At 58.8% G+C, this 188,858-nt stretch carries 175 protein-coding genes, 7 tRNA genes and 1 pseudogene; 61 read left to right on the plus strand and 122 right to left on the minus strand.

Annotation, left to right across the window (positions count from 1 at the left end):
- Positions 1-212: 212 nt before the first annotated feature.
- A complete protein-coding gene (locus tag WMQ00_RS04980) occupies positions 213-1,085 on the plus strand; it encodes a hypothetical protein (protein ID WP_200288774.1) in 873 nt (290 codons plus the stop codon).
- A 241-nt stretch (positions 1,086-1,326) separates the two neighbouring features.
- Here the strand turns inward: WMQ00_RS04980 and WMQ00_RS04985 are convergent, their stop codons facing one another.
- From WMQ00_RS04985 to WMQ00_RS04995, 3 genes are all read right to left on the minus strand, one after another.
- Complete coding sequence (locus tag WMQ00_RS04985) at positions 1,327-2,829, minus strand: hypothetical protein (RefSeq protein ID WP_200288773.1); 1,503 nt, start codon at positions 2,827-2,829, stop codon at positions 1,327-1,329.
- Between the two features lie 366 nt (positions 2,830-3,195).
- Complete coding sequence (locus tag WMQ00_RS04990; protein WP_086588326.1) at positions 3,196-3,876, minus strand: hypothetical protein; 681 nt, start codon at positions 3,874-3,876, stop codon at positions 3,196-3,198.
- 251 nt (positions 3,877-4,127) lie between these two features.
- Positions 4,128-5,960 carry an AMP-dependent synthetase/ligase gene (locus tag WMQ00_RS04995; protein WP_200288772.1) on the minus strand — a complete coding sequence of 611 codons (1,833 nt, stop codon included), beginning with the start codon at positions 5,958-5,960 and terminating at the stop codon, positions 4,128-4,130.
- A 94-nt stretch (positions 5,961-6,054) separates the two neighbouring features.
- Between WMQ00_RS04995 and malQ the strand changes: the two genes are divergently transcribed.
- Positions 6,055-8,178 carry a 4-alpha-glucanotransferase gene (gene malQ / locus WMQ00_RS05000; RefSeq protein ID WP_301732176.1) on the plus strand — a complete coding sequence of 708 codons (2,124 nt, stop codon included), beginning with the start codon at positions 6,055-6,057 and terminating at the stop codon, positions 8,176-8,178.
- A 50-nt stretch (positions 8,179-8,228) separates the two neighbouring features.
- Here the strand turns inward: malQ and WMQ00_RS05005 are convergent, their stop codons facing one another.
- Complete coding sequence (locus WMQ00_RS05005) at positions 8,229-8,468, minus strand: hypothetical protein (RefSeq protein ID WP_086588323.1); 240 nt, start codon at positions 8,466-8,468, stop codon at positions 8,229-8,231.
- Positions 8,461-8,676, minus strand: coding sequence for a hypothetical protein (locus WMQ00_RS05010; RefSeq protein WP_200288770.1), 216 nt, complete (start codon positions 8,674-8,676; stop codon positions 8,461-8,463). Before WMQ00_RS05010 ends, WMQ00_RS05005 begins: the two co-directional genes overlap by 8 nt.
- A 38-nt stretch (positions 8,677-8,714) precedes the next feature.
- Between WMQ00_RS05010 and WMQ00_RS05015 the strand changes: the two genes are divergently transcribed.
- Positions 8,715-10,013 (plus strand): carboxylesterase family protein, encoded by a 1,299-nt coding sequence (locus WMQ00_RS05015; protein WP_316360522.1) that lies wholly within the window; start codon positions 8,715-8,717, stop codon positions 10,011-10,013.
- Here WMQ00_RS05015 and idi read toward each other — a convergent pair whose 3' ends face one another.
- Together idi and WMQ00_RS05025 are read right to left on the minus strand one after the other, a co-directional pair.
- Complete coding sequence (idi, locus tag WMQ00_RS05020; protein WP_239205092.1) at positions 10,014-10,550, minus strand: isopentenyl-diphosphate Delta-isomerase; 537 nt, start codon at positions 10,548-10,550, stop codon at positions 10,014-10,016. It abuts the gene before it with no gap.
- On the minus strand, positions 10,547-11,095 hold the full coding sequence (locus WMQ00_RS05025; protein ID WP_239205090.1) for a hypothetical protein: 549 nt from the start codon (positions 11,093-11,095) through the stop codon (positions 10,547-10,549). The genes idi and WMQ00_RS05025 overlap by 4 nt, the downstream gene beginning before the upstream one ends.
- 181 nt (positions 11,096-11,276) lie before the next feature.
- On the opposite strand from WMQ00_RS05025, the gene WMQ00_RS05030 reads away from it, so the two are divergent.
- The 4 genes from WMQ00_RS05030 (at position 11,277) to WMQ00_RS05045 (ending at position 17,200) form a co-directional block, all read left to right on the plus strand.
- On the plus strand, positions 11,277-13,166 hold the full coding sequence (locus tag WMQ00_RS05030; RefSeq protein ID WP_239207883.1) for an ABC transporter ATP-binding protein: 1,890 nt from the start codon (positions 11,277-11,279) through the stop codon (positions 13,164-13,166).
- Between the two features lie 91 nt (positions 13,167-13,257).
- Positions 13,258-14,388, plus strand: a complete 1,131-nt coding sequence (locus WMQ00_RS05035; RefSeq protein WP_340440732.1) for a MalY/PatB family protein — start codon at positions 13,258-13,260, stop codon at positions 14,386-14,388.
- 205 nt (positions 14,389-14,593) lie between these two features.
- The gene (gene brnQ, locus WMQ00_RS05040; protein WP_200288765.1) at positions 14,594-15,994 is read left to right on the plus strand and encodes a branched-chain amino acid transport system II carrier protein; all 1,401 of its coding nucleotides are present in this window, start codon (positions 14,594-14,596) and stop codon (positions 15,992-15,994) included.
- Between the two features lie 186 nt (positions 15,995-16,180).
- Positions 16,181-17,200: an LLM class flavin-dependent oxidoreductase gene (locus WMQ00_RS05045; protein WP_200288764.1), complete on the plus strand. Its 1,020-nt coding sequence runs from the start codon at positions 16,181-16,183 to the stop codon at positions 17,198-17,200.
- On the opposite strand, the gene WMQ00_RS05050 is transcribed toward WMQ00_RS05045, so the two are convergent.
- Positions 17,197-17,733, minus strand: a complete 537-nt coding sequence (locus WMQ00_RS05050) for a hypothetical protein (RefSeq protein WP_239207886.1) — start codon at positions 17,731-17,733, stop codon at positions 17,197-17,199. The two genes, WMQ00_RS05045 and WMQ00_RS05050, sit on opposite strands and share 4 nt — an antisense overlap.
- A gap of 198 nt (positions 17,734-17,931) precedes the next feature.
- Between WMQ00_RS05050 and WMQ00_RS05055 the strand changes: the two genes are divergently transcribed.
- The 6 genes from WMQ00_RS05055 (at position 17,932) to WMQ00_RS05080 (ending at position 25,279) form a co-directional block, all read left to right on the plus strand.
- A complete protein-coding gene (locus tag WMQ00_RS05055; protein WP_086588313.1) occupies positions 17,932-18,696 on the plus strand; it encodes a GntR family transcriptional regulator in 765 nt (254 codons plus the stop codon).
- Positions 18,697-18,735: 39 nt separating this feature from the next.
- The gene (locus WMQ00_RS05060) at positions 18,736-20,283 is read left to right on the plus strand and encodes an ABC transporter substrate-binding protein (protein WP_259825563.1); all 1,548 of its coding nucleotides are present in this window, start codon (positions 18,736-18,738) and stop codon (positions 20,281-20,283) included.
- Positions 20,280-21,248, plus strand: coding sequence for an ABC transporter permease (locus WMQ00_RS05065; RefSeq protein ID WP_259825564.1), 969 nt, complete (start codon positions 20,280-20,282; stop codon positions 21,246-21,248). Before WMQ00_RS05060 ends, WMQ00_RS05065 begins: the two co-directional genes overlap by 4 nt.
- Positions 21,248-22,069 carry an ABC transporter permease gene (locus WMQ00_RS05070; RefSeq protein ID WP_259825565.1) on the plus strand — a complete coding sequence of 274 codons (822 nt, stop codon included), beginning with the start codon at positions 21,248-21,250 and terminating at the stop codon, positions 22,067-22,069. Before WMQ00_RS05065 ends, WMQ00_RS05070 begins: the two co-directional genes overlap by 1 nt.
- Positions 22,066-23,520 carry an ATP-binding cassette domain-containing protein gene (locus WMQ00_RS05075; RefSeq protein WP_259825566.1) on the plus strand — a complete coding sequence of 485 codons (1,455 nt, stop codon included), beginning with the start codon at positions 22,066-22,068 and terminating at the stop codon, positions 23,518-23,520. Before WMQ00_RS05070 ends, WMQ00_RS05075 begins: the two co-directional genes overlap by 4 nt.
- Positions 23,521-23,587: 67 nt before the next feature.
- Positions 23,588-25,279 (plus strand): FUSC family protein, encoded by a 1,692-nt coding sequence (locus WMQ00_RS05080; RefSeq protein WP_340440734.1) that lies wholly within the window; start codon positions 23,588-23,590, stop codon positions 25,277-25,279.
- Here the strand turns inward: WMQ00_RS05080 and thpR are convergent.
- The 3 genes from thpR to WMQ00_RS05095 all read right to left on the minus strand — a co-directional run bounded on the left by thpR (position 25,276) and on the right by WMQ00_RS05095 (position 27,412).
- The gene (thpR, locus tag WMQ00_RS05085; RefSeq protein WP_284798745.1) at positions 25,276-25,818 is read right to left on the minus strand and encodes an RNA 2',3'-cyclic phosphodiesterase; all 543 of its coding nucleotides are present in this window, start codon (positions 25,816-25,818) and stop codon (positions 25,276-25,278) included. The two genes, WMQ00_RS05080 and thpR, sit on opposite strands and share 4 nt — an antisense overlap.
- A 3-nt stretch (positions 25,819-25,821) precedes the next feature.
- Positions 25,822-25,944, minus strand: coding sequence for a hypothetical protein (locus WMQ00_RS05090; RefSeq protein ID WP_340440735.1), 123 nt, complete (start codon positions 25,942-25,944; stop codon positions 25,822-25,824).
- 85 nt (positions 25,945-26,029) lie between these two features.
- Positions 26,030-27,412, minus strand: a complete 1,383-nt coding sequence (locus WMQ00_RS05095) for a YeeE/YedE thiosulfate transporter family protein (RefSeq protein WP_340440736.1) — start codon at positions 27,410-27,412, stop codon at positions 26,030-26,032.
- A gap of 170 nt (positions 27,413-27,582) precedes the next feature.
- Between WMQ00_RS05095 and WMQ00_RS05100 the strand changes: the two genes are divergently transcribed.
- Positions 27,583-27,963 (plus strand): hypothetical protein, encoded by a 381-nt coding sequence (locus tag WMQ00_RS05100; RefSeq protein ID WP_200288755.1) that lies wholly within the window; start codon positions 27,583-27,585, stop codon positions 27,961-27,963.
- 22 nt (positions 27,964-27,985) lie between these two features.
- Here WMQ00_RS05100 and WMQ00_RS05105 read toward each other — a convergent pair whose 3' ends face one another.
- The 6 genes from WMQ00_RS05105 to WMQ00_RS05130 form a co-directional block, all read right to left on the minus strand.
- Positions 27,986-28,639 carry a response regulator gene (locus WMQ00_RS05105; RefSeq protein ID WP_200288754.1) on the minus strand — a complete coding sequence of 218 codons (654 nt, stop codon included), beginning with the start codon at positions 28,637-28,639 and terminating at the stop codon, positions 27,986-27,988.
- Complete coding sequence (locus tag WMQ00_RS05110) at positions 28,636-29,847, minus strand: sensor histidine kinase (RefSeq protein WP_340440737.1); 1,212 nt, start codon at positions 29,845-29,847, stop codon at positions 28,636-28,638. The genes WMQ00_RS05105 and WMQ00_RS05110 overlap by 4 nt, the downstream gene beginning before the upstream one ends.
- Before the next feature lie 66 nt (positions 29,848-29,913).
- The gene (locus tag WMQ00_RS05115; protein ID WP_340440738.1) at positions 29,914-30,579 is read right to left on the minus strand and encodes a response regulator transcription factor; all 666 of its coding nucleotides are present in this window, start codon (positions 30,577-30,579) and stop codon (positions 29,914-29,916) included.
- Complete coding sequence (locus WMQ00_RS05120) at positions 30,576-31,187, minus strand: hypothetical protein (RefSeq protein ID WP_200288751.1); 612 nt, start codon at positions 31,185-31,187, stop codon at positions 30,576-30,578. The genes WMQ00_RS05115 and WMQ00_RS05120 overlap by 4 nt, the downstream gene beginning before the upstream one ends.
- On the minus strand, positions 31,184-32,404 hold the full coding sequence (locus WMQ00_RS05125) for a sensor histidine kinase (protein WP_200288750.1): 1,221 nt from the start codon (positions 32,402-32,404) through the stop codon (positions 31,184-31,186). The genes WMQ00_RS05120 and WMQ00_RS05125 overlap by 4 nt, the downstream gene beginning before the upstream one ends.
- Before the next feature lie 42 nt (positions 32,405-32,446).
- Entirely contained in the window at positions 32,447-33,823 is a 1,377-nt protein-coding gene (locus tag WMQ00_RS05130; RefSeq protein WP_316327770.1) for a M20 metallopeptidase family protein, read from the minus strand.
- A 157-nt stretch (positions 33,824-33,980) separates the two neighbouring features.
- Between WMQ00_RS05130 and WMQ00_RS05135 the strand changes: the two genes are divergently transcribed.
- On the plus strand, positions 33,981-34,970 hold the full coding sequence (locus WMQ00_RS05135; protein WP_317001067.1) for an HNH endonuclease signature motif containing protein: 990 nt from the start codon (positions 33,981-33,983) through the stop codon (positions 34,968-34,970).
- A gap of 79 nt (positions 34,971-35,049) precedes the next feature.
- On the opposite strand, the gene efeB is transcribed toward WMQ00_RS05135, so the two are convergent.
- The 4 genes from efeB to lepA all read right to left on the minus strand — a co-directional run bounded on the left by efeB (position 35,050) and on the right by lepA (position 41,571).
- A complete protein-coding gene (gene efeB / locus WMQ00_RS05140) occupies positions 35,050-36,330 on the minus strand; it encodes an iron uptake transporter deferrochelatase/peroxidase subunit (protein ID WP_200288748.1) in 1,281 nt (426 codons plus the stop codon).
- Positions 36,330-37,493 (minus strand): EfeM/EfeO family lipoprotein, encoded by a 1,164-nt coding sequence (locus tag WMQ00_RS05145; RefSeq protein WP_340440739.1) that lies wholly within the window; start codon positions 37,491-37,493, stop codon positions 36,330-36,332. The genes efeB and WMQ00_RS05145 overlap by 1 nt, the downstream gene beginning before the upstream one ends.
- Before the next feature lie 3 nt (positions 37,494-37,496).
- On the minus strand, positions 37,497-39,461 hold the full coding sequence (locus WMQ00_RS05150) for a phospholipase C (RefSeq protein WP_023020961.1): 1,965 nt from the start codon (positions 39,459-39,461) through the stop codon (positions 37,497-37,499).
- Between the two features lie 259 nt (positions 39,462-39,720).
- Positions 39,721-41,571 carry a translation elongation factor 4 gene (lepA, locus tag WMQ00_RS05155; protein WP_023020960.1) on the minus strand — a complete coding sequence of 617 codons (1,851 nt, stop codon included), beginning with the start codon at positions 41,569-41,571 and terminating at the stop codon, positions 39,721-39,723.
- A gap of 18 nt (positions 41,572-41,589) precedes the next feature.
- Between lepA and WMQ00_RS05160 the strand changes: the two genes are divergently transcribed.
- Positions 41,590-42,126, plus strand: a complete 537-nt coding sequence (locus tag WMQ00_RS05160) for a type II toxin-antitoxin system PemK/MazF family toxin (protein WP_023031165.1) — start codon at positions 41,590-41,592, stop codon at positions 42,124-42,126.
- Between the two features lie 228 nt (positions 42,127-42,354).
- Positions 42,355-42,618, plus strand: a complete 264-nt coding sequence (gene rpsT / locus WMQ00_RS05165; RefSeq protein ID WP_023020958.1) for a 30S ribosomal protein S20 — start codon at positions 42,355-42,357, stop codon at positions 42,616-42,618.
- A gap of 84 nt (positions 42,619-42,702) precedes the next feature.
- Here rpsT and WMQ00_RS05170 read toward each other — a convergent pair whose 3' ends face one another.
- On the minus strand, positions 42,703-43,281 hold the full coding sequence (locus WMQ00_RS05170) for a TetR/AcrR family transcriptional regulator (protein ID WP_023020957.1): 579 nt from the start codon (positions 43,279-43,281) through the stop codon (positions 42,703-42,705).
- Between the two features lie 331 nt (positions 43,282-43,612).
- Between WMQ00_RS05170 and WMQ00_RS05175 the strand changes: the two genes are divergently transcribed.
- Both WMQ00_RS05175 and WMQ00_RS05180 read left to right on the plus strand, forming a co-directional pair.
- On the plus strand, positions 43,613-44,455 hold the full coding sequence (locus WMQ00_RS05175) for a DNA adenine methylase (protein ID WP_023020956.1): 843 nt from the start codon (positions 43,613-43,615) through the stop codon (positions 44,453-44,455).
- Positions 44,448-45,800: a type II restriction enzyme gene (locus WMQ00_RS05180; RefSeq protein ID WP_340440740.1), complete on the plus strand. Its 1,353-nt coding sequence runs from the start codon at positions 44,448-44,450 to the stop codon at positions 45,798-45,800. Before WMQ00_RS05175 ends, WMQ00_RS05180 begins: the two co-directional genes overlap by 8 nt.
- On the opposite strand, the gene WMQ00_RS05185 is transcribed toward WMQ00_RS05180, so the two are convergent.
- From WMQ00_RS05185 to WMQ00_RS05290, 22 genes are all read right to left on the minus strand, one after another.
- A complete protein-coding gene (locus WMQ00_RS05185; protein WP_023020954.1) occupies positions 45,797-46,444 on the minus strand; it encodes a LysE family translocator in 648 nt (215 codons plus the stop codon). The genes WMQ00_RS05180 and WMQ00_RS05185 overlap by 4 nt on opposite strands.
- A complete protein-coding gene (locus WMQ00_RS05190; RefSeq protein WP_023020953.1) occupies positions 46,441-46,830 on the minus strand; it encodes an ankyrin repeat domain-containing protein in 390 nt (129 codons plus the stop codon). Before WMQ00_RS05190 ends, WMQ00_RS05185 begins: the two co-directional genes overlap by 4 nt.
- 10 nt (positions 46,831-46,840) lie before the next feature.
- Positions 46,841-47,818 carry a DNA polymerase III subunit delta gene (gene holA / locus WMQ00_RS05195; protein ID WP_340440741.1) on the minus strand — a complete coding sequence of 326 codons (978 nt, stop codon included), beginning with the start codon at positions 47,816-47,818 and terminating at the stop codon, positions 46,841-46,843.
- A gap of 1 nt (position 47,819) precedes the next feature.
- Complete coding sequence (locus WMQ00_RS05200) at positions 47,820-49,232, minus strand: ComEC/Rec2 family competence protein (protein WP_340440742.1); 1,413 nt, start codon at positions 49,230-49,232, stop codon at positions 47,820-47,822.
- A gap of 18 nt (positions 49,233-49,250) precedes the next feature.
- Positions 49,251-49,937 carry a ComEA family DNA-binding protein gene (locus tag WMQ00_RS05205; RefSeq protein ID WP_200288744.1) on the minus strand — a complete coding sequence of 229 codons (687 nt, stop codon included), beginning with the start codon at positions 49,935-49,937 and terminating at the stop codon, positions 49,251-49,253.
- Between the two features lie 99 nt (positions 49,938-50,036).
- Positions 50,037-50,912 (minus strand): DegV family protein, encoded by an 876-nt coding sequence (locus WMQ00_RS05210; RefSeq protein ID WP_023020949.1) that lies wholly within the window; start codon positions 50,910-50,912, stop codon positions 50,037-50,039.
- On the minus strand, positions 50,912-51,610 hold the full coding sequence (locus WMQ00_RS05215) for a histidine phosphatase family protein (RefSeq protein WP_200288743.1): 699 nt from the start codon (positions 51,608-51,610) through the stop codon (positions 50,912-50,914). Before WMQ00_RS05215 ends, WMQ00_RS05210 begins: the two co-directional genes overlap by 1 nt.
- A gap of 6 nt (positions 51,611-51,616) precedes the next feature.
- A complete protein-coding gene (rsfS, locus tag WMQ00_RS05220) occupies positions 51,617-52,060 on the minus strand; it encodes a ribosome silencing factor (RefSeq protein WP_179387589.1) in 444 nt (147 codons plus the stop codon).
- A 146-nt stretch (positions 52,061-52,206) separates the two neighbouring features.
- The gene (gene nadD, locus WMQ00_RS05225) at positions 52,207-52,824 is read right to left on the minus strand and encodes a nicotinate-nucleotide adenylyltransferase (protein ID WP_023020946.1); all 618 of its coding nucleotides are present in this window, start codon (positions 52,822-52,824) and stop codon (positions 52,207-52,209) included.
- A complete protein-coding gene (locus WMQ00_RS05230) occupies positions 52,821-53,777 on the minus strand; it encodes a cutinase family protein (protein ID WP_340440743.1) in 957 nt (318 codons plus the stop codon). Before WMQ00_RS05230 ends, nadD begins: the two co-directional genes overlap by 4 nt.
- 11 nt (positions 53,778-53,788) lie before the next feature.
- Entirely contained in the window at positions 53,789-55,057 is a 1,269-nt protein-coding gene (locus WMQ00_RS05235; protein WP_200288741.1) for a glutamate-5-semialdehyde dehydrogenase, read from the minus strand.
- A 72-nt stretch (positions 55,058-55,129) separates the two neighbouring features.
- Complete coding sequence (locus WMQ00_RS05240) at positions 55,130-55,465, minus strand: hypothetical protein (protein ID WP_023020943.1); 336 nt, start codon at positions 55,463-55,465, stop codon at positions 55,130-55,132.
- Positions 55,465-56,370 (minus strand): D-isomer specific 2-hydroxyacid dehydrogenase family protein, encoded by a 906-nt coding sequence (locus tag WMQ00_RS05245; protein WP_200288740.1) that lies wholly within the window; start codon positions 56,368-56,370, stop codon positions 55,465-55,467. The genes WMQ00_RS05240 and WMQ00_RS05245 overlap by 1 nt, the downstream gene beginning before the upstream one ends.
- Entirely contained in the window at positions 56,370-57,299 is a 930-nt protein-coding gene (locus tag WMQ00_RS05250) for a D-isomer specific 2-hydroxyacid dehydrogenase family protein (protein ID WP_200288739.1), read from the minus strand. Before WMQ00_RS05250 ends, WMQ00_RS05245 begins: the two co-directional genes overlap by 1 nt.
- Before the next feature lie 33 nt (positions 57,300-57,332).
- Complete coding sequence (gene proB, locus WMQ00_RS05255; protein ID WP_034660157.1) at positions 57,333-58,565, minus strand: glutamate 5-kinase; 1,233 nt, start codon at positions 58,563-58,565, stop codon at positions 57,333-57,335.
- Between the two features lie 60 nt (positions 58,566-58,625).
- Positions 58,626-60,158 (minus strand): GTPase ObgE, encoded by a 1,533-nt coding sequence (gene obgE / locus WMQ00_RS05260; protein ID WP_200288738.1) that lies wholly within the window; start codon positions 60,156-60,158, stop codon positions 58,626-58,628.
- Positions 60,159-61,962: 1,804 nt separating this feature from the next.
- A complete protein-coding gene (locus WMQ00_RS05265) occupies positions 61,963-62,097 on the minus strand; it encodes a hypothetical protein (RefSeq protein ID WP_023020938.1) in 135 nt (44 codons plus the stop codon).
- Between the two features lie 36 nt (positions 62,098-62,133).
- Positions 62,134-62,313 (minus strand): hypothetical protein, encoded by a 180-nt coding sequence (locus tag WMQ00_RS05270; RefSeq protein ID WP_023020937.1) that lies wholly within the window; start codon positions 62,311-62,313, stop codon positions 62,134-62,136.
- Between the two features lie 1,421 nt (positions 62,314-63,734).
- Entirely contained in the window at positions 63,735-63,794 is a 60-nt protein-coding gene (locus tag WMQ00_RS05275) for a hypothetical protein (protein ID WP_234288187.1), read from the minus strand.
- Positions 63,795-64,569: 775 nt separating this feature from the next.
- The gene (rpmA, locus tag WMQ00_RS05280; RefSeq protein WP_005324079.1) at positions 64,570-64,848 is read right to left on the minus strand and encodes a 50S ribosomal protein L27; all 279 of its coding nucleotides are present in this window, start codon (positions 64,846-64,848) and stop codon (positions 64,570-64,572) included.
- Between the two features lie 42 nt (positions 64,849-64,890).
- Positions 64,891-65,196 (minus strand): 50S ribosomal protein L21, encoded by a 306-nt coding sequence (gene rplU / locus WMQ00_RS05285; RefSeq protein WP_005324077.1) that lies wholly within the window; start codon positions 65,194-65,196, stop codon positions 64,891-64,893.
- A gap of 226 nt (positions 65,197-65,422) precedes the next feature.
- Positions 65,423-69,259, minus strand: coding sequence for a translation initiation factor IF-2 N-terminal domain-containing protein (locus WMQ00_RS05290; protein ID WP_340440744.1), 3,837 nt, complete (start codon positions 69,257-69,259; stop codon positions 65,423-65,425).
- Positions 69,260-69,461: 202 nt separating this feature from the next.
- Here WMQ00_RS05290 and WMQ00_RS05295 point away from each other — a divergent pair, with 202 nt between their 5' ends.
- Positions 69,462-70,229, plus strand: coding sequence for a hypothetical protein (locus tag WMQ00_RS05295; RefSeq protein WP_200288736.1), 768 nt, complete (start codon positions 69,462-69,464; stop codon positions 70,227-70,229).
- On the opposite strand, the gene arsB is transcribed toward WMQ00_RS05295, so the two are convergent.
- Entirely contained in the window at positions 70,226-71,290 is a 1,065-nt protein-coding gene (gene arsB / locus WMQ00_RS05300; protein WP_239207916.1) for an ACR3 family arsenite efflux transporter, read from the minus strand. The genes WMQ00_RS05295 and arsB overlap by 4 nt on opposite strands.
- 109 nt (positions 71,291-71,399) lie before the next feature.
- Between arsB and WMQ00_RS05305 the strand changes: the two genes are divergently transcribed.
- Complete coding sequence (locus tag WMQ00_RS05305) at positions 71,400-71,750, plus strand: ArsR/SmtB family transcription factor (RefSeq protein WP_023020933.1); 351 nt, start codon at positions 71,400-71,402, stop codon at positions 71,748-71,750.
- A gap of 13 nt (positions 71,751-71,763) precedes the next feature.
- Here the strand turns inward: WMQ00_RS05305 and WMQ00_RS05310 are convergent, their stop codons facing one another.
- The 7 genes from WMQ00_RS05310 to WMQ00_RS05340 form a co-directional block, all read right to left on the minus strand.
- Positions 71,764-73,068: an exonuclease domain-containing protein gene (locus tag WMQ00_RS05310; protein ID WP_200288734.1), complete on the minus strand. Its 1,305-nt coding sequence runs from the start codon at positions 73,066-73,068 to the stop codon at positions 71,764-71,766.
- A gap of 161 nt (positions 73,069-73,229) precedes the next feature.
- Positions 73,230-73,640, minus strand: coding sequence for a nucleoside-diphosphate kinase (ndk, locus tag WMQ00_RS05315; protein WP_005324068.1), 411 nt, complete (start codon positions 73,638-73,640; stop codon positions 73,230-73,232).
- 78 nt (positions 73,641-73,718) lie between these two features.
- Positions 73,719-74,030, minus strand: coding sequence for a hypothetical protein (locus WMQ00_RS05320; protein ID WP_023020931.1), 312 nt, complete (start codon positions 74,028-74,030; stop codon positions 73,719-73,721).
- Between the two features lie 55 nt (positions 74,031-74,085).
- Positions 74,086-74,598: a DUF4233 domain-containing protein gene (locus WMQ00_RS05325; protein WP_023020930.1), complete on the minus strand. Its 513-nt coding sequence runs from the start codon at positions 74,596-74,598 to the stop codon at positions 74,086-74,088.
- Positions 74,595-76,130 (minus strand): bifunctional tetrahydrofolate synthase/dihydrofolate synthase, encoded by a 1,536-nt coding sequence (folC, locus tag WMQ00_RS05330; protein ID WP_340440745.1) that lies wholly within the window; start codon positions 76,128-76,130, stop codon positions 74,595-74,597. Before folC ends, WMQ00_RS05325 begins: the two co-directional genes overlap by 4 nt.
- Positions 76,130-78,850, minus strand: a complete 2,721-nt coding sequence (locus tag WMQ00_RS05335) for a valine--tRNA ligase (RefSeq protein ID WP_340440746.1) — start codon at positions 78,848-78,850, stop codon at positions 76,130-76,132. Before WMQ00_RS05335 ends, folC begins: the two co-directional genes overlap by 1 nt.
- A gap of 80 nt (positions 78,851-78,930) precedes the next feature.
- The gene (locus WMQ00_RS05340) at positions 78,931-79,881 is read right to left on the minus strand and encodes a malate dehydrogenase (RefSeq protein ID WP_239204997.1); all 951 of its coding nucleotides are present in this window, start codon (positions 79,879-79,881) and stop codon (positions 78,931-78,933) included.
- Between the two features lie 369 nt (positions 79,882-80,250).
- Between WMQ00_RS05340 and WMQ00_RS05345 the strand changes: the two genes are divergently transcribed.
- Positions 80,251-81,015, plus strand: a complete 765-nt coding sequence (locus WMQ00_RS05345; protein WP_340440747.1) for a TetR/AcrR family transcriptional regulator — start codon at positions 80,251-80,253, stop codon at positions 81,013-81,015.
- A gap of 16 nt (positions 81,016-81,031) precedes the next feature.
- Here the strand turns inward: WMQ00_RS05345 and clpX are convergent, their stop codons facing one another.
- Positions 81,032-82,327: an ATP-dependent Clp protease ATP-binding subunit ClpX gene (gene clpX / locus WMQ00_RS05350; protein WP_023020925.1), complete on the minus strand. Its 1,296-nt coding sequence runs from the start codon at positions 82,325-82,327 to the stop codon at positions 81,032-81,034.
- A 226-nt stretch (positions 82,328-82,553) separates the two neighbouring features.
- Between clpX and fabG the strand changes: the two genes are divergently transcribed.
- Positions 82,554-83,321, plus strand: a complete 768-nt coding sequence (gene fabG, locus WMQ00_RS05355) for a 3-oxoacyl-ACP reductase FabG (RefSeq protein WP_308767231.1) — start codon at positions 82,554-82,556, stop codon at positions 83,319-83,321.
- Between the two features lie 98 nt (positions 83,322-83,419).
- On the opposite strand, the gene WMQ00_RS05360 is transcribed toward fabG, so the two are convergent.
- From WMQ00_RS05360 to WMQ00_RS05385, 6 genes are all read right to left on the minus strand, one after another.
- Positions 83,420-83,674, minus strand: coding sequence for a hypothetical protein (locus WMQ00_RS05360; protein WP_023020923.1), 255 nt, complete (start codon positions 83,672-83,674; stop codon positions 83,420-83,422).
- Between the two features lie 170 nt (positions 83,675-83,844).
- Positions 83,845-84,135, minus strand: a complete 291-nt coding sequence (locus WMQ00_RS05365) for a hypothetical protein (RefSeq protein ID WP_023020922.1) — start codon at positions 84,133-84,135, stop codon at positions 83,845-83,847.
- A 3-nt stretch (positions 84,136-84,138) separates the two neighbouring features.
- Positions 84,139-85,437: an inorganic phosphate transporter gene (locus tag WMQ00_RS05370; protein ID WP_239204988.1), complete on the minus strand. Its 1,299-nt coding sequence runs from the start codon at positions 85,435-85,437 to the stop codon at positions 84,139-84,141.
- A 320-nt stretch (positions 85,438-85,757) separates the two neighbouring features.
- On the minus strand, positions 85,758-87,260 hold the full coding sequence (locus WMQ00_RS05375) for a peptide MFS transporter (protein ID WP_340440748.1): 1,503 nt from the start codon (positions 87,258-87,260) through the stop codon (positions 85,758-85,760).
- A gap of 235 nt (positions 87,261-87,495) precedes the next feature.
- Complete coding sequence (locus WMQ00_RS05380) at positions 87,496-88,119, minus strand: ATP-dependent Clp protease proteolytic subunit (RefSeq protein ID WP_005324052.1); 624 nt, start codon at positions 88,117-88,119, stop codon at positions 87,496-87,498.
- 20 nt (positions 88,120-88,139) lie between these two features.
- Entirely contained in the window at positions 88,140-88,739 is a 600-nt protein-coding gene (locus WMQ00_RS05385; protein ID WP_049361647.1) for an ATP-dependent Clp protease proteolytic subunit, read from the minus strand.
- Positions 88,740-88,877: 138 nt separating this feature from the next.
- Between WMQ00_RS05385 and WMQ00_RS05390 the strand changes: the two genes are divergently transcribed.
- From WMQ00_RS05390 to WMQ00_RS05415, 6 genes are all read left to right on the plus strand, one after another.
- Positions 88,878-89,558 carry a metal-dependent transcriptional regulator gene (locus WMQ00_RS05390; RefSeq protein ID WP_200288729.1) on the plus strand — a complete coding sequence of 227 codons (681 nt, stop codon included), beginning with the start codon at positions 88,878-88,880 and terminating at the stop codon, positions 89,556-89,558.
- 115 nt (positions 89,559-89,673) lie between these two features.
- Complete coding sequence (gene nrdI / locus WMQ00_RS05395) at positions 89,674-90,141, plus strand: class Ib ribonucleoside-diphosphate reductase assembly flavoprotein NrdI (protein WP_005324049.1); 468 nt, start codon at positions 89,674-89,676, stop codon at positions 90,139-90,141.
- A 50-nt stretch (positions 90,142-90,191) separates the two neighbouring features.
- Positions 90,192-92,387, plus strand: a complete 2,196-nt coding sequence (gene nrdE, locus WMQ00_RS05400; protein WP_005324048.1) for a class 1b ribonucleoside-diphosphate reductase subunit alpha — start codon at positions 90,192-90,194, stop codon at positions 92,385-92,387.
- A 52-nt stretch (positions 92,388-92,439) separates the two neighbouring features.
- Positions 92,440-93,465 carry a class 1b ribonucleoside-diphosphate reductase subunit beta gene (nrdF, locus tag WMQ00_RS05405; RefSeq protein ID WP_023020918.1) on the plus strand — a complete coding sequence of 342 codons (1,026 nt, stop codon included), beginning with the start codon at positions 92,440-92,442 and terminating at the stop codon, positions 93,463-93,465.
- A gap of 85 nt (positions 93,466-93,550) precedes the next feature.
- Positions 93,551-93,721: a hypothetical protein gene (locus tag WMQ00_RS05410; protein ID WP_005329175.1), complete on the plus strand. Its 171-nt coding sequence runs from the start codon at positions 93,551-93,553 to the stop codon at positions 93,719-93,721.
- A 39-nt stretch (positions 93,722-93,760) separates the two neighbouring features.
- On the plus strand, positions 93,761-94,342 hold the full coding sequence (locus WMQ00_RS05415; protein ID WP_005324045.1) for an NADPH-dependent FMN reductase: 582 nt from the start codon (positions 93,761-93,763) through the stop codon (positions 94,340-94,342).
- Positions 94,343-94,515: 173 nt separating this feature from the next.
- Here the strand turns inward: WMQ00_RS05415 and tig are convergent, their stop codons facing one another.
- The 3 genes from tig to WMQ00_RS05430 form a co-directional block, all read right to left on the minus strand.
- Complete coding sequence (gene tig / locus WMQ00_RS05420) at positions 94,516-95,874, minus strand: trigger factor (protein ID WP_340440749.1); 1,359 nt, start codon at positions 95,872-95,874, stop codon at positions 94,516-94,518.
- Between the two features lie 90 nt (positions 95,875-95,964).
- A tRNA-Pro gene (locus WMQ00_RS05425) sits at positions 95,965-96,038 on the minus strand.
- Between the two features lie 134 nt (positions 96,039-96,172).
- The gene (locus WMQ00_RS05430; RefSeq protein ID WP_259825364.1) at positions 96,173-96,988 is read right to left on the minus strand and encodes a DUF1542 domain-containing protein; all 816 of its coding nucleotides are present in this window, start codon (positions 96,986-96,988) and stop codon (positions 96,173-96,175) included.
- A gap of 122 nt (positions 96,989-97,110) precedes the next feature.
- Between WMQ00_RS05430 and WMQ00_RS05435 the strand changes: the two genes are divergently transcribed.
- From WMQ00_RS05435 to WMQ00_RS05450, 4 genes are all read left to right on the plus strand, one after another.
- A tRNA-Gly gene (locus WMQ00_RS05435) sits at positions 97,111-97,185 on the plus strand.
- 104 nt (positions 97,186-97,289) lie between these two features.
- Complete coding sequence (locus tag WMQ00_RS05440; protein ID WP_239207925.1) at positions 97,290-97,982, plus strand: nitroreductase family protein; 693 nt, start codon at positions 97,290-97,292, stop codon at positions 97,980-97,982.
- Between the two features lie 126 nt (positions 97,983-98,108).
- Positions 98,109-98,741: a hypothetical protein gene (locus WMQ00_RS05445; protein ID WP_259825362.1), complete on the plus strand. Its 633-nt coding sequence runs from the start codon at positions 98,109-98,111 to the stop codon at positions 98,739-98,741.
- A gap of 18 nt (positions 98,742-98,759) precedes the next feature.
- Positions 98,760-99,593 carry an aldo/keto reductase gene (locus WMQ00_RS05450; protein ID WP_023020912.1) on the plus strand — a complete coding sequence of 278 codons (834 nt, stop codon included), beginning with the start codon at positions 98,760-98,762 and terminating at the stop codon, positions 99,591-99,593.
- 86 nt (positions 99,594-99,679) lie between these two features.
- On the opposite strand, the gene WMQ00_RS05455 is transcribed toward WMQ00_RS05450, so the two are convergent.
- The gene (locus WMQ00_RS05455; RefSeq protein WP_340440750.1) at positions 99,680-100,153 is read right to left on the minus strand and encodes a ribose-5-phosphate isomerase; all 474 of its coding nucleotides are present in this window, start codon (positions 100,151-100,153) and stop codon (positions 99,680-99,682) included.
- Positions 100,154-100,329: 176 nt separating this feature from the next.
- Here WMQ00_RS05455 and WMQ00_RS05460 point away from each other — a divergent pair, with 176 nt between their 5' ends.
- Positions 100,330-100,677 carry an MFS transporter gene (locus WMQ00_RS05460; protein ID WP_340440751.1) on the plus strand — a complete coding sequence of 116 codons (348 nt, stop codon included), beginning with the start codon at positions 100,330-100,332 and terminating at the stop codon, positions 100,675-100,677.
- Between the two features lie 191 nt (positions 100,678-100,868).
- Complete coding sequence (locus WMQ00_RS05465; RefSeq protein ID WP_259825360.1) at positions 100,869-101,471, plus strand: excalibur calcium-binding domain-containing protein; 603 nt, start codon at positions 100,869-100,871, stop codon at positions 101,469-101,471.
- Positions 101,472-101,721: 250 nt separating this feature from the next.
- On the opposite strand, the gene WMQ00_RS05470 is transcribed toward WMQ00_RS05465, so the two are convergent.
- Positions 101,722-102,345: a mycothiol-dependent nitroreductase Rv2466c family protein gene (locus tag WMQ00_RS05470; protein WP_340440752.1), complete on the minus strand. Its 624-nt coding sequence runs from the start codon at positions 102,343-102,345 to the stop codon at positions 101,722-101,724.
- Positions 102,346-102,443: 98 nt separating this feature from the next.
- Between WMQ00_RS05470 and pepN the strand changes: the two are divergent.
- Positions 102,444-104,959: pseudogene (gene pepN, locus WMQ00_RS05475) on the plus strand (aminopeptidase N).
- Here pepN and WMQ00_RS05480 read toward each other — a convergent pair.
- The 7 genes from WMQ00_RS05480 to WMQ00_RS05510 form a co-directional block, all read right to left on the minus strand.
- Complete coding sequence (locus WMQ00_RS05480; RefSeq protein ID WP_340440753.1) at positions 104,956-105,735, minus strand: GntR family transcriptional regulator; 780 nt, start codon at positions 105,733-105,735, stop codon at positions 104,956-104,958. The pseudogene pepN and the gene WMQ00_RS05480 overlap by 4 nt on opposite strands.
- Positions 105,736-105,809: 74 nt before the next feature.
- Positions 105,810-106,526, minus strand: coding sequence for an SDR family oxidoreductase (locus WMQ00_RS05485; RefSeq protein ID WP_023020906.1), 717 nt, complete (start codon positions 106,524-106,526; stop codon positions 105,810-105,812).
- 55 nt (positions 106,527-106,581) lie between these two features.
- Entirely contained in the window at positions 106,582-107,799 is a 1,218-nt protein-coding gene (locus tag WMQ00_RS05490) for an alkylhydroperoxidase domain protein (protein WP_259825351.1), read from the minus strand.
- Between the two features lie 30 nt (positions 107,800-107,829).
- The gene (locus tag WMQ00_RS05495; protein WP_340440754.1) at positions 107,830-109,452 is read right to left on the minus strand and encodes an ABC transporter ATP-binding protein; all 1,623 of its coding nucleotides are present in this window, start codon (positions 109,450-109,452) and stop codon (positions 107,830-107,832) included.
- On the minus strand, positions 109,452-110,264 hold the full coding sequence (locus tag WMQ00_RS05500; RefSeq protein ID WP_317001744.1) for an ABC transporter permease: 813 nt from the start codon (positions 110,262-110,264) through the stop codon (positions 109,452-109,454). Before WMQ00_RS05500 ends, WMQ00_RS05495 begins: the two co-directional genes overlap by 1 nt.
- Positions 110,261-111,265, minus strand: coding sequence for an ABC transporter permease (locus WMQ00_RS05505; RefSeq protein ID WP_340440755.1), 1,005 nt, complete (start codon positions 111,263-111,265; stop codon positions 110,261-110,263). Before WMQ00_RS05505 ends, WMQ00_RS05500 begins: the two co-directional genes overlap by 4 nt.
- A 3-nt stretch (positions 111,266-111,268) precedes the next feature.
- Complete coding sequence (locus WMQ00_RS05510; protein ID WP_340440756.1) at positions 111,269-112,924, minus strand: TIGR04028 family ABC transporter substrate-binding protein; 1,656 nt, start codon at positions 112,922-112,924, stop codon at positions 111,269-111,271.
- 202 nt (positions 112,925-113,126) lie between these two features.
- On the opposite strand from WMQ00_RS05510, the gene WMQ00_RS05515 reads away from it, so the two are divergent.
- Positions 113,127-114,995 carry an FAD/NAD(P)-binding protein gene (locus WMQ00_RS05515; protein WP_340440757.1) on the plus strand — a complete coding sequence of 623 codons (1,869 nt, stop codon included), beginning with the start codon at positions 113,127-113,129 and terminating at the stop codon, positions 114,993-114,995.
- A gap of 51 nt (positions 114,996-115,046) precedes the next feature.
- Here the strand turns inward: WMQ00_RS05515 and WMQ00_RS05520 are convergent, their stop codons facing one another.
- Positions 115,047-116,204, minus strand: a complete 1,158-nt coding sequence (locus tag WMQ00_RS05520; protein WP_340440758.1) for a cystathionine gamma-synthase — start codon at positions 116,202-116,204, stop codon at positions 115,047-115,049.
- 144 nt (positions 116,205-116,348) lie between these two features.
- On the opposite strand from WMQ00_RS05520, the gene WMQ00_RS05525 reads away from it, so the two are divergent.
- The gene (locus tag WMQ00_RS05525) at positions 116,349-117,359 is read left to right on the plus strand and encodes a mechanosensitive ion channel family protein (protein WP_200288713.1); all 1,011 of its coding nucleotides are present in this window, start codon (positions 116,349-116,351) and stop codon (positions 117,357-117,359) included.
- Positions 117,360-117,743 (plus strand): globin, encoded by a 384-nt coding sequence (locus WMQ00_RS05530; RefSeq protein WP_248099439.1) that lies wholly within the window; start codon positions 117,360-117,362, stop codon positions 117,741-117,743.
- A 102-nt stretch (positions 117,744-117,845) separates the two neighbouring features.
- Here WMQ00_RS05530 and ald read toward each other — a convergent pair whose 3' ends face one another.
- The 6 genes from ald to WMQ00_RS05560 all read right to left on the minus strand — a co-directional run bounded on the left by ald (position 117,846) and on the right by WMQ00_RS05560 (position 125,016).
- Complete coding sequence (gene ald / locus WMQ00_RS05535; protein ID WP_340440759.1) at positions 117,846-118,937, minus strand: alanine dehydrogenase; 1,092 nt, start codon at positions 118,935-118,937, stop codon at positions 117,846-117,848.
- A 290-nt stretch (positions 118,938-119,227) separates the two neighbouring features.
- Complete coding sequence (locus WMQ00_RS05540; RefSeq protein WP_200289015.1) at positions 119,228-119,866, minus strand: hypothetical protein; 639 nt, start codon at positions 119,864-119,866, stop codon at positions 119,228-119,230.
- Positions 119,867-119,908: 42 nt separating this feature from the next.
- Positions 119,909-120,325: an acyl-CoA thioesterase gene (locus WMQ00_RS05545; RefSeq protein WP_034660154.1), complete on the minus strand. Its 417-nt coding sequence runs from the start codon at positions 120,323-120,325 to the stop codon at positions 119,909-119,911.
- 25 nt (positions 120,326-120,350) lie between these two features.
- Positions 120,351-122,021 carry an energy-dependent translational throttle protein EttA gene (ettA, locus tag WMQ00_RS05550; RefSeq protein ID WP_023020893.1) on the minus strand — a complete coding sequence of 557 codons (1,671 nt, stop codon included), beginning with the start codon at positions 122,019-122,021 and terminating at the stop codon, positions 120,351-120,353.
- Between the two features lie 119 nt (positions 122,022-122,140).
- Entirely contained in the window at positions 122,141-122,782 is a 642-nt protein-coding gene (locus WMQ00_RS05555; protein WP_023020892.1) for a single-stranded DNA-binding protein, read from the minus strand.
- 182 nt (positions 122,783-122,964) lie between these two features.
- Positions 122,965-125,016, minus strand: coding sequence for a cytochrome c oxidase assembly protein (locus WMQ00_RS05560; RefSeq protein ID WP_200288709.1), 2,052 nt, complete (start codon positions 125,014-125,016; stop codon positions 122,965-122,967).
- A gap of 66 nt (positions 125,017-125,082) precedes the next feature.
- Between WMQ00_RS05560 and WMQ00_RS05565 the strand changes: the two genes are divergently transcribed.
- The 3 genes from WMQ00_RS05565 (at position 125,083) to cmrA (ending at position 127,008) form a co-directional block, all read left to right on the plus strand.
- A complete protein-coding gene (locus WMQ00_RS05565; RefSeq protein WP_023020890.1) occupies positions 125,083-126,000 on the plus strand; it encodes a LysR family transcriptional regulator in 918 nt (305 codons plus the stop codon).
- Positions 126,001-126,039: 39 nt separating this feature from the next.
- Positions 126,040-126,113, plus strand: a tRNA-Arg gene (locus WMQ00_RS05570).
- A gap of 94 nt (positions 126,114-126,207) precedes the next feature.
- Entirely contained in the window at positions 126,208-127,008 is an 801-nt protein-coding gene (gene cmrA, locus WMQ00_RS05575; protein ID WP_200288708.1) for a mycolate reductase, read from the plus strand.
- On the opposite strand, the gene WMQ00_RS05580 is transcribed toward cmrA, so the two are convergent.
- Positions 127,005-128,546 carry an alanine/glycine:cation symporter family protein gene (locus WMQ00_RS05580; protein WP_200288707.1) on the minus strand — a complete coding sequence of 514 codons (1,542 nt, stop codon included), beginning with the start codon at positions 128,544-128,546 and terminating at the stop codon, positions 127,005-127,007. The two genes, cmrA and WMQ00_RS05580, sit on opposite strands and share 4 nt — an antisense overlap.
- 211 nt (positions 128,547-128,757) lie before the next feature.
- Here WMQ00_RS05580 and orn point away from each other — a divergent pair, with 211 nt between their 5' ends.
- Positions 128,758-129,405, plus strand: a complete 648-nt coding sequence (orn, locus tag WMQ00_RS05585; protein ID WP_200288706.1) for an oligoribonuclease — start codon at positions 128,758-128,760, stop codon at positions 129,403-129,405.
- A 49-nt stretch (positions 129,406-129,454) separates the two neighbouring features.
- Positions 129,455-129,530: transfer RNA gene (locus tag WMQ00_RS05590), tRNA-His, on the plus strand.
- Positions 129,531-129,558: 28 nt separating this feature from the next.
- On the opposite strand, the gene WMQ00_RS05595 is transcribed toward WMQ00_RS05590, so the two are convergent.
- Entirely contained in the window at positions 129,559-130,515 is a 957-nt protein-coding gene (locus tag WMQ00_RS05595; protein WP_200288705.1) for an MsnO8 family LLM class oxidoreductase, read from the minus strand.
- A gap of 29 nt (positions 130,516-130,544) precedes the next feature.
- Positions 130,545-131,816 (minus strand): L,D-transpeptidase, encoded by a 1,272-nt coding sequence (locus WMQ00_RS05600; RefSeq protein WP_396335057.1) that lies wholly within the window; start codon positions 131,814-131,816, stop codon positions 130,545-130,547.
- A 170-nt stretch (positions 131,817-131,986) separates the two neighbouring features.
- Here WMQ00_RS05600 and WMQ00_RS05605 point away from each other — a divergent pair.
- Positions 131,987-132,059: transfer RNA gene (locus WMQ00_RS05605), tRNA-Lys, on the plus strand.
- A gap of 178 nt (positions 132,060-132,237) precedes the next feature.
- On the opposite strand, the gene WMQ00_RS05610 is transcribed toward WMQ00_RS05605, so the two are convergent.
- The 5 genes from WMQ00_RS05610 to WMQ00_RS05630 form a co-directional block, all read right to left on the minus strand.
- Positions 132,238-132,999: an ABC transporter ATP-binding protein gene (locus WMQ00_RS05610; protein WP_023020884.1), complete on the minus strand. Its 762-nt coding sequence runs from the start codon at positions 132,997-132,999 to the stop codon at positions 132,238-132,240.
- Positions 132,990-134,045, minus strand: a complete 1,056-nt coding sequence (locus WMQ00_RS05615) for a FecCD family ABC transporter permease (RefSeq protein ID WP_340440760.1) — start codon at positions 134,043-134,045, stop codon at positions 132,990-132,992. Before WMQ00_RS05615 ends, WMQ00_RS05610 begins: the two co-directional genes overlap by 10 nt.
- Positions 134,045-135,208 carry an ABC transporter substrate-binding protein gene (locus WMQ00_RS05620; protein ID WP_239207938.1) on the minus strand — a complete coding sequence of 388 codons (1,164 nt, stop codon included), beginning with the start codon at positions 135,206-135,208 and terminating at the stop codon, positions 134,045-134,047. Before WMQ00_RS05620 ends, WMQ00_RS05615 begins: the two co-directional genes overlap by 1 nt.
- Positions 135,209-135,298: 90 nt before the next feature.
- On the minus strand, positions 135,299-136,576 hold the full coding sequence (locus WMQ00_RS05625) for a glutaminase (protein WP_023020881.1): 1,278 nt from the start codon (positions 136,574-136,576) through the stop codon (positions 135,299-135,301).
- A gap of 58 nt (positions 136,577-136,634) precedes the next feature.
- Positions 136,635-136,913: a DUF3618 domain-containing protein gene (locus tag WMQ00_RS05630; RefSeq protein WP_005323988.1), complete on the minus strand. Its 279-nt coding sequence runs from the start codon at positions 136,911-136,913 to the stop codon at positions 136,635-136,637.
- A 96-nt stretch (positions 136,914-137,009) separates the two neighbouring features.
- Between WMQ00_RS05630 and bcp the strand changes: the two genes are divergently transcribed.
- Both bcp and WMQ00_RS05640 read left to right on the plus strand, forming a co-directional pair.
- Complete coding sequence (bcp, locus tag WMQ00_RS05635) at positions 137,010-137,477, plus strand: thioredoxin-dependent thiol peroxidase (RefSeq protein WP_005327287.1); 468 nt, start codon at positions 137,010-137,012, stop codon at positions 137,475-137,477.
- Between the two features lie 258 nt (positions 137,478-137,735).
- Complete coding sequence (locus WMQ00_RS05640) at positions 137,736-138,722, plus strand: HNH endonuclease signature motif containing protein (RefSeq protein ID WP_200288702.1); 987 nt, start codon at positions 137,736-137,738, stop codon at positions 138,720-138,722.
- Positions 138,723-138,743: 21 nt separating this feature from the next.
- Here the strand turns inward: WMQ00_RS05640 and bioD are convergent, their stop codons facing one another.
- Together bioD and WMQ00_RS05650 are read right to left on the minus strand one after the other, a co-directional pair.
- Positions 138,744-139,403: a dethiobiotin synthase gene (bioD, locus tag WMQ00_RS05645; RefSeq protein ID WP_239207939.1), complete on the minus strand. Its 660-nt coding sequence runs from the start codon at positions 139,401-139,403 to the stop codon at positions 138,744-138,746.
- Positions 139,400-140,665, minus strand: a complete 1,266-nt coding sequence (locus WMQ00_RS05650) for an adenosylmethionine--8-amino-7-oxononanoate transaminase (RefSeq protein WP_340440761.1) — start codon at positions 140,663-140,665, stop codon at positions 139,400-139,402. The genes bioD and WMQ00_RS05650 overlap by 4 nt, the downstream gene beginning before the upstream one ends.
- 43 nt (positions 140,666-140,708) lie before the next feature.
- On the opposite strand from WMQ00_RS05650, the gene WMQ00_RS05655 reads away from it, so the two are divergent.
- Positions 140,709-142,139 carry a peptide MFS transporter gene (locus tag WMQ00_RS05655; protein WP_340440762.1) on the plus strand — a complete coding sequence of 477 codons (1,431 nt, stop codon included), beginning with the start codon at positions 140,709-140,711 and terminating at the stop codon, positions 142,137-142,139.
- Between the two features lie 131 nt (positions 142,140-142,270).
- On the opposite strand, the gene WMQ00_RS05660 is transcribed toward WMQ00_RS05655, so the two are convergent.
- The 5 genes from WMQ00_RS05660 to pflB are packed head-to-tail and all read right to left on the minus strand — an operon-like array spanning position 142,271 to position 147,980.
- Complete coding sequence (locus WMQ00_RS05660; protein WP_023020874.1) at positions 142,271-143,419, minus strand: SPFH domain-containing protein; 1,149 nt, start codon at positions 143,417-143,419, stop codon at positions 142,271-142,273.
- A 59-nt stretch (positions 143,420-143,478) separates the two neighbouring features.
- Entirely contained in the window at positions 143,479-144,717 is a 1,239-nt protein-coding gene (locus WMQ00_RS05665) for an alpha/beta fold hydrolase (protein WP_308767106.1), read from the minus strand.
- An 11-nt stretch (positions 144,718-144,728) separates the two neighbouring features.
- Positions 144,729-145,598, minus strand: a complete 870-nt coding sequence (pflA, locus tag WMQ00_RS05670; RefSeq protein ID WP_200288696.1) for a pyruvate formate-lyase-activating protein — start codon at positions 145,596-145,598, stop codon at positions 144,729-144,731.
- A 2-nt stretch (positions 145,599-145,600) separates the two neighbouring features.
- Positions 145,601-145,852 (minus strand): autonomous glycyl radical cofactor GrcA2, encoded by a 252-nt coding sequence (gene grcA2 / locus WMQ00_RS05675; protein WP_005323969.1) that lies wholly within the window; start codon positions 145,850-145,852, stop codon positions 145,601-145,603.
- Positions 145,853-145,892: 40 nt separating this feature from the next.
- The gene (pflB, locus tag WMQ00_RS05680; protein ID WP_340440763.1) at positions 145,893-147,980 is read right to left on the minus strand and encodes a formate C-acetyltransferase; all 2,088 of its coding nucleotides are present in this window, start codon (positions 147,978-147,980) and stop codon (positions 145,893-145,895) included.
- A gap of 314 nt (positions 147,981-148,294) precedes the next feature.
- On the opposite strand from pflB, the gene WMQ00_RS05685 reads away from it, so the two are divergent.
- A complete protein-coding gene (locus WMQ00_RS05685; RefSeq protein WP_284836071.1) occupies positions 148,295-150,205 on the plus strand; it encodes a solute carrier family 23 protein in 1,911 nt (636 codons plus the stop codon).
- On the opposite strand, the gene WMQ00_RS05690 is transcribed toward WMQ00_RS05685, so the two are convergent.
- The gene (locus WMQ00_RS05690) at positions 150,206-150,796 is read right to left on the minus strand and encodes a hypothetical protein (protein WP_232212609.1); all 591 of its coding nucleotides are present in this window, start codon (positions 150,794-150,796) and stop codon (positions 150,206-150,208) included.
- 74 nt (positions 150,797-150,870) lie between these two features.
- A tRNA-Leu gene (locus WMQ00_RS05695) sits at positions 150,871-150,955 on the minus strand.
- 90 nt (positions 150,956-151,045) lie between these two features.
- On the opposite strand from WMQ00_RS05695, the gene WMQ00_RS05700 reads away from it, so the two are divergent.
- Positions 151,046-151,468 (plus strand): hypothetical protein, encoded by a 423-nt coding sequence (locus tag WMQ00_RS05700; RefSeq protein WP_023020868.1) that lies wholly within the window; start codon positions 151,046-151,048, stop codon positions 151,466-151,468.
- Positions 151,469-151,470: 2 nt separating this feature from the next.
- Complete coding sequence (locus tag WMQ00_RS05705; protein ID WP_023020867.1) at positions 151,471-151,815, plus strand: DUF3817 domain-containing protein; 345 nt, start codon at positions 151,471-151,473, stop codon at positions 151,813-151,815.
- Here the strand turns inward: WMQ00_RS05705 and rdgB are convergent.
- The 8 genes from rdgB to clpS all read right to left on the minus strand — a co-directional run bounded on the left by rdgB (position 151,812) and on the right by clpS (position 157,231).
- Positions 151,812-152,420, minus strand: a complete 609-nt coding sequence (gene rdgB / locus WMQ00_RS05710; protein ID WP_023020866.1) for an RdgB/HAM1 family non-canonical purine NTP pyrophosphatase — start codon at positions 152,418-152,420, stop codon at positions 151,812-151,814. The genes WMQ00_RS05705 and rdgB overlap by 4 nt on opposite strands.
- Positions 152,414-153,142 carry a ribonuclease PH gene (gene rph / locus WMQ00_RS05715; RefSeq protein WP_005323955.1) on the minus strand — a complete coding sequence of 243 codons (729 nt, stop codon included), beginning with the start codon at positions 153,140-153,142 and terminating at the stop codon, positions 152,414-152,416. The genes rdgB and rph overlap by 7 nt, the downstream gene beginning before the upstream one ends.
- 15 nt (positions 153,143-153,157) lie before the next feature.
- The gene (locus WMQ00_RS05720; protein ID WP_023020865.1) at positions 153,158-153,919 is read right to left on the minus strand and encodes an MBL fold metallo-hydrolase; all 762 of its coding nucleotides are present in this window, start codon (positions 153,917-153,919) and stop codon (positions 153,158-153,160) included.
- Positions 153,920-153,991: 72 nt separating this feature from the next.
- Positions 153,992-154,771 carry a glutamate racemase gene (gene murI, locus WMQ00_RS05725; RefSeq protein ID WP_023020864.1) on the minus strand — a complete coding sequence of 260 codons (780 nt, stop codon included), beginning with the start codon at positions 154,769-154,771 and terminating at the stop codon, positions 153,992-153,994.
- Positions 154,771-155,424 (minus strand): rhomboid family intramembrane serine protease, encoded by a 654-nt coding sequence (locus WMQ00_RS05730; protein WP_023020863.1) that lies wholly within the window; start codon positions 155,422-155,424, stop codon positions 154,771-154,773. Before WMQ00_RS05730 ends, murI begins: the two co-directional genes overlap by 1 nt.
- Positions 155,425-155,437: 13 nt before the next feature.
- The gene (locus WMQ00_RS05735) at positions 155,438-156,364 is read right to left on the minus strand and encodes a P1 family peptidase (RefSeq protein WP_239204921.1); all 927 of its coding nucleotides are present in this window, start codon (positions 156,362-156,364) and stop codon (positions 155,438-155,440) included.
- On the minus strand, positions 156,364-156,900 hold the full coding sequence (locus tag WMQ00_RS05740) for a DUF2017 domain-containing protein (RefSeq protein WP_023020861.1): 537 nt from the start codon (positions 156,898-156,900) through the stop codon (positions 156,364-156,366). Before WMQ00_RS05740 ends, WMQ00_RS05735 begins: the two co-directional genes overlap by 1 nt.
- A gap of 4 nt (positions 156,901-156,904) precedes the next feature.
- On the minus strand, positions 156,905-157,231 hold the full coding sequence (gene clpS / locus WMQ00_RS05745; protein WP_023020860.1) for an ATP-dependent Clp protease adapter ClpS: 327 nt from the start codon (positions 157,229-157,231) through the stop codon (positions 156,905-156,907).
- Positions 157,232-157,353: 122 nt separating this feature from the next.
- Between clpS and WMQ00_RS05750 the strand changes: the two genes are divergently transcribed.
- Positions 157,354-158,682: a nicotinate phosphoribosyltransferase gene (locus WMQ00_RS05750; RefSeq protein ID WP_034655966.1), complete on the plus strand. Its 1,329-nt coding sequence runs from the start codon at positions 157,354-157,356 to the stop codon at positions 158,680-158,682.
- A gap of 18 nt (positions 158,683-158,700) precedes the next feature.
- Complete coding sequence (locus WMQ00_RS05755; RefSeq protein ID WP_023020858.1) at positions 158,701-160,680, plus strand: ATP-dependent DNA helicase; 1,980 nt, start codon at positions 158,701-158,703, stop codon at positions 160,678-160,680.
- Here WMQ00_RS05755 and WMQ00_RS05760 read toward each other — a convergent pair.
- From WMQ00_RS05760 to nrdF (WMQ00_RS05775), 4 genes are all read right to left on the minus strand, one after another.
- On the minus strand, positions 160,646-161,377 hold the full coding sequence (locus WMQ00_RS05760) for an aminoacyl-tRNA hydrolase (protein WP_023020857.1): 732 nt from the start codon (positions 161,375-161,377) through the stop codon (positions 160,646-160,648). The two genes, WMQ00_RS05755 and WMQ00_RS05760, sit on opposite strands and share 35 nt — an antisense overlap.
- A complete protein-coding gene (gene serB / locus WMQ00_RS05765; protein ID WP_239204915.1) occupies positions 161,370-162,560 on the minus strand; it encodes a phosphoserine phosphatase SerB in 1,191 nt (396 codons plus the stop codon). The genes WMQ00_RS05760 and serB overlap by 8 nt, the downstream gene beginning before the upstream one ends.
- A gap of 102 nt (positions 162,561-162,662) precedes the next feature.
- Complete coding sequence (gene ctaD, locus WMQ00_RS05770) at positions 162,663-164,357, minus strand: aa3-type cytochrome oxidase subunit I (protein ID WP_023020855.1); 1,695 nt, start codon at positions 164,355-164,357, stop codon at positions 162,663-162,665.
- Between the two features lie 342 nt (positions 164,358-164,699).
- Positions 164,700-165,689 (minus strand): class 1b ribonucleoside-diphosphate reductase subunit beta, encoded by a 990-nt coding sequence (gene nrdF, locus WMQ00_RS05775; RefSeq protein WP_023020854.1) that lies wholly within the window; start codon positions 165,687-165,689, stop codon positions 164,700-164,702.
- Between the two features lie 142 nt (positions 165,690-165,831).
- Between nrdF (WMQ00_RS05775) and WMQ00_RS05780 the strand changes: the two genes are divergently transcribed.
- Positions 165,832-166,527: a FadR/GntR family transcriptional regulator gene (locus WMQ00_RS05780; protein WP_239204913.1), complete on the plus strand. Its 696-nt coding sequence runs from the start codon at positions 165,832-165,834 to the stop codon at positions 166,525-166,527.
- Between the two features lie 55 nt (positions 166,528-166,582).
- Here WMQ00_RS05780 and nrdE (WMQ00_RS05785) read toward each other — a convergent pair whose 3' ends face one another.
- From nrdE (WMQ00_RS05785) to WMQ00_RS05810, 6 genes are all read right to left on the minus strand, one after another.
- Entirely contained in the window at positions 166,583-168,745 is a 2,163-nt protein-coding gene (nrdE, locus tag WMQ00_RS05785) for a class 1b ribonucleoside-diphosphate reductase subunit alpha (protein ID WP_259825326.1), read from the minus strand.
- 54 nt (positions 168,746-168,799) lie between these two features.
- Positions 168,800-169,231, minus strand: coding sequence for a class Ib ribonucleoside-diphosphate reductase assembly flavoprotein NrdI (gene nrdI, locus WMQ00_RS05790; RefSeq protein WP_023020851.1), 432 nt, complete (start codon positions 169,229-169,231; stop codon positions 168,800-168,802).
- 22 nt (positions 169,232-169,253) lie between these two features.
- The gene (nrdH, locus tag WMQ00_RS05795; RefSeq protein WP_023020850.1) at positions 169,254-169,493 is read right to left on the minus strand and encodes a glutaredoxin-like protein NrdH; all 240 of its coding nucleotides are present in this window, start codon (positions 169,491-169,493) and stop codon (positions 169,254-169,256) included.
- 304 nt (positions 169,494-169,797) lie between these two features.
- Complete coding sequence (locus WMQ00_RS05800; RefSeq protein WP_340440764.1) at positions 169,798-170,703, minus strand: esterase/lipase family protein; 906 nt, start codon at positions 170,701-170,703, stop codon at positions 169,798-169,800.
- Between the two features lie 163 nt (positions 170,704-170,866).
- The gene (gene ykgO, locus WMQ00_RS05805) at positions 170,867-170,989 is read right to left on the minus strand and encodes a type B 50S ribosomal protein L36 (protein WP_003847162.1); all 123 of its coding nucleotides are present in this window, start codon (positions 170,987-170,989) and stop codon (positions 170,867-170,869) included.
- Between the two features lie 120 nt (positions 170,990-171,109).
- Complete coding sequence (locus WMQ00_RS05810; RefSeq protein ID WP_284799136.1) at positions 171,110-172,465, minus strand: sugar porter family MFS transporter; 1,356 nt, start codon at positions 172,463-172,465, stop codon at positions 171,110-171,112.
- Positions 172,466-172,492: 27 nt separating this feature from the next.
- Here WMQ00_RS05810 and nadE point away from each other — a divergent pair, with 27 nt between their 5' ends.
- Entirely contained in the window at positions 172,493-173,314 is an 822-nt protein-coding gene (nadE, locus tag WMQ00_RS05815; protein WP_284799137.1) for an ammonia-dependent NAD(+) synthetase, read from the plus strand.
- Here the strand turns inward: nadE and WMQ00_RS05820 are convergent.
- Positions 173,311-174,036, minus strand: a complete 726-nt coding sequence (locus tag WMQ00_RS05820; protein WP_239204905.1) for a fructosamine kinase family protein — start codon at positions 174,034-174,036, stop codon at positions 173,311-173,313. The genes nadE and WMQ00_RS05820 overlap by 4 nt on opposite strands.
- A gap of 30 nt (positions 174,037-174,066) precedes the next feature.
- Positions 174,067-174,441, minus strand: coding sequence for a DUF805 domain-containing protein (locus WMQ00_RS05825; RefSeq protein ID WP_239204903.1), 375 nt, complete (start codon positions 174,439-174,441; stop codon positions 174,067-174,069).
- A 78-nt stretch (positions 174,442-174,519) separates the two neighbouring features.
- On the opposite strand from WMQ00_RS05825, the gene WMQ00_RS05830 reads away from it, so the two are divergent.
- Positions 174,520-175,428 carry an NAD(P)/FAD-dependent oxidoreductase gene (locus WMQ00_RS05830; RefSeq protein ID WP_316360072.1) on the plus strand — a complete coding sequence of 303 codons (909 nt, stop codon included), beginning with the start codon at positions 174,520-174,522 and terminating at the stop codon, positions 175,426-175,428.
- A gap of 54 nt (positions 175,429-175,482) precedes the next feature.
- Here the strand turns inward: WMQ00_RS05830 and WMQ00_RS05835 are convergent.
- From WMQ00_RS05835 to pgm, 4 genes are all read right to left on the minus strand, one after another.
- A tRNA-Ala gene (locus WMQ00_RS05835) sits at positions 175,483-175,555 on the minus strand.
- A gap of 76 nt (positions 175,556-175,631) precedes the next feature.
- Positions 175,632-176,381 carry a DsbA family protein gene (locus WMQ00_RS05840; protein ID WP_023020843.1) on the minus strand — a complete coding sequence of 250 codons (750 nt, stop codon included), beginning with the start codon at positions 176,379-176,381 and terminating at the stop codon, positions 175,632-175,634.
- 54 nt (positions 176,382-176,435) lie between these two features.
- Positions 176,436-176,900, minus strand: coding sequence for a MauE/DoxX family redox-associated membrane protein (locus WMQ00_RS05845; RefSeq protein ID WP_023020842.1), 465 nt, complete (start codon positions 176,898-176,900; stop codon positions 176,436-176,438).
- Positions 176,901-176,916: 16 nt separating this feature from the next.
- Positions 176,917-178,533, minus strand: a complete 1,617-nt coding sequence (pgm, locus tag WMQ00_RS05850; protein WP_340440765.1) for a phosphoglucomutase (alpha-D-glucose-1,6-bisphosphate-dependent) — start codon at positions 178,531-178,533, stop codon at positions 176,917-176,919.
- Positions 178,534-178,666: 133 nt separating this feature from the next.
- Between pgm and WMQ00_RS05855 the strand changes: the two genes are divergently transcribed.
- From WMQ00_RS05855 to WMQ00_RS05875, 5 genes are all read left to right on the plus strand, one after another.
- Entirely contained in the window at positions 178,667-180,088 is a 1,422-nt protein-coding gene (locus tag WMQ00_RS05855; protein WP_340440766.1) for an alanine/glycine:cation symporter family protein, read from the plus strand.
- Between the two features lie 10 nt (positions 180,089-180,098).
- A complete protein-coding gene (locus WMQ00_RS05860; RefSeq protein ID WP_049360965.1) occupies positions 180,099-180,401 on the plus strand; it encodes a fluoride efflux transporter family protein in 303 nt (100 codons plus the stop codon).
- The gene (locus WMQ00_RS05865) at positions 180,398-180,757 is read left to right on the plus strand and encodes a fluoride efflux transporter FluC (RefSeq protein ID WP_023020838.1); all 360 of its coding nucleotides are present in this window, start codon (positions 180,398-180,400) and stop codon (positions 180,755-180,757) included. The genes WMQ00_RS05860 and WMQ00_RS05865 overlap by 4 nt, the downstream gene beginning before the upstream one ends.
- 61 nt (positions 180,758-180,818) lie before the next feature.
- Positions 180,819-182,021 (plus strand): alpha/beta hydrolase, encoded by a 1,203-nt coding sequence (locus WMQ00_RS05870; RefSeq protein WP_340440767.1) that lies wholly within the window; start codon positions 180,819-180,821, stop codon positions 182,019-182,021.
- A complete protein-coding gene (locus WMQ00_RS05875; RefSeq protein WP_340440768.1) occupies positions 182,008-184,317 on the plus strand; it encodes a bifunctional lysylphosphatidylglycerol flippase/synthetase MprF in 2,310 nt (769 codons plus the stop codon). The genes WMQ00_RS05870 and WMQ00_RS05875 overlap by 14 nt, the downstream gene beginning before the upstream one ends.
- 54 nt (positions 184,318-184,371) lie before the next feature.
- Here the strand turns inward: WMQ00_RS05875 and WMQ00_RS05880 are convergent, their stop codons facing one another.
- The 3 genes from WMQ00_RS05880 to WMQ00_RS05890 all read right to left on the minus strand — a co-directional run.
- Positions 184,372-186,915 (minus strand): ABC transporter permease, encoded by a 2,544-nt coding sequence (locus WMQ00_RS05880; RefSeq protein ID WP_023020835.1) that lies wholly within the window; start codon positions 186,913-186,915, stop codon positions 184,372-184,374.
- Positions 186,916-187,644 carry an ABC transporter ATP-binding protein gene (locus tag WMQ00_RS05885; protein WP_023020834.1) on the minus strand — a complete coding sequence of 243 codons (729 nt, stop codon included), beginning with the start codon at positions 187,642-187,644 and terminating at the stop codon, positions 186,916-186,918.
- 144 nt (positions 187,645-187,788) lie between these two features.
- A partial coding sequence (locus WMQ00_RS05890) for an HNH endonuclease signature motif containing protein (protein WP_340440769.1) occupies positions 187,789-188,858 on the minus strand: 1,070 nt, incomplete at its 5' end.

Here is a 188,858-nt window from a genome sequence, read left to right on the forward strand (position 1 = left end):
ATAGGAAAGGCCGCGCCCGCCCCTTTTTGCCGGCGCGGCCTTTCCTATTTCCCGCCCTCGCGCAAGTGCAGCCTCTCCACCTTGTGGACAAGTTCGCCCCTGCTTACCCCAGCAGCCACTTTGAGCACTTGACCATCTCAGCCTCCTCGTTATCCACAAGCCCGGCCGTTACTTCCTCGCGCCGGCCAGAAGCGTGTCCTTTGCTTAAAGGCATGACAACACCACTGACCAATATCGATTCCATCCGCGCTAACCACCCCACCTTTTGGACCGACCTGAAAAACGGCACCTACCTTAAGCTCGCACCGCGCATCGCTGTCCGGCGCGATCACTATCATTGCCTCGATTTCCCGTCCCAACTGCGCCTGCGCGCCATTGCCGCCGCTCGCAGTGCCTATACCGCAGTACTCATCTCCAAATCCGCCGCCCGAGTACATGGCCTGTGGGTCATCGCCACGGCCGAGGAACAGATTGAGATGGCACTTCCCACCAATACGCTCCCCCACAAAGACCGCCGCCACCCCGAGCGCATCTACCGCAAGGCTTCCCTGCCTGAACCTGTCCTCGTGGACGGCGCCCGCTGTGTTTCCAAAGCCCGCGCGGTTATCGATATCGCCCGCTACCACGGCTTTCGCGATGGCCTCATCGCCGCCGACTCGGCACTACGCGCCGGAGTAAGCCGGGAAGAACTCACTCAAGAATTCGCCCGCATGGGAAGAGTACGCAATAGCCGCATCGTCCGCGCTGTGATCCACCATGCCTCTGAGCTTTCCCGTTCTCCATATGAGTCCTTTGCCCGCGCCCTTATCATTGAGGCTGATTTCCCGTGGCCTATTTTCTTCAAAGCACAGTTCAAAGCTCTTCCCGACATCACGACCGCTCTGTGTATCAACAACGCCTATCTCGTTGACATCGTCTCTGCGAAGGCGCTGCCCCACCTACGCGAGCGTCACCAGCTCCTACGAAAGGCGGGATTCACCGTCCTTTGTTATTCCCCGAGACAGCTCGTCGACCACCCCGACCGTTTTCTGTCCGACCTTACCGCCACCGTCTCCGCTGGGCAGAAGGCCGCCCGTTCCGCTTAAGTCCGCGGTTTCTACCTGCCGCCACATCTGACTTCCTCTCCCCTATCTTTCCCTCCCCTGCCATTCGCGCTCACCGGCAGCACTTTCGCGACGAAATCTGCCGCGCCGGTGAGCGCGAAGGGAGGGTGTGAGAATATTTCTCGGGATGCGACGCAACAGTGACTACAAATCGAAAGAGCCTCCCCGAGAACATGCTCGTGGAGGCTTTACCGATTCCAGCTAAAGACCTAAGAGAATGGTCTTACTGGTTGATGCGCCATGGGACGCTGTTCTTCGGCAGCATGCCATGGGTGTAGAGGTAGTCAACGGCAGACAGAATGCCCAGTACCGTGCCGCCACCTACCAGGGCTGCAAGGAAGGAGAAGCCGGCCACGGAAGATAGGTCCGCGTCCTTGCCATCCTTGCCGTTGATACCGTCGCGACCATCGCGTCCGTCACGGCCGTCGCGACCGTCGCGGCCGTCCTTGCCGTCCTGGCCATCTTCACCGTCGCGGCCGTCCTTGCCATCGCGACCGTCGCGGCCGTTCTCGCCGTCCTGGCCATCGCGACCGTCGCGGCCGTTCTCGCCGTCCTTACCATCGCGACCGTCGCGACCGTCGCGGCCGTCGCGGCCGTCCTGGCCATCTACGCCATCCTGGCCATCCTTGCCGGGAACAACGACAGCCTCGCTGGTAGAAGGCTCGGTGGACTCCTCAGGAGTGGTTTCCTCGGAGGAAGGTTCCTCGGAAGGATCGACCTCAGCAGGCTGATCCTTGGTCTTCTTGCCGTTGAGCATATCGGAGCACAGCTGGCCGGCCGGAGCGTTGACGGCTGCCAGGTCGGAGGCCGCCGTAGAGATATTGTTCAGGGAGTCTTCGATGCTCTTCTGCTGATCCTTGCTCAGCTTCAGGTCGCCAGCGACGTTCGCACCTGGAACCAAGCCAGCGATGGTAACGGCTGCATTAAAGAGCTTCAAGATAACCTTGGTTCCCTTGCCAAAGGTACCGTCTGCGAACTTGAGCAGGCCGGATACGGTCTTCTTTGCGGCATCCGGGTTATTCATATCAACATCGGCATCGGCATTATCGATACGTCCGATGGCCATGCCCTGGGCACGGGAAAGGTCCCAGGTAACGGTCTTGTCCTTCTCGCCTTCCTTGACCAGCTTGGCAATGCCATCCCAGGTCTTACCGGAAATCTTATCGATGAAATCGGCCGGAACCAGGTCACCGACTACCGGAATGATTTCCCAGACGGTCTTGATAATCTTCTCGCCGCCATCGTAGAACGCCTTAGCTAGGGCAAGCTTGAGGTCGAGCAGGTTGCCTTCCTTTTCAGGGGCATCAGTCACCTCACAGACCAGCTGGTCCTTCTTTTCGTCTTTAACCACCTTGACGTTCACGTCGTCATTGGAGGCCTCGGTCTGTGCGAGCTCATCAAGAGAGGTCGGCTTTGCAGGCTTCTCGGGGGCCGGAGTCTCGGTGGCTTCCTCAGCACCATCTACAGCATATGGGGTGATGGAATCGGCGGCATCGTCTTCCGCGTCGAGTTCTTTCATCGCCTTATCACCGGCGTTGTTTTCCTCGAGCAGGTTGCCTTCTTCATCGAATTCGATGCCATTGAGGCTTACGGTATCGTCGGTGGTCTTTTCTTCGACGAAGGTAGTGTCCTCGGCAGCGACGGCGGTAGGAACAACGGTAATGGAAGAGAAGGTGGCTACGGCCACTGCGCTGGCAATGAGGCGAGAAGTTCGGCGTGCGCCCATGGTTTGACTCCCTGTAGATATGGTTGAAGAATTTAATTGCGCGCGCCGCGTGTAGATGATGCTAGGGCACGGCGTTCGCGTGGACGGAAAATACCCTACAGCGCACTAAGAGTATTTTCTACTTAAATTTTAAGGGTGACCTGGCAACAACATCGCTGGCTACAGGATCTAATCAGCTGAACAGGCATAACGTGGACCATCTGAAACGGCTGTTAACCTAAAATTCTCCTAAATTTCTACCCGAATTGGGGCAGATCCCTCCGGAAATCCACGCATAAATCCACTGGAAACTTCAACGGCCACCGAGAGAGGGAATCTCGGTGGCCGTGAACATCCCCTTGTCTAAAACAAGGAAGCCTCAATAATTTATGCAGTAGTAGCCCGGCGAGCCGCTTCACGCTTAGCGCGAACCTTTTCCACCACCGCCGCTACGCGGGCACGCTCCTCCAAGAACTGCGGCGGGTTATGCCCTCGCATCGTGCGCACATAGGCGGGGTGGGTATCAAGCACCGTGTGCTTCCACGCTTGGACTGCAATGAGAGCAGACTCGCCGGTGCGCTTGTACAGGTGCGGCAGGGAGACCATGTCGAGGTTGCGGGCCACGGCGTCGGTTTGCGCAAGCACGTACTCGACTACCTCGCGCAGGTAATCCGCCACGGCCTGGGTACGGTAACGCAGGGACTGGGCCAGCTCGTGCACCACGATGGGCTTGGAGATGGGGAATCGTTCATCCAGCAGGCGCGGGGTGAGTTGTTCCGGCTCTTCCACGTCGTTCACACCGGAAGAAGCGGCGGAAATCGTGCCGGAGCGCACGCCGGAAACCAAAGCTTGGCGCAGGCCCATCAGCTCGCCCACGCAGCGGCCGGAGTCAACGCGAGCATCTTCGACGATATCGCCTAGCTCGGCCAGGCAATCCATGCACAGCTCTTCGTCCCAATCCTCGATGGCTTCAATGAGGTGCTCGAGATATTCTGCGACTTCGTCGCCGATATTATAAATCTCTTGCGTAAGCTCGCGGTGGCGCAGCTCGGCGGCGATTTTGTGCATTGGCTTCGAGCCACTCCTTCCACGGTCCCATTTCTAACCTCTAGTAGAGGTTGAGGTTTGCTGTAACGCTTCACGACTCTATGCGAGATCCGCCGCCACGGGCGCGCGACACTCCGAAGCCATTCACAGGTTTATGGCAGGTTCGACCGCCCAGAGCAGAGGGCGGCGGGTTGAGCTGCACAAGGGGCGTCGCCAAGCAGGGCAAAAAGAAACACCCGAGGACATGTCCTCGGGTGTACCCATCGCGCAGACTAGCGCTTGTACAAATGCTCAATGGCCGCAGCATAACGCTGCGCTACCACGTTGCGCTTGACCTTCATGGTGGGGGTCAGCTCATTTTCTTCCTCAGTAAGGTCAGACTCAAGGATGTAGAACTTCTTGATGCCCTCCGCGTGGGAGACGGTGGCATTGACCTGGTTGATGGCATCCTGCAGCTCCGCGCGCAGGGTGGGATCGGTGGCCAGCTCTCGCATAGAGCGATTTTCCGGAATATTGTGGTCCAGCTTCCAACGCTTCAAAATATCCGGATCCAGCGTCAGCAGCACTCCCACGAAGGGCTTACCATCGCCTACCACCATGGCCTGGGAGATAAGCGGGTGGCCGCGCAGGATATCCTCCATCGGGCCGGGCGAAACATTCTTGCCGCCGGCCGTAACAATCAGATCCTTCTTGCGGCCGGTGATAACGAGCTTGCCGTCCTCATCAATCTCACCCAAGTCACCGGTGTTGTACCAACCATCCTCGAGGGCTTCGGCCGTTGCCTCCGGGTTATTCCAGTAACCGTGGAAGACGATATCGCCCTTGATGCAGATTTCGCCTTCATCGTTAATGCGGAAGGTCACGCCGCCCATGGGCGGGCCGACGGTGCCGATGGACTGGTCCACAAAGTCCACCGCGGCCGCGGCGGCAACCTCGGTGAGGCCGTAGCCCTCATAGACCGGGATACCGATGCCGCGGTACCAGTGCAGCAGGTCATGGCCCATGGCGGAGCCGCCGGTAATGCAGTAGTTGACGTTGCCACCCACGCCCTTGCGGATGGTGGAATACACCAGCTTGTCAAAGAGCTTGTGCTTGGCCTTCAGCAGGCGATCCGGGCCCTCCGGCTTGTCCAAAGCCTTGGAGTATTCGATGGCAACCTTCTCGGACCGCTCAAAGAGAAGGGTCTTAATGCCAGAATCGGCCGCCTTAGCAGCAGCGGAATTGCGCACCTTTTCAAAGACGCGTGGCACACCCAAAATGACGTTCGGGCGGGAGCGGGCGAACTCGATGGAAATGGTGGAAAAGTCCGACCAGTGGTTCTGGGAGGCACCGCGCATGGCCACCGCAATGGATACCGCGCGGGCAAAGACGTGCGCCAGCGGCAGGAAGGTCAAGGTATGGCTGCCCGGGACGGCAAAGATACCAATGGGATTGGTGCACAGGCCGCGGGTCTGGGCTAGCCAATTGCGGTGGGTGAGGATGCAGCCCTTGGGGCGGCCGGTGGTACCCGAGGTATAAACCAGGGAAGCCAGGTCGTCGGTGGAAGTGGCCTTGATGCGGGCGTAGACCTCCTCCGCGGCCACGCCGCGGCCCTCGAACTTGAGGGTGTCAATGGCAGAGGAGTTGATTTCCAATACGCGGCGCAGCTGCGAAGGAGAGCCCTTGAGGTTGGGCTCGCCATCTTCTTGCAAAACCAGGTTTTCTACCAGTTCGGAGTGCTCGCGGGTTTCTGTAATGGCCAGCACTGCGCCGGAGTCCTCAATAATCCAACGCACCTGGGAGGCGGAGGAAGATGGGTAGACCGGCACGGAGGCGGCTCCCGCGGCCCAGATGGCAAAATCCAAAAGGGACCACTCATAGCGGGTAGCAGAGATGAGAGCGACGCGGTCCCCCTGCTGCACGCCAAGGGCGATAAGCCCTTGGGCTACTTCAAAGACCTCATCGATGAATTCTTTGCCCGTTACATTGACCCACTCGTAATTTGCTGGGCGGGTAAACATGACGCCGTGCGGACGCTTCTTCGCGGTGTCCATCAGGGCGGTCAGGCAGGTTTCGCCCGGCTCGATAGTAAATTGCGCCGGGGTATGCACTTCTTGCAGGGTCACGCGGTGTCCTTTCGAACAGCTATTTATTAATCTCCGCCTACTGTACCAATCTGTTTCCCAGCAGGCGCGTTGTCCCCGTGGCACAATGTGGCCTGTGACTACCCGCGACTTGCTTGAAGAACTCGCTCAGCGCCACGGCGTGGCCACCAGCTATGCCTCCCAGTCTGGTTTCCCCGTCCACGTTGCTGAAGACACTATTACCTATACCCTGCGCGCCTTGGGCGTGGCCATCGAAGATAACCCAGACGATGCAGCCCTGACGCAGCTGCTTTACGACGACTACCTCACCCGCTCCTCCCAGCCCCTTCCCCACTGCGTCGTCGCACCCCAGGGTCAGGAGCGCGGGTTCGTTGTGCATGTACATGCCGGCGACACCGCCAACGTACACATCGAATTGGAAGAAGGCGGCACCCGCGAGGTCTACCAAGATCGCAACGACGCCCCAGACGCAGACGTCGATGGCACGCTATGGGGCGAGGCCAGCTTCCATATCCCTGGCGATCTGCCGCTGGGCTACCACGAGCTGGTGCTGGAGTCAGAGGGCATCGGCAAGCATGCCTGCTCGCTGATTATCACCCCGGCGCGCCTCACCACGGCCGATGAGTTTGTCGAGCACCCGATTAGCGGCGTGATGGCGCAGCTTTATTCGGTGCGCTCGGAGTCTTCTTGGGGAATAGGTGATTTCCAGGATTTGGGGCAGCTGGCTGAAACACTCGCCCCGCATGCGGATTTTTTGCTGGTCAACCCGCTGCATGCAGCCGAGCCGCTACCGCCGATTGAGGATTCTCCCTATCTTCCCACCACGCGGCGTTTTATCAACCCGCTCTACCTGCACATCGAATCCATCCCGGAGCTCAAGCTGTTGCCGGAGGACTTACAAGATGATGTGCGCGAACTGGCCGAAGAGTTTCGCCAGCGCAACCGCAGCGCAGATGAAATTGAGCGCGACACCATTTTTGAAGCCAAGCTGCAGGTGCTGCGCGAGCTTTTTAATTACCAGCCCACTCCGGAGCGCGAAGAGGCTTTCGTAAGCTATGCCCGCGAAGAGGGCCGCGGGCTGCGCGATTTCGCTGCCTGGTGCGCGCAGCGCGATGCCGCGGCGCAATCGGGCCAGCGCCATGCCGAGGGCTTGGATATGGACAAGCTCACGCGTTTTTATTCCTGGTTGCAGTTCCTCTGCGATGAGCAGCTAGCCGCCGCGCAGCAGCGTGCGCTCGATGCCGGCATGCGCCTGGGCCTGGTCACTGACCTGGCGGTGGGCGTGCACCCAGGTGGCGCCGATGCGGTAAATCTCACCGAATACTTGGCACCGCAGTGCTCGGTGGGTGCCCCGCCGGATGACTATAACCAGCAAGGCCAGGATTGGTCGCAGCCGCCGTGGCACCCGCAGCGCTTGGCCACCGCCGGCTACGCCCCGTGGAGGGAGATGCTCTCCACCGTGCTGCGCCATGCCGGCGGTGTGCGTGTGGACCACATCTTAGGGCTTTTCCGCCTGTACTGGATCCCGCGCATGGCCAGCCCGCTGACGGGCACGTATGTCTCTTATGATTTTGAGGCCATGGTGGGCATCTTGGCTCTGGAGGCGCAACGCGCTGGTGCCGTGGTCATTGGTGAAGACCTCGGCACCGTAGAGCCGTGGGTACAAGATGTGCTCGCTCAGAAGGCGGTGCTGGGTACGTCCATCGTGTGGTTTGAACGCGACGATGATGACTACTCCCCGCTGCCGCAGGAGAAATACCGCCAGCTGGCGCTGTCCTCAGTCAATACGCATGATCTGCCGCCCACCTTGGCCTACCTGCGCGGCGATCATATTTCGCTACGCGCGCACCTAGGCGTGCTTACCCGCTCGGTGGAAGAAGAGCAGCGCGATGACATCGAGTGGCAGGCCCGCGTACTCGCAACCGTGGCGGACCGTGGCCTCTTGCCACAGCGCGATTACCTCGTAGATCCGGCAGAGCGCGCTTCTCGCGGCGCGGAGGAGGATATAAGCGAAGCGCTGCATCGCTATATCGTAGGTACACCTTCGGCTCTTGCGTGCACCAGCTTGGTGGACATGGTGGGTGATGTGCGCGCACAAAATCAGCCGGGTACCACGCACGATCTTTATCCCAATTGGTGCGTGCCGCTATGTGATACCAACGGCGCTCCCCTGCTCATTGAGGATCTTCCTAGTCTGGAATTCTTCCAGCGCTTAGAGGCCACCAGCCGGAAAGCATAAAGCGGAAGGCCTAACGCCGGGCCTAGGCGCTGGTGCGGGGTGGAGCAGGTTTAGGTCCACAGGCCGATCAGTGCGACGACTATCACCAGCGCGATCATCGTCCACAACGTGAGCGTGACACGGGATTTGGGCAGAGCGCGCTTGCGTTTAACGGGCTGTGCACCAGGCGTGGCCGCCGAGGTAGAAGACTGGCCGGCGCGCTTGGCTTCGGGGTCCCAAAGGCCCTCGCGGGGGTTAGCGCGCAGCTCGGCGCGCTCTTGCCGTGCCCGCTCGTTATTTTCCTCAGCCATGGTGGTCTATTTTAGTGCTGTGGCTGCGTTGCTGGGAAATCATGCGTTTGCCTCGGTTGGCTATGTAGTCGACCACCCACATCAGGCACCACGCTACGACCACCATGAGCGGCACGGCGATGGCCACCACGATGACCATTTGAATCCACACGGGCGCCTGCACCAACAATTGCGATAGCGTGCTGCCCAAGCTCGTCAACCACTCCATGGCTACTTATCCTACTTGCTCGCGGTAGTCTGGCTGACATGTCGAGCGCCCAGATTCCTGTTACCGTCGCCACCGCTTCCGGCCGGATCACCGGCGTACGCCGAGATGGCCTGCACTATTTCCATTCGGTGCGCTATTGCAACATCCCCAGCCCCTACTCTCCTGCCGAGCCATATGATCGCAGCGTCGATCAGGATGCCCGCGAGCCGCACCCAGAAGATATTGCTTTGTCCATTACCACTCCTGCCGATGCCAGCGACTGCCCTGTGGTGGTCTATGTTCACGGCGGGCGCTACGAGCACGGATCGCACGAGGATCCGCGGCTTTCGGGGACAAAGAATGCCCGTCACGGTGTAATCCAGGTCAACGTGGGTTATCGGGTCGGTTTGGCTGGTTTCGCACGCTTTGACGGCGATGAGGCGGACCGCTACCGCGGCATCGATGATTGCCTCCTAGCTTTGGAATGGCTGCAGCACAATATCGAGGCCTTTGGTGGCGATAAAACCAATATCACTTTGGTAGGCCAATCCGCTGGGGCGGCAATAAGCTTGTGGCTCGCACGCCGCGATCACTTCCGGGGCGGTTTCCGCCGCGTGCTGGCGCTCTCGCCAGCATTCCCACGCGACCGCTTCGAGCACCGCGTCACCGACCTACGCAAGGCTCTAGGTGTGCCGGTCACGCGCCAGGCTTTAGAAAAAATGGACCCAGAATCGCTGGCCAAAGGGTATGCCAAATTCCGCAAGAAATATCGCTTCGATGTCGCGTTGGGCCCCGCGCCACTGCGGGCCGAAGAACTGGCGGATATCCCTATCGTGGTGACATCTACCCGCGATGAGTTCTATGACATGCCCACAGCCCAGCGCATTGACAAGATGGCCCTGGCGGGCTTTATTACCAGCTATCTTTCGCCCAAGTTTGGGATTTCGCAGGGGCGCTTCAAGCAGTGGCGGCAACTGGCGCATTATGTGGATCCGCAGCGGCCGATGGGCCGGCTTATCGGTGATGCCGCAGTGCGACGTTGGACCGCCCAGGTAGCCGAGTATGCTCCAGGACCTACGTGGATGATGGAATTTACCCGCACTAATGCCCCCGCAGTGCACTGCGCCGAGCTCGGCCCACTTTTTGGCGGCAATGGTAGCGAAGGGGAAAACAACGCCCCCGCCGAAGAGCTCAACGAGTGGCTACGCCATTTTGCCACCACGGGTGAGCCCGGATTCCCCAGATATGGCGATGACCACCAGGTGCTGGAATTTGACCTCGATACGGGCGAGCGTCGCCTAGCCTATGCCACCTTGGACTATGTGGCCGCGGCCTTTTATAACGACGAGGAGCTGTAATTACAGCGCAGCACGCAGCTTTTCGTCCGCTAGCTCATCAATCATCCACGGGCTAAAGACGCCAGGCATGGCATCGGCGGCAGCAAAAAGCCGGGCCGGCTCGACCCACTGGTAGGAATCTACTTCCTCGGGATTGGGCTCCCACTGCGCATCGGGGGCAAGCTCGACGGTAAATACCGGGCAGATTTCGTTTTCTACCGTGCCTGAAGAATCCACCGCGCGATAAGAAAAATCCGGCAGGATAAGCCGCGGGGCGGATAGATCTGAAGGCGCGATGCCTAGCTCAAAGGAGGCGCGGCGCAGTACTGCAGCCGTATTCTCCTCGCCGGGAGCGGGGTGGCCGCAAAAAGCATTGGTCCACACGCCAGGCCAGGTGAGTTTGCTCAGCGCGCGGCGCGTGACTAGCACTTTGCCGCCGCAGGTTAGCCAGGCGGAGAAGGCAAAGTGCAGCGGGGTATCGGAGGTATGAACTTCGGCCTTGGGAGCGGTGCCGATGGGTTCGCCCGCGGCAGAGGCCAAGACTACAAGTTCCGTCATAGATTAAGGTCTCCTACCCAGGTCACGTTGCCTACGTGGAGGCGCGCATTCCACAGGTTGCCAGGAGTGACGTCGTAGCGGTATTGCAGATTCACCGAGGCACCCGCTCCCAACGGGTGGTCGAGTCCTGGTGGCTCCACATCCGGGGCAGACTGCTCGTCATAGGGCAAGGAATTAATCTTGGCCCAGCCACCATTGCCGTCGGCGCGTTCGAGGGTGGGATCTTCAAAGGCGTCGACCGGCAAGGGAACGTCGTTTTCATTCTTCAGCAGGATGGTCACTACGGAGCCGCCGGAATTGTTATCGGAATACACTCCCTGCAGTTCCCAGCTCACGCCCAAGCCCTTATCCTTTACCGGCTCGGCAAGGTTAGAAGTGACCTCTTTGTCATCGGTGTCCTTGGCCTCGTACGGGGCTTCTTCGGAGCTGGAGACGGTGATATTGTCCCCGAGCCCTGTTTCTTCCGGCTGGAGAACACTACATCCGGTCAGGGTCACGGCGAGAGCGCTGACCACGCCTGCGCCGAGTATGTGAGATTTTTTCACCGTGGATGGATCCTTTGCACGCGAAGATTGTTGTATTTCTGCACAAGTACCTTAGCCTAATCTTTCCGGAACTTAGGCATTTACTCCCGTGAACCCCGCATGTGGCATACTAGGCAGTCGCTTAAATCTCTCCTCCCTTAAAATCGCGCACTACCCGCCTTTTTGAATTGAGTGTGGTTTTATGAATTCCATCTTGCGCATTACTCGCAGTGCTTCTGCCCTGTGGCCCTATTACTTGGGCGTGCTACTAGCTGCCACGGTCACCGCAGTCCTAGCACTGATATCGCCCTTTTTGACGCGCCACGCTACCGATACGATCGTAGAGGCGCTGCAGACGGACGCCCCGGCCGGCGATGCGCTGCGCACCGTGTTGTTATTGGCTGTGGCGCTTTTTCTTGCCGACGCCGCCAATGCCCTCTTCCGCAATATTGGTGGCTACATCGGCGATGTCATGGTCTCGCGCCTGCGCGAGATTTTGTCTACCCGCTACTTTGCCAAGCTGCTCGCGCTCCCGCAGGGCTATTACGATAACCAGGTCACCGGCACGATCATCGCCCGGCTGGATCGCTCGATTGCCAATATCACGCAGTTCGTGCAGTCCTTTGCCAATAACTTCTTCACGATGATCATTCAAACCCTCGCGGTATTAGCCATTACCGCGTGGTTCTACTGGCCGCTGGCCATCCTGCTGGCTCTCCTCTTCCCGGTATATATGTGGCTTACCGCGCTGACCTCGAAGCGCTGGCAGAAATTTGAGGCCATTAAAAATGAGAATATTGACCAGGCTAATGGCCGCTTTGCGGAGGTCATAGGCCAGGTCAAGGTGGCCAAGTCCTTTGTGAGCGAGACCCGCGAGCTTTTCCACTTTGCTACGCGCTACCGCACCGTGGTGGATACCACTAAGCCGCAATCGCGCTGGTGGCACATGATGGATACCTTCCGCGGTCTGGCCATGGCGTTTATCTTCCTAGGTATCTACGGCGTTATCTTCTGGCGCACGCTGGAGGGGCATTTTTCCTTGGGCGATATGGTCATGTTGCTGCAGATGGTCTCCAGTGCGAAGCAGCCGGTCTTTATGATGAGCTGGATTGTCGATACCGCCCAGCGCGCAATAGCCGGTTCGAAGGACTACTTCAAGGTAATGGAAGAAGAGCTCGAGCCCACCGCCCCGCGCGAACTGGTGGCCGCCACCACCGGTTCGCATACCCCGCAGCTGGATCTCACGCCGGTTCGCCCGCTCGAGCCCACACCCGGCGCGCCGGTGTTTTCCTTTCAGCACGTTTCCTTCGCCTATGAGGAGGGCAAGCCCGTGGTGGAGGATATTTCCTTCGCGGCCGCTGAGGGCCATAAGGTAGCACTCGTGGGCGAGTCCGGCGGCGGCAAATCGACCTTGGTGAACCTGCTTTTGGGCCTTTACCACCCCTCAGCGGGGCACCTCGATGTGCTAGGCCACCGGGTAGACGATCTCACTGCCTCGCGCCTGCGCGCCTCGGTGGGCGTAGTCTTCCAGGAGTCTTATCTTTTCTCCGGCACCATTCGCGAAAATATCGCCTACGGCAAGCCGGGTGCCACGGAGGAAGAAATCGTGGACGTCGCCAAGCGCGCCAATGCCCATGAGTTTATCCGGGCCTTCCCGGATGGCTATGACACCGTTATTGGTGAGCGCGGCCTTAAGCTTTCCGGTGGACAAAAGCAGCGCGTCTCCGTTGCCCGCGCCATGCTTAAAGACGCCCCCATTTTGGTATTGGACGAGGCCACCTCGGCGCTTGATACCAAGTCCGAGCGCGCCGTGCAGGCCGGTTTGGATGAGCTGATGAAGGACCGGACCACGCTTATTATTGCCCACCGGTTGTCCACCATTGCGGACGTCGATACCATCATCACCTTGGACCGCGGCCGCATCGATGAGATGGGCTCGCCGGCCGAGCTGGCTCAATCCGGTGGCATTTATGCCGAACTGCTCAAACTCACTCAATCCACCTCGGCCGCAGACCGCCGCAGGTTGAAAAAATATGGCTTTGTCTCCGGCCACGCCTCCGAATCCGAGGAGGAAGAGGAGGCAGATGTCTAGGAGCCTGCACCGTCGCGGGAAGATAAGCCAGTTGAATAAAAGCGCATAAATGCGCTGGGGTGGCCGCGGGCTTCGCGTTAAGGTTGTAGCCATGGAGTTTCCTAGCCTAGAAGAATTGCAAGCCCGCGGAACCCGCAAGTGGACCGTCTTCGAAGAAGATGTGTTGCCACTGTGGATTGCGGAGTCCGACTTCCCCACCGCGCCCGCTATCAAGAAGGCGTTGGAAGAGATGGTGGATAGGGAAACCTTCGGCTATACCCCAGCACCCAAGGCCTCAGGACTGCGCGAGGCTGTGGCTAATTTCTATGACACACGCTATGGCTGGCGCCCTATCCCGGAGCATATTTTCTGGATTGGGGATGTAGTGCGGGGTCTTTTGCTAGGAGTGCAGTACTTTACCCGCGAAGGTTCCCCGGTCATCGTGCCAGTGCCTTCCTACCCTCCGCTGCTGGAGCTGCCGCGCACCGCTGGCCGCGAAAAGATCGAGACCAGCTTGGAGCTCGATGATATTGAGCGCGCCTTCCAGCAGGGCGCTGGCTCTATTTTGCTAGCCAACCCTTATAACCCGCTCGGCCGTGTCTTGGACGAGGACTACCTCACCGGCTTGGTAGAACTGGCGGAAAAATATGATGCGCGCATCCTGGCCGATGAAATCCATGCCCCACTGGTCTATGAGGGGCGGCATATCCCGGTGGCGTCGCTGAGCGCGGCGGCTGCCGAGCGCACCATCACGGTAACCGCTACCTCCAAGGCTTTTAATACTGCCGGGCTAAAGTGCGCGCAGATTATTTTCTCCAATACGTCCGATGTACACACGTGGAATGACCTTACTGGGGTGGCCAAGAATGGCACGGGCACCTTGGGCGTGCTTGCTGCGGAGACTGCCTACCGCGAGTGCGGCGACTTCCTCGATGAAGAAATAGCGTACCTGCGGCAGACCCGCGATTGGTTGGTGGAGGAGCTGCCGCAGCGCATCCGTGGTTTAAAGACCAGCAAGCCGGAGGCCACCTACCTGCTGTGGTTGGATTTTGCTGATACCGCTATCGGCGGCAATCCGCAGCCGGCCAAGTGGTTGCGGGAGAATGCGAAGGTCGCGCTCAATGAGGGCGATACCTTTGGCACCGGCGGTCCGGGCCATGCGCGGTTGAATTTCTCTACCTCGCGCGAGATTTTGGAGGAGGCACTCGACCGCATGGAGCGTGCCTTCGCCGCACTCGATTAGGTCGGCCCGGCTGGGTCAACCATGTATTCTGCGTCACCCCCACACTTTGATTTCTCACCATGTGGGCGGTAATGTCTCATTACACGAACAGGCGTGACCCGCCACCTCGGACCGCGGAGACGCACCCCACCCCGCCATCACCCCTCGGCGGAATAAGGAAAGCTTCCTCACATTCTAGCTGTACATGGAAAATTAAGGAGCCACCATGGCTACCCCAGTCGCGTCAAGCACTGCAAAGCCCGTCGCCACCATCGTAATTGCGTCGTTGATGCTGTTTTCGATGTTCTTCGGCGCCGGCAACCTCATCTTCCCACCCATGGTGGGAGTTTCGGCCGGCACCAATTTTTGGCCCGCCGTCCTCGGCTTCCTCGCCGCCGGCGTGCTCCTTCCGGTCCTAGCCATTGTTGCCGTCTCCATTTCGGGCCGCTCCGTGCGCGACCTGAGCTCCAACGGTGGCGCGCTTTTCGGCCTCGTCTTTTCTGTAATGGCCTACCTTGCCATCGGCGCCTTCTACGCCCTGCCGCGCACCGGCGCCGTTTCCATGGAAACCGCCATCACCCCGCTGCTGGGCTGGGAGGGAACCATGGCCAATGGCATCTTCAATGTGGTCTTTTTCCTTATCGCCCTAGCACTGTCTTGGAAGCCAAATTCCATTATCGATACCTTGGGTAAGTTCCTCACCCCGGCTTTGGTGGCGTTGTTGGTTGTCCTCATCGCCTTGGCAGCTTTCAACAATCCCCGCGATCCCCAAGCACCTACTGCGGACTATACTTCTTCCCCCATGGTCACCGGCCTTTTTGAGGGCTATAACACGATGGATGCCATTGCGGGTCTGGCCTTTTCCATCGTCATTGTCGGCGCTTTGCGTTCCAAGGGTTTTAAGACCAAGAAGTCCCTGGTTAACGGCACCATTACTGCCGCTCTGGTTGCTGGCGCTTTGCTGGCCGCTATCTATCTGGGCTTGGCGTGGGTAGGCCAAACCATTCCCAATGGCCAGTCCTATGAGTCAGGAGCGCCCCTGCTTGCCGACGCCGCAAATCTCACCATGGGCACCATCGGCCAGGTCGTCTTCTCCGCCATCGTCATCCTGGCCTGCATGACCACCGCGGTGGGCCTTATCACCTCCACCTCCGCCTTCTTCGAAATGCTTGTGCCTAAGGTGAAGTACCACGTCTGGGCCTGCCTCTTTACCGCACTGTCCATTCTCTTCGCCTTCCAGGGGCTGGAGACGGTGCTGTCCATTGCAGTGCCCTTCATTACTTTCCTGTATCCACCAGCTATTTCCCTTATCTTCCTCACCCTGATCCAACCAGTGGTGAAAAAGTCCGTGGTCTTTTATTGGACCTACCGTTTGGCACTGTGGGTATCGGTGCTGTGGTCGGCCTTGTCCGTTATCGCAGATCAGGGCTGGGGAACCGACGCACTCGATCCCCTCTTGAGCTTGGCTCCTGGCCAGTCCGTAGACCTCGGCTGGATCGTCCCTACCGCCATCGCGGCAGTCATCGGCCTCGTTGTCGATATCGCCACCAAGGCAGGCGAGAAGCACGAGGCCGCCAACCCACCGGCAACAGAGCCGGCGGAGGCCGACGCCCTCGCTGAGGCTTAGTCTCTCCTTCCTACCTCCCCCTCCCACTCCACACCTCACCACGGTGCCGAGGCGGAGGGGATTTTTATGTCAACAGGCCCCTGCGGCGATGCGGTATAGCCCCGCCCGGAATAGTCAGGCGGCGCGTACCGTTGGAAGAAGAGAACTTAGACAGGATTTACCGAAAGCAAAAGGAAGGCTCTCCCCGTGACCGAACGCGCGCATCTTTCCGTCTTGGACTTCTGCACCATTTATGAGGGCGAGACCCCAGCACAATCCATCGCCCGCTCCGTGCAGTTGGCACAGGAAGCAGAAAAGCTGGGCTATTCTCGCATGTGGTACACCGAGCACCACAATATGAAGTCCATCATGTCTTCTTCTCCGGCCGTGCTCATCGCCCACATTGGTGCGAAGACCGAGCGCATTCGCTTGGGTTCCGGCGGAGTGATGCTGCCTAACCACTCCCCTTATGTCATCGCCGAGCAATTCGGCACTTTGGAGGAGATGTATCCCAAGCGCATCGACTTAGGCGTAGGCCGCGCACCCGGCACGGATATGAATACCCTGGGCCGCGCCCTGCGCCGCGACGCCCACTCTGCCGAACGCTTCCCCGAAGACGTCAAAGAGCTCAACTCCTATCTCGAGGGCAAGTCTTATATCCCGGGGGTCAGCGCCGTTCCAGGTGCCAATACCAACGTGCCGATCTATATTTTGGGCTCGTCCATGTTCGGCGCCTCGCTAGCCGCCAAGCTCGGCCTGCCTTATGCCTTTGCTTCTCACTTTGCCCCGCAGCACCTCGAGCAGGCTACCACCTACTACCGCGAGAACTTCCAGCCTTCCGAGCGCTTCAGCAAGCCCTACCTCATCGCCGGAGTCAACGTCACCGCCGCCGAGACCACCCAACAGGCGCAGGAGGAATACGAGCGCGTGTGTTTCAACCGCGTCAAGGCCTTCGCCGGCCGCGGCAAGCACCTCACCGATGAGCAGGTGGAGCAGATTATCGGCTCTTACCAGGGCCAGCAGATCCTAGACATGCTGAAGTACTCCGCCGTGGGCACCGCCGATGAGGTGGCAAACTACCTCGAGACCTTCCAGAAGCACGCTAAGGCCGATGAGCTGATGGTTTCCTTGCAGTCCAGCTCGCACGAGGAAGTCATCAAGAATATGCAACTGCTCGCACAGGGCTGGCAGCTCGATCCGGCACGCGTAGCCGGCACCCCGAGCTAGCCTTCGGCCCTTACGTGGCCTAGGTGGTCAATGGGGACCTCGGGGAACCGTTCCCGGAGTTTTCCCTCAAGCTCCCGCGGTCCCAGGTTCGCCTGCTCCGGCAATCGCACCGAATACTGCTGCGCTTCGTCCAAGGTAGAAACGCGTACCCCACGCGGAATCAGGGCCAGGAAATTTTGGCCCGGCTCGAGCGAATAGAACTGCATGCGGTCTAGCTCAGCGGCCGGATACCTAGTCCGCTGGAGTGGCAAGGAAATATCCTCGCCAATGCGCAGCAGCGCACGAGCTCGGCGCCGCGCGGAGGCTACCACCGCCAGCATCGCGCACAGCGCCCCGCCTAAGGGCATGAGCGCGGCAATGAGGTAAACGGTATGCAAGCGTGTGTCGGCCGGCTCCTGCAGCGCCGAGTAAATAAGCACTCCACCGATTAGCAGCAGCGCGACGGCGATAATGACAGCCATCGTCACTGCCTTGCCCAGGCGCGCGGTACCGCCGGCTTCGCGTACTTCAATAGTTTCGGTGCTCTCGTTCACGAAGACTTAGCCTAGCGTGCTTCCCACCCACCTAGCGCTGATAGAGCGGCGCGTGATTTTATTTAGTGCCTTTTCACTCAAATAGCGCGTAGTTTCTTAGTGACGCTGTTGCGTTAGCGCACCCTAGCAAAATGGAATAACATTGACGTGTTTCGCTCCGCTGCGAAAAGCCCCGGAGAGACTAAGGACAAAGGTTGAATGAGCCCACGCGATAAACAGCAACATAAAAAGATCGCGGACTACCTGCGAGAACAGATCCGCTCTGGCGTGCTGCAACCAGGCCATTTTCTACCTAGCGAAGCAGATTTATGCGAGAAGTTTTCTTCTTCCCGCGGACCCGTGCGCCAAGCGGTTGCGGCTTTGCGCGCCGAAGGGCTGGTTTCCTCCGGCCGCGGGCGACGCTCCACCGTTTTAGCCTCTACCCAGGCAGAGCTTTTTGAATCCATCTATTCCATCTCCAGCTGGCTCAGCGAATATGACGCGGATCCCCAACAGCACACCCTGTGGCTGGCTCGCCGCCGTGCGCCGCGGGAAATCACTCGTTTTCTGCGTGTGGACCCAGAACAAAATGTGGTCTTTGTCCACCGCGTGCGCTATACCGAGGACCACCCCATTGCCATTGAGCGCATGTATTTCCCCATGGTGGTGGGAAAGCACATCTTGGACTTCGACGCGGATGCCGGCTCTATTCATGCGCACCTGCACGAATGCGGCGTGGACTTTGATAATGTGCGCCGCGAACTCACGTTGGAGGAAGCCACGGCCGAGGATGCCGAGGCACTTGAAGTAGCCACTGGCACCCCACTGTGGCGGCTCCAGATGGAAATATCCAACCACTCCGGCGAACCGGTGGAATTGGCGGTATACCTCTATCGCGCGGACCGCATGAAGCTGGCTATGAACAACGTACGCGGGGGCGTTTCACCCCTAGAAGTTATCCCCACTCCAGGAAATTTTGCATAAGTTTCACGGCAGCTATCCCCACCGGCTACCCTGCTTCCTATGAGAAGATTTCGCGCCGGCAGGGCGCTGGGTAGCCTCGCCATGGCGGCCGCTGTCGGAACCGTATCAGCGTGCTCGGCAGGCCATACCGCGGTGGTTGATACCTCCCAAGCAGATAGCGACTCCGCTTCTGCTTCCCTTACCGTAGCCTCCACCTCGGCGGCCACTTCCCTAGATTTCACCACTACCGGTGGTGCTGCCATCCCCGCCGTACTCATGGACAATGTCTACGAAACTCTCGTGCGCATCGATGAGGATGGTTCTATCACCCCAGGGCTCGCCACCTCGTGGGAGATCAGCGACGATGCCCGCAGCTATACCTTCCATCTGCGCAAAGGTGTCACCTTTTCCAATGGCGATGCTTTTACCGCCGAGACCGCGGCCTTTTCCATTGATTACGTTCGCGAGAAATGGACCAATGGCATCTCAGCAGCCATGGATCCGGTAGAAAAAGCCACGGCCACCGATGAACACACACTAAAGGTGCGCCTGAAACAGCCGTCGAATGGCTGGCTCTGGTCCATGGGCACGGCCACCGGCGCGATGATGACGCCTAATGGCATGGATAACCTCGCCGCCCAACCGGTGGGTACCGGGCCCTTTGAGGTGTCCCGCTTTGCGCCTTCGGAATTTGTGGAGCTCAAGGTCCGCAAAAATTATTGGGGAAAGCCCGCCGCGCACGATGTCACCGTTCGCTATTTCCCAGACACCATCTCCTCGGTCAATGCCCTGCAGGCCGGCGGCGTGGATGTGGTCTGGGGTGTGCAAAACCCGGAGCTTCTCGACGACGTCAAGGACGGCATCGCTACCGAGGTCGGCACCACCAATGGTGAGGTGTTGCTATCCATGAATAATGCCCGGGCTCCCTTTGATGATCCGCGCGTGCGCCAGGCAGTCGCCTATGCCGTCGACCGCAAGGCGGCCAATGACATTTTGTGGAATGGCCTAGCCAAAGACACCGGTGGTGCACCAATCCCACCTACAGATCCATGGTTCCAAGGCAAGCGCTACTACGACTACAATCCGGATAAGGCCCGCCAGTTGCTCGAAGAGGCCGGCGCAGAAGGGGCCGAAATCACGCTGACTACACCGACGCTGCCCTATGCCCAGACCGTCGCCGAGCTGCTGTACTCGCAACTCACCGAAGTTGGCTTTAAGGTGAAGCTGGAATCCGCCGAGTTCCCAGCCGTATGGTTGGGCCAGGTCATGGGCGCCAAAGACTATCAAATGTCGCTCATCTCCCACGTAGAACCGCGCGATGTGCCAACCCTATTCGGCGATCCGGACTATTACCTCAACTACGATTCGCCGCGCACCCGCGAGCTTTTGGCCCAAGCCGACTCCGCGCCCGAGCAGGACTATCCCCAGCTCATGGCACAAGCCGTGGATCAGATCATGGCAGATGCCGGCGCGCTGACCTTGATGAATATGCCAAATATCGTGCTCACCCGCACAGGCGTGCGCGGGCTGCACCCTGATCAGGTCACGGACGCGCTGATCTTGCGCGATCTCAGCTCCGCAGTGACCACCGAAAAGGAGGCACGATGACTTCCCTTCGCCTTACTGGGCGCGCCATCGTGCGCCCGCTGCTGCGCTTTGCATTAACGCTCTTTGCCGCCTCCATCATCATCTTCGCGCTCATGCGCGCGGTGCCAGGCAACCCGGCGCGGGTGGCGCTGGGAGTGAATGCGACCGAAGAGGCCGTCGGCAAGCTCAGCTCTGAGCTGGGCCTGGATCGCCCGCTGCTCACGCAATATTGGGAGTGGATAAAAGGCCTGTTTACCGGCAGTTTTGGGCAGTCATTGTCCTCGCAACAAGATATTACGCCGCTGGTGCTGGACCGCGCCCAAGTCACGCTCATCCTGATTGGTTTGGCGATGCTGCTCGCATTGGCCGGGGCCATTCCGGTGGGAATGTGGTTGGCACTGCGCAACCGTACCCGCAGCGCGGATGTGGTTTCTGCCGGTACGCAGCTAGGCATTGCGGTGCCCAGCTTCCTTCTCGGCATCATCCTGGTGGCCATCTTTGCCGTTCACCTAGGCTGGCTGCCGGCCAATGGTTGGGTGCCGCCAAACCAGGGCGCAGGCGAGTTTATGCGCCACCTCATCTTGCCGGTTATTGCGCTGGCCGTGGTGCAAGGTGCAATGCTGACGCGCTATGTGCGCTCGGCTGTGCTCGATGTGCTGCATCAGGACTATATTCGTACCGCCCGTGCGCTGGGTCAGTCCCCGTGGCAGGCGCTGAAGCGCCACGGCCTGCGCAATGCGGCGCTGCCCGTGCTTACCGTGGCCGGCGTACAGCTAACCACGATGGTCGTGGGCGCCGTAGTAATTGAGTCCGTCTTTGTCATCCCCGGCATAGGTTCGATGCTGCTGGATGCGGTGGCGGTGCGCGATCTGACCACGGTGCAGACCTTGGTCATGCTCCTCGTCGCCTTCGCCTTGGTGGTCAATGCCCTCACGGATGTGGCCTACCGATTCATCGATCCGCGCATCACGGCAGGTGATAAATAATGAAGCTGCGTTTTTCTGGCTGGCTGGGGGCCATCCTCGTCGCCGCCACGGTGCTGGTGGCAGTGATTTCGCTGGTGTGGACGCCGTATGACCCTACTCTCGCGCACCCGGATGTGAGCCTTGCCGGCCCCAGCGCCGAGCATCTCCTTGGTACGGACCGCTTCGGTCGCGATACCGCTTCCCGGATCATGGCGGGTGCCCAGATTACGGTCTTCGTCGGCCTAGTGGCCGTGGGAATCGCCGCCGTGGTCGGCGTGCCGCTCGGCATCCTTGCTGGCATGCGCCGCGGCACATGGGCCGATGCGTTAGTGATGCGCGGTGCAGATTTGCTGCTTGCCTTCCCTGCGCTGCTTTTGGCGATTATTGCTGGCGCGGTCTGGGGGCCTTCAACACTTACGGCCATGATTGCCATCGGCATCGCCGGCATTCCCTCCTTTGCCAGGGTTGCGCGCTCGGGCACGCTGCAGGTCATCACGCAGGACTATATTTCCTCCGCGCGCATTTCCGCGGTGCCGGGCTGGAAGGTAGCGTGGCGCCATATTCTGCCCAATCTTGCCGGTCTGCTCATCGTGCAGGCCTCGGTATATTTCGCGCTTGCCATCCTGGCCGAGGCCGGCCTGTCCTATCTTGGCTTAGGCACCGCCCCACCGGCCGCCTCGTGGGGCCGGATGCTGCAAGATTCCCAGTCGCTTCTGGGCACCGCTCCTCTGCAGGCCTTCTGGCCCGGCCTGGCCATTGCGGCAACAGTGCTGGGCTTTAACCTGCTTGGCGACGCCCTCCGTGACCTCCTCGATCCCCGCCTGAAAGGATCCGCGCGATGAGCCTGCTCAAAGTAGATAACCTGGCGGTCACCGCTGCTGGGTCCACCACTGCCCTTTTGGGGCCCTTGAACTTCGAGCTCGCGGCCGGCGAAAGGCTCGGCATTATTGGTGAATCCGGCTCCGGCAAATCGCTCACTGCGCTGTCCATCATGGGGCTTTTGCCCGATGGGGTGCGCGCGAGCGGCTCCGTCACCGTGGATGGCCACGAGGTAGTCGGCACACGCGATGCCCGCATCCGCCCGTTGCGCGGGAAGACCATGGCCATGGTCTTCCAAGAACCGATGAGCGCGCTGGATCCGCTTATGCGCGTGGGCAAGCAACTGGCCCAAGCCGGGGTGCGCGATACCGCAACCGCTCTCGAAGAGGTGGACCTGGCCGCCGATATCGCCACCCGATTCCCACACCAGCTCTCCGGCGGCCAGCGCCAGCGCGTGCTCATTGCCATGGCTATGGCCGGCCATCCCGATCTGCTCATCTGCGATGAACCGACCACTGCGCTGGATGCCACCACGCAGGATGGCGTGTTGCGCGTCATCGAGCGCGTGACCAAGGCTCGCGGCATCGCGCTGATCTTCATCACCCATGACTTGGGAGTCATCCGCCGCATGTGTCCCCGCGTTGTGGTAATGCACCACGGCGCAGTGGTGGAGTCTGGCCCTACCGAGCGGATTCTTGCCCAGCCCGAGCATCCCTATACCCGCGAGCTCATCGATTCCTCCCAGCTGCCAGAGATGAGCCTTGCCCCGGCCGCAGCGGAAGATTCCCTGGTCACGCTCGAAGGGGTTAGCAAGGTGCACGGCACTCACGCCGCACTCGACGGCATCGACTTGCGCGTGCACCACGGCGAGCGCCTCGGCATTGTGGGTGGCTCCGGATCGGGAAAGACCAGCCTGCTCAAGCTCATTGCCGGACTCGACCAGCCCACAAGCGGCGAGGTCACCGTCCGTGGCCGGGTGCAGATGGTCTTCCAAGACCCGCAGGGCTCTCTCAATCCCCGGCTAAAGATCTGGAAATCCATCGCAGAGGCTATGCCGGGCAACCCAAACAAGGCCGAAAAGCGGTCCCGCGCCGCGGCCGCGCTCGAGGAGGTCGGGCTTCCGACCGATAGCCTCGACCGCTTCCCGCACGAGTTTTCAGGTGGCCAGCGCCAGCGCATTTCCATTGCCCGCGCGCTGTGTGGCGAGCCAGATATCCTGCTGGCCGATGAAGCAGTCTCGGCCCTCGATATGTCCGTGCGCGCGCAGGTTTTGGAGCTACTGGCAGAGATCATCGACAAGCGAGAGCTCACCTTACTCTTTGTCACCCACGACCTTGCGGTGGTGCGCCACCTCTGCGATAGCGTCGCCGTTCTCGACCACGGCCGGCTCATCGAGCACGGCCCTACCGAGGCCGTATGGTCCTCCCCCAGCACGGACTACACGCGTCGGCTTATCGCGGCCGCCGAGATGTAAAGCGGGTGTTGGTGGGCGTAAGGTAGTCGGGTCAGATAACTCCACTTAGAAAGGATCCTGCTGCTCCGTGGCCGCCCAGCTTGACTATCCCATCCCGCAGCGCCCTAGCACCACCCAGCTACTCACCGCATTTAATAGCGCCTCGGTGCGCTGGCCTGGTGCACTGCGCGCGGGATTGGCGATTCTCCTGCCCGGCGCCATTGCGCTGCTTACCGGCCACGACTACGCTATCCTGCTCATTTCCACCGGCGCGTTTACCGTCATCTTTGGCGAGGGACAGCCCTATCGCACCCGCCCGCGCGTCATGCTCACCGCCGGCACCGCGCTCATTACCGTCGCCGCCGTCGGCGTGTTGGTAGGCCATCTTATCTTTGCGCCCGGCCACGGCCATTGGTGGCTCCTACTCGCAGGCCTCTACTCCACGGCATTGGCCGCCGGTTGTGGCTTTGCCCAAAATGCGCTGCGCCTGCCGCCACCGGGCACCTTCTTCCTCGTCATGGTCGGCGGCGGCTCGGTCATGCTCGCCCGCACCGATGTCACCGTGGGCCAGCTGCTCTTTTGGGCGCTGACGGGCATGGTGGCCAGCTTGATCCTCGGCATGGCCCCGGCCCTTTTTGACCCGCACGGCCCTGAGCGCCGCGCCGTAGCCAGCCTGGAAACGGCCGCGTCTGCCTTCCAGGCCGGACAGGATGATTCACTCGCCCGCCACCACCAAGCACAAACCGCACTTTTTGCTGCATGGCAGGCGCTTTCCGACGCCCACATTATCCGCGGTGGCCGCATCATCGACTCCCAAGGAGCCCACCTAGTAGAGCGCACCCTTGCAGCCCAGCACACCATCGTGGCACATAACCGCGCCCTTGACCTCGGCTCCGATTCGGACCAGCTTACCGATCATGTCACCGACGTCGACCCGAATCGCACCGCTATCCCCCATACCCGGCCCACGGGCCGGTACCGGCTTTACCGCGCCGCGGTGCAGGATTCGCATGCCATGGTCACTACCCAAAAGGTGGTTCTTTCGGCGATCATTACCGTGCTCGTGGGCCTTAGCCTCGGCTTCGACCGGCCGGACTGGGGCGTGGTCTCTGCCTTCCTCATGCTGCAATGGGGACCCGACCATGTGCCGGGCACCGTCCGCGGCATCCACCGCATGCTCGGCTCTGTAGTGGGCGTGCTGCTATTTTCCATCCTTCACTACTTCGGTATTAATGGCTGGACGCTCCTGCTCACGCTGGCCGCGTGCCAATTCTGTGCCGAAATCTTCGTGGCGAAGAACTACGCCATCTGCGTTATCTTCTCCACCCCGCTCGCTCTTCTCATGGGCAACTCGGCCACCCGTCCTCTGTTGCCCACTATTCAAGCTCGCTGCGGCGAGATCCTCTTGTCCATCCTCATAGCCACCGCGGTGCTGTGGCTATGGCAGCGCAGCGCCCCAGTACGCAATCAGGCCCGCCTGCAGGTCCGTGCGATGGAGTCCATGGCTACCCTGCTCGGACTGCTCTTTGTCAATACCCCAGATTCCGTATTGTCCGCACGCCGTGACCTACAGTACGAGCTGCTTTCCGAGCGCCGCGCCATCCAATCCCTCGCCGCCGATAACCCAGAAGCCGTGCGCCAATTCTGGGCCCGCCACATCACGCTGCAGCACGCCGGCTACTTCCTTTTGGATTTTTGCACCACTCACCCGGATCGCACCGCCACCCGCGAAGAGCTCGATGCCCTCGTGCGGGAAATCCGTGCCGCCCGCACCGCCTAGACCAGGGGGTATTCCTCAATTACTTCGTAGCGCGGCCCGCCGCCGCGGCCCTCGCCTAGGTGCGATTGCATAAGGCATACCCGGTCCACGCAAAAGTCCGGTCCTCGGTACACCGATAACGCACGCACGACATCCCCCAGTACCCACGGATCACGGGTACGCCGGCCGGCACGCGCGACGGTGAGGTGGGGGCGGTGGTGATTAAAGGGGACATCGGCAAGCTGGCAATCCGCCATCAACTCCCGCACACCCCGCGCCTGGCCACCGACGCCCAACCACAGGGTGCGCTGCTCAAAACTTCCCGCTCCGCTCACATGCACATCCAACGCCGAGCGCCCAGCCACCGCGTGGGCGAGGTGCTCGCGCACAGCCGCGGCATCATTGGGCTGGTCGCCATAAAAGGCCATGGTCACATGCCAATTATCCGGATCCGTCCAGCGCAACTCGTTGGTGGTTGCCGCATGGATGGGCCTAAGCGTATGTACCATATGCTCGCGCGCGGCGGCAGAAGGCAGCAGCGCGGAAAAGACGCGAATCATGGTCTAGCTGGCATACATGTTAAGGCGCAGCTCCGCGTCTAGCACGTGTTCTTCCTCGCGTTCAAAGACGGCGAAGGCATGCAAAATATCCGCAACGGCGGTGGAATTATCATCAAACTCGGGCATGCGATAACTTCTTTCAAACCACAAAGGAGGCAGAAGAATCACGCGCGATTCTTCTGCCTCCACATAGTAGCTGACAATGATGTAATTAGCCGCCTTTGACTACCGTGACCTGCCAGCCGGCATCGCCCGCGCGATGGAAATCACGAATCTCATGGCCTTCATCGGCCGCCCACTGCGGAATCGAGTCGGTGGCCTGGGTGCAGTCAAAGTCAATGACCAGCGCCTCACCTGGCTCCAACTCAGCCATGACCTGCTTGGCCTCAATCAGCGGGAACGGGCACACCGCGCCAAGGGTATCGAGCGCATAGCACCCACCGCCCAGCGCGCGGGCTTTGTCCTTGGCCTGCGGCTTGGTCTTGAGCGCTACCGCTCCAGTTGCCGTGGCGAAGCTTGGCAGGACCTTGTCCTCGGCGGAGAGCACCGAGTTATCCACGGATTCCTCCGTGGAGTAGGTCTGCGGCTGCTGCGGCTCACTCTTGGGTTTCAGCCACAGGCGCGCGCCCGCACCTACGCCCAGGGCCATAAAGAACAGCGATACCCAGCCCTGGAAGCTAAACAGGGAGGTCTCCACCATGCCATTGCCCACGGTGCAACCGCCGGCGAGCGAAGCGCCGACACCCATCATGATGCCGCCCCAAATTGCGCGGGTCGCAGTCTGCGCATCTGGAACGCGCACGCGGAATTCACCGGCGGACTTGGCGGCGATAAAGGCGCCCACCAACAAGCCAATAACTAGCAGGGTGCCCCAGTTCATGCGCGCGGAATCGCCGGTGGCGCTCCAGCGAACGATGTCCGCCGTCGGCGTCGTGATGCCGAGGCCACCATTGCGGCCAGCATCGGCAGAGAGAACGAAGCCCACCGTGCCGATAATGCCCACTGCGATGGCCGCGATATTCATATTCAACGGCTTGGCGTACCACGGCTGGCCCAAGTCCACCTTCGGGCGCCCGGCATCCTTGGCGCGGTAGTGGCGCCACAACAGGAAGGTCACCACCCACAAAACCGCGACCAGAATCCACGGGGAGATATGCAGCGCGCCGTGAATGGTGGTCACCGGCAGACTCCACTGCTTGAACCAATCATTCGCCCCGGACAACGGACCGGATTTCATCGCCGCGGCTGACAGCCCATAAAACAGCAGCGCAATCCACGAGCCAACTAGGCCCTCGGCAGGGCGGTACCACGTGCCTGAAGCGCAGCCGCCAGACAAGATGATGCCAAGGCCAAAGATGAAGCCGCCAACGATGACGGCTACTGGTTTGAAATCAGCAATCTCCGGAGAGAGCACGTCAGCGCCGGTCAACAGGGTAAGGCCAAAAGCATGGACCGAGATCAAAATGAGCAGAGCGGTAAAACCGCGCCAGGTCTTAGTGAGGAAAATATCGCGCAGCATGCCGGTCACGCAGAAGCGCCCGCGCTGCAGCACAGCACCGAAGACGATGCCGGTGAGAAGTCCGGTAATAATCACACTGTCTCCTTGTATCGAGTCAAAGGCCTCAGACTACGCCTTCTAAGACAGATTTGTCTATAATAGATGTACAACCCGGTTCTAGGGTGGCAGATTTCCGCGTTTCCGTCGGCCTTCCCTATGCCACCTCAGGCGCCCCAGCCGCCCCCGGACACTAATAAGGAGAAATAATGGGAATCCCAGATGACGTCGTACTCGATGGATATACCCTCATCGAACAACACGAAATTGACCACGAGTTCCTGCTGCGCGGCTCTCCGCTGGGCACCGAAACTCCCCTCCTCTTCGCCCTGACCATCGCGGGCGTACTGCTGGTTGCGGCCAGCTTCTTCTTGCGTGGGGGCAGCCGCGTTGCCGCCGGCCTCGTGGGCGCGCTGCTCACCCTGACCAAGCTGTGGTGGATGCCTGTAACACTGTGGCAGCACTTCGATGACGGCCAAGTCTTTGGCTACACGCTCAAGTACTACCCGCAATACTGGCCGGCCGCCTCCATCATCGTCGGCGCCATTGCGCTTATCGGGCTAGTCTCCGCCATTTTCCGTCGGCCCTAGCCGGTCCCGCACCGAGCAGGAGCTAGCCGCCAAGCACTGCAATGGCAATATGCACCCGGTTGGTGCCATCGATCTTGGCCAGGATGTGCTTCATGTGCGTCTTGACCGTGGTCAGCGAGATGAAAAGCTGCTCGGCAATCTCGGCATTGCTCAGCCCCTGGGCCACCAGCTGGGCGATTTCATTTTCGCGCTCGCTAAGCTCATCTAGCCCACTGGGCTGAATCATCTCCTGTTCCGGCTGCGGCGGCGTGTCTGCCAACCCCACCAGGTTTTTTAGCACCTTCGGGCTTAACTGTTGCTGGCCTTGGGCCGCTGCTCTTACCGACGCCACCAGCGCCTCCGGCGCCGTCGTCTTCAACAAGAATCCCACCGCCCCAGCGCGCAGGGCGTGCAGGATGAACTCGTCGGTATCAAAAGCAGTGAGCATCACCACCGGGATATCACGCGCGCCGGCGAGCGAATGCAACTGCGCCGTCGCCTCGATGCCGTCCATGACCGGCATGCGGATATCCATCAGCACCACATCAGGTTCCTCGGCCAAGATAAGTTCGATGCCTTCCTTGCCGTTGCCGGCCTCGCCAATGACGCTAATGCCCGGCGCGCCTTCCAAGATCATGCGCAGGCCGTGGCGCAGCAGCGGCTCATCGTCGACGAGCACCACCCGAATTTCACTCACTTTTCTTCCTTCCTTGGCAGGCGCAGCGTCCACGAGAAGCTTTCTTCCCAGTCTTGTACCTGCAATGATCCGCCCACAACACTAGCGCGCTCGCGCATGCCGACGATCCCGTACCCACCACTGTGCACGCCTGCCTTTTCCCCAGTCTGGGCGGTGGGGTTAGACATGGTGATAGACAGGGCGTCGGCAAGCGTGGCGATGGTGATGGTAACCGGCTGCCCCGGTGCGTGCTTGCGTGCGTTGGTCAGGCCCTCCTGGACCACGCGGTTGAGCGCGTGGCCGGCCATGGTGCTCAGCTCCTCCAGCGATTGCGGCCCCGCGCCCGCCTGGTAGCGCACTTCCACGTCCATGCCCGCCTGGCGGGAACGCTCCACCAGCGATTCCACGCCCTCGCGCGGATCGATGCGCCCCTCGCTGCGCAGCGAGTGCAGCGCCTCACGCAGATCCCCCACGGCGGCCTCGGCTTCATCGCGAATCGTGCGCGCGGACTTCCGTGTCTCTTCCGGATCTAGGTCCTTGCGGTAGGCCAACCCGCCGGCGTAGACCGCAATCATGCTCAGTCGATGCGAGAGTGTATCGTGCATATCCCGCGCGATCCGGTCGCGTTCTTCCTGCCGCGCAAAATTCTCCCGGGTGGTCATTTCCTCATGCGTGAGCTCCGCCTGCGCCTGCAGCGCAATCGTGCGCTCTTTTTGGTTCGAGCGAACCAACCCGACGACTAAAACCACTACTGCTGGGAGGATGATGCCAGAGAAAAATCCCAACTTCCCGGGCGCACTAAGCCCTTCGCTTCGAGATATATCAAAATCGACCAACTCCGAGAGCACCATGGCCGTGCATACCAGCGCCATCCACAACCGGCTGCGGCGCGAGGCCGCAGAAAACGCCGCTATAAATACCGAAGGCCGAAACCTAGCAATCGACACCGTCGCCGAAATAATAGTTGCTGCTACCAATGCACTGCGCGGGCCGGGCTGCGTACTGCGCGGGTCACGCTCCCCAACGGTATGGCGCAAAGCCAAAGGTAAAAGCGCCCAGGTACCGACCATCACCGCAGATGTAACAAGCACCCGATTCTCTGAGGAATCATTTGCCGCAATACTTTCCGACATGGCCGTCACGTCGCCGAAGAAAACGATTACTGCGATGAGAATTTTCTGCCACAGCGGACGCTGGAGCATTTCGTCGGATTTTCGGAACAACTTCATAACGTGCACCAGTCTAAGCCGGCCCGCCGGCGGCGCGGTATCCCCCGCAGGGAGGATTCTCCGGCCTTAGCCACGCGCCTCTAAGACCATAATGGCGATGTGCACGCGGCTGGTGCCGCCGATCTTTTTCAAAATATGCTGCATATGCGACTTCACCGTCGCCATGGACACCACCAGTTGCTCGGCGATTTCTTGATTATTCAAGCCTTGGGCTACTAACCCGGCGATCTCCCGCTCGCGCGAGCTCAAAGTGGAAAGCCGGGTACGGGCGGTGCGGGCGTGGTGTGAATGGGCGTCGGAAAGCGCGGGGCTTTGCATGCCTACCAGCTTGTCGACGACCTGCGGGCTCAACAGCGGCTGCCCCGCCGCGGCCGCACGCACGGCCGCCATGAGCGATTCCGGTGGCGTCGACTTAAGCAAGAACCCGGCTGCCCCAGCGCGCAGGGCCCGCAAAATAAAGGAATCGGTATCAAAGGCCGTAAGCATGATTATCGGCACGGCGTGGACCGATAGAATCTTCTCCACGGCCGCGATGCCATCCATGACCGGCATACGAATATCCATTAACACCACATCGGGCTGCGTATCGAGGACGGTAGCCACCGCGTCCCGGCCATTGCTCGCCTCGGCCACGACCTCAATATCGGGCGCATTGGATAGCAGCAGGCGCAGGCCGCTGCGGACTAGCTCCTCGTCGTCGACGAGCACTACACGCAGTGCGTCGGCCATCATGCTTCCTTTCCCACTGGTTGATTCCACCGCGCGCGCCAGAACTTCGACGCGACGGGCGTATACGCCACTGTAAGCACCACAAGACTCGCCAGCGCTACCGGCACTATAGTGGCGTGGCCTGCCACTACGCCGTTGAGGAACGAGGGCACGAGAATCTCGTTTATCTTTTCGAAGAATTTCGGGAAAAATTCGATGACTAGTGTGGCCGCAATGAATGTCAGCGCCGTCTGCAAGAGCAACGCCCACAGGTTCACCCGATGCAGCCGCTTATCGACGCCCGGCTCCCCCACCGCCGCAAACATCACTCTCGCTCCTTGCCCGCGAAACTGTGGCACGATATAGCCACGGCGCTCCACCAGCTCGATGCGATCTGCGTCTTCGGGCGCATTATCATCGCTATTTCCGCGCAGGAATTCCACGCTATAGGCCGAAGCATCGGTATCGGTATAGCTGAGCTTGCGCGAAGTTCCGTCGACCATAGAGGTAAAAAGACTGCGCTTAGAGTCTAAGTACTTTCCTGTCCATCCCTCGCGGGTCGTGGTTTCTTCTAGGTCAATGCGCATGAGCCCGTAATCGGGATGGCGCAACTGCCAACTCATTTCGCTCATTGCGTGGCCTCCTGGCGCGCTAGCGGTAAACGGATACTCCATCCAAATTCCTCGCCTTCTTCGCCGACGTGGACATTCATGCGCCCGCCGGATAGCTCCACACGCTCGCGCAGTCCCACCAGCCCGTAGCCGCCGACGCCGCTACCTGCGCGCTCCTCGGCCTTAGCCACTGGGAGCGGGTTGCGCATCTCGACGCCCACCTCACCGGCCACCTCGCACACCGTGATGCTCACCGGCTGGCCTGCGGCATGCTTGCGCGCATTGGTCAGGCCCTCCTGTACTGCGCGGTGCACGGCGTGCTGCGCCATCGTGGATAGCCCAGTAAAAACATCCGGGCTGGCACCGTCCGCGTAGGTCACGGTCACCTGCGTGCCGGCCTCCTGCGCGGCCGCGACTAGCTCTTCTAAGGTGGTGCGCGGATCCTGGGAAAGATCTTCACGTAGAGCGCTTAGGACGGTGCGCAAATCTTCTACCGCGTTCTGGGCCTCCGCGCGGATGGTGCGCGCTGCGTCTGTGAACTCGGCCGGCACGCCTTCACGCGGATAGCTCAGCGCACCCGCATGAATGGCCACAAGGCTCAGCCGATGCGAGAGCGTATCGTGCATGTCCCGCGCGATATTCTCGCGCTCCTCTCGCCGCGCGCGTTCTACCTTGGCACGCATCTCTTCGCGATTCATCCGGGCTTGCTGCTCCACCCGCCACCGCTTTTCGCGCAGATTGGCGCGCTTTTGGCCTACCAATAACCCCGCGACTATCACGACCACAACGAAGATGGCACCAACCCATCCGATATCGTCCCAGGCCATATAGGGGTTGAAGAACGCATCAATCGCAAACGCCGCCACGAAGCACGCCACTGCGGCCACCGAGCGCGAAGTCGAGCGGCGCGAGACCATGGAAATGAAAGCCACGACTCCACTAGCCGCACCAAAATAGGAGCTCGACCCCAGCAGCACGATACAGCCAGCGATGAAGCTACGGGTGGAGCCGCTATAGTCGACGTCGGAAAGCTCGCGCGGCTGGTGCTCTAACGCAAAGGGCAGGGCGATAATCGTCACCACGCCCACCGCAAAACCGGTACAGATATAGGGCCCGTACTCCTCAAACGACGGTGAATACTCCTCGATATCCATGCTCATCAGTACTACGCCGATAAGCCAATTCGCCACCGCACAAGCGGCAACGATACCGGCCGTGCTCCACTTCGTTCTGATCATGGCCTAAAGCTTAAGCCAGCGGCCATAATCCCTAGGGATGAATTATTTTTGCACCCCGGCCGCATCGCGCATGGCCTTCGTCTGCGCGGACGGGTGCTCGTTTTCGGTGGCCAAGCGCTCAAATGCGACGGCCGCCAGTGCCGCGGACTGCATTCCCAGCACCGAGTCATCAAAGCGCATCATCGGCGAGTGGTTCCACTCGCGCTCATTTTCGGGCTTGTCTGGATTGGCCGTGCCCATCCACATAAACGTGCCCGGCACTTGCGCGAGGACGTAGCCGAAGTCTTCGGAGGCCATCATCGGGGCATCGAAAGGCTGGACGTTTTCGGTGCCAAACATCTGGCTCCACAAGGTAGCAGCGAACTGATTTTCCCGCGGATTCGTCTTGGTGGTGGGGTACAAGACCTCGAAATCCACCTGTGCGGTGCACCGGTGCGAAGCAGCGACGGAGCTGGAGACCTCCGTAATCATCTGCCGCACGGCGTCGATCTTCTCATCCCGCAGCACGCGCACCGTAGCGCCCAAAGCTGCGCGCTCCGGGATGGCGTTATACGCGCCATCACCCGCCCACAGGTTAGTCACGGTAATAACGATGGGCTCGAGCGCATCGAAGCGGCGGGTCAGTGCGGTCTGCAGCGACATTTGGATCTCTGCCAGCGCCGCTACCGGGTCGATGGCGTCATGCGGGCGGGAGCCGTGTCCGCCCTTGCCGAGCACCGTAATGGTCAGGTTGGACGAGCTAGCCATCATCGGGCCGGGCACATAGTGGAACGTGCCGCGGTCCTGCGGGCCAACGTGGAGGCCGTAGGCGGCAATGGGGCGTCGGCCAGCGGCATCGAGCACGCCCTCTTCAATCATCGGCAGCGCGCCGCCCGGCCCTTCCTCGCCGGGCTGGAACATAAAGGTGACATCGCCGTGCAGCTCCGCGCGATGCTCGCACAGAATCCGCGCCGCGCCCACTAGGCCGGCGGTGTGCAGGTCGTGTCCGCAGGCGTGCATATACCCATTCGTCGAGGCAAACGGGCTGCCGGTCTGCTCGCGTACCTCGAGGGCGTCCATATCCGCGCGCAATAGCACCGACACCGGCCGCTCGCCGCGCTGGCCGCCGCGCAGCACAGCGACCACTGAGCTCAGATCCTGACCCACGTGAATCTCCAGCGGCAGGCCTTCGAGCGCTTCCAAGACCTTCTTTTGCGTGCGCGGCAGATCCAGGCCAATCTCTGGGTTGCGGTGCAGATCGCGGCGGAAGTTCTGCAACTCCTCGAGCATCCCCTCGCCCATTTCCTGGAAAACCTCGGTGGCCATCCGCTCGCCAATGCGCGCCCGTGTCACCGGCAGGGGCGGCAGCTGCTGGGCCTGGCGTGGGGCAGCCAGGCGTCCGGGGTTGGTAGGACGGATTCGCTTGGTCGGGTCAGACATGGGGAGCTCCTTTTCTCGCTTTCGCATTCGAGGGTACCGCAGGTTATCCACAGGCTGCCGGGTGGGTTCGGGGGCGGTGTGACGGGAGAGGCGAGTTATCCACAGGCTCACGCGGGGGCGCTGCTGCGGCCTTGCGGGGTGTCTTATGCTCACGGGCATGACCCGCTTGCAGGACTACGCCCGCCAACTTGCCTCGCCGATGGAGCTTCTCGGCGAGGTCTCCGGCGTGCGCGAGGCGGATCTGCGTCGGCTGGGCCTGCCCCGGCAGGAAGCTCGTAGCCTACTCGCGCTTGCCGACGTCTACTTTGGCCCCACCTCCTTCACCCGCCGGCAGCGCTCGTGCCGGGCGACTAAGCATTGCTTAGCGACGTTGAAGATCATCGAAAAGTACGTCTCCCGCACGAAATCCAAGCGGGACGCGTGGGCGCTGCGCGCTGAATTGTGCGCGACAGACCGGGATGTGGAGCATCTTGCCCGCACGCGGTTGAAGGAGATGTATCCGCCGCGGCAGCCGGAGAAGGGGGTGCGGATGACGCGGCGCAAGGGCGGGCCGTCGACGCTTTCGATTACCGGTGATTCCGATTTCATCGCTGACCTGCACGCCAGCATCAGCGAAGAGAAACCCTTGGATTCCGTGGAGAATATTTTCTTCCGCGGCGGGGCCACGGCTCGCCCTGCCGCGATGACGAATATCATCATCCAGCTCGATGAATTAGATGAAATCCTCGACGGTGGAGGCGAGGAAATTACGCTGCGGTTGACCAATGGGGCCGAAATCAGCGGTGCCAAACTGGTGGAAAAGCGCCTTGCCGACTGCGGACTTGTCACGCTCGTCCATCCCTATGAGGGACCGGTGAACCTGTATCGCACCTCGCGGCATGCCTCGGACAAGCAGCGGCTGATGGCGAGCGCGGAAAACCCCACGTGCCCGTGGGCCGAGTGCAATTATCCGGCAGATAAGTGCCAGATTCATCATCTGCGGGCGTGGAAACACGGCGGCGAGACCAATATGGCGAATCTCAGTGTGGCGTGTCCGTACCACAACGGCGTCAATGACGATGACCCGAACGCCCCGCCGGTGCGCGGCCGGTTAGCGCGGCGGCGGGGCCGAATAGTCTGGGTCCCGCCGTGGGCCAATTCAAGCTGAAGACCCTGCCCTCATTTTTTGGGCGGACGCTTCCCAGATCACACGGCTTTCCCGCACAGTGCGAGTCGGTGAAGCATTTCTAGGCTTGGAGGAGGGAGCGGCCGAAAAAGTCGGAGTCATCAGCGACGCCGGGCAAAGCATAAAAATAGCCACCACCATAGGGTCGGATATAGTCCGCTAGGGGTTCACCTTCGAGGCGCTTTTGCACCGTAATGAACTGACGCTCCAAGTCCTGCTGGAAGCAGATAAAGACGAGACCGACATCGAGGGTGCCGTTATCGCGCACGCCATTGTCGTAGTTATAGGCGCGGCGCAGCATGAGCTGGTCCGCGGTTTCTGGCGTACGCGGATTCGCCAGGCGAATATGCGCGTCGGTGGGAATGACATCGCCGGTGGCATCGTCGAGGTAGTTGGGCTCGGCATATTCGTCGCCACCGGAAAGCGGGCCACCGGTTGCACGGTCGCGGCCGAAGATTTGCTCCTGCTCAGCAATGGAGATGCGATCCCAGAATTCCGTATACATAGCGATGAGGCGAACCACCATATAGCTGCCGCCGGCGGCCCAGTCCGGCTCGTCCGTACCGGCCCAAACCAGCTTGTCCTGATCCTTTTCGGCTGGATTGACGATGCCGTCTTTAAACCCAAGGTGGTTGCGCTGGGTGCCAGACGGCCGCGGTTCATTCATATAACCGTTTTGGCGCCAACGCACGGCCACATCTCCACGGGTGTGCCGCAAGATATCGCGCAGCGCGTGAATGACGGTGTCGTGCTGGTCGGCGCAAATCTGCAGGGCGAGGTCGCCGTGGCATAGCTCCTCCTCCAACGTGTCATCGGCGAAAGCCTGCATGGAACTTAAGTGGACGGGTTTGTGGGGTTTAAGACCGAAGCGGTCGTCGAAAAGCGAATTGCCCACGGCGAGGGTAATGGACAAACTATCGGTGGGAAGCTGCGGTCCTAGCTCCCCGGAATCGCCGGCGGGATAGCCAATGCCATCGGCCGCAGTAGCGCCGCCGGAGGTAAGAATGCGGGCGCGCTCAGTCACGGTGCGAAGCAACTTCTCTAAGCGCGATTTCTCGGTGAACTGTACATCGAGGGCGACGACCTCGGAATACTTTTGGGCTGGGGTCACGATCCCCTGCTGGTGCTCGCCGTGGAAAGGAAGTTCGAGCGGAGCGTCCGCCTCGGTGCGCGGCGATGGAGAAGCATGGTCAGCAGCGCCTTCGCTTCGCTTAGAGGAACCAAAGGAAGAGCCCGCGAGGCTGGACTGCGCATTGGCAGCTGCTGCCGGGCCAGAAAGCGCGGCGGTGGCCGCGAGCCCAGAGAGGAACGAGCGGCGGGAAAAATTAAACGGGCAGGGCACTAATCCATCCTTCTGACTACGGTCATCGTGGCGACAGGGGCAAGCAGTTCATTGGCACGCGCGACGGCGGACTGCACACGCATCCGGTCCTTCTGGGACCACTTATCAAAAGCGGTGTCATATTTTTTATCGAACTCTGCGGCGAGCTTGTCAAGCTCATCCAGCTGCTCATAGATGGGCGAGGCATCGAGCCCACGGCCCTCGACAAGGGCGCGGACGGCATCCAGCGTCAGCCGGGTTGAAATGACATCGCCACGCAGCACGGTGGGCAGGGCATGGGCGCCGAAATCGCGTTCGCCGCGCATATCGAAGCGCTCGAATTCCTCCATTACTTCATGGGTGCGCAGCCCGTAGTCGGGGGCGGGAATGGCGAAATGGGAGGTATCGAGGGCGCGGGCGGTTTTATCGACGGCGTCGGCAAGCGCGCGGGCAGGCTTCGCCGCATCCTTGACGGGGCGCCTGGACCACAGCAGCTTTTCGACGTCCATGTATCCCTCCAAGCCGGGCCCCGGCCACATCTCGCTGGAATCGTCGAAGGATCGGTAGGTCTCGAGGTAGTCAAGGTAGGCCGCTTGGGCAGCGCGGCGATCTTTCGAGGTGGCTTTAGCAAGAGCGTGGGCTTTCTTCTGTAGCTCGGGCACACGCTTTTTCTGCCTGTCCGCTTGCTGAATGGCCACGGCCGCGACCTCGCGGTCAGTAATGGGGACCATCTTGGGAGCATCGGTGATGGTGGAACCGGTGACCGCAAAATCATCAGATTTCACGGCCGAATCATTGTGGAAAACGCAGGTGAGGTGGTATGTGCCGTCCTGCAGTTTCGGGGCCCAGGCGCGCTTGGCTGGGGTGCCTACACGCTCGAGGACCTGGTAGGCGTTGCCCGCATCATCTGCCACGTAGACGGTGAGCGCAAGCCCCGAGGTGTTATAGACCTTCCACGATGCCTGCCCCTGTACCTTCTCCGGCGTAGGACATGAATACACGTCGCGCACATTCAGCTGTGGTTCTTTCGGCTTCGTGCTTTTGCTTGTCGACGCCGCCGGCCGCGAGTCTCGCGAGCTAGACGAGCTAGAACCGAGAGAGCTCAAGGAGCTTTGGGCGACGGCAGTAGGAGCTATGGCCGCGATGGCAAGCACCGCGGCGGTGGCAAAATGGAAGGTTTTCATTGATTAAAACGGGAGGTTGGGCAATGGCGGGAGCTTAAAATCTTGCAGCTTCTTCAGATCTAGGCCGGGGTGGCCATTCATGTACCAAGCAACAACCCCTGCGCCGACGCCCAGAGCCGTAAGGATAGCCGCAATGATACCGCCCTTAGAAGAACCAGCGGAAGAACTGGAACTCGAATTATCGGGCTTATTCGCACCGGGCTGTGGCTTCGCATCTTGGTGCAGCTTGGTGATGTCGGGAACGCCCTGTTCGGTGACCTTGGGGTCGTCCATGCCCTCGACGACGTCCTTGAGGTTGGTGCCGGCGCGGGAGGAATTATCCACCTTTTCAATGGAGGCGTAGTCCTTGGCCACGGTACCGTCGGTCTCGTTCAAGAAAAGCTTCGGGGCCTTGTGGGCGGCGTTGAAGTCAAACATGTTGTTGAGCTCGCCGGCGCGCTCGTCAAAGGCAATGCCCCCTAGACGGCCGAGTCCCCAATTGTCCTGAATGAACTTGGTGACGGAAGTCTGCTCGGTGTAAGTGGAGTCGATGTGGTTAGTCTTCGCGTATGGGGAGATAACCAGCAAAGGCTGGCGGGTACCCGGCCCGCACTGGCCGTCCTTTCCGCCGGCAACGCCTACTTTTGCTGCGGCGGCGGTGCAGATTTCTTTGTCCTGGTGCGGGTCATTGGAACCATTGCGGATTTCTGGGGCCTTGTGGTCGTACCAGCCATCGGAGTCATCGTAGGCGATAACGACCGCGGTGGAATCCCACTCTGGGGAATTTTGCAGCTCATTGATGTAATGGGTGATGAAGGCCTGCTCGTCTAGCGGGTTGGAGTAACCGGCGTGTCCGTCTTGGTAGTTGGCAGCCTTCAGGAAGGACACGGCCGGCAGGTTGCCCTGCTCCAGAGCGGTATCGAAGTCCTGCAGATCGTACTGGTGATTGGCGCGGTCAGTCTTGCCGATCATGTCATCGCTCGACGGCGCCAAGTGGTGCGGATTCGCGGTGGAAGCGTAGTACTGGAACGGCTGGTGGTGCGGGTTATAGTCCGTCTTGTTCTGGCCGGTCAGCGTGGTGTGGGAGGCGCCGCAGCGTGCGCGAGCGTCGTCTGTAGCTTCCTCGGTTGGCCGGAAGCCGCCTTGGAACCAGCCCCAAGTGACGTCCTTGTCATTGAGCTGGTCACCGATGTTCTTGGAGTGCATCGCGGTGACCTGGTTGGTGCCGGCGGAAGAGTTATTCGAGCAGTCGTCGTAAAGCGGATCTGGGTCGCCGACAACAGTGGCGGTCTTGCCATCTTCGGATACCCCAGCGAGGGCGTGGTTCTTGCCAGGTTCGATCTTCTTCTGCTCGCCCGTGGCTGGGTCATGCATGGTCCCGCCGGCCACGGTTCCGGAAATCAGATTCAGCGCGCCTGGGGTGGATGGGCCGAAGATAGTGGAGTAACTATTGTCGTTCATCGCAAAGTTTTGCGCGTAGTTCCACATTCCGGTGACGGTATTGCCGTCGTAATAGCCCATAGTCATGCCTGGAACGGCATAATAGCCGTTGGAAGACTTATCGATGTCGGTGGATACAGTCTCCGGGAACTTGTCCATCTTGCCGCCGTTGTATGCGGCCTGCTCATCGCCGTAGTGGTGATTCTGGTCCGTAGTTACTGCATGGTCTGGCCCGATGCGGAAAGGCTTGACGGAGTTGGGGTTCTTGTTCCCCATTACGCCATCATTTTCGAGGTTTTTCGCCTTGGGGGTGTCTTTCTTGGCGGTAAATTTTGGGGCGTCCTTGTCGCTGCCCTGCAGCTTTTCGCCGTCCTTATTCAGGGCGTTTGGGTAGGTGCCAAAGTAGTGGTCGAAGGAAATATTCTCCGAGTAAATGACAACGACGTGTTCAATTGGGGTCGTGGTGGCTGCCTGGGCAACGCCGGGGACAAGGGACGTAGTGGCGGCTGCGGCGGCGCAAAGGGCCACAGCGCGAGAGCGAAGCTTCATTAAAAATCCAACCTTGGTCAAGAATTTGCGGGGCAGGTCGAAAGTGGCTGTGGCTCACCAGGCGAGTCATCGGTCGCTTTCGAATCGAAATTTAACGCCGCCAAAACACCGACTGCAACTAGATTAAAAGGGCGTCCCCGGCCGTGGGGACGCCCTATAGAAGCAGCTCACTTTGAACTTTTGCCGGCCGCACCCCGGGAGCCGTTAACGAAATGTTAAGAATCTATTCGGCTCCACTTTGCCAATAGGGGGTACGGGGTTAATCGTCGGCGTCGGTAGACAGCGCAGCCACGAAAGCCTCTTGCGGCACCGAGACGGAGCCCAGCGTCTTCATGCGCTTCTTACCGGCCTTCTGCTTCTCCAGCAGCTTGCGCTTACGGGAGATATCGCCGCCGTAGCACTTGGCCAGCACGTCCTTGCGCATGGCCCGGATGTTCTCGCGGGCAATGATCTTCGAACCAATGGCCGCTTGCACCGGCACCTCGAACTGCTGGCGCGGGATGAGCTCTTTAAGCTTCTTGGTCATCTTATTGCCGTACCACTGGGCGGAATCGCGGTGGACGATGGCGGAGAAGGCGTCGACCGGGTCGCCGTTGAGCAGGATATCGACCTTGACCAAGTCCGCGAGCTGCTCGCCGGCCTCTTCATAGTTCAACGAGGCGTAGCCCTTGGTGCGGGACTTGAGCATATCGAAGAAGTCGAAGATGATTTCACCAAGCGGCATGGTGTAGCGCAGTTCCACGCGGTCCTCGGAAAGGTAATCCATGCCGCCCATCTGGCCGCGCTTGGACTGGCAGAGCTCCATGGTGGGGCCGACGAATTGCTCGGGCACGATGACGGTCATCTTCACCACCGGCTCGTAGACCTCGTTAAGCTTTCCTTCCGGCCAGTCCGACGGGTTGTGAACCCACTTTTCTTCGCCGTCTTCGGCCACCACGCGGTAGGTCACCGACGGCGCGGTGGAAATTAGGTCGAGACCGAACTCGCGCTCCAAGCGGTCGCGGGTAATTTCCATATGCAATAGGCCCAAGAACCCGCAGCGGAAACCAAAGCCGAGGGCGACGGAGGTTTCGGGCTCGAAGGTCAAGGAGGCGTCGTTAAGCTGCAGCTTTTCCAAAGCATCGCGCAAGTCTGGGAAATCGGCCTGGGAGATGGGGAAAAGGCCGGAATAGACCATTGGGTCCGGGTCCTTATAGCCCTTAAGCGGAGTTTCGGCGCCGCCGTTGGACCAAGTGACGGTATCGCCCACCTTGGTCTCGCGCACGTCCTTTACGCCGGTAATGAGGTAGCCCACCTCGCCGGGGCCCAAGCCTTCACACTTTTGCATCGTGGGGGACACGATGCCGATTTCGAGCAGCTCGTGGTTAGCGTTGGTCGACATCATGGTGACCTTCTGGCGCGGGGTGAGCTTGCCATCGACCATGCGGATATAGGTGACAACGCCGCGGTAGGTGTCATAGACGGAGTCAAAAATCATGGCGCGGGCCGGCGCATCCGCGTCGAACTCGGAGGACGGCGGCGGCACCAACTCGCAGACCTTGTCCAGCAGCTCGACCACACCCTCGCCGGTCTTGCCGGATACGCGCAGGACCTCTTCTGGCTCGCAGCCGATGATATTGGCGATTTCCAGCGCGTACTTTTCCGGGTCGGCGGCCGGCAGGTCGATTTTATTGAGGACCGGGATGATTTCCAGGTCGTTTTCCATCGCCAGGTACAGGTTGGCAAGGGTTTGGGCTTCGATGCCCTGGGCGGCGTCGACAAGCAAGATGGCACCCTCACACGCCTCGAGGGCGCGGGAGACCTCGTAGGTAAAGTCCACGTGGCCGGGGGTATCGATCATCTGGAGGACGATCTGCTCCCCTTCGTCCGGACCGGACTGGGGTACCCAGGGCAGGCGTACGTTCTGCGCCTTAATGGTGATACCGCGTTCGCGTTCGATGTCCATATTATCGAGGAACTGGTCACGCATATCGCGCTCCGCAACCACCTTGGATAGCTGCAGGATGCGGTCCGCCAGCGTCGACTTGCCGTGGTCGATGTGAGCAATAATGCAGAAGTTTCGGATTCGGGCGGGATCCGTAAACGTCGTGGCCGCAAAGTTTTCAGACATACGTCTACAATAGTCGACATGAAAAGCGCCATGCTCACCCGACTGCGCCAAGCGCTGGGAATCAGCGAGCGCGAGCCTATAGACACCGGCCTGACCCGCATTAATTCCCGGTTGGGGCTGGATAGGTCGGACGAGTTCCACGAGCCGCGTAAGGCCGCTGATATCCGAGTCGAGGCCACCGCCTCTCACCCCCGCTCCATATTTTTCTCCCCCGATATGGATGGCCAGGCTGATTCCGGCGAGGTGGTCTGGGTATGGGCCCCGGCCGAAGGCAAGCAGGCCCCGCCGCGTGAGCGCGCCATCCTGGTTGTCGGCCGCACGCGCACCACGGTGATGGGTTTGCTTATCTCCCCCAACCCGAAGCATGCGCTTGACGACGCCTGGCTGGAAATCGGCGCCGGCGAGTGGGACGAATCCGGGTGCGATTGCTGGGTGCGCCTCGACCGCTTGCTGGAGGTTTCCGAAGAGCAGGTGCGCCGACAAGGCACACTTTTTCCCGAACGCCGGTTCGAAAGAATCGCGAATAGGTTACGCGCGCGCTACCACTGGGCCTAACCAGTCGCACAGACGGCGACCATGCTGAGAGTTTTGGCAGGTCGGGTTCGGTACTGCTATTGTATGTTGGTTACTTACTTGCCGGGCGCGTTGGTCGGGGCGGGCAGGACCTTGGGTTCGCTCTTCGAATACCAGCGCCGAGCGTGCCAGCGATTGCTGGCCGCGGGAATAGTCCGAGCAGGTCGGTTTCTATGTCAATCACTTTCGATTACTAAGAGGTATCTTTTCATGGCAAATATCAAGTCCAAGCAGAAGCGCGTTATCACCAACGAGAAGGCACGCCGCCGCAACAAGGGCGTTCGCTCCGCCGTCCGTACCGAGATCCGCAAGTTCCGCGAGGCCGTTGCCACTGGCGACAAGGCTGCAGCTGAGAAGCAGCTGCGCGTGGCATCTCGCGCCCTGGACAAGTCCGTGTCCAAGGGTGTCTTCCACCGCAACACTGCAGCCAACAAGAAGTCCGGCATGGCTTCCGCGTTCAATAAGATGGACTAAGAGCCATTGCACTGACAATCCCCCCGGTCGCACTCTACGGAGCGCACCGGGGGATTTTCTTAGCGTAGACCCGAGCAGTGAGGCTTAGGCCAGTTCGTCGTTGAAATAATCTTCGAAGATGGCGCCGGCGTTGCGGAAGGCTTCACTAAGCGACGTTCCTCCACGGGTTTCCACAAAAATCTCGAAGGCGGTCAGAAACTGGGTGTGGATGATGTTGACGGTCGGCGTGAGGCGCGGATCGGAGGATTTCCAACCCTCACGGGCCTGCACGGCTTGGCGGAGGCGCTCAATAGTGCGGCTATTGCGCTGGTAATACAGGGCACGCAGCTTCGTATCCTTAGCTAGTGCCTTGGCCGTCAGCTGGGAAATTTCGGGGAAGAACTCATCACCCACGGCGCGGTCAAATACGGCTTTGGCCACGATTTCAGAATCTTCGCGCAGGCTTCCGGTGGGCAGTCCGGCGGCGAAATTCTGAAATTGGTGCTCTAGTTCCTCCGAAAATTCGGGACCTAAAACTGCCGATTCTTTGTCTTTTATGTAATTAAAAAGGGTACGGCGGGAAACGCCTACCTTTTGGGCGAGTTCCTCCATAGTAAACCCGCCGTATCCGGCTTCGATGACGAGGTTGAGCGCAGCGACTCGGATTTGTGATATACGCGGCATAAATGCCCCTTTCTGTCCCGACGCTCTAAGGGCCTTACTTTCGTTTTCTAAACCCTTAAATCTTTAGGTGAAAATGGTATTTCCCTACAAACTAAGGCGTTTGGGGTGATTTTATTACCTAATATTCGACTATGGAAACAGCCGTGCGCACGGGAAGAATTTACTACCGGCATGGCCGTACGTTTAGGCCCGTCATAGAACTATTTAACAAAGCTGTGATGTTAGACAACCAAAGTACCTGTACGGCCAGCCCTCCGCTCCAGTTATCCGCCCGCACGTTCGAAAGCCCAATGGTGCTCGTGTCGGGTAGGGCCGCTAAGATGAGTCAACGATGAAAAACGTTAAGCCACTGGTGAAATGGGCGGGCGGAAAGCGCCAGCTCTTGCCACATATCCACGCCGCCCTACCGGCGGATGTCCCGCGGCGGTTTTATGAGCCCTTCATCGGTGGCGGCGCGGTGCTTTTCTCGCTCCAACCAGCAAGCGCACGGGTCAATGATCTCAATGCTGAGCTCATCAACCTATATGAGGTGGTACGCGGCGGCGTCGACGAGCTCATTGCAGAACTCGTGAGCTATCCCAATGAGGCGGAGTTCTTCTATGCGCTGCGCGCAGTGGACAGGGATGCGAAGCGGTTTGCCGCCCTCTCCCCCATCGAGCGTGCTGCACGAACGCTGTATCTCAACCGCACCTGCTATAACGGTCTGTATCGCGTGAATACGGCAGGTCAATTTAATGCGCCGTTCGGGCGCTATAAGAATCCCACCATTTGCGATGAAGACACGCTGCGTGCGGTGCACCGCTATTTTGCGGAAAATGAGGTGATCTTTTCCCAAGGCGATTTCGCCGCAGCGGTGGCAGAAGCAGGCGAAGGCGATTTTGTCTATTTCGACCCGCCCTATGACCCAGTCAATGTGACGAGCTCGTTTACCGGCTATCAAAAGGGCGGCTTTGACCGCGCGGAGCAAGAACGGCTCAAAGAGGTCTGCGATGAGTTGGACGAACGCGGGGCAAAGTTTCTGCTGTCGAATTCGGCCACCGAGTTCATCCGAGAGCTCTATGCGGATTATGAGGTAGGCATCGTGGGGGCAACGCGGGCGATCAATTCCGTCGCTTCGAAGCGCGGCAAGGTCGATGAGGTACTGGTGCGCAATTATGAGGTCAGCGGTGACTAGCGGGCCGAAGGCGCACGCGGGGCGGGAGCTGCAGGAGGAGCTGCGGGCACGTTTTGGCGTTCCGGAGTCGGTGAAGCTAGGCGTTAATGACTGGGGTTGGCTGCGCATCTTGGCGGCTGGCTACGGCGAAGAATTGGAACGGCGCGGGTATTTTTTCATCAGCGCGCGGGAAGTGGAGAAAATCTCTGCTCGGCAGCCACGGTTGATGGCCAAGCATGATTTTTCCACCTCGCGGCCTTGGATCTTTCAGCGCCTGCAGCTCGGCATCGTGCCGGTAAGCCGCAGCGAATACTTGGTGGGCCGGTTCAACCTCTACGAGAAGTTTCCGCAGGCACAGCGAGGGGAGGTACGTACGCTGCAGCTGCCAGCGGGTCTAGATACCCTCTCGTTGGAGGGGGTGAGCTCGGAGGCGGTGGCGTTAAATGGGGCGTCGGCAAGCGGGATGCTAGAAGACTTTCTGGCCTGCGGGCCTTTGCAAGCTACGGTGGCAGGCCGCATGTCCACGCGCGAGATGCAGGTGCGGCTACCGGACCTGGGCGTGGAGGTGGCGGTGGACCGCGCACAGATGGAAATCGACGGCGGTTTTGAATCGCTCGAGCATCTAGTGCTGGTGGAGGCGAAAAATCACCTCTCGGATGATTTCAATATCCGGCAGCTATATTTTCCCTACCGGCGCTTCCAACAGCGCCTGGCAAAGGAAGTGGTGCCGGTCTACCTGGTGTATTCCAATGGCATTTTCCATTTATACCGCTATGAATTTAGGGATCCGGCCGATTTTCGCAGCATTGCGCTGGTCGATAGCGCCCGCTACGCACTGTCGGCCTCGCACCTGGATGCGCAGGCGGCGCTGGATATCGTTCGGGCGGTGGAGCCTGAGGCCGAGCCGGAGGTGCCCTTTCCGCAGGCCAATAACTTTGAGCGGGTGGTCAACCTCTTGGAGCTCATGGCGCTGCAGCCGCTGAGTAAGGCAGAGATTACTCAGCGCTATGATTTCGATCCGCGGCAGGCGGACTATTATGCCAACGCCGCGCGCTACCTGGGGTTGGCGGTGCCGGTGGATGAGGCCTGGGAGCCCACCGAGCGCGGGAGGAGAATTATCGAGCAGCCGCAGCGCGATGCCCGAAATGCAGCGCTTATACGGACGTTGGCGGCGCGGCGGGTATTTCGCGAGGTGCTCGAACTCAGCTTGGCTCGCGGCGCGGTCGCCAGCACCGCGGAAGTTATTGCGGCGATGGATGACCTGGGCCTGAGCTTAGCGACGTCCCGGCGGCGCGCCTCCACCGTCGCCCGCTGGACCCAGTGGGTGCTCGACACGGTGGCGGAGGGAATGCCGCGGCTGTTTTAGTGCAGGAGGTTCTGCGCGCCGGAGACAATAAGGACGATGCCGGCGATAATGAAAAACAGGCCCGAGCCGATATCGATCCACGGACCAGCGGCGATGAGCTTGCGGCGCACGGCGTTGGTAGAAATTACCGTGGCAACGACGAGGAAAAAGAGGAAGGCCGAAAGCGATAAGGACAGCGTCAACCCGATGGCCAACCAGATGGGAGGGCTGGCGGGAAGCAGCGGGGCGATCATCGCGGCGAGGAAAAGCACGATTTTCGGGTTGGACATATTCGTCGCCAAGCCGACCTTGAAGGCAGAGCGCAGGCGCCCGAGTTGCGCGGCGGCGTCTTCCAGATCCACCGGCGGGTTGGCGCGCTGGGCGATGCCGCTGCGCAAGGCGCGCGAACCCATAAACACCAGGAAGCAGCCACCAACGGCCTGAACCGCTCCCAAAATTTCCGGAAAAGCCGTCAGCAGCGCTGCGGCGCCGAAAACGGTGGCGGTGCACCAAAAGAGCACGCCGATTTGGATGCCGGCGGCTGCGGCTATGGCGTGGCGCCGCGAGCGGGTGGCGTAGCGGGTCACCAAAATAATGTCGGGTCCGGGCGAAGCAACGCCCACCAGATTCATCAACAAGAGGGTGAAAAAGGACGTCCAGGTCACTCCCCTGCCTCGCTTTCTAGGCGCGGGATGAGGTCCTCGCGGCCAAATATGCGGGCAGACTCCAGCGCGGAGGGATGGCCGGCGGCAGGGTCGGCGTGGGCGGCCAAGAGGGCGTCGATGACCGCATCTTCCTTTTTGAAAATGGCACCGGCCAGGGGTGATTGACCGCGGTCATTGAGCAGATTAACGTCCGCGCCGACGCGAGCAAGTGCGGTAACCAGCTCGGCGTGGCCGTGATAGGCCGCGAGCATGAGGAAGGACTGGCCGTCCTGGTTCACGAGGTCAATATTTACGCCGTGGTCGATATAGGCCAGGAGGTCCAAGCTGCCCTCGCGTGCCATGTCAAAGAGCCGACCGGCGAATTCCTGCACTTGCGTCTCAGACATAGCTTCTAGCTTATCGCGCCAGTTCCGCGACTCGTTTGACGGCCGCCTCTATGGCGAATTCGGGCTCACCGCCTTGGCCTTTGACGGCGGCATCGAGTTCCGAGACGAGGATGACGGCCTTGGTGACATTATCGGCGGACCAGCGGCGAGCCACCGGCTGGGTCATCTTGACCACGTAGGGCGCTAGGCCGGTTTGGCTAGCTAAAGAATACTGGTCCCCGCGGGCGGAATACAGGCGGGCTACGGCTCCGACCTTATTGGCTAGCGCTGCGGCAATCGCCACGGGGCTGGCGCCAAGCTGCAGGGCGCGGCGGCAGGTGGACACGGCGGCTTCGACGCGGCCGGCAACGGCGGCATCGGCAATATCCCAATTGGCAACCTCGGCCACGCCGACGTAGTAGTTCTGCACGGCCTCGCGGGTGACGTTGCCGCCGGTATCGGACACCAACTGGGAGATGGCAGAGGCCAGCTCGCGTAGGTCAGAGCCCACGCCTTCGAGCACGGCATGGATGACGTCCGGGGTCGGGCGCACACCGTGGGAGGAGAATTCGCGGGTGGCCCACTGCCCCAGCTCATTGGGATAGAGCGAGAAGACTTCGTGAACCTCGGCAATCTTGCGCAGCTTGGCCACCAGTTCAGGTTGCTTCTTCTTTTTCTTTAGGGTCTTGGCCGTCACGGAGTAGATGATGACCATGGTCATGCCCGGCGCGGGGTTCGCGCAGGCACGCAGGATGATATCGACTACTTCCTTGCCGGCTCGCTCGCAGTCACTGATGACGATGACGCGGCTATCTCCAAAAAGAGAGGGGCTAGTGGCCTCGAGGATTTCGCCCTCGGAGACTTCGGAAGCTTTAAGCTTGGTCAGCTCGGGGCGAGCACCGGTGGGTCCAGTCTCCTCGGCCGCGGCGCGCTGGATCTGCAGGCGGGCGCGTTCGGTGAGGAATTCATCGTCGCCGAGGATGAGGTGTACTGGAGGCATGCCCGCCATTCTAACCTGCCGCCACACCGAGCCAGGCGATGCCCGCTAGCGTCAGCGCCAGAGTCAGCCAGGGGCGGTGATAGAGGAGGCCGGCAATGATCCAGGCGTAGGCAAGCAGCGTAAAAAGCGGGCTAGCGGGGATGGTGACCACCGGAAGGTGGGCCACGCCGTGGGCGATGGTATTAATCCACCACGAAAAGGGTTCTATAAGGCGCAGCAAGCCCGCACCTAGCACATCGAGTGGACCGAGCTGGGCGAAGACGGCGGCGATAAGCCCCACGATGGTAATCGGCACGGTGGCGGGCTCAACCAGGATATTGGCCAACACGGAGACCACGGAGACCTCGCCGGACATGAGTGCGACTAGCGGGAGGGTAACGATATCGGCGGCAATGGCCACAGCGACCGCGCGCAGAAAAATGGCGGGCCAGCCGGTTGTGGCCAAGTGTTTATAAATGAGCGGGCTAAGCGCCACGATGCCGAGCGTCGCCGCGCAAGAAAGTGCGAAACCAAAGTGCACGGCGAGGTCGGAATCCACGAAGAGCAGGGCAATGATGCCGAGGCTAAGAGCATGAATCGGCTCCATGCGCGTGGAATTAAGCACGGCGAGCAGCCCCACCAGCCCAGCCACGGCCGCGCGCTGGACGGAGGGCTCAAAACCCACGAGCACAACATAGGTGGCCAAAGCACACAGAGAGGCAGCCACGCGGGCGCGTGGCCCCAGCGCGAAGGCGGCGCAGACCATGGCTGCGGCGGAGCACACGATGGCGACATTTGCACCGGAAACTGCGCTTAAGTGCGAAAGGCCGGTGATGATATACAGGTCGCGCTCTGAAGAGCTTTGCAGGCTAGTATCGCCGAGCACCATGCCAGGAATCAGGCCCTGGCTAGAAGGACCGACGGTATCTACAACCAGCGCGCGAAATGTGTCGGACACGTGGGCCGCCCAGCCGGCTAGGCCTTCGGGCTCACCGGTTACCTGCACGTCTGTGGCAGTGGCGCTGAGCTTTCCGACGCCCGCCCTATCCGACTCCCTCACCTCCACCCTGGCCGTGAGTTCGGCGCCCGCAGCGGCCGGGACCGGTTCCGAGCTAAAGACCGGCAGTTGAGTCGGATACCCTGGCACCTTGAGCTTGAGCAGCCAGCCGCCCGTGCTGGTCTGCGTCGGCGCGGTGGTCAGGCGGCCGGTAACCTCGGTGCCGAGGTCGAACGCAGCGGCACGGGCCTGGCGCACCGCGGCAACCAGCGCCGCGGCTGTCGCGACCATTCCGGAAAATAGCGCTTGGCCCCATTGGCGGGCGATCAGGCAGCACCCGACGACCGCCGCAATGATAAAGATTGCCCAGCCACGGCCGCCTAGCAGCACAGCAACGACAGCCAGCCAAGCGGTGGCCGCGCCGGGGACGAGCCGCAGTTCTCGCATCGCGTGCTCGTACTCAGCTTAGAGCTGGACCTGGTCTTTAAGCTGCGCTAGCTTCGCCGGTCCGATGCCGGTGACCTCGAGTAATTCCTCAATATCTTGGAAGCCGCCATGTTCCTCGCGGTACGCCACGATAGCTTGCGCGGTGACCTCACCAACGCCCTTGAGTTCTGTAAGTTCCTCCGCGGTGGCGTTATTCAGGCTCACGCCGCCGGTACTGATGCCGTTTCCGCCGGATGGGGCTGGTTCGCCGGGTGCGGGAGGTGGGGCGGCGCCGGAGGGAAGGATGTGGAGCTGCTGGCCGTCGGAAAGCCGCTGGGCATGGTTGAGCGCGATTGTGTCTGCACCGGGAAGGGGTTGAGCGGCGTCGAGGGCATCGGCGACGCGCGCGCCGGGCTCGAGGGTCTGCAAGCCGGGCTCGGCCACCTCGCCAATGACAGAGACGATGATTTCACTGGGCTCTGCACTGGGTGCAGTGCCAGAATCACCGCTTATTGCCGCAGGCTCGGGCATGCCCGAGGATTCATCGGAGCGGGCGTTGATGCCAAGCCACGCCACCACGCCGACGACGAGAATGACCGCCACGGCGCAGGCTTGCCACGGGCTAATGCGCAGACGCGGGCGAGGATAATCGACGGCGAGGAGCTCTTCCTCACCGGTGGGTTGGGTAAATTCGCGGAGTCGTTCGCTAATCTTGGGTGCCGCCATGGCGCTGAGAATAAAGCCGTGGGCGCTAAGGCAGTAGGTACAGCGAAGGCGGGCTGTGGATAACTTGTTGGGGACGTCAACGAACCCGGCGCACTGGGCCTAGTTATCCACAGAACGGCGCGGTGGGAAGGCGCGTGGTCGACCACGCGTGTGAGGATGCGCTGGATCGGCGGGAGGCTCCGAGCTAAACACCGCAGATACGCCGATGGCGGAGGGGCCGACGTGGACGGAGAGGACGTCGTTAAGCGGGGTGCAGATAAAGGACGAGCCCTGCGGCAGGGCCGCTTCAAGCAGCGCCTCCAGCTTGGCGGCCGCGCCTTCGGCGTGGTTGTGCTGGATGGCGACGAAGACCGGCTTCCCGTTGGCGCGGGAGGCAATGAGGTCTACTAGCTTGGTAAAAGCCTTGGTCTGGGTGCGGGTTTTTCCCACCAGCTCCAGCTTGCCGCGGTTAATCGACATGATCGGCTTGGTGGCCAAAAGCGCCGTAGATAACACGGCTGTGGCCGGCGAAAGGCGGCCGGAGCGGCGCAGATCCTCCGTGGAATGCAGGTACACCCAGGTAGCCGCACGCTTGAGGGTGTCCATGGCCGCAGCGTAGCACTCCTCCAAGCCGGCTCCGCGGGAGGCGACCTTGGCTGCGGACATGGCGGCCGCACCCATCGCCATGCCGGCCGACCCGGAATCAATCACCCGCACCGTGTGCGGGAAAACGCCCGAAGCAGTCACTGCGGCGGAGTAGGTGGAAGAAAGCTCTTTGGATAGGTGTATGGCCACCACGCCATCATCCTGAGAGCGCTCCATTTCGCGGCCATAGGCGGCTGCCAGCTCCAGCGCGCTTAATCCCGAAGTAGATTGCTCCAAGCCATCCTTGCCGTGGCGTTCCATGAGGTGGAGGTCAATGACGGTGATGGATAGCTGCTCCGCCAGCTCCCGGGGCAGGCCCGCAGCGGAATCCGTAATGACGCGAACCGCCACTAGATATCCGCCCCGCCATCCCCGGTGACCTCGCCGCCCATATTCCAACCGTCGAAGTACCACTGGGCATTACCCACATTATCTGGGGTGAAGTCTAGCGAGGACAGCGGCGCTGCCGGGTTAAAGTCCGGGCGAGCAGTCAGCTGCGACCAGTGGGTATTCTTCAGCCCCGAAAGGATCCCGTACTGCGCGTGGTCAAGGCCAAGCAGGTGGCAGGTAAGCGCCGAGATGGCCCCGCCATGGGCCACGATGAGGACGGGGCCGGCGTCCCAGCCGGCAAAGTCTTCCATGAGCTCATCGATGACGGGGCGGGCACGCTCAGCCACGTCCACGCGAGACTCCCCCTCCGGCGGGGCCCAGGTGGGATCGTGGCGCCAAATGGCGCGCGCGCCTGGAAACTCCGCATCTACCTCAGCAGAGGTTCTGCCCTGCCACTGGCCCAAGTGAGTTTCGCGCAGGCGGGCATCCGTGCTGAAGTCCACGCCGAGGGCTTCGGCGACGACGCGGGCGGTTTCCTTCGCACGAATGAGATCGGAGGCAACGATTTTGGACACGCCCTGATCCTGGAGCAGGCGCGCGGCAGCGCGGGCCTGCTCATAGCCCAGCTCAGACAGCTCGGTATCCAAGTGGCCTTGCATGCGGCCGGTGGCGTTATAGGTAGTTTGTCCGTGGCGGATCAGGATCAGGCGGCGACTCATATGGGTTTAAAGCTCCTCGTCCTCACCTGGGACCTTATCGGCCAGTGGGAGCTCGTCGATGGAATCTACCTCACGCGGGTTGACGCCATTGGTCCATTCGCCCGGACGCTCCGGGGCTTCGATGCCCTCAATCTCCAGTGCCGGGCAATCATGGTAAAGGCGGTCCAAGCCGTAGAACTCGCGCTGGTCATTGCGCTGGACGTGGACGACGATATTGCCGTAATCCAGCAGCACCCAGCGATTTTCGCGGTTACCTTCACGGCGCTGCGGTTCAAAGCCCTGCTTGGTCATCTCATCTTCGACTTCATCCACAATGGAGCCCACCTGGCGCTCGTTATCTGCAGAAGCCAGCACGAAGACCTCAGTAATTGCGAGGACATCGGAGACATCAATAGCCGCGATATTGGTGGCTAACTTTTCTTGCGCCGCGTGTGCCGCGGTTTCTGCCATGCTGCGGGCGAGATCAGAAGTAGACAATGTGTATAAATTCCCTTTTCGCGTCTGAGTGCATTCGAAATGAACTATCTCTAGTGAGAATCTATTCTTGCACGTTTAGCAGGCCCGTGCCCAAAATCTGGGAAAGGCCGTGAAAGTTTCTACAGGGGCTTGTCCGGGTTGGGACCGTAGAGATTGTTTTTGGTGATGTACTGCACCACTCCATCCGGTACGAGGTACCACACGGGCTGGCCTTGGGCAGAGCGCTCGCGGCACGCGGTGGAGGAAATGGCCATGGCGGGGATATCGATGAGGTCAATATCCTCTTGCGCATCGGCAGGCAGCATATCAGCGCTTAATTCGTATCCTGGGCGGGTAACCCCCACGAAGTGCGCCATCTCCAGCATCTCTTCCCAGTTATGCCAGCTCATAATGGAGGCCAGAGAATCGGCGCCGGTAATGAAATAGAACTCCGCTTCTGGGAAAAGCTTACGCAGATCCCGCAGCGTATCGATGGTATAGGTAGGCCCCTCGCGGTCAATATCTACCCGCGAGACGGTAAAACGCGGATTGGATGCGGTTGCCACCATCGTCATCAAGTAGCGGTGCTCGGCCGCAGTGACCTCGCGGTGAGACTTCTGCCAAGGCTGACCTGTGGGCACAAAGATGACGCTATCGAGGGCAAAGCGATGCGCGGCCTCACTGGCGGCTACCAAGTGACCGTTGTGGATGGGGTCAAAGGTGCCACCCATGATGCCAATGCGCTGTGGGCTAGTCATGGGTGGTGATTATAGTCCCCGGCCGAGGAGGGAGTAAGCAAGGTGGCGAGGGAGTCGGCAAAAGCGGCGTCGCCAAGCGAGGGCTCTACAAAATAAGAAGCATGGCGAGCTGCCTTGGTAGCCAGCGCGTCGTGGGCGGAGGCGAGGTTCAGGTCGCAAACGAAGTCTCCGTCCAAGCAATAGTTAAGGCGGCGCGAGTCCGGCAATGCCGCAGGTTGTAAGAGCAAATGCTGCGGTAGCCAGCCCGCCATACCGTGGGGACGGCTGAGGGGATTGCCCAGGTAAACTGCCCCCGCGAGCTTGCCTCGTTGCGCAAGGTAGCGCTCCGCGCTGGTAGCGACAATGGCGCCTTGGGAGTAGCCAGCCGTAATATAGCGCGGCTGGCAGCCTGTTTCGCGCTCATACTTTTCCACCACGCGCGGAGCGTTGACCATGCCGGTGCGCAAACTATGTACAAAACCAACGGTGACCGAATACGCCAGCTCGTGCAACGGATGCTCCATCACTACCCCACCGAGGCGGCGAATAAGCTGGAGCGGATTCAACTGTTCACCTTCCTGCGCCAGCGGCGGCAGGTTCATTGACGCCGGGTATGCCTGGGGGTCAAGGGCGAGGACATGGACTTTATCCATCGTGCCGGGATGGCGTTTTTCCACTAGATGAAAAAGCGCGGAGAGGTTTGCCCCTTCATAGCCATTCGACGGCGCGGCATGCGGCGAATACTGCTGCGGTCCGAAATACTCGCCGTATTCCTCATTCTGGTCGGAGCCACGAGCAGCCAAAACAACGAACTCGGGACACCCAGCAGGCTGCGGCGATGGGGCGGATTGTGCTGCTGCCTGGGGCACGACCGGGGCAGCATTCGCGGTGGCGGCGGCGGGGGCTATAGAAACGGCAAGCGCCGCCGAGGCGCTTAGGGCGACGGCGGCACGGAAGAAAGCAGATCGAATCATGGCGGGGAGAATTATGGACGGGTCTGACCTGTACCCTGCAGGATCCACTTAGAAGAGGTGAGCTCCGGCAGCGCCATTGGGCCACGGGCGTGCAGCTTCTGGGTGGAAATGCCGATTTCGGCGCCCATGCCGTAGACCTCGCCATCGGTGAAGGCGGTAGAGGCATTGAGCATCACCGCGGCGGCATCCACCTCGTTGCCGAATTTCACTAGGACATCGGCGTCTTGCGCGGCGATGGCCTCGGTGTGGCCAGTGGTGAACTCGGTGATATGCGCGATGGCGCCATCTACGCCGTCGACCACCTTGGCGCAGATATCCATAGATAGTGACTCCTCGCGCCAGTCTTCATCGGTGGCCTGCACGGCATCCTTGACGCCGAAGGCCTCGAGCTCGGCGACGTCGCCGTGGATGGTCACGCCAGCATCCTGCAGCGCGGCGATGATGCGGAGCTTGACGGAGTCATCCAAAGCGGCGTCGATAAGCACGCACTCCGTGGAGTTGCACACGGAGGTGCGGCGGGTCTTGCCGTTGATGACCATGTCGATGGCCTTATCAATGTCTGCAGAGGCATCCACGTAGAAGTGGCAATTGCCGGTGCCGGTCTCAATGGCGGGGACGGTGGCGCCGGTAACGACGGCCTCAATAAGCTTTGCGCCACCACGCGGAATAACCAGGTCCACCAGACCACGGGCGGTAATGAGGTCCTGGACGGAATCGTGCGTCTCGCACGGCAAAAGCTGCACGGCCTCGCGCGGCAGGTCAAACTCAACGAGGGTATCCTGCAAGATTTCTACCAGCTTGGTGTTGGAGTTGCGGGCGGATTTGGAGCCACGCAATAGCGGCACATTGCCGGACTTGATGGCCAAACCGAAGGCGTCCACGGTGACGTTCGGGCGGGCCTCATAGACCATGCCCATGACACCGAGCGGCACGCGCACCTGCTTCATCTGGATTCCGTTATCCATGGTGCGCCCCTGCAGGATCTCCCCTACCGGGTCCTGCAGGCCAGCTACCTGGCGCAGGCCGCCGGCAATGCCTTCCACGCGCGCGGCGTCGAGAGACAGGCGGTCAATAAGGGACTCGGACATGCCGCGTTCGCGGCCGGCATCGATATCCTGCTTATTGGCGGCGAGAATGGCTTCGGTGTGGGCAATGAGGTTGTCGGCTGCGCGCTGCAAGATCTCATTCTTGCGCGGCGTGGACAGCTGCGCCACAACGGGCGCGACTTCCTTGGCAGCACGGGCTTTGGACAGAACTTCTTCGCGTTCAGTGTTGCTCATGTCATACCAGCCTAACGAAAGGCCGCGCGCTTTTCAGCCAGTTGGGCGGCAAGCACCCGCACGGTGGTGTCCTTATTGGCCGAGCTCGCGGCTCCGCTTGTCGGATGCCCGGCGGCGGCGCTTCTCGTCCTTCCGCTCGAACATGAGGTATTCCTCTTCGTAATAGCTCAAGTTATAAACGTGGCGGGCTCCGGCCGAGCATATAAAACAGATAATCGGGATAACCCAAAAATAGGACCAGTGGAAGAAGAAATAGCCGAGCACAACGGAAAGGATGGTGGCCGCCCAGGCAGCATAATCGACCGCCTGTACCTTCTTCCGGCGCTCCTTCATATCCGCGACCTCGGCTTCGGTGGGATTAAAAGAGCTCCCTTGATAAGAACCGTCTTGTGAGGCGGCGTTGTCCATTAATAACCCGCCTGAATATCGACTTCCGTGGGGATTGCTTCACCTGCGGAGTAGCGCTCCATGACCTGTACTGTATGCGAGCCGATGCGCCGGCGCACCGAATAGGGAGGGTTGGCCAGGTGCGGGGTGATGACCACGTTAGGCATGTCCCACAGTGGGTGCCCATCGGGCAGCGGCTCAGGGTCGGTGACATCCAAGCCAGCGCCGGCGATGTCTCCTGCCCGCAAGGCTTCGACTAGAGCATCGGTGTCCACCAGTGGTCCGCGGCCAACGTTAATAATCACGGCGTGATCGGGCATGGCACGGAAGGCAGCGGCATTAAAAAGCCGGTGGGTCTCGTCCGTTAGCGGCGCAAGCGCCACGAAATAATCGGCGGCTGGCCAGACGCGCTCAATATCGGCGGTGGCGAAGGTTTCATCGGCACCCTCCACTGGGTTGCCGGAGCGATTGACCGCGATTATGCGTGGTCCGAAGCCTTCCAGCATACGAATAAGCCGCTTGCCGATGCCCCCGGCGCCCACCACCGCTACCGTCTTATCTTCAAAAAGGAAGCTGGTATGAGCCTCAACCTCATCGCGGTTAGACCAGCTAGTCCCCACGCGCTTATGCGCATGCAAGTGGGCGAGCAGGAGCGCAATGGTAGATTCCGCCACGGTGGCGTCATACAGGCCGGCGGCATTAGACCAGCGGGCGGTGGTATCACGCATGACGTCGAGCAGGTGATCCACCCCAGCGAAGGGGACCTGCACCAGGCCCACGCTCGGTGGCAGGGGCTGTGGGAAGTCGTCCGGACCGCCGTTGAAGATGAGAACCTCGGCGTCATCCAGTGGGGCACGCTCGTGGCCGGCTGCATCGAGTGCCTGCAGGGTTTCTTCCCACGGGGTGGGTAACATCGCGTACTTCATTAGTAGCCGGCCTCCACATCGACGCGGGTGGGCATAGCCTCTCCCCTCTCCCACGCCGCGGCATTGGCGTTGAAGATAGCGCCCAGGTGGTACTGCGCCACGTGCGCGGAAGCAGCCATGTGCGGCGTCATGGTGCAATTGGGCAGTTCATAGAGCGGATGGCCATCAGGCAGTGGCTCGGGATCCATAACTTCCAGCCCGGCGCCGGCGATCTCACCATCGCGCAGGGCCGCCACTAGATCGTCGGTTACTACGGTGCTGCCACGGCCGACGTTGATAAAGATGGCGGAGGGTTTCATCGCGCGGAAGGCGGCGGCATCGATTAACCCCTCGGTGTCCTTGGTCGCAGGCAGGATACAGAAAATGAAATCGGCCGAGCCCCACACGTGGTCGGCCTTATCCATGGGCACGACCTCATCGGCGCCTTCCACCGAGCGGCCGGAGCGATTGACCGCGGTAATGTGCACTCCAAACGGTTTAAGAAGCATAATAAGCTGCTTGCCGATGCCCCCAGCGCCAAAGATCGCTACCTTCTTCGGTCCTTGCTGGTTATAAAGCCACGCCTGGGTTTTATCCAGCTCCTGCGCTACCGACCACGAAGCGGCCTGGGCGAAGGCTTTGTGGTGGTGCGCCTGTGAAAGTGCCAGGCCAAGTGCAGATTCGGCCACCGGCTGGGCAAAAGCGCCGGCGGAATTGCACCACGGTACGCCGTCTGGGGTGATGACGCCGGCATCAATGAGCTGGTTTACGCCGGTAAAACAATGCTGCACCCAACCGATGTTCTCCGGCATCTCGGGGATGCGGCGCGGGTTGGGCGCATTGTTGATGTAGACCTCGGCATCTTCGAGGCTATTTACGCGTTCGTGCCCGGCAGCCTCGATATCTTCTACCATCGGTTGCCAGGTGTCCGGACCCATGAAATATTTCATGCCCCAACCATACGGGGAATCAGGGACTTGGGTTTAAATACGGGAGGCGAAGTTGGAGAGGTAATCGGCGTGAACAACTGAGCGGCGCTGCTCCTCAGGAAGTTCTTCCATCTTCTTTCCCTTAATACCGTGCAGTTCCTCGGAGTCGAAACGGACTTCGCCACGTCCGATGACCTCGCCATTCGGACCGAGGATATCGATGATTTCGCCCTTGGTGAACTCGCCTTGCACATCGGTAATGCCCACGGCCAGCAGTGAATTACCGCCCTCGGTCACGGCTTGTTTAGCGCCTTCATCGAGGCGGACGGCTCCGCCGGTATCTGCGCAGTAAAGTGCCCAGAACTTCCAGGCGGAAAGCTGGCGTTCCTCGCGGGTGTGGAAGACGGTGCCCACAGAGGCGTCGGCAAGCGCGGGGCCAATATTATCCGTGGAGGTCAACAGCACCGGAATGCCGCCGCGGGTTGCCAGGCGGGCTGCAGAGACCTTGGTGGCCATACCACCGGTGCCCACCTTGCCGCCATCGCCAGCTACAACGCCCTTCAAGTCCTTGCCGGTGCGCACTTCATCGATGAACTTAGCGTCCGGCTCGGCCGGGTTCTTGTCATACAGGCCATCCACATCGGAGAAGAGGAAGAGCGCATCAGCACCCACCAGGTTGGCCACCAGCGCGGAGAGGCGATCGTTATCGCCAAAGTGCATCTCCGAGGTAGCCACGGCGTCGTTCTCGTTGACGATAGGAATGGTACGCAGCTGGCGCAGGCGATCAATGGTGCGCTGCGCGTTGCGGGCGCGATCGCGGTGACCAGTATCTGACGCAGTCAACAAAACCTGGCCGATGGTGCGCTGATAGCGAGCAAAGGACTGGCCCCACACATAGGCCAAGTGCACCTGGCCTACAGAAGCGGAGGCCTGCTTGGTAGCCAGATCGGTGGGACGCTGGTGCAGCCCGAGCGGCCCCATGCCGGCGGCGACCGCACCAGAAGAAACGATAATGACATCGGAGCGGCCCATGCGCGCATGAACGGCATCGACGATGTGATCAATCTTTTCCTGTGAAACACGGAAATTCTCATCCGTGAGAGAAGAGGAACCAATCTTGACCACGACGCGCTTGGCGTGCGCGATCTCGTGGCGAAGTTCAGATTCAAAACCGGACGCTACCGGGTTCTCATCGAGCGGTTCTGGAAAGGGAGTATCGGCGGTAGGCCCGTCAAAAGGCTCTACCGGAAGTGGAAGGATGGGCTCTTTCTGTTGATCAGAAGACATGCCAACCGAGTCTACAAAGCGCCCCCTCTTATACACCCCAAGAAGAGGGGGCCTACCGAGCTAGCCTTGCCACCTATCCCGATTAGCACCCTCGCGAGTGACCTCTTCGTCGGTGCCGTAATCGTATTCATCGATAAGACCACGGCGTGCCTGAGAGGCACGCTTGCGCTCGGCGGCGGAAACGCGGCTAGTGCCCTTCAAACGGGCGTCCTCGCCGCGGCTGGCCATCGTCGGATCACCGCCAGTCATCGGCTCCCACTCGAAGGTAATGCCGCCGATCGTCACCGGACAGCCTTCCACAGCGCCCTGCTCGCGCAGCTCTTCCTCCACGCCGGCCTTGGCCAAGCGGTCCGCCAAGAAGCCCACTGCCTCATCATTTTCAAAATCAGTTTGGGTAATCCAGCGATCAATCTTCTTGCCCTCAACAATGAAGCCACCCTCGACCTCAGGGTCGGCCTTCACGGTGAAATCAGCAAATACACCGGTATGCTTCTTATGGCCCTGGGCCTTGGGATGGATAACGGTGTGGTTCTTATCCTTCTTTGGCAATGGCTGGGCCTTGCGATGCTCGGTCACCATATCCATGAGCCGGAACTTCAGCGGATCCAGGCCCTTGCGAGCGACGGCCGAAATAATAAAGACAGGCCAGCCAAACTTCTCTTCCAGATCACCCTTGACAAATTCCGCCAGCTCTTCGGCCTCAGGCACATCTGCTTTATTCAAGATGATGACGCGGGGGCGCTCACGCAGATCCCCTAAACCAGTATCTTCCTGCAAAGCCCCTTGGTATTTTGCCAGCTCACTTTCCATCGCCTCAATATCGGAAACGGGATCACGGCCGGGCTCAATGGTGGCAGTATCGACCACATGGGCAAGCACCGCCGTGCGTTCAATGTGGCGCAAGAAATCCAGGCCTAGGCCTTTGCCATCGGCCGCGCCTGGGATAAGCCCCGGCACGTCCGCGATAGTAAAGGAGCTATCTCCCATATCCACCACGCCCAGGTTCGGCTGCAGCGTAGTAAAGGGGTAATCACCGATCTTGGGCTTCGCGGCCGACAAAACCGAGATAAGCGAGGACTTACCAGCCGATGGAAAGCCCACCAGCCCTACATCCGCCATGGACTTCAGCTCGAGGATAAGATCATGGGCCTGGCCCGGCTCACCCTGGAGAGCAAAACCCGGTGCCTTGCGGTTCTTTGAGGCCAATGCCGCATTGCCTAGTCCGCCGAAGCCGCCTTCTGCGGCCACAAACCGCGTTCCCGGAACGGTAAGGTCCGCCAAGGTTTCGCCCTTTTCAGTGCGGACCACCGTGCCCGCCGGGACCTCCAAAATCAGGTCCTCGCCGCGAGCACCATTACGCATATCGCCGGCTCCATTGCCGCCGCGTTGCGCCTTAATATGCGGGCGGTAATGGAAATCCATAAGCGTATGGATTTGTTCAGAGACCTCGAGAATGATGTCACCGCCGTGACCACCATTGCCACCATCCGGGCCACCCAATGGCTTAAACTTCTCGCGGTGGACAGACACACAGCCGTGTCCACCGTCACCTGCTTGCAGGTGCAGGACAACGCGGTCAATAAAACGTGCCATGGTCAAATCCTCCGTGCATTGAATAGTTGTCCTACTCAGTGTAATGCGTATCCTGGGCTGGACTCCAACCGTTTAACATAATGTGAATATTGAATATTCTTATTAGGAGGACTTGGATTTTGCTAGGTAGACACCTAGTACCCCGCTTGGTGGAGAAGAAATGAACTGTACCACCATGCCTAAATACTCCGAACAACTCAAACGTGGTGCTATGGTCCGCTCAGAGTACATTGAAGTCGCCCGCTTCCTTCAGCTTCAGCGAGGTTTGTTGAAAACGTTCCCGCCTTTATTTTCAGGCCCACTAACACGGCACCAGCAAACGTTCCGGCACTAGAGCTTTGCGCGATATTGCCTATGGGTGAGGGCCAATTTCGAGCGAATCCGCCAGGTAGAAAATCATAGAGTTGCACGAACAACAAGATATTTTGCAAAAGGCCGCAAATTCTTTTGAGCAAAGAGACATGTGGACAATAGAGAGTGTCTGATGGTTTGTAGGCAGATTCCCAACCTGCATGAAGAGTTAGACCAGAATGACTACTGCGACACGACCAGATCTAAGCTTATAAGACCACGACTCATGCAATTGATAAGAAGCTTCTTGCCCACCCTAAAATTGCGAAACACATTGACAGCCTAGAAACGACCACCACGGCTGCCAATAACCTAGTTCGACGCACGTTACAAACCGCAATGACCAGAGACTAAAACTGCCGCCGAAACCGACAATTACCGCAACGAGCCGTACAAAGACAGCGGACAGTAACTACAGCCCAGCCACATTGATATCCCTATGAGATTACCACTCGTTTAGTGGACCCTATTCGTACGGATTTTGTGCCCGTAGGAGAAAATGATCATTGTGAGCTAACAGCGCAAGAAGTACACGCCGGAATATCGGCGCAAAGCCACGAACCTAGTATTCGAGTAAGAGCGCCCGGTATCTTATGTGGCTAAGGAAATCGGTGTTTCCGCCGAGCTTTAGACCAGCGGGGCATACTCGAGCGTGAACAAACCTCCCGGCTGATGCGCTTGGCCGACAATTCTGGCAAGGCAAAGGACGCTCACCTATAACAACGCGCAAGCCCAACGCGCCAAATTTGCGCCAAACCTAGCCAACCATGAGTTTAAACCCCAATGCCCCTACAAACTGTGGATGACCGACATAACAACCGCGCGCACAAAGAAAGGCTTTGTGTACACCGCGATTGTCACTTATACGTTTACTCAACACATTGCCGGATCGTCGTAATCAAAATCCATGCGCACCGAAGCATTGCCGCTGCATGCTTTCAACCCAGTGATCTTATCCGCCAAAGAAAAACAGGTTCGGTGCACCATTCCTACCCCGGCTTGCTGTAAGACTACGTTGTCTACAACAAACAGCTTCCCCGGCAAGGAATCACTCCTTCCACCGGAACTGTCGGGAACTCTTACGACAATGCTCTAGCCGAAAAATTTTAATGGTTCCTACAACCATGAACTCATCCATACTCACAGTATGTGATAATGCTGCCGATGCGGAACCTCCAAAACCCAAATGGTGTCGTGATGGAACAAAACCAAGCTCCACGAAAAATTTAAGACACCCAGACCCAGCCGAGACGGAAACCGAATTATCCAAACCAGAACCCACCACAGGAAATAATAAAACCCCAAGGCAAAAGCCAGGAACAAAACTCGGGCCACTTCAGTACCGAAAAATTTACCCCACTTGCCCTAAGCAACATTGCTAGTCAGGCAAATGGGGTAAATACGCAGTAGACCAAGTATCCTTTTGACACCTGCGGTCTACTTTGGCAGGTTCTTAAACGAACATACCAATGAGCTGGGAAGCGCCGTCAGCAATATTTACAAACGGCTCAACAATAGCCTTAACAACCTCTACGACTGTATTGGAAACGCTGGATAGCTCGGACACAACGCTGGATAGCTCGGACATTTTGACTCCTTCAGGAATTAGGATACTTGAATTATTTTATTCGGACTCGGACAGCGGGTTGATCACATCAACAGCATTTTCAAGATTCTTGCCAGAGAAGATCTCGGTCACGCCGGACAGAATCTTGTACCAACCTTCTTGGGTGTTGACGAAGTTGTCCAAGTGAAGCTGGATGGTGGATAGGTAATCCTGGATGGTCGACAGGTCAAAGTTCATACTCATACTCCTCGGTATCCTCTGGAGAACTTTCAGCCCAGATAGGGTTCGATTGCAGGACCGCTCTCACGTCCCACTAAAGGTATTCTGCCATAAGGTGACAATTCCGCAACAGAAATTCTGCTCCACAAACTAATTGCACCCCCTTTCAACTAGGAAATCATAATGCTAACCCAGCCTCAGTTAAGCCTATACTCATCTTTTGGGAATTCAACAGCGATTATGTAGCCCGCCTTTCAATTAAATTGAAGGATAGGTTAAAAGAGATAAACGCGTAGGTTAACTATCCGCGTTCTAATTTAAAAGTCTTTATTTTTACCTAGCGCCCAAGCACCCCCAATACCCCCCCTTATAGGGGGTTAATCTGTACGCTTTATTCCACTGAACAGTTGGCTCTTCTTAATAGCTTCTCTTCCGATTATGTTCCTGCGGGCCTTTTACACGTTGGCAAATCAGCTTTTTATCCTTTCTGACGTGCCGCAAATCCCCAACTGAGCGACCGCTCTCTACAGAAATCAGTGGAGATCCCTTAAGACAACAAGGGTTTCCCTTGCGACACACTATACGTAGGGATATTTTTATTTGATTCCATCTGCTGGCCTACAACCCGTCAGGTGTAGACCACATCCTTCACCAAGTCTGCATTGGCGCCACCTACACGGCAGCTGCTCCATACCTACCATGCACTGCACGTCATGAGCATCGCTCCCCGTTAAGATCCTACTTATATGCCAACAGCCTACACAGAAATATAAGAGTATGTTACGAGATCTAGCGGCCACATATACCGCAAGTCTCTCTTGCTAACCTCCTTCAGACCGCTACCATCTGACTCAGACGTCAAAGGGAACGAGCTACCCCAGCTACAACAACGCTGTCCTACAACAAGGTGGTGCAATAATCTTCTGAACTCAAGATAGCAATTGTTTTAGTAAACCCTTTGTTTACTTCGGAGGCACTACATAGCGTATGGTTCGCTCTACTTGAGCGCCCATTTGCAGACTGGTTATCAACACCTAGGATGAGATCAGCTACACAAAGACCTGGTACCGCCCAGTCGGAAATCATGACCGTAGGATCGACATACCGCTTGCGGGCGCGCTTCGCGTGCCACGAGGTCGACGTTGCGCGTGATCTCGACGTAGTGCAGCAGCGACTTCTTTTTCGACTCGTATTTAGCCTGGGAAAACAAAGGTTGATAGCTCCTTTCAGGACACACGTACGTAGCCTCATCACCGGGATAGCAACTACGCAACCACCCGCACATCTGCTGCGGCGAGTACCTATCTTTCACCATCGCCCAGACCGTCTCACGCAAACGTGGATTGGCATCAATCCTGCGCTTCCGGCGTAAACGTACTCGACGCCGATTTACGGTGCGCATATGTGGGAAGATACACCCCAAACTCGTCCCGGTTACGCTAAAGCTTCTTGCTGATAGTGCTAGCAGAGTGCTGAAAACGCCGAGCTGTCTCACACACGCTTTTACCCTGCCGGTCAAGATCAAAGATGAGCTCACGCTTTCTACCGATAGATAACGCGAAGAAATATGCCTATCAATTCGCTCTTGTGGAATAGCCAGGCCTGGGGCTGCTTGGCGGCCAACGACATACGGGATTACCTACATAAGCTTGTTATACAGCGCCAAATCCGGGCCAGCCGGGACAAAAGCACATGCCCAGTGGAAATTTTAATAACGCCTGGTCCATATCAGCAACATCACGCGGATGAATTCCACAAGCTAAAGCTACATCTTTGAGACCTACACATTCACACAGTTGCATATAACCACACCGGCGCGTAGTTACACATCTTCGCGAGCATGCGCATTGCGCTTCCACAACCCAAGCTCATTACCAGTCCGATAAACCGGACTAGAGCTTATGGAAAGCGGGCGCACAAAATGCATCGGTTCCACACCTTCAAGCCGCAATCAGGCTATCGCCTGACTGTCACACAGCTAGTACGCCTGCGATGATTGCGCGGCAAGTCCAACTCACCAGCAGGCCGATAAGCAACAGACTTTGCTAAACCATCCACACCAGCAGCCACTCAGAATGAACCACCAACCTGATCAACGCTGCAAACGGCGACATAATAGGAGAAACTGGACCCAATTCGACTCCACACAATAACCCCACCGACAACAGGTGTTCCCCGAGAAGCAGAATCCGAGAGCCCTTTTACAACAGAAAATCCCCAAGCCCTTCACACTGCTGTGGGACGGACTCGAGGATTAGCCTAATCGGACTGAAGTTAAGCAGTCGCTTCTGCAGCAACCTCTTCAGCCGGGACGATGTTGACCATACGACGGCCACGCTTGATACCGAACTCAACGGAGCCAGCTGCAAGCGCGAACAGGGTATCGTCGCCGCCGCGGCCTACGTTCTCACCTGGGTGGAACTTGGTACCGCGCTGACGCACGATGATCTCGCCGGCATTAACCTGCTGACCACCGAAGCGCTTGACGCCGAGACGCTTAGACTCGGAATCGCGACCGTTGCTGGAGCTGGAAGCACCCTTCTTGTGTGCCATGTGGTTTTCCCTCCTTCAGGGATAATTACAGCCGGTTAAGGCTTACTTGATACCGGTGATCTTCAAGGTGGTCACAGGCTGACGGTGGCCCTGACGCTTCTTGTAACCAGTCTTGTTCTTGTACTTCAGGATATCGACCTTCGGGCCCTTACCCTGCTCAACGATTTCTGCGGAAACAGAAACCTTCTCCAAGTCGGAAGCCTTGGACTTAACATCGGCGCCATCGACGAGCAGAACCGGGGTGAGAGCTACGGCAGAGCCTGGCTCACCCTCGATCTTCTCGACCTTGACGAGGTCACCTTCAGCAACCTTGTACTGCTTGCCGCCGGTCTTGACGATCGCGTACATAGAGGGTTACCCCTTATCTAAACTCGCTCGGAAGCAACCGGGGAGGCCGCGTTCCGAATGGACACTTACATATTGCGTTTAGTTCTCGCGCGAACATGCCCGTACAACTCACTGAGTGAGTGTCGGACTGATCCAGCGCTGTGAGTACTAAACAGCGACTGTCAAAGACTACCCTGTAGCGGGCACAAAATACAAACCACGCTTTTCGTGCCCGCGTGGCGTAGCCCTAAGACTTGCTTCGCCGTGCTACGCGGCGCCGCCCGCGCCCAGATTTAGCTGAGGCTTTTTCTGGGTGGACTCCGCTCGCCGCAGGCTGCTTCTGGGCACCGTTATCCTGTGCTTTTGGGGCCCTCGCTCTTGCCGACGTCCCCTTTTTGCGCACCGCCCTCTTCTTGCCACGGCGCAAGACCTTGGAATCGCTCGAGCCCGCCCGGTTCCCAGAACCGGTGCGCTCCGGCGAGCCTTCCTGTCGCGTCGAACGGCCCGACTCGGCCTTCGTTGCCTTCGGGTTCTCTGCTACGGCTTTCTTAGGGGCAGCCTGACGCACGGCACGGCGACGCCCCCGCCCCTTGCCGCCGGGGCGCCCAGCGCGCGTAGTGCCTACGGCCTTTTCATGTCGCTGCTCGGCCGAGCCGCCCGCCTGCTCGTGCTCCTGCGTCTTCTCCTTTACCTCGTGTGGCAGGCGCGAGGAAACACGGCTTTGGGCTTGTCGAGTGCGCACCGTGCGACGGCGACCACGCCGGCGGCCCTTTCGCTCCCCGCGCGAGTCCTTCTGCCCCTGTTGTTCTGCGGCCTCGCTTGCGTTACCGCCATCGGATGCGGGTACCGCGTGATCGGCCTTGGGTACGGCAGACTCCTGTTCACCGGCAACTGCGAATTCCTGCGGCTGTGGACGCCTATCAGAACGCGAATTGCCGCGTGTGCGGCGCTTGCGGCGCGGGGAAGCCTCAAACTCGGCCACAGCCTCTTCATAGGTCTTGCCTGCTGCAGACGCCGTGGCTTTCTGCTTGCTGCCTGCGCCAGCGCGTGTGGCCTTAGAGCGACGGGTCGCCCGGCGCAGCTTCTTGCCGCGTTTGGAGCCCGCCCCAGCGTCTGGGTGGGCCTTAGCGACGGCACCCGAGTCCGCGTCCGTATCCGCATCGGGGACGTAGGAATTAAATTCCTGTACCTCGTCGCTTTCCGCAGCATTATCCGCCGCAGCGTATGCGATGGCCTCGATATCGGATACTTCAGTCTGGGTGTGCTTGCGAGCCCGACGGCGGCCACGGCCGCGTCCGCGCTCCTTAGCGCTGTCTCGGTCTCCGCTGTGCGTGTTCTGATCAGCGTGCGGCTCGTCCGCACCGCGCTCATCCACAACGACGTTAGCTACGAGATCCTCCAGCGACGTCTTTGCGGATTCCCGTGCGGCGTCTTCGCTCTCGGTGCCGTAGACCGGCGCCTGCGTTTTCTTAAAGCGCTTGGGCTTGGAATCGCTTTCAGGGGCGTCATCAAGCTCGTGCTTATGCATCGCCACCGCAGCCGGGTGCTGCTGCGGATCATGAGTCTGCTTTTTGTGCGACTTGGACTTGCGCCCAGAGTGCTTCGCGCGCGAATCGTCCTCAGCCTCGTCCACCGGGTACTGGTGAATGATGATCCCGCGGCCATGGCAGCACTCGCACTCGGTAGAGAAGGTCTCCACCAGCCCGGTGCCCAGGCGCTTACGGGTCATTTGCACCAAGCCCAGAGAGGTAACCTCAGAAACCTGGTGGCGGGTGCGGTCGCGGCCCAAGGCCTCCTTCAAGCGGCGCAGGACCAAGTCCTGGTTTTCTGGCAAGACCATATCAATAAAGTCCACCACAATCATGCCGCCCAAATCACGCAGGCGCATCTGGCGCACGATTTCTTCGGCCGCTTCGAGGTTATTGCGGGTTACCGTTTCTTCTAGGTTGCCGCCAGAACCGGTGAACTTGCCGGTATTTACGTCGATGACGGTCATGGCTTCGGTGCGGTCAATCACCAGCGTGCCGCCGGATGGCAGCCATACCTTGCGCGAGAGGGCCTTATGCAGCTGCTCGTCAATGCGGTGGACCTCAAAGGCATCCTGCCCGCCGTGGTCCTTAGCGCGGAAGCGCACCACGCGATCCGCAAGGTCAGGCGCCATGGAATCGACGTAGGCGCGGACGGTATTGAACGAACGCTTGCCATCGACGACGAGCTCGGTGAAGTCCTCGTTGAAGAGATCGCGCACCACTTTGATGAGCATGTTCGGCTCTTCGTACATGGTCACCGGCTTAGCGCCCTTGGAAGACTTTTCCTTCTTGGCGTGGGCGATGATGTCCTCCCACCGGCTGTGCAGGCGATTGACGTCGGTAGCGATCGCCTCTTCCGAGACATTTTCGGCAGCGGTGCGGATAATCGCTCCCCCATCGCCCGGCACCACGCGGCCCAGGATATCCTTCAAGCGCTTGCGCTCCGGGGCGGGCAACTTGCGGGAAATGCCCGCGCTGCGGCCGCCTGGCACATAGACCAGGTAGCGGCCGGCAAGGGAAATCTGGGTGGTCAGACGCGCGCCCTTATGACCAATTGGATCCTTGGCCACCTGAACCAATACCTGATCGCCGGACTTCAGGGCGTTTTCTACCTTGCGGGCGCGCCCATGCAGCTTGGTCTTGCGCCAATCGATTTCACCGGCGTAGAGCACGCCATTTCGGCCCTGTCCGATATCTACGAAGGCCGCCTCCATCGAAGGCAGGACGTTTTGGACGCGTCCTAGGTAAATATTGCCAATCAGCGAAGCCTGGGACTCGGTGGTAACGAAGTGCTCGACCAGCAGGTCATCTTCTAGCACGCCCACCTGCGTGATGATTCCGGCACCATCCTCGCGCTCCTTATCGCGCACCACCATGGTGCGCTCCACGGCTTCGCGGCGGGCAAGAAACTCTGCCTGGGAAACAATGTGCTGGCGGGTGCGGCCCTTTGCGCGCAGTTCCGCGCGGCGGCGCTTTTGGGCCTCGATGCGCGTGGAGCCACGGATGGCCTTCGGCTCGTCAATGTATTCGGGCTCGGTAGCCTGATCCTCACGGTTCGAGCTAGCGCCGCGTCCGCGGGAGGCGCCGCGGCGACCTCGACGACGAGCCTCGGATTTACCAGAACCACGGCCGGAGCCCGGCTGCTCACTCACTTCCTCGGCAACATCGTCGCTTTCGGAGTCATCGCCGAAGAAATCTTCCTCCGCAGCGTCTGCAACTAGTGCGAAGGCCGCTGCATCATCTTGCTGTGGGGCCATAAAGATCGGCGCAAAGTCATAGTGCCCGGATTCTTCCTCAGATTCAGCGCGCGGGACAATGTGCGGGGCGTAGTAGTCATCCTCGAAATCCTCGCCGGCCTCCGCAAGCGCTTCGTGCAGCTTCGCCGCATCAACTGTGCCGTTATCGAGTGCACTCGCCGGCGCTTCTTCCACCTCATCCGCGGATTCCGCCGCTGCGGCGTCTTCGGCAGCTGAGTCGGTATCGGCTGCGGCCTTGGCGAGTGACTCTTCTACCTTGTCTTCGATTTGGGAGATCTCATTATCCACGTTCTTGCGCACGCGGTGGCGCAAGCGTTCTTCGTCTTCCGCGGGCTGCACCCCCGCTGCGTCGGTCTCGGCCGAGTCTTCGGACACTGGGGCTGCGGATTTGCGAGTGGCCTTGCGTGCGCGCTTGGCGCGCTTCTTCGCCGGCTTCTTCTCGGGTTGCTTGCCTGAATTATCTTCCTGCGGTACAGCAGCATTGTCTGCGGACTCCGTGTCCGGTGCGGCGGTGGAGGCTTCGCTGGTATCGCCAGAGGGGGCATCGCCAAGCGCCGCGGCTTGAGCCACAGCATCGAGCACCTGGCCTGCTTCCTCACGGGTGAGGGAGCTTTGCGCGCTCTTTTTTAGCCCCATGTCTTTGAGCTGCGCCACCAGATCGCGCGAGGCAAGCCCCAGCTGCTTGGCAAGGGCATAAACGCGGACCTTGTCTTTGAGCTGGCCGCGGTCCAAGTTCTGGGCCAAAGACGCCGCCGCCTTGAGGTTTTCAGTTGTTTCTTGAGAGTTCTGTGCCACCATGTTCGGGCTTACTCCTGTACTTCGTCTGTTTCAGGCGCTATCTCGGGCGCAGGCACAGCCATGGACTGTACCGCCGCCGCGCGAGGCATTTAGCGCGCTATAAAAGTTTGTGGGTATTAAGTTATTACGCGTCTCGTACGCGCTCATTACCATTGTGTCACAGAAACGCAGCCAGGCTGTCAGGCGGTGTTATGTTGACAGGGTGGCAGAACTAGCACGAATCCCCGCCCGCGAGCTGGCGCAGTATCGGCAGCGCAATGAAATCCCTGTACGCTCGGCGCTTTACTTCGGCGTACCGGCCGGCTTTGCCATTGGATTCGCCAACACCGGCGTGGATTATATGCTGGTAGGAGCCGGTATTTTTGCCATCTTTGCGGTGCTGGGGTTAGTGCACCTCATCCGCAACTACCCACGCGGCATCAACGCCGCGCGGGAGGAGTATCGCGAGGGCGACTATCCCACCATTGCCTATATCGCCCCGCTTATCCCCATCGCCGCGCCGCTGGCCATGGCTCCACTAAGTGCAGCCGGGCTAGTGCCGGAGGTAGAACTTGCCCCGCCCATTGCCGGTGTCCTGTCAGGGGCGTGGTGGGCGTGCGGCTTGCCTTTGGGGCTGTGGGCAATGTTTTCTCAATCCTTTCGGATTGGCCGGCGGCGCATTAACAAGATCCTGGAAAAGGATCCGCTTGAAGGAGTAACCGAGGCTCGCCTAGTGCTTGCCGACGCCCACGTGGACACCCTCACCGCCCTCATAGCCGCCGGCGCGGTGCAGGGAAATACGGTCTCCGCTAAGGCCCTGTCCACATTCATGCAGGTCGATCTCGACCTAGTATGCGAGAACCTTGATGAATTGGCACAGGCGGGCCTAGTGAAACTTGACCGCATCGCCTTGCGCTCTGCGCCCAAGGATTGGCAAAACACCGTCACACCGACCGGGGTTCGTTGCCTCTACCAATTGGGCAAGCGTTAACGCGGCAAGCTTTCGTCTCCTGGAAATAGCTTCGGCCCTATCCAGAGCATGACGTACACGAGTCCCACGAGCACGGGAATCTCAATGAGAGGTCCGATGGTGCCGGCGAGCGCCTGTGCAGACGCCGCTCCAAAAGTGCCAATGGAAACCGCGATGGCTAGTTCGAAATTATTACCAGCTGCGGTAAACGCAACGGAAGCGGATTGCGCGTAGTTCATTCCCACGACCTTTGCCACACCCAAAGCTAGGAAAAACATTCCAACGAAGTAAATGACCAACGGAATCGCAACCTTGATCACCGCCGTGGGCTGCGCTACCAACTGTTCTCCCTGGAGGGAGAATAGCAACACAATGGTATATAGCAAGCCGATCATCGCCAAGGGAGATACTGCCGGAAGGAAGCGGTTTTCAAACCATTCGCGGCCTTTGGCTTTCTCACCCCAGACCCGTGAGAGGACACCAAGCAGCAGTGGCACTCCCAAAAATACGAGAACCGCCGTGACGATGGACCAGAAAGAAAAATCAGCAGAGGTGGTATCCAGGCCTAGCCAACCAGGAAGAACCTGCAGGTAAAACCAGCCCATAACGCCAAACATAGCTACTTGGAAAACGGAATTAATAGCCACGAGAACAGCGGTGGCCTCTCGGTCGGCACAGGAGAGGTCGGACCACACCAGGACCATTGCGATACAGCGGGCTAACCCAACAATAATCAGGCCGGTTCGCAGCTCGGGCTGGTCGGCAAGAAATATCCACGCCAGGGTGAACATCAATGCAGGCCCCACCAGCCAGTTCAACACAATCGATACCACCATCAATCGGCCGTCGGCAGCAATGTCTCGGGTCTTTTCGTAGCGGACCTTAGCCAGAGGCGGATACATCATGACTAGCAGACCCAGTGCAATCGGAAGAGAAATACCGCCTACCTCTAGGGCAGATAGTGCTTCTCCAATACCTGGCAGGAAGTGGCCGATCAATAGCCCCACAGCCATGGCCATGATGATCCAGACGGGCAGGAATCTATCGAGAAATGACAATTTTGGGCTTTGCGGAATGGCCATAGCTCTCCTTGCGCGACGAGGAATTCACATTTCAAGGCAGTACTTTAATCACCCATATTGATACTCGTCAATATAACGGAGTAGGAAGCAGCCTCCTTATACTGTGTGCATGGACTCCTCCCCTAGCAATGCTGATAACACCCCCGACGGGCAGTGCTGCTCCCTGAGCAGTGGCCCGCTCAGCCAGAGCGATTCCTTGCGCTTTTCCCAGCAATTTAAAGTACTTGCTGACCCAGCCCGGCTTCGCCTGCTGTCCATATTGTGTGATGAGGGCTGCGGCCCGATGAGTGTTACGCAGTTGACCGAGCTCTCCGGGCTTAGCCAACCGACGGTATCTCATCACCTCGGCAAGTTGAGGGAATCCGGCCTTTTAATCAAGCAGCAATCGGGCCGTACCGTTACCCATCGAGTGCAAAAGGAAGCCTTCAGCACGCTGCGCCAATTACTCTCCTTCGATTAGGAGAGCTCCAGTCCTAGTCTGCGAAGTGAATGACCTCACGGGCGACGTCTTCCGCAACGATGGGAATGCCATACTGCTTCGCTTTCTTGGCTTTGCCCGATTGCGAGTCCGGGTCACCGGCGATGAGCACCTTGGTCTTTTTGGCTAGGCCGCCAATCTCCACGCCGTGCGCGGCAAAATACTCTTCCCATTCCGCAGTCGAGTAGGCCTTAGCTCCGGTAATGGTTACTCGCTCGCCAGCGCTCACCACAATGCCGCCCATGCTGGCGAGTCCGCCAATACTGCCGGCCTTTTCAGAACCTTGCGGCGCCTCTTCACTAGGGGCACCATGCCGACCTTCTGCCTGTGGAGCGGTGTCGGGGTCTACGGCAGCCTCGATATCAGAAGCCGGGATCCCCAAGGCGCGGCCGACAGAAGCCAGGATGTCGCGTTCCTCAGCCGTGACAACACCATCAGCCCAGGCTTCTTCAATCAGCAGCGTGATATAGGCTTCATGCAGCTCGCGCAGACCATCTTCATCGAGCCCATGTGCTTGAGCAAAGGCCAGCAATTGGGTTTGCTCGGTGGCGGAGAGGCGGCGGTCGAGCAAGGCGGCATCGAGAAGCTTGAAATAGTCTTCCGCAGCCGTATTCGATGGCGTCTCACGTTGTGCGACGAGCCCGGCGAACCAGCCGCCGTACTGTGCCGCTTGCTTGGCGGATTCCGCAGCTGCGCGGCTGAGAAGTGCCGGCTCCACCCAACCCGGGTGGGGTGCCAGGCTGCGATACAGCTGTTGCTCAGCCAATCGCTCACTCATATAGTTCTCTTGGGCTGCCGGGGTATTGGCCAGGAAATGCTGGAATAGTTGCGCCGTGGCCATCGCATCCGCCAATGCGGAGTGTGCCAACTCATTATGAATTCCCAGATGGGCGCAGCAATCCCCCAGCTTCACCTTGGGAAGACCAAGATACCTGCGTGCCAATACGGCCGTATCGATCGCCGGCAACGCCTCTTCAGAACAGGCGCGACAAGCCAGCAGCTCGGACTGAATAAAGGTCCGATCGAATCCCGCATTGTGAGCAACGAATATGCGGTCTTCGAGAGAATTAGCCAGCTTGTCCGCTACTTGCGCAAAGGTGGGCGCGCCTAGAACATCAGAGGCGGAAATGCCATGAATTTCCGTGGCCGCGATATGGCGTTGCGGGTTAATGAGCGTTTCCCAGGAATCCTGCACTGCTCCTTCCGGCGATAGCTCCACGACGCCAATTTCAACGATGCGGTGCCCGTGCTTATAGGAAAATCCGGTGGTCTCAATGTCTACGACCGCGTAGCCGCGCATATGCGCCTCCCTACGTCTTGTTGAAAATAGTTCTTAGCCGCACCAGTGTAGGCGTGTTGTGCTCCTGCTCGCTGCCCATATAACGAGGGACCAGGTGACGCTATGAATAAAGCCCGAGCCGGTGGCTCGGGCTTAAGTGCGTACGAAACGCTATAAAGGCTTTAAAGGTTCGGGAACCAGATAGCGATTTCGCGCTCTGCGGACTCTGGGGAGTCAGAGCCGTGCACGATGTTCTCGCCAACGGTCAGAGCGAAGTCGCCGCGGATGGTGCCCGGGGTGGCCTTGGAAACTGGGTCGGTGCCACCGGCCAGCTGACGCCATGCCTCGATGGCACGCTCGCCCTCGACAACACCAGCGATAAGCGGTGCGGAGGTGATGAACTCGACGAGGTCACCGAAGAATGGCTTATCCTTGTGCTCCTCGTAGTGCTTCTCCGCGGTCTCGCGGTCAGCAACGCGCAGATCGAGTTCGGCCAGCTTCAGGCCCTTGCGCTCGATTCGGGAGATGATTTCGCCTACGTGGCCGTTCTTTACGCCGTCCGGCTTGATGAGAATCAGTGTACGTTCAGTCATGCCCCACACTGTACCGAAACCACCCGACTGCGTCGCGCGCTGGGGTATTCCTTTGGGGTAAAAGTGTGGGGTCCAGGGCTATGCGAGTTGTTTAACTATCTCTTCGGCGCGCCCCTGCGAAGTCCCCCTGAACCACAGGCGTACCTGGCCTACTGCGGCGCCAAACTGTCCATTAGCCAACAGGCGTTGCAGCTCCGCTCGCTGTTCCTTATCCAAATCCTCGAAGGTGGCTTCTTTGGCCGGTTCGAAGTTGCTCCGCAGGGCCAAAACCAGAAAAACGCCGCCAATAATGAGGGCGACTAGCGGTAGCCACGGCGTTCCCGTAGCGGCACGGGCTACCACTGCGGCAACACAAGCGAGTGCGGCAAGGACGAGATAGAGAGTGCGCATGGCCGCCAGTCTATCGCGTCTTGGCCACTCGCCGAAGGCCGTCAAGGCTACCGTGCTATTTCTCGTTGAGGTGCTGCGTGGTGAGGTAGCCACGCTTCATGCGGGCGATGAGGTTACTGCGCAGGTAAACGGCCAGGAGCCACTCCAAGCCGAAGATGATGAAGATGGCGGCTACGGCCCAGTGGACCATAAAGCCCAAGATGACGCACAGCAGCTGCACCCACACGATGACGGTTAGCGCCCACTTCTTATTCATGAACGCGATCATCACTAGGTGAAAGACAATGGCGGCAAGGACAAAGCAATAGTTAAAAGGCGTCCACAGGGTGCCGTCATACAGCTTGTACAGCATCGGCAGTGCGAAGGATAGGGCGAGCGCCTCCATGGTCAGGGAGCTGGCAATGACCATCCCGTTGAAGCTTTTAAGTGGGTCCTTGACTGGGGCTTGGCCCATGCCTAGGGGTCCGATCTCGCTTTCAGGGATATGTTCCTCGCGGCCGCGGGCACGGCTGCTGCGGGGCGGGCGGGGTTGGCGCTCTCCGCCTGGGTGGTGATTGTCGCGGCTCATGCAGGTTCCTTTCCAAACATCGCGCGGGCGTCACCGGCAGTGACGACCGAGCCGGTGATGATAATGCCGGAGCCGGATTGCACCTCCGCGTCTTCAGCAAGTTCAACGGCTTGGGCATAAGCGCCGGGAAGATCCTCGGCAACGTGGACGCGTTCCTCGCCGTAAATATCGCGAGCAGTCTCGGCCAATTCATAAGCGTCGAGAGCCCGCGGCGAGGAGTTTTGGGTAATGACTACCTCGGTCAGATACGGCTCCAACGCGGTGAGAATGCCGGTTGCGTCCTTATCCGCAAAGATGGACAACACACCGATGAGGCGGGCGAAGTCGAAATCGCGGTCCAACGCTGCGCCTAAAGCCTTGGCACCGTGGGGGTTATGCGCGGCATCAATAAACGTCGTGGGCGAGGTACGTACGCGCTCGAGGCGGCCGGGCGAAATCGCCTGGGCAAAACCGTTACGCACAGTAGCGATATCCAGCGGGTGTCCGGCAGAAGCGCCGAAGAAGGCCTCTACTGCTGCAAGGGCCACGGCAGCATTCTTGGCTTGGTGCTCGCCATGGAGGGGAAGGAAGATATCCTCGTATAGGCCGCCGAGGCCTTGGATATTCACCTGCTGACCGCCGACGGCAATGCGCGATTCGAGGGCGGCAAACTCGGAACCGGAGCGGGCCACGCCCGCCTCGACGTCCACGGCCTGCTGCAGGATGACGCGCATGGCTTCTGGGTCCTGCTCAGCGATAACGACAATATTTTCATTCGGGGTCAACGGATCATCAGCGTCCTCGCGAGGCTTAATGATGCCAGCCTTCTCACCGGCGATTTCGGTGATCGTATCGCCCAAATAATCCGTATGGTCCATGCCCACTGGGGTAATGACAGAGACGTCCGCATTGACCACATTGGTGGCGTCCCAACGCCCACCGAGACCGACTTCGACGACAGCGACATCCACGGGGGCGTCGGCAAACGCAGCATAGGACAGGCCGACAAGGACCTCGAACTTAGACATAGGCACGTCCGATTGGGCATCAACCATTTCCACAAACGGTTTGATCTCGTGCCAGATGCGCACATAATCGCGCGGGTGAATGGGCTGGCCATCGATGCCGATGCGCTCAGTAACGCGCTGCAGGTGTGGGCTGGTTACCAAGCCCACTCGGCGGTGGAAAGCGCGCAGGAGCGAATCGACCATGCGCGCGGTAGAAGACTTACCATTGGTGCCAGCGATGTGGATGACATCAAAAGAACGCTCTGGGTGACCGAGCAGATCCATAAGCATCTCGATGCGCTCGAGGGAAGGCTCAATCTTGGTTTCGGGCCACCGCTCATTGAGTTCTTCTTCAACCTCCGCGAGGGCGCGTAGCTCCGCGGCGGAAACCTCCTGTGGGGCGGCCTCGTTGTACTCATCCTCGCCGCCCATGCCCAGATTGAGCGTCAGGCCGGACTCGGTGATTTCCACCGGTCCGCCATCGGTGCCTTCTTTGAGGGCATCGACGATCTCAAAATCCTCTGTGCCCTTGTCCTTTTCCGCCACTACTTCAGGCCTTCCAAACGGCTGGTAATGCGTTCAACCTCTTCGCGAGCGATCTGCTGGCGCTGCTTAATTTTATTAACCACTTCTTCCGGCGCCTTGGACAGGAAGTTCTCATTGCCAAGCTTCTTGCCGGTTTGCTCCAATTCCTTATTGGCTTTGGCCAAGTCCTTCTCTAGGCGCTTGCGCTCAGCCTCCACGTCTACAGCGCCGTGGGTATCTAGGGTGACCTCCACGGTGGCCTGGGAAAGGCGTACCTCAATGGAGGCGGAAGGATCGAAGTCCTCGGCCGGATCGGTGGTATTAGCCAGGTTGCGCACCAGCTCTTCCTGGTTCGACAAGTCAGCAGCGGCAAAGTCGAGGCGGCCCGGGACCTTCTGAGAAGGCTTTACCCCCTGGTCAGAGCGGAAGCGACGCAGCTCGGTAATGAGCTTATCCGCGTCTGCAATGCGACGGGCGGCCACCTCATCCTTGGTAGCGCCACCATTGGTATCGGCAACGGTGGGCCACGGTGCCACGACGATAGACTCGCCGCCGGTCAAAGCCTTCCAAAGCACCTCGGTCACGAAAGGCATGGTTGGGTGCAGCAGGCGCAGGACAACGTCTAGGACGCGTCCCAGGACAATCTGGGTATTGCGGCCCTGTTCACTGACACCATCCCGCGGGATCTGGGTCTTTGCAATCTCCAGGTACCAGTCACACAGCTCGTCCCAAGTGAAGTGGTAGAGCAGCTCGTTTGCCTTAGCGAACTGGTAATCATCCAGGTATGCATCCACCTTGGCGCGGACCTCTTCGGCGCGGTCGAGGATCCACCGGTCGGCGTCGCTAAGCTCGTCGCGGTTGGGCAACGTTGCTACGCCGGCGCCATTCATGAGGGCAAACTTGGTGGCGTTGAAAAGCTTGGTGGCGAAGTTACGGGCGGCCGCTGCAGCATCAGAGCCCAAAGGCAGGTCCACACCCGGGTTGGCACCGCGAGCAAGGGTAAAGCGCAGGGCGTCTGCGCCGTAGTCACGCACCCAATCCATCGGGTCAATGCCGTTGCCCAAAGACTTAGACATCTTGCGGCCCTGCTCATCGCGAACCAAGCCGTGCAGGTAAAGATCCTTAAATGGAACCTGCGGGCGACCATCGGTGCCCTCCCCCAAAAGCTCTGGGGTATGAGAGCCAGCGAAAGTACCGAACATCATCATGCGGGCTACCCAGAAGAACAAAATGTCATAGGCGGTGACCAGCACGTTGGTGGGATAGAACTTCTCCAGATCCGGGGTCTTTTCCGGCCAGCCTAGGGTGGAAAATGGCCACAGCGCGGAGGAGAACCAGGTATCCAGTACATCAGGATCCTGCTCGTAGCCTGCTGGGGGCTCTTCATCGGGGCCGACGCAGACGATGTCTCGCTGGCCATCTTCGCCTTCCGGCCCGTACCAAATAGGGATGCGGTGACCCCACCACAGCTGCCGAGAGATACACCAATCGTGCATATCATCGACCCACTCAAAGTAGCGCGGCTCCAGCGACTGCGGATGTAAGGTGGTATCTCCCTCCCGCACAGCAGCACCAGAGTCCTTGGCCATCTTTGATACGTCTACGAACCACTGCAGGGACAGGCGCGGCTCGATGGGTTCCCCAGAGCGCTCGGAGTGTCCCACGGAGTGAACATAAGGACGGATTTCCTTGACAATACGGCCCTGCTCACGCAGCGCCTCGCGGATTTCCACACGGGCTTCTTCGCGGGTCAGGCCGTCGAAGCGGGTGCCAGTATTGGCAATGTGGCCAGTGGTATCCATGACGGTAGGCATGTCCAAGTTGTGGCGGGTGCCCATCGCGTAGTCATTCGGATCGTGTGCCGGGGTGATTTTCACCGCGCCGGTACCAAACTCCATATCGACGTAATCGTCAGCGATGATCTTGAGCTTGAGGTCATCGCGGAATGGGTGCGGCAGCTCCTTGCCCACCAGATCTGCGTAGCGTTCATCGTCTGGGTGAACGGCAATGGCAACGTCACCCAGCATGGTCTCTACACGGGTGGTGGCCACGATGAGGTGCGGTTCATCATCATTAAGCGAGCCATAGCGAATGGAAACCAGCTCGCCCTCGACGTCCTTGTAGACAACCTCGATATCAGAGACGGCGGTCTCCAGCACCGGCGACCAGTTGACCAGACGGTTAGCCTGGTAAATCATGCCCTCATCATAAAGGTTCTTAAAAATGGTCTGCACGGCGCGCGAGAGGCCATCGTCCAAGGTGAAACGCTCGCGAGACCAATCTACGGAGTCACCAATGGCACGCATCTGGTTCTGGATGGTGCCACCGTACTGTTCTTTCCACTCCCAGACCTTGTCAATGAACTCTTCGCGCTCGTAGTCCCAGCGCTTTTTGCCCTCGGTTTCCTTGAGTTTGGCTTCGACCTTGGTCTGGGTAGCAATGCCAGCGTGGTCGGCTCCTGGCAACCACAGCGTGGCGTAGCCTTGCATACGCTTGCGGCGGATAATGGAATCAATCAGCGTGTGGTCCAAAGCGTGGCCCATATGCAGCTGACCGGTCACATTCGGCGGCGGCAGCACGATGGAATAAGGCTCGGCCTCCGAATGGGCATCCGGGGTGAAGTAGCCCTTTTCTACCCAGCCCTCATAGAGGTCCTTTTCTACGGCCTGCGGCTCCCAAGACTTAGGCAGCGCATCAGCGCGGTTGGTACCAACTAATTGCTCATTATTTTGCTCAGTCACCTGGCCGATTCTACCTTGCACGTCAACCGGCTCATCTAGGCAGGGTGCACACCGAGTATGTGGTGCGCACCTAGTGGGTTTTAGAGCAGGTCTGCTACGGCTTCGCGCTCCTCACGCAGCTCGGCCACAGACGCTGCAATGCGCTCTTTTTGGAACTCGCTAAGCTCCAGCCCCTGCACGATTTCCCATTTTCCATCACGGCAGATGGTGGGGAATCCACAGATAAGGCCCTTGTCGACGCCGTAGGAACCGTCCGAGGGCACCGCCGCGGTGCGCCAATCCTCAGTGCCATGAATCCAGTCATGCATGTGGTCCACAGCTGCCGACGCCGCCGATGCGGCCGAGGAACTGCCACGCACCTCAATAATCTCGGCACCGCGCTTCGCTACCTTGGGGATCATCTCTTCGCGGTACCAATCCTGGTCCACCTCGGCATTGGAAAAGGTGATGTCTGGGAACTGGCTTGCGGAGTGATTGCCCCAGACTGCCACCTTGGTGAAATCTGTGGTGGACTTGCCGCTTTTCAGCGCTAGCTGGCTCAAGGTGCGGTTGTGGTCCAAGCGCATAAGAGCATTGAACTGAGAATCGTCCACATCCGGGGCATTTTTCGCAGCGATGAGAGCATTGGTATTTGCTGGGTTGCCCACCACAAGCACGCGGACATCGCGCGCGGCATAGTCATTGATGGCCTTGCCTTGCTTGGTGAAGATGGCACCATTGGCTTCCAGCAGATCCGCACGCTCCATACCCTTGCTGCGCGGGCGTGCGCCTACGAGGAAGGCGGCAGAGGTGTTTTCAAAGGCCTCCTTTAGGTCATCAGTTACCGTAATCGAGTTGACCAACGGCAGGGCGGAGTCATTGAGCTCCATGGCCACGCCCTGGGCCTTGCCCACCGCAGCGGGGATTTCCAGCAGCGCCAGATCTACCGGGGTGTCCTTGCCATAAACATCGCCGGCAGCGATGCGCCACAGCAACGAATAAGCAATATTGCCGGCGGCACCGGTGACAGTGATTTTGACGGGCTGAGTCATGGTTAAAAGCCTCCTCAATGGCTGCGTCAAGGGCGGCACACGCGAGCCAGGCTGCTCGCACCGCCACGGAATGTACCCATCCCCGAGCTTAGCCCCACCGCCGCCTCTCGCGCTGTGAATCTGGCCCCCTCTTTTGGAGGGGATATTCGCTGAGGTTGCGCTAAATTACCCCCATTTACCTCCAAATTAACGCCCCCAATGGGTAAGAAGCTCCCGCAACGGGTGTCTAATCGGGCATGATGGGAAAAGGAAAAGCGGGGCTCTCCCCCACGCCACGCACACAGATTGCATGGGGCCTATCTACTCCCGCACTATTAGATATCAGTTGACCGCGCCACCGCTGCGCCGCAAGGATTAAGGACTTACGCCATGAGCACTGAGAATACTGATGCACTGCAGGCTGCAGGCCAGGCGGATTCTCCTCACGCTGCCCACGCGGAATCCGTCAGCATTGACTCCGTGGTGGACGTAGCGATCAAGCACTTTTCCCGCAGTGGTTTCGCAGAAACCAAGCTGGAGACCATCGCCCAAGAATCGGGCATGTCCAAGCGCATGATCCACTACCACTTTGGCGATAAAAAGGGCTTGTACCTACGTGCACTCAGCACGGCCGCGCAGCGCCTTAACCCGCCGCAGGACGCTCTGGAAATCGATACCGCGGTTCCGGTCGAGGGCGTGCGCAAGTTGGTGGATTGGCTCTTCCGCGAACGCGTGGCCAACCCGGATGCTATTCGCATGCTGGTATGGGAGAGCAATCAGCAGATTGTGGACCCAGCTCAGCAAGCTATTGCCGACGTCGCCGGGGTCGCCCTCCACCTCGACCGCCTACTCCTCCTAGGCCAAGACGCCGGCGCTTTCCGCCCGGGGATCTCCGCCAATGACATTTTCACCCTGATTTCCTCGTTGACCGTCTACCGCGTAACCAACCAGGTGATGGTGGAAAACATGCTGGGCGTGAACTTCAATACCCAAGAAAATATCGACGGTATGCATAGGCTTACCGTCGATGCTGTGCTGGCGTTTTTGACCGCCAATATTCCAGCCTCGGGCCACGAATCCTACCTCACCTCCTCCTCGTTCGATACGAAAGAGGGAGACGAGGCCTCACCACAGGATATCTACAGCGAGGAGTAGTCGCGCCGGCAAGCGCTTAGGCAGATTCCTTCGCCTCGTCCTTATAGCTAAACTGCGGCTCCGCACCCTCAGTAACACACTCTGGGGTGATATGTACCGCGGCGATATCCTCGCGGTCCGGCAGATCATACATAACTGGCACCAGCAGCTCTTCCATGATGGCGCGCAGACCACGTGCACCTGTCTTACGCTCCAAGGCAAGCTCTGCGATGGCATCCAACGCCGCCGGCTCGAATTCCAATTCGCAGTCATCCATCTCAAATAGGCGACTGTACTGCTTGACCAAGGAGTTCTTTGGCTCGGTAAGCACTTTGACCAAGGATTCACGGTCCAGGTTATCCACCGTGGCCACGACAGGCAGGCGTCCGATGAATTCCGGAATCAGGCCAAACTTCACAAGGTCCTCAGGGCGTACCTGGGAAAAGAGGTCGACCTTTTCGCGCTCATCCTTGGTATCCAAGTTGGCGCCAAAGCCCACGCCCTTTTTGCCCACTCGATCCGCAATAACCTGGTCGAGCCCAGCGAATGCGCCGGCAACGATGAACAAGATATTCGAGGTGTCTAGCTGGATGAACTCCTGATTCGGGTGCTTGCGCCCACCCTGCGGTGGAATGGCCGCCACGGTACCTTCCAGGATCTTCAGCAAGGCCTGCTGAACACCCTCACCGGAGACATCGCGGGTGATGGACGGATTCTCGGACTTGCGGGAAATCTTGTCCACTTCGTCGACGTAAATGATGCCGCGCTGGGCACGCTCCACATCAAAGTCTGCGGCTTGCAGCAGCTTTAACAGGATATTTTCCACGTCTTCACCCACGTAGCCGGCCTCGGTGAGGCTAGTGGCATCGGCGATGGCAAAGGGGACGTCGAGAAGCCGGGCCAAGGTCTGTGCCAAGTAGGTCTTTCCGGAACCAGTAGGTCCCAACATCAAGATATTGGACTTAGAGATCTCCACCTCATCGCCCTCGGCCTTTTTGCGCCGTGCTTCCAACGCGGCAGACTCTTCCGCCTTGATGCGCTTGTAGTGGTTGTAGACCGCCACAGATAGCACGCGCTTGGCTTTGTCTTGGCCAATGACGTATTTATCCAGGAAGGCAGAAATCTGCGAGGGCCGAGGCAGGCGCACCTCCGCGTCGGAGGATTCCTGCGCCTGTTCTTGGCCCAGTTCCTCTTCGATGATTTCATTGCATAGCTCGATGCACTCGTCACAGATGTAGACACCGCCGCCGGCGATGAGTTTTTTCACCTGTTTCTGACTCTTGCCACAAAAGGAGCACTTGAGCAGGTCAGCGCTTTCTTGCATACGTGCCATTAAGTTCTTTCACACTCGCTTTTCGTACCGCTATCCACAAATGGAAGGATGATTCTACCCTTCCGAGCGGCTTAATCTTCATCTATTTCTACCTTAGTAAATCAACCCGACAGGCCCTTCATTCATTCCCTTCCGCGTGGCGAATTTCCCCGACTTTCCTTGCTCCTGCGACCTAAGCTAAAAGGTGAAACGACCTTCATTCCGCCCCGTTAGGAACAGGAGAATTATGTTCGATCTCACAGACCACGTAGCCGTTGTCACCGGCGGTGCTTCCGGCATTGGCCGCGGCATTGCCGCTTCACTTAGCGAGGCCGGCGCCTCTGTCATCATTGCCGATGTCAATCTAGAGCACGCCACCGCTACCGCAAAAGAGCTAGGTGCCAGTGCGATTCATGTGGATGTCACCGACCGTACTTCTGTACAGGAAATGTACCGCCACGTTGTTGCCACGCATGGCGGGTTCGACATCGTCTGTTCCAATGCCGGCGTCTTTCCCAATTGCCCATTAGCAGAAATGACCGATGAGCAGTGGGAGGCCATGTTTGCCATCAATACCCACGGCACCTTTAAGGTGGTCCAGGAAGCACTCCCCTACCTCCAGGAACGCCGCTATGGACGCATCGTAATTACCACGTCCATCACCGGCTCGCACACGGGCTTTCCTGGCTGGGCCCACTACGGCGCCTCCAAATCCGCCCAACAAGGATTTATGCGCTCAGCTGCGCTTGAAGTCGCTCGCGATGGCATCACCATCAACAGTGTTCTTCCCGGCAATATCCTCACTGAGGGCCTCAAGGCCCAAGGCCAAGAGTATCTCGATCAGATGACGCGATCGGTGCCACTGCATCGTCTCGGCACTCCACGCGATATCGGCAATGCGGCGGCTTTCCTTGCCTCAGAAGAGGCAGGCTTTATTACCGGCCAGACCCTCATTATTGATGGCGGCCAACTCCTGCCCGAAACCCCGGAGGCCATCTTGCCGCCGCGCGATTAGCCGCGCTTACCGAAGTCCACCGAGTCCGGCAAAGCACGAGGCCCCTTGCTGCACAGTATGCGGCAAGGGGCCTCGTGGGGATTTCATTCAGTAGCTGCTTACTGCAGCCAGTCGAAGTCGAGCAGGAAGAGTTCTGCGTCGAGCATCTCAACTTCATCCGGTGCATGACCGGTGACGGCTTCTAGCGCTTCTGCTACGTCTTTAGTCGTAGCAGGAGTCTTATCAGCGTCAAGCAGGGTTTCTGCCACCAAAGCACGGACCGGAGCTTCCGAAATGGTGTCCAGGCCGGTACCAGTGGTGGAGCCCTTGAACGCATCAGCGATGCCGTCCATCAAAGAACGCATCTTGTTCATTTCTCACACCTCCATGTGGCTTTCTCTCTGTCTGATACAGAAGAATATACGTGACACAGCCCCGTTAGGCAACCCATAGGTCGATTAAAGTTAACCTTTTGTTAACTTTCGGAGAATGTGCCACGCATCACTTGGAAGGTTGACTTCCCCCTCAGGAAGGGAGAGATAACTTAGAGGTCACCGAACGGCGCGAAGCCGAAGTAATGGTCCAGCGTATCGCGAGCAATCCACATGATGGCCACGAGGATAACTACGGCTAGCACTGCGTAAACGGTCCAACCAAGCACCTTCATCTGAGTGCTTGCCGGAGTATCCCCTACGACAACACCGTTGTCATCACGAATGGGGTCACCGGTCATACAACGCATACCCAGGGAGAAAAGGAGCGGAATGCCAGCGCCAAATACCAATGCCAGGCCGGCAACATGGAGAAGAGACTGGAAGATTTCTGCAGCAGTCATGGTTTAGCGCTCCTCTTGAGCAGTAGACGGCGCGGAGGTGTCCTCCGCCTGGGTTGCAGCAACTGGGGCGGCGCCGGCAGCAACCGGCTCCTGACGGTTGGACTCAGCTCCCATGGAGGAATCCACGGACTCGGAGTTTGGATCCCAATCGTTGTTCACGTTGGAGGCATCCACTGGGTTCATGCGGGAGCGGATAACGATAAGTCCGGCCATGGCAAGCAGCAAGACAAAGTCAACGATGGCGCCAGTTGCCACGTTAGTAAAGGAGGAGACACCGTGTGCCAACCACCACGTAGCAAAGCCAACAAACGCAGCGCAGGGCAGGGTGATAAGCCACGCGGAAACCATACGCATCGCAACACCCCAGCGAACCTCGGCACCGCGACGGCCCAGGCCGGTGCCCAAGATGGAACCGGTGGACACGTGAGTGGTGGATAGCGCCATACCACCGGTAGCGGAGGTCAAAATGATTGCCGCGGAGGTAGCTTCAGCGGCCATACCTTGCGGGGACTCAATCTCCACCAGCCCCTTGCCCAGGGTGCGGATAACGCGCCAGCCACCGGACATGGTGCCGGCTGCGATTGCTGCGGCACAACAGACGATGACCCAGGTGGGGATGCGGGAGTCAGCAACCGCATGCCCGGAGGCAACCAGCGCTAAGAAGATAACGCCCATGGTCTTCTGCGCATCGCCAGCACCGTGCGCCAGCGACACCAAGCAAGCGGTGACAATCTGGCCATGGCGGAAGTGCTCGTTCTTAGCCTTATTCGGAATAGTGTTGGTAACCCAGTAGATAAGGAAGGTGGCACACGCGGAAACTAGGGCCGCAATAATCGGCGAGGCAACGGCCGGGATAACGATCTTGCCAGCGATAGAAGACCACTCAACGCCAGACGTACCCATGGCGGCGAAGGCGGCACCAATAAGGCCACCAAACAGCGCGTGGGAAGAACTCGATGGCATGCCCAGCAACCAAGTAAAAAGGTTCCAAATAATGCCGCCGATAAGGCCAGTAAAGACCACCATCAGCAGCGCCTGGCCGTCAGTGTCTGCTGCGGCGCCGGACAGGTCATAAGAATTGAGGTTAACGATGCCCTTCGCTACCGTCGCTGCAACGTTGACAGATAGAAAAGCACCAATGAGGTTGAGAACTGCGGAAATTGCCACCGCAGTAAAAGGCTTCAAAGCACCGGTGGCAATGGACGTAGCCATCGCGTTGGCAGTGTCATGAAATCCGTTCGTAAAGTCAAAGGCAAGGGCGGTAACCACCACAATGCCGAGGATGATCAGAGTCGCTGTCACAGCGTTGGCCCCTTGGAAAGAAAAAGATGAACACGGTACACATCTACGGCGCCTTCACGCGTCGCGGACGAAATGCAGAATACTCCAGCCCCGAACCATAGACAATTGCTTTTCTTTAACGTTTTCTTTGGTTAACCTTTAGTTAACCTACCGCGGCATGGAATCGCGCCTTTTGGGGTTTACACAGGCATAGAAATGCCCAGCTTAGAAAACTTACATTCTTTTACCCCCACCGCTTAGCTTGAGTGATAAAAACCACTAAGGGAGGGATGTCGCAGTTGAATCGACATACCTCCCGTTTCGGGGTGCTTTAACTTCCCTTAGCGGAAGCTAGAGAACTTCTTTACTACCCAGCGGCTGAGGACAAGCAAGATGCCGCCCAACACGATAGATACAACGCCAAGGGAGATAAAGAAGGTGTTCTCCGCGCCTGCATCATCTGGGTTGTAGAAGCTAGCCAAAGAGCCAGCCAGGGACGTGCCCATTGCCACGGCCATCATCCATACCGCCATCATGCGGGATGGGAATGCCTCTGGCGCCACCTTGGTAGCTAGAGAATTGCCCACCGGCGAAAGGAGGAGCTCCGCCATGGTGAAAAGGAAGAGAATGAAAATGATGACATACATCGGGGTGGAGTTCGCTTCCGCACCCGAGAAAGGAAGGAAGAAGAACAAGGAGATGCCGATGACGATATTGGCAGCGCCAAACTTTACTGGGGTGGACCACTGCCTATCCCCTAGCTTTGTCCACATCGTTGCAAAGACCGCGGAGAAAATAACAATGAAGACTGGATTAATGGACTGGACGAGTGATGGAGGAATTTCCCAACCAAATACGTGGCGGTCCAAGCGCACATCCGAGTAAATCGTCATAACGGTGAACTGCTGCTGGAAGATACCAAAGAACAAAACACCGGAAATGAACATCGGGATAAAGCCCAGCAGGCGGTTCTTTTCTTCGCGGGTTACCAACTTCGAGGTATACATCTGAACCCACAGATAAACTGCAGCCAGAAGTGCCACCGCGGTAACAATATTAGAAAGCCAATCAACCTGAATAGCGCCGGTTGCCAGTGCCACAACCATAACCACAATGATGGCCGCTACTGCCAACACACCCATAAGCAATTGCTTGAAGCTCGCTGGGTTTGGAACCTCATGCCCCGCGTCTTTGATAGTGGTCTTGCGCATGAGCGAATATTGAATCAGGCCGAGCGCCATGCCGATTGCTGCGATACCAAAGCCCCAGTGGAAACCCTGCCAGCCCCACAGGGCAGTGGTGAGCAGTGGACCAACGAGAGCGCCGATATTAACGCCCATATAGAAGATGGAGAAGCCACCATCGCGGCGCGGATCATCGCGACTGTACATGGCACCAAGCACAACCTGCGCGGTGGTCTTAACACCGCCGGAGCCGATGGCGATAAGAACGAGGCCAATGGCCAAACCAGTTATTGCGGGAATAAACGCCAAAGCAATGTGGCCAAGCATCACCATGCTAGCCGAGTAAAACAGTGTGCGTTCTGCGCCTAAGACACGGTCAGCAACAAGAGAAGCCAACAAGCAGGCCATGTAGACCAAGCCGCCGTAGGCACCCACGATAGACGTCGCGTCCGCTCGGTCCAGGCCAAGGCCACCATCGGTAGTGGCGTAATACATGTACAGCAAGACAAGGGCTTGCATGCCATAGAAGCTAAAGCGCTCCCACATTTCCACGCCGAAGAGGTTGGCCAATCCCCAAGGGTGCCCAAAGAATGTGCGTTCGCCGCTCTGCGGCGTGGGCGCAGCGGCCTGAGCCGCCGCGTCGGATGTGTGTTTCTCCATAAAAATATATGACCACTTAGAGGTCTAAATCACAAATCGACCATTATAAGTTTAGTGTCGCACGATAGAAATAAACCTAACGACCTGCAGATATTGCGAGAGAGACTTACCCCATTCGGGTGCAGCAAGAATTACCGGGCATTGCCCCTTCCCTGCCCCACAATGCTGAAAGCCCCTGCCTCACAACCGGAACTCGGTTGAGCGGCAGGGGCTACCTAGAATGAGTTATTCCAAATTAAGCGTTGAGCTTGCGGTAATCAAAGACCGTATCGATGATGCCGTATTCAACGGCTTCCTGAGCGGTCAGAATCTTATCGCGATCCGTATCAATGCGGATCTGCTCAGCGGTACGACCGGTGTGCTCAGACAGGGTGGTTTCCATCAGCTTGCGCATGCGCTCAATCTCGGCGGCCTGGATCTCCAAGTCAGAAACCTGGCCTTGGGTACCCTGGGTCGCCGGCTGGTGGATAAGCACGCGGGAGTTTGGCAGCGCTGCGCGCTTGCCCGGCGCCCCCGCAGCTAGGAGCACTGCTGCTGCGGAAGCAGCCTGGCCCAAGCACACGGTCTGAACGTCAGGACGCACGTAGCGCATGGTGTCATAAATAGCCATCAGCGCGGTAAAGGAACCACCCGGCGAGTTGATGTACATGGTGATGTCACGGTCCGGGTCTTGGCTTTCCAGGACTAGCAACTGCGCCATGATGTCATTGGCGGAAGTATCATCCACCTGGGTCCCCAGGAAGATGATGCGCTCTTCAAAAAGCTTGGAGTATGGGTTGGTTTCCTTAGTGCCCTGTGCGGACTGCTCAATGAAGGACGGCAGAACGTAGCGGGAACTTGGCATCTGGGACTGATTCATAGTGATTTTCTCCTTATTCCCTAGTTGCTCAACGGGCCGTTGACGGATTCAATGACATGGTCAACAATGCCGTATTCCTTGGCCTGCTGTGCGGTCATCCAACGGTCGCGATCGGAGTCTTTGGTGATCTGCTCAAAAGTCTGGCCGGTGTGCTCTGCAATGAGCTCGGCCATCTCCCGCTTAGTCTGAGCGAACTGCTCAGCCTGGATGGCGATATCCGCAGCGGTACCACCGACACCAGCGGAAGGCTGGTGCATCATAATGCGAGCGTGCGGCAGCGCGTAGCGCTTACCCTTGGTACCGCCGGAAAGCAGGAACTGGCCCATGGAAGCTGCCAAGCCCATACCGTAAGTGGCGATATCGCACGGCGAGTACTTCATGGTGTCATAAATAGCCATGCCCGCAGTGACAGAGCCACCCGGGGAGTTGATGTAGAGCGAAATGTCGCGAGTGGGGTCCTCGGCGGACAGCAGGAGGATCTGGGCGCACAGCTTGTTCGCAATCTCATCATCGACCTGGGTTCCCAGGAAGATAATGCGCTCGCGCAACAGGCGCTCGTACACGCTATCGCTCAGATTCATACCCGTAGACGACGAGTTCATTGAAATCTTCTCAGACATTAGTGGTTCTCCTTCAAGTGAAGAATGCTTTAACTGGCCCCACCTTACCGGCATTCCTCTCAAACTTGGCCTCTGTTCGCTATGAGCGTTGGGCCACAGCGCCAAAGGCGCACACGGAAGCTGGGTTAACATTTACTCATGTCTGTTTCCGAGCTGTCCACCAGTACCCAGAACTATTTGAAAGCTATCTGGGGGCTAAAGGAATGGTCATCCGAGCCCGTTACCGCCACGCTTATAGCGAAACAGCTGGGACTCAAGCTCTCCTCGGTTTCCGATGCAGTGCGCAAAATGGCGAAGCAAGGGCTCGTGTCACACACGCCCTATGGCTCTGTGGAGTTAACCGAACTTGGCAGGCAGTACGCATTGGTCATGGTGCGCCGTCACCGATTGCTTGAGTCTTTTTTGGTTCAAGCATTGGGCTACACCTGGGACGAAGTCCATAATGAAGCCGAAGATCTCGAACACGCGGTGTCTGACATGCTCATAGAACGTGTGGATAAGTTCCTTGATTACCCCACTAGGGATCCGCACGGCGATCCTATCCCTACGGTTGATGGACAGATCACCATCCCCAGTGCGCATCGCCTCACCGACAGCAGTGCACAATCGCAGGTGACCGTGGAACGCATTTCTGATTCCGACCCACAACTGCTGAAGTTCCTTGAAGAGCGCGGCATTGTCACTGGGGCTGTTCTTAGCACGCGCGAGGGAGCGCCCTTTTCAGATTCTCTCGAAATACAGGTGGCCGGCGGCACTCAGTGGGTAGTACTTGGACGCCCAGCTACCGACGCAGTGTTTGTAGCACACCACAACCTTTAGACATTCCCCTTTGCATTAATCCTGCTCTCACCTGCCCTTTTCAAAACTACGTTAGACCGTAGTTGCAACTACGGCATTGCGTAGTTAGTCTTTTCGAATATCACCTACCCCACTTATGGCTAAGGCCAGGATGAGCAGGATTGCCATGTCAGACTCACCAGATTTGGTGTACTTTTCCAGCGTTTCAGAGAACACGAAAAGATTCGTCGAACGCTTAGATAGACCCGCGGTGCGCATTCCACTGCGCCCCAAGAAAACCGGGATGATCCAGGTTTCACACCCGTACGTACTCATCGTTCCCACCTACGGCGGCGGCTCGCTCAAACGCGCAGTCCCCAAACAGGTCATCGACTTCCTCAATGACCCAATCAACCGCTCCTTTATCCGGGGCGTTATTACCTCAGGGAATACCAACTTCGGAAGTGCTTACTGCGTCGCCGGACGCATCATTTCCGCCAAGTGCCACGTACCGGAGCTGTATCACTTCGAGCTTCTCGGCACCCAGAAGGACATCGCCGCCGTAAAGCAGGGCCTTCAGAAGTTTTGGGAGCAGCAAAAGCAGCTAACGATGACACCCCATTAATCCCCCACAAGATGAAGAACACATCCGCATCACACAGATTGGAAAACACAATGTGGCCTCTTGATGCCACCCCCACACAGACTATTGGCGCTACGCCCCGCACCGCTTCAGCAGACAATGCCGGCGGTGTCGGCAAGCGCAAGAGCTACCACGCACTCAACGCGCAGCTGAACTTGTTCGACGCTTCTGGAAAAATCCAGTTTGACAAGGACATTCAGGCAGCACAAGACTATGTCACGCACCATGTCGCTCCCCGCATGCATCAGTTCGATTCCACCAAGCAACGCTTGGAATGGTTGGTTGATAACGAGTACTACGAGCGGGATTTCCTTGAGCTTTATGATGACGCCTTTCTGTGCGCCATGTACGACAGAGCACATCGAGTTAAGCATCAGTTCCGCACCTTCCTCGGCGCATTTAAGTTCTTCACTTCATATGCACTGAAAACCTTTGATGGCTCCCGATTCCTAGAAGGCTACGAAGAACGCGTCGCCACCACAGCTTTATACCTTGCACAGGGCGACGAAGAGCTCGCAGAAAAGCTGGTGGATGACATCATGACCGGACGCTTCCAGCCCGCCACCCCTACTTTTCTCAACGCAGGCAAAGCCCAGCGCGGCGAAATGGTCTCCTGCTTCCTCCTGCGAATCGAAGACAATTTGGAGAGCATTGGCCGCTGCGTGAACTCTGCACTGCAACTATCAAAGCGCGGTGGTGGAGTGGCCCTGTTGCTGAGCAATCTGCGCGAATCCGGAGCCCCGATCAAAAAGATTGAGAACCAGGCTTCCGGCGTAGTCCCAGTCATGAAGATTCTCGAAGATAGCTTCAGCTATGCCAACCAATTGGGCTCCCGGCAGGGCGCTGGAGCCGTCTACCTGCATGCGCACCATCCAGATATTCTTCGCTTCCTGGATACCAAGCGGGAAAATGCCGATGAGAAAGTCCGCATCAAGACTCTTTCGCTGGGGGTTGTTATTCCAGATATAACCTTCCGTCTGGCCAAAGAGAACAAGGATATGCATCTTTTTAGCCCGTATGACATCGCTCGCGAGTACGGCGTAGCCATGTCTGACATGTCCATCACCGAGTACTACGACGAGCTGGTTGCCAATCCGCGAATCTCTCACACGACCATTAAGGCCCGCGAGTTTTTCACCACGCTGGCTGAGCTTCAGTTTGAATCCGGATACCCCTACATCCTCTTTGAGGATACGGTCAACCGCGCTAATCCCCTCAAAGGACATATCAATATGTCCAACCTGTGTAGCGAAATCCTCCAGGTCAACACGCCATCGACCTACGGAGCTTCGGGTGACTACACCACCGTTGGCCAGGATATTTCCTGCAATCTAGGTTCGCTCAACATTGCGAAGGCTTTTGAATCGCCGGACTTCGGGGAGACCGTCGAAACCGCAGTGCGTGCCCTCACGAAGGTTTCAGACCTGACGAATATCGAAGCTGTTCCCTCCATCGCTCACGGAAATGCTTCCATGCATGCCATTGGTCTGGGCCAAATGAATCTCCACGGCTTCCTTGCTTCACAGCGTATTCCTTATGGCTGCGCCGAGGCACTGGACTTTACAAATATCTATTTCCTCACGGTGACCTACCATGCGCTCCGCGCATCCCATGCACTCGCGGTTGAAAAAGGTCAACGATTCACAGGCTTCGAAGAATCCACCTATGCCACTGGCGCCTACTTTGACAAATACATCGACCAAGACTGGGCGCCAGCCACTGAACACGTAAAACAGCTCTTCCACGAAGCAGGCGTGCAGATCCCTCAACGCGAGGATTGGCTACGGCTCAAGAATCAAGTGATGCAAGACGGCATCTACAACGCCTACTTGCAGGCAGTTCCACCCACTGGATCAATTTCCTACATCAATGACTCCACCGCGTCCATCCACCCAATTGCCTCCAAAATTGAAATACGCAAGGAAGGCCGATTGGGGCGCGTGTACTACCCCGCGCCGGAAATGACCAACGACAACCTGGAGTATTTCGATGACTCCTACGCCGTGGGATACGAAAAAATCATCGACACCTACGCCATGGCCACCCAACACGTGGACCAAGGGCTTTCCCTGACCTTGTTCTTTACCGCTGATACCACCACGCGGGACATCAACAAGGCACAAATCTATGCCTGGAAAGCCGGAATCAAGACCCTCTACTACATCCGTTTACGCCAATCCGCGCTCCAAGGAACCGAGGTCGAAGGCTGCGTCTCCTGTGCTTTGTAGGAGCACGGTCCTCCCCCTTGTCCACAACCATTCACTCAGAAAGAAAGAAGCTATGTCGTCAACATCGAATAGTGCTGAACTAACCAGCATTTCAGTTACTCCGCCGAGCTACCGGCATGATCCTTCAGCCCGCATCCGCGCCATCAATTGGAACCGGGTGAGCGATGACAAGGATCTTGAAGTGTGGAACCGTCTAACCGCCAACTTTTGGTTGCCAGAGAAGGTCCCGCTTTCTAATGATCTCCCGGCGTGGCAGAAGATGACACCCGAGGAACGCAACCTCACCATGCGGGTGTTCACAGGACTCACCACCCTGGATACTGTCCAGGCCACCGTGGGTGAAATCTGTCAGATTCAAGATGCCCGCACCGAACACGAGGAGGCCGTGTATACCAACATCGCCTTCATGCAGTCAGTCCATGCCCGTTCATACTCTTCAGTGTTTTCTACCCTGAGCAGTACAAAGGAAATTGATGAAGCATACCGCTGGGCGGTGAATAACGACCTTCTCCAGGCACGCGCCAAGAAAGTTCTCGCGCACTATTTTGGGCCGGATCCACTCAAACGCAAGGTGTCATCGACGTTGCTTTCCTCGCTGCTTCTCTACGCGGGTTTCTATCTTCCCTTGCACTTTTCTGTCCACGCCACCCTGACAAATACGGCAGACATGATCCGCCTCATTCTGCGTGACAAGGCAGTGCACGGCTACTACTCGGGTTACAAATATCAGCGCGGTCTGGAATCCACGACCCCGCTACGGCAGAAGGAGATGCATGATTTCACCATTTCTTTGCTCGAAGAGCTTTATGCACTAGAGCTGGACTATTCCGGCGAGCTATATGAGCCTTTGGGACTCATGGATGATGTAGCCGTGTTCGTTCGCTATAACGCCAATAAGGCACTCATGAATTTGGGCTACCCGGATTATTTCCCGCCCGAAGAAACGGAAGTGAACCCAGAAATCCTCGCGGCCCTAGCCCCCGGAGCAGATGAGAACCATGACTTCTTCTCCGGATCTGGTTCCTCCTATGTCATTGGTACTGCTGAAGAAACGAGTGATGATGACTGGGATTTCTAAACCTTTTCCGCGACCGGACCAAGGAAGCTGGCTTGAGACCATCGCGCTGTTTGAAGCCATCCGCGAAGGAAACCAACCCGCAGCCATGCGGCTGTTGAATACATCCGCCGCACGAGAGGCCGTCCTCGGGGGGCTTCTAGGACTCATCGAACTGTACTTCCGCCATGAAGAAGGAGACAAAGTAGATGGCTTCCTCACCGCCGCCCACGCTGCCGGCCCACCACCGGCCTTTGGCTGCAAGCCTTTTCTCCCTTGACCACGTCTCCCTACACCCAACTAAGAAAGAAGGTTTACCATGACCACCCCACGTATCAGCGTTATCGTCGGCAGCCTGCGCCGAGAGTCATTTGCACGCAAGATTGCACACGAGGTGCTCACGATGATCCCTGAAGGCTACGAGGCAAACATCGTGGAAATCCGTGACTTGCCGCTCTATGACTTCGACTACGATGACCCCGCCGTCACGGACAAGCCCACTCCGGCTGAGTACACCACCTTTCGCGAGACCATCAAGAACTCGAGCGGGATCCTCTTCATTACGCCAGAGAACAACCGCACTATCCCTGCCTGCCTCAAAAACGCAGTGGACATCGGCTCTAAACCCAACTCAGATGTGGCGTGGAAGAACCTTCCCGCAGGTATCATTAGCCACTCTGTAGGCCGCATGGGCGGCTACAGTTCACAGAAGAACCTTCGCCTCGCTCTGTCCTACTTCGACATGCCGCTCCCTGGTCAGCCCGAAGTATTTCTGGGCCAATCCCCCACCCTTTTCGAAGAGTCCGGACATCTCAATCAACGTACCGCAGACTTTGTCAAGGATTACGTTATGCGCTTCCTGCAGTTGACCGACGAGGCCTTTAGAGCCAAGAACGGCTAGCGGTATCCCCAGCCAACACACATCACGCCCTCTTCGAAGTACTCAAAGACTCCTAGAGGGCGTTCACAATGACACAAACCCCGGATTCAGGCTCATCCTTGAGTTACCTGAATCCGGGGTTTCATGCGCGCTCGCCACCACACATGTGGCAGCAGCGCGTTACAAGCGGGAGATTACTTCTCCTCGGAAGCTTCTGCAGCGTCCTCTTCTTCGATTTCACCGAAGTACTGGTCAACGTCAACCTTATTGCCCTCTTCATCCTTGACGGTGGTGCGGCAGATAGCGGCAGCCAGTGCCTTGCCACGGCGCACGTCAGAGAAGAGGTTTGCGATCTGGCCGTTGGACTGCAGCTGCTGGATGAACTGGTTCGGGTCCATGCCGTAGGACTGAGCGGTGAACAGGATGTGGTCGGTCAGCTCCTGCTGGGAAACTTCCGGCTCTTCCTTCTCTGCTACGGCGTCGAGGAACAGCTGAGTGCGGACGGACTCTTCTGCCTGCTCACGAGTCTGCTTATCAAACTCCTCGCGGGAAGTGCCCTGTGCCTCAAGCAACTGAGCCAGTACCTTCTCATCGTGAGCCAGCTGGCCCAGAATCTGGTGCAGCTGGGAGTGAGCCTGCTCGTCCACTACGGACTGCGGCAGTTCGAATTCGACCTCGGAGAGCGCGGACTTCAAGACCTCATCGCGAATCTGGGCAGCCTGCTCCGCCTTCTTGGTCTCCTCCACCTGGGTCTTGGTGGATTCGCGCAGTTCATCCATGGTGTCGAACTCGGAAGCCATCTGAGCGAACTCATCGTCCATGGCCGGCAGCTTGCGCTCCTTGGACTGCTGGACGTGAACCTTGATGGTGGCCTCTTCGTCCTTGTGCTCGCCAGACTGGATGGTGGAAGTGAACTCATTATCCTCACCGGTCTTCATACCACGCAGGGCGGTGTCCAAGCCCTTGATGAGGTCATCGTCACCGATGCGGTAGGACAGGCCCTCGGTGGAAGCGTCCTCGATCTTCTCGCCGTCAATCTCAGCGGTGATGTCGATGATTGCGTAGTCGCCGGTCTTCATCTTGCGCTTGGTGTCCTTGAGCTCACCGAAACGCTCTGCCAACTCCTCCAGAGCCTTGTCGACGTCCTCTTCGTCAGCCTTCAGGGCCGGGACGGTAACGGAAATCTTGGAGAAGTCTGGGACCTCGAACTCAGGGCGGATATCAACCTCGGCAGTGAACTCCACGAAGTCTTTATCTTCAATCTTGGAAATATCAACGTCCGGCTGGCCAATAACCTTCAGATCGTTTTCCTTGACTGCCTGCTCGTAACGGGAAGGCAGCATGTCATTGACGACCTGCTCCAGGATGGGGCCGCGGCCGAAGCGAGCGTCAATAAGCTGGCGCGGTGCCTTGCCCTTACGGAAACCTGGAATAGAAACCTGCTGCGCGATTGCCGCGTAAGCTTGATCGATTTCCTGGTCCAGCTCCGCAAACGGAACGTTGACGGTGAGCTTAACGCGGGTATCGCTCAGCTTGTCTACGGTGGTCTTCACGAGTGAATCTCCCTGGCTTCATTGTTTTACGTACATAAACTTAAAGGGGGTCCGGAAATCCTTATTAGGGCATTTCCAGACCCCCATACGTCGGGGCGACAGGATTTGAACCTGCGACCCCCTGCTCCCAAAGCAGGTGCGCTACCAAACTGCGCCACGCCCCGTATGTAGGCCACCAAGTTGCCTTGGCTGCGTTGCATACCTGAGACAGTGTACCGTGTCCGTTTTAAATCTCCTAAACGGACCCCCACTTAAAGGCATCCACGCAGCCCAGCGGCCGATTTTGACAGTGCTTCAGCTAGAAATCGAAATCAAACATTCCATCAAAGAAGCCGTCACCGTCGCCGTCAGTTAGACCATCGAAGAAGCCGCCGCCATCATCGCCGCCACCAACGTCGCCAGCATCACCGGCGTCACCACCCACGTCGCCAGCGTCACCCATGCCATCGGGACCGCCCCAATCGCCGCTTTCTGCAGCAGCCGCAGAGTAGCCAATGCCCGACATGCCGGAGAAGAGGGCATTAAACATCATGGAGTAGCCCACCATCCACACGCCGGTGTGCAGCGCATCGGCCCACCATGGACGGGAGTACCAACCTGCCGGAACCGGACGCCCTGCCACGATTCCACCCGGGTAGTAGTTGGGAGTATTCGCAGAAGCATATGGTGAGGCCGTAATCTCTTGGCCATTCGCTTCGACCGTACGCTCTTCCGTCACCTTGCCAGCCGCACGCTGCCCCTCCAGCGGCGGGAGTTCTGGGCCTGGGTTCATGCCCATAATTTCGCGCGCGGCATTCACATAATGCATGCCTTCCAGGGCCGACTCACGCGCCAAATTCGCCTGCTTGGCGGTAGTAGCACGCGAAATCGCCGCGTTAGCTGCAGTGAACCGTTCAGAAGCATCAGCCATCGCTTGCTGGGAGGCAGAATCCGTGCCAGAAATCTGCATTACTTGGCCACCTAGCCGTTCAATCCACCGACGTGCATCAGCCTGTGCATCGGCTAATTGCTGTGCCTCACGTTCTTCCCGACGTTTGTGAGAGCTACGGGAGGAAATAAACCAGGCGCCTCCACCAATTGCCAGCGCAACGAGCAAAATTCCCACTATGATCATCGCTTTCTATAGATAGGTCCGTTCCTCTTATAACAACGGCTCGGGCGCCAGCCTAGTTCCCTATTTTCTTTTTTGGCCGCGGTTGCGCTAAAGTATGGCCCAGCGTTGAGATAGCGCGTTGTGGGAATGTCGTATAGTGGCTAATACCTCAGCCTTCCAAGCTGAAGACGCGGGTTCGATTCCCGTCATTCCCTCCAGTTGTCGCCCACCTCTAGGTGGGCGATTTTTCGTTTTCCACCCATCATCATTGGATGTTCACGGTATACAGCGAACACATGCGACGAAGTGTAGGGTGGCGCGCATGACTTTAACCAATAAGTATTCTGAGTTTATTCGCAGCCGCCATTCGCCCAGAGCGTTCCTGCCAGAACCCATGCCGGTAGAAGACATCAAGCAGGTTTTGCTGGATGCTCAATCCGCACCGTCCAACTCCAATACCCAACCGTGGGACGTGCATTTGGTGGGCGGAGAAAAGCTCAAGGAACTAAGCGCCGCGCTTATTAAGGAATTCGACACGAACGGGCTCAGCCCAGACTTCACCACCGATTATGGTGAGGGTATCCATCCCAAGCGCTCCCAAGAGCTAGCCGCCAAAATGTACGGCCTCCTGGGCATTGAGCGCGAGGACAAAGCAGGTCGCGTGGAATTCATCCGCGAAAACTTGCGCTTCTTTGGCGCACCCCATGCGGTACTTCTCTTTATCCCGCCGATGGGTGACCGCATTCGCGCCGCCTTTGACCAAGGAACCTATACCGAAAACTTCCTGCTTTCTTTGGAAGCACACGGCTACCACGGCATCCCACAGGGGATGATTTCCTTGATTGCGCCAACCGCGCGTGAATTCCTCGGCGTAGACGAGGACTACAAGCTGGTCACCGCCATTACCTTTGGTAAAGCTGATGAATCGAGCCCGGTCTTTAAAACGAATCCAGGCCGCGCGCCACTTTCGGAAACCGTGACAGTTCACGGCATCGATGGCCTCGACCTCGATTAGCCCCCGCCCCATCAGGAAGCTACTTTCAACGATTTCGTCCATCTAAACCACCGCAACCGTCGACGAGACCGGCGATCTGTGGGGACGAAATCGTTGAATCGCCTCGGCAAGCCTAGAATTATGGCTATGGATATCACTCTTGCGACCTTTGACCATGCGCCTGAGACTGCACTGCGGGGCGTACGCTTCAATAACACGTGGGTGCCGTCGGAGACGTACGCTGATTCCCGCCGCGGCACGCTGACTGGGCAGTATCCGCAGCGCCAAGCCACCACGCGCATTAGCGAGGTTTTTGCGGGCGTCGGTTATGAGGTGCGCGAGGATACGCAGCCGGCCGGTAGCGATGTCTTTCGCTTGCTAGAGCAGCCCAGCCTAGAAGAACTCAACGACGTCAATGGCGTCATCGCCGTCTGCTCGCTACTAGGTGGAAATTCACCTATGTCGGTGTTGTGGCCAGGTGTAGCCGAAAGCGGGGAGAATAATGAGTTGGTCTCCCCTATTGACTTAGCGCCTACGCTCGCTGCCATTGCCGGCCTCGACGTGCGCCCTAATGCACAACTGTCCTTTGATGGATTGAACTTGGTGCCGGTGCTGCGGCATGGCGCCTCGGGGCACGCAGCGTTGTTCTTTGACAATGGAGTGCGCATGATTGATGCCTCGCTTATCGACGACACCGCTACCCCGCCCCATGAGCGTGCCCGCCTGCAGGATGAGTGGGAGACGTGGAATAAATTCATCACTCTCGGCCCGCTGCAATAGATAGGTAGTCTGGGGCGCATGAGCGTACCTAAAATCACCCTTAATGACGGCAATACCATCCCGCAGCTGGGCTTTGGCGTGTTCCAGATGGATCCGGAGCAGACCGAAGATCTGGTAGCTGAAGCCCTGCGCGTGGGTTATCGCCATATTGATACCGCCGCTATCTACGGCAATGAGGAAGGCGTAGGACGGGCTATTGCCAAGTCTGGCATTCCCCGCGAAGAGCTTTTTATCACCACCAAGCTGTGGAATGACCGCCAGACCGATGCTGCTGCAGCGCTCGATGAGTCCTTGGAAAAGCTCGGCTTGGAGTATGTGGATCTTTACCTCATCCACTGGCCTACACCGGCAAAGGGCACCTATGTTGAGGCTTGGCAGCAACTCATTGATCTGCAGAAGCAGGGCAAGACAAAGTCCATCGGCGTCTCCAATTTCGAGCTGGAGCACCTGGAACAGCTGGAGCTCAAGACCGATATAAAGCCTGCGGTCAACCAAGTCGAGCTTCATCCTTATCTGCAGCGCTGGCGGGAGCTGGACGCCTTCCGCGCCCACACCGTGGCTATCGAGGCATGGGGCCCGCTGGGGCAGGGAAAGAGCGATATCCTGGATGCCCCTGAGGTCACCGACGCCGCTGCAGCGCACGATGTCAGCCCAGCGCAAGTCATCATTCGTTGGCACCTACAAAATGGCGTCATCCTCTTCCCCAAGTCTGCGACGCCCTCACGCATTGCGGAAAACTTTGATGTCTTCGGCTTTGAACTAACCGAGGAGGAGATGGCTGCCATCACCGCCTTGGACGAAGGCGAAGAGGGACGCGGCGGGCCGCACCCGAATGACATGAATGATGCCTAAGGCTTAGCGCCTTGGCTATGCCTGGCCGAAACACAAAGAAACGCCGCGGAACCACCTTTGTTCCGCGGCGTTTCGTTTCTCAAGGCTTAGGCCTCGGGCAGCTCTGGGGCGATGCCGGTGCGCTCGTACTGCGCCAAGATGTCGATGCGGCGCTGGTGGCGCTCCTCACGGGACCATTCTTGATCCAGGAAGGCGTCTACGATTTCCAGTGCCTGCTGCTCGGTGTGCATGCGGCCGCCGATGCCGATGAGCTGGGCGTTGTTATGCTCGCGGGCAAGGCGGGCGGTCTCGGCGGACCAAGCCAGTGCACAGCGGGCTCCCTTGACCTTATTGGCGGCAATCTGCTCGCCATTGCCGGAGCCGCCAAGCACAATGCCCAAGGAACCCGGATCATTGACGGTGCGTTGTGCCGCTTCGATGCAAAATGCCGGGTAATCGTCCTCGGCGTCGTAGGTGTGGGCGCCGCAATCAATGACTTCGTGGCCCTGTTTAGTGAGGTGTTCAGCAATCAGGTTCTTGGTTTCGAAACCTGCGTGGTCTGCTCCTAGATATACGCGCATGGCCCTTATCCTACCGGCCCGGCGCGCCTTGAGGAGTCTTAGCGCCCGCCCTGTTTCGCATTACAAATTCCTGATAGGCTCGCGGACAAGCATTTTCGCGATAAGAGAGGAAAGCTATGCCTATAACCACCCGGATCCTCGCGCTATACGGCGGAAGCCTTCTAGCCTTCCTAATTATGCTGGGCGTTATGGTATCCGGCGGCGGAGGCTTCCTCCTGCCGCTTATCGCCAGCACCCTAGCAACGTTGGCGCACGTGGGCTTGGGCATATGGTGGATTGCGCAGAAGGTGCGCGGGAATCCGCGGGCAAATGGGGGCGCTATTGCGGCCGGCATTATCGCGCTCCTCGCCGGCGTCTCATGGGCTTCCTGGGTACTTGTTGCGTGGGAGGACTTTCAGGCCGGCATGGAGCTTCCCGCTATCAATATCGCGGGTCTGCCGGCATTTATTTTGACCCCACTGACCATCGCGCTGTGTGTCGGCGCCGCAATTCAGCTGCGCCAGCACGAAACGCGCTCCCAGTAGCTACAAGAAGCAGATTCTTTGGGTGGAAGCTCTTTCTTTGCCTTTAGGCTGCCGACAAAGGTCAGCTCCGGGACCGCTTACCGTCGCTTTAAACTTAGAAATCAGACGATTCATATCCAAAAGAGGACTGCAATGGCGAGGGATCAAGTAGCCTAAGTAAAGTCTGAAACTCTCTCCCAAAGGACTAAAGCATGAAAAAGCTACTCCCTATTCTCGTTACAACCACGCTTTTGATATCAGCATGTAGCGATTCAGGCGAAAGCTCCGAGACCACTTCCAGCACGACCAGCAGCAGTCCGTCGAGCACCACCACGTCCTCTACGACTAGCTCGACTAGTAGCGTCACTACCTCCTCATCTAGCGAGGTTACGCCTCCACCAGAGGTTGAAGAACCTGACGAAGAGGATGAGCACGACGATGACGATCTCCACGTACACGATAATCCGAACGCTGCATTGGGCGACTCAGATGAGGAAGAACGAGCTAAGCAAGCTCCTGCAGAGAAGACCGTTTCCTCTTGTGGAGACCCTTCGATTCATGAACGCGGCACAACGTTTTTCTCGGACGGCACCTCCGGCTGGACTCAACAGTGCTCAGATGAAATGGCTCCACAAGTTGCACAGCAATTCGTAGCACCGCCGGCCGAGCAACAAAACGACCCAGCACCAGCCGGTGGTGGATCCGGTCGAACCTGCGCCGAAATTGGGCACAAAGTCTACCCTGGCGACCCTGACTACTCGCCAGCACGGGACGCCAACGGCGACGGTGTGGGCTGCGAATCCTATCCGGGATAATGCATTCCCTGATTTACGCGGAGAATTAAAGACTTAGTAGGGGCAGGCAAAGGAGACGCCCCCTTACCTTCCAGCATCCCCTGATGCTTCTCGGCTTAACGCTGCTGAGTTCGTCATGCAAAACAATTTCGGTCCCGCGAATCCAGCAGCAAGAGTGGGCTATTTAGCCCCCATGTGCCTATGGCGGAAGGATTTGACTCACCAGCGCCTTCTATTGGAGCGTGTGGTGAGTAATGGTCCTCGTTTTAGCTTAACCCTCCTCTACCTGCGGCATCTCGGTGCGGGAGCGCTTGAGTTCGAAGAAGTAAGGGAACTGGGCAAGGCGCAAGGAGGCGTCGAAAAGCTCGCCTGCTTCTTCCCCGGTAGGGACGCGGGTAATGACCGGGCCGAAGAACGCGGTCTCCCCCAGCTTGATAACCGGGGTGCCCACCTCATCACCCACGGAAGAGATGCCATTGTGGTGGTATTCGCGGAGCTTCTCGTCATAGTCTTCGGTATTGGCTACCTCGGCGAACTCGGCCGGAAGCTCCACTTCTGCAAGCGCCTGCGCGATGATGTCATCATAAGCACCAAAGCCAGTTCGTCCGCCGTTGCCCTTGGCGTGGACCAGGGTGCCCATAGCGGTATAAAGCTCATCTACCTTTTCTGGACGCTCGGCCTTAACCTTGGCAAAGACGCGGGCTGGGCCCCAGTTAGCCTTCATCATGTCCATGTAAGTGGGGTCTAGATCACGGCCATCGTTCAGCACGGACAGGGACATCGGCTCGAACTCGACCTCAATATCGCGTACCTTTTCTACTTCCTTGATCCACCGCGAGGTGGCCCAAGCGAAGGGACAAGATACGTCGAACCAGAACTTTACTGCGTCAGCCATGATTGCTCCTTTGATTGATAAAAGTTTGCCCCACCAGCCTAGGCGCGCGACTACTGTGGATGCAGAACTATTTTCGGCACAGAAGGAGAATATAGGCTATGACCTCCGTAAACCTGACTCGCACGGAAGCGGTTGAGCGCTCCCGAATGATTGAGGTGGGCCACTATGATGTCACTTTAGACCTCAAGTATTCAGATACTCATTTCCTTTCCACTACGAAGGTGAGCTTCACCTCGCGCGAGATTGGCTCCACCTTCATCGATCTGCGCGCCGAGGAAATCCACGAGGTGCGCCTCAACGACAATCCGCTGCCCACGAATTCTTATAACCCCGCCTACGGCATTCCGCTTTCCGGCCTCCAAGTGGCCGACTACACGCTAGAAGTCACCGCGAAGATCCCGTATTCGCGCACCGGCGAGGGCCTGCACCGTTTTGTCGATCCCGCCGATGAAAAGGTCTACCTCTATACCCAATTTGAAACCGCCGATGCCAAGCGGTCTTTGCTTGCTTTGACCAGCCGGATATGAAGGCCACCTACGCGCTGCATTTCAAGGCGCCGGAGGATTGGACCGTCATTAGCAATGGACCAGTTAGCTGGGAAGGAGACGTGGCCAGCACTGCTATCGACTACCCACTATCGACATACCTGGTAGCCCTGTGCGCCGGTCCCTACCACGAGGTCACCGATACCTGGCGCGGCGAGCTGACCGCACACCCAGAGGGCAAGCCGGCCCAAAAGCTCGAAGTACCGCTGGGCATCTACTGCCGTGCTTCGCTCGCCCATGCTTTAGATGCTGAGCGCTTATTTACGGAGACCAAGCAGGGCTTTGATTTCTATCACCGCAATTTCGGTTTCCCCTACCCCTTTGGCAAGTATGACCAGATTTTCGTGCCGGAGTTCAACGCGGGTGCGATGGAAAATGCCGGCTGCGTTACCATCCGCGATGAGTACGTCTTTACCTCCCAGGCCACGCACTATAAATACGAACGCCGAGCCGATACCATTCTGCACGAATTGGCCCATATGTGGTTCGGCGATCTCGTCACCATGCAGTGGTGGGACGATTTGTGGCTCAATGAGTCCTTCGCCACCTGGTCAGCGGCCATTTCCCAAGCGGAAGAGACCGAATACGATACCGCGTGGGTAACCTTTGCCAACGTAGAAAAGTCCTGGGCCTACCAGCAGGATCAGCTGCCTACCACCCACCCGATTTCTACCGATGCAAGCGATATCGAAACCGTCGAGCAAAACTTCGATGGCATCACCTACGCCAAGGGCGCTTCGGTGCTGAAGCAGCTCCAAGCTTATGTTGGCCGCGAAAACTTCCTGGCCGGGGTCCGCCGTCACTTCGCCGCCCATGCCTGGGGCAATGCCACCTTTGATGATCTGCTTGGCCACCTGGAACAGGCCTCCGGCCGCGATCTTTCCTTCTGGGCGCAGCAGTGGCTTAAGACTTCCGGCATCAACACTCTGAGCATAGCGCTCAATGCAGATGAGTCCGGCACGATTACCCATGCCTACCTCTCCCAGCGCGGCGATACGCTGCGCACCCACCGCGTGGCGGTGGGCCTGTATAACCTGCAGGACGGTCAGGTGGTGCGCACCGATCGCATCGAGATGGATGTCGATGGCTCCTCCACTGAGATTCCAGAGCTCATCGGCCGCCAGCTAGCAGACATTGACTTCCTGCTGCCCAATGACGATGACCTGACCTACTGCCTCATCGAATTGGACGCGGGTTCCCTGCAATTCCTGCTGGATAATATCGATAAGTTTGCTGATCCTATGGCCCGCACCCTGTGCTGGTCCACCGCCTGGGAGATGACCCGCGCCGGCACTATGCGGGCCCGCGATTTCATCCAGCTAGTTGCCCGCGGTATGCAGGCCGAGACCGAGCTTGCCGTCCTCGAGCGCATTGTTTTGCAGGCCTCGAACGCGCTGAAGAACTATGCCGATCCACGGTGGGCCGCGCAGAGCACCCTGCTTGCCGACGCCCTCCTCGACGGCGCCCGCAGTTCCGATGCCCAGCGCTCCATCATCTGCACCCAGGCGCTGGCGAAAATTCGCCTGCACGATAGCGCGCGTGACTACCTCCGCGGCGTGCTCGAATCATCCGCGGATGCAGGGCAGCGTTGGTCCGCGCTCGCGGCACTTGCCGCCGATGGCGCGATAGAGGACGTCCCCGCTGCCGCGGATGCGCAACTGAAGCGGGATAATTCCGCCACCGGCTACTACTCTTCGCTGCGCGCTCGCGCCGCGGTGGCAACTGCGGAAAACAAGCGCGCGGTATGGGAAGAAATCGTGGCGGGTAACCTCACCAACCGCGAGCTGACCTCCAAACTTGAAGGATTGCTCTATCCGCATGGCGATACGTTCCTTCCCACCGCGGAGTTCTTCGATATCGCGGAAAAGGTGTGGGCTTCCCAATCCTCAGAGGTGGCTCTGACCACAGTTACCGGCCTCTTCCCTTCCTGGGATATCACCCGCAAGGGCTTGGACCGCGCCGATGCCTTCTTGCAGAAGGACCTGCCCGGTGGTCTGCGTCGCACAGTCACCGAGCAGCGCGACCGCGTGGCCCGCGCGCTACGCAACCGCCAGGTGGACGCTGGCTAGGCCGGCTTTCCTGCGCCGCCGTCCCGGGGTTGTACGGGTGGTGGCGCAGGATCCTCGCCCAAGACCACTTCTACATTGGCGATATCAGAGCGCAGCGACTCTTCGACATAGGCAAAGACCACGCCGGTCTCATTCTTCAGCAGCCGTACGAACCGCAAAAGCGGGTGCGATCGGCTCACGCCCAAGAGTTTCTGTTCTTCTGTGCGAGCGGTAGCGGCGCTCATACTCTCGCGTTTGAAGACCGGCTGGAGGCCATAGCCTGCCAGTATGTCTAGGATGGGCTCGCGCAGGTCGTGCTGATTGAGCTCGGGAGCCATGTCCACTGGGATGGTGTAGCGCGAGACGATGACGGGCTTACCATCGACGATAAAAAGGCGTTTAATATCCCACGCATAGGTGGCATCATTCACCCCCAGGGCCGCTGCCACATGTTTGGGCACATGGGTTTTATTCACGGAGACCACCCGCACGGTGATTTCGTGCCCACGCTCGCGTAGTTGAGTGGCGATACTGTCCTTATTGGTCAGGCTCAGTGTAGGGGGAACCGTGCGCACGTAAGTGCCGCCGCTGCGCCCACGGCGGCGATCAATAAGGCCTTCATCTTCCAAAATGTCTAAGGCATGGCGCACGGTCATGCGCGCGACATGAAATTCTCGGACCAATTCGCGTTCGGTAGGAAAACGCTGACCAGGCTCTAATTCATTGCGCTCGATCTTGTCACGTAGGGCATCTGAGATAAGGAGATAGGCGGGCCGTTTTCGGCTTTGGGAAGTCACAGCCCTCGAGTGTAACGGGCGGGCCGAAACCAACCCCCATCACTGCATGGTGAACCTTAATAACACTTGATTTATTACTTGCGCAGAGATAGTTCGATTCGCGGCCTGACCTGGATTTCCGTCAACTGAGTGGTCGGCCCCGCCTCTACTACGGTACGAATGGCACGCGCCACCTCGACCGGTGCAATGACCTGGGAGGGATCATAATCCTGCAGGCCCTGCAGCATCGGAGTATCGGTAGGCCCGGGCGCGACGGTGGAAACGCGGATTCCCGGCTCGGAGATGCGTAGTCCGTCTGCGAGTGCATACAACGCGTGCTTCGTGGCCGCATAGATGACGTTATCGCCATAGCTGTGGCGGCCAGCACCAGAATTAATAAAGACCACTGTGCCTTCGGCTTTACGCAGCTGCGGCAGCAAAACGCGGGTCACCTCTGCGGGGGCGTGCACGTTGAGGTCCATGTGCGCGCGCCAATTTTCCGGAGTGGCTTCCTCCACGGAGTACTTGGTCGCCCGTGCGGCGGCGTGCACGAGCACATCTACGCGATCCAGCTCCGGCAGCGCCATGCCTTCATCGAGGCCGGCTACTAGGTCGATGGCGATCGGCGTGATGGATTCCGATTTAGGCAGGTCCGCCGCGCTCCGTCCCAGTGCGTACACGTGGTAATCACCAGCCAAGTCGGCGATGATTTCGCGACCCATGCCACCGGTGGCGCCGGTGACGACGGCCACCTTGCGCGGGGCTGCGGCCTCTGAGTGTGCTGGTGCGGTGAGATTCTTAGTATCAGTCATGCCGCTCCATCATAGGGATCCTCCGCTGAGGTTGCCGCACCAACCCAATCACCACCTATTGTCGAAAGCGCTTGGGCACATCCGGCTGCCCCAAGGTAAGCATCAAGCGATTGGCCCAGTTAAAGAAGGACGATGCGTAGATGAGGTCCAGAATGGACTGATCATCGAAACCGGCGTTGCGAAGGTCGGTGCATAGCTGCGCATCGAAGGCGAAGGGAGTTTCGGTCAACGCCACAGCTGCGCGACGGATAAGGTCCCACTCTTTAGAACCCAGGTCGGCGTCGATGCCTGTGTCCAAAAGGCGGTCTACGATTTCACGGTCGCCGCCTTCCTGGACGCACCGCGCCTGGTGCACGGAAGCGCAGTACTCGCAACCGTTGAACCGCGAGGCCACAGTGGCAGCGAGCTCGCGGTCCGCACGGGAGAGGCCACCTTCGGTGTTATAGAAGATGTCCAAGTCAGTTAGCGTACGCGCCTTCAAAGCCGCGGGATCGCGGGCGAGCAACCGGAAGTACTCGGAATCAATGCGCTCTGGTTTGATGAGGGCGTCGGTATGCGCTGCGGTGAAATCCTCTTTCGCCAGTGCCTCTACCCAAGGCTTCCAGCCCAGGGAGTGGTTGACAAAGTGGTCCGGCAGCACGGTATCGGGTTGCAGGGTATTCGCGGTAACCTGCCAGCCTGGGTCAGCTACCCCGGCTGCACGCTCGGCCGCGGGGCGTTCGGCGCCCTCCTCGCCAGAGAGCACCCGCAGACCGTGGACCACGCGCAGCTGGAAAGCCAAAAATGCCACCAGCTGAGACAGACTGACAATATCGGTAGCCGACCACCCGGCGGCGTCGAGGTGACCGATGGCCTGCGGGGAGGCGTCCTTGGGGTGGAAGGCCAAAAGGTGCGCCCAGTCAAAGGCAGCGGCTAGGCGCTTTCCGAGCGCTGCCTCCGCAGCAGTATCGCCAAAAATAAGGAAGTCACCCTGGTAGTAGGGGCCGGTAGACACGCCACGCTGGCTTGCGGCGCGCACGGCGGCAACAAGGTCCGCATCGGCCTCATCACCCAGCAGGTCGAAGTAGAAATCTGCTGCCTCGCCCGCCTGGTAGACCGCAGCGCTAAAAGCCGCGACGGCATAGCGCTCTGCATAGGTGAATTCACCTGGCTCTGCAGGCTCAAGCAAAGCGCTAAAGCTCAGCTGCGCATTGTCCTGCGCCTCTTGGCGCGCGCGGCGCAGTTGCTGCACCTCGGCGGAGGCGTGGGAGAGCTCGTTAATAATGTCGGTCATATTCTCAGTCCAACCTTTCTAGGGCTCGGTTTATAGCCCCAAGTTTAGGTCTCCAGCGCGGTAGCGGGAGCCTGGGATGGCGTCAATTAGCTGACGGGTGTATTCGGTTTCTGGGTGTGCAAAAACCTGCGCCGTGGGCCCGGATTCCACTTGTGTGCCGTGGGAGAGCACGGAGACGGTATCGGAAATCTGGTTGACTACCGCGAGGTCGTGAGAGATGAAGATATAGGTAAGCTCCAATTCGCGCTGCAGCTCATCGAGCAGGCGCAGGATCTGTGCCTGTACGGTGACGTCGAGCGCAGAAACGGCCTCATCGAGCACCACAAGATCGGGTTCAATGATCATGGCGCGGGCGATAGCCACGCGCTGGCGCTGGCCGCCGGAGAGCTCACGAGGACGGCGGGCTGCCATGGAAGAATCCAAGGCCACCAAATCAAGAAACTCCTGTGCTTTCGCTCGGGCTTCGCGTTTCGAGGCCCCAGTAAAGTTGCGCACCGGCTCAGCGATGGTATCGCCGATACTCAATCGTGGATCGAGCGAGCCAAAGGGATTTTGGTAGACCATCTGGATAGAACGGCGCAGCTCCCGGCGGCGCTTGCCGCGGGCGGTGCTGATATCTTCCCCCGCCAAGCGAATACTTCCCGAGGTAGGCGTGCTCAACAGAGATATGGCACGGCCGGTAGTTGTCTTTCCGGAACCGGACTCCCCCACCAAGGCATGGGTAGTGCCCCGGGCTACGGAAAAGTTGATGTCACCTACCGCGGTGAAATCTCCGAAGCGCTGGGTGAGCCCCTCGACTTCGAGTAACGTCTCCTGCTGGGCGGGCGTACTATTCCACACCGGAGATGCGGTCTGGGAGGAAGTAGGGGCGGTGAGCGAGGGGGCGTCGGCAAGCAGGCGCTTGGAGTAGGCATGCTGGGGATCGGTGAGGACACGGGCGGCTACGCCCGACTCGCGGACGGCGCCCTTTTCCATCACCACAATATTATTGGCGCGGTCACCCGCCACGGCCAGATCATGGGTAATAAAAAGGATGCCCATGGTGAGCTCTTCGCGCATTTCATCAAGGAGATCCAGGATGATTTTCTGCACGGTGACATCCAGCGCGGAAGTAGGCTCATCGGCGATGATGAGCTCTGGCTCCAGTGCCACAGCGGCAGCGATGAGCACGCGTTGCTTCATGCCGCCGGAAAGCTCATGCGGGTACTGATCATAACGGCGCTGTGGATCATCAATGCCCACGCGCTCCAGCAACTCCAGAGCACGCTTCTTCCGGGACTCCTTATCGCCCTGCCGGTGGATGGCCATGCCCTCTTCCACCGAGGCTCCGATGGTCTTGAGCGGGTTGAGCGAGTTATTGGGATCTTGCGGAATCAACCCAATGCGGCGGCCGCGCAGGGTGCGCCACTGCTTTTGGGAGAAATGGGTGACATCGTGGCCGTCGAAAGTAATGGTGCCGGAGACAATCGAGGCATTGTCTGGCAGCAGGCCAATGGCGGCCATGGCGGAGGTGGACTTGCCGGAGCCGGACTCGCCCACGATGGCGGTCATTTCCCCGGGGTTCACTTCGAGCTCAATGCCGCTGACCGCTTCCATCTCACCTTGGGCGGTGCGGTACGTAATGGATAAATCACTAATGCTAAGCAGGGACATTAGGCCGCCTTTCGCAGTGTCTGGCTGAGGTGGTTGGCCGCGAGGACCACGGCGACGATAACGATGCCGGGGGCGATGGTCAGCCAGCCGGCGGTGGCAATATAGTCGCGTGATTCAGAAATGAGCAGGCCCCATTCCGGTGTTGGGGGCGGAGCGCCATAGCCCAGGAAGCCTAGGGTGGCTAGCTGCAATATGGCCAGGCCAAATTGCAGTGCTGCTACAGCAAAGACCGCGGTGAGTGAATTGGGAAGAATATGGCGCACGAGCACCTGGAAGGCAGAGCCGCCGGAGCCGTAGGCGGCCTCGACGAAATCGGAGCCTGCCACACTGAGCACCTGGGAGCGCGCGAGGCGCGCAAAGGTTGCCACGGAGGTAATGCCCACGGCGATGGCAGCATTAAAGATGCCGTGTCCGAGCACGATGATGACGGACAGGGAAAGCAAGAGGCCAGGAATAGACAACAGCACATCCACGATGCGCATGATGACGGCATCTACCCAGCCACGGCGCACTCCGGCGACAATTCCCAAGACGGTGCCAACGATCAGGCCGAAAAGTACCGCCAATAGCGCGCCGAGTAGGGATTGGCGCGCGCCATAGACCACGCGGGCATAGAGATCACGGCCTACGGCATCGGTGCCGAACCAATGTTGGAAACTGGGCTGCAGCAGCGCTGTGGTGTCACCGCCCTGGTTAGGATCCTGGGAGGTAAACAGTTGGGGGAACAGTGCGCAGAGCACCGCCAGGCCCAGCACAATAAGCGAGATGATGGTGCCCGGGGTGAGCTTCAGGCGTGTGGATTTAAGCTTCATGCTTGGACCTTCTTCTCGTTCTTTGCGGGAGTATTGGCGGTGGTGATGGTGCTGCGTGCGCTATCGTGGTTGACCTCGCGCAGGCGCACGTCAAGCACTGGGTAGAGCAGGTCCACAATGAGATTGATAAGAACAAAGACAGCCGCGGCCAGCACCACGATGGCGAGCAATACGGAGGTATCGCGGTTAGCCACCGCATCCACGGTCAGCGCGCCAATGCCGTGGCGGGCAAAGACCGCTTCCGTCACCACGGAGCCGCCAACGAGCTCACCAAAGGTAAGGCCGGCCATGGTCAGCGCCGGCAGCAACGCATTACGCAGGACATTGCGCCACAGCAACCAGGCACCGCTAGCACCCTTGGCTCGCACTACCTGCACGAAGGACATATCCATTACCTCATCGATGGAGCGCAGGAGCACCTGTGCCAGCGGTGCGGCCACGAAGATGGCCAAGGTAATCACCGGCAGGATAAGGCTTTGGGCATCGCTCGCGCCGATAACCGGCACCCATCCCAAACCAAAGGAAAATATCTGGATCAAAATGATGCCGATCCAGAAGGTGGGCAGGGAAACCATCACGGACGGCAGGCTACGGAAGAAGCTACGGAGCCAGGAAAATGGACCAAAGGTGGAGGCGATGGCCATGAGGAAGGCTAGGGCCACTCCTAGGAGGAAGGCAAGGATAGCCAGCGCCAGTGTGGAAGGAAGGGCATCCGCTAGCATCTCCGATACGGCGGTGCCGGTGGCGACGGAAAAGCCGAAATCACCGGTGAGGAATCCACCGAGCGCGCTGAAGTAGCGGCTCAAGATCGGTTCATCGGCACCATAAACCTCACGGATAGCGGCCAATTGCTCGGCGTTGAGCCCCAGGGTGGGGTTGTCATAGCGGGTCGCCACGGCGTCGCCAGGCAGCGCCGCCAAAAGGATGAAAGAAAGGGTGAAGGTAGCCCAGATTACGAGCACGGCTTGACCGATGCGTAGGGCAATCGATTTCAGGCTCATGGATTACTCCTCCCCTTCTGCGGTGTTGATGTCTACCGCATAAAACGATGGGCGGCCGATGGCCTCGGTACTAAAGCCTTCGATATAAGGCTGGAAACCATAGACCTGCGGCTCTTCAAACATGGGCAGGATATAGGCCTGTTCGGAAAGGTAGTCCTGCATGCGGCCGGTCATAGCTAGGCGGTCTTTTTCGTTGCTGAGGTCGAAGTAGTCTTCCACCAGTTTCTGCAGCTTCTTATCGCCGAAGCTATCGGTCTTTTCGTCATAGTTGAGGAAAGAATTGCGGCCCGTGCCATCTAGCCACGTGGCCAAGGTATCCACATTGGCACGGCCGGTCATGGTGTGGCGTACCTGCACGGTGTCTTGGTCCTTCATGGCCTTCTGCTGCGCGGAGCGGTCGCCTGGGTTGAGGTTGGCCTCGATGCCGACGTTCTTGAGCATCTCTTGGGCCTTGGTGAACATCTCCTTAGAGCGCGGCTGCGGGACTGCCTCATTGAAGGTCACGGACAGGCGCTTGCCGTCTTTCTCGCGGATGCCATCTTCTCCTTCGCGCCAACCGGCTGCATCGAGCAAGCGCTTAGATTCCTCTGGATCGAAGGCATAATTCGCTGCTTGATCCTTATAGCCAATAGCCGTCTTGGCCAGGATCGATGTGCCTTTGGGATAGGAGTCAGAAAAGAGGGTGTTCAGAATATTATCGCGGTCGATGGCGTGAATAATGGCCTGACGCACGCGTTTATCCGCTAAGAGTGGGTGGCGGAAGTGGAAGTGGAAGCTATTATTCACGCCACGGGTAGGCGCGGCGAAAATCTCCAGGTTTTGATCCTTGAGGTGCTTTTCATCGGGAGCTTCGATCTGGCGAGCTATATCGGACTGTCCGGCCACAAGCGAGCCCACGCGCACGGAATCTTCGGCTGCGAGAACAATATTGATGCCCTCAATATCGGCCGGCCCTTGGTGGTCCTTGCGGGCCGGTGGCGCCCAGTCATAGTCCTCGCGCTTTTTGAGCACCAGCTTTGTCCCCAGCTCTTCTTCCTCGATGACGAAGGGGCCAGAACCAGAAATCGCGGTGGCATTGCCCGGTGCGAAGCCGGTGTCATCTAAATCCAGCGTGGCATTAGAAAGCAGCCCTTGGTTCATCACGGAGGTGGACTGTGGGAAGCCTGGAAAGGGCTCACTGAAGTAGAACTTCACCGTGTAATCATCAATAACCTCGGATTTTTCATAGTTGGGAAGCTGCTCCGAGGGCGTGAGCATGCGGTCCTCATCGCCTAGGGCGTAGAGGTCATAGTTCTTTTTCACGTTCGCGGCATCGAGGCGGGAGCCATCAGAATAGGTCACACCCTTGCGAATCTTGAAGGTGAACTCGGTGTTGTCCTTGTTTGCTTTAGGCATCTCCTCCGCAATCCACGGGTGCAGCTCGAGGGTTTCCGGATCCTGCCACAGCAGGCGGTCCGTGATGTTATTGAGCACGCCACCGTTGGGGTAATAGCCGCCGGAGGGGGGATAGAGGTTATTGAACATATTGGGCTCGACGTAGGTGACCATGCCATCTTCCGCGGCATGGGAAGTAGAGGCGCAGGAGGTTAGCGAGAGAGCTAGCGCACCGCTGGCCAGGACCGCGGCCACTGGTCTCAGGAGCCGAGAAAGTTGCTTCATAAAAGCTCGAGTTCCTTTAATTCTTAAGTAGTACTCGCCCATTAGAGCATATCCACACCCACAATTACAAGACTGGACGGTCTACCCTATTACCTGCCATAACAGGGGAAAAGAAAGTTTTGTATAGACTGATCAGTCTATTTAAATACCACCGCCGGGTTCGATGCTCCTGGAAGGGTCTGGATGTGGCACGATAGGTAGTATGTCTACTCCAGCAATCGCAATCGTCGGCATGGGCCCACGCGGCATTTCCATCTTGGAACGCCTCTCCGCCCGCATGGACGATTCCAGCGACCCCATAACCGTCCACCTCATCGATGATGCCCAACATGGTGCCGGCCGCATCTGGGAAACGGACCAAACCAAGACCCTGTGCATGAATACTCGCGCCGGCGCTGTCACCCTTTTCACCGAGCCCGACTCCACTGTGGACGCCCCCGTGCTCGAGGGGCCCATCCAATACGAGTGGATTCAGCTGCTGCGCGGCGATGGCGAAAATGTCTCCGCCGCCAAGCGTGAGCTTTTTGAGCAGCATCCTCCGGCCGCACATATTGCGCAGGACTACCGCGAAGAACTTGCCGCTACCCGCCCCGAATCCAACCCCTCGCGCGCGCTGTATGGCGAGTACCTGCGCTGGGTCTATGACGTGGTCATTGCTCGCCTACCTAAGAGCATTTCCACCGTGAACCACTTCAGCCGTTTGGAAACCATCAGCGAGGATGGCCACGTAGACGTGCTCCGCTTGGCCGATGGCTCCGAGGTGCGCACCGATGCCACCGTGCTGGCCTATGGCTGGATGGTTCCGGAGTACAACGAGCAGGAAAAGCAGCTGGCGGCTTCCGGCCTGAACTGGATCGCTCCCGATAGCCCAGTGGAGCAGGACTACGCCGCCATCCCCGGCGGTGAAGACGTGCTGGTACGCGGGCTGGGCATGGGCTTTTATGACATCATGGCGCTGACCACCATCGAGCGCGGCGGCACCTTCGTGGAGGATTCTTCCACACGTTCCGGCCTGCGCTATGAGCCCTGCGGCGACGAGCCCAACTTCATCATTTCCTCCGGCCGCGGCTATCCCTACCACCCCAAGTCCGAATACGGTGAGCTGCCGCCTACCATGCCACGCCGCCGTCTGAAGAATGTCATTGCGGAGCTCAACGGCACCCATGACATCGACTTTGACGCCCAGGTTTGGCCCGCTATCGCCCGCGATAGCTACGAAGCCTATATCACCACTTTGGAGCGCGTGCGCCCGGATTCCTTGCTGCGCCCGCGCGCTGACATTCTCGAGGTCATCGATGCCACCGCCCCGGATGAGCTAGGCGCGGCTATTGCGCCCATGGTTACCGAGCCGTGGGACATGAACGATCTCATGTACCAAATTGCCGGGTTTACCGGGGACATAGATGAGCTCACCGAGCATATTGCCCAGTCCATGGAAAGCGATATCCGGGAGGCCTCCGCCGGCCACGACTCCCCCATCAAGGCCGCGCTATGGTCGCTATCGCAATCGCGCAAGCCCGCCTCCATCCTTGGCGCGGAGGGCCGCTATACCCGCGAGTCCCGCACCGGCCGCTATGCCCAAGTAATGTCCTTTGGCCAGATGATAGGTTCCGGCCCGCCGCTCTTCCGCGTGCGCCAGCTGCTCGCGCTTGTTGACGCCGGCTTGGCCCACTTCCTAGGCGATCACCCCACCCTGGCCATCGAGGCAGATCACTTCACCCTAACCTCCGGCCCACGCTCGGCTTCTGCACCCACGCTTGTCGACGCCTTTATGCACCGCCCCGATATCCGCACCGCCGGCGATTCCATGACCCGCTGCCTGGTAGATTCCGGCCGCGTTCGCCCCTTCCCCGATCACGGACAACCCACCGGTTCGCCGGAAACCGATGGGACGACCCGCCGCACCGTTCACCCGAACGGCGAGCTGGATGCGCGCCTGCACATTGTGGGCATCCCCACCTATTCCCAGTGGCCGGATACCACTATTTCTCCGATGCCGGGAACCGACCCACTCATGTTGCAGGAAACCGATAAAACCGCCGGTTCCCTCCTCGCCGTGGTGCGCTCCTAAGCCACCACCGCGCTAAGGGCTCGGTCCCGGTCCTGGCCCCGGTCCCGCGGCCTATAGCGCGTCGAGGGCCTGCTTCAAGTCCGCGAGCAGGTCATCGATATCTTCGATTCCGATTGAGATGCGCACCATATCATCTGGCGGCACCAGCTCGGATCCTTCCGCGGATACGTGCGTCATATTCTTCGGGTGCTCGATGAGCGATTCCACCCCACCCAGCGATTCCGCTAGACAGATAAGCCGCGTATTGAGGCAGATCTGCTTGGCATGCTCCGCGCTATGAAAGCGCACGGACATCATGCCGCCAAATCCGCGCATCTGCTGTGCTGCCAACTTATGCCCTGGGTGATCTTTCAGCCCTGGGTACAGCACCTGCTTTACCTCGGGGCGGCCCTGCAGGAACTCTGCCACCTTTTGCGCATTGGCGCAGTGGCGGTCCATCCGCACCGAAAGGGTCTTGATTCCGCGGGCCGTAAGGTAGGCGTCGAAAGGCGAGCTCACCGCACCCACATTGCCTTGGAAGTAGAGCAGGCGCTCGTCCACGTGGGCGTCATTAGTAACCACCGCACCGCCCAGTACATCGGAATGCCCACCCAGGTACTTGGTGGTCGAGTGCAACACATGGTCTGCACCGAGCTCCAATGGGTTCTGCAGATAAGGCGTAGCAAAAGTATTGTCCACTAGGACCTGCGCGTTGCCCTTAATCTTGGCCACCGCGGCGATATCGGTGATATTCAACGCCGGATTGGTGGGCGTTTCCAGCCAGATGAGCCTGGTATTGTCCTGGACCGCCGCGGCTACTGCGGCGGTATCGCTGGTATTAACGATGGACATCTCCACGCCCCACTCAGTGAAATCATTCAGTAGCCGGTAGGAACCACCATAGGCATCATTACCCAAAATGACGTGATCCCCTGGGCGCACCAAGATCCGAATCAGCGTATCGGCGGCGGCCATGCCGGAAGAGAACACGCGGGCATACTCAGCGCACTCTAGCGCCGCTAGAGTGCGTTCGAGCGAGCGCACGGTGGGGTTTGCCACGCGTCCGTATTCGAACCCGCCGCGCAGCTGCGCTAAGCCATCTTGCGCAAACGTGGTTGACGCATAGATCGGCACATTGATAGAGCCCATGTGCGGGTCTGGGTGGTAGCCGCCATGGATGGAACGGGACGTAAAGCCTTGAGCGAGGTTCTGCGTGCTGCGTTCTGTCATAGCAACACAGTCTAGACCAAGCTGTTCACTTGCTAAGGAAAGATAGGTATTTATTTTCACCCACCTAGCCACCCACCACTCATCGCGTTTTCAGTCTCGGCCTTTACAATGGGCGCGGTTCCCATTGTCCACGACTAAGAAAGAATGATGAATACGCAATTCTTAGCCTCAGCCGCTTCCACCAAGGACTCGGCCGTCGAGTCCGTCTCTAGTTTTTGGAATGACGAGAAGGTGCAAAGCTGGCTTATCGAGCGCCCAATTCGCATCGCCGTTATCCTTATCCTGGCCGTCATTGCCCACTGGCTCCTCCACCGCATTATCAACAAGGTGGCCGAAAACAGCATCAAATCTTCCGGGCTGGATAAGCAGCGTTTCCGCGGAAAATTCAAGGGTCGAGCCAACCGCCCCGAACCGACCCAGCAAGAAGAGGCCATGCGCCATACCCGCGAAACCCGGCGCGCCTCCCGCATTAAGACGCTAGCCGGAGTTGCCCGTTCCGCCGCCGCTATTTTCGTGTGGGTATGGGCCGTTATTGCCATCTTGGATGAGCTAGACGTTAACGTGGCACCGCTTATCGCCTCTGCCGGAGTTATCGGCGTCGCCCTTGGTTTTGGCGCCCAGGCGCTGGTGAAGGATTTCCTTTCCGGCATCTTCATGCTCATTGAGGATCAATACGGCATTGGCGACGTGGTTGACCTTGGCAACGGCGTCTTTGGCGATGTCGAGTCCATCTCCTTACGCATCACCACGGTCCGCGATATCGACGGTGCTCTGTGGTACGTGCGCAATGGCGAAATCCTCCAGGTAGCTAACCACTCCGATGAGTACTCCGTTGCCCGCATCCAGATTCCTGTGGGCCTTTCTAATGACCCAGAGCTCGCCGGCGAGGTCATCGAGGACGCAGTGAAGGAAGCCGCGCAGGACGATAAGGTACGCAAGCTCATCCTCAGCACGCCTCGTGTGGATGGCATGTCCGGTTTCGAACCGGATTATGTTTCCTTCCGCGTGTCTACAAAGACCCTGCCGGGCAAGCAGTGGGACGTCCAGCGTTTCTTGCAATCCCGCGTGCTCAATGTCATGCACACTAAAGGCATTACTACCCCCTACCCGCACGGCATCGGCATTCCCGATCCCCGCAAGGAAGAAGAAGAGTAAATGGATTCTGTTTATGAGGCTATTGGCGGCATGGAGACCTTTCAGCGCCTCGTCCACGGCTTTTATTCCCAGGTCAAAGAGGACAATGTCATCGGTCCGATGTACCCCGATAATGACTGGGAAGGTGCCGAGCAGCGCCTCACTTGGTTCTTGGCGCAGTATTGGGGTGGCCCGCAGCTCTTCTCTGAAAACCGCGGCCATCCGCGCCTTCGCATGCGCCACGCCCCCTACCCCATCGATATAACCGCGCATGACCGGTGGCTAGAGCTAATGGGTAACTCCCTCGCGGAAATCGACGAGGAAACCATCCCACCGGCCTACCGCGAAATGATCTGGGATCATATGCAGCGCGTGGCCGCCATGATGATCAACAAGGCACCATAATCGCACCGTCTTGCCCCACCCAAGAGACAAAGCCCGGCTCCCGCTATTTAGCGAGGAACCGGGCTTGTGGTTTATCTAGCCCACACTATGGGGACCTGATGCTTAGTCTTCCCAGTCAAAGGCCTTACGTACAGGCTCGGAGACCAAACGGCCACCACGAGTCATTACGCCACCCTCTAGGCCCGGGAAGCGCTTGATGGCGGCATCCAGGCTGTCATTGGCCACCGCGCGAATGTAGGGCAGAGTTGCGGAGGACAAGGCACGGGTGGAGGTATTGGCCACCGCACCCGGCATATTCGCCACGCAGTAGAACAAGGTGTCATGGACCTGGAAGGTTGGGTCATCGTGGGAGGTCTTCTTGGAGTTCTCGAAGCAACCACCCTGGTCGATGGCGACGTCCACGAGGACGGCACCCTTCTTCATCTTCTTTACGGTCTCCTCACGCACCAGCTTTGGTGCAGCGGCGCCTGGGATGAGTACCGCGCCAATGACGAGGTCAGCTTCCTGCAGTTCCTTATCGATGGTGGCCGGATCCGAAATCAAGGTGCGCACGCTGCCGGCGTACTGGTCATCGAAGCGCTGCAAAACGTGCGGATCAAGGTCCAGTACGGTGACCTCGGCACGCAGACCGTGGGCCATGGCAACGGCGGACGCACCAACCTGGCCACCGCCGATCACGACGACGCGTGCTGGCTGGGTACCTGGAACACCAGAAACCAGCAGACCGCGGCCGCCCTGCGTGGACAGCAGGTGGTGGGTGCCCTCGATTGCGGCAAGGCGGCCTGCCACCTGGGACATCGGGGTAAGAAGTGGCAAGGTACCGTGGCAGTCAGTAACCGTCTCATATGCAATGGCCGTGGTATTGGCGTCAACAAGCGCCTCAGTCAAAGGGCGGTCCGCGGCAAGGTGCAGGTAGGTAAAGACGGTAAGGTCCGGACGCAGGTACTGGTACTCAGACTCGAGCGGCTCCTTGACCTTCAGCAGCAGTTCCGCCTGTGCCCAAGTATCCTCCGCGGTGCCAACGATGCTGGCACCGGCGGCCTCGTACTCGGAATCCGGGAAGGATGCGCCTTCACCAGCACCGGTCTCAATGAGGACCTCATGGCCGTCGTGAACGAGGGTCTGCGCGCCGCCCGGGGTAAGAGCCACGCGATTCTCGTTATTCATGATTTCTTTAGGCACGACAATACGCATTACACAATCTCCTTGCGGGTGGAGTAAATTACATCGACCACGTAAGGGTAACGCAGGACACGTTTGCGTGCGGCACTATGTTCATGAATTCACAAAGCGGGGGGTAGCAACGCAGCAAGCCATCTTGTAAATGTGCAGTTCAAAAGAGTAATGACCCCACTTGGCCAGAGTCCCCCTCCCCCTAAGACGGACCGCTTTTCGGACAAAATCTCCAAAGCAGGGCGCGTGCGCGCCGATTCTGTTGAACAGAACCGCTACGTGGCAGGCCGGTTTTTCGCGAGCGAGCGAAGTTAGAACAGCGACAAGCGGGTGGAACGGTAGATGCTGCCAAAGGGGGCGTCGAGGCGCACCCACCTGCCTAGCTGAGCCACCCGCAGGTGCCTCGGCACATCCATCGGTGCGGAAAAACCAGGGATCAAACCCAAATTGGTGCAGGCAAAAATCATGCGCATAGGGATTTCCACCGTGGCACCTTCCCCCTCGACCGTGACAACGGTCTGATTCAGCAAGCTGGATGGCGGGCCCATGGGGCCAGAAAATTGCCGGGTCAGTTGTTGACCCTTATCGGAGAGCTCGCGCACCACGGTAACCGGCAAGGTATCGACCACGCTGTAGCCAGTGGCCGGCGGAAGCGCTCCCGGCCACGACGCATCGCGGGCAGGTCCCAAATCTAGCGTTCCGCTCGATTCTTGCTCCTTGAGCAGCTCGGCCAGGGTAGCCGCAGAAACCACTGCCCCGTCGCGGGAAACGACGCCCTGCACGCGGCGGGAGGCAACCACCTCGAAAGGTGTGGTGACAAAGACATCGACGACGTCGTCAGTCAGCTGGCGTAGCCGCACCGAAGCACCCGAATCCAAGCCAACCGCGCGCGTGACAAGGGCCCGAAGGCCAGGTCCACCGCTTCCAATTTCTAGAGTCTCGGTGACCATGCCTTCGGGCCCTGCCTTTCTCATCTTCGCTCCGTTCCGCGGTTAATTGGCCGCGGTATTTTGCAGAATATCCTTTTCCTGTTCCGTCAGCGGACGAGGAGTCTGCTGCTGACGATCAATGACTACCTGCACGCACTCCACGGTTGCCGCGACTTCACCCTGGTCATCCTTGACCTGCTGGGTAGTGGTAAACGAGGTGGTACCAATCTGCGAAATGGTAGTTTCTACCTCCACCGTAGTGGTGTCCTTAAACTCCATCGGGCGAAGGAAGTCCACATCGAGGTGGCGCACGAACGCAATGAAGTCAAGGCCTTTGGAATAGATATGTTCCTTCGCAAAGGCCAAGCGCGCTTCCTGGGCGAGCTCGATGTAGTTTGCATTCATCATGTGGCCGTACATATCAAAATCCGACCAGCGGGTTTGAATACGATACGTGTGCACACTTGGGGTTGCCATCATTCTCCTCAGTAAAGGCTTCAGCTACTTAGCGGGTCAGCTTGCGGTGGGTCACGCGAGAAGGACGGGCTGCCTCTTCACCAAGGCGGTCGACCTTATTCTTCTCATAATCGCCGAAGTTACCCTCAAACCAGAACCACTGACCTTCTTCCACATTGCCTTCCCAGGCCAAGATGTGGGTACAGGTGCGGTCTAAGAACCAGCGGTCGTGGGAAATGACCACGGCACAGCCCGGGAACTTCTCGAGCGCGTTTTCCAGCGAGCCGAGGGTTTCCACATCCAAGTCGTTGGTCGGCTCGTCAAGGAGGATCAGGTTACCGCCCTCTTTCAGGGTCAGCGCCAAGTTCAAACGGTTGCGCTCACCACCGGAGAGCACCTTGGACGGCTTTTGCTGATCCGGGCCCTTGAAGCCGAAGGCCGATAGGTAGGCACGCGAAGGCATCTCGTTTTGGCCCACGTGAATATAATCCAGGCCACCGGAGACGACCTCCCAGACGGTTGCCTCGGGGTCAATATTCTCACGGTTTTGGTCCACGTAGGACAGCTTGACGGTATCGCCCACCTCGACGGAACCGGCGTCCGGCTGCTCCAGGCCAACGATGGTCTTAAACAGGGTGGTCTTACCCACGCCGTTCGGGCCGATAACGCCCACGATGCCGTTGCGCGGCAAGGTGAAAGAGAGGTCCTTAATCAAGGTGCGGCCATCAAAGCCCTTCTGCAGGTCCTTGACCTCCACGACCTTATTACCCAAGCGCGGCGGGGTAGGAATCTGGATCTCTTCGAAGTCGAGCTTCTTGTACTTCTCGGCTTCTGCAGCCATCTCCTCGTAGCGCTCCAGACGGGCCTTGTTCTTGGCCTGGCGAGCCTTCGCACCGGAGCGTACCCACTCCAGCTCGTCCTTCAAGCGCTTGCGCAGCTTCGCGTCCTTCTTGCCGGCAACCTCCAGACGCTCCTGCTTCTTATCCAGGTAGGTGGAGTAGTTACCCTCGTATGGGTAGAGCTTGCCGCGGTCAACCTCACAAATCCAGCCCGCGACGTGGTCGAGGAAGTAGCGGTCGTGGGTCACGGCCAAGACAGCGCCCGGATAATCAGCCAAGTGCTTTTCCAGCCACTGCACAGACTCGGCGTCCAAGTGGTTCGTAGGCTCATCGAGCAACAACAAGTCCGGCTCGGTAAGCAGGAGCTTAGCCAGCGCTACGCGACGGCGCTCACCACCAGAAAGGTTGGTCACCGGGGCATCGGAAGGCGGGCAGCGCAAAGCTTCCATTGCCTGCTCGATCTTGGAGTCAACCTCCCATGCATCGGCGGCATCGAGCTCTTCTTGCAGCTTGCCCATTTCTTCCATGAGCTCATCGCTGTAGTTGGTGGCCATCTCTTCGGCGATCTGCTCGAAGCGCTGCTTCTTTTCAAAGATTTCGCCCAAGCCCTCTTCGACGTTGCCGCGCACGGTCTTCTCGTCGTTGAGCGGCGGCTCCTGCTGCAGGATACCCACGGTGGCGCCTGGATCTAGGAAGGCCTCGCCATTGGAAGGCTGGTCCAAGCCGGCCATAATCTTCAAAATGGAGGACTTACCGGCACCATTGGGGCCGACCACACCAATCTTGGCACCTGGGTAGAACGCCATTGTTACATCGTCAAGGATGACCTTATCGCCAATTGCCTTGCGCACGTTTTTCATCGTGTAGATGAATTCGCCCACTTTTACCCCTTTGCAAAAATTTGGGAGACGTATTTATCTACACAAACACTACATCAGAACCACCGCTCGAGTGCCTCGGGTCAGGTACGCCCGAGGCGATCAAGCCAGGGAGGAAACGCTTAAGCGTTCACTGGGGCGGATTCTGCCTCGGCAGCCTCCTCTTCCACTTCGGCGTCGAAGGCATCTTCTTCCCCACCGCGTGCAGCTGCGGCTCGTTCGGCAAGGTAGCGGTCCGCTGCGGTATCGGCAGCGGTGTCTCCCTGCCCCGCCTGCTGCGACGGCAGGCTGTGGTCCACGTCTGGTTCGATAGCATTGTCCCCCAGCTCTGGGACCGCGATATTTTCCTGGTTGTACTGCGGGACGAGGCGCTTTGTACCGATAACGTGACGGTTCAAGTCCAGGCCCACGTACTGCGCCTTAATATACGTGCGGAAATGATCGGCACCCTGGTCATCACGCCATTGTTCGGTAACGAGAGACCCCACGATGACTAGAGGCATGCCTTTTGCCAGGGATTTGCGCACGTTGATGGCGAATTGATTCCACATCTCGACGTCGATATAAAGATGATCCACGTCACGCCACTGCGGCGCCTTGGTGTTGTGCCCTTCCGTATTGTCCATACCGGCATCGGCTTGGCGGTCCGGAATCCGGCGCGAGGAGGCGACGCGCAGCTTGGCTTTATAGGCCCCAGTGGAGGTTTTGGTCAAGATTGGGTCGCGAGTAAGGCGACCGGTCAAGGTAATTGGGTATTGGGACATGGTGCTAGAAAATCCTTTGCTGGATAGTTGGGTTGGCGAGTGTGGTTTTCCTCGCTCGTTTGCACATCCTGATGCCCGCGCACAAGCCACACCATGCCGGCGACCCCAACCCTGTGAATAACTTGTTGTATCCGTCAACGAAGGACAGAGTTTGGGGAGATTTTTAAACGGTTATCCACAGGCTAGCGCCCGCGGAAGCTCGATTCATCGCCGTGTCCCATATCCTGCAGCATCGCGTTATAGCGTTCCAATTCGGCATCATCGTCCGCATCCGCCTGCATATCATGGCGGCGGGCGGTAGCACGGTCATCGCCCAGCCAATCCAGGAAGAGCTTGCCAAAGACGATGACCAGCGGGAACTGGCCAAAGCCCCACGCAATGCCGCCGCCCACGCGTTGATCTTGGAGCAGATCCTGATCCCACGGCAGGTCCAAATACTGATAGAAGTCGGCACCCAGCACGCTTTGCAGCTGCATGAGATATACACCAGCAAAAAGGTGGAACGGCATGGAAAGGAATAGCACGGCCAAGCGGAATGGGGTAGATCGACGATTGGGAAGCGGGTCCGGCCCGATGATTTCCCAAAAGTAGAAGCAGCCAGAAACGATGAACGCAAAGTTCATAATGAGGTGGCCTGCGTGTTCCGAGATGGCAAATTGATACAGGCTCGGGAACAAATACAACACGTACAGGAAAAATAGGTACTGCACGAGATTGACAAACGGATTGGTAATAAACGCGACGACCTTAGATTGGGTGGCCGCCAGCGCATAGTCATGCAGGCTCGGCTGACCCTTTGGCCCAGGCTCAAAGGCCTCCATAAGCAGGGTCAGTGGCGCACCAAGGACGAGCAGAAGCGGTACCGCCATCGACAAAATCATATGTACCAACATGTGCATCGAGTACATCGCTGGCATATAAAGTCCCAGGCCGGTAGACATCACGAGGGTCATACCCAACGCGCCGCTCATAAACCATGCAGTACGTCCCTTATTCCACGTCAGGCCACGCTTATGCACGCGGTAGACGCAGTAGCCATACGCCGCGGCCAAGAGCAGGCCAATGGTGCCGAACATGATGTCAAAGCGGAACATGGTCCACACATTGAGCACCGTGGGCTTTTCAAAGAGCTCATAGCCCATCAAAATCTGCATCGAGTTGAGGTTCGGATCGCGCGGCGCTGGGGGCACGGTGCGCCCCAGCGTAATGGCCACGCCAATGGTGCCGGCCATAACCGCTACTTCCACAATGGCGATACGGATAAAAAGGCGCGGATCCTTGCCCAGCTGCGGGATGGTGAGCTCGCGGTGAGCAAGGCCGAAGATTCCCAGCAAAATCGTGAGTACGAACTTAGTGATCAAGATGATGCCGTAGGCAGAATCCACCAAATCGGAGATATTCATGCGGATGAGGGTGTTGATCAAGCCCGATACTGCCAGCACCACAATGGCCATGAAGGCAATGCCAGAGTAACGCTTTACCGCAAAGGCGAGATTGGGGCCAAGGCGCCGCCCATGGGCGATTAGCGCCATGAGCCCGCCTACCCACAGCATGACAAAGACCAAGTGCCACAGGAGCGAATTGGTGCCATAGTCGTGGTCACCACCAGCCGCGGAATGGCCTTCCATGCCGATGGGCACAACCTGCAAGATGGACAAGAAAAGCAGCACCGGCTGCATCGACCAGCCGCGACCGCACAGGCCAAGAACGCCCACGACAAGGGCGATGAGTACGGAGATTCCCCACACAATGGTGGTAGAAATTTCCGTCAACGCCATCTTCATAGTGGAAGGTTCAAATACCTGAAAAAATGGCGCTCCGGTGAGATCGGACATAATGAGCGGAATTTCCACTAGCCCCACGGCCGCCACACCAAAGGAAGCCCAGGTACCTGTGCGCGTGGCGATGTGGCCATCGACGGACAAGGGGGCGTCGATAAGCGCAGCGTTGTCTCCACGCGGAGCAATGAGGAACGACGAGGCGAGGAACGAGCCGATGGACAAAGCCATGAGTATCCAAGCCAAGCCGCGAAAGAGCGGCAGGCCAAAGGTGGTAATGCGGCCGGGGTCCGGAATTCCCAGGGCCGCTAGGGAATCGGCGAGGAGAAACAGGGAAATGAAACCAGCGATCAAGCCGGCAATAAGCATCGCTGCGACATAAATTCCCCAGGAAGAACGAGGTTTCTTCCCCGCCTTATTTACACTGTTAACCTGCTCATTTGCCATAGTGCGCATTGTATAGCGCAACCTAGTTCCCCACCTAACACACATTTTGTCTTTACATGTGCCATGATGGAGCTTATGGACACCCGTCAACTTCTTTATTTTCGCGCCGTTGTAGACAATGGCTCTTTCACGCACGCTGCCGAGTCCCTCGACATGACCCAGCCGTCCCTGAGCCTTTCCATACGAAAGCTAGAAAAGGAACTTAATGCCCAGCTCCTTTCGCGCGGGCGCTCCGGCGTCTCCACCACGGAGGCCGGCGATTATGTCTATGAAACGGCCGTCAAGGTTGACGCTTTACTGAACGAAACCCAGCGCCATATCAGCGAAATCACCGGCGACAAGGCCAGCACCGTTTCCCTCGCCTCCGCCCCCATTTTGAACTGGGAATTTACCCCTTCCGCCCTGGCCGAACTGAAGCGGATTTACCCCACTGCCACTATCTCGCTGGACGACGCCGCGCCGGCCACCGCCATCAAACGCCTGCTGGATGGCCAGGTAGACCTAGCGCTTTTGCCGACATCCGACCCGAAAGCCTTCCTCCGCCGCTACGCCCACGAGCTCACCATCCACCAGGTGGCCACGTTTGATTACTCCGTCGCCCTACCCCAACGCCTTGCAGGGCTTGAGTCTCCCGTCTCGCTCGCGGACCTGCGCGGCGAAACCTGGCTCATTCCGCCGCGCAGCCGCGAGCTTCCTGAGCTAGCAGAATTCTATAGCGACCTGTGGAATAGCCGCCCTGGCCTCAAGCCAGAAAGGACCCAGGAGGTAGCCAGCCTCAATAGCGCCATTCCCATGGTCTCCAGTGGCCTAGGCGTAAGTATCGTGCCCAATTGCGCACCTGCTGTGCAGCCACAGGGCATTATCAACCGCCCAATTTCCGATGAGCTGCCGCACTACTACGCCATCGTGGCCTACCGCACGGATCGCGAGCTGACCGCTGCCGCCCAAGACTTGGTGGACATCCTGCGCGCCCCGCAGCGCACCCTGGCTTAGGTTTCCCCGCCGTCGTGGGCTACTATAAGTGGGTCATAAGCCCCCATAGCTCAGTGGATTAGAGCAGTGGGTTTCTACCCCATGTGTCGCGGGTTCGAATCCTGCTGGGGGCACCGTGTGAAGCCTTGAGGCGCCGAGTTTCTCGCCGCTTCAAGGCTTTTTGTTTACGCTAGGTCTCACCATGCCCCACCCCGGAAAGGAATAACCATGTCACTTCCCGCCCCCTCCCGCACCTCCTATGCCCTCGTCACGGGAGCCAGCCAAGGCATTGGCAAAGCCATGGCACAGGATTTCGCTGCCCTGGGTTATAACGTCATCCTCGTGGCCCGCCGCCGCGAGTTACTGGAGTCCATCGCTACGGAGCTCGAGCAGCGCCACAATATTGACGCCATCGCCCTACCGGCGGATCTCGCCGTGGCTGACGACGTCGCCCGCGTAACCGACACCATCGCCACCCACGAGGTGTCGATCCTGGTTAATTCCGCCGGCATCGCCAGCTTCGGCCCCTTCATGGACCAGGACTGGTCCTATGAGACAACCCAGTTTGAGCTGAACGGCACTGCCGTCCACCGTCTTACGCGGGCTGCCTTGGAGCGGATGCTGCCGCGCCGCAGCGGCGCCATTTGCAATGTCGGCTCTGCCGCGGGCAATATCCCCATCCCCAATAACGCCACTTATGTCTTCACCAAGGCCGGCGTTAATGCGTTTACAGAGGCCCTGCACTACGAGCTGAAGGGCACCGGGGTCTCTTGCACCCTGCTTGCCCCCGGCCCCGTGCGCGAGGCCACCATCGCCGAAGAAGACCAATCAATCGTGGACAAGGTAGTTCCAGATTTTTTGTGGACCACCTATGAGTCTTGCTCCCAAGAAACAATTGCAGCGATGCGCCGCAACCAGCGCCGCGTGGTGCCAGGGCCCTTGTCGAAGGCTATGAATACCCTCAGCCAAGTGCTGCCCACCCCGGTAATTGCACCGCTGGTGGGCAGCTTCTACGCCAAGATGGGCTAAGCCCCGGCGTCTTCTAGATCCTTGTTTTTGAGCACGCTGTCCTCGCCGCGTGCTCGCTTGCGCTCTACCCAGAAGTCTGCATTCTTGATTCCCAAGGCCTCCGGGTCGAACTGCGGATCTTTGCCAGCCTTCTTCTGCTTCTCATAGTCTTTGAGTGCCTTGATGGCAGGAACCTGGAGGAAGAGGATGGCAATGATATTAAGCCATGCCGTCGTGCCAACGCCGATATCACCGAGCGCCCACGCCGCCCCCGGACTGGTGGTAGCACCGACGATGACGGAGACAATAATCAGCGCGCGCAGCACCCAAATCAGGCCACGGCGGACAGCGCGGGAGCGTACCCACCGGTTGAAATAGGTCAGGTTAACCTCGGACATGTAGTAGTACGCTAGGACCGTCGTAAAGGCGAAAAAGGCAATGGAGACCGCGATGAAGGTGGGTCCCCATCCTGCAAAGACGCTATCGAGACCGGACTGCACGTAGCCAGGCCCCACCTCAACGCCTTCTGGCAGCGAACCGTGGTAGACCACTTCACCATCCTCGGAGCTACCGCGGAAGACGGTGTACATATCCGTAGAAATGATCATGAACGCGGTAGCCGAACAGACAAAGAGCGTATCGACGTAGACCGCAAAGGACTGCACGAAGCCCTGCTTAGCTGGGTGGGAAACCTCAGCGGCTGCAGCGGACTGCGGACCGGTGCCTTGACCGGCTTCATTGGAGTAGATGCCGCGCTTTACACCCCACATGATGGCCGCGCCGAGCATGCCGGAGAAGCCGGCTTCCATATTGAAAGCAGATTTGAAGATAAGCCCGAAGACCTCTGGAATCTGCGAGAAGTTCATGCACATGACCACCACAGAAATCACAATGTAGATAACCGCCATAAATGGCACGACGATGGTGGCGAAGTTCGCAATACGCTTAACACCACCGATAATGATGATGGCCAAAATGCCCGCCAGGACAACGGCCGCCCAGGTAGAGTTCACACCCCACGCGGTATCGGCCGCAGCAGCTACCGCGTTGGCCTGAATTGCGGGAAGGAAGTAGCTGGTTGCCAGGATCATAGCGACGGCAAAGACGATTCCGTAGACCACCATGAAGGGTGCGGCTTTAGTGTGCTTGTAGGCCTTCTCGATGTAGTACGCAGGCCCTCCGCGGTATTCGCCGGTGTCTTGGTCCTTTTCCTTGTAGATCTGGGCCAACGTACATTCGATAAACGAGGTGGACGAGCCGAGTAGCGCTACGGCCCACATCCAGAACACGGCACCAGGTCCACCGAAGGCAATGGCCGTGGCCACGCCGGCGATATTACCCACACCCACGCGGCCAGATAACGAAACCATCAAGGACTGGAAGGAAGAAACGCCGTCTGCGGATTTTTCTCCGTTGACGATCTGCTTGAGCATGTCCGGAATGCAGCGCACCTGCAAAACGCGTGTCACCACGGTGAAATAAATACCCGCGCCGAGGCATAAAAACACCAAGACGGGGGACCAAATTACGGTATTGAGGGCATCGAGGAAGTTTGCCATCTGGTCTCTCCTAAGTCTGTCGCACCTCCCGAATGAAGAGCGATAACCCAGAGTATGCCCTAACTCACACTAGTATATGAGGCAAATCACCAATTATTTTTATGCAGGATGGAAACACACTCGCGGGAAGGCCGCCCTCCCCAGTGGCAATCACCCCTCCAGAACAACCCCGCCCGTACCCCATCTAGGGGTAAAAGGAGGCGGGAGTAGAATGGGCTGCATGCCACATTCCGACATTGCCGCAAAGCACGACCGCCTCGTTTGGATCGATTTGGAAATGACCGGCCTGGACCCCGAGCGCCATGTCATCGTCGAGGTCGCCGCCGTCATCACCGATGGCAATCTCAACATCCTGGGAGAGGGCATCGATCTGGTCGTCCACGCCACCGAGGAGGAGCTGGCACAGATGGATTCCTTCGTCACCGAGATGCATGCCAATTCCGGGTTGGATAAAGAAATCCGCGAGTCCACCACCTCCATCGGCGAGGCCGAAGATGCCGTACTTGCGCTCATCAACGAGTACTGCGATCCGGAGCACCCCGCTCCCCTGGCCGGCAATTCCATTGCGACCGATCGCACGTTCATCCGCACCTATATGCCACGGCTTGATAGTGCCCTGCACTACCGCATGATCGACGTGTCCACCATCAAGGAGCTTGCCCGCCGCTGGCACCCGCGCGCCTATTTCAACCAGCCCGATAAAGGCATGGCCCACCGCGCACTGCAGGACATCATCGAATCCATCCGCGAGCTAGACTTCTACCGCCGCAGCGTCTTCCGCACCGATGAGGGCCCCACCTCCCCCGAGGCGGAGCAGATTAAGGCCGAAACTACCGCAGATTACCAGGCGTTTTTGTAATTTAGGCGGCGTGAGTTAACCTATATCTCGTTGCTTTCACGCAGCGATGGTGGCTGTAGTTCAGCTGGTAGAGCACCAGGTTGTGATCCTGGGTGTCGCGGGTTCGAGTCCCGTCAGCCACCCCAAGTGCCCGAGCCTCGCGCTCGGGCTTTTTCAGTTTTCTACCTGCATGCTCGCCAGCAGCTCCTCCGAACGAGCCCGGCCAGCAACATCTGGCATATCTCCGGTGACCACAAACTCACTAACGCCTAGCCGCTTGCCGACGCCCCTTAGTTCCTCCCTCACTTCCTCCACCGTTCCCCAAACGTCATGGGCCAACGCCTCCTCAATGCGCCGTCGCTGCTGCCCCGTGAGGGCATCCATGTCCAGCTCGCCCGCCGGCCGCAAGGTCGCGAACTCGCCGGTCGATTGCGCTCGCACCTTCGCATAGGCTTCCGGCAACAAGAGATCACGGGCGGCCGCGGACGTCTCGGCAACGGCGATATTGAGCGAAGAGATAATAGGCGGGGCGTCGGCAAGCGCATGTTCGCGATACACTCGCGCAGCGGCCTCCTGCGTGGCTACAGGACCGCCCAGAATGACACCAAGTCCCAACTTTGCCGCCACCATTGCCGAGCGAAAGCCCGCCAAAACATAGAGCGGGGTGCCCCTATACTCAGGCCTGACCGTCACCGCCTCTTCGCCGCGCAGGTAGCGCAAGAGCGTGGCTAGCTCCGTCTCGAAGCGCTGCTTCACCTCGGCCGGCTCCCCCTGGCGCAGCGCCTTTCGCACCGGCGCGGTAAACCCGACGGAGGAGCCAATCCCTATATCAATGCGCCCGGGATACAGCGCCTCGAGGAGATTAATCTGCTCGGCCACCAGAAACGGCGGGTGATTGAGCAACATAATGCCGGCCGTGCCCACCCGAATGCGCTGCGTCTGTGCCGCAACGTGCGCCGCGAGCATCCCCGGCTGCCCCGCTGGTATTCCCGGCACACCGTGATGTTCGGCCACTAGAAAGCGCTGAAACCCTAACTTCTCTACGTGCCGGGCGTGTTCGGCCACCTGATCCAGTGGGCCGGCTGCCCCGCGGTCCAAAACAGAAAAGCGCATGGCCACCACTGTAGCCATGCGCTTGTGCCTTGCGCGGCCCCTAGCCGCTACTGATTAGCGTCCGTGTTACCTTTAGACCACTCGTCCCAGGACATATTCCAGTCACCGAGACCGTCCAACGCATTAAGCGTCTCGCCGTAGGTGTTGAATACCCGCACCACGTCGCCACGCTTCATCGTCTCCTGGAACCACTGCGCAGCCTCCGGCGTCACGTTGACGCAACCGTGGGACGTATTGGTATTGCCCTGCGCCCACACGGACCACGGAGCGGAGTGGACATAGATGCCGGAATAAGACATTTGCGTAGCCCAGTCCACGGTCGTGCGGTAGCCGCCCGCGTCATGGGCTAGGCCAAAGGTCTCCGAGTCCATGACTAGCTGCGGGTGCTCATCGCCGATAACGTAGCGGCCATTGGGCGTATCGTACTGATAATCGCGGCCCAGCGAGACCGGGATGGCACGCAAGAACTTCTTATTCTTAAAGACCTTCATCGTCTTGGTGGCGTTATCAATAATGGCCACCGTGCGGTCACCGATGGTGAAATTCGTCTTGGCGTTTTCACCGCCATAGATTCCCCCACCTAGGTCCTTGCCATACTGGTCCACCTTTACTTCAACCTTAGTGCCCGGCTCCCAGTAATCCTTCGGACGCCAGCGCACCTCCTGGTTATTGACCCAGTGGAAAGCGCCTTCCACCTTGGGGTTAGTGCTCACAGTAATGGTCTTTTCAGCCGCCTTCCGGTCCGTAATTGGCACACCGAAATTCACCCCAATAACCTGACCGACGCCGACTTCAGAATCCGGGATAGGGGAAAGCGAGACTTCGGCAACACCCGCTGCTTGCGGGGTGGAAAAACTGAGGCTCTTCTTGTTGCCATCTACATCGGAGGCCACGATGGAATAAGTGTGGTTATAGCCCAAGTCCTCCGCAGTAGACCACGTCTTGGCGTCTTTAGAGAGCTTTTCTTTAACTTCCACGCCCATTTCATTGGTCATGGTGACGCTCTTGAGCTTGCCCGTGGTCTCCACGGTGACAGGCTTGGACGGATCTACATCCGTCGCCCCGTCCTTTACGGAGGCTACAAGGCCGTCTTTCTTTTTGTCGGACTCTTTGCCGCCGTCCTTGTCTCCATCCGCATGTGCGGCGGCGGTGGATTCTTGGTCGGCAGCCTGATTCTCGGCTGAGGAATCAGAGGAGCAGGAGGCGGCGGCTAGGGAAATGCACGCAACGCCCACGGCCGCTACGAGACGGCGCGCGATAGGGAGGGAATTTTTCACTGAGTTGCCCTTAGACACGTAATTGCTGCTTTCAAAGACCAACATAGATTAGCGTCTCCCTCCGCCAATTACCAGAAGCCACTTCAGGCATTAACCAATTTGTTATACACCCTTTAAAAACCGCTTTGACCAGGCGATTTTACACTTTTAAAGAATGGCTGCTAGAGTATCTACTCGTTGCACAGAGAGCCACACGGCAGGAAGTCAACAATGCGCCATTAGCTCAATTGGCAGAGCAACTGACTCTTAATCAGTGGGTTCGGGGTTCGATTCCCTGATGGCGCACAATACGAATCTCGAGGCGTTGTTCTTAGAACGGCACCTCGAGATTTTTCTTTTTATGAGCCAGTCCTTGTCACCGCGCCGCACATGACTTATGTGCTCACGGCGCCAAGAAACCAGATGCCTGATGGCTCACCACTAAAACTAATAAAAATAGGCCGGGCGATTACCCGGCCTTGTGCTATCTCACCCGCAACGGGGCAATGAGTGGAGCGCCGCCATGCTGGACGACGTCCGCCTCTACCCCATACACGCCCTCCACGAGCTCCCCCGTGAGAACGTCCGCAGGGCTACCTTGAGCACGAATATGACCCTTTTTAAGCACCACCAGCTGGTCACACATGCGCGCGGCCAGGTTGATGTCATGGATGGCCACAAGGCCCAGGCTGCCATCGCGCTGTGCTTTGGCACGGACCTCATCCAAGACAAAGATCTGGTGATGGAGGTCGAGGGCGGACGTGGGTTCGTCGAGAAGCATGAGGCCTGGATTTCCCACCAGCATCTGTGCCACCGCCACAAGCTGACGCTGGCCACCAGAGAGCTCATTGAGGTAGCGCGAAGCAATCGCATCCAGCCCCAAGGAGTGCAGTACCTCACCCGTGCGTGTAATCGGGTCTTCGCAGGCCTCCCGGCGCGCGGAAATCAGCACGGCTTCAAAGGCCCGCAGCGCGGCCGTGCTCGTAAGGTCCTGCGGCACGTAGCCGATAAGCTGGCGGCGTCGCTTGCCGCGCGGGGCCGTGCCATCGACGCGGAAATCCACCTCGCCGTCACAGCCGCGGTGCACGCCGGCTAGGGACTTAATAAGCGTTGTCTTGCCAGAGGCATTCGGCCCCAAAAGGCCAACTAGCTGCCCGCCGTGGAGCTTTTCCACATCCACGGACTCCAGCACGCGATGCTTGCCATAGGCCGCACTCAGGCCGGAAATAGTCAGTTCTACGTCCACAGTGCCCTCCTTCGGGTCATGACGATAGCAATGAAGAATGGCACGCCCAGCAGCGAAGTAACGATGCCAATAGGAATAGCCAAGCCTGGTTTAATCATCAGGCTCACCGCATGCGCTGCACACATCACGGCTGCACCCGCCGCCATGGAGGCCGGCAGGAAGTAACGCTGGTCCTCGCCTACCAGCATGCGGGCGATGTGCGGGCCCACCAAGCCAATGAAGCCGATGATGCCTGCGAAGGCCACGGTCGTCGCCGCGACCAGCGAGACCACGATAAGCACCACTACGCGCAGGCGCGAGGTATTGATGCCCATGGCGGTAGCGCGGGCGTCGCCAAGCCGCAAGGCCGTCAGGCGCCAGCCCAGCACCCACAGGATAGGCAGGGCGATAATGAGCACGGCCGCCAGCACGCCATTGGCCGCCCAGTTGGCGCGAGTCAGAGAACCCATGGACCAATAGACAATCTGCTGCAGCGCCTCGGCCGAAGACCGGTATTGGATAAGCGCCAGCATGGCTTGGAAGAAGAACACCAAGCCGATGCCCAGCAGCACCATAGTTTCCGCTTTAGCGCCGCGAATAACAGCCGCAATCACGATGATCGCGGTGGCTACCGCGGCCGAAAGCCACGCCACCAACGCGAGATTGAACTGCGGCTGCGCAATCAGCTGCCATTTGAGCACGATGGAGCTGGCGCCGCCAAACGCGGCGGCCGCCGAAATGCCCAGCGTGAACGGCTCGGCTAGCGGGTTATTAAGGATGGTCTGCATCTCCGCGCCAGCCAAAGACAGGGCCATGCCGATGAGCACGGCCATCACGGCCATGGGCAGGCGCAGCTGCCACAGCACCGTGCGCGTCTGGTCATCCAGCCCCGCGGGATTCACGATGCCCTTCATGACCTCGCCCGGGCTGATATCGATCGCACCCACGAAGTTGCTGATAATAAAAGCCACGGCTGCGATCAGGGTCAGGCCCACAACAATGCCGATGCGTTGCCACGTTAATTTCTTGTGCTGCCGCGCCAGCGCGGCTACCTCTGCGCCCTCCATTAGTTGGTGCTAAAGAAGGTTCCCTCGCCGGAAACCGGCGAGTACTTTTCTTGCGCATCCATCCACTGCTTGGCGACGTCCATATCGGCATACGCCTCCGGGTCAATCCACTCCGCGACCTGCAGCAGCGCCAGGTAATTAAACGGCGAATCATAGAACTGGTGCCACATGCTGTGCAGGTGGTGTTCCTTGACTGCACGCAGCTTATCGAAGCCGGCCTGCTTGCCCGGCAGCTTGGCGACGCTGCCCTTGGCTTCCTTTTCATCAATGCCATAACCGACTGCCGCATAGCCGACTGGGTGGCCCTCATCGTCCTTCATCTCGGACCAATCGCCACCGGTGGCAATAACCATGTCCGGGTCAGATTCAAGGACCTTTTCCGGAGTGATCGTGCCGGACTCGCCCGGAATGACTTTATCGCCGATATTCTCGCCGCCGGCCGCGTTGACCAGCTGGGAGATATTGGAATCGTTCCACGAACCGCAGCAATCGGAGACACCTGCTGCTCTCCAAACGAAGGTCTTTGGTTTATCTTTTACCTTCTCTGCGCGGTCTTCAACCAGATCCACCGTCTCTTGCCAGTCCGCGTTGAATTCCTCAGCGCGCTCCTCTTGGCCGAAGATCTCGCCGAAGATGTCCATAGTCTTAGGCGTATTCTCCAGCGGGTCGCGGCGGAAGTCGGTGACCGCATACTTCAAACCAGCCTGGTCCATCTTGTCGGTCAGGCCAGCTTCGCGGGAGGCATCGTATTGATCCAGCGAGAGCACAATGAGGTCCGGGTCTAGGCTCACGAGTTTTTCTACGGTGACATCGCCCTTGGCAAAGCCGCCGATCTCTGGAACCTCGTTTACGGACGGCAGTTCTTTTTCCAGCGCCGCGTAGTAATCCGGCACGTTCTGCTTGAGATCCGTACCGATGCCAACGACCTTGTCCAGTGGATTATCGGGGTCGAGTACACCGGTGGCAAAAATCGATCGGCCCTCCCCCAAAATCACGCGATCGGGAGCGTTATCCAGTTCCACGTCACGGCCGGTGATATCGGTGAAGGAGAACTCGGCATCGCCACTGGAGCCGCCAGTTACTTCCTCAGCTGCGCCACAGCCGACGAGTGCGGTTGCCGATGCCGCCACAACCGCCATCACCTTGAAGGGGGTATGAGCCATTTTTAGTCCTTGGTTGTTGGATGCCCTCGCAGCAGCCGCGATGGGCCTTACATAGGACATCCTAACCTGACTAAGTAAGGTAACCCAAACCTAAACGGGTTCGCCGTTGATCGTGTAGTCTTCCGGCTCTCCCTTGGGCACCTCAGTTCCGTCCGCCATGGTGCGGTTTTCCAACTCTCCATCCGGATCCACAATCGCAATATCGAAGCCGGACTCGCGAATTCGGCGCAGCCCCTCTTTCAGCATGCGCCGGCCCATGCGGTTCGTACCGGTGATATGCGATAGCTCGAGCACCACCGTGCCTTCGCCAAAATCCGACTCCATCAGCTCGTACAAGATGGTCTCGGCCGCGTTGAAGTTAATCAGGCCCTGCAGATAGATGACGGTCAGCTCGGCATCCTGCTCCACCTTGCGCACTGGGTTCACGCCATAGCGCTCATCCGTAGACATTAGGTGCAGGCCCATATCCTTCGACAACAACTTAAACGCATCCACCCCGCGCACCGAGTTGCCCTCCTTGTTCAGCCGCGGCGAGAACGTCGCCACACCCAGCTGGCCAGGCAGAGTACCCAAGAGGCCACCTGAAACACCCGACTTCGCCGGGATTCCCACCTCGGCCATCCACCGGCCGGCGCCGTCATACATGCCGGCCGAGCTCATCACTGACAGCGTCAGTCGGCACACGTCCGCATCCAAAATCTTGTCTCCCGTTACCGGCTGCACCCCACCATTGGCCAAGGTTGCCGACATCACTGCCAAGTCCCGCACCGTCACCACAATCGAGCACTGCTCGATATACGTCGAGACCGCATCGTGCGCTTCGTCCTGGATGATGTCGTAATTGCGCAGCATGTGCGCTAGCGAAAGGTTGCGTTCGCTGACATCGAGCTCGGAGGAGCGCATGGCGTCGTCGATAAGCAAGTCGCGGCCTGCCAACCGGGAGAAATAGGTGCGCAGTCGCTCCACGCGCGCGGCCGGCTCCGAATCCACGCCATTAATCAACTGCGTGACCGCAATCGCGCCCGCATTGATCATGGGGTTGACCGGCCGGTGGTCATCACGGTTGAGCGAAAGCTCATTGAAAGCCTCCCCCGAAGGCTCCATGCCCACTATCTCGCGCACCGCGGAAAGGCCGAGCTCCTGCAGCGCCAGTGCGTAAACAAACGGTTTAGACAGGGATTGCAGGGTAAATTCCACCTCATCATCGCCCGCGGAATATACGTGGCCGGTGGTGGTGCACATCGCGGCGCCGAGGTACTCGGGCTGCGCCTTAGCCAACTCCGGAATATAATCCGCCACGGTGCCGTCGCGATTATCGCGCACCTTATTGAGGATTTCCTGCAAATAAAAAGGGATTGGTGTCTTCATCCCAACCCAGCCTACGAAAAAAGTCCCCGCGGTGTGCGGGGACTTCCTTAATTAGTAATTAGTGGCGCTCGGACAGCAGGCGCTGCAGCTCCTTCAAGTCGCTCTTGCGGCGGCGAGAGCGGAAGACTGAGAAAGCAATTAGTCCAACCACAGCGGCGCCGACGCCGCCAAGGGCCATCTGCACGTTGCGGTCCTGCAGCTTATCGGTAGCCGCGGTCTTGGCCTCGTTGGCAAAGTTCTGCGGCTTGCTGCGCTGCGCAAGCTCGTCCAGGGTGCCGGCCAGCTGGCGGCGAGTGCGCTCGATATCGCGTTGAATGTCTTCAATATTGCGTGCCACGAAGTTCTCCTCTTAACTTAGGTTCGCTCTTAACGGGATCATTCTACCCCGCCGGTGCAAAAGCGTGCAGCCCGGCCGGTAAGTATGGTGGGAACCATGACTGAAAACCGATTGAACGTTGGAGATACCGCCCCTGCCTTTGCGCTCGCCGACGACGCCGGAAACACCGTTTCCCTCGCCGATTACGCAGGCCAACGCGTACTCGTCTATTTCTACCCCCGCGCCAATACCCCGGGCTGCACCAAGGAGGCCTGCGATTTCCGTGATTCCTTGGAGCAGCTCAATGATCTCAATATTGCCGTCGTAGGCATCTCGCCCGATAAGCCAGAGGCGCTGGCAAAATTCCGCGCGGACCATGAGCTGAACTTCCCGCTCCTGTCGGATCCGGATAAGTCCGTTATGACCGCCTACGGTGCCTTTGGCGAGAAGAAGAATTACGGCAAGGTCGTCCAGGGCGTCATCCGCTCCACCTTCTTGGTCGAGCCGGACGGCACCATCGGCCAGACGCACTACAATGTCAAGGCCACCGGCCACGTCGCCCGCGTGATGAAGGGCCTAAGCTAGCGCGGCGTCGTCCAGCGCAGTGACGAACGCATTGACCGGGCCGGTCTCCTTATCCACAGCCTGGCCGTACGGTGCAATTGCGCAACTGCGCGCGATCCGGGGGCCTTTCTAGCACGGTGGTAGCGATCTAAAGCGCGCTCGTTTCGCGCCTTTGTGCCACTTCCGCCCACCGCAGGCAGTTGACACTTAAACAAGCTATCCACAGCTGCGGCCGTCTACGACTCAGCTCTACTGCCAGTCCTGTTTAGAGTTGCGGCCATGAGCGCACTGAAGGCTTATGCCTCCCACATAGCCTCGGCGATGGATATCCTCGCCGAGGCCCGCGGCATGTCTGAGCGCGCCCTCATCGAGCTGGGTCTACCCGATGTAGAAGCCCGCGACGTCCGCGCGCTTGCCGCGGTTTATTTCGGCCCAACGCGCTTCAGCCGGAAGCAACGCCACGCCACCACGGCCGCTCGCCACCATGACCTCATAACGCTCAAGCTGATTGAAAAATATGTCTCCCGCGTGCGCACACAGCGCGATGCGTGGAACTTGCGGGTAGAGCTGTGCCGCCTGCGAGGCCCCGCCTCTGAAATCGCCCGCCGCGCCAAGCAACGCCTCCGCGACCTCCGCCCGCGCCGCTCGCCGCCCCGCGAAGGGGTGCAGCTCCTTCGCCGCCCGAATGGCCCCTGGACCATGCGGATTACCGCCCCCTCTGCCTTCCTCGCGGAGTTTGACGCCGCGCTCGACCCCGCGCGCCCACTCGATTCCCTGCGCGATCTCCTTCGCGGCTCGGGCGCCCCTTCCGCGCGCACCACAACCAACGTCATCATCCCGCTCAACGCGCTGGACCGCATCTTGGACGGCGACGGTGAAGAAGTCACCCTGCGGCTGACTAATGGCGCCACCATTACCGGTGCCGAGTTGGTCGAGCGTACTTTCACCGAGCACGGACTAGCCACCCTTATCCATCCCGTTAAAGGCCCCGTCAACCTGTATCGCACCTCGCGCTACGCCACCGAGAAACAGCGGCAGATGGCCGCGGCCGAAAACCCTACCTGCCCGTGGCCGCCGTGCAACCACCCGGCGGACAAGGCCCAGATCCATCACCTGAAGGCTTGGAAGCACGGAGGACTGACCAATATGGACAACCTCACCGTGTGCTGCCCGTATCACAACGGGGTCAACCAAGATGATCCGAATGCCCCGCCGCTGCGTGGACGCCTTGCCCGAGTCAATGGCAAGGTTCGTTGGGTCCGCTAGCGCTGCCTCTGCGAGGTAGCGCTACTCGGCGTGCTCGACAAAGTCCGCGTAGACTTCCGCGGCTACCCGCGCGAATTCGGCCGGTGCCATGCGCGCCATGCCCTCCGGCAGGCTGCCCCACAACGTACAGCCTGTCACCTCCGGCATCTCCTCCAGGTTCAGGCGCGTAGCCAAGTCCGGATCGGCCGGCAGCGAGCCGCCAACTAGCCCGAGCACCTCAATTCCACGGCGTTGTGCCTCGCGCACGGTCAGCTCGGCCGCGTTGAGGCTTCCTAGGTTAAGGGAGGTGACGATGAGGAGCTTATCGGCGACGTCGGCAAGCGTATAGGCGTCCGTTAAACGCACGAGGAGCCCGCCGGCGCCTTCCACGAGCACCACACGGCCGGGTGCGTCAAGGGCGGCAATCCATTCTTTAAGTTCCTGCAGGCTGGGTTGGCCCATGCCGGCCCGGCGCGCAGAAAGATTCGGCGCCAGTGGCTCCGGAAAGCGCACCATCTCTGCTACCTCCACCCCCGCCAGCTTGCCGACGGTCGCCGCATCCCCCTTCCCCTCCGGCTCTCCCGTCTGCAGCGGTTTGGCGTAGATGACCTCGCGGCCGCGTTGCTTGAACGCGCTGGCGAGCGCGGCCGTGGCCACAGTCTTACCGACGTCAGTATTCGTCCCCGTCACGTAAATTATCACTGTCGTCCTCCTGCCACCGCAGCGCGCACGCCGCGGCACATTTGCGCTATTTCATCTGCGGTGCTGATAAACGGCGGCATGATATAAATCAACCGGCCGAACGGACGTAACCACACACCTTGGGCTACGGCTGCGGCCGTCGCTGCGGACATATTTACATCGCATTCCATTTCCACCACACCTATGGCGCCAAGTACGCGCACGTCGGCTACCCCAGGTTCCTCGGACAGGCCCTCAAACCCTCGTTGCAGCTGCTTTTCGATGCCGGCTACCTGCTCGCGCCAATTGCCCTCCAAAATGAGCGCAGTTGCCTCGGCCGAAACGGCACAAGCGAGTGGATTAGCCATAAATGTTGGTCCGTGCATCAGCGCGCGCGGACTCATCCCCTCGGCCACCTTCGCGGTGGCGAGCGTGGCAGCCATGGTCATAAAACCGCCGGTCATCGCCTTGCCAACGCACATGATATCTGGCACAACGCCAGCGGCTTGGGTGGCAAAGAGTTCACCTGTGCGGCCGAACCCGGTGGCGATTTCGTCCGCGATGAGCACGATACCGTGGCGGTCGCAGATTTCTCGGGCCCCGCGGACCAGCTCGTGGTCGTGAAAGCGCATGCCACCCGCGCCTTGGACTACAGGTTCAATAATTAGCCCCGCAACTTCTTCCGTGATGCACGCTTCCAGCTCGCGCAGATAGTTCGCGCGCTCGGCCGGGCTAGCCCCGCGAGTAGGCGGCGCCGGGGCAAAAATCTGCTGCGCTAAGGTACCGGTCCACATCGAGTGCATGCCGCCTTCGGGATCGCACACGCTCATCGCCGCGAAGGTATCGCCATGATACCCCGACCTCCACGTCAACATCTTGGAGCGCTCTGGGTGCCCTGCGCCACGGGCATACTGCAGTGCCATTTTGATGGCTACTTCTACCGATACAGATCCGGAATCGGAATAAAAGACCTGCTCAAAATTACCACGCGTTAATTCCATGAGGTTACGAGTAAGCCGCGCAGCCGGTTCGTGGGTGAGTCCGCCGAACATGACGTGGCTCACCCTCTCGATTTGTTCGTTCGCTGCCGCCTTGAGCCGCGGGTGGCCGTGGGCGGCGGCCCACCAGGAAGACATGGCGTCGATAAGCGTGGTGCCATCTGCGAGTGTTAAATAAACGCCGGCGGCCGAGTCCACCACAAGCGTGGGCTCGCCTGGCTCGGCGTAGGGATGCCAAATGTGGCGTGCGTCGAGAGCGGCAATGTCCTCCGCTGAAATATCCATGATTTTAGGTTTATCACAGACTTTCGGCCGTTATAGTGCTTTTATGACAATTATTAAACATCGTTCAATTCGGCGTTTACCGGTGGCTTTGCCGGCTATCGCCGGAATTGAAATGTGGGAGCGCTTTAGCTTCTACGGCATGCAGGCCATCCTCGCCTACTACCTCTATTCCACCTCCGGCGGACTCGGCATGGACCAGGCGCAGGCCACGGCGCTCGTCGGTGCCTACGGCAGTCTGCTCTACCTGTGCACGTTCGTGGGCGGGTGGGTCAGCGACCGGCTCCTAGGTGCCGAACGCACGTTGCTTGCCGGCGCGAGTCTGCTCATGTGCGGGCACCTTTCGCTGTCCTTCGTGCCTGGTATGGCGGGCCTCGTGGCCGGACTGTTGCCGCTTGCGCTGGGTTCAGGGCTGCTTAAAACGGCGGCAATTACCATTCTGGGCGCGGCTTTTCCTCCCACAGCCGGCGCACGGGATGGGGCTTTTCAAATCTTTTACCTGGGGATAAATATTGGCGCTTTACTCGGACCGATGCTCACGGGCTGGCTGGCACAAAAGCACGGCTACCATGCCGGTTTCCTCGCAGCCGCAGGCCTCATGTGCTGCGGGTGTGTCTTCTACGGGTTATTGCGCCAGCGGGTAGTCACGGAGTTCGACACCCGGCCTCCCAACCCTACTGCCGCGCCAGGCAAGGCCGCGGCGGTAGCTGTGGTGGCTGTAGTGGGCAGCGTCGCGGTCGCGGTGACGGTCCCACCAGACAAGCTCGCCATGCTTTTGCTCTTTGCGACGATCGCGGCCGCCCTCGCTCTCTTCGCCAGCATGCTGCGATCCCCGCGGGTCAGCGTGCCGGAGCGGAAGCAGGTTCTGGCGTATATCCCGCTCTTTTTCTGCTCGACGGCCTACTGGACTCTCCAGCCGCAGATTTACGGGGTGCTAGCCGTGTACTCGGATCAACGTGTAGACCGCATGGTCGGCGGGTTTGAGATTCCGGCGGCATGGACGCAATCGCTCAATCCACTGTTCATCCTGGCATTGTCCCTACCGCTGGCGGCGAGCATGTCTCGGTGGGCATGCTCGCGGCGTGTGCTGATGGCCGTAGGCATCATGGTGGCAGGTTCCGGAATGTTTGTGCTGTTGCCATTCGTCGGGGGCGGAGAAAATTCAACGCCATTTGTGGTGTTGGCCGTGACCATCTTGTTGATGTCGCTCGGCGAGCTATTTATCGGGCCGGTGGGCATGGCGGCATCGGCCGCGCACGCGCCGCGAGCGTACGCGACGCGCTTTTCCGCGCTGTATTTCCTCACCATGGCCATTGGAACCTCGCTAGCGGGAACGCTGTCGACGCTGTATGACCCTTCCTCGGCGGGTGCGGAGCGGACCTACCTACTTGTTGTCGGAATTGTCCCCGTCGCGCTGGGGCTCATGCTCTTGGTCGGAAGAAAGGACGTCGTGAACGAGGCTTCGGGCAGCGTTTAAGGCATCGACTTGTGAGGCAGCCCTGGTCTCGGCGGGGAAAATCTGGCACTCGTGGTCGGGTACAACTTCTGCGCGGCGGGTAATACCGCGCTGGGCGGTATAGGCGTCAAAGAGGTTATCGATGCTCAGGGCTAGTCCTCGTTTTTGAGTTGGTCGCGCAGCTGCTGGAAGTACTCGCGGGCAGCCTGGGGCTGCGCGGTGGGGTGCTGACCCTGCTGCGACTCTTGCTCACCGCGATTTTGCTCGGAGCGCTCCTGCTCAGCACGCTGGGAGGCAGCGATGGCTTCGCGCTTGGCACGCTCTGCCTGATGCTTGGACTCGCGCTCGATTTCCTCGGCGCGGGATGGCTTGTGCGGCTGCGGGCGGCGGTGCTGAGGCGCCCCCTCGGCGGAGTCGAGGGCGCGGTTGGCCATGAGCACGTCGCGCATGCCGCTAAAGAGGTCACCCATGCCCTGCGGGTTGGAGGGCATGTACAGCACAGAGGCCTGGCCGTTGTGGGAGACATCGACCATCGCGTCGAGGTATTGAGAGACCAGCATGAGCGCCTCGGGGGATTCTTCCACGCCGGCGTCGCGAAGCATTTCGTATTGCTGGGCAATGCCCTCGACGATTTCCTTGCGCTGGTCCGCAACGCCGCGTCCCTGCAGCTTCTTTGCTTCGGCAGCACCCTCGGCCTCTTTGACCACGCGGATCTTCTCGGCCTCTGCTTGGGCGACGGCCGCTTCACGCTCACGCTGCGCCGCGTTAATGGAGTTCATGGACTCGCGTACGCGGGAATCGGGGCGGATATCGGTAACCAGGGTGTTGACAAAGTTCCAGCCGTACTCGGCCATATTATCGCGCAGGGAAGCCGCAACATTGCGAGCAATGGTGTCCTTGGAGGAGAAGGAATCATCCAGGTCCATATTCGCCACGGAGGAGCGAACATTATCCTGCACGTAGGCCACAATCTGCTGTTCGTGGTTGGAGAGCATGTAATATGCCTCGCGCTCTCGGCCTTCAACTACCTCGTATTGCACGGCCACAGGGATCTGGACGAAGACATTGTCCTTGGTCTTGGTCTCCACCATCACATCCAGCTGGCGCACCTGCAGCGAAATTTTATCGCGTACGCGGTCTACCCACGGCATCTTGAAGTGCAGGCCAGCATGCGCCACCTTTTGGAATTTACCCAAGCGCTCCAAGATGGCAGCTTCGCGAGTGCGAACGATGAAATAGCCATCAAAGAGGGTTCCCAAGATAAGCAACAGGATGAGGACTATAACTATGGTGGCGATCAAAATATCTCCCTAAATGTCGTGACAATCACCAATATTTTCGCATAGGAAATAGCGAAACGCTAGTGATCGTCGATAAGCGCAAAAAGCCTGCCCAGGATGGTCGCACCGTCTTCGCGAATGCCGTTGTGCTGGAACTCGTTGCTAATCCACGGCCGCAGGTCCCCCAGGTGGGCGGCGGTAGCCAAGGATTCTTCGAGCGGAACGAAAATATCATCGACATATATGGCCGCGGCCGTGGTCGGCACCTCACCGAGCGCATAGGGCGGGGAGAATTCGTGGCGGGCGAGGCCGTGGGCGGCGTCGGCAAACGCGTGCAGAGCAGGGTCCTCGTCGAACTGCCAGGGAAAGATATGCTCGCCAGTCAACCACGTGCCGGACTCCGCAAACTCCGGGAATTCCTCGCGCACACGATGCGCCGCCCAATGAGTAACGGCCTGCCCACCGGCGCCGCCATAGATTGACTCATGGATAGCGGCATACAGCGGGCCGTCTGCAAAGCTCACGCGCTGGCCGACGTCCACCAAGAAATCGCCGCGCAGCCGCTTCTCCCCTGCCACGGTGCGGAAAGGCTCTTCCAGCAGATAAGCCAGCGAATCAAAACCGGTGCCGCGGCCGAGCTCAATACCGATGGTGCGAAACCGCAGCGAGGACAGACGCTCTCCGGTGGGAAGGCGCTCATCCGAATTGTCCAAGTGGGAGATGATCTCCTCAATGCTGTCCTGGGCCCACGGGAATTCGCGGTAGAAACGCTGCTGGCGAGCCTTGAGCTTGCTAAAAGTGGCGCGGTATAGATCGTCTGCACCCTTCAGCGTGGGGATGCCACCGGTGAAAAATGCATGCTCGACGTGTTCGGGGGCCTGGGACAGGTAGGCGGTAATGCAAAAGCCGCCGAAGGATTGGCCGAATAGCGACCACTTCTCCAGGCCGAGGTGTTCGCGCAAACGTTCGGCGTCGCGGACGATATTATCTTGGCGCAGCAACGCCAAGTGCGCTGCGGTGCGCTCCGCGGCCGGGCTCAGTGCATCGATGCGGTGCGATCGGCCGGTGCCGCGCTGGTCCATGAGGATCACGCGGTACCGCTCCAGTGCCTTGCCAATAAGCCCCGTGGGTGTCAGCGGCCGGGGTGCTGGGAAACCAGGCCCGCCCTGGAGGTAAAGCAACGCGGGCAGGCCCTCTCCGCTGGGCGGGATGATTTCGCGGGCATAAAGCCCAAAAGTCCCGTGGGGATTGGAATAATCCCACGGGACTTCTAGGTGGTGCTCTTTAATTGTGTGGCCAAAGCGGCGGTAGTCGGTCATGCCCTCCCAGGCTAGTAGACTTCCAAGCCCTTCGAGCGGAAGACGTCGCGGATTTTCTCCACGTCCTCCGGCTTTGGTGGCTTCGTGTCTGCCAACTGGTAGGTCATATCTAGACCTTCCCACTTGTCTTTGCCCATATTGTGGAAGGGCAAGACCTCGACGCGTTCGACGTTAGATTTCCAACGCGCCACGATATTGGCCACATTTTCCACGTTCTCTGGCGAGTCCGTGAGGTCAGGCACCGCTACGAAGCGGATCCATACCGGCTTACCTATCTTGTTCAACCTGTCGCCGAAATCCAGTGTTGGCTGGAGCTGGCGTTGGGTGACCTTGCGGTAAGTCTCCTCGTCGCCCGACTTGACGTCGAGAAGCACGAGGTCGATATTGTCTAGGTCCTCGTCCCGCAAGCGCGAGCCCAAGTACCCAGCCGTATCGATGGTGGTGTGAATACCCGCATCGTGGACTTCCTTAAGCACGCGGCGCGTGAAGGAAATCTGGAAGAGGGGTTCGCCACCGGAGATGGTCAGACCGCCACCGGAAGCTTGGAAGATGGGCTTATAACGCTTGATGCGCTTGACCACATCCTCGACCCGCTCCAGTGTGCCGGTCTTCATCTCCCAGGTGTCTGGATTATGGCAGTACTGGCAGCGCAGTGGGCATCCGGACATGAACATCGTCATGCGGGTTCCCGGGCCATCGACGGCGGTCACGAGCTCCCAAGAGTGCACGAGGGCGATATCGCCGGTACGGCGCGCCTCCATGAGCTCCGGGCGGGTAATGTCATCGAGTTGTGCATTATCTCCCAGGCCCGCAGCTACGCCGCGGACACGCTCTCCTTCTTCCGGAGAGAGGGTGACAACACCAGTAACGCCATCAGCCATGATTAAGAACCCTGGTGGAAGGTGCGGGAGATAACGTCGAGCTGCTGCTCCTTGGTCAGCTTGACAAAGTTGACAGCGTAGCCAGAGACGCGAACGGTGAGGTTCGGGTACTTCTCTGGGTGCTCAACGGCGTCCTCGAGGGTGGACTTGTCCAGCACGTTGATGTTGGCGTGGTACAGACCAGAGTTCATCTGGTGTGCATCGCGGTTTGCCTTCATTGCTGACATACGGTCTTCGAAAGTTGGGGTTGCCATGATTTTCTCCTTTTCGAGATGGTTGAGGGTTGAGTGGTTTTTACTTCTCCATGATGAAGCCGGCATCCAGAACGCCCACCAGGTTAGTGATGCGCTCTTCTGGGGTGCGGCCCAATCCGGAAGGAGTAATGGTGTTGGTCAGCGAGATGCCGTCCAAGGCGTCCTTGTAATCCAGCTTGCCAACGGACAGCATGGAAGCAACCATGCCGTGGCTGTCGGCACCGTTTTCAGGGTTAGCGCCTGGGGAGAACGGCGTGCCGGCCTTGTGGCCCGACGGGAAGGCGCCTGTTGCCTTGCCGTAGACCACGTTCGAGGTAATGGTCAGCACGGACTGAGTTGGGATGGCATTGCGGTACATCGGGATGGCCTTAATCTTTTCCATCACGGTGTGGACAATGGTTGCGGCGATGTCATCGGCGCGGTCATCGTCGTTGCCATAGAACGGGAACTCGCCCTCGGTGACGTAGTCCGTAATCAGGCCGGTCTCGTCACGGACCGGGGTGACCTTGGCGTACTTGATAGCAGCCAGGGAGTCGGCGACGATGGACAGACCGGCGATGCCGCAGCCCATGGAGCGTACGATATTGGAATCGTGCAGCGCCATCTCGACTGCCTCGTAGGCGTACTTGTCGTGAGAGTAGTGGATGATGTTGAGGGCCTCAACATAGGTGCCAACAACCCAGTCCAGCATCTCTTCGTACTTCTGCCAAACTTCATCGAAGTCCAGCGGGCCATCGCCCTTGATGGGCTCGTAGCCTTCTACGACCTGCTTGCCGGTTACCTCATCGCGGCCACCGTTGATGGCGTAAAGCAGAGCCTTAGCGGCGTTCACACGAGCGCCGAAGAACTGCATCTGCTTGCCCACTTCCATCGGGGAAACACAGCAGGCAATTGCGGCGTCGTCGCCCCACTGCTCACGAATCTGGCGGTCAGACTCGTACTGGATGGACGAGGTCTCGATCGAGATGTGCGCACAGAATTCCTTGTAGCCTTCTGGCAGCTTCGGATCCCAGAAAATGGTGATATTTGGCTCCGGTGATGGGCCAAGGTTAACCAGGGTCTGCAGCAGACGGAAGGAGGTCTTGGTGACCATGTGGCGGCCGTCGTTGCCAAAGCCAGCATCAGACCAGGTTGCCCAGTACGGGTCGCCGGAGAAGATCTGGTCATAATCGATGGTGCGCAGGAAGCGGACGATGCGCAGCTTGAGAACCAGGGAGTCGATGATTTCCTGGGCGTCTTCCTCGGTGATGATGCCAGCGGCGAGGTCGCGCTCGAAGTAGCAATCGAAGAAGGCGGACAGGCGGCCAATGGACATTGCGGCGCCATCCTGGGACTTAATGGATGCCAGGTAGCCGAAGTAGGTCCACTGTACTGCCTCGTGAGCGGTCTTAGCCGGCTTGGAGATGTCGAAGCCGTAGGACTCAGCCATCTTCTTGAGCTTCTTCAGGGCCTTGATCTGCTCGGAGTGTTCCTCGCGGAAGCGTGCCCAGTGCTCAGAGAAGCCAGCGTCTGCGACGGAATCGCGGGAAGCCTGCTTTTCCTCGATCAGGTAGTCCACACCGTAGAGAGCCACGCGGCGGTAGTCACCGATGATGCGGCCACGGCCATAAGCATCCGGCAGACCGGTGATGATGTGTGATGAACGAGCAGCGCGGATGCGCGGGGTGTAGATATCGAAGACCGCATCGTTGTGGGTCTTGCGGTAGCGGGTGAAGATCTTCTCCACCTCAGGGTCGACTTCCTTGCCTGCTTCGGCGATGGCCTGCTTGACCATGCGCCAGCCACCGAACGGCATCATGGCGCGCTTCAGCGGGGTATCGGTCTGCAGACCGACGATAACGTCGTCGTCCTCTGAGATATAGCCGGCCGGGAAAGCGTCAATGTCGGTCGGGGTGTGGGTGTCAACATCGTAGACGCGCTTTTCGCGCTCGACGGACAGGTAGTTCTTCTCCAGGGTCTCCCAGACGCGCTTGGTCTTTTCGGTCGGGCCCGCCAGGAAGCTGGAATCGCCGTCGTACGGCGTGTAGTTACGCTGAATGAAGTCGCGGACGTTGATGCCCTCGGTCCATGGACCGGACTCAAATCCCTTCCACGCTTCAAACTGTTGAGGCTGCGTTGCGGTAGTCATAATTCCCTTCTTTCGGGCGAATTTCTATCAGGGGTAAATGCCGCTTTTTCGAGCCACAGCACCAAGCCCCTCTGGCCTCAATTGTTGACTACATCAGCGGTAATAACAAGTTCAGCAGACGTTGGAAAGGCTAAAAATAAACCGGTCGTGTTGTTTCGCTGGTTAGTGATTTCATGCAGAACGCACGTACGTCTTAGATCGGGGGTGAACTAGCCCCGAACGTGTTCCTCATCACCCCGATTTTTTGGCCGCTACCTGCACGAACCTCTACTGTTAAACCCGTTCAGCTTCGCTTCCGCACAAAGGAGGACTTCGTGGCTTCCCAGCCCAAGCATCCAGTAGATACCGTCCCACCCGCCCCCAAATTAGCTGCCTTAGGCGTGCAGCACGTATTGGCCTTTTATGCCGGGGCGGTTATCGTTCCGCTGCTCATCGCCGGCTCGCTTAACCTGGATGCGGAAACCACCATCCACCTCATCAATGCGGACCTTTTGACCTGTGGCATAGCAACGATCATTCAGTCCATGGGCGTCGGCAAGCGCATTGGCGTGCGCCTGCCCATCGTGCAGGGCGTAACCACAACGGCCGTCTCCCCGATTATTGCCATTGGCCTGGGCGCAACCGACGGCGAAGGCGGGGTGGCCTCGCTGCCGACCATTTATGGCGCCATCATCGTCGCCGGCCTGTTTACTTTCTTCGCGGCGCCGGTCTTTGGCAAAGTGCTGCGTTTCTTCCCGCCGGTGGTCACCGGTTCGGTCCTGCTGGTGATGGGCACTTCACTATTGGGGGTTTCGGCCAATGACTTTGTCAATTACGCCGAGGGAGTTCCAGCCACCCGTGACCTGCTCTACGGTTTTGGCACGCTCGCGGTCATCGTTTTGGTGCAGCGTTTTTCCTCTGGCTTCCTAGGCACCCTGGCCGTGCTCATCGGCCTAGTCTTGGGTACGGGCGTGGCGCTCGTGCTAGGCGACGCCTCCTTTAGCGAAGTCTCCTCCGCCCCCGCTCTCGGTATCACCACCCCGTTCTACTTCGGCATGCCAAAGTTCGACGTGGTGGCTATTTTCTCGCTCATCATTGTCATGATCATCACCATGGTGGAGACCACTGGCGATGTCTTTGCCACCGGCGAGATTGTCAAAAAGCGCATCCGTCGCGATGATGTCGTGCGCGCCATCCGCGCCGATGGCCTGTCCACCCTGGTGGGCGGCGTAATGAATTCCTTCCCGTATACCTGCTTTGCACAAAACGTCGGTCTGGTCCGCCTGACCAGCGTGAAATCGCGCTGGGTGGCCGTGGCTGCCGCCGGATTCATGATGGTATTGGGCATTTTGCCCAAGGCCGGTGCGGTCGTGGCCGCCATCCCCTCCCCTGTGCTTGGCGGCGCCTCCCTGGCGCTTTTCGCCAACGTAGCGTGGGTGGGCCTACAGACCATCGCCAAGGCCGATCTTTCCGATGGCCGCAATTCCGTCATCGTCACTTCCGCGCTCGGCTTGGCCATGCTGGTGACCTTCAAGCCGGATATCGCCACGGCCTTCCCGGAGTGGGCGCAAACCTTCGTCTCCTCCGGCATGTCCATCGGCGCCATTACCGCCATCGTGCTTAACCTGCTGTTCTTCCACACCGGGGGAAAGCAGGGCACGCAGGTGTCTCGGGCCGTCGGCAAGAGCGTAAGCCTACAGCAGCTCAACAATGCCTCCCGCGAGGAATTCGTCTCCGCGCTGCGCCCGCTGTTCAATAACGAGACGTGGCCGCTCGAACTGGCGTGGGAGTCGCGGCCTTTCAGCGATGTCAATGAGCTGCGCGCCGCCATTCAGGTAGCCGTGCTGACCGCGGATGATTCCCGCCGTGCTGCCCTCATCCACGATTACCCTGCCATGGATGAGCTGCTGCTTGCCGACGCCGACGAAGCCGCCACCATCTCCGCCGACCGCGGCTCCTTGGGGCTAACCGACTTGGATGATGTGCAGACCGAGCGCATTACCGAGCTTTCCGCCGCCTACCGCGAGCGCTTCGATATGCCCTTTGTGGCTTATCTGGATACCAATGACACCGTTGACCGCGTCATTGACGCCGGCGTACGCAGGCTGGCTAACTCCCCAGAGCAGGAGTACCGCACCGCGATGGGTGAGATCGTAGAGATTGCCAACGACCGCTTCGATATCTTGCTGGCCGATGCCAACCCGGTCCGTTCTTCCTGGGACCGCAAGTTCACCGAGGTGGACTAGCTACCGGAAGGAAAAATCTACCTCAGCCTCCGGGTCCACGCCGGAAATAATGCCGGTGTAGAACTGCTTGGCCTGGCTTTGGAGGACATCGCGATTATCCGCGATGTCCTTTTTCTTTTTGTCCTCATCCAGAATCTTGGTGATGGTTTCCGCTTTATCGATATCCGGGGTAATCCAGCTCAGCGCGCCATTATCTTCCACCGCGGTTTCGAAGTTCTCATCCGAGTGGCCAATGAAAATGAACTCTGGGATCTGCACGCGGAAGTGGTGCGGGGATTCCTCTTCTACGTGCACCTGGGATCCTTCAATGCCGAGCTTCGCGCGGTAGGAGTACTTGATGTATTGGGTACGCTCACTGCCTGGGACCTGCCAATTCCACAGCGTGCTGGTAGCGGACTCCTCCGATATTCCCTCAATCCCCAAGGAGACGAGCACCACCTGTTCCTCGCGCTCCACGGCCTTGATGACCTTGGTATTGCTCGATTCGGTCTCCACGTCCACCGGTTCCCGGACTTGCCACACCACCACCGCAGCTACCGCCAGGGCGGCGATGAGAATGACAACGATAAGGGTGGAAAACAGCTTTTTCATAATGCCCATCTTAGGGTGAAATACGGACGGTGATATGCGAAAACGCCGCCGACCACGAGGGTCGACGGCGCCTATGGTGCGCCCGGTGAGACTTGAACTCACACGTCATAAGACACTAGAACCTAAATCTAGCGCGTCTGCCAATTCCGCCACGGGCGCGGGGGACTTGACATAGTGTACACGGTGGGCGGGTAATCCAGAAACCAGGGGTGTTCTGTTTTCCGGCCGTTGGTGGGTAGGGTGGAACGCGTGAGCACTCAAGAGGAACAGAAAAACAAGCGCGTGCAGGTGCGATGGTGGCACGTCCTCCTCATCGCGTTTTTCGTCGTGCTCTTCCTATTCCTGGCCTATTGGCAATGGACCCGCTTCCGCTCCGGCTCGGGCACCTTCCAAAACCTGGGCTATGCCTTCCAGTGGCCACTGTTTGCCGTGTTCGTGGTTTATGCCTATCGCACCACGCTGCGCTATGAAAACGAGCGCCTCGCGGCCGAGGAAGAAGTCCGCGACATGGATGACACAGACAAAACCGCCCCGGCCGACGCTCCCACACAGCCGCAGGCAGAAACCAAAATTGATGAGGATTTCCTGCCCCAGCGGCCCCAGATGGATGTGGAAACGTTCAACGCCATGAATACCCCGCGCCGCCGGCGCGGCGAGAATGAAGAAAGCTGATTATGACCAATAAAGTTCACCCCGCCCGCCAAGCCCGCATCCGCGGACCCTTGAAGTTTTTCTCCATCGCGGCCACTGTGACCGGTATCTTCTTGATCATCCTGGTCATCCGCATGGTCTGCCAGTACATCATTGGCATGGATATCCCCGAGTGGGCCACCTATATCGCGATCGTGCACGGCATCGCGTACATGACCTACCTGCTGTCCATCCTCATCCTCGGCCCGCGCGCGCTGTGGCCGGTGGGCAAGCTCTTTACCACCGCCCTTGCGGGCGTGGTGCCCTTCCTGTCCTTCTGGATGGAGCACAAGCGCCGCAAGGAAATCACGGAGGAGTTCCAACTCTAAGAGTTGTGGACAAGCTCCGCGATGGCGGGGACAAGTTGACTAAGAGCGCGGCCGCGATGCGAGACCGCGTTCTTTTCTTCTGGGGACATCTCTGCAGCCGATCGGGACTCGCCTTCCGGCTGGAAGAGTGGGTCATAGCCGAAGCCGTTTTCCCCGCGCGGCTCGCGCAAGAAGCGGCCTTCCCAGCGGCCCTCGGCCACGTGCTCTGCGCCTTCGGGCGTGACGAGCGCGCAGACCGAGACAAAGGCTGCGGCACGGCGCTCATCAGGGACATCGGCCATCTGCGCCAAGACTAAGTCATTATTGGCCTGGTCATTGCCGTGCTGGCCGGACCAACGGGCGGAAAGCACGCCGGGCATGCCGTTGAGCTCTTCGATAGCGAGGCCCGAATCATCCGCCACGGTGGCATAACCGGTAGCGGCCACGCCAGCACGGGCCTTGATGAGCGCATTATCGGCAAAAGTGCGGCCATCTTCTACCGGTTCTGGATAAGGTTCCACGGCGGAAAGCGGGCGCAGCTCGACACCCTCGATGCCGGCATCAGCCAGAATCCGTTCCAGCTCGCCGAGCTTCTTAGGGTTATTAGACGCGACGAGAATTACCACCCCAACGCCGCCTTCTGTGCGGCGATGAGTTCGCGGCAACCCTTCTGCGCTACGTCGAGCATCTCGTTGAGCTCCTCTCGGCCAAAGAGACCGTGCTCACCGGTGCCCTGGATTTCAACGAAGTCGCCGGATTCCTGCATCACTACATTCAGGTCGACCTCGGCGCGGGAATCCTCCTCATAAGGCAGATCAAGGCAGATTTCGCCGTCAATGATGCCTACCGAGACTGCAGCGATGGGATCAAGTAGCGGCTCGCCGGGGACGACGCCCTCGGCTTTGAGGTGCGCGATGGCGTCAGCCAGCGCAACATAGGCGCCGGTGATAGAGGCAGTGCGGGTGCCGCCATCAGCCTGGAGGACATCGCAATCGAGCTGAATGGTGTTCTCCCCTAGCTCCTCCAAGTCCACTGCGGCGCGCAGGGAGCGGCCGACGAGGCGGGAAATCTCATGGGTGCGGCCCTTGACCTTGCCCTTCATGGATTCGCGCGGCATACGGTCGTGGGTGGCGGAAGGCAACATGGCGTACTCGGCGGTCAGCCAGCCTTCGCCCGAATCGCGCTTGAAGCGAGGCACGCCATATTCTACGGATGCGGTGCACATGACGCGGGTATTGCCAAACTCCACCAGCACCGAGCCGGCCGGGTTGGTGGTGAAATTGCGGGTAATGCGGACGCTGCGCATCTGGTCCAGCGCGCGCCCATCGGCACGAGTAAATTCAGTCATGCCGTCCAGCGTATCTTAGAACTCCATACCCGCGGCGCCGAGGATAATCTCACCGTCGAATTCGGAGCGAGCGGCCTCCAAGGTAGCTTGGGCATCGCCCCACGGTTGGATGTGGATGAGCACGAGCTTGCCCACGCCCGCCTCGCGCGCCGCCCTGCCAGCTTCCGCGCCCGACATATGCATATCCGGTGCCATCCCCTCCGAGCTCGCGCCCCAGGCTGCCTCACAGAGGAAAATGTCGGCGCCCCGTGCGGCGTCGACAAGCGCGGGCGTATATGAAGAATCACCGGAGTAGGTGATGGTCTGGCCCGTCTTAGTATGTTCCACGCGCAAAGCATAGGCCTCTACCGGGTGGGTGACCGGGAAGGGAGTGATATATACATCGTCGACAAGCTGGCGCTCGCCCGGCTCCCATGCGCTAAAGGCGAAGGTATCGGACATGTCATCGATGCCATCGACCTCATCGGAAGACAGGCGGCCCAGGTGCGTCGGCGTAGCCTCCGGCCCGAAGCACATATTTCTTGAGGCCGCGGGCGCCGTGGGATGGAAGCGGCGCCACACCATCAGAGAGGGGAAATCCAGGCAGTGATCGGCATGCAGGTGACTAAAAGCCACGTGCGCATCGCAAGGATCCTGCTGCTGTTCCAGCTGCGCTAAGGTGCCAGGGCCCATATCGAGGACGATGGACGGCGCATTATCGAAGGACAGCAAATAGCCGGAGGCGGGGTTCTGGGCGGTGGGGACGCTACCGGAGCAGCCTAAGATGGTCAGCTTCATGGGCTCAATAGTTCCATGAAATCGCCCCGCATGCGTACTCAACGTGCAAACGGGGGAGAAATTTGCACCTACTTATGCAATCCGCGGGCCGAGAAAGCGCGTGGCAAGGCGGGCAAAGGCTTCCGGGTCACCGGTCGATTCAAAGGTGTGGACCGGCTGAGTATCCGCAGGGGCCAACATATCGGTTTCCGTGAGAATCCGCATAACGTCCTTGGTGGTTTCCTCCGAAGATGTCACCAGCGAGACATTATCGCCCATAGCTAGCTGGATGATGCCGGTCAACAGCGGATAATGCGTACAGCCCAAGACCAGCGTGTCTACTCCTTGTGCTTGGAGCGGGGCCAAGTAGCCCTCAGCGACGCCGAGGATCTGGCGGCCGGCGGTAATACCGCGCTCGACAAAGGGAACAAAATCCGGGCAGGCGGTAGCAAATGCCTGCACCTTCGGGTTGAGCGCAAAAAGGTCCTGATAGGCGCCGGATTTGATGGTGCCCTCGGTGCCGATGACGCCGATTTTTCCGTTGCGCGTGGTGGACATGGCACGGCGCACCGCGGGGCGGATGACCTCCACAATGGGGATATCGTAGCGCTCGCGTGCATCATGCAAGAAGGCAGCGGTGGCCGTATTGCAGGCTATGACCAGCATCTTGCAGCCACGTTCCACCAGCCGATCCGCCACGTCCTGAGAAAAAGCGCGGACTTCTGAGATAGGCCGCGGTCCGTAGGGGCTATGGGCAGTATCGCCGGTATAGATGACAGATTCCTGCGGCAGCTGTTCCATCACTGCGCGTGCCACGGTGAGCCCGCCCACGCCGGAATCAAAGATGCCAATTGGAGAGGTTGCGGTAGGCATTAGCGCTTCACTGCCTTAACCGGATCGTCCGAGGTAATGGTCATGCCGGCTAGAATGCCGCCGATGGCGCCGAAAAGGTGGCCTTGCCAGCTCACTCCCTCGTAGACGGGCAGCACGCCCCACACCAAGCCGGAATAGGCAAAGCCGAGAACAATGCCCAAAATGGTCTGGATGAGCGATCGATTGAAGATACCGCGCACAATCAGATATGCCAGCCAGCCATAGACCAAACTGGACGCCCCGATGTGGGAGGTACCGGGGCCACCAATGAACCACGTGCCAAGGCCTGCGACCAGAGTGGTAATCAGGGTAACTTCCCACCAAGCCTTGCGGCCGGACAGGCCGATAAGGAAGCAGAAAATGGCGCCGGGCACCGAATTGGACATGAGGTGCTCAAAGTTTGCATGCAGCAGTGGGGCGGTAAAAATGCCCCAGATGCCGTTGAAGTCCAGCGGGCGAATGCCGTAATTGGATAGCTGGCCGCCAAAAAGGAACGCGTTAATAATGTGGACCGCCCACTCCACCACGAGGAAGCCAAAAGCTATAGAAAATCCGGTGGTGATGCGCCCGCTGCGAGTGTAGTTTTTGGAATCGCCACGATTGACCTGGCCCGCGGGCGCCGGCCGGTAGTTAAATGTTCCACCTGAAGTCATAATGCGCCTTATCTTAGTCCAGCAGATCGCGGTACACGCTCAAGCCCAAGCCAGGCTCGGCGGCGGTAACCGCGTTGACAATCGCTTCCTCCACGGCATCGGCGGCAGCGGCGCAAATCTGGGTCATTATCTGCGTGCTGAGTTCGGCCGGGCGCTGCGCGGTGGATAAGGCAAAGATGGTGTCACCATCTAGCGGTGAATGCGCAGGACGCACCGCGCGGGCGATGCCATCGTGGGCAGTCATGGCCAAGCGCTGGGCTTGGGCAGTGTTAATGGGGGCGTCGGTGAGCACGGCACCGATGGTGGTATTGAGCTTGGACTCCGCTGGATGTGGCAAGGCGCGGTAGGCAGCAGCATTGACCGCGGTGCTCCCTGGCGCACCGTAGAGCCGGCCGGACTGCGGATCGATGACCTCACCCACAGGGTTGGCGACCATCGCGGCGCTAACCTCGTAATTTCCTACCCGGCGCGTAGCTAGGCCGAAGCCACCCCGCAGCTTGCCGGCGGTAGCACCCACGCCGGCTCCCACCGTGCCCATGGTTTCATCATTGCCCGCCAGCGCGGCTCGGAGCGCGGCCGCGCCCTCTTCCGGCCCGGGTCGGGAAGGCCCGACCAAGAGGTCAAAAATGACGGCACCGGGAACGATGGGCACACGCGGACCGGGTTTTTCCTCGCCAAAGACCGGGAAGCCAATCCCCTGCTCTGCCAGCTCATTCATCACGCCGTCCGCGGCTGCCAAGCCAAAGGCGGAGCCGCCCGACAACACCACTGCGTGAACCCGCTCGACCGTATTATGTGGCTGCAAGAGATCCGTTTCCCGGGTGCCTGGTCCGCCACCGCGCACGTCGACGCTGCCGAGCGCGCCGCCCGGCCCGCAATAGAGCACCGTGACGCCGGTATCGGTGCCGCTAAAATGCCCGATGCTAATGCCGCCCAGCATTAATCCATCAGCACCTGAAGTAGCGAATCCTGGCAAAAGGCAAGCCATTCCACCAGGCTATCGCGGTCCAACATCAGGTTGTCATCAGAAACATCGCCCGCCGCAACGTAGAGGCGCAGATCGTTTAGGCCGGCAACGAAGGCGTGGGCCTCCTGCTCATTAATGCTGACCTCTACCCCACCGGTGGGGCCGAGAGCCGTGCCGATCACCTGGAGGTTTTCCAATTTGGCGCGCGCAATGTCATTTTCGTGCAGCGAACGCAGCAAAGAAGCATCGCCTTCGTATTCCTCATCGCCGGGCATTTCAAAGTCTGGAAAGAGGCGGGCCAGTGAAGGATCTTCTGGGGCTTCCGTATGCCCAGTAGGCATATCCAGCATCTCTGCTAGCTCATCCTTAGGTGCAGACTGCGCACGCTCGATGATCGCCTCAGAGACGGTAGCGGTGAGATCTCCCAAAACCTCGCGCTCCATCGGCTCGAAGACAGCCGTAATTTTTGGCGCGCGCATAAGGGACTTCTTTTTCTTCCACGGTTGCATCTAGTTAACCTGCCTGCTGCATCGTCGCCCACAGACCAGCGATCTGGAGCTTTTTCACGTCCGCTTCAATCTTGTCTCGCTCGCCGCTGGAGACGGCGGCCTTGCCCTCAGTATGGACCTGCATCATGAGTTCATTGGCCCGCTTCTTGTCGTATCCCAAAACCGTTTGGAATACATAGGACACGTAGCTCATGAGGTTGACTGGGTCATCCCACACGATGCACATCCACGGGAGGTTCTCGCTCGTGGCCACATCTACGTCGATTTCTTCGTCCAATTCGGGCGTAGCCATAGGAGAGCTCATGCGGACTACGGGAAATTGCGCCTTCATGCTTTCTAGCCTAACCACTTTTGGGGATTTATTGTGGGCCAGCCCGATCTGGCTGCGGACAATCTAGGTCCAAAGAATCTAAACCTCTGAAAAACACCTAGTCAGTGGGTATTATCACTCACGTGAATGACAAAGCTATTCCTAATGATCGCTCCACCGCTTTACTGACGGATAAATACGAGCTCACTATGCTCCAGGCCGCGCTGCGAGACGGCTCGGCAAACCGCCAGGTCACCTGCGAGGTATTCGGCCGCCGTCTGCCCAATGAGCGCCGCTACGGCGTGGTTGCCGGCACCGAGCGGGTCCTGCGGGCGGTGGAGGATTTCCGCTTTTCAGCCAATCAATTGGCAGAGATGGACTTCCTGGATGAGAAAACCAAGGAATACCTGCGTCACTACCGCTTTTCTGGGCAGATTGACGGCTACCGCGAGGGTGAACTCTATTTCCCCAACTCCCCCATCTTGACGGTGCGCGGCACCTTTGGAGAGTGCCTCATTTTGGAGACCGTTATTTTGTCCATCATGAATGCCGATTCCGCGGTGGCCTCGGCCGCCTCCCGCATGGTCACGGCGGCCGATGGCCGCCCGATTATCGAGATGGGTTCGCGCCGCACCCACGAGTATGCGGCGGTAACCTCCGCCCGCGCGGCCTACCTGGCTGGCTTCGAAGCCACCTCCAATTTGGAGGCGGGCTACCGCTACGGCATCCCTGTCTCCGGCACCGCGGCCCACTCCTGGACTTTGGCGCACACAAACCCGGATGGCACTCCGAACGAAGAGGCCGCCTTCCGTTCCCAGATCGAGACCTTGGGCGTGGACACCACGTTACTGGTGGATACCTATGACATCACCAAGGGCGTAGAAACCGCAGTGAAAGTAGGTGGCCCGCAGCTAGGTGGGGTCCGCATAGATTCCGGTGACTTGGGCGCCGTTACCCGCCGCGTGCGCAAACAGCTGGATGATTTGGGCAACCACAACACCAATATCGTGGTCTCTTCCGACCTCGACGAGTTCGCTATCGCCGGCCTGCGCGGCGATCCGGTAGACGTCTACGGCGTCGGTACGTCTGTGGCAACCGGGTCTGGCGCACCGACCGCCGGCATGGTCTACAAGGTCGTAGAAGTAGACGGCATCCCAGTGGCCAAGCGCTCTACTTCCAAGCAGTCCGTCGGCGGTGCCAAGCGCGCGCTACGCACCTACCGTTCCTCGGGCGTGGCGGTGGAAGAGATCGTCTATCCCTTTGACGCGCCCGCGCCAGATACCGGCCAGCTCGATACCCGCGAGATGACCATTCCGCTCATGCGCGATGGACACATCGTGGATGAGCTGCCGGATCTGCATGCCTCCCGCGAGTATTTGGATCAGGCCCGCAAGACCCTGCCGTGGGAAGGCCTAGCGCTCTCCCGCGATGAAGCAGCAGTGCCCACACGGATGGTGGGCTTTAAAAAGTAGGCCGCTAGACTGTGTGGGGTGAGTGAGCACGCAGATGAGCCCCTAAACCTCGACACGGAAACGCTGCTGGACAAGGCCGTTGCTGCGTTGGGTGGTAGCCAGCGCGAAGGCCAGGTGCGCATGGCCACGGCCGTCGCGGCCGCGCTCGATAAGGAGCGCCACTTAGCAGTGCAGGCCGGTACCGGCACCGGTAAGTCGCTGGCCTACCTAGTCCCGGCTATCCGGCATGCAATGAACTCAGGGTCCACCGTCATCGTCTCCACCGCTACCCTGGCATTGCAGCGCCAGCTGGTGGAGCGCGATCTGCCCCGGCTCACGAAGGCCCTTGCCCCCGTTATGGAGCGCACTCCTACCTTCGCCATCATGAAGGGCCGCAATAACTACTTGTGCATGAATAAGATTGCGGCGACCCCGGATGATCCGGAAGCTCTTATCGACGAATCCGAAATCTCCCGCCGCGGCAAGGCCGTGCGCCGCATCCACGAGTGGGCACAGGAAACCGAAACTGGTGACCGCGATGACCTCGAGCCAGGTGTACCGGACCTGGTGTGGCGGGCGGTGTCGGTAACGTCAAACGAGTGTTTGGGGGCTTCGCGTTGCCCGCACGGGCCAGACTGTTTTGCGGAAGAGGCTCGCCGGGCGGCTGCCGACGTCGATATCGTGGTCACCAACCACGCCATGCTGGCCATCGACGCTATCTCTGAGGCAAATATTTTGCCCGAACACGACGTGGCCATTATCGATGAGGCCCACGAGCTCGACGGCCGGATCACCTCCGTGTCCACCGCGGAGATTACTACCCGCGCCATCAAGATGGCCGCCAACCGCGCGAAGTCCTTAGGCAATGCCGGCAATCTTTCGGATCTGGCCGAGGAATTCGATGACCTGATGAAAATCCAGGAGCCCGGGCGGTGGACCGACTTGGATGAAACTTCGCAGAGCCACCTGCGCGCGCTTGCCGAAGAGTTCCTGCGCGTTAAGTCTCTCGTTTCACGCGCCCCCGAAGGCGAGGCCACCGATGACCCAGAAAAGAACGCCGAGCGCCAAAACTTAAGCAACCACCTCTCCGACCTCGCGCAAGCCGTATCACGCATGCTGGAGGTCTTCGCCACCGATGACCCAGCCAAGCAGGACGACGTAGTCTGGCTCGAACGCGATCCGCGCAGCGACGCCGAAACCCTCGCCGTGGCACCCCTGTCCATCGCCCACATGCTGCGCGAGAACCTCTTTGGGGAACAAACTGTTGTGCTTACCTCGGCCACTCTCGCCCTCGGCGGCCGCTTTGATGCTATGGCCGCACAGTGGGGCATGCCGAGCGGCACCTATGACACCTTGGACGCGGGCACGCCCTTCGACCCAGCCAAATCCGGCATTTTATACACCGCCAAGCATCTGCCCGCTCCGGGCCGCGATGGGCTGTCTAAAGAATCGATCGAGGAGATCTATGAGCTCATCATGGCCGCCGGCGGGCGCACTCTCGGATTGTTTTCCTCTCGCCGGGCCGCGGAAGAAGCAGCCGCCGCGCTCAAACCCCGTATCCCGTTTGACCTCTTCGTGCAGGGCGAAGATTCCATCGGTGCGCTAGTAGAGAAATTCTCGCAGAAGGAAAACTCCTGCCTCTTCGGAACGCTTACCCTATGGCAGGGCGTGGACGTGCCAGGGCCGGCGTGCTCGCTGGTCATCATCGACCGCATTCCATTCCCTCGCCCAGACGATCCCCTCATGCAGGCGCGCGCCCAAGCAGCCGATGCCGCCGGCCGCTCCGGGTTCATGGAGGTCTCCGCCAATCACGCCGCCTTGCTGATGGCGCAGGGAGCCGGCCGTCTGCTGCGCCACGTGACCGATCGCGGCGTGGTCGCCGTGCTTGATAACCGCCTAGAGTATAAGCGCTACGGCAGCTTCCTCAAGGCCTCCATGCCGCGCTTTTGGCAGACCACTGACGCGAGCACGGTCCGGGGTGCGCTTAAGCGATTGGTCGCCGCAGGGCGCACACGGTAGCCGAGTCTGGCGCGATTTCCGTAAAGCCGGCGTCAACGATGACCACGGCGCCGTCCTGTGCGCAGGCGGTGCGAAAATCCGTCGCGGAAACCTCGCGCACCGAAAGCCGAAAGTCAGTTTCTGCCCAGTCGCGTGCTTCATCCACCGACATCGCAGCGGCCAGCATCATCGAGCCGTGGCCTACCTGTGCCGCGACTTTGCCCGCAGACATGTCGAGGCTGCGGTCGACGTAGATAACGGGGGCATCGCTAAGCGGAGCTCCGGGTTCGTCATAGGCAAGGTCGGTGTGGCCGATCTGCAGCTTGGCAATGAGAGGATCCACCTCTGCTACGGCCGAGGGCGCAAAAGCACGGGCGCGGTCCGCTACGGTCACGCCGGGCAGGCTTTGTACATCGCGCCACGCTTTATTGCGCGCGCGGCGGACGATCTTGCGGATGCGGTGGCCATACCACTGCCCCAGCGCCTGCGCGAAGGCGCCGTCCTCGCCCGCGCGCTCGTCGAGGCACACCGCCACCACAGCGCGCGCGGCCGCTTCTAGCACCGCCGTACGTGTCGGCGGCTCCTGCTTCGGCAGATTAAGCGCAATCTGCATAGCTTGAATCGTGGCCGGATCATCTGGGTTCTCGGGATCATCGCGCCAGGAGCGTGAATCACAGGCTTCCACCAAACGCTGATGCGCTCTGTCGAATTTATTCATCAACAACCTCCTCGGCCGGAATACCCAAAATTTGCAGGACCTCATCCAGCCGCCGGTGGTTTACAGAGGTATCCGCCACTTCCTGCAGGGCCGGTTTAGCATTAAAGGCAATCCCCAGCCCAGCAGCAGAAATCATATCGATATCATTGGCGCCATCGCCCACGGCCACCGTCTGCCGCATATTTACCCCCGAATCCGCGGCGAACTCCCGCAGGAATTCCTCCTTCGCTTTGCGGTCAACCACCTTGCCGGTCACCCGGCCGGTGAGCTTCCCATCTGCGATCTCCAAGGTATTGGCGCGCACATAGTCCAATTCCATCTCCGCAGCTAGGCCCTCTAATACTTGAATGAATCCGCCGGAGACCACCGCAGTGCGGTAGCCAATGCGATTCAACGTGGCGATGGTTTCCCGGGCGCCTGGAGTCAAATGAATATCGCGGGCCACCTCATCGATAATGGCGGCATCCAGCCCTTCCAGCACGGCGACGCGCTCACGCAGGGAAGCCTCAAAGTCCAGCTCCCCGCGCATGGCCCGGGCTGTTACTGCGGCAACCTCGTTCTCCTTTCCCGCATGGGCGGCCAGCATCTCGATGACCTCGCCTTGAATGAGGGTGCTATCGCAGTCGAAGCACACCAAACGCTTGGAACGCCGACCCAGGCCCGCGGGTTCAATGGCGATATCGATGCCGATCTGCTGCGCCAGCTCCGCTAATGCCTGGCGCACAGGTGCGGCGGAACCATCGAGAGATAGGAAAAGCTCCAGCCCGGTCAACGGAGAGGTTGAAAGCCCGCGGATGCGATCGATATTGGCATCGAAGTTGGCCAGTACGCGGGCAACTTCCTCCATGTGATGGGCGGTAACCTGCGTGCCCATGAGGACCACCACATAGCTCGAGCGGGCTCGAGCGGTGGATTTTTCCTCCCGCAGGTCTACGGATACCTGCTGACCGTAAATGCTCAAGGTATTGCGCAGCCCCTGTGCAATTTGCTCGGCGCGCGCCCCAGGAATGCGGGTATGGGCAGCGAGGGTAATGCGGCCGGAAAAGATGGCTTGTTCGACGTCGACAAGCGTGGCGTTATGGGCCGCCAGAACGCGGAAAAAGGCCGCCGAGACCCCAGGCTTATCCGGCCCGCTGGTGGTGATGACTGCATTGGTATCAGCTTGAGTACTCACGCCGCCCATTATCGCATGTGGGGGTACAGAAGATACGCCAAAGCCGCCTCCCATTGCCCATTAAGGGCTGGGAGGCGGCTTAAGTCAGGAGTTTGTGCGAGTTACTTCGCTTTAGTGGCTACCCACGTGTGCTTCCTCGCGCATGCGCTGAACCATATGCGGGTAGTGCAGCTCGAAGGCCGGACGCTCGGAGCGGATACGCGGCAGGGACACGAAGTTGTGGCGCGGCGGTGGGCAGGAGGTTGCCCACTCGAGGGAGTTGCCGTAGCCCCATGGGTCATCCACGGTGACAATCTCGCCGTAGCGCCAGGACTTGAATACGTTCCAAATCAGCGGGATGACGGAGGCGCCGAGGACGAAGGAGAAGATGGTGGAAATCTGGTTGAAGACCGTGAAGCCATCAGACTCCAAGTAGTCAGCGTAACGACGCGGCATACCCATGTTGCCTACCCAGTGCTGAACCAAGAAGGTGCCGTGGAAGCCGATGAAGGTCAGCCAGAAGTGAATCTTACCCAAACGCTCATCCAGCATACGGCCGGTCATCTTCGGGAACCAGAAGTACAGACCCGCGAAGGCGGAGAACACAACGGTACCGAACAGGGTGTAGTGGAAGTGAGCAATCAAGAAGTAGGACTCAGCCAAGTGGAAGTCCAATGCCGGGGATGCCAGCATAACGCCGGTCATGCCGCCGAAGAGGAAGGTTGCCATGAAGCCCATAGCGAAGATCATCGGGGTATCCCAGGTGATGTGGCCCTTCCACATGGTGCCGACCCAGTTGAAGAACTTAACGCCGGTAGGCACCGCAATAAGGAACGTCATGAAGGAGAAGAACGGCAACAGGATAGCGCCGGTAACGAACATGTGGTGAGCCCACACAGCCATGGACAGGGCGCCGATGGCCAGCAGTGCGAAGACCAAGCCGATGTAGCCGAAGACCGGCTTGCGGGAGAAGACCGGAACAACCTCAGAAACAACGCCGAAGAATGGCAGTGCAAGGACATAAACCTCAGGGTGGCCGAAGAACCAGAACAGGTGCTGCCACAGGATGCCGCCACCGTTAGCGGAATCGTAGATGTGGCCGCCCAGCTTGCGGTCATACAGGACGCCCAGTGCTGCAGCGGTCAGCAGCGGGAAGATCATCAGCACGATGGCGGATGCGGTGAATACGGCCCAGCTGAATACCGGCAGGCGGAACATGGTCATGCCCGGTGCGCGCAAGGTCAGGATGGTCGTGATCATGTTGATAGCGGAGGCAATGGTACCGACACCGGTAGCGCCCACGCCGACGATCCACATATCGGCGCCAATGCCAGGGGTGTGGACACCATCAGCCAGCGGCATGTACATGGTCCAGCCGAAGTCAGCTGCACCACCTGGGGTGACGAAGCCCAGCAGCATCACGGTGCCGCCCAGCAGGGTAACCCAGAAGCCGAAGGCGTTCAGACGCGGGAAGGCCACGTCCGGCGCGCCAATTTGCAGCGGCAGGATGTAGTTACCAAAGCCCCACACAACTGGGGTTGCAAACAGCAACAGCATCACGGTGCCGTGCATGGTGAACAGCTGGTTGAACTGCTCATTAGACAAGAACTGGAGACCCGGGGTGAACAGCTCCGCGCGGATCAACAGTGCCATAAAGCCACCGAGGAAGAAGAAGCTGAAGGACATGATCAAGTACATGATGCCCAGCTGCTTGTGGTCGGTGGTGGTTAGAAATACCCAAGCCTTTGAACCGGTCTTCGCATTACCGGTTGGCTCTGGACGTGTAGGGGCGACGTAATCGTCGACCCGTGGCGCCACAGCGGTCATAAAATCCTCCTGATTAACAAAGTGCCTGTGGGCAGGGCCCACCTACACCTAGGTTTACTCGCATTATATTAGGCCATTTTCCCTTGTTCTTTCCAGCTTCCCCCAATGATGAGCCGCACGACCACGCCTCGACACTAACCACATCTTTCACATAGGCCCTGCACGTGGCGCGGCCGCCAATTCCGGCACGGATTTTCGGCCCCCAATTACCGTGCTATATGTCACAGACGCGCTTAATTGTGCACCCCCAAAACGCGAAAACACACCCCCGCTCGTTATCAACCTTTCGATTGATTTAGAGCAGAAGGTGTGCCGCTAGACCACGCTGATCAGCGGGAATGCTTAGAAGTCCCAGTCGTCATCCGTGGTGTCCTCAGCCTTACCAATGACATAGGAAGAACCGGATCCAGAGAAGAAATCATGGTTCTCATCGGCGTTCGGGGAAAGCGAGGACAAAATGGCCGGCGAAACGCGGGTCTCATCGGCCGGGAAGAGCCCCTCGAAGCCCAAGTTATTCAGCGCCTTATTGGCGTTATAGCGCAGGAAGCGCTTAACGTCCTCAGTCCAGCCCAAGTCATCGTAGAGATCCTCGGTGTAGTCGATCTCATTGTCATACAGGTCGTAGACCAAGTCGAAGGTGTATTCCTTCAGCTCCGCCTGGCGCTCCTCATCCAGCTGCTTATAGGCCTGCTGGAACTTGTAGCCAATGTAGTAGCCGTGCACGGCTTCATCGCGGATAATCAGGCGAATGATATCGGCGGTATTGGTGAGCTTCGCGCGGGAAGAGAAGTACATCGGTAGATAGAAGCCGGAGTAGAACAAGAAGGACTCCAGCAAAGTGGAGGCCACCTTCTTCTTCAGCGGATCCTCGCCCTTGTAATAGGACAAGATGATCTTGGCCTTCTTCTGCAGGTTCTCGTTTTCTTCGGACCAGCGGAAGGCATCGTTGATCATGGGTGTGGACGCCAAGGTCATAAAGATATTGGAATAGGACTTGGCGTGCACGGACTCCATAAACGCAATGTTGGTGTAGACCGCCTCTTCGTGCAGGGTCTGGGAATCCGGGAGGAGGGAAATCGCACCGACGGTGCCCTGGATGGTATCCAGCAGCGTCAGGCCGGTGAAAACCCGCATGGTGGTTTCCTTTTCCTTCTCTGTCAGCGTCTTCCAGCTGGGAAGGTCATTGGAGACTGGGACCTTTTCTGGCAGCCAGAAATTACCGGTGAGGCGCTCCCATACCTCGAGGTCCTTTTCATCCGGGATGCTATTCCAGTTAATGGCCTTAACTGGCTTTTCATGACTAGAAACGTAGTCATCGTACTCGTGCGACACGCGGCGTCACTCCAATACTAAAAACGGACAAATTCAGGTCTCCAGCATACCCAATTCGCCCGCCCTCTAAGCCATTGTGCTGGATACCACTTACCTATACTGATTCCAGTTACTTCGGAGCATGCAAAGAAAGGATTTCCGCATGAGTGCCACCCCTCCCCTGCTGGGTTCCGTGGTGGATAGGCTCGGCGCCGAGATCGTAAGCGGAGACATCGCCGAGGGCGAGCGGTTCCGTCTGGGGGACGTCGAAAAGCGCTTTGGCATCTCCCGCACAGTGGCCCGTGAGGCCATGCGCACGCTCGAACACCTCGGCATGGTCCGCTCTGGGCGTCGCGTGGGAATCACGGTGCTGCCGATGGATAGTTGGGCGGTATATGACCCGGCGATCATCGGCTGGCGGTTAAATGATGACAAAACCCGCGGGCAGCAAGTGGCACGCCTCAACGAGTTGCGGCTGGGAATCGAACCGGTGGCGGCCCGACTCGCAGCCGGCAATGCCAGCGCCCGGCAGCGGGCGGAGCTCCTTCGCCTCGCCGCGCGTTTAGCCGAGCTAGAATCCACTCCTTCCCCGCGCGTGGGCGAGGAACTGGAAACCGATCTGCGTTTCCACACTTTAATTTTGCGGGCTTCCGGCAATGAGATGCTGGCCGCGCTCGCCCCTTCGCTAGTAGCCATGCTCAAGGGCAAGTCCGTCTTTGGTTCCCGCAAGCGCGATCCGATAGGCGGGACCACACAACTGCACATGGAGCTGGCCCGCGCCATTGATGCTGGGCTTGCCGACGCCGCCGAAAGCACCTCCCGCACCATCCTCGACCGCACCAGGGCAGAAAACGGTTAAACGCCTCGATGCACGTCCTTCCCCACGACGTGCATCGAGGCGTTCTACCTATGGTTTAGAGCATGCAGGATACGCAGCCCTCGACCTCGGTGCCCTCCAGCGCCATCTGGCGCAGGCGGATGTAATACAAGGTCTTAATCCCCTTGCGCCACGCATAAATCTGCGCACGGTTGACATCGCGGGTGGTTGCGGTGTCCTTGAAGAAGAGGGTGAGCGATAGACCTTGGTCTACATACTTGGTGGCTACGGCATAGGTATCGACGATCTTCTCGAAGCCGATCTCATAAGAGTCCTTGAAATACTCCAAGTTGTCATTATCCATGTGCGGCGCCGGGTAGTAGACGCGACCAATCTTGCCTTCCTTGCGGATCTCAATCTTGGAGGCAATCGGGTGGATGGACGAGGTGGAGTTGTTGATATAGGAAATCGAACCCGTTGGCGGCACTGCCTGCAGGTTGCGGTTATATAGTCCGTACTTGGCCACGTCCTGCTTCAACTCCTCCCAGTCCTGGGCGGACGGGGTGTGGATCGAAGAGGACTCGAAAAGCTCCTGGACCTTCTTTGTCTGCGGCTTGAACTCTTCCGGATCGTAGCGGTCGAAGAATTCGCCGGAGGCGTACTCGGACTGCGGGAACTCCTTAAAGTACTCACCGCGCTCGCGGGCAATCTTATTAGAGGCACGCAGCGCCGCATACAGCACGGCCGCGAAGTAGGCATTAGTGAAATCCAAGCCTTCTTCCGAGCCATACTCGATGTGCTCGCGACCCAAGTAACCGTGGAGGTTCATCTGGCCCAAGCCGATGGCATGGGACTCGTCGTTTCCGCGGCGCACAGACGGCACGGAATCGATGGACGTCTTATCCGCCACAGCGGTCAGGCCACGGATGGCAGTCTCCACCGTAGTGGCGAAGTCCGGCGAATCCATGGTCATCGCGATATTCAGCGAGCCCAGGTTACAAGAGATATCGCTGCCCAGCTCCTGGTAGGTCAGATCCGCATTGAATTCGGAAGCGGAGTTAACCTGCAGGATCTCCGAGCACAGGTTGGACATGTTGATCCACGACGTCTTTACCGGGTTGGCGCGGTTCACGGTGTCCTCGAACATGATGTACGGGTAGCCGGACTCGAATTGCAGCTCTGCCACGGTCTGGAAGAAGTGACGGGCGTTGATCTTCTTCTTACGGATGCGTGGGTCTTCTACCATCTCCTCATAGTGCTCAGTAACGGAGATGTCACCGAAGGCCTTGCCATAGACGCGCTCTACGTCATACGGCGAGAAGAGGTACATATCGTCATTGCGTTTGGCCAGCTCGAAGGTGATATCCGGCACGACGATGCCCAGCGAGAGGGTCTTAATGCGGATTTTCTCGTCCGCATTCTCACGCTTGGTATCCAGGAAGTCCATGATGTCTGGGTGGTGCGCATTGAGATAGACCGCACCAGCGCCCTGGCGGGCACCAAGCTGGTTGGCATAAGAGAAGGAATCCTCCAGCAGTTTCATTACTGGGATAACACCGGAAGACTGGTTCTCAATGTGCTTAATGGGCGCGCCGGATTCACGAATATTAGACAGCAGCAGGGCCACGCCGCCGCCGCGCTTGGAAAGCTGCAGCGCGGAGTTGATGGAGCGTCCAATGGACTCCATATTGTCCTCGATGCGCAGCAGGAAGCAGGACACGAGCTCGCCACGCTGGGCCTTGCCGGCGTTGAGGAAGGTTGGGGTGGCCGGCTGGAAACGGCCGTTCATAATCTCGTCCACAAGGCGCTCTGCCAAGCCAGTATCACCATCTGCCAAGAATAGGGCGGTCATGGAGACACGATCCTCAAAGCGCTCGAGGTAGCGGCGACCATCAAAGGTCTTCAGCGTGTAGCTGGTGTAGTACTTATACGCGCCCAGGAAAGACTTGAAGCGGAATTTATAGGAATAAGCGCGCTTAAAAAGCTCCTTAATAAAGGAGAAGTCATACTGCTCGATGACTCGTGGGTCGTAGTACTTGTTATTAATCAGGTAATCGATCTTTTCTTCCAGATCATGGAAGTAGACCGTGTTTTGATTAACGTGCTGCAGGAAGAATTGGTTTGCGGCCTCGCGGTCTTTATCAAACTGAATCTTGCCGTTTGCATCGTAGAGATTCAGCATCGCGTTGAGAGCGTGGTAGTCCAACTGCTCTTCCGGCTTTACTGGCTCGGCGACGGTCTTCCCCAATTGCGTACTCACAGCTGACAAGGCCTTTCTTAAAAATCAGGATCTTTATTTAAGTCGTGGTGGGTGCTAGGCCGCGGCCTCGAGCCCAAGCTCGGCGGCGTTAGCCATTAAGCCTTCACGACAAATTTTTATATCGTCATCGTTTCCCAGCAACTCGAAACGATATACATAGGGCACTTTACATTTGGCACTGATGACGTCACCAGCCTTGCCAAAGTCGGCGCCAAAATTGCTATTACCACCCGCGATTACCGCGCGAATGAAACTGCGGTTGTGCTCATCATTAAGGAACTTAATTACCTGTGAGGGCACGGGACGGGAATTTTGGTGGCTAATGGACGCGCCCCCGCCATAGGTGGGACACACCAAGACATAAGGTTCGTTGACCTTGAGGGGCTCCTCCGTGCGGCGCAGCGGAATGCGCGCGCTGGGAAAGCCCAGTTTCTGCACGAACCGGTGCGTATTTTCCGTTGCGGAGGAAAAATACACGACCAACATCGCTACTGGCCTCCCCTACCCCTTAGGCGGATGCCGCTAGGGAAGCCAGGCCCTTGATACGGTCTGGGCGGAAACCAGACCAGTGCTCACCGTTGGCCTCAACTACTGGGGCCTGAACGTAACCCAATGCCATTACGTAGTCGCGAGCCTCGTCATCGGCCGAGATATCGACGAGGTCGTACTCGAGGCCGGCACGATCGAGGGCCTTCTTGGTGGCGTTGCACTGGACGCACGCTGGCTTGGTGTAAACGGTGATAGACATATAGATCCTTAAAGCTCCTGCATTGAAAACTCGTCAGAACGGGGAGCGTTTCCCGCTTATTCGGGCGCTTCCTGCGCCGCTCTGAACAACATCAACGACACTATACTTTGGGGGAAAGACCCGCAACCAACACAATATATAGTAGTTACAAGCATGGTATTCCCAGGATGACACACCCCCAGGCCCCACATGTTGACCACACCCAAGGACAGCCATGAAACTACATCAATGAGATTCCTGCGGGTTTACCTGGAATTCACCGTTTTGTGTGTCAAAGTTCACATTTGTGGTGTGGCGCTTCGCTTCAGGAACCGACCGTCGATGACTCCCCGGAGACACAGGTCGACGGCCGCGGCCCCTCCCCTGGGGCGCGCTTCAGGCCAAAAATGACCTGGCTCAGCGCCGTGCGGTCAGTCGGCAGCTTATCGTGCCGAGGAGCCACGCCGCAGACCTCACCAAGGTCGAGGTTCACCACATCGGCGCCGTCGACAGCTACCAGCTGCGAGGAGCTATTCGGGGTTACCGTCGTATCCGCCGGCGAGTAGATGGAGGTGTAGAGCACGCCCGGCGCGGTGTCCGGCAGCGCATTGAGCCTTTGCATAAATTCCGAACCCACCACCTGTTGGATGCCGGCCGTGCTGGCCAAGAAGGCGGCGAGGCGGGGTGCGAAGGCGATGAATTTGGCCAGACCTTCGCCCTGCCCACCCAGCGTGGTGCCGTGGAAGTTGCCGCCTAGAGCCACAGCCCGAGCGACGTGCTCAGCCCCGCCGTACATTTGGGTATAGGTCTTAATATGGGTACCGCCCTGGGAATGGCCTACCAAGTCCACTTTCTCTGCGCCGGTTACCGCTCGGACATGGTCCACGTGCCGCGCTATTTCCTCGGCCGCATCATCCAAATCTGAAATGGCCTTCGTTGAGGGAGAAGCATTCTGCAAAGAAACATCATCCGCTCCATAATCAAAGGCCCATACGCACGCACCCTGATCCTTCAACATCGGAATCAAGCTTTTCCACACACCCGCATTGTTATAGGTGCCATGCAGTAGCACCACCGGCTCAACAATCTGGCCAGAAGGCACACAGGAAGGGTCATTGATCCCAAAGGACTCTGGAACAGAGGATTCCCACTCCGACTGAGAGGCATTAGCAATAGGGGCGGATAGCCCAAGGGCTGCAGCAGCAAGCACAGCAACAATTCGCCGGGACATTATTCTTCTTTCTCACGACACATAACGGCGATTTGATTATATTCATACATGTCTCTTTATTCCCCGTGGCCCTGGAGAAAATTATCCCTTGTGCCATAATTCACCCATAAAAAATCCGCCCCACTCCGGATAGCCGGAGGGAGCGGATGGAATCGCGAATCAATTAGCCCTGACGAGCCTTGAAACGGGGATCCTTCTTGTTGATCACGAAGACCTTACCGTGGCGGCGAATAACCTGGGCGCCCGGCTTCTTCTTCAGCGACCGAAGGGACTTACGGACCTTCATCGGGCGCTCCTTTCGTTATGCGCAATCTACATGCGGTTGAATAAGTAAAGCACGGACTGGGAATCCCCAGCCATGACACGAGGAAAAATTTTACCTCACGCGGCCGTCAATACCAAAACACTAAGGCTTGACGACTGCGGACTCGCGCTCGTAGCGCGACTTCATCTCCTCGCCTACCTCATCCAGGCTACGTCCCATTGTCTCTGGAACCAAAATGCGGGTATAGGCAATGGCGATGAGACCAAAGACTCCAAAGACCATAAACGCCACCGGGCCAGTCAGCCACTCCACTAGCGGCAAGAAGTACTGCGCCACGGCCCAGTTGGTGGCCCACAACGATAGCCCCGCAATGCCCATGCCTAGACCACGTACCTGCAGCGGTACTAGCTCGGAGATAAGCAGCCACGTCGTGGGTGAGACCGCCGCCTGTTGGAAGGCAATAAACAGCGCCATAAATACCAAAGAGACCATAGCCATAGCGGTGGAATCCTGGGCGTGGGAATAGGCGAAGGAAAGAATGAATAGCGAGACCACGTTGCCGGTCAGGCCGATGAGCAATAAGCGCTTGCGCCCAATGCGGTCTACTACCTTCAGCCCCACCCAGCAGGCGAGCACGGATACCGTGCCGATAACGATGGAAGTATAGACCGAATTGGCCGTAGAAATCCCCACCTGATTCATCATGGTCGGTGCGAAGTACACGATGGCGTTGACACCGGTAATCTGCTGTGTGAGCCCCATCAGCATGGCCAGCAGCACCGTAATCTGCATCCACCGGTTGGCAGCAAGAGCCTTCCACTCAGACCCGCTGGACTTGCGCGCGGTCTCCTGCGAAGTCAGCTCCGAAATATCCATTCCGGCGCGCCCGGCAATTTCTTGAGCACGAGCCATCTTGTCGTTCGTCGCTAGCCATACCGGCGTCTCTGGCAGAAACACCATTCCGAGCGCCAACGCGAGTCCTGGCACGGCGGCCAAGCCCAGCATCCACTCCCAGCTGCCTGTAGAGGCCAATGCGGAGTTGACCAAGTAGGCCATCAACTGACCCACCACAATCGCCAGGGTATTGAGCGAGACCATGCGCCCGCGCACCTTGGCGGGCACGATTTCCGCGATGTACATGGGCGAAACGATGGAGACCGCACCTACTGCAAAGCCCAAGAACGTGCGCGCCGTGGCCAGCATGCCCACCGAACCGGACAGGGCGCACCAGATGGAGCCCAGCACGAAAATGATGCCACCCGCAATCAACGTAAACCGCCGGCCAAATCTATCGGCAATGCGCCCAGCCGTAAGCGCACCAACAGCAGCTCCTACGAGCAGCATCGAGGTCACCCACCCCTCTTGGTGGGCGCTCATGTCGAATTCGGGGCTAATAAAAAGCAAGGCACCGGACATCACTCCGGTGTCGTATCCAAAAAGCAGCCCGCCGAGGGCCGCTACGCCAGCTACTACCTTGACATAAACATCCTTATTCACAGCACAATATTGTGTCAGGCGGCTACCATGAACGTCATGTCGAACGATGCCGAAAACCTGCAGCAAACCATCATAAAAGCCCTGGGTGTACGCCCCTTTATCGATCCAGAAGCGGAAGTCCAGCGCCGCGTGGATTTCTTGGTTGACTACCTGCGCACCACCGGCGCTAAGGGGTACGTGCTGGGGATTTCGGGCGGCCAGGATTCCACCTTGACAGGAAAGCTCGCGCAACTGGCGGTGGACCGCGTAGACGGCGCGGAGTTTTGGGCCGTACGTCTGCCTCACGGTGTGCAGGCCGATGAGGACGATGCCCAGATTGCCCTGGATTTCATCCAGCCTGATCACCGCCCCACCGTCAATATCAAGCCGGCCACCCTCGCCCTCGACGAGCAGGTGGCGGATGCTGTGCAGCTTGCCGACGTCACCGATTTCAACCGCGGCAATACTAAGGCCCGCCTGCGCATGACCGCCCAGTACGCCATCGCCGGCGAGGTCGGCGCCCTCGTCATCGGCACCGATCATGCGGCGGAAAACGTCACTGCTTTCTTCACTAAGTGGGGCGATGGTGCGGCAGACCTCCTCCCCTTGGCCGGGCTCAATAAACGCCAGGGCGCCGCCCTCCTAGAGCACCTCGGCGCCCCGCGCTCTACCTGGGAGAAGGTCCCCACCGCGGACTTGGAAGACGATAAGCCCCAGATTCCCGACGAAGAAGCCCTCGGCGTCACCTACGCCCACATCGATGACTACTTGGAGGGAAAGGCGGTTCCCGATGCCGCCCGCGAACGCATCGAAACCCTATGGCGCCGCGGCGCTCATAAACGCATCATGCCGCAGGGGCCAAACCTTTAGGCCAGTGCCTCCAAGGTTGCGGCAGCCGCACGCTCCAGCGGCCGGTTATAGCTTGCACCGTGCGTGAGCGCATGCACCGCTAGTGGATGCAGCTGATGCATAGGAATCCAATTCTCGATATCTTTCGGCGCACCATAGCCCTGGAAAATTTCTTCTAGGTATGGTGCCCCGAAAAGGGCCAGCATTCCCAAATCCGTATGCGGATGCCCGCCGTGGGCAGCGGGGTCAATCATGATGCCGCCATCGGAACCAAAGAGCAGGTTTCCCGCCCACAGGTCACCGTGGATGCGAGCCGGCGCCACATCCCAACTGCGCGCGGCGATGGCATCGCAAGCTCGCCTTACCAAATCCAACTGCGCCGAACTAATCCCAGCCAGTTCCGCAAAAGGCAGCACGCGCTGTTCGACGTAGAACTCACCCCAGTTATCCGTCGGGATGCAGTCTTGCTCGATGCTGCCGATGAAGTTCTTTCCCTCCCATCCGGCAGGAGGTGCGCCAAACGCTTCGGCTCCTGCGTGGTGCATGCGAGCCAACTCCGCACCAAACTTCCTCGCCGCCTCCGGCGTGGGCATGACCTCGTCCACGCGCTCGGTAACGATCTCTAGCCCGTCGGCGCTTACTACGTTGACCACCGCATCGGTAGCTTCCCCAAGCCACCGCAATCCTGCCGCCTCGGCGCCAGCTTGATCCGTGTCGCGTACTCGCTTTGAAAAAGTCTGCATGACGCCCAGCCTAATCCGGCAGGGAAATTTTTAAAGCGCCGCGCGCTCCCGCGTGGGCAAACACATCATGAATAGAAGCGCTAACCCACCGAACACGGGGATAAACCCGATCAAGCATAAAAACCCCGTTCTCCCAGAATCGTGCAACCGCCGGAAAATTAAGGAAACGACCGGCATAGCAAGAAATCCTTTTACAACAGGCTTGATATTCACGCCATAATGCTGATCGACGGCGTTAATGGGCACTGAAATCAACACTAGAAAGCCAAATACCCACCAGAACTCACTCACAGACGCTCGACCAAGGAAGTTGAAGTATCGAATAAAGAACCTGCCCACTGCCTGCGCAGGAGACGCCCCGTAGAGCGCATCGCGTGTAAAGAACCCCGTGGATTCGTAAGTCATAACGCGCGGGCCCCTTCGACGTTGGCTGCATATACTCGGCTGCGAACCATGCTACCCACTTCCCATAAAGGATGAGCAATGCAATCAGACGTCATCATCATCGGCGGTGGTTTTGCCGGCACCGCCGCTGCCATCACCTTGGCCCGCGCTAACCGGAATGTTCAGCTTATCGATTCCGGCGCTCCCCGCAACCGCTTCAGCGAACATTCCCACGGCATCCTCGGCCTCGACGGCGTGGCTCCCACCGAGCTGCTCGAACGCGGCCACGCGGAATTGCAGAAATTTGGTGGAAAAATTTCCCACGACACCGTGGAAAGCCTCTCCCGACCTTCCGAGCAGGCCCCGTGGCAAATAAGACTCACCGATGACACGCTTCTAGAATCCCGCCATGCCCTCGTTGCTACTGGTCTCACAGACAAGCTCCCTGAGGTCCCTGGTCTTAGTGATTTATGGGGAACGCGCCTCTTTCACTGCCCTTATTGCCACGGCCACGAGGTTAAGGGGAAGAAGGTTGCGCTCATTGGCGGCGCGAATCCGCCTTTTACTATCCGCATTAGCAAACTGCTTTCTAAGTGGACGAGTGCTCTGACCTTCTACCCCAACGGCCTTGAGCTCACCGGGCTTGACCGCACCCAGCTCACCGGATTGGGCGTAGAGATAAACGATGCGAAGGTGACACAAGTCCAGCCGGATCAGGCATCGCCCACCGGCGTAGAAGTACACAGCGCCGATGGAGTACACATCTACGAAGCATGCTTTACTGGGCCCGATTTTCTGCCCAACGATGCACTGTTGCGGGATGCCGGTTGCGAATCGGCCAATGGCTGGGTCAAAGCAGAGCGTGGCCAAACCTCAGTATCGCGCCTATGGGCAGCCGGCAATGTAGTCAGTTCGCCGGATCAGGTCTCCCAGGCGATGGGTAGCGGCGCCGCCGTAGGCATTGCTATCGACCAGTGCATGCTTGATGAGGACTTAGCAAAACTATAGGCACCCAAGACAAACAAAAAAGGAGAGGAACTAATGTTCCTCTCCTTTATATTGTGGAGCTAACGGGATTCGAACCCGTGACCCCCACACTGCCAGTGTGGTGCGCTACCAGCTGCGCCATAGCCCCTCAAACGAGGTACAACCTTGTGGGCTGCAACTCGCTTAAATATACATGGAGGGTATTTAACTCTCCAAATCGCCTGCTACTGGGTGACGATTTCTACCCAATCGCCCAGGTTCTTGCCGGCCTTTTGATCCTTTTCGGATGGAACATCCTTGCCATTTTGAACAATACGCGGCGAAGAGACAGAGCCGGTTTCTTTATCCAGCTTGTCGTAGTTGGTCTTCGCCATCTTATTGCCCTGCTTGATATCCACGTTCTTCATGGACTCAACAACGTCGTCTTCCGCGCCAAGCTCCTTGGCTGCTTCTGCAATGTCCGCAATCTCCCAAGAAGAAGCCACCGTCTGCTGGTTTTGCAGCATGTAATCACGCAGGTTCCAGTAAGTCTTGACGTCACCAGACTTAGACAGCTCAGACATAGCGGCTGCCGCCTTCGTGGAGTAGCCTTCCTGGCCTTCAATATCCTTGCCATCCAGGAAGTTGAGGGTGCGCACGTGAACGATCAGCTTGCCATCTTCGATGGCCTTCTTCATGTCACCGTCGGTAGCCTGAGCCAATTCAGCACAGTGCGGGCAGGAGAAATCCTCGTAGAGATCTACCTCAGGGGTACCCTTCTTGGCACTGTCAGACTTGAGGGTGATGGCTCCGTCGTTGTATTCCATGGACATATTCACGTCCTGGGCTTCAAGGTCACCGACAGAGTCCGTGGATGACTGCTTGCCATTCCACACGATATAGCCGATAACAACGGCAATGATGACGAGAAGTACACCGACTCCCCAGATAAAACCGTTGCCACCCTTAGCGTTCGGGTCAGTTACTTTGCTCATTTGAACCTTGCCTTTGAAAATTCTCGGACCAATACAGCCTACCTTGCCCACCTATTAGGGGTGAAGGGCAAACTTGGTGAAAGGGCGTTTAATAGTCCAAACAGTGAAGAATAGATACGCGGCATCGCGCAACAGCGTCTTCGCATAATCCATTCCGCGGTCAGGATTTTGGGCGTCATAGCCAAAGCAGCCGCAGTCAATATCTAGCCCGCGGGCCCAGGCCTGCGCGATGCCCACCATAAACAGCAGCAACACGATGGTTGCCACGATGGAGGATCTCCGCAAAAACAGCCCGAGAAGCAAGAGCACGCCACCGATAACTTCTAATGGGCCAATGACCGTTGCTAGGTAAAGAGCCCAATCAGGCGTAAAAATGTCATAGCCTTTGATGGCTTGGGTCATGTCCAGAGTTTTGCCGAGCTTGTGCACGCCGGCTTCAATCCACACCCAGGCCATGCCAAAGCGGGCGATGAAGCTGATGATATCGAGCACCAGCTTCCCTTTATTCTTGCTACTCACGAGGATGAGTTTAGCGTTAAACCTCTAATACATGGGTAACAACTGCCTGTGCTTCTGCTTGTACCTTTCTGAGATGCTCCTCACCCAGGAAAGACTCCGCATAGATTTTGTACTTATCTTCCGTACCAGAAGGGCGGGCAGCGAACCACGCATTCTTAGTCGCCACCTTCAGACCGCCGATGGCGGCACCGTTGCCGGGAGCCTCAGTTAATTTGGCCACGATCTCCTCCCCTGCCAGCTCCGTAGCGCTGACCTTTTCGGGAGATAGCTTCTTCAGGATGGCCTTTTGCTCGCGGTTAGCTGGGGCGTCGGTACGGGCATAGGCTGGGGCACCGAATTTTTCCGCCAGCTCTGCATAGCGCTGGGACGGGCTCTTGCCCGTTACTGCGGTGATCTCCGCGGCAAGTAGATCCATAATGATGCCGTCCTTATCGGTAGACCATACGGAGCCATCGAAGCGTAGGAAAGAAGCACCGGCCGATTCTTCACCACCGAAACCAATGGTGCCTTCCACCAGCCCCGGCACAAACCATTTGAAGCCGACGGGAACCTCCACCAGCTCCCGGTCAAGGCTTTCCACCACGCGATCAATCATAGAGGAGGACACCAAAGTCTTTCCCACACCGGCATTCCCCCACTGCGGACGGTGACTAAAGAGGTACTCGATGGCCACGGCGAGGTAATGATTGGGGTTCATCAGGCCAGCATCGGGAGTGACAATGCCATGGCGATCCGCATCGGCGTCGTTGCCGGTGGCAAGGTCGAAGCTTGAGCGGGCGTCGATAAGCGAGGCCATGGCAGCCGGCGAGGAACAATCCATGCGGATCTTGCCGTCTGTATCCAAGGTCATAAAGCGGAACGTGGAGTCCACCTCAGGGTTGACCACGGTCATATTCAGCCCGTAGTAATCCGCAATGGCCTGCCAATAGTCCACCGAGGCACCACCCATGGGATCAGCGCCGATGCGCAGGCCGGAATCTTTAATAGCCTGCATATCCACCACATTCTTAAGGTCAGCCACGTAGTTGTGTACGTAGTCATGCTTGATGCAGCGCTCGTCCAGCACGCCCGCGACAGACGTCCGCTTCACGCCCTCCAGCCCGGCGCGCAAGTAGTCGTTGGCGCGCCCTGCAATCCAATCGGTTGCCTGCGCATCGGCCGGGCCGCCGGTTGGCGGGTTGTACTTGAAACCACCATCGCGCGGAGGGTTATGCGAAGGAGTAATCACAATGCCGTCGGTACCGGGGCGGGTCAAAATCGCGTGGGATACCGCCGGGGTCGGGGTATAGCGGCCGCGATCGTCGACGCGAACCTCCAGCTCATTGGCCAGCAGCACCTCGAGGGCGGAGACCATGGCGGGCTCGGATAGCGCATGGGTATCTCGGCCGATAAAAATTGCCCCGGTAACGCCTTGCTCTGCGCGATAGTCCACAATGGCTTGGGTGATCGCCAGGATATGCGCCTCATTGAAAGCGCAGTCGAGTGCGGAACCGCGATGCCCAGAGGTACCAAAGGAGACCTGCTGGTCTGGGTTCTCCGCATCCGGGGTGCGGGTGTAGTAGGCGGTGACCAATTCTGCGATGTCAATGAGGTCCGATGGTTGTGCAAGCGTGCCGGCGCGCTCGTGGGCCATGGCGTACTCCTTGGGGTTGGGGTCCGTATAGCTATAGCTTGCCTTCTCCCCAGTGATTGCGCAGGACGGATGATCCCCCGGCTGGGGGTATGGCCAAATTTACTCCATTTCTATAGTTCGCTAGATTTGCAGAATGGACTCGCTTAATTCCATTCTCTCCGCCATCAGCACCGTGGTCTGGGGACCATTCATCCTCATTCCACTCCTGTTGGGCACGGGCCTGTGGCTGACAATCCGTTTGGGTGGCCTCCAGTTCCGGACGCTAGGGCGTGCGACGCGCCACGTCTTTGCCACAGACTCTGATGATGAGTCCACCGAAGGAGATATTTCCAATTATCAGGCGCTGACCACCGCCCTTGCCGCCACCGTAGGCGTGGGAAATATCGTGGGGGTGGCTACCGCGCTGTCCATTGGTGGCCCCGGCGCGCTGGTATGGATCTGGATTACGGGCCTAGTGGGCATGGCCTCCAAATACACCGAGGCGTACCTCGGAGTGCGTTTTCGCACCACCGATTCCAAGGGCGAGATGTCCGGCGGCCCCCAGCAATATCTCAAGCGCGGCATCCCCGGACCGCTCGGCTCCGTGCTAGCTGTCTTCTTTGCCATCTTCGCAATCTGCGCCTCCTTTGGCATCGGCAACCTCGCCCAAGCCAATGCCGTGGCCACCAATATGGAATCCACTTTCGGCATCGCCCCAGCGGCCACCGGTGCAATCCTGTTCGTCTTGGTAGGCTCCGTACTCCTCGGGGGAATCCAGGCCATCGGCCGCATCACCGCGGCCTTCGTGCCTTTAATGATCATCGTTTATGTTCTTGGCGGGCTGTACGTGATTTTCTCCCATGCCGCAGAGCTCCCCGCCGCCTTTGCCATGATTTTCAGCGATGCCTTCACCGGCACGGCCGCCGGCGGCGGGTTCGTAGGCTCGACCATCATGATGGCCATTCAATACGGCGTCGCCCGCGGCATCTTCTCCAATGAGTCCGGCATGGGCTCCGCCGCCATCGCCGCGGCGGCCGCCAAAACCCCGCACCCGGCGCGCCAGGGGCTAGTCTCCATGACGCAGACCTTCATTGACACCATCATTGTGGTCACCATTACCGGCTTGGTCATTGTGGTGGGTGGCACCTGGGACATGGGCCGCGACGAGGCCGGAATCATGACGGCCGAGGCCTTCTCCCGTGTCTTGCCTGGCGACTGGGGCGGCACCATCGTTTCGCTCTCCATTATTTTCTTCGCCTTTTCCACCATCATGGCCTGGGCTTATTATGGCGAGCGTTCTTTGGAGTCCTTGTGCGGCCGCAAGGCTTCCATCCCCTACCGCATGTTCTTTGCCTGCCTGCTTTTTGTCGGTTCCGTCTCGGAGCTCGAGCTTGCCTGGACCTTCTCCGATCTGGCCAATGGTCTCATCGCCATCCCGAACCTCATTGGGCTGCTCCTCCTTTCCGGCCTAGTAGCCCGCGAGACCAAGGCGTACCTAGCCTTTGATCCCAAGCTCAATAAACCGGTAGATGAGGTGCGCGCGTTCGTAGAGTCCCAGGGAATGGACTGGAAGTAACATAGGCCGCATGCCTCAATTCCTCGTCGTGGGTGCTGGCGCCGCGCTCGGTGCGGCTGCCAGATACTTGCTTTCCGTAGCACTCGGCGGCGGCATGATCCCGCTGCTCATCATTAATATTCTCGGCAGCGCGCTCATGGGTTATTTCCGCCCCAGCCCATTCTGGGGCACGGGCGTGCTGGGCGGCTTCACCAGCTTTGCCACCTTCGCCTTCCTCACCTCCGAAGCGCACTGGACCATCGCCCTAGCCTATGTCCTAGCCACCATCGTTGGCTGCGTGGGCGGCTACCTGGCGGGTGACAAGCTGCGATGAATCTTCTATGCGTCCTTCTCGGCGGCTTCATAGGCGGCAGCCTCCGCTATGGTTTTACCCGGCTTTTACCTGCCCCCTACTGCACCTTCGTGGCGAATATTTTGGGCTCCCTCGCCCTCGGCCTGGCTTATGGTTTCACCCAGCTTGCCGACGTCCCCCTCATCCACCCCTTCCTCGCCCTCGGCCTTGCAGGTGGCCTGTCCACCTGGTCCACGCTGGCCAAGGAACTAGGAGAAATGATCAAACGCAAACAATGGTGGCGGCTGAGCAAGTATCTCTTCTGGACCATCGGGCTCGGCATCGTTTTAGCCTGGCGCGGCACCATCTGGGCGGCCCGCATTTATCACGGGATTTAAGGGGTAAACTCCCAGCTAACTAGCAGTTACTTTTGGCCCGCTCAGGCCTAATATTTTTCGGGTGAGTTTCCTCTTGAATCTGCCTTTGGCGGATCCCATCAATGGCGTGATCTTCTACGCCATCCTCGCGATTGCGGCCATCATCATTCTCCTCCAACGCAAGGTGTGGCCACTGGTCATCGCCGCCTTGCTGTGCATTATTGCTTGGTTCCTACTCCGTCACTGGCAAGTACCGTGGTACATCTTCCTCGCCGCCTTCGTCCCCGTGGCGGCGCTAGTACGCAAACCTAAGATTGTCACGGTCACCGCCGGAATCTTTTCCCTTTTGGCCACGGTCGGCATCGTCAACATGGAATACCAAACCTATCCAGATATTGCGTCCCTTGACCCGCGCCCTGTGGCAAAGGAAATGAGCTACGAAGAATTTTCCCACACCAAGTCTGGTGCAGCCATCGTCCATGTCGATCTTCCCGGCACCACCTCCCATTTCGCCGCTCGACAAGCCACCGCGTATATTCCGCCGGCATACTGGACGGACCGTACCTTGCCTGTCATCGTGCTCCTGCACGGCAACCCGGGCGGCCCGGATCAGTGGTTCGGTTCGGGCGAGGCAGCCGAAACTGCAGACCAATTCCAGGCGGCTAACGGGGGCCGCAGCCCCATCGTCATAGCCGTGGACGCCACCGGCTCTGAAACCGCCAACCCCATTTGCGCCGATAGCTCCCAGGCTAAGGTAATGACCTACCTCAGCCAGGACGTACCACAGGCCATTAAACAAAAATTCAAAGTCAACCCGGATCAGCGCACCTGGACGGTGGGCGGATTAAGCTACGGCGGCACCTGCTCCCTACAGATCGCCACCAACCGCCCCGAAGCCTATGGTTCCATCATCGACATTTCCGGTGAGGCTGAACCCACCATTGGCAACCACGCGGCGACGGTGAAGAAATTCTTCGCCGGGGACGAATCCGCTTTCAATGACCAAGACCCCGCCCACTTGCTCGCCCACAAGCACTTCTCTACCCAGGCCATCTTCATCGCTGGCGATAAGGACTCTGCTTCGGTCAATGCTTTGCGCTCGCTTTCCGATGCCGCCCGCGCCGCCGGCATGAAAACCTACTTTGGCACCCGACCCGGCGGCCACTCCTTCCAGGTGTGGCGCCCAGCCCTGCGCGAATCTTTCGCTTGGGCCGCTAGCCGCGGTGGAATGACCGCTATCAAGGATCCCTTCGATGGAATTGGAGCCCACGATGTCCGTTCTTAAAACCATCCTGACCAGGTTTCCCGTTTCCCTAGCCGTCTTAGTCATTATGTGGGCGCTTCACCTAGTGGACTTCCCCACCTCCCACTGGCTGGCGCTGACCACCGCGCACCCCGGTGGCGCCATTATCTTGTCCGTGCTCATCGTGCTCTGGCTCGTTCCCGCTGAATGGCGCTTAGGTTCCTTGCGCACATTGGCGGTAGGAGTTGTCTCCCAGCTCATCAGCGTCCCGCTGTCCATCGTGCTCGCCCGCGGTATCGAGACCGTAGGCCTAAATCGATGGGGCAATGACTTATTGAGCGATACCTTCCTCACCCCTATCGGCTTTATCGCCGGTGCCGCTGGTTTTGCTTCCGCTTTACTCCCTCGCCTATGGCGCCGGCGACTGCGCGTTTCGCTTATCGTGCTTACCGCCACTTTTGTGCTCTATTCCGGCACCATGTCAGATGTTCTCGGCATCGTCGCCGCCATGCTTTCTATTACGGCTGGCCAATTGCTCTTTAAGCCCGAATCCGCGCCGCCTTCCATCAGGGAGCGTCGCGTGCTCCTCGCCGTCGGTATCGCCTGCGTAGCCATTGGCCCCGCCTTCGTGGCACTCGACCCCATGGCCGAAGGTCCGTTCTCCCAAATCACACAGCTCCTGTGGGCACCACACCTTTCGGCTCTGGAGGCCACTCAAGCCTGCGCAGATTCGCTAACTTCTACCAGCTGCACCGCCGCAGTCGATCTCGCCCGTGCCCAGGGCATCGGCGCCTTGGTAGCCAATATCATGCCGTTTATCATCCAGCTGGTGGTGTGTTTTGGTCTCATGCGGGGCCGCGTGCTCGCTTGGTGGATGGCGGTTATCACTCAAATACTGGCCATCGCCTTGCTGACCTACCAGCTTTGGGACGATGCCCGCCTGAGCTACCTCCTGCCCAACCTCGTGCTCGTCATCCTTCCCTGGCTCTTGGCGCTGTTCATGCTGCTTATCAATCGTTCGCTCTTCCGGATCCGCGAAAACCGCGCATTTTTCACCCGCACTATTGTCTTCGCTATCCTTGCCTCTACCCTCGGCGCGGGCTTGTGGATCCTTACGGCCTCGTTGCACAACACCGTTCCCCCAGCAAATCTTTCCGACATCCTCGCAGAGACTCCCTTGCGCTTCGTTCCGGCCGTCGTTGCGCTTATCCTTCCCCACCACGTCGCACCGGCAACGATGTTTTCCTGGTTCATCTACCTATGGGTTGGAAACGCCTTCTGGATCCTGCTGGCAGTCCGGCTCTACCTTGGCTTTTCTCGGCCCGTTGACCCTGCACAAGAATCCGACCGCGACGCGGCCCGCCACCTGCTCGAATCCGGCACCGGCGATCATCTTTCCTTCATGACGCTGTGGAAATCCAACCGGTACTTCTTCCACGGTGATTCCTATGTGGCCTATCGTGTCTCCAATGGCATCGCGCTCACGCTGGGCGCCCCCGTCGGCCACGATATCAGCGCCGAATTCGAGCGCTTTGCCGCCGAGCAAGGCTGGGCCGTGGCGTGGTATTCCGTCAATGCGCAGTTCGCGGATGCTCACCCACAGCTCAAGCGCCTACAAGTTGCAGAAGAAGCAGTCCTCAACTGCGAGTCCGTGGAATTCAAAGGAAAGAAATTCCAAAATGTGCGCACGGCCCGAAACAAAGCCGAGAAGGAAGGCGTTAGCACTCGGTGGACCACGTGGGAGGAGCTAGATATTGCTTCTATCGCCCGCATTAGCGCACTCAGCGAGGACTGGGTTTCCGACAAGGCCCTACCCGAGATGGGCTTTACCCTCGGCGGCTTAGAAGAAATGACGGTGACCGGCACCCGGCTTTTGCTTGCTGAGTCCGCCGACGGCACTTTGCATGGTGTGACCAGTTGGATGCCGGTATACGAAAATGGTGCTATTGCCGGTTACGTTCTCGACGTCATGCGCCGCAACGAGCACGGCTTTAAGGGAGTAATTGAGCTCCTCATCTCAGAGGCTATGCTCATTGCCCAGTCCGAAGGCCTTGCCTGGATCTCCTTGTCCGGTGCGCCATTGGCTGGACAGCCTGACGAGCCTAACTGGCTCGACGTCGCCCTCAATCGCATTGGGGAGGAAGTAGAACCTCTCTATGGCTTCCGCACCCTCGCGGCCAGCAAGCGCAAATTCCAGCCCGAGGAGCACCCGTGGTACCTGTGCTATCACGATGAATTGAAGCTTCCTTCCATCGCGCTGGCCACCATGCACGCCTACCTGCCCGATATGAAGACCAAGGATGCGGTATCGGCAGTCAAGGCATGGATGGCCGCGTAAAAGCATTAAGGCCTCCCCTCAACGTGTGATGAGGGGAGGCCTTAGACTAGGCAGCTAGTCGGCGATTGCTTCCAATGGCGGCGTCTTCGCCGCGCGGTGCGACGGCCATACTGCCGCGATAATGCCGACGAGGGCCGAGCCCACAAGCATAATGAGCACCATCGCCCACGGAATCTGCGCAGAGTCTAGTCCCTCATCGCCGAGGATCTTGATGAAAGACCAGCCCAAGCCGAGCCCAATGAGGATGCCCATCACCGCGCCAAAGAGCGCGATCTGCACGGACTCCAGGGTAATCATCGTGCGGATCTGGCGGCGTTGTGTGCCCACAGCCCGCAACATACCGATCTCCTGGCGGCGCTCGATTACACCCAAGGTCAAGGTATTGACAATGCCCAACACCGCAATAATGACGGCAAGGGCGAGCAGACCATAAAGGATGGAGAGCATCTGGTCAATAAAGCCTGCAGCTTGGCCCGCATACTCCTCACCGGAATTGACCTGAACCACAACCAGATCCTTGACCGCATCCTCCAAGTTATGGCGCAGTTCTTCCTTGTCATAGCCTTCTTGACCCAAGACGCCCACCATCTGGACGGTAAAGGACTTCTCCGGTGCAACCTTTTCAGCTACCTCCTGCGAGAGCACCATATTCTGCACCACATCGGTGGACTTAAAGATGCCGACCAATTTGGCCTCGGCCTTCTTGTCCTTTTCCGCAGAAGCTACCTTATAGGTCTCTCCTACCTTCCAGCCGTGTTCCTTGGCAAAGTCTTCGGTAGCAATGAATCCCTTATCCAAGTTGGCATCGCCCTCGACCATATCGAGCGCAATCATCGACGACGGATCTCCATCCGCAGTCGTGGTCTGCTGGAATTGCGGACCATAATCCATCGATGCCTGACCATCAACGGTCACCGGAGCCATACCGATGGTGATGGCCTTATCTACGCCCTCAGCCTCAGCCGCACGCTTACCAGTGTCCTTCGGTGTTGGGAATTCACCGGAGCTAGGGCCAGAAAGGAGGTAATCGGAGGTGATGTTCTGCTCCACGGTATCGGCCACGGAGGACTTCATCGTCGCGCCAAGCATGCCAATAGCCGTCACCAAGGCCACGCCTAGGGTCAGGGCAAATGCAGTAGCAGCCGTGCGGCGTGGATTGCGACGCGAGTTCGTCGCCGCCAAAGAACCGATAGCACCGAAAGGCACACCGATTACCTTGCCTACCGTCGGCACCAAAGGGAGCGACAGGGCTGGGCCAGCCAAGAAGAATCCGACAATGATCCCGAACGCGCCCACACCGACGAGGACGGCGCGGACGTTCGTCTCGCCGTCGGAAAGCACGCCTGCCAACGCCGCAACAATGCCAACCAGCAAAATAATGGCACCGAAAATTGTGCGGACCTTCAGGGAAGACGCAGAAGCAGACTCGGTGGTGCGCATCGCTTCAACCGGTTGCACGCGACCTGCGCGCCGTGCCGGGGCCCACGCGGACACGACCGTCACGATGGTGCCCAAAATAATCGGGACCACGATGGCCGAAACGCTCAGGCCCAAGCCACCGTCGAACGGCATTCCTTTCGCGCTCATTACTGCCTTAATGATGGCCACCAAGCCCATGCCGGCAACAACGCCGACAATGGAACCCAGAAGTCCCACGATGGCAGATTCCACCACCACCGAGTTCGTAATCTGGCGGCGGGAAGCGCCCAGCGCGCGCAGGAGAGCGAATTCCTTGGTGCGCTGCGCGACAATCATAGAGAAGGTATTAGCGATGATAAACGTGCCCACCAGCAGTGCAATCAGGCCGAACGCAATGAGGAAGTAGTTAATGAACTTCAAGGCGGAGGACATCATCTCAGAGGTTTCCTCCGCCAGGCGCTCGCCCGACTCCGCCTTGACGTCATATTTGTCATTTAGGTGATCCACCAAGGCGTTCGCATCCACGCCTTCGGCCGCAGAAACCTTGAGCTGGCTCGGATCGCCGTAGCGCTCCAGGTAGTCCTTCTCGGCCATGCTCAGCACGATGCTATCGCCCTGGTCGACGGCGGGCTCCGAGATACCAGAAACGGTAACCGTATCCTGCTCATCGGGGTGAACCACAATGAGCTTTTGTCCCACGGAGATTCCGTATTTATCCGCCGCGGAGGAATTGACAAGGACTTCGTCCTTACCGCTCGGCTCCTCGCCCTCCTTTAGCTTATCGGCACCGCCAACGACCTTATCCTCTGGATAAAACGGGACAACGCTGGCCGTACCGCCCTGAGTCTGATAGGCCTCCGAGTTCTCATTGGCTGCGACGACAGTCTCCGAATCCGCAATATTGATGTTCTTGACATCTTCATCATCGGCCAACTTCTGGCGAAGCTTTTCATCCAGCTTCGCGCCATTGTCGTCCTTCTGGCTCACCACCGCATCCACGCCACGAAATTCATTATCCACGGCGGAGTCAAAAGTAGACTTCAGCGAATTGGTGAACATAAACGAGCCGGCAATAAACGCTGTGCCCAAGACCACCGCGAGAATTGTCAGCCCAAGGCGCAACTTATGCGCCACGATATTGCGCAGGGACACCCTGCGCATTGCATTTCCGCGTGCCATTTAGCCCTCAATCTCCGCCATTACCTGGTGAATGGCCTCCATCGTCGGATTGTGCAACTCGTTGACAAGCTTGCCGTCAGCAAGGAAAACCACTCGGTCCGCGTACGACGCTGCCTTCGCATCGTGCGTCACGATGACCACGGTTTGGTCATCCTTGTCCACTGCCGTGCGCAAAATATCGAGCACCTCGGCCGAAGAATTGGAGTCCAGGTTGCCGGTTGGCTCATCGCCGAAGATAATTTCCGGACGGGAAACCAGCGCGCGGGCACAGGCCACGCGCTGCTGCTGACCGCCTGATAGCTCAGCCGGTCGGTGCTCCAAGCGCTCTGCCAAGCCTAGACGGCGAGTTACCTCTTCGAACCACTGCTTATCGACGTCCTTACCCGCAATGTCGGTCGGCAACGTGATGTTTTCCGCGGCAGTCAGCGTAGGAACAAGGTTAAAGGACTGGAAAATAAAGCCCAGCCGATCACGGCGCAGCGCCGTAATGTCCTTGTCGTTGAGCGCCGACATATCGGTATCGCCGATAAACGCCGAACCGGAAGTCGCGGAATCCAAACCAGCCATAGTGTGCATTAGCGTCGACTTACCGGAGCCCGATGGGCCCATGATCGCAGTGAATTCGCTCTTGCCGAACTCAATGGAAACATGATCCAGGGCCACAACGGCTGTGTCATCGCTTCCGTATTGCTTGAACAAGTCAACGGCGCGAGCCGCAGCATCAGTCATGAAACAAATTCTCCTTGTAAATGGGAAATTACCTCTTATAGTTTAGCTACCATGAACGACGGCCAGCATCATCCCAGAGGAGGAAAACGGCACACTAAGGCATGGCGAGATCAATCATGGAGCCGTACTCCGGTTGCCATCAACCTAATCTGTTGCCGTTCCTCTTTTTGTTCTTTGTTGTTGTAGTGCGAGGTATTGTGCCCAGGTGTGGTTCCAGTGTGTTTGGTGTGTGGCTAGGGGCCCGGTGGGGTGGTCTAGTTGGTAGGTGCCGTCTCGGTGGAGCCAGGCGATGGTGCCGGTGATGTGGTCGAGGATGTAGTGGACGCGGCGGTCGGTTTTGATGTTGTGGTGGTGTTGGCAGAGGTTTACTAGGTTGTCTGGGCTGGTCGGTCCGCCTTGGTGGTATTCAATGCGGTGGTCTAGTTGGCATCGTGTGGCGGGGATGGTGCAGCCGGGCCAGCGGCAGGTGGCGTCTCTGCCTTGGGTGTAGGCGCGGATGTCAACATTTGGGGTGTAACCATCAACGTCATCGGCGACTAGGCAGCGCACGAAAGCGTGGTCTATGGGTGCTTGGTTGATGTTTATCCATCCGGCACCAGGAACATAGACGCTGTTTGCTTCTGGGTTGGTGGTAAAGGTGTTGATAGCCACGCTGGTGTGGGTGTCTTCCAAGATGAGGTCGATAAGTCCTTGTGCTGCGGTGGTTTTCGCTTTATTGACGTAGGCGTCGATGTGGTGGGCGATGATGGCGGCTGTGGCGCGGTCGCAGGTCAGTGACAGGGTGGTGGTGTGGTCTGGATTGATATGAATTCGAAGGCGGGGTTCGGGCTGTTGTTCTTTGTCTTCTGGGCAAAGGTGGGTATCGATGAAGGTGCGGATAAACCGGCGTAGGTCGGCGTCGGTGGGTACTGTTTCGTTTGGTGTGGTGGGGGTGAGGAAGTCTGCGAGTGCTGCGTCGATGGCTTCGAGGTCATCTAGGTTGTTATCTAGGCGGTATAGTTCGCGGTCGATGATGCGCAGTTTGGTCAGATCGAGTATCCAGTGGTGGCCTTGCACTTCGGTAACGAGGGGTAGTTGGCACATGCGGTAGTGGGCGCGGATATACCCGAGGAGTTTGAAGTGTCCCAGGTTTTGTTCGAGCGTGTCAAGTTGTTTGTGTGTGGGGCTGGGTTTATAGGTATTTGTCGAAGCGGTCGGGGTAGGCCACGGCCATT

The sequence above is a fragment of the Corynebacterium sp. KPL2825 genome (genome assembly GCF_037908445.1).
GTDB classification, from domain to species: Bacteria; Actinomycetota; Actinomycetes; order Mycobacteriales; family Mycobacteriaceae; genus Corynebacterium; species Corynebacterium kefirresidentii.

Excerpts from the sequence above, each read along its gene's own strand:
- WMQ00_RS05865 (WP_023020838.1), top strand. The coding sequence starts at position 180,398 with ATGAATCTTCTATGCGTCCTTCTCGGCGGCTTCATAGGCGGCAGCCTC.
- nrdI (WP_005324049.1), top strand. The coding sequence starts at position 89,674 with ATGGCTAAGGCCAGGATGAGCAGGATTGCCATGTCAGACTCACCAGAT.
- WMQ00_RS05060 (WP_259825563.1), top strand. The coding sequence starts at position 18,736 with ATGAGAAGATTTCGCGCCGGCAGGGCGCTGGGTAGCCTCGCCATGGCG.
- ctaD (WP_023020855.1), bottom strand. The coding sequence starts at position 164,357 with ATGACCGCTGTGGCGCCACGGGTCGACGATTACGTCGCCCCTACACGT.
- WMQ00_RS05855 (WP_340440766.1), top strand. The coding sequence starts at position 178,667 with ATGGACTCGCTTAATTCCATTCTCTCCGCCATCAGCACCGTGGTCTGG.
- pflB (WP_340440763.1), bottom strand. The coding sequence starts at position 147,980 with ATGACTACCGCAACGCAGCCTCAACAGTTTGAAGCGTGGAAGGGATTT.
- lepA (WP_023020960.1), bottom strand. The coding sequence starts at position 41,571 with ATGTCTGAAAACTTTGCGGCCACGACGTTTACGGATCCCGCCCGAATC.
- WMQ00_RS05615 (WP_340440760.1), bottom strand. The coding sequence starts at position 134,045 with ATGGAGGGCGCAGAGGTAGCCGCGCTGGCGCGGCAGCACAAGAAATTA.
- arsB (WP_239207916.1), bottom strand. The coding sequence starts at position 71,290 with ATGGCCATTCCGCAAAGCCCAAAATTGTCATTTCTCGATAGATTCCTG.
- WMQ00_RS05005 (WP_086588323.1), bottom strand. The coding sequence starts at position 8,468 with ATGGCTGAGGAAAATAACGAGCGGGCACGGCAAGAGCGCGCCGAGCTG.
- WMQ00_RS05465 (WP_259825360.1), top strand. The coding sequence starts at position 100,869 with ATGAAAAAGCTACTCCCTATTCTCGTTACAACCACGCTTTTGATATCA.
- WMQ00_RS05540 (WP_200289015.1), bottom strand. The coding sequence starts at position 119,866 with ATGGTCACCGAGACTCTAGAAATTGGAAGCGGTGGACCTGGCCTTCGG.
- WMQ00_RS05325 (WP_023020930.1), bottom strand. The coding sequence starts at position 74,598 with ATGAGCCGCGACAATCACCACCCAGGCGGAGAGCGCCAACCCCGCCCG.
- bcp (WP_005327287.1), top strand. The coding sequence starts at position 137,010 with ATGACTGAAAACCGATTGAACGTTGGAGATACCGCCCCTGCCTTTGCG.
- WMQ00_RS05145 (WP_340440739.1), bottom strand. The coding sequence starts at position 37,493 with ATGAAAACCTTCCATTTTGCCACCGCCGCGGTGCTTGCCATCGCGGCC.
- WMQ00_RS05445 (WP_259825362.1), top strand. The coding sequence starts at position 98,109 with ATGGATATCACTCTTGCGACCTTTGACCATGCGCCTGAGACTGCACTG.
- WMQ00_RS05650 (WP_340440761.1), bottom strand. The coding sequence starts at position 140,665 with ATGGATATTTCAGCGGAGGACATTGCCGCTCTCGACGCACGCCACATT.
- WMQ00_RS05485 (WP_023020906.1), bottom strand. The coding sequence starts at position 106,526 with ATGACTGATACTAAGAATCTCACCGCACCAGCACACTCAGAGGCCGCA.
- WMQ00_RS05515 (WP_340440757.1), top strand. The coding sequence starts at position 113,127 with ATGTCTACTCCAGCAATCGCAATCGTCGGCATGGGCCCACGCGGCATT.
- WMQ00_RS05345 (WP_340440747.1), top strand. The coding sequence starts at position 80,251 with ATGAGCACTGAGAATACTGATGCACTGCAGGCTGCAGGCCAGGCGGAT.
- WMQ00_RS05365 (WP_023020922.1), bottom strand. The coding sequence starts at position 84,135 with ATGACTGCTGCAGAAATCTTCCAGTCTCTTCTCCATGTTGCCGGCCTG.
- WMQ00_RS05385 (WP_049361647.1), bottom strand. The coding sequence starts at position 88,739 with ATGTCTGAGAAGATTTCAATGAACTCGTCGTCTACGGGTATGAATCTG.
- fabG (WP_308767231.1), top strand. The coding sequence starts at position 82,554 with ATGTTCGATCTCACAGACCACGTAGCCGTTGTCACCGGCGGTGCTTCC.
- WMQ00_RS05205 (WP_200288744.1), bottom strand. The coding sequence starts at position 49,937 with ATGGCGGCACCCAAGATTAGCGAACGACTCCGCGAATTTACCCAACCC.
- WMQ00_RS05230 (WP_340440743.1), bottom strand. The coding sequence starts at position 53,777 with ATGATTCGATCTGCTTTCTTCCGTGCCGCCGTCGCCCTAAGCGCCTCG.
- ykgO (WP_003847162.1), bottom strand. The coding sequence starts at position 170,989 with ATGAAGGTCCGTAAGTCCCTTCGGTCGCTGAAGAAGAAGCCGGGCGCC.
- WMQ00_RS05310 (WP_200288734.1), bottom strand. The coding sequence starts at position 73,068 with ATGCGCGGCTACGCGGTCGTAGACATTGAGACCACCGGATTTTCCTAT.
- WMQ00_RS05455 (WP_340440750.1), bottom strand. The coding sequence starts at position 100,153 with ATGCGCGTATATCTAGGAGCAGACCACGCAGGTTTCGAAACCAAGAAC.
- WMQ00_RS05490 (WP_259825351.1), bottom strand. The coding sequence starts at position 107,799 with ATGACCGACATTATTAACGAGCTCTCCCACGCCTCCGCCGAGGTGCAG.
- pflA (WP_200288696.1), bottom strand. The coding sequence starts at position 145,598 with ATGGCTGATGGCGTTACTGGTGTTGTCACCCTCTCTCCGGAAGAAGGA.
- WMQ00_RS05820 (WP_239204905.1), bottom strand. The coding sequence starts at position 174,036 with ATGCAGACTTTTTCAAAGCGAGTACGCGACACGGATCAAGCTGGCGCC.
- WMQ00_RS05560 (WP_200288709.1), bottom strand. The coding sequence starts at position 125,016 with ATGCGCACTATGGCAAATGAGCAGGTTAACAGTGTAAATAAGGCGGGG.
- idi (WP_239205092.1), bottom strand. The coding sequence starts at position 10,550 with ATGACGGAACTTGTAGTCTTGGCCTCTGCCGCGGGCGAACCCATCGGC.
- nrdI (WP_023020851.1), bottom strand. The coding sequence starts at position 169,231 with ATGTTGGTCGTGTATTTTTCCTCCGCAACGGAAAATACGCACCGGTTC.
- thpR (WP_284798745.1), bottom strand. The coding sequence starts at position 25,818 with ATGATTCGCGTCTTTTCCGCGCTGCTGCCTTCTGCCGCCGCGCGCGAG.
- WMQ00_RS05525 (WP_200288713.1), top strand. The coding sequence starts at position 116,349 with ATGATGAATACGCAATTCTTAGCCTCAGCCGCTTCCACCAAGGACTCG.
- WMQ00_RS05360 (WP_023020923.1), bottom strand. The coding sequence starts at position 83,674 with ATGAACAAGATGCGTTCTTTGATGGACGGCATCGCTGATGCGTTCAAG.
- WMQ00_RS05010 (WP_200288770.1), bottom strand. The coding sequence starts at position 8,676 with ATGGAGTGGTTGACGAGCTTGGGCAGCACGCTATCGCAATTGTTGGTG.
- WMQ00_RS05065 (WP_259825564.1), top strand. The coding sequence starts at position 20,280 with ATGACTTCCCTTCGCCTTACTGGGCGCGCCATCGTGCGCCCGCTGCTG.
- WMQ00_RS05135 (WP_317001067.1), top strand. The coding sequence starts at position 33,981 with ATGACCCGCTTGCAGGACTACGCCCGCCAACTTGCCTCGCCGATGGAG.
- WMQ00_RS05760 (WP_023020857.1), bottom strand. The coding sequence starts at position 161,377 with ATGAATAAATTCGACAGAGCGCATCAGCGTTTGGTGGAAGCCTGTGAT.
- WMQ00_RS05190 (WP_023020953.1), bottom strand. The coding sequence starts at position 46,830 with ATGTCTGAGACGCAAGTGCAGGAATTCGCCGGTCGGCTCTTTGACATG.
- rplU (WP_005324077.1), bottom strand. The coding sequence starts at position 65,196 with ATGTACGCGATCGTCAAGACCGGCGGCAAGCAGTACAAGGTTGCTGAA.
- WMQ00_RS05860 (WP_049360965.1), top strand. The coding sequence starts at position 180,099 with ATGCCTCAATTCCTCGTCGTGGGTGCTGGCGCCGCGCTCGGTGCGGCT.
- WMQ00_RS05305 (WP_023020933.1), top strand. The coding sequence starts at position 71,400 with ATGGACTCCTCCCCTAGCAATGCTGATAACACCCCCGACGGGCAGTGC.
- WMQ00_RS05830 (WP_316360072.1), top strand. The coding sequence starts at position 174,520 with ATGCAATCAGACGTCATCATCATCGGCGGTGGTTTTGCCGGCACCGCC.
- WMQ00_RS05410 (WP_005329175.1), top strand. The coding sequence starts at position 93,551 with ATGCGGCTGTTGAATACATCCGCCGCACGAGAGGCCGTCCTCGGGGGG.
- WMQ00_RS05545 (WP_034660154.1), bottom strand. The coding sequence starts at position 120,325 with ATGATGGCAACCCCAAGTGTGCACACGTATCGTATTCAAACCCGCTGG.
- WMQ00_RS05500 (WP_317001744.1), bottom strand. The coding sequence starts at position 110,264 with ATGAAGCTTAAATCCACACGCCTGAAGCTCACCCCGGGCACCATCATC.
- WMQ00_RS05125 (WP_200288750.1), bottom strand. The coding sequence starts at position 32,404 with ATGATCAGAACGAAGTGGAGCACGGCCGGTATCGTTGCCGCTTGTGCG.
- WMQ00_RS05730 (WP_023020863.1), bottom strand. The coding sequence starts at position 155,424 with ATGACTTCAGGTGGAACATTTAACTACCGGCCGGCGCCCGCGGGCCAG.
- WMQ00_RS05110 (WP_340440737.1), bottom strand. The coding sequence starts at position 29,847 with ATGAAGTTGTTCCGAAAATCCGACGAAATGCTCCAGCGTCCGCTGTGG.
- nadE (WP_284799137.1), top strand. The coding sequence starts at position 172,493 with ATGAACGTCATGTCGAACGATGCCGAAAACCTGCAGCAAACCATCATA.
- WMQ00_RS05495 (WP_340440754.1), bottom strand. The coding sequence starts at position 109,452 with ATGTCCCTGCTTAGCATTAGTGATTTATCCATTACGTACCGCACCGCC.
- nadD (WP_023020946.1), bottom strand. The coding sequence starts at position 52,824 with ATGACTAGCCCACAGCGCATTGGCATCATGGGTGGCACCTTTGACCCC.
- WMQ00_RS05090 (WP_340440735.1), bottom strand. The coding sequence starts at position 25,944 with ATGCCCGAGTTTGATGATAATTCCACCGCCGTTGCGGATATTTTGCAT.
- WMQ00_RS04985 (WP_200288773.1), bottom strand. The coding sequence starts at position 2,829 with ATGGGCGCACGCCGAACTTCTCGCCTCATTGCCAGCGCAGTGGCCGTA.
- WMQ00_RS05875 (WP_340440768.1), top strand. The coding sequence starts at position 182,008 with ATGTCCGTTCTTAAAACCATCCTGACCAGGTTTCCCGTTTCCCTAGCC.
- WMQ00_RS05070 (WP_259825565.1), top strand. The coding sequence starts at position 21,248 with ATGAAGCTGCGTTTTTCTGGCTGGCTGGGGGCCATCCTCGTCGCCGCC.
- WMQ00_RS05530 (WP_248099439.1), top strand. The coding sequence starts at position 117,360 with ATGGATTCTGTTTATGAGGCTATTGGCGGCATGGAGACCTTTCAGCGC.
- pgm (WP_340440765.1), bottom strand. The coding sequence starts at position 178,533 with ATGGCCCACGAGCGCGCCGGCACGCTTGCACAACCATCGGACCTCATT.
- WMQ00_RS05390 (WP_200288729.1), top strand. The coding sequence starts at position 88,878 with ATGTCTGTTTCCGAGCTGTCCACCAGTACCCAGAACTATTTGAAAGCT.
- WMQ00_RS05270 (WP_023020937.1), bottom strand. The coding sequence starts at position 62,313 with ATGAACTTTGACCTGTCGACCATCCAGGATTACCTATCCACCATCCAG.
- WMQ00_RS05115 (WP_340440738.1), bottom strand. The coding sequence starts at position 30,579 with ATGATGGCCGACGCACTGCGTGTAGTGCTCGTCGACGACGAGGAGCTA.
- WMQ00_RS05290 (WP_340440744.1), bottom strand. The coding sequence starts at position 69,259 with ATGGTGGCACAGAACTCTCAAGAAACAACTGAAAACCTCAAGGCGGCG.
- proB (WP_034660157.1), bottom strand. The coding sequence starts at position 58,565 with ATGTCTTCTGATCAACAGAAAGAGCCCATCCTTCCACTTCCGGTAGAG.
- clpX (WP_023020925.1), bottom strand. The coding sequence starts at position 82,327 with ATGGCACGTATGCAAGAAAGCGCTGACCTGCTCAAGTGCTCCTTTTGT.
- rsfS (WP_179387589.1), bottom strand. The coding sequence starts at position 52,060 with ATGGCAGAAACCGCGGCACACGCGGCGCAAGAAAAGTTAGCCACCAAT.
- WMQ00_RS05720 (WP_023020865.1), bottom strand. The coding sequence starts at position 153,919 with ATGAAGCTGACCATCTTAGGCTGCTCCGGTAGCGTCCCCACCGCCCAG.
- serB (WP_239204915.1), bottom strand. The coding sequence starts at position 162,560 with ATGGGCGGCGTGAGTACTCAAGCTGATACCAATGCAGTCATCACCACC.
- brnQ (WP_200288765.1), top strand. The coding sequence starts at position 14,594 with ATGGCTACCCCAGTCGCGTCAAGCACTGCAAAGCCCGTCGCCACCATC.
- WMQ00_RS05625 (WP_023020881.1), bottom strand. The coding sequence starts at position 136,576 with ATGAAGACACCAATCCCTTTTTATTTGCAGGAAATCCTCAATAAGGTG.
- WMQ00_RS05340 (WP_239204997.1), bottom strand. The coding sequence starts at position 79,881 with ATGACTCAGCCCGTCAAAATCACTGTCACCGGTGCCGCCGGCAATATT.
- WMQ00_RS05035 (WP_340440732.1), top strand. The coding sequence starts at position 13,258 with ATGGAGTTTCCTAGCCTAGAAGAATTGCAAGCCCGCGGAACCCGCAAG.
- WMQ00_RS05380 (WP_005324052.1), bottom strand. The coding sequence starts at position 88,119 with ATGAATCAGTCCCAGATGCCAAGTTCCCGCTACGTTCTGCCGTCCTTC.
- nrdH (WP_023020850.1), bottom strand. The coding sequence starts at position 169,493 with ATGTCTATCACCGTTTACACCAAGCCAGCGTGCGTCCAGTGCAACGCC.
- nrdE (WP_005324048.1), top strand. The coding sequence starts at position 90,192 with ATGTGGCCTCTTGATGCCACCCCCACACAGACTATTGGCGCTACGCCC.
- WMQ00_RS05430 (WP_259825364.1), bottom strand. The coding sequence starts at position 96,988 with ATGATCATAGTGGGAATTTTGCTCGTTGCGCTGGCAATTGGTGGAGGC.
- WMQ00_RS05705 (WP_023020867.1), top strand. The coding sequence starts at position 151,471 with ATGACCAATAAAGTTCACCCCGCCCGCCAAGCCCGCATCCGCGGACCC.
- WMQ00_RS05030 (WP_239207883.1), top strand. The coding sequence starts at position 11,277 with ATGAATTCCATCTTGCGCATTACTCGCAGTGCTTCTGCCCTGTGGCCC.
- ald (WP_340440759.1), bottom strand. The coding sequence starts at position 118,937 with ATGCGTATTGTCGTGCCTAAAGAAATCATGAATAACGAGAATCGCGTG.
- WMQ00_RS05130 (WP_316327770.1), bottom strand. The coding sequence starts at position 33,823 with ATGTCTGACCCGACCAAGCGAATCCGTCCTACCAACCCCGGACGCCTG.
- WMQ00_RS05740 (WP_023020861.1), bottom strand. The coding sequence starts at position 156,900 with ATGCAACCGTGGAAGAAAAAGAAGTCCCTTATGCGCGCGCCAAAAATT.
- WMQ00_RS05580 (WP_200288707.1), bottom strand. The coding sequence starts at position 128,546 with ATGGCAAACTTCCTCGATGCCCTCAATACCGTAATTTGGTCCCCCGTC.
- murI (WP_023020864.1), bottom strand. The coding sequence starts at position 154,771 with ATGCCTACCGCAACCTCTCCAATTGGCATCTTTGATTCCGGCGTGGGC.
- WMQ00_RS05665 (WP_308767106.1), bottom strand. The coding sequence starts at position 144,717 with ATGACCGACTACCGCCGCTTTGGCCACACAATTAAAGAGCACCACCTA.
- WMQ00_RS05555 (WP_023020892.1), bottom strand. The coding sequence starts at position 122,782 with ATGTCCCAATACCCAATTACCTTGACCGGTCGCCTTACTCGCGACCCA.
- WMQ00_RS05200 (WP_340440742.1), bottom strand. The coding sequence starts at position 49,232 with ATGCGAGAACTGCGGCTCGTCCCCGGCGCGGCCACCGCTTGGCTGGCT.
- WMQ00_RS05150 (WP_023020961.1), bottom strand. The coding sequence starts at position 39,461 with ATGAAGCTTCGCTCTCGCGCTGTGGCCCTTTGCGCCGCCGCAGCCGCC.
- WMQ00_RS05510 (WP_340440756.1), bottom strand. The coding sequence starts at position 112,924 with ATGAAGCAACTTTCTCGGCTCCTGAGACCAGTGGCCGCGGTCCTGGCC.
- WMQ00_RS05655 (WP_340440762.1), top strand. The coding sequence starts at position 140,709 with ATGACAATTATTAAACATCGTTCAATTCGGCGTTTACCGGTGGCTTTG.
- grcA2 (WP_005323969.1), bottom strand. The coding sequence starts at position 145,852 with ATGGCAACCCCAACTTTCGAAGACCGTATGTCAGCAATGAAGGCAAAC.
- WMQ00_RS05690 (WP_232212609.1), bottom strand. The coding sequence starts at position 150,796 with ATGAAAAAGCTGTTTTCCACCCTTATCGTTGTCATTCTCATCGCCGCC.
- WMQ00_RS05595 (WP_200288705.1), bottom strand. The coding sequence starts at position 130,515 with ATGGCTACAGTGGTGGCCATGCGCTTTTCTGTTTTGGACCGCGGGGCA.
- WMQ00_RS05375 (WP_340440748.1), bottom strand. The coding sequence starts at position 87,260 with ATGGAGAAACACACATCCGACGCGGCGGCTCAGGCCGCTGCGCCCACG.
- WMQ00_RS05235 (WP_200288741.1), bottom strand. The coding sequence starts at position 55,057 with ATGAGCAACACTGAACGCGAAGAAGTTCTGTCCAAAGCCCGTGCTGCC.
- WMQ00_RS05780 (WP_239204913.1), top strand. The coding sequence starts at position 165,832 with ATGAGTGCCACCCCTCCCCTGCTGGGTTCCGTGGTGGATAGGCTCGGC.
- WMQ00_RS05170 (WP_023020957.1), bottom strand. The coding sequence starts at position 43,281 with ATGCCGCGTATATCACAAATCCGAGTCGCTGCGCTCAACCTCGTCATC.
- WMQ00_RS05245 (WP_200288740.1), bottom strand. The coding sequence starts at position 56,370 with ATGAAGTACGCGATGTTACCCACCCCGTGGGAAGAAACCCTGCAGGCA.
- nrdF (WP_023020918.1), top strand. The coding sequence starts at position 92,440 with ATGTCGTCAACATCGAATAGTGCTGAACTAACCAGCATTTCAGTTACT.
- WMQ00_RS05880 (WP_023020835.1), bottom strand. The coding sequence starts at position 186,915 with ATGGCACGCGGAAATGCAATGCGCAGGGTGTCCCTGCGCAATATCGTG.
- WMQ00_RS05460 (WP_340440751.1), top strand. The coding sequence starts at position 100,330 with ATGCTGGGCGTTATGGTATCCGGCGGCGGAGGCTTCCTCCTGCCGCTT.
- WMQ00_RS05800 (WP_340440764.1), bottom strand. The coding sequence starts at position 170,703 with ATGTCCCGGCGAATTGTTGCTGTGCTTGCTGCTGCAGCCCTTGGGCTA.
- WMQ00_RS05825 (WP_239204903.1), bottom strand. The coding sequence starts at position 174,441 with ATGACTTACGAATCCACGGGGTTCTTTACACGCGATGCGCTCTACGGG.
- WMQ00_RS05120 (WP_200288751.1), bottom strand. The coding sequence starts at position 31,187 with ATGAGCGAAATGAGTTGGCAGTTGCGCCATCCCGATTACGGGCTCATG.
- WMQ00_RS05320 (WP_023020931.1), bottom strand. The coding sequence starts at position 74,030 with ATGCGCACTCTCTATCTCGTCCTTGCCGCACTCGCTTGTGTTGCCGCA.
- WMQ00_RS05450 (WP_023020912.1), top strand. The coding sequence starts at position 98,760 with ATGAGCGTACCTAAAATCACCCTTAATGACGGCAATACCATCCCGCAG.
- WMQ00_RS05440 (WP_239207925.1), top strand. The coding sequence starts at position 97,290 with ATGACTTTAACCAATAAGTATTCTGAGTTTATTCGCAGCCGCCATTCG.
- WMQ00_RS05520 (WP_340440758.1), bottom strand. The coding sequence starts at position 116,204 with ATGACAGAACGCAGCACGCAGAACCTCGCTCAAGGCTTTACGTCCCGT.
- WMQ00_RS05055 (WP_086588313.1), top strand. The coding sequence starts at position 17,932 with ATGAGCCCACGCGATAAACAGCAACATAAAAAGATCGCGGACTACCTG.
- WMQ00_RS05735 (WP_239204921.1), bottom strand. The coding sequence starts at position 156,364 with ATGCTGGGCGGCATTAGCATCGGGCATTTTAGCGGCACCGATACCGGC.
- WMQ00_RS05885 (WP_023020834.1), bottom strand. The coding sequence starts at position 187,644 with ATGACTGATGCTGCGGCTCGCGCCGTTGACTTGTTCAAGCAATACGGA.
- WMQ00_RS05075 (WP_259825566.1), top strand. The coding sequence starts at position 22,066 with ATGAGCCTGCTCAAAGTAGATAACCTGGCGGTCACCGCTGCTGGGTCC.
- obgE (WP_200288738.1), bottom strand. The coding sequence starts at position 60,158 with ATGGCACGTTTTATTGACCGCGTTGTCCTGCACCTGCAAGCAGGTGAC.
- orn (WP_200288706.1), top strand. The coding sequence starts at position 128,758 with ATGGGCTGCATGCCACATTCCGACATTGCCGCAAAGCACGACCGCCTC.
- cmrA (WP_200288708.1), top strand. The coding sequence starts at position 126,208 with ATGTCACTTCCCGCCCCCTCCCGCACCTCCTATGCCCTCGTCACGGGA.
- WMQ00_RS05565 (WP_023020890.1), top strand. The coding sequence starts at position 125,083 with ATGGACACCCGTCAACTTCTTTATTTTCGCGCCGTTGTAGACAATGGC.
- WMQ00_RS05505 (WP_340440755.1), bottom strand. The coding sequence starts at position 111,265 with ATGAGCCTGAAATCGATTGCCCTACGCATCGGTCAAGCCGTGCTCGTA.
- WMQ00_RS05100 (WP_200288755.1), top strand. The coding sequence starts at position 27,583 with ATGGGAATCCCAGATGACGTCGTACTCGATGGATATACCCTCATCGAA.
- holA (WP_340440741.1), bottom strand. The coding sequence starts at position 47,818 with ATGGCGGGCATGCCTCCAGTACACCTCATCCTCGGCGACGATGAATTC.
- WMQ00_RS05160 (WP_023031165.1), top strand. The coding sequence starts at position 41,590 with ATGAAAAGCGCCATGCTCACCCGACTGCGCCAAGCGCTGGGAATCAGC.
- WMQ00_RS05415 (WP_005324045.1), top strand. The coding sequence starts at position 93,761 with ATGACCACCCCACGTATCAGCGTTATCGTCGGCAGCCTGCGCCGAGAG.
- WMQ00_RS05240 (WP_023020943.1), bottom strand. The coding sequence starts at position 55,465 with ATGGACAACGCCGCCTCACAAGACGGTTCTTATCAAGGGAGCTCTTTT.
- WMQ00_RS05265 (WP_023020938.1), bottom strand. The coding sequence starts at position 62,097 with ATGTCCGAGCTATCCAGCGTTGTGTCCGAGCTATCCAGCGTTTCCAAT.
- clpS (WP_023020860.1), bottom strand. The coding sequence starts at position 157,231 with ATGAAGGCGCAATTTCCCGTAGTCCGCATGAGCTCTCCTATGGCTACG.
- WMQ00_RS05250 (WP_200288739.1), bottom strand. The coding sequence starts at position 57,299 with ATGAAATATTTCATGGGTCCGGACACCTGGCAACCGATGGTAGAAGAT.
- rpmA (WP_005324079.1), bottom strand. The coding sequence starts at position 64,848 with ATGGCACACAAGAAGGGTGCTTCCAGCTCCAGCAACGGTCGCGATTCC.
- WMQ00_RS05840 (WP_023020843.1), bottom strand. The coding sequence starts at position 176,381 with ATGAGCAAAGTAACTGACCCGAACGCTAAGGGTGGCAACGGTTTTATC.
- WMQ00_RS05470 (WP_340440752.1), bottom strand. The coding sequence starts at position 102,345 with ATGGCTGACGCAGTAAAGTTCTGGTTCGACGTATCTTGTCCCTTCGCT.
- WMQ00_RS04980 (WP_200288774.1), top strand. The coding sequence starts at position 213 with ATGACAACACCACTGACCAATATCGATTCCATCCGCGCTAACCACCCC.
- WMQ00_RS05215 (WP_200288743.1), bottom strand. The coding sequence starts at position 51,610 with ATGAGTCGCCGCCTGATCCTGATCCGCCACGGACAAACTACCTATAAC.
- WMQ00_RS05015 (WP_316360522.1), top strand. The coding sequence starts at position 8,715 with ATGTCGAGCGCCCAGATTCCTGTTACCGTCGCCACCGCTTCCGGCCGG.
- WMQ00_RS05640 (WP_200288702.1), top strand. The coding sequence starts at position 137,736 with ATGAGCGCACTGAAGGCTTATGCCTCCCACATAGCCTCGGCGATGGAT.
- rph (WP_005323955.1), bottom strand. The coding sequence starts at position 153,142 with ATGACTGAATTTACTCGTGCCGATGGGCGCGCGCTGGACCAGATGCGC.
- WMQ00_RS04990 (WP_086588326.1), bottom strand. The coding sequence starts at position 3,876 with ATGCACAAAATCGCCGCCGAGCTGCGCCACCGCGAGCTTACGCAAGAG.
- ndk (WP_005324068.1), bottom strand. The coding sequence starts at position 73,640 with ATGACTGAACGTACACTGATTCTCATCAAGCCGGACGGCGTAAAGAAC.
- WMQ00_RS05620 (WP_239207938.1), bottom strand. The coding sequence starts at position 135,208 with ATGGCTCATACCCCCTTCAAGGTGATGGCGGTTGTGGCGGCATCGGCA.
- WMQ00_RS05175 (WP_023020956.1), top strand. The coding sequence starts at position 43,613 with ATGAAAAACGTTAAGCCACTGGTGAAATGGGCGGGCGGAAAGCGCCAG.
- rpsT (WP_023020958.1), top strand. The coding sequence starts at position 42,355 with ATGGCAAATATCAAGTCCAAGCAGAAGCGCGTTATCACCAACGAGAAG.